This window comes from Streptomyces sp. DSM 42067 (genome assembly GCF_055792885.1).
Genome location: NZ_CM147706.1, coordinates 3,810,214 through 4,040,899 on the forward strand (window position 1 = coordinate 3,810,214; position 230,686 = coordinate 4,040,899).

Annotated in this window: 178 protein-coding genes, 2 tRNA genes, 3 rRNA genes, 4 pseudogenes and 1 riboswitch (2 of these 188 running past the window's edge); of the genes and pseudogenes, 80 read left to right on the forward strand and 107 right to left on the reverse strand. The window is 69.9% G+C overall.

The window, feature by feature from the left end:
- The 3 genes from ACSMXV_RS17605 to ACSMXV_RS17615 form a co-directional block, all read right to left on the reverse strand.
- Positions 1-522: the 5' end (the start) of a hypothetical protein gene (locus ACSMXV_RS17605; RefSeq protein WP_473178536.1), read on the reverse strand. The gene continues 768 nt to the left of window position 1, outside the view; 522 of the gene's 1,290 nt are visible here — the first part of the coding sequence; it begins with the start codon at positions 520-522; the stop codon falls past the left edge of the window.
- Between the two features lie 201 nt (positions 523-723).
- Positions 724-1,713, reverse strand: coding sequence for a Gfo/Idh/MocA family protein (locus tag ACSMXV_RS17610; protein ID WP_473178973.1), 990 nt, complete (start codon positions 1,711-1,713; stop codon positions 724-726).
- Between the two features lie 41 nt (positions 1,714-1,754).
- Entirely contained in the window at positions 1,755-2,852 is a 1,098-nt protein-coding gene (locus tag ACSMXV_RS17615; RefSeq protein ID WP_473178537.1) for a DegT/DnrJ/EryC1/StrS family aminotransferase, read from the reverse strand.
- A gap of 680 nt (positions 2,853-3,532) precedes the next feature.
- Between ACSMXV_RS17615 and ACSMXV_RS17620 the strand changes: the two genes are divergently transcribed.
- Genes ACSMXV_RS17620 through rfbD form a run of 6 tightly spaced genes read left to right on the forward strand, consistent with a single transcriptional unit; the run spans position 3,533 to position 12,284 of the window.
- A complete protein-coding gene (locus tag ACSMXV_RS17620; protein WP_473178538.1) occupies positions 3,533-5,845 on the forward strand; it encodes a bifunctional glycosyltransferase/CDP-glycerol:glycerophosphate glycerophosphotransferase in 2,313 nt (770 codons plus the stop codon).
- A 49-nt stretch (positions 5,846-5,894) separates the two neighbouring features.
- Positions 5,895-7,325, forward strand: coding sequence for a D-ribitol-5-phosphate cytidylyltransferase (locus ACSMXV_RS17625; RefSeq protein WP_473178539.1), 1,431 nt, complete (start codon positions 5,895-5,897; stop codon positions 7,323-7,325).
- Positions 7,322-9,349 carry a hypothetical protein gene (locus ACSMXV_RS17630; protein ID WP_473178540.1) on the forward strand — a complete coding sequence of 676 codons (2,028 nt, stop codon included), beginning with the start codon at positions 7,322-7,324 and terminating at the stop codon, positions 9,347-9,349. The genes ACSMXV_RS17625 and ACSMXV_RS17630 overlap by 4 nt, the downstream gene beginning before the upstream one ends.
- Before the next feature lie 15 nt (positions 9,350-9,364).
- Positions 9,365-10,432 carry a glucose-1-phosphate thymidylyltransferase gene (locus ACSMXV_RS17635; RefSeq protein WP_473178974.1) on the forward strand — a complete coding sequence of 356 codons (1,068 nt, stop codon included), beginning with the start codon at positions 9,365-9,367 and terminating at the stop codon, positions 10,430-10,432.
- Positions 10,429-11,427, forward strand: a complete 999-nt coding sequence (gene rfbB / locus ACSMXV_RS17640) for a dTDP-glucose 4,6-dehydratase (RefSeq protein WP_473178541.1) — start codon at positions 10,429-10,431, stop codon at positions 11,425-11,427. The genes ACSMXV_RS17635 and rfbB overlap by 4 nt, the downstream gene beginning before the upstream one ends.
- Complete coding sequence (gene rfbD / locus ACSMXV_RS17645) at positions 11,424-12,284, forward strand: dTDP-4-dehydrorhamnose reductase (RefSeq protein WP_473178542.1); 861 nt, start codon at positions 11,424-11,426, stop codon at positions 12,282-12,284. Before rfbB ends, rfbD begins: the two co-directional genes overlap by 4 nt.
- A gap of 161 nt (positions 12,285-12,445) precedes the next feature.
- On the opposite strand, the gene ACSMXV_RS17650 is transcribed toward rfbD, so the two are convergent.
- From ACSMXV_RS17650 to ACSMXV_RS17675, 6 genes are all read right to left on the reverse strand, one after another.
- On the reverse strand, positions 12,446-14,068 hold the full coding sequence (locus ACSMXV_RS17650; RefSeq protein ID WP_473178543.1) for a glycosyltransferase family 2 protein: 1,623 nt from the start codon (positions 14,066-14,068) through the stop codon (positions 12,446-12,448).
- 42 nt (positions 14,069-14,110) lie between these two features.
- Positions 14,111-16,093: a glycosyltransferase family 2 protein gene (locus tag ACSMXV_RS17655; RefSeq protein ID WP_473178544.1), complete on the reverse strand. Its 1,983-nt coding sequence runs from the start codon at positions 16,091-16,093 to the stop codon at positions 14,111-14,113.
- Between the two features lie 3 nt (positions 16,094-16,096).
- Entirely contained in the window at positions 16,097-16,705 is a 609-nt protein-coding gene (gene rfbC, locus ACSMXV_RS17660) for a dTDP-4-dehydrorhamnose 3,5-epimerase (RefSeq protein ID WP_473178545.1), read from the reverse strand.
- Between the two features lie 100 nt (positions 16,706-16,805).
- On the reverse strand, positions 16,806-17,180 hold the full coding sequence (locus ACSMXV_RS17665; RefSeq protein WP_181862438.1) for a DMT family transporter: 375 nt from the start codon (positions 17,178-17,180) through the stop codon (positions 16,806-16,808).
- A gap of 103 nt (positions 17,181-17,283) precedes the next feature.
- Entirely contained in the window at positions 17,284-18,807 is a 1,524-nt protein-coding gene (locus tag ACSMXV_RS17670) for a methyltransferase domain-containing protein (RefSeq protein WP_473178546.1), read from the reverse strand.
- 32 nt (positions 18,808-18,839) lie between these two features.
- Complete coding sequence (locus ACSMXV_RS17675) at positions 18,840-20,039, reverse strand: glycosyltransferase family 39 protein (RefSeq protein WP_473178547.1); 1,200 nt, start codon at positions 20,037-20,039, stop codon at positions 18,840-18,842.
- A 352-nt stretch (positions 20,040-20,391) separates the two neighbouring features.
- Here ACSMXV_RS17675 and ACSMXV_RS17680 point away from each other — a divergent pair, with 352 nt between their 5' ends.
- Complete coding sequence (locus tag ACSMXV_RS17680) at positions 20,392-21,198, forward strand: class I SAM-dependent methyltransferase (protein WP_473178548.1); 807 nt, start codon at positions 20,392-20,394, stop codon at positions 21,196-21,198.
- A gap of 129 nt (positions 21,199-21,327) precedes the next feature.
- Positions 21,328-21,683, forward strand: a pseudogene (locus ACSMXV_RS17685) (hypothetical protein); the annotation flags it as partial.
- A 60-nt stretch (positions 21,684-21,743) separates the two neighbouring features.
- On the opposite strand, the gene ACSMXV_RS17690 reads toward ACSMXV_RS17685, so the two are convergent.
- Positions 21,744-22,154 carry an organic hydroperoxide resistance protein gene (locus ACSMXV_RS17690; protein WP_181660463.1) on the reverse strand — a complete coding sequence of 137 codons (411 nt, stop codon included), beginning with the start codon at positions 22,152-22,154 and terminating at the stop codon, positions 21,744-21,746.
- 128 nt (positions 22,155-22,282) lie between these two features.
- Here ACSMXV_RS17690 and ACSMXV_RS17695 point away from each other — a divergent pair, with 128 nt between their 5' ends.
- Positions 22,283-22,867 (forward strand): MarR family winged helix-turn-helix transcriptional regulator, encoded by a 585-nt coding sequence (locus tag ACSMXV_RS17695; RefSeq protein WP_473178549.1) that lies wholly within the window; start codon positions 22,283-22,285, stop codon positions 22,865-22,867.
- A gap of 12 nt (positions 22,868-22,879) precedes the next feature.
- Here ACSMXV_RS17695 and ACSMXV_RS17700 read toward each other — a convergent pair whose 3' ends face one another.
- Positions 22,880-24,928, reverse strand: a complete 2,049-nt coding sequence (locus ACSMXV_RS17700; protein WP_473178550.1) for a glycosyltransferase family 39 protein — start codon at positions 24,926-24,928, stop codon at positions 22,880-22,882.
- A gap of 874 nt (positions 24,929-25,802) precedes the next feature.
- Here ACSMXV_RS17700 and ACSMXV_RS17705 point away from each other — a divergent pair.
- The 3 genes from ACSMXV_RS17705 to galE (ACSMXV_RS17715) all read left to right on the forward strand — a co-directional run bounded on the left by ACSMXV_RS17705 (position 25,803) and on the right by galE (ACSMXV_RS17715) (position 29,726).
- Positions 25,803-26,990 (forward strand): glycosyltransferase 87 family protein, encoded by a 1,188-nt coding sequence (locus ACSMXV_RS17705; protein ID WP_473178551.1) that lies wholly within the window; start codon positions 25,803-25,805, stop codon positions 26,988-26,990.
- 19 nt (positions 26,991-27,009) lie between these two features.
- On the forward strand, positions 27,010-28,665 hold the full coding sequence (locus ACSMXV_RS17710) for a glycosyltransferase family 2 protein (RefSeq protein WP_473178552.1): 1,656 nt from the start codon (positions 27,010-27,012) through the stop codon (positions 28,663-28,665).
- Between the two features lie 80 nt (positions 28,666-28,745).
- Positions 28,746-29,726 (forward strand): UDP-glucose 4-epimerase GalE, encoded by a 981-nt coding sequence (gene galE / locus ACSMXV_RS17715; RefSeq protein ID WP_473178553.1) that lies wholly within the window; start codon positions 28,746-28,748, stop codon positions 29,724-29,726.
- Positions 29,727-29,780: 54 nt separating this feature from the next.
- Here the strand turns inward: galE (ACSMXV_RS17715) and ACSMXV_RS17720 are convergent, their stop codons facing one another.
- A complete protein-coding gene (locus ACSMXV_RS17720; protein ID WP_374064397.1) occupies positions 29,781-30,392 on the reverse strand; it encodes a TetR/AcrR family transcriptional regulator in 612 nt (203 codons plus the stop codon).
- 216 nt (positions 30,393-30,608) lie between these two features.
- On the opposite strand from ACSMXV_RS17720, the gene ACSMXV_RS17725 reads away from it, so the two are divergent.
- From ACSMXV_RS17725 to ACSMXV_RS17740, 4 genes are all read left to right on the forward strand, one after another.
- Entirely contained in the window at positions 30,609-31,556 is a 948-nt protein-coding gene (locus ACSMXV_RS17725) for an ABC transporter permease (RefSeq protein WP_473178554.1), read from the forward strand.
- Positions 31,557-31,692: 136 nt separating this feature from the next.
- Positions 31,693-32,478 (forward strand): ABC transporter ATP-binding protein, encoded by a 786-nt coding sequence (locus ACSMXV_RS17730; RefSeq protein WP_473178975.1) that lies wholly within the window; start codon positions 31,693-31,695, stop codon positions 32,476-32,478.
- Between the two features lie 182 nt (positions 32,479-32,660).
- Entirely contained in the window at positions 32,661-34,940 is a 2,280-nt protein-coding gene (locus tag ACSMXV_RS17735; RefSeq protein ID WP_473178555.1) for a CDP-glycerol glycerophosphotransferase family protein, read from the forward strand.
- Positions 34,941-34,990: 50 nt separating this feature from the next.
- Positions 34,991-36,661, forward strand: coding sequence for a glycosyltransferase family 2 protein (locus tag ACSMXV_RS17740; RefSeq protein ID WP_473178556.1), 1,671 nt, complete (start codon positions 34,991-34,993; stop codon positions 36,659-36,661).
- Positions 36,662-36,764: 103 nt separating this feature from the next.
- Here ACSMXV_RS17740 and ACSMXV_RS17745 read toward each other — a convergent pair whose 3' ends face one another.
- Together ACSMXV_RS17745 and ACSMXV_RS17750 are read right to left on the reverse strand one after the other, a co-directional pair.
- On the reverse strand, positions 36,765-38,276 hold the full coding sequence (locus tag ACSMXV_RS17745) for a hypothetical protein (protein WP_473178557.1): 1,512 nt from the start codon (positions 38,274-38,276) through the stop codon (positions 36,765-36,767).
- Between the two features lie 95 nt (positions 38,277-38,371).
- Complete coding sequence (locus tag ACSMXV_RS17750; protein WP_473178558.1) at positions 38,372-43,402, reverse strand: NAD-glutamate dehydrogenase; 5,031 nt, start codon at positions 43,400-43,402, stop codon at positions 38,372-38,374.
- 587 nt (positions 43,403-43,989) lie between these two features.
- On the opposite strand from ACSMXV_RS17750, the gene ACSMXV_RS17755 reads away from it, so the two are divergent.
- On the forward strand, positions 43,990-44,556 hold the full coding sequence (locus tag ACSMXV_RS17755; protein WP_473178559.1) for a DJ-1/PfpI family protein: 567 nt from the start codon (positions 43,990-43,992) through the stop codon (positions 44,554-44,556).
- A gap of 169 nt (positions 44,557-44,725) precedes the next feature.
- Here ACSMXV_RS17755 and ACSMXV_RS17760 read toward each other — a convergent pair whose 3' ends face one another.
- A complete protein-coding gene (locus ACSMXV_RS17760; RefSeq protein ID WP_473178560.1) occupies positions 44,726-45,397 on the reverse strand; it encodes an HAD family hydrolase in 672 nt (223 codons plus the stop codon).
- A 58-nt stretch (positions 45,398-45,455) separates the two neighbouring features.
- The gene (locus ACSMXV_RS17765) at positions 45,456-45,962 is read right to left on the reverse strand and encodes a DUF6912 family protein (RefSeq protein ID WP_473178561.1); all 507 of its coding nucleotides are present in this window, start codon (positions 45,960-45,962) and stop codon (positions 45,456-45,458) included.
- A gap of 320 nt (positions 45,963-46,282) precedes the next feature.
- On the opposite strand from ACSMXV_RS17765, the gene ACSMXV_RS17770 reads away from it, so the two are divergent.
- Complete coding sequence (locus tag ACSMXV_RS17770) at positions 46,283-46,744, forward strand: Rv3235 family protein (protein WP_473178562.1); 462 nt, start codon at positions 46,283-46,285, stop codon at positions 46,742-46,744.
- Positions 46,745-46,968: 224 nt separating this feature from the next.
- Here ACSMXV_RS17770 and secA read toward each other — a convergent pair whose 3' ends face one another.
- Positions 46,969-49,836 (reverse strand): preprotein translocase subunit SecA, encoded by a 2,868-nt coding sequence (gene secA / locus ACSMXV_RS17775; protein ID WP_473178563.1) that lies wholly within the window; start codon positions 49,834-49,836, stop codon positions 46,969-46,971.
- Positions 49,837-50,241: 405 nt separating this feature from the next.
- Between secA and ACSMXV_RS17780 the strand changes: the two genes are divergently transcribed.
- Entirely contained in the window at positions 50,242-50,841 is a 600-nt protein-coding gene (locus ACSMXV_RS17780) for a GNAT family N-acetyltransferase (protein ID WP_473178564.1), read from the forward strand.
- A gap of 52 nt (positions 50,842-50,893) precedes the next feature.
- Positions 50,894-52,081, forward strand: coding sequence for a winged helix-turn-helix domain-containing protein (locus ACSMXV_RS17785; RefSeq protein ID WP_473178976.1), 1,188 nt, complete (start codon positions 50,894-50,896; stop codon positions 52,079-52,081).
- A gap of 69 nt (positions 52,082-52,150) precedes the next feature.
- Here ACSMXV_RS17785 and ACSMXV_RS17790 read toward each other — a convergent pair whose 3' ends face one another.
- The 7 genes from ACSMXV_RS17790 to mtnA form a co-directional block, all read right to left on the reverse strand.
- On the reverse strand, positions 52,151-52,897 hold the full coding sequence (locus ACSMXV_RS17790) for a response regulator (RefSeq protein ID WP_181660482.1): 747 nt from the start codon (positions 52,895-52,897) through the stop codon (positions 52,151-52,153).
- Between the two features lie 228 nt (positions 52,898-53,125).
- Complete coding sequence (hpf, locus tag ACSMXV_RS17795) at positions 53,126-53,818, reverse strand: ribosome hibernation-promoting factor, HPF/YfiA family (protein ID WP_374064400.1); 693 nt, start codon at positions 53,816-53,818, stop codon at positions 53,126-53,128.
- Between the two features lie 326 nt (positions 53,819-54,144).
- Positions 54,145-55,119 (reverse strand): ComF family protein, encoded by a 975-nt coding sequence (locus tag ACSMXV_RS17800; RefSeq protein WP_473178565.1) that lies wholly within the window; start codon positions 55,117-55,119, stop codon positions 54,145-54,147.
- Between the two features lie 235 nt (positions 55,120-55,354).
- Complete coding sequence (locus ACSMXV_RS17805) at positions 55,355-57,199, reverse strand: LpqB family beta-propeller domain-containing protein (protein ID WP_473178566.1); 1,845 nt, start codon at positions 57,197-57,199, stop codon at positions 55,355-55,357.
- On the reverse strand, positions 57,189-59,366 hold the full coding sequence (gene mtrB / locus ACSMXV_RS17810; RefSeq protein ID WP_473178567.1) for an MtrAB system histidine kinase MtrB: 2,178 nt from the start codon (positions 59,364-59,366) through the stop codon (positions 57,189-57,191). Before mtrB ends, ACSMXV_RS17805 begins: the two co-directional genes overlap by 11 nt.
- A gap of 1 nt (position 59,367) precedes the next feature.
- Positions 59,368-60,057, reverse strand: a complete 690-nt coding sequence (gene mtrA, locus ACSMXV_RS17815; RefSeq protein WP_220137311.1) for an MtrAB system response regulator MtrA — start codon at positions 60,055-60,057, stop codon at positions 59,368-59,370.
- Between the two features lie 4 nt (positions 60,058-60,061).
- A complete protein-coding gene (gene mtnA / locus ACSMXV_RS17820) occupies positions 60,062-61,210 on the reverse strand; it encodes an S-methyl-5-thioribose-1-phosphate isomerase (protein ID WP_473178568.1) in 1,149 nt (382 codons plus the stop codon).
- Between the two features lie 149 nt (positions 61,211-61,359).
- Here mtnA and ACSMXV_RS17825 point away from each other — a divergent pair, with 149 nt between their 5' ends.
- Genes ACSMXV_RS17825 through ACSMXV_RS17845 form a run of 5 tightly spaced genes read left to right on the forward strand, consistent with a single transcriptional unit; the run spans position 61,360 to position 66,910 of the window.
- Entirely contained in the window at positions 61,360-62,670 is a 1,311-nt protein-coding gene (locus ACSMXV_RS17825; protein ID WP_473178569.1) for a DUF7847 domain-containing protein, read from the forward strand.
- A 4-nt stretch (positions 62,671-62,674) separates the two neighbouring features.
- Positions 62,675-63,412, forward strand: a complete 738-nt coding sequence (locus tag ACSMXV_RS17830; protein ID WP_473178570.1) for a DUF4129 domain-containing protein — start codon at positions 62,675-62,677, stop codon at positions 63,410-63,412.
- The gene (locus tag ACSMXV_RS17835; protein WP_473178571.1) at positions 63,409-64,599 is read left to right on the forward strand and encodes a DUF4350 domain-containing protein; all 1,191 of its coding nucleotides are present in this window, start codon (positions 63,409-63,411) and stop codon (positions 64,597-64,599) included. The genes ACSMXV_RS17830 and ACSMXV_RS17835 overlap by 4 nt, the downstream gene beginning before the upstream one ends.
- Positions 64,599-65,588 (forward strand): AAA family ATPase, encoded by a 990-nt coding sequence (locus tag ACSMXV_RS17840; RefSeq protein ID WP_473178977.1) that lies wholly within the window; start codon positions 64,599-64,601, stop codon positions 65,586-65,588. Before ACSMXV_RS17835 ends, ACSMXV_RS17840 begins: the two co-directional genes overlap by 1 nt.
- Before the next feature lie 11 nt (positions 65,589-65,599).
- A complete protein-coding gene (locus ACSMXV_RS17845) occupies positions 65,600-66,910 on the forward strand; it encodes a DUF58 domain-containing protein (RefSeq protein WP_473178572.1) in 1,311 nt (436 codons plus the stop codon).
- Positions 66,911-66,996: 86 nt separating this feature from the next.
- Here ACSMXV_RS17845 and rrf read toward each other — a convergent pair.
- The 4 genes from rrf to ACSMXV_RS17865 all read right to left on the reverse strand — a co-directional run bounded on the left by rrf (position 66,997) and on the right by ACSMXV_RS17865 (position 73,779).
- A 5S ribosomal RNA gene (gene rrf / locus ACSMXV_RS17850) occupies positions 66,997-67,113 on the reverse strand.
- A 91-nt stretch (positions 67,114-67,204) separates the two neighbouring features.
- A 23S ribosomal RNA gene (locus tag ACSMXV_RS17855) occupies positions 67,205-70,327 on the reverse strand.
- 320 nt (positions 70,328-70,647) lie between these two features.
- Positions 70,648-72,172 (reverse strand): 16S ribosomal RNA (locus ACSMXV_RS17860).
- Together the 16S, 23S and 5S rRNA genes form the textbook arrangement of a ribosomal RNA operon.
- Before the next feature lie 599 nt (positions 72,173-72,771).
- Positions 72,772-73,779 carry a stage II sporulation protein M gene (locus ACSMXV_RS17865; RefSeq protein ID WP_473178573.1) on the reverse strand — a complete coding sequence of 336 codons (1,008 nt, stop codon included), beginning with the start codon at positions 73,777-73,779 and terminating at the stop codon, positions 72,772-72,774.
- A gap of 172 nt (positions 73,780-73,951) precedes the next feature.
- Here ACSMXV_RS17865 and ACSMXV_RS17870 point away from each other — a divergent pair, with 172 nt between their 5' ends.
- A complete protein-coding gene (locus ACSMXV_RS17870) occupies positions 73,952-74,986 on the forward strand; it encodes an RDD family protein (RefSeq protein ID WP_473178574.1) in 1,035 nt (344 codons plus the stop codon).
- 9 nt (positions 74,987-74,995) lie between these two features.
- On the opposite strand, the gene ACSMXV_RS17875 is transcribed toward ACSMXV_RS17870, so the two are convergent.
- The 9 genes from ACSMXV_RS17875 to ACSMXV_RS17915 form a co-directional block, all read right to left on the reverse strand.
- Positions 74,996-75,604, reverse strand: a complete 609-nt coding sequence (locus ACSMXV_RS17875) for a hypothetical protein (protein WP_473178575.1) — start codon at positions 75,602-75,604, stop codon at positions 74,996-74,998.
- A gap of 152 nt (positions 75,605-75,756) precedes the next feature.
- The gene (gene ahcY, locus ACSMXV_RS17880; protein WP_473178576.1) at positions 75,757-77,214 is read right to left on the reverse strand and encodes an adenosylhomocysteinase; all 1,458 of its coding nucleotides are present in this window, start codon (positions 77,212-77,214) and stop codon (positions 75,757-75,759) included.
- 273 nt (positions 77,215-77,487) lie between these two features.
- Positions 77,488-78,465 carry a cation diffusion facilitator family transporter gene (locus ACSMXV_RS17885; RefSeq protein WP_473178577.1) on the reverse strand — a complete coding sequence of 326 codons (978 nt, stop codon included), beginning with the start codon at positions 78,463-78,465 and terminating at the stop codon, positions 77,488-77,490.
- Positions 78,466-78,682: 217 nt separating this feature from the next.
- Entirely contained in the window at positions 78,683-79,861 is a 1,179-nt protein-coding gene (gene manA / locus ACSMXV_RS17890; RefSeq protein WP_473178578.1) for a mannose-6-phosphate isomerase, class I, read from the reverse strand.
- A gap of 165 nt (positions 79,862-80,026) precedes the next feature.
- A complete protein-coding gene (locus ACSMXV_RS17895; protein ID WP_473178579.1) occupies positions 80,027-81,157 on the reverse strand; it encodes an SIS domain-containing protein in 1,131 nt (376 codons plus the stop codon).
- Between the two features lie 56 nt (positions 81,158-81,213).
- The gene (locus ACSMXV_RS17900) at positions 81,214-81,384 is read right to left on the reverse strand and encodes a Trm112 family protein (protein ID WP_181662574.1); all 171 of its coding nucleotides are present in this window, start codon (positions 81,382-81,384) and stop codon (positions 81,214-81,216) included.
- 196 nt (positions 81,385-81,580) lie between these two features.
- Positions 81,581-82,945: a phosphomannomutase/phosphoglucomutase gene (locus tag ACSMXV_RS17905; protein WP_473178580.1), complete on the reverse strand. Its 1,365-nt coding sequence runs from the start codon at positions 82,943-82,945 to the stop codon at positions 81,581-81,583.
- Positions 82,946-83,073: 128 nt separating this feature from the next.
- On the reverse strand, positions 83,074-84,690 hold the full coding sequence (locus tag ACSMXV_RS17910; RefSeq protein WP_473178581.1) for an L-lactate permease: 1,617 nt from the start codon (positions 84,688-84,690) through the stop codon (positions 83,074-83,076).
- 261 nt (positions 84,691-84,951) lie between these two features.
- Positions 84,952-85,332 (reverse strand): DUF3499 domain-containing protein, encoded by a 381-nt coding sequence (locus ACSMXV_RS17915; protein ID WP_473178582.1) that lies wholly within the window; start codon positions 85,330-85,332, stop codon positions 84,952-84,954.
- Positions 85,333-85,816: 484 nt separating this feature from the next.
- On the opposite strand from ACSMXV_RS17915, the gene ACSMXV_RS17920 reads away from it, so the two are divergent.
- Positions 85,817-86,299, forward strand: a complete 483-nt coding sequence (locus ACSMXV_RS17920) for a metallopeptidase family protein (protein WP_473178978.1) — start codon at positions 85,817-85,819, stop codon at positions 86,297-86,299.
- A 172-nt stretch (positions 86,300-86,471) separates the two neighbouring features.
- Here the strand turns inward: ACSMXV_RS17920 and ACSMXV_RS17925 are convergent, their stop codons facing one another.
- The 3 genes from ACSMXV_RS17925 to ACSMXV_RS17935 form a co-directional block, all read right to left on the reverse strand.
- Positions 86,472-87,956, reverse strand: coding sequence for a DUF5719 family protein (locus ACSMXV_RS17925; protein ID WP_473178583.1), 1,485 nt, complete (start codon positions 87,954-87,956; stop codon positions 86,472-86,474).
- The gene (locus ACSMXV_RS17930; RefSeq protein ID WP_473178584.1) at positions 87,953-91,735 is read right to left on the reverse strand and encodes a glycosyltransferase; all 3,783 of its coding nucleotides are present in this window, start codon (positions 91,733-91,735) and stop codon (positions 87,953-87,955) included. The genes ACSMXV_RS17925 and ACSMXV_RS17930 overlap by 4 nt, the downstream gene beginning before the upstream one ends.
- A 426-nt stretch (positions 91,736-92,161) precedes the next feature.
- Entirely contained in the window at positions 92,162-92,425 is a 264-nt protein-coding gene (locus tag ACSMXV_RS17935; protein WP_017945871.1) for a WhiB family transcriptional regulator, read from the reverse strand.
- Positions 92,426-93,110: 685 nt separating this feature from the next.
- Between ACSMXV_RS17935 and ACSMXV_RS17940 the strand changes: the two genes are divergently transcribed.
- From ACSMXV_RS17940 to ACSMXV_RS17950, 3 genes are all read left to right on the forward strand, one after another.
- On the forward strand, positions 93,111-93,614 hold the full coding sequence (locus ACSMXV_RS17940; RefSeq protein ID WP_473178585.1) for a cysteine dioxygenase: 504 nt from the start codon (positions 93,111-93,113) through the stop codon (positions 93,612-93,614).
- 89 nt (positions 93,615-93,703) lie between these two features.
- Positions 93,704-94,684, forward strand: coding sequence for a 2-phospho-L-lactate transferase (gene cofD / locus ACSMXV_RS17945; protein WP_473178586.1), 981 nt, complete (start codon positions 93,704-93,706; stop codon positions 94,682-94,684).
- A 44-nt stretch (positions 94,685-94,728) separates the two neighbouring features.
- Positions 94,729-96,042 (forward strand): coenzyme F420-0:L-glutamate ligase, encoded by a 1,314-nt coding sequence (locus ACSMXV_RS17950; RefSeq protein ID WP_473178587.1) that lies wholly within the window; start codon positions 94,729-94,731, stop codon positions 96,040-96,042.
- A 151-nt stretch (positions 96,043-96,193) separates the two neighbouring features.
- Here the strand turns inward: ACSMXV_RS17950 and ACSMXV_RS17955 are convergent, their stop codons facing one another.
- The 3 genes from ACSMXV_RS17955 to ACSMXV_RS17965 all read right to left on the reverse strand — a co-directional run bounded on the left by ACSMXV_RS17955 (position 96,194) and on the right by ACSMXV_RS17965 (position 100,290).
- Positions 96,194-97,285 (reverse strand): DNA-3-methyladenine glycosylase family protein, encoded by a 1,092-nt coding sequence (locus ACSMXV_RS17955; RefSeq protein WP_473178588.1) that lies wholly within the window; start codon positions 97,283-97,285, stop codon positions 96,194-96,196.
- A gap of 250 nt (positions 97,286-97,535) precedes the next feature.
- Complete coding sequence (gene manB / locus ACSMXV_RS17960) at positions 97,536-98,618, reverse strand: mannose-1-phosphate guanylyltransferase (protein WP_473178589.1); 1,083 nt, start codon at positions 98,616-98,618, stop codon at positions 97,536-97,538.
- Between the two features lie 130 nt (positions 98,619-98,748).
- Positions 98,749-100,290, reverse strand: coding sequence for a peptidoglycan recognition protein family protein (locus ACSMXV_RS17965; protein WP_473178979.1), 1,542 nt, complete (start codon positions 100,288-100,290; stop codon positions 98,749-98,751).
- Positions 100,291-100,749: 459 nt separating this feature from the next.
- Here ACSMXV_RS17965 and ACSMXV_RS17970 point away from each other — a divergent pair, with 459 nt between their 5' ends.
- The 4 genes from ACSMXV_RS17970 (at position 100,750) to ACSMXV_RS17985 (ending at position 106,807) form a co-directional block, all read left to right on the forward strand.
- The gene (locus tag ACSMXV_RS17970; protein ID WP_181662585.1) at positions 100,750-101,505 is read left to right on the forward strand and encodes a TIGR03089 family protein; all 756 of its coding nucleotides are present in this window, start codon (positions 100,750-100,752) and stop codon (positions 101,503-101,505) included.
- Positions 101,506-101,928: 423 nt separating this feature from the next.
- The gene (locus tag ACSMXV_RS17975) at positions 101,929-103,116 is read left to right on the forward strand and encodes an LCP family protein (protein WP_473178980.1); all 1,188 of its coding nucleotides are present in this window, start codon (positions 101,929-101,931) and stop codon (positions 103,114-103,116) included.
- Between the two features lie 223 nt (positions 103,117-103,339).
- Positions 103,340-105,076: an LCP family protein gene (locus ACSMXV_RS17980; RefSeq protein WP_473178590.1), complete on the forward strand. Its 1,737-nt coding sequence runs from the start codon at positions 103,340-103,342 to the stop codon at positions 105,074-105,076.
- Between the two features lie 66 nt (positions 105,077-105,142).
- On the forward strand, positions 105,143-106,807 hold the full coding sequence (locus ACSMXV_RS17985; RefSeq protein WP_473178591.1) for an LCP family protein: 1,665 nt from the start codon (positions 105,143-105,145) through the stop codon (positions 106,805-106,807).
- Between the two features lie 94 nt (positions 106,808-106,901).
- On the opposite strand, the gene ACSMXV_RS17990 is transcribed toward ACSMXV_RS17985, so the two are convergent.
- On the reverse strand, positions 106,902-107,915 hold the full coding sequence (locus tag ACSMXV_RS17990) for a glycosyltransferase family 2 protein (protein ID WP_181867847.1): 1,014 nt from the start codon (positions 107,913-107,915) through the stop codon (positions 106,902-106,904).
- Positions 107,916-108,150: 235 nt separating this feature from the next.
- On the opposite strand from ACSMXV_RS17990, the gene ACSMXV_RS17995 reads away from it, so the two are divergent.
- Complete coding sequence (locus ACSMXV_RS17995; protein WP_473178592.1) at positions 108,151-109,644, forward strand: LCP family protein; 1,494 nt, start codon at positions 108,151-108,153, stop codon at positions 109,642-109,644.
- A gap of 38 nt (positions 109,645-109,682) precedes the next feature.
- Here the strand turns inward: ACSMXV_RS17995 and ACSMXV_RS18000 are convergent, their stop codons facing one another.
- Positions 109,683-110,243: an acyl-CoA thioesterase gene (locus ACSMXV_RS18000; RefSeq protein ID WP_181662590.1), complete on the reverse strand. Its 561-nt coding sequence runs from the start codon at positions 110,241-110,243 to the stop codon at positions 109,683-109,685.
- 108 nt (positions 110,244-110,351) lie between these two features.
- Between ACSMXV_RS18000 and ACSMXV_RS18005 the strand changes: the two genes are divergently transcribed.
- On the forward strand, positions 110,352-111,671 hold the full coding sequence (locus ACSMXV_RS18005; RefSeq protein ID WP_473178593.1) for an LCP family protein: 1,320 nt from the start codon (positions 110,352-110,354) through the stop codon (positions 111,669-111,671).
- Positions 111,672-111,739: 68 nt separating this feature from the next.
- Here the strand turns inward: ACSMXV_RS18005 and ACSMXV_RS18010 are convergent, their stop codons facing one another.
- Positions 111,740-112,897, reverse strand: a complete 1,158-nt coding sequence (locus tag ACSMXV_RS18010; protein WP_473178594.1) for an acyl-CoA dehydrogenase — start codon at positions 112,895-112,897, stop codon at positions 111,740-111,742.
- 181 nt (positions 112,898-113,078) lie between these two features.
- Between ACSMXV_RS18010 and ACSMXV_RS18015 the strand changes: the two genes are divergently transcribed.
- Positions 113,079-114,419, forward strand: coding sequence for a UDP-glucose dehydrogenase family protein (locus tag ACSMXV_RS18015; RefSeq protein ID WP_473178595.1), 1,341 nt, complete (start codon positions 113,079-113,081; stop codon positions 114,417-114,419).
- Between the two features lie 152 nt (positions 114,420-114,571).
- On the opposite strand, the gene ACSMXV_RS18020 is transcribed toward ACSMXV_RS18015, so the two are convergent.
- From ACSMXV_RS18020 to ACSMXV_RS18030, 3 genes are read right to left on the reverse strand one after another with little or no spacing between them, the layout of a single operon-like run.
- Positions 114,572-115,759, reverse strand: coding sequence for a dipeptidase (locus tag ACSMXV_RS18020; protein ID WP_473178596.1), 1,188 nt, complete (start codon positions 115,757-115,759; stop codon positions 114,572-114,574).
- A gap of 4 nt (positions 115,760-115,763) precedes the next feature.
- Positions 115,764-116,267 (reverse strand): 5-(carboxyamino)imidazole ribonucleotide mutase, encoded by a 504-nt coding sequence (gene purE / locus ACSMXV_RS18025; RefSeq protein WP_473178981.1) that lies wholly within the window; start codon positions 116,265-116,267, stop codon positions 115,764-115,766.
- A 44-nt stretch (positions 116,268-116,311) separates the two neighbouring features.
- Positions 116,312-117,451, reverse strand: a complete 1,140-nt coding sequence (locus ACSMXV_RS18030; RefSeq protein WP_473178597.1) for a 5-(carboxyamino)imidazole ribonucleotide synthase — start codon at positions 117,449-117,451, stop codon at positions 116,312-116,314.
- 182 nt (positions 117,452-117,633) lie between these two features.
- On the opposite strand from ACSMXV_RS18030, the gene ACSMXV_RS18035 reads away from it, so the two are divergent.
- Positions 117,634-118,170 carry a GtrA family protein gene (locus ACSMXV_RS18035; protein ID WP_473178982.1) on the forward strand — a complete coding sequence of 179 codons (537 nt, stop codon included), beginning with the start codon at positions 117,634-117,636 and terminating at the stop codon, positions 118,168-118,170.
- A gap of 27 nt (positions 118,171-118,197) precedes the next feature.
- Here ACSMXV_RS18035 and ACSMXV_RS18040 read toward each other — a convergent pair whose 3' ends face one another.
- Together ACSMXV_RS18040 and ACSMXV_RS18045 are read right to left on the reverse strand one after the other, a co-directional pair.
- On the reverse strand, positions 118,198-119,478 hold the full coding sequence (locus ACSMXV_RS18040; protein WP_473178598.1) for an ATP-binding protein: 1,281 nt from the start codon (positions 119,476-119,478) through the stop codon (positions 118,198-118,200).
- A gap of 90 nt (positions 119,479-119,568) precedes the next feature.
- The gene (locus ACSMXV_RS18045; protein WP_181660844.1) at positions 119,569-120,246 is read right to left on the reverse strand and encodes a response regulator transcription factor; all 678 of its coding nucleotides are present in this window, start codon (positions 120,244-120,246) and stop codon (positions 119,569-119,571) included.
- 485 nt (positions 120,247-120,731) lie between these two features.
- On the opposite strand from ACSMXV_RS18045, the gene ACSMXV_RS18050 reads away from it, so the two are divergent.
- On the forward strand, positions 120,732-122,222 hold the full coding sequence (locus ACSMXV_RS18050) for an oligopeptide:H+ symporter (protein WP_473178599.1): 1,491 nt from the start codon (positions 120,732-120,734) through the stop codon (positions 122,220-122,222).
- A gap of 134 nt (positions 122,223-122,356) precedes the next feature.
- On the opposite strand, the gene ACSMXV_RS18055 is transcribed toward ACSMXV_RS18050, so the two are convergent.
- The 6 genes from ACSMXV_RS18055 to ACSMXV_RS18080 form a co-directional block, all read right to left on the reverse strand.
- Positions 122,357-123,688 (reverse strand): hypothetical protein, encoded by a 1,332-nt coding sequence (locus ACSMXV_RS18055; RefSeq protein WP_473178600.1) that lies wholly within the window; start codon positions 123,686-123,688, stop codon positions 122,357-122,359.
- 107 nt (positions 123,689-123,795) lie between these two features.
- On the reverse strand, positions 123,796-124,860 hold the full coding sequence (locus ACSMXV_RS18060) for a hypothetical protein (protein WP_473178601.1): 1,065 nt from the start codon (positions 124,858-124,860) through the stop codon (positions 123,796-123,798).
- Between the two features lie 227 nt (positions 124,861-125,087).
- Positions 125,088-126,092 (reverse strand): COG1470 family protein, encoded by a 1,005-nt coding sequence (locus ACSMXV_RS18065; protein WP_473178602.1) that lies wholly within the window; start codon positions 126,090-126,092, stop codon positions 125,088-125,090.
- A gap of 76 nt (positions 126,093-126,168) precedes the next feature.
- Positions 126,169-126,849, reverse strand: a complete 681-nt coding sequence (locus ACSMXV_RS18070) for an LPXTG cell wall anchor domain-containing protein (protein WP_473178603.1) — start codon at positions 126,847-126,849, stop codon at positions 126,169-126,171.
- A gap of 231 nt (positions 126,850-127,080) precedes the next feature.
- Positions 127,081-127,662, reverse strand: coding sequence for an ATP-binding protein (locus ACSMXV_RS18075; RefSeq protein WP_473178604.1), 582 nt, complete (start codon positions 127,660-127,662; stop codon positions 127,081-127,083).
- Between the two features lie 287 nt (positions 127,663-127,949).
- A complete protein-coding gene (locus ACSMXV_RS18080; protein WP_473178605.1) occupies positions 127,950-128,318 on the reverse strand; it encodes an STAS domain-containing protein in 369 nt (122 codons plus the stop codon).
- 250 nt (positions 128,319-128,568) lie between these two features.
- Here ACSMXV_RS18080 and ACSMXV_RS18085 point away from each other — a divergent pair, with 250 nt between their 5' ends.
- Both ACSMXV_RS18085 and ACSMXV_RS18090 read left to right on the forward strand, forming a co-directional pair.
- Positions 128,569-129,570, forward strand: coding sequence for an RNA polymerase sigma factor SigF (locus ACSMXV_RS18085; protein WP_473178606.1), 1,002 nt, complete (start codon positions 128,569-128,571; stop codon positions 129,568-129,570).
- A 330-nt stretch (positions 129,571-129,900) separates the two neighbouring features.
- On the forward strand, positions 129,901-131,685 hold the full coding sequence (locus ACSMXV_RS18090) for a ricin-type beta-trefoil lectin domain protein (protein WP_473178607.1): 1,785 nt from the start codon (positions 129,901-129,903) through the stop codon (positions 131,683-131,685).
- Between the two features lie 37 nt (positions 131,686-131,722).
- Here ACSMXV_RS18090 and ACSMXV_RS18095 read toward each other — a convergent pair whose 3' ends face one another.
- The 3 genes from ACSMXV_RS18095 to ACSMXV_RS18105 all read right to left on the reverse strand — a co-directional run bounded on the left by ACSMXV_RS18095 (position 131,723) and on the right by ACSMXV_RS18105 (position 132,906).
- The gene (locus tag ACSMXV_RS18095; RefSeq protein WP_473178608.1) at positions 131,723-132,094 is read right to left on the reverse strand and encodes a PIN domain-containing protein; all 372 of its coding nucleotides are present in this window, start codon (positions 132,092-132,094) and stop codon (positions 131,723-131,725) included.
- Positions 132,091-132,354 carry a hypothetical protein gene (locus ACSMXV_RS18100; protein WP_181660834.1) on the reverse strand — a complete coding sequence of 88 codons (264 nt, stop codon included), beginning with the start codon at positions 132,352-132,354 and terminating at the stop codon, positions 132,091-132,093. The genes ACSMXV_RS18095 and ACSMXV_RS18100 overlap by 4 nt, the downstream gene beginning before the upstream one ends.
- A gap of 90 nt (positions 132,355-132,444) precedes the next feature.
- Entirely contained in the window at positions 132,445-132,906 is a 462-nt protein-coding gene (locus ACSMXV_RS18105; protein ID WP_473178609.1) for an ATP-binding protein, read from the reverse strand.
- A gap of 118 nt (positions 132,907-133,024) precedes the next feature.
- Here ACSMXV_RS18105 and ACSMXV_RS18110 point away from each other — a divergent pair, with 118 nt between their 5' ends.
- From ACSMXV_RS18110 to ACSMXV_RS18120, 3 genes are all read left to right on the forward strand, one after another.
- Entirely contained in the window at positions 133,025-133,873 is an 849-nt protein-coding gene (locus tag ACSMXV_RS18110; protein ID WP_473178610.1) for a helix-turn-helix domain-containing protein, read from the forward strand.
- Positions 133,870-134,070, forward strand: a complete 201-nt coding sequence (locus ACSMXV_RS18115; RefSeq protein WP_473178611.1) for a DUF397 domain-containing protein — start codon at positions 133,870-133,872, stop codon at positions 134,068-134,070. The genes ACSMXV_RS18110 and ACSMXV_RS18115 overlap by 4 nt, the downstream gene beginning before the upstream one ends.
- Positions 134,071-134,351: 281 nt before the next feature.
- A complete protein-coding gene (locus ACSMXV_RS18120) occupies positions 134,352-135,188 on the forward strand; it encodes a helix-turn-helix domain-containing protein (protein WP_473178612.1) in 837 nt (278 codons plus the stop codon).
- Positions 135,189-135,233: 45 nt separating this feature from the next.
- On the opposite strand, the gene ACSMXV_RS18125 is transcribed toward ACSMXV_RS18120, so the two are convergent.
- The 8 genes from ACSMXV_RS18125 to hutU form a co-directional block, all read right to left on the reverse strand.
- On the reverse strand, positions 135,234-135,704 hold the full coding sequence (locus tag ACSMXV_RS18125; protein WP_473178613.1) for a DinB family protein: 471 nt from the start codon (positions 135,702-135,704) through the stop codon (positions 135,234-135,236).
- Positions 135,705-135,911: 207 nt separating this feature from the next.
- A complete protein-coding gene (locus ACSMXV_RS18130) occupies positions 135,912-136,484 on the reverse strand; it encodes a hypothetical protein (RefSeq protein WP_473178614.1) in 573 nt (190 codons plus the stop codon).
- Between the two features lie 52 nt (positions 136,485-136,536).
- Complete coding sequence (locus ACSMXV_RS18135; RefSeq protein WP_473178615.1) at positions 136,537-136,941, reverse strand: PIN domain-containing protein; 405 nt, start codon at positions 136,939-136,941, stop codon at positions 136,537-136,539.
- Positions 136,942-136,950: 9 nt separating this feature from the next.
- On the reverse strand, positions 136,951-137,148 hold the full coding sequence (locus ACSMXV_RS18140) for a hypothetical protein (RefSeq protein ID WP_473178616.1): 198 nt from the start codon (positions 137,146-137,148) through the stop codon (positions 136,951-136,953).
- Positions 137,149-137,237: 89 nt separating this feature from the next.
- Positions 137,238-138,431, reverse strand: coding sequence for an imidazolonepropionase (hutI, locus tag ACSMXV_RS18145; RefSeq protein WP_473178617.1), 1,194 nt, complete (start codon positions 138,429-138,431; stop codon positions 137,238-137,240).
- Between the two features lie 24 nt (positions 138,432-138,455).
- Positions 138,456-139,835, reverse strand: a complete 1,380-nt coding sequence (locus ACSMXV_RS18150; protein ID WP_473178618.1) for a formimidoylglutamate deiminase — start codon at positions 139,833-139,835, stop codon at positions 138,456-138,458.
- The gene (locus ACSMXV_RS18155; protein ID WP_473178619.1) at positions 139,832-141,040 is read right to left on the reverse strand and encodes an allantoate amidohydrolase; all 1,209 of its coding nucleotides are present in this window, start codon (positions 141,038-141,040) and stop codon (positions 139,832-139,834) included. Before ACSMXV_RS18155 ends, ACSMXV_RS18150 begins: the two co-directional genes overlap by 4 nt.
- A gap of 161 nt (positions 141,041-141,201) precedes the next feature.
- Positions 141,202-142,860, reverse strand: coding sequence for a urocanate hydratase (gene hutU, locus ACSMXV_RS18160; protein ID WP_473178620.1), 1,659 nt, complete (start codon positions 142,858-142,860; stop codon positions 141,202-141,204).
- Positions 142,861-142,996: 136 nt separating this feature from the next.
- Here hutU and ACSMXV_RS18165 point away from each other — a divergent pair, with 136 nt between their 5' ends.
- Together ACSMXV_RS18165 and ACSMXV_RS18170 are read left to right on the forward strand one after the other, a co-directional pair.
- Positions 142,997-144,406: a type III PLP-dependent enzyme domain-containing protein gene (locus ACSMXV_RS18165; RefSeq protein ID WP_473178983.1), complete on the forward strand. Its 1,410-nt coding sequence runs from the start codon at positions 142,997-142,999 to the stop codon at positions 144,404-144,406.
- Positions 144,407-144,573: 167 nt separating this feature from the next.
- The gene (locus tag ACSMXV_RS18170; RefSeq protein ID WP_473178621.1) at positions 144,574-145,935 is read left to right on the forward strand and encodes an APC family permease; all 1,362 of its coding nucleotides are present in this window, start codon (positions 144,574-144,576) and stop codon (positions 145,933-145,935) included.
- A gap of 195 nt (positions 145,936-146,130) precedes the next feature.
- Here ACSMXV_RS18170 and ACSMXV_RS18175 read toward each other — a convergent pair whose 3' ends face one another.
- Both ACSMXV_RS18175 and ACSMXV_RS18180 read right to left on the reverse strand, forming a co-directional pair.
- Positions 146,131-146,973 carry a MurR/RpiR family transcriptional regulator gene (locus ACSMXV_RS18175; protein ID WP_473178622.1) on the reverse strand — a complete coding sequence of 281 codons (843 nt, stop codon included), beginning with the start codon at positions 146,971-146,973 and terminating at the stop codon, positions 146,131-146,133.
- A gap of 166 nt (positions 146,974-147,139) precedes the next feature.
- Positions 147,140-148,840: an aromatic amino acid ammonia-lyase gene (locus ACSMXV_RS18180; RefSeq protein ID WP_473178623.1), complete on the reverse strand. Its 1,701-nt coding sequence runs from the start codon at positions 148,838-148,840 to the stop codon at positions 147,140-147,142.
- A 151-nt stretch (positions 148,841-148,991) separates the two neighbouring features.
- Between ACSMXV_RS18180 and ACSMXV_RS18185 the strand changes: the two genes are divergently transcribed.
- From ACSMXV_RS18185 to ACSMXV_RS18215, 7 genes and pseudogenes are all read left to right on the forward strand, one after another.
- A complete protein-coding gene (locus tag ACSMXV_RS18185) occupies positions 148,992-150,041 on the forward strand; it encodes an ABC transporter ATP-binding protein (RefSeq protein ID WP_473178624.1) in 1,050 nt (349 codons plus the stop codon).
- Positions 150,038-150,685, forward strand: coding sequence for an ABC transporter permease (locus tag ACSMXV_RS18190; RefSeq protein WP_473178625.1), 648 nt, complete (start codon positions 150,038-150,040; stop codon positions 150,683-150,685). The genes ACSMXV_RS18185 and ACSMXV_RS18190 overlap by 4 nt, the downstream gene beginning before the upstream one ends.
- A 4-nt stretch (positions 150,686-150,689) precedes the next feature.
- Entirely contained in the window at positions 150,690-151,352 is a 663-nt protein-coding gene (locus ACSMXV_RS18195) for an ABC transporter permease (protein WP_181660819.1), read from the forward strand.
- A 19-nt stretch (positions 151,353-151,371) separates the two neighbouring features.
- The gene (locus ACSMXV_RS18200; RefSeq protein WP_473178626.1) at positions 151,372-152,307 is read left to right on the forward strand and encodes an ABC transporter substrate-binding protein; all 936 of its coding nucleotides are present in this window, start codon (positions 151,372-151,374) and stop codon (positions 152,305-152,307) included.
- A 60-nt stretch (positions 152,308-152,367) separates the two neighbouring features.
- Positions 152,368-153,835: pseudogene (locus ACSMXV_RS18205) on the forward strand (purine-cytosine permease family protein).
- 11 nt (positions 153,836-153,846) lie between these two features.
- A complete protein-coding gene (locus ACSMXV_RS18210; RefSeq protein ID WP_473178627.1) occupies positions 153,847-154,269 on the forward strand; it encodes a hypothetical protein in 423 nt (140 codons plus the stop codon).
- Between the two features lie 664 nt (positions 154,270-154,933).
- A complete protein-coding gene (locus ACSMXV_RS18215; RefSeq protein ID WP_473178628.1) occupies positions 154,934-156,178 on the forward strand; it encodes an RNA-guided endonuclease InsQ/TnpB family protein in 1,245 nt (414 codons plus the stop codon).
- Between the two features lie 533 nt (positions 156,179-156,711).
- On the opposite strand, the gene ACSMXV_RS18220 is transcribed toward ACSMXV_RS18215, so the two are convergent.
- Complete coding sequence (locus tag ACSMXV_RS18220) at positions 156,712-158,097, reverse strand: cystathionine beta-synthase (protein ID WP_473178629.1); 1,386 nt, start codon at positions 158,095-158,097, stop codon at positions 156,712-156,714.
- Positions 158,098-158,287: 190 nt separating this feature from the next.
- On the opposite strand from ACSMXV_RS18220, the gene ACSMXV_RS18225 reads away from it, so the two are divergent.
- The 3 genes from ACSMXV_RS18225 to ACSMXV_RS18235 all read left to right on the forward strand — a co-directional run bounded on the left by ACSMXV_RS18225 (position 158,288) and on the right by ACSMXV_RS18235 (position 162,207).
- On the forward strand, positions 158,288-159,379 hold the full coding sequence (locus tag ACSMXV_RS18225; RefSeq protein ID WP_473178630.1) for an SGNH/GDSL hydrolase family protein: 1,092 nt from the start codon (positions 158,288-158,290) through the stop codon (positions 159,377-159,379).
- 531 nt (positions 159,380-159,910) lie between these two features.
- On the forward strand, positions 159,911-161,131 hold the full coding sequence (locus ACSMXV_RS18230) for an acetyl-CoA C-acetyltransferase (RefSeq protein WP_473178631.1): 1,221 nt from the start codon (positions 159,911-159,913) through the stop codon (positions 161,129-161,131).
- Between the two features lie 302 nt (positions 161,132-161,433).
- Positions 161,434-162,207, forward strand: a complete 774-nt coding sequence (locus tag ACSMXV_RS18235) for a hypothetical protein (protein WP_473178984.1) — start codon at positions 161,434-161,436, stop codon at positions 162,205-162,207.
- 203 nt (positions 162,208-162,410) lie between these two features.
- Here the strand turns inward: ACSMXV_RS18235 and ACSMXV_RS18240 are convergent, their stop codons facing one another.
- Positions 162,411-162,722 (reverse strand): hypothetical protein, encoded by a 312-nt coding sequence (locus ACSMXV_RS18240; protein ID WP_473178632.1) that lies wholly within the window; start codon positions 162,720-162,722, stop codon positions 162,411-162,413.
- A gap of 101 nt (positions 162,723-162,823) precedes the next feature.
- Between ACSMXV_RS18240 and ACSMXV_RS18245 the strand changes: the two genes are divergently transcribed.
- On the forward strand, positions 162,824-163,054 hold the full coding sequence (locus ACSMXV_RS18245) for a DUF4287 domain-containing protein (RefSeq protein ID WP_067276214.1): 231 nt from the start codon (positions 162,824-162,826) through the stop codon (positions 163,052-163,054).
- A 113-nt stretch (positions 163,055-163,167) separates the two neighbouring features.
- Here ACSMXV_RS18245 and ACSMXV_RS18250 read toward each other — a convergent pair whose 3' ends face one another.
- Both ACSMXV_RS18250 and ACSMXV_RS18255 read right to left on the reverse strand, forming a co-directional pair.
- Entirely contained in the window at positions 163,168-164,070 is a 903-nt protein-coding gene (locus tag ACSMXV_RS18250; protein WP_473178633.1) for a Bax inhibitor-1/YccA family protein, read from the reverse strand.
- A 199-nt stretch (positions 164,071-164,269) separates the two neighbouring features.
- Complete coding sequence (locus ACSMXV_RS18255) at positions 164,270-165,445, reverse strand: 4-hydroxybenzoate 3-monooxygenase (protein ID WP_473178634.1); 1,176 nt, start codon at positions 165,443-165,445, stop codon at positions 164,270-164,272.
- Between the two features lie 151 nt (positions 165,446-165,596).
- On the opposite strand from ACSMXV_RS18255, the gene ACSMXV_RS18260 reads away from it, so the two are divergent.
- Positions 165,597-167,801 carry an IclR family transcriptional regulator domain-containing protein gene (locus ACSMXV_RS18260; RefSeq protein WP_473178635.1) on the forward strand — a complete coding sequence of 735 codons (2,205 nt, stop codon included), beginning with the start codon at positions 165,597-165,599 and terminating at the stop codon, positions 167,799-167,801.
- Between the two features lie 142 nt (positions 167,802-167,943).
- Here ACSMXV_RS18260 and ACSMXV_RS18265 read toward each other — a convergent pair.
- The 15 genes from ACSMXV_RS18265 to ACSMXV_RS18335 all read right to left on the reverse strand — a co-directional run bounded on the left by ACSMXV_RS18265 (position 167,944) and on the right by ACSMXV_RS18335 (position 184,880).
- A tRNA-Leu gene (locus tag ACSMXV_RS18265) sits at positions 167,944-168,027 on the reverse strand.
- A gap of 399 nt (positions 168,028-168,426) precedes the next feature.
- Complete coding sequence (locus ACSMXV_RS18270; RefSeq protein ID WP_473178636.1) at positions 168,427-169,722, reverse strand: class I SAM-dependent methyltransferase; 1,296 nt, start codon at positions 169,720-169,722, stop codon at positions 168,427-168,429.
- A 290-nt stretch (positions 169,723-170,012) separates the two neighbouring features.
- The gene (locus ACSMXV_RS18275; RefSeq protein WP_473178637.1) at positions 170,013-171,407 is read right to left on the reverse strand and encodes an NAD(P)/FAD-dependent oxidoreductase; all 1,395 of its coding nucleotides are present in this window, start codon (positions 171,405-171,407) and stop codon (positions 170,013-170,015) included.
- A 431-nt stretch (positions 171,408-171,838) separates the two neighbouring features.
- Entirely contained in the window at positions 171,839-172,780 is a 942-nt protein-coding gene (locus ACSMXV_RS18280; protein WP_473178638.1) for a Ppx/GppA phosphatase family protein, read from the reverse strand.
- A 155-nt stretch (positions 172,781-172,935) separates the two neighbouring features.
- On the reverse strand, positions 172,936-173,457 hold the full coding sequence (locus tag ACSMXV_RS18285) for a DUF501 domain-containing protein (RefSeq protein WP_473178639.1): 522 nt from the start codon (positions 173,455-173,457) through the stop codon (positions 172,936-172,938).
- Between the two features lie 72 nt (positions 173,458-173,529).
- Entirely contained in the window at positions 173,530-174,000 is a 471-nt protein-coding gene (locus ACSMXV_RS18290; RefSeq protein ID WP_473178640.1) for an FtsB family cell division protein, read from the reverse strand.
- Between the two features lie 194 nt (positions 174,001-174,194).
- On the reverse strand, positions 174,195-175,481 hold the full coding sequence (gene eno, locus ACSMXV_RS18295; protein WP_181660804.1) for a phosphopyruvate hydratase: 1,287 nt from the start codon (positions 175,479-175,481) through the stop codon (positions 174,195-174,197).
- Positions 175,482-175,729: 248 nt separating this feature from the next.
- Positions 175,730-176,629: a transglycosylase family protein gene (locus tag ACSMXV_RS18300; RefSeq protein WP_473178641.1), complete on the reverse strand. Its 900-nt coding sequence runs from the start codon at positions 176,627-176,629 to the stop codon at positions 175,730-175,732.
- Between the two features lie 4 nt (positions 176,630-176,633).
- Positions 176,634-176,829: riboswitch (cyclic di-AMP (ydaO/yuaA leader) on the reverse strand.
- Positions 176,830-177,000: 171 nt separating this feature from the next.
- Entirely contained in the window at positions 177,001-177,921 is a 921-nt protein-coding gene (locus ACSMXV_RS18305; RefSeq protein WP_473178642.1) for a transglycosylase family protein, read from the reverse strand.
- A gap of 213 nt (positions 177,922-178,134) precedes the next feature.
- Positions 178,135-179,502 carry a cytochrome P450 family protein gene (locus tag ACSMXV_RS18310; RefSeq protein ID WP_473178643.1) on the reverse strand — a complete coding sequence of 456 codons (1,368 nt, stop codon included), beginning with the start codon at positions 179,500-179,502 and terminating at the stop codon, positions 178,135-178,137.
- Positions 179,503-179,805: 303 nt separating this feature from the next.
- The gene (locus tag ACSMXV_RS18315; protein ID WP_473178644.1) at positions 179,806-180,798 is read right to left on the reverse strand and encodes a nucleoside triphosphate pyrophosphohydrolase; all 993 of its coding nucleotides are present in this window, start codon (positions 180,796-180,798) and stop codon (positions 179,806-179,808) included.
- A gap of 40 nt (positions 180,799-180,838) precedes the next feature.
- A complete protein-coding gene (locus ACSMXV_RS18320; protein ID WP_473178645.1) occupies positions 180,839-181,501 on the reverse strand; it encodes a SurA N-terminal domain-containing protein in 663 nt (220 codons plus the stop codon).
- A 218-nt stretch (positions 181,502-181,719) separates the two neighbouring features.
- The gene (locus ACSMXV_RS18325; RefSeq protein ID WP_473178985.1) at positions 181,720-183,204 is read right to left on the reverse strand and encodes a serine/threonine-protein kinase; all 1,485 of its coding nucleotides are present in this window, start codon (positions 183,202-183,204) and stop codon (positions 181,720-181,722) included.
- A gap of 38 nt (positions 183,205-183,242) precedes the next feature.
- Positions 183,243-183,986: a hypothetical protein gene (locus tag ACSMXV_RS18330; RefSeq protein WP_473178646.1), complete on the reverse strand. Its 744-nt coding sequence runs from the start codon at positions 183,984-183,986 to the stop codon at positions 183,243-183,245.
- A gap of 192 nt (positions 183,987-184,178) precedes the next feature.
- On the reverse strand, positions 184,179-184,880 hold the full coding sequence (locus tag ACSMXV_RS18335; protein ID WP_473178986.1) for an HNH endonuclease family protein: 702 nt from the start codon (positions 184,878-184,880) through the stop codon (positions 184,179-184,181).
- A 380-nt stretch (positions 184,881-185,260) separates the two neighbouring features.
- Between ACSMXV_RS18335 and ACSMXV_RS18340 the strand changes: the two genes are divergently transcribed.
- Positions 185,261-185,458, forward strand: coding sequence for an antitoxin (locus ACSMXV_RS18340; RefSeq protein ID WP_473178647.1), 198 nt, complete (start codon positions 185,261-185,263; stop codon positions 185,456-185,458).
- A 168-nt stretch (positions 185,459-185,626) separates the two neighbouring features.
- Here the strand turns inward: ACSMXV_RS18340 and ACSMXV_RS18345 are convergent, their stop codons facing one another.
- Complete coding sequence (locus tag ACSMXV_RS18345; RefSeq protein ID WP_473178987.1) at positions 185,627-186,463, reverse strand: SCO6745 family protein; 837 nt, start codon at positions 186,461-186,463, stop codon at positions 185,627-185,629.
- A gap of 211 nt (positions 186,464-186,674) precedes the next feature.
- On the opposite strand from ACSMXV_RS18345, the pseudogene ACSMXV_RS18350 reads away from it, so the two are divergent.
- A pseudogene (locus ACSMXV_RS18350) lies at positions 186,675-187,235 on the forward strand (TetR/AcrR family transcriptional regulator); the annotation flags it as partial.
- 112 nt (positions 187,236-187,347) lie between these two features.
- On the opposite strand, the gene mfd reads toward ACSMXV_RS18350, so the two are convergent.
- Complete coding sequence (mfd, locus tag ACSMXV_RS18355; RefSeq protein ID WP_473178648.1) at positions 187,348-190,902, reverse strand: transcription-repair coupling factor; 3,555 nt, start codon at positions 190,900-190,902, stop codon at positions 187,348-187,350.
- A gap of 144 nt (positions 190,903-191,046) precedes the next feature.
- Between mfd and ACSMXV_RS18360 the strand changes: the two genes are divergently transcribed.
- Complete coding sequence (locus tag ACSMXV_RS18360; RefSeq protein WP_473178649.1) at positions 191,047-191,331, forward strand: type II toxin-antitoxin system prevent-host-death family antitoxin; 285 nt, start codon at positions 191,047-191,049, stop codon at positions 191,329-191,331.
- 236 nt (positions 191,332-191,567) lie between these two features.
- On the opposite strand, the gene ACSMXV_RS18365 is transcribed toward ACSMXV_RS18360, so the two are convergent.
- Together ACSMXV_RS18365 and ACSMXV_RS18370 are read right to left on the reverse strand one after the other, a co-directional pair.
- The gene (locus ACSMXV_RS18365) at positions 191,568-194,147 is read right to left on the reverse strand and encodes an ABC transporter permease (protein ID WP_473178650.1); all 2,580 of its coding nucleotides are present in this window, start codon (positions 194,145-194,147) and stop codon (positions 191,568-191,570) included.
- A complete protein-coding gene (locus tag ACSMXV_RS18370) occupies positions 194,144-194,932 on the reverse strand; it encodes an ABC transporter ATP-binding protein (RefSeq protein ID WP_473178651.1) in 789 nt (262 codons plus the stop codon). The genes ACSMXV_RS18365 and ACSMXV_RS18370 overlap by 4 nt, the downstream gene beginning before the upstream one ends.
- Before the next feature lie 686 nt (positions 194,933-195,618).
- On the opposite strand from ACSMXV_RS18370, the gene ACSMXV_RS18375 reads away from it, so the two are divergent.
- Both ACSMXV_RS18375 and ACSMXV_RS18380 read left to right on the forward strand, forming a co-directional pair.
- Complete coding sequence (locus ACSMXV_RS18375) at positions 195,619-196,089, forward strand: DUF485 domain-containing protein (RefSeq protein WP_473178988.1); 471 nt, start codon at positions 195,619-195,621, stop codon at positions 196,087-196,089.
- Positions 196,090-196,133: 44 nt separating this feature from the next.
- Positions 196,134-197,786 carry a sodium/solute symporter gene (locus ACSMXV_RS18380; RefSeq protein WP_473178989.1) on the forward strand — a complete coding sequence of 551 codons (1,653 nt, stop codon included), beginning with the start codon at positions 196,134-196,136 and terminating at the stop codon, positions 197,784-197,786.
- Here ACSMXV_RS18380 and ACSMXV_RS18385 read toward each other — a convergent pair.
- The 3 genes from ACSMXV_RS18385 to ACSMXV_RS18395 all read right to left on the reverse strand — a co-directional run bounded on the left by ACSMXV_RS18385 (position 197,783) and on the right by ACSMXV_RS18395 (position 203,413).
- Positions 197,783-198,682 (reverse strand): cellulose-binding protein, encoded by a 900-nt coding sequence (locus ACSMXV_RS18385; RefSeq protein WP_473178652.1) that lies wholly within the window; start codon positions 198,680-198,682, stop codon positions 197,783-197,785. The genes ACSMXV_RS18380 and ACSMXV_RS18385 overlap by 4 nt on opposite strands.
- A 373-nt stretch (positions 198,683-199,055) precedes the next feature.
- Entirely contained in the window at positions 199,056-202,418 is a 3,363-nt protein-coding gene (locus ACSMXV_RS18390; RefSeq protein WP_473178653.1) for an SUKH-4 family immunity protein, read from the reverse strand.
- An 8-nt stretch (positions 202,419-202,426) separates the two neighbouring features.
- Positions 202,427-203,413 carry an SMI1/KNR4 family protein gene (locus ACSMXV_RS18395; protein ID WP_473178654.1) on the reverse strand — a complete coding sequence of 329 codons (987 nt, stop codon included), beginning with the start codon at positions 203,411-203,413 and terminating at the stop codon, positions 202,427-202,429.
- A gap of 247 nt (positions 203,414-203,660) precedes the next feature.
- Between ACSMXV_RS18395 and ACSMXV_RS18400 the strand changes: the two genes are divergently transcribed.
- Together ACSMXV_RS18400 and ACSMXV_RS18405 are read left to right on the forward strand one after the other, a co-directional pair.
- Complete coding sequence (locus tag ACSMXV_RS18400) at positions 203,661-204,167, forward strand: YwqJ-related putative deaminase (protein ID WP_473178655.1); 507 nt, start codon at positions 203,661-203,663, stop codon at positions 204,165-204,167.
- Between the two features lie 53 nt (positions 204,168-204,220).
- Positions 204,221-204,715 carry an SUKH-3 domain-containing protein gene (locus ACSMXV_RS18405; protein WP_473178656.1) on the forward strand — a complete coding sequence of 165 codons (495 nt, stop codon included), beginning with the start codon at positions 204,221-204,223 and terminating at the stop codon, positions 204,713-204,715.
- A 148-nt stretch (positions 204,716-204,863) separates the two neighbouring features.
- On the opposite strand, the gene ACSMXV_RS18410 is transcribed toward ACSMXV_RS18405, so the two are convergent.
- Positions 204,864-206,177, reverse strand: a complete 1,314-nt coding sequence (locus ACSMXV_RS18410; protein ID WP_473178657.1) for a sensor histidine kinase — start codon at positions 206,175-206,177, stop codon at positions 204,864-204,866.
- A gap of 170 nt (positions 206,178-206,347) precedes the next feature.
- Between ACSMXV_RS18410 and ACSMXV_RS18415 the strand changes: the two genes are divergently transcribed.
- From ACSMXV_RS18415 to ACSMXV_RS18445, 7 genes are all read left to right on the forward strand, one after another.
- Positions 206,348-207,208: a hypothetical protein gene (locus ACSMXV_RS18415; RefSeq protein ID WP_473178658.1), complete on the forward strand. Its 861-nt coding sequence runs from the start codon at positions 206,348-206,350 to the stop codon at positions 207,206-207,208.
- Positions 207,209-207,222: 14 nt separating this feature from the next.
- A tRNA-Gln gene (locus ACSMXV_RS18420) sits at positions 207,223-207,294 on the forward strand.
- A 117-nt stretch (positions 207,295-207,411) separates the two neighbouring features.
- A complete protein-coding gene (glmU, locus tag ACSMXV_RS18425; RefSeq protein WP_473178659.1) occupies positions 207,412-208,860 on the forward strand; it encodes a bifunctional UDP-N-acetylglucosamine diphosphorylase/glucosamine-1-phosphate N-acetyltransferase GlmU in 1,449 nt (482 codons plus the stop codon).
- 114 nt (positions 208,861-208,974) lie between these two features.
- Complete coding sequence (locus tag ACSMXV_RS18430; RefSeq protein WP_181660784.1) at positions 208,975-209,949, forward strand: ribose-phosphate diphosphokinase; 975 nt, start codon at positions 208,975-208,977, stop codon at positions 209,947-209,949.
- A 240-nt stretch (positions 209,950-210,189) separates the two neighbouring features.
- The gene (locus ACSMXV_RS18435; protein WP_473178660.1) at positions 210,190-210,783 is read left to right on the forward strand and encodes a 50S ribosomal protein L25/general stress protein Ctc; all 594 of its coding nucleotides are present in this window, start codon (positions 210,190-210,192) and stop codon (positions 210,781-210,783) included.
- A 99-nt stretch (positions 210,784-210,882) separates the two neighbouring features.
- On the forward strand, positions 210,883-211,485 hold the full coding sequence (gene pth, locus ACSMXV_RS18440; RefSeq protein ID WP_473178661.1) for an aminoacyl-tRNA hydrolase: 603 nt from the start codon (positions 210,883-210,885) through the stop codon (positions 211,483-211,485).
- A 92-nt stretch (positions 211,486-211,577) separates the two neighbouring features.
- Entirely contained in the window at positions 211,578-212,135 is a 558-nt protein-coding gene (locus ACSMXV_RS18445; protein ID WP_473178662.1) for a hypothetical protein, read from the forward strand.
- Between the two features lie 87 nt (positions 212,136-212,222).
- On the opposite strand, the gene ppc is transcribed toward ACSMXV_RS18445, so the two are convergent.
- Complete coding sequence (ppc, locus tag ACSMXV_RS18450) at positions 212,223-214,955, reverse strand: phosphoenolpyruvate carboxylase (protein WP_473178663.1); 2,733 nt, start codon at positions 214,953-214,955, stop codon at positions 212,223-212,225.
- 296 nt (positions 214,956-215,251) lie between these two features.
- On the opposite strand from ppc, the gene ACSMXV_RS18455 reads away from it, so the two are divergent.
- Positions 215,252-216,244 (forward strand): acyl-CoA desaturase, encoded by a 993-nt coding sequence (locus tag ACSMXV_RS18455; protein WP_473178664.1) that lies wholly within the window; start codon positions 215,252-215,254, stop codon positions 216,242-216,244.
- Positions 216,241-216,918, forward strand: a complete 678-nt coding sequence (locus tag ACSMXV_RS18460; RefSeq protein ID WP_181866879.1) for a TetR/AcrR family transcriptional regulator — start codon at positions 216,241-216,243, stop codon at positions 216,916-216,918. Before ACSMXV_RS18455 ends, ACSMXV_RS18460 begins: the two co-directional genes overlap by 4 nt.
- Positions 216,919-216,956: 38 nt before the next feature.
- Here ACSMXV_RS18460 and ACSMXV_RS18465 read toward each other — a convergent pair whose 3' ends face one another.
- Positions 216,957-217,829 (reverse strand): trans-aconitate 2-methyltransferase, encoded by an 873-nt coding sequence (locus ACSMXV_RS18465; protein WP_473178665.1) that lies wholly within the window; start codon positions 217,827-217,829, stop codon positions 216,957-216,959.
- Between the two features lie 145 nt (positions 217,830-217,974).
- On the opposite strand from ACSMXV_RS18465, the gene tamR reads away from it, so the two are divergent.
- Entirely contained in the window at positions 217,975-218,472 is a 498-nt protein-coding gene (gene tamR / locus ACSMXV_RS18470) for a MarR family transcriptional regulator TamR (RefSeq protein ID WP_181660776.1), read from the forward strand.
- On the opposite strand, the gene ACSMXV_RS18475 is transcribed toward tamR, so the two are convergent.
- Positions 218,431-219,204, reverse strand: a complete 774-nt coding sequence (locus tag ACSMXV_RS18475; protein ID WP_473178666.1) for a response regulator transcription factor — start codon at positions 219,202-219,204, stop codon at positions 218,431-218,433. The genes tamR and ACSMXV_RS18475 overlap by 42 nt on opposite strands.
- Positions 219,205-219,464: 260 nt before the next feature.
- Between ACSMXV_RS18475 and ACSMXV_RS18480 the strand changes: the two genes are divergently transcribed.
- Positions 219,465-219,920, forward strand: a complete 456-nt coding sequence (locus ACSMXV_RS18480; RefSeq protein WP_473178990.1) for a GNAT family N-acetyltransferase — start codon at positions 219,465-219,467, stop codon at positions 219,918-219,920.
- 45 nt (positions 219,921-219,965) lie between these two features.
- On the opposite strand, the gene galK is transcribed toward ACSMXV_RS18480, so the two are convergent.
- From galK to galT, 3 genes are read right to left on the reverse strand one after another with little or no spacing between them, the layout of a single operon-like run.
- A complete protein-coding gene (galK, locus tag ACSMXV_RS18485) occupies positions 219,966-221,126 on the reverse strand; it encodes a galactokinase (RefSeq protein ID WP_473178667.1) in 1,161 nt (386 codons plus the stop codon).
- The gene (galE, locus tag ACSMXV_RS18490; RefSeq protein WP_473178668.1) at positions 221,123-222,097 is read right to left on the reverse strand and encodes a UDP-glucose 4-epimerase GalE; all 975 of its coding nucleotides are present in this window, start codon (positions 222,095-222,097) and stop codon (positions 221,123-221,125) included. The genes galK and galE (ACSMXV_RS18490) overlap by 4 nt, the downstream gene beginning before the upstream one ends.
- Entirely contained in the window at positions 222,094-223,158 is a 1,065-nt protein-coding gene (gene galT / locus ACSMXV_RS18495; RefSeq protein ID WP_473178669.1) for a galactose-1-phosphate uridylyltransferase, read from the reverse strand. Before galT ends, galE (ACSMXV_RS18490) begins: the two co-directional genes overlap by 4 nt.
- A gap of 283 nt (positions 223,159-223,441) precedes the next feature.
- Between galT and ACSMXV_RS18500 the strand changes: the two genes are divergently transcribed.
- Together ACSMXV_RS18500 and ACSMXV_RS18505 are read left to right on the forward strand one after the other, a co-directional pair.
- Entirely contained in the window at positions 223,442-225,112 is a 1,671-nt protein-coding gene (locus tag ACSMXV_RS18500) for a sodium:solute symporter family protein (protein WP_473178670.1), read from the forward strand.
- A 21-nt stretch (positions 225,113-225,133) separates the two neighbouring features.
- Positions 225,134-225,409 carry a hypothetical protein gene (locus ACSMXV_RS18505; RefSeq protein ID WP_473178671.1) on the forward strand — a complete coding sequence of 92 codons (276 nt, stop codon included), beginning with the start codon at positions 225,134-225,136 and terminating at the stop codon, positions 225,407-225,409.
- A 31-nt stretch (positions 225,410-225,440) separates the two neighbouring features.
- Here the strand turns inward: ACSMXV_RS18505 and ACSMXV_RS18510 are convergent, their stop codons facing one another.
- Both ACSMXV_RS18510 and ACSMXV_RS18515 read right to left on the reverse strand, forming a co-directional pair.
- Positions 225,441-226,187 carry a helix-turn-helix transcriptional regulator gene (locus ACSMXV_RS18510; RefSeq protein WP_473178672.1) on the reverse strand — a complete coding sequence of 249 codons (747 nt, stop codon included), beginning with the start codon at positions 226,185-226,187 and terminating at the stop codon, positions 225,441-225,443.
- 312 nt (positions 226,188-226,499) lie between these two features.
- Complete coding sequence (locus ACSMXV_RS18515; protein WP_473178673.1) at positions 226,500-228,323, reverse strand: ABC-F family ATP-binding cassette domain-containing protein; 1,824 nt, start codon at positions 228,321-228,323, stop codon at positions 226,500-226,502.
- 138 nt (positions 228,324-228,461) lie between these two features.
- Here ACSMXV_RS18515 and ACSMXV_RS18520 point away from each other — a divergent pair, with 138 nt between their 5' ends.
- Both ACSMXV_RS18520 and ACSMXV_RS18525 read left to right on the forward strand, forming a co-directional pair.
- Positions 228,462-228,713: a type II toxin-antitoxin system Phd/YefM family antitoxin gene (locus ACSMXV_RS18520; RefSeq protein ID WP_473178674.1), complete on the forward strand. Its 252-nt coding sequence runs from the start codon at positions 228,462-228,464 to the stop codon at positions 228,711-228,713.
- Positions 228,710-228,969, forward strand: a pseudogene (locus ACSMXV_RS18525) (Txe/YoeB family addiction module toxin). The gene ACSMXV_RS18520 and the pseudogene ACSMXV_RS18525 overlap by 4 nt, the downstream one beginning before the upstream one ends.
- A gap of 71 nt (positions 228,970-229,040) precedes the next feature.
- On the opposite strand, the gene ACSMXV_RS18530 reads toward ACSMXV_RS18525, so the two are convergent.
- Positions 229,041-229,937, reverse strand: a complete 897-nt coding sequence (locus tag ACSMXV_RS18530; RefSeq protein WP_473178991.1) for a 4-(cytidine 5'-diphospho)-2-C-methyl-D-erythritol kinase — start codon at positions 229,935-229,937, stop codon at positions 229,041-229,043.
- A 12-nt stretch (positions 229,938-229,949) separates the two neighbouring features.
- Positions 229,950-230,686 carry the 3' portion of a 16S rRNA (adenine(1518)-N(6)/adenine(1519)-N(6))-dimethyltransferase RsmA gene (gene rsmA / locus ACSMXV_RS18535; RefSeq protein WP_473178675.1) on the reverse strand. 148 nt of this gene lie beyond the right edge of the window, so only the last 737 of its 885 coding nucleotides appear in the window; its start codon lies off the right edge, out of view; its stop codon occupies positions 229,950-229,952.

Genomic DNA, 230,686 nt, shown 5'->3' on the forward strand with positions numbered 1-230,686 from the left:
GTAAAAGGCATTGAAAAAGAAGACCGCGAGCATGAATTGCGCTCCCCGCAGCGGCAGGCCATAGGCCAGGCCACGGGCAGGCACATTGTGCCGCTTTCGACTGTCCAGCGACCATGCATCGCCCAGGCGGGCGAACAGGAGTGGAAGGCCTGCGAGGAACGTGGCCGACTCGCCATGGCTCCAAAAATCCCCGAAAGAGAACGAAACGGACACCAAAACAATGGAGGCCCAATACGCCACCCACATCGCCAAGCCGGACAAGAACCCCACGAAGAGAGAGGCGACCGCCACTACAGCGACAGCCAGCAACGTATAGAGAACCGGCTCCGTCAATGCGTCATAGGGGATGAATTTTACTATCCCTACAGGCTGGTACAGTGATTCCGGCTGAGCCGAAGAGAATTTCGGCGTCAACAAGTGGCGACGCAAGACCAGCAGGAGTGATACAGCGAACGCCATACGAGCGACTGCGGCGCTGCGCGCACCTGGCTGCTCGAAATAGAAGCGGAGTGCATTGGACACTCGGGGAATTTACCAATACTCAGAACGCATCGCACACCGACACGACGGGATATATTTATACACTTGCTGTGCCGAGTCGTTAATTCGGCGCATACGGCAAGCCAATTAACGACTCGGCACAGCAGAATCAGGCTGTACAGCACCACGAGCCGCGCGCCCCAGGAGCGCAGGCAGGAAGAAGACTCTCCCCGTTGGGACTTGTCACGGCCGCCGTCTCACCGCCGCAAGGGCCCGGTCCGGACTCCGCAGCGGCATGGCCGCCCTCCGCCGGGCCGAGTCGAGCACCGCCTCCGCGACCTCGACAGTCCTGAGGCCCTGGCCGAGCGTGACGATGTCCGTGACCTTGCCCTCCACGGCGTCACGGAACTGTTCGTGCTCGACGAGCAGCGGTTCCCGTTTCGGGATCGCGAACCGGGTGGTGTCGCCCTCGGCGACTCCACGGAAGGCCCGCAGTGTCTCCCACTCCGTGGTCGCCGCGCCGTTGGCGTGGAAGGTGAGATCGGCGCTGAGAGTATCCGCGACGAAGCAGCCGCGCTCTCCGGTGACGGCGATGAATCGTTCCTTGAGCGGGCTCAGCCAGTTGACGAGATGGCTGACGAGAGTGCCGTCCGTGAGGTCGCCGACGGCCGTCACCATGTCCTCGTGCGGCCTGCCGCTCTTGGAGAGGGTGTGCGCGGACACGGAGTTGTAGTCGTGCCCGGTGACCCAGCTGGTGAGATCGATGTCGTGGGTGGCCAGGTCCTTGACCACGCCGACGTCGGCGATGCGGTGCGGGAAGGGTCCCTGGCGCCGGGTGACGATCTGGAACACCTCGCCCAGTTCACCCGCCTCCAGGCGTGAACGCAGGCTCTGGAGCGCCGGGTTGAACCGCTCGATGTGTCCGACTCCGGCGACCAGACCGGCCCTGTCGAAAGCGTCGACCAGCCGTCGGGCCGCGGCAGCCGAGTGCGCGAGCGGCTTCTCGATCAGAGCACAGACACCGCTCTCGGCGAGCACGAGGCCCACTTCCTCGTGCAGCGCCGTGGGGCAGGCGACCACGGCGTAGTCGACTCCGAGGGCAAGCAGTTCCGGCAACGTTGCGACGACGGGGGCGCCGCGTGCCGCACCCGCCCGGTCGCCTGCCGGATCCATGACGCCGACGAGCTCGACACCGCTGAGCGACATCAGAACGCGCGCGTGGTTGCGCCCCATCGCGCCGAGTCCGATGAGCCCCACACGCAGTGTCCGCGTACTCACCGTGCACCTCCGGCGATGCTCACGGCCTCGGCGACCCGCTCCAGCTCCCGCTGCGTGAGGGTGGGGTGGACCGGCAGCGAGAGCACCTCGGCGGCGGCCCGGTCGGTCTCGGGCAGGGGCGGTCGGCCCGGGTCCAAGTAGGGCGTCAGACGGTGAATCGGCGTCGGGTAGTACACCGCGCTGCCGATGCCCTTACGCTCCAGTTCCTGCTGCGCCGCGTCCCGGCGGCCGTCGGGAATGCGGACCGTGTACTGGTGGTACACGTGCCGGGCGCCGTCCGCCACCTGCGGCACGGCCAGCCCCTGGATGAGGGAGTCGAGCACCTTGGCGTTGGCCCGCCGCCGCTCGTTCCAGGCAGGAAGCTGCTTCAACTGCTCGCGGCCGACGGCCGCCGCGACATCGGTCATCCGCATGTTGGCGCCGACGATCTCGTTCGCGTACCGCTGCTCCATGCCCTGGTTGCGCAGCAGTCGCAGCACCCGGGCCAGCTGGGGGTCGCCTGTGGTGATCATGCCGCCCTCAAGGGAGTGCATGTTCTTCGTCGGATAGAAGCTGAAGCATCCGGCCTGCCCAAACGTTCCGACAGGCCGGCCGTGGAGCGCGGCACCGTGCGCCTGGCAGGCGTCCTCCAGTACGGCGAGCCCATGGCGCTCGGCCAGCCACATCAGCCGGTCCATGGCCGCCGGGTGTCCGTACAGGTGCACAGGCATCAGCGCCGCGGTGCGCGGTCCGATCAGGGAGGCAGCGGCGACCGGATCGAGACAGTAGGTGTGGAGGTCGATGTCCGCGAAGACGGGCTCGGCGCCCACCAGGCGTACGGCGTTGGCCGTGGCGGCGAAGGAGAAGGACGGCACCACGACCTCGTCGCCCGGTCCGATGCCGAGCCCCATCAGGCTCAACTGGAGAGCGGAGGTACCGGAGTTGACAGCGATGCAGGCCCGGCCGTCGACCTGGTCGGAGAACTCCTCCTCGAATGCGGCCACTTCGGGCCCTTGGACTACACGGCCGCTGCGCAGCACCCGTACGGCGGCTTCGATTTCGGCATCGGCGATCACGGGCCGGGCAGCCGGGATCGACTGGATGGACCTGCTCATGGACAGTCTCCGTTTCGGGAACGAGAGCGTCGGCCTGCCTTCAACCTCCGTTTCCCGAGGGGGGTTTCCGGTGCTTGAGCGCTATCCACTCCGGTGGGTTAGGAAGAAACGATTCGCCGGTTACTTCGTCGCATGCATTTGTTCGGGCGGCGATGGTTTTCCTGATCTACGACCCCAGCGATGGCACGCTGAGCGGCGAAACCACGACCCGCCAGTCCGGTGTGCCGGGAGGGCGTTGGCCTGGGTGTGGCGGCGGACCAGCCTGCCGTCGCGGCGAAGCAGGCGGCGTAATCGAATTCCTCCCACTCTCACGACTCACGACTCACGACCGCAACGAAGCAGGAAGAAGTGAATTGACTTCTCGAATCGACCTCGTTGACCTCATGAATTGACTTCGCCTATTGATCTTCCTGATTGAGTGGGCGAATTGAGGGGACGAAGCAATCGCATCGATCCTCCGGCAAGCCGGTTTTCACGAAGCGCTCCGTTCACGAAGCGCTCGGACGAGCCTCGATGCGACCCGGCTGGCCGGGGTACCCGCCTGCGGGTGACACGGCCGGCGCCGAGGTCCCCCCGCCGCTTCCTCTGCCGGCTTCCCCCGTATGCCGCAATCCGGCGTAACTCACCCACCCTATTGGTCGTTTCAGCGTCATATGCCGTTAACGACCTATGGATGCACCTTGCCTCGGTTCAGTGTGATCGTCCCCGTGTATGGGGTGGAGGCTCATCTGCACGCATGCCTCGAATCCGTACTGGACCAGTCGTTCACGGACTTCGAGCTGATCGCCGTCGACGACTGCTCACCCGACGGCAGCGGTGCCATCGTCGACGAGTTCGCGGCCCGCGACTCGCGCGTCACCGCGGTCCATCTGCCGGAGAACGCAGGCCTCGGCCCGGCCCGGAACGTCGGCCTCGACCGCGCCATCGGCGAGTACGTCATCTTCCTGGACAGCGACGACACGCTCACCCCGCACGCGCTGCAGGCGATCTCTGACCGGATCAAGGACACGGACCACCCCGATGTCCTGGTCTACGACTACGTGAGGGCGTACTGGAACGGCAGGACGGCTCGTGACCGTTTCGCGGCCGAGCTCGCCCAACAAGGCCCTGCCGTCTTCCAACTCGCGGACCGGCCCAGCCTGCTGCAGGTGCTCCACGTGGTCTGGAACAAGGCGTACCGTCGCGCATTCCTCCAGCAGAAAGGTTTCACCTTCGCGCCGGGCTACTACGAGGACGTCGCCTGGACCTATCCCGTGCTGCTGACCGCCGAGTCGATCGCGGTGCTCGACCGGGTCTGCGTGCACTACCGGCAGCGCAGGCACGGAGCCATCACCCGCACCTCCAGCTCTCGGCACTTCGAGATCTTCGAGCAGTACGACCGGGTCTTCGCCCACCTCGAGGCGCACCCCGAACTCGCGTACTGGCGCCCCCTCGTCTTCGCACGGATGGTTGACCACTTCAGCACCGTGTTCACGGCGCGCGGCCGGCTCCCGCGCGGCAGCCGCGCCGCGTTCCTGCGCCGGGCCCGCACGCACTGCCGCCGCCACCAGACCCCCGGTGCGCCTCCTGCCACGTGGCGCTCCAAGGCCCGGCACGCGCTGGTACGGGCGGGTGCGCACCGCACCTTCCGCACGTTCTCGGCCCTGAGGGCCCTCCAGAGCCGCGCTCGCCGCCTTGCCGGCGCCCTGCGCCGCGTGCTCAGGGCCAGGGCGCTCCGGCTCCACTACCGCATCCAGCTGCGCCTGCCCCTGCGCGAGAAACACGCCGTGTTCTCCGCGTACTGGGGCCGCGGTTACCGCTGCAACCCCGCGGCCATCGAGGAGAAGGCCCGGGAAATGGTGCCCGGCATCCGCACCGCCTGGATCGCAGATCCCGGACACCACGAGAGCATCCCCGCGGCCACGAAATGCCTCACGCCCGGCTCAGCCGCCTACTGGACCGCCCTCGCCCGCTCCAAGTACCTCGTCAACAACGTCAACTTCGACCGCAGACTGGTCAAGCGCCGCGGCCAGATCTTCCTCCAGACCCAGCACGGCACTCCCCTCAAACACATGGGTCTCGATTTGATGGAGCGGCCTGCCGCAGCACGGGGCATGGACTTCGCACAGCTGATGACCAATGCCGATAAGTGGGATTACCTGCTTTCTTCGAATCCCCATTCATCACGCGTTTGGAGAAACGTTTTTCCAGCCGCTTACACGACGCTCGAATACGGCTACCCCCGCAACGACATCTACCAGCACGCCACCGCCGAGGACGTCGCCCGCCTGCGTCAGTCCTTCGGCATCCCCCGCGACTCCGTCGCGATCCTCTACGCCCCCACCCACCGCGACTACCGCCGCACCCCACGCCACTCCCTCGACCTGGAGCGGATGCTCCGCGCCCTCGGCCCCGGCTTCACGGTGCTGACCCGCGCGCACTACTTCTACGACACACGCTTCGCAGGTGCAGAAACGTCACTGCCGATCGATGGCCATGCAGGAACGTCACAGCTGATCGACGTCTCGAAGTGCCCACACATCGAGTCCCTCTGCTTGGCGAGCGATGTGCTGGTCACCGACTTCTCCTCGCTCATGTTCGACTACGCCAACCTCGACCGCCCCATCGTCATCTACGCCGACGACTGGCAGGCCTACGAGGCAGCCCGCGGCACCTACTTCGACCTCAGGTCCTTCCCACCCGGACCCGTCGCACAGACCGAGGACGAACTCATCGACATCTTCGCCACCGGCACATGGCGCAGCACCCGCTCCACCCAGCACCGCGCCGCCTTCCGCCAACGCTTCTGCCCCTACGACGACGGACGCGCTGCCGAACGCGTCGTACGACATGTCTTCCTCGGCGAAACCGCGGGCCTCCCGTCCTTCGTGCCGCTCCAGGACCGCCGCCCCGCCCCCGCCGCCGTCGCCATCACCGCCGAGTCGTCCGTCTCCGATCTGCCCACCGAACAACCCCAGGCCGCCGCCCGTCGCTCCCCGCTCGTCGAACCGTGAGCGTCAGCCCGAGCCCCCCACTCAGCACGGAAGGATCACGTACCTCCCCATGGCACCGATGCGTACCACTGCTGTCGTCCTCGCCGGAGGCACCGGACAGCGCGTGGGCCTCGCCCTCCCCAAACAGTTCGTCAAGATCGCGGGGAGGAGCGTCCTCGAGCACACTCTCGGGATCTTCGAGGAAGCCCCGGGCGTGGACGAGGTCCTGCTGATGATGACGCCCGGATACGTGGGGCGGGCTGAGGAGATCGTCGCGAAGAAAGGATTCACCAAGATCGTGCGCGTGCTGGAGGGCGGGGCCACACGCAACGAGACCACCGAGCGCGCCATCGGCTTCCTGACGGCCCGGATCCCCGAAGGGGAGGACCAGAAAGTCCTCTTCCACGACGCCGTACGCCCTCTGCTCTCTCAGCGGATCGTCGCCGACTGCATCGCCGCCCTCGACACCCACGACGCCGTCGACGTGGCCATTCCCACCGCGGACACCATCATCGTCACGCGCACGCACGGCGCGGACGGCGAGTACATCACCGACATCCCGGACCGCGGCCGGCTGCGCCGGGGCCAGACACCTCAGGCCTTCAGCCTGTCGACGATCCGCAGGGCGTATGAGATCGCCTCCTCGGACCCGTCCTTCCGCGCGACCGACGACTGCTCCGTGGTCCTCAACTACCTGCCTGATGTGCCGATCCATGTCGTCCGGGGCGAGGCGCACAACATGAAGGTGACCGAGCCGGTCGACATCCACATCGCCGACAAGCTCTTCCAGCTCTCCTCGCACACCGTGCCGCCGCAGGCCGACGAAGACGGCTACCGCCGGCTGCTCGCGGGCAAGTCGCTGGTCGTCTTCGGGGGCTCGTACGGCATCGGCGCCGACATCGCCGCCCTGGCCGAGCGGTACGGGGCCACGGTCTTCGCACACGGGCGCAGCACCACCGGCGTGCATATCGAGAACGCCGAGCAGATCGAGAAGGCGCTCGCCGAGGCGCATGCGGTGGCCGGCCGGATCGACTACGTCGTCAACACGGCCGCCGTCCTGCGCGTCGGCCGTCTCAACGAGTGCTCCGACGCGGCCATCCGCGAGGCCCTCGAGGTCAACTACCTGGCTCCTGTGCAGATCGCAAAGGCGGCACACAGGTACCTCGCCGCCAGCCGGGGCCATCTGCTGCTGTACACCTCCAGCAGCTACACGCGCGGGCGCGCGGAGTACAGCCTGTACTCGTCCTCCAAGGCGGCCATGGTCAACCTCACGCAGGCGCTGGCCGACGAGTGGGCGACCGACGGCATCCGGGTCAACTGCGTGAACCCGGAGCGGACCCGCACCCCGATGCGGGTGCGGGCCTTCGGCGACGAGCCCGCGGACTCCCTGCTGACGTCGGAGGCGGTCGCCCGGACATCGATCGACGTGCTGCTGTCCGGCCGCACCGGCCAGGTCATCGACGTCCGCCTCGAGTCGTCCGTGGGGAGCGCTGCACGGTGATCGCGAAACTGCTCTCCGAGCGCCCCTTCTCCTCGATCGGCTTCCTGCTCGCCTATCCGACGCTGGCCCTGGCAGCCGCACTGGGCGACCCGTGGCTCTTCGGAAGTGCCGCTGCCGTGAGTTACGCCGCCGACTGGCGCATCGGTGAGGCCGGCACCTGGCTCTTCACGGCGATGCGCACGGCCCGTGTCGGCCTGACCCTGCGCTTCGTCGTCCGCCAGCTGCTCCTCGTGGTGCTGCTCGCGCGCGCGGACGCCCCCGTCCTGCTCGCGGCCACCACCTTCGTCCTCTTCTACGTGCTCCAGGCGCCGCAGAGCCTGCTCCTGACGCTCATCAAGCGGGCCCGCAGGCTCCCTGTGGTGACCCGGAACATCGACCTGGGGCCGCTGCGTATCCCGGACACCCCTTCGCCGCTGCTCACGCTCAGGGGATTCGAGAAGATCATGCATGCCGACGTGCCCGCTGTCGCGGGACTCCTCGCGTGGGTCGCGACGGGAAGCACGGCAGCCGGGACGGTGGGCTGTGCCGCCACCGTCACCCTGGTCATCGCCTATGACATGGCGCTGCTGCCGGCCTTCCTGGAGGCCCGGACCACGCCCGACGACAAACGGGTCCTCGCCTTCGCCGACCACTGGCTGCAGGAGAACCGGCCCACGGTGGTCCTCTACTTCAGCGGCATGAAGTCCTCCGCCTACCAGATCAACATGTGGCTCAAGACGCTGGAGGCGCTGGACGCCCGCGCGATGGTTCTCCTGCGTGAGCGCCACATCCTCGCCGATCTGGCCCCCACAACGCTGCCAGTGATGTGCGTGTCGAACGCGAACCACGTGATGAGCCTCGACTTCAGCTCCGCACGCGTGGTGTTCTACGCGTCCAACGTCGGGCCGAACATCCACATGCTCCGCATCCCGACCGCCAGGCACGTCTTCATCGGCCACGGCGACAGCGACAAGCAGGCGTCGGTCAACCCGTACGCCAAGGTCTACGACGAGGTGTGGACGGCAGGCCGGGCCGGGCGCGACCGCTGGGCGGGTGCGGACGTGGGCGTACGGGACGAGGACATCGTCGAGGTGGGCAGGCCGCAACTCGCCCCGGTCCGGCGGGCGGTGGAGGAGGCCCGCACGCCGCTGACCGTTCTGTACGCGCCGACCTGGGAGAGCTGGGAGCCGGAGCCGGGCGTCACCTCGCTCACGGATTCGGGTGAGTTGATCATCAAGGCGCTGCTCGCCGCCCCCGTCGAGGTGCGCATCCTGTACAAGCCGCACCCCTACACGGGTGTACGGGACCCGAGGGCGAAGCAGGCGCACGAGCGCATCGTGGCCCTGCTGCAGGAGGCCAACGCCGCCCGCCCCGCCGCGCCCGCGGACCCCCTGCTCACGGCCGAACGCCTGCGCGTCGAGGCGCAGTGGCGCTCGGCCCAGGCGCCGGGCCGAGCGCGGGCGGACGAGGCCGAGCGCGCTCGTGACTCCCTGCTGACCGCGGAGGACGCCGGCGTCCTGGAAAGTCTTAGGGAGCGCCGGGACGCGCTGTTCTGGGCCTCCCACGCCCCGGAGCAGCACATCGTGATCGATGCGGACGGCCCACATCTGTACTCGTGCTTCAACGAGTGCGACCTGCTCGTCTCCGACATCTCCAGCGTCGTCTCCGATTTCGTCGCGAGCGGAAAGCCGTACGCCATCGTCGACGGCGCCGAGCTGGGCGAGCAGGAATTCCGGCGCCGTTATACGGCGGCCCTGGGGGCATTCGTCCTCACTCCGGACGCGTCGGGGCTGCATGACGTGCTGCTGGTCGCCGCCGGAAAGGAGCCCGACACCATGCGGGAAACCCGCGCGGACGTACAGCACTATCTGCTCGGCCCCGACGAGCCGGATTCGATGACCCGTTTCAACAGGGCGGTCCAACGTCTCACCCACGGAGCGGAATCCGTTCCCGCATGGGCAACCCAGGTCGTGCCCCAGCAACCACCCGTCGAGGAATCGGCGACAGCAACGTCCAGCACAACTCAGAACTCAGGGAGTCGTTGACCAGTCATGCGCCCCATGAAAGCACTCGTACTGGCCGGAGGTTCGGGAACCCGGCTTCGCCCGATCACCCATACCTCCGCCAAGCAGTTGGTGCCGGTAGCGAACAAACCCGTGCTGTTCTACGGGCTCGAATCCCTCGCCGAGGCCGGTATCCGCGATGTCGGCATCGTCGTCGGCGAGACGTCCGGCGAGATTCGCGAGGCGGTCGGTGACGGCTCGCAGTTCGGTATCCGGGTGACCTACATCCACCAGGTACGTCCGCTCGGTCTGGCCCACGCCGTGCTGATCTCCCGGGATTTCCTCGGCGACGACGACTTCGTCATGTACCTCGGTGACAATTTCATCGTGGGCGGCATCACGGAGATCGTCGACGCGTTCCGTGAAGAGCGTCCCGATGCCCACATCATGCTGACCCCCGTCAGTGACCCGTCGGCCTTCGGCGTCGCCGAACTCGATCTCTCCGGGAACGTCATCGCGCTGGAGGAGAAGCCGCAGCATCCCAAGAGCGACCTCGCTCTCGTCGGCGTCTACCTTTTCACACCGCTGGTCCACGAGGCCGTACGCTCCATCGAGCCGTCGGCCCGCGGCGAGATGGAGATCACAGATGCCATTCAGTGGCTGATCGGGAACGGGAAAAACGTCCGCTCGACCACCATCACCGGTTACTGGAAAGACACGGGCAATGTCACGGACATGCTCGAGGTGAACCGCTCGGTGCTGGAAGTCCTCGAGCCGGAACAGGCCGGGGACGTCGACTCCGAAAGTGAGATCATCGGCCGGGTGCGTATCGAGAAAGGCGCCCGGGTGCGGCGCTCCCGCATTGTCGGCCCCGCCGTGGTGGGCGCGGGCGCGACCGTCACGGACTCGTACGTCGGTCCTTTCACATCCATCGCCGCCGATTGCGCCGTCGACGACAGCGAGATCGAGTACTCCATCGTCCTCACCGGAGCCTCCGTGCGCGGCGTCCGCCGTATCGAGGCGTCGCTCATCGGCCGCCAGGTGGACGTGACGCCCGCCCCGCGCGTGCCCGCCGCCCACCGATTCGTACTCGGTGATCACAGCAAGGTTCAGATCTGCTCATGACGACCACAAAGATCCTGGTGACAGGCGGTGCCGGCTTCATCGGCTCGCACTACGTCCGGGCGCTCCTCGGGCCCGGCGGCCCCGGAGACGTGCAGGTCACGGTCCTGGACGCCCTCACCTATGCGGGCAACCCGGCCAACCTGGACCCAGTTCGCGCCCACCCCGGCTTCGGCTTCGTGCACGGGGACATCTGCGACACCGACCTCGTGCGCAAACTCGTCGGCGAGCACGACGAGATCGTGCATTTCGCCGCCGAATCCCATGTCGACCGGTCGATCCTCAGTGGCGGCGAATTCGTCCGTACGAACGTCCTCGGCACCCAGACCCTCCTGGACGCCGCCTTGCACAACGCCCCACGGCGCTTCGTGCACGTTTCGACGGACGAGGTGTACGGATCCCTGGAGTCCGGTTCCTGGACGGAGTATGAGCCGCTCGCGCCGAACTCCCCGTACTCCGCCTCCAAGGCATCCAGCGACCTGCTGGCCCTGGCCTACCACCGCACGCACGGACTCGACGTCCGCGTGACCCGCTGCTCGAACAACTACGGGCACCACCAGTTCCCCGAGAAGGTCATCCCTCTCTTCATCACCAACCTGCTCGACGGGCGGAAGGTCCCGCTCTACGGGGACGGGTTCAACGTCCGCGACTGGCTGCACATCGACGACCACGTCCAGGGCATCGAGCTCGTCCGCACCGGCGGCCGGCCAGGCGAGGTCTACAACATCGGCGGCGGCACCGAACTCTCCAACCGCGAGCTGACCGATCGCCTGCTCGACGCGTGCGGCGCCGACTGGGACATGGTCGAGTACGTCGAGGACCGCAAGGGCCACGACCGCCGCTACTCGGTGGACTGCACCAAGATCCGTACGGAGCTCGGGTACCGGCCGCGGAAGGCCTTCACGGAGGGCCTGGCCGAGACGGTGGCCTGGTACCGCGACAACCGCGCCTGGTGGGAGCCCCTCAAGGCGCGGGCATTTGTCGGGGCTCAGCGATGAAGTGGCTGGTCACGGGCGCCGGCGGCATGCTCGGCCAAGAGGTCGTCGATCTGCTGGCCGCGCGGGGCGCGAAGGTGGACGCCCGCACCCGCCGCGAACTCGACATCACCGACCCCGCTCAGGTCCGGCTCGCGATCAAGGCCTTGGCGCCGGACGTCGTCGTCAACTGCGCTGCCTGGACGGCGGTGGACGACGCCGAGTCCCGGGAGGCGGAGGCCCGTCGCGTCAACGCCGACGGTCCGGAGCTGCTTGCCGAGACGTGCCGTGCGTACGGCGCGCGCCTGCTTCACGTCTCGACGGACTACGTCTTCCCCGGCGACGCGACCGTTCCGTATGCCGAGGATGCCCCGACTGGCCCGCGCACCGCCTACGGCCGCACCAAGCTGGCGGGCGAGGAGGCCGTGCTCAGCGTGCTGCCCGACCGCGCGGCCGTGGTCCGCACCGCCTGGTTGTACGGCGCCCACGGACCGAGCTTCGTCCGCACGATGCTCCGCCTGGAGCGCGAGCGCGACACGGTCGATGTCGTCGACGACCAGGTGGGACAGCCCACATGGGCCCGAGACGTCGCCGAGCGGCTCGTCTCACTGGGCACGCGCCCCGACGCGGTCGGCGTCTTTCATGGAACCAGTTCAGGCGAGGCCACCTGGTACGACCTCGCGCGCGAGGTCTTCCGCCTCGCCGGCGCCGACCCGTCGCGTGTCCGCCCCACGGACAGCACCGCGTACGTCCGCCCGGCACCGCGCCCGGCCTTCAGCGTGCTCGGCCACTGGCGCTGGGCCGAGGCGGGGCTCGAGCCGCTACGCGACTGGCGGGCGGCGCTCAGCGCCGCGATCCCCGGCATCCGCCCCTCGGTCTGATCCCCCTGGGAGGGGGTCGTGGCCCGGGAGACAGCCGTGGACCCCGCCCGGGAGATCAGCCGTGGACCCCAGCACGGGCGGCCGTGGTCCCCAGCCCGCGAAACGGTCGTAGTCCCCCGCCCGGCAGACGGGCAGGGGACCGGGGGACCGGGGGCTCCGGCTCATCCCCGTACGTGGCGCCATGCCTTCCCGAGCGGGCGCCGGACCGGTGCCGGAATGCGAATGCGCTGCCTCAGCGTGACCCGCCCCGGAACATCGCTCAGCCGGTGGTAGAACTCACCGATGTCGAGGGCGAGTTGGCGGCTCGCCGTCCAGTACGGGATGACCGTGCGGGTGGGCGTGCCCACCTGAACCGCCTGTCCGGCGAGCGGCTGGCTCTTCCAGTCGCCGCGGAGCGCCGCACTGCGGCCGAGTCCCAGGAACTGGAAGAACGCGGAGACGTCGTGCACGCCCCGCTCCAGGGGACCGCCTCCGGCGGCGGTGAGCGGATCGATCCGCATGGTTCCGGACACCACGGGCTTCTTCCTGCCGCGACCCGCATCCTCAAGGTGGACCGCGAAGTCCGATTCGGGATACCAGCCGATGTGCTGTCCCCTGTGTGAAAGCCGGATTTCGCCGTAGGCGGCATTCAGGGGGTCGCCGGCCTCCCACTCCTCCGCACCGGGGAGTCCCTCGGTGAGCACCGGATCGAGCAGCAGCCGTCCCCGGCGTTCGACGAGCGTCAGGGGCTTGCCGTCGGCATGGACGAGATGCAGCCGCACCGGCGCGGTGAGTGCCCCTTCATGCCAGCGGGGCCTGCCGAGTTCGGCACGGGGCGCCATCTGCTTGGTGCGGCCGGCCAGGAGGCACAGCGCGTCGAGACGCCCCTGCTCCAGCAAGTGCCCCCTCAGGCGCGCCACCGCGGGAAGGCCGGCAAGGACCGACGGGGGGAACTCCTCAAGGACGAGCTTCCGTACGGCCTCGTAGCGCTCCTCGATCTGCCGGTGGCTGCTCAGTACGTAGGGCTCGGAAACCTGACGGAGGATCTCCACCCGGTACGTGCGGCGCAGCATCTTGTCCTGCACCGGTCCGGGCGGCGTATGGGCCTTGACGGTCTGGACGACCTTCCGCAGATAGCCGAAGTACTCGTCGACGACGAGCCCTCTGCTGCTCGTGTTCTTGCCGTCCTCGCGGCGCATCCAGTAGTAGCAGGGATAGTCGCCCACGACCGATACGCATTTCGCCACCGAATAGGCGTGAGCCATGAAGAGCTGGTCCTCGAGCCGGCACCGCCCCTCCGGGAACCTGATCTCGTTCTCGAGCAGGAACTCCCGCCGGAACATCTTGTGGGGGGTCAGGCTCTCGAAGAGCGTGTGGGTCTCGACGGTGCACCTGTCGATGGTGCGGGCGAAGACGTTGCTGGGCCCCGCCATGGTGCCCGCCGTCTTGCCGAGGACGATGTCGGATCCGTTGCGCTTGCCGAGTGCGTAGAGCCGTTCCAGCGCCTCGAGGCCCAGTTCGTCGTCCTGGTCGACGAACTGCACGTACTCGCCGCGGCTCATCCGGGCGCCGACGTTCCTCGGCTTGCCCGGCCAGCCGGAGTTCTCCTGGTGATGGACGCGCACATGAGGGTGGCGTTCCGCGAGCCGGTCGAGGCGCTCCGCCGAGTCGTCGGTGGAGCCGTCGTCGACGTAGACGACCTCGTACGCGTCCGGGCCGATGCTCTGCCGAAGAAGCGTTTCCGCACACTTCTCGATATAGGGGCCCGCGTTGTAGACGGGTACAACGACGCTGACTTTGAGCATGGGAACCTCGTGGTCGGTGTGTGGTGGAGCCCAGGGCGGAACTCAGCGGGCAGTGAGCCGCTGCGCCCTGCGCATCGCCCGCCGGAGGAGACCGGGCCGCGGCTTACGGGGAGGCGGCACGGGATGCTGGGCGGCGCCTTCGTGCGGGCGACGCAGGGAGAACGCGCCTCCGGGGCCGACGGTCAGGACGAGGGGGAGCCGGGTGCGACGCTCCGGCTCGTCACACAGGCTCAACTCCAGCCGCCAGTCCCCCTCGGCGAGTTCCGGGTCGGAGAGCCCGGCGCGCAGCACCGACCCGGAGCGTCCTTCGGCTGCGGTCACCACCGCGCGGGCCGTCACCGTGCGCTCCGCGCCCGCGTTCCCGGACAGGTGGAGCAGTGCCTCGGTCTCCTCGGCGACCTGCACCGGCAGTTGCGCCACCAGATCCGCGCCGTCCACGCGCACCTCCCGGACGCCGAGGTCCGCGAGGTCGTACGCGAATCGCGAGGTCGCCTGGCCGACGTCCAGCGACAGATTGCCGTGGGGTTCGGTCCAGTACGGCAGGACGAGCCGCGCGGGCTCGCCGAGGAAGGCGGCGCGGCGGCCCGCCCGGGCGGCCTCGCTGCGCACGGCGCCCAGGCGGGTCTCCTTGGTCCAGCCGCAGATATGGATCCGAACGAAGACGTCCCAGATGCCGCGCGTCAGCGGTGCGCCGCCCGCCGCGGACTGCGGGTCGATCGTGGCTGTCGCACGCAGCACCAGCCTGAACCGGTCCGCCTCCTGGCCGTCCATGCGCTGTCTGGTGAACTCGACGGGCTGGTAGAACTCGGCGGCCGTCGAGCGTTCCCGTACCACCAGATCGATCTTCGCCTTGCCGGTACGGGCCGACATGTCGGCGTCCTGCAGCGCCACGACATCCCGGCCCGCCGTCTCGATCGGGATGTCGAGCAGGCCCTCCTCGCCCTTGCGCAGGAACGTCATCGGCTCCTTGCTGACGCGCATCTCGCCGGTGAAAGCGACTCGGAGCGTGCCGCCTTCCCACTCCAGGCCGGTCAGCTCGGCGCCCGGCCTGATGTCCTTCTCCCACCGGGCGAGCGCCTCGATGTCCGGGTAGCGGTCGGCCTTGATCAGCGCGCCGACGACCTGCTGCGTGGGCAGCATCCCGGTCATGACGCCGGGCCCGAAGCGCTCCACGGCCACCTTGTGGATCTCGCGGAACATCTCGTGCCGGTAGTCCTCCGGCCAGCCGAGCAGCCGGCCGCCGCGCATCCGCTCGATCATCTCGTTGCGGAACCAGCGGCGGTACAGCTTGTCCCGCAGTGGTCCGGGCTCGGTGTACTTCTCGACGACGTCGAGGGCCTCCCGCAGGTTGCGGAAGTAGCCCACCGGGTCGATGCGCTGGAAGCCGGCGTTGGAGGCGTCCTCGCGCTTGACGTGGTAGTAGCAGACGTAGTCGCTGAGGACGGCGACGCTGCCCGCGGTGAGATACGCCTCGGTGACGAAGACATGGTCCTCGAGCCGCCGCCGCCCCTCCGGGAAACGCAGCCCGCGCTCGTCCAGGAACGACCGGCGGAACATCTTGTGCGGGGTGAGGCTGTCGATCAGCGGCGCGTTCATGACGTCGGCCCGCGGCCGGTTCACGCGGAACAGCTCCAGCGGTACGGGTCGGCCCTTGCCCGCCATCTTGCCGATGACGACGTCCGCTTCGTGCTCGACGCCGTACGCGTACATCCGCTCGAGCGCCTCGTCCCCCAGCCAGTCGTCGTTGTCGACGAACATGACGAACTCGCCGCGCGCCGCCTCGATGCCCACGTTTCGGGGCTTGCCCGACCACCCGGAGTTCTCCTGGTGGACGACGCGCATGTGCGGGTGCTGGGCGGCGAGTTCGTCGAGGCGGGCCGGGGTCTCGTCCGTGGAGCCGTCGTCCACGAAGACCGCTTCGTACTCGTCGTCAGGGAGGCTCTGACGCAGCAGCGAGGCGATGCACTCCTCGATGTACGGGCCGGGGTTGTAGACGGGGACGACGACGCTGACCTTGACCGTCATGTCTCACCCTCCGAGCAGTGCGGGACTGTGGCTGGCGTACATCGCCAGGCAGTCCTCGTAGCGCGGCAGCAGCCCGGCCCGCTCGGCCTCGGCGAGGGTGGGCGCCTCGGCGTCCTTCGCGGAGAGGAGGGGTTCGAACACCTCGGGCCAGGCGATGCCGAGCTGTTCGTCGAGCGGGTGGATGCCGTGCTCGCGGTTCGGCGTGTACGGGGTCGAGCAGAGGTACACCACCGTCGCCTCGTCGCTCAGTGCCATGAAGGCGTGGCCGAGACCCTCGGCGAGGAACACGCTGCGGTGGTCCACGTCGTCGAGGCGCACGGCCTCCCACTGTTTGTACGTGGGTGAGCCGACGCGGATGTCGACGATCACGTCGAGCACCGCGCCGCGCACGCACTTGACGTACTTCGCCTGGCTGGGCGGGACGTCGGCGTAGTGGATGCCGCGCAGCACGCCCCTGCGCGAGACCGAGCAGTTGGCCTGGGCGAGGCTCAGGGACCGTCCCGCGCCCTCATGGAACGGGCCTTCCTTGAACCACTCGTGGAAGGCGCCGCGCTCGTCCGGGAACACCCGGGGCTCCCACGCCCACGCACCCTCGATCGTCAGTGGACGCATCTGAGCAGACCTCTCATTTCGCCATATTGACCAATACCTACAACTGGGAAGCCGTACGAGAGGTTGCGGGGCGGCGGGTGCCCGAGCGGAACGTTTCTCCTCAGCTCTGCTGCCCCGCCATGACCGTAATGAGGCCCAGTACGACCATGACGGATCCCGTCCAGGTCCACAGCGACGTCCGCTCGTGCAACACGGTGGCGCTCACCAGCACGATCAGCAGATACCCCAGGGCGTTGAACGGGTAGGCGATGGACAGCGGCACCCGGGCCAGGGTCGACATCCAGGCCACCGCCGAGACGGCGAACACCGTCAGGCCGAGCACCACCCATGGGCTGGTTGCGGCGTGCACGGCGATGGATCCGCCCCTGCGCTCGACCTGGGCCGCGGCCGCGCGCATGCCGTGTTTGAGGAGGATCTGGCCGGCCGCCGACGAGAAGACGGCGAAGAGCAGCAGTGCCAGGCTCGGGAGGCTCAACGGCTTTCTCCTCGTGGTTGGTTCGGTACCGCCCGCCCCTGTCCCGGCCACGATCTCGGTCCGGGTCCGGGCCTCGGGGACGGAGAGCGGTCCGGACGCTGCCTCAGACGCCTGCCTGCTGGGTCGCGTCGGCCGGGGTGAACTGACGGTTGAGGAGGTCTTGGACATCGATGTGCTCCCCCGCGATGATCGTTTGGGCCGCATGCGGAGTGAGCGATGCGACGTACTGATAGCCGAAGACGGTCGGCCGGACGCGGGTCAGCAGCCTGGACACCGCGCCGAGTGTCCGCGAGAGGGGCCCTCCGCCGAGAACGGACCAGAAGGGTGCGCCTGTCGCGGCGACGTCGAGGACGTCGTATCCCGCCGCCCTGACCGTCCGGCGCAGGCTGCCGCGGGTGAAGAAGCGCAGATGCGTTTCATCAAGGATGCCGCGGCGGTCGTAGTCGAAGACTCCGAGCGCGACGCGCAACCTGGAGTACCAGTGCCCGAAGTTGGGCACGGACACCAGCACCTGTCCGCCCGGCCGCAGCACCTCCCTGAGCTGGGAGAGCACCCGCTCGGGCCGGGAGAGGTGCTCGATGACGTCACCGGCGACGACGTAGTCGTAGCCCACGCCGACCTCGTCCGGCAGTCCCTCTTCCAGGTCCGCCAGGACGAATCGCGAGCACCGTTCGCGTACACCCGGAACCTCGATGTAGTCGACGCCCGTCACCACGTGCCCGAGCGCTTCGAGACGCTCCGCGAACAGCCCACCTGAGCAGCCCAGGTCGAGGACCCGGCCCGGTGGCAGCTCGCGCATCTTCTCGAGGATGACCGAGTGCGAGGAGCCGTCGCCCTCCTTGAAGGCGTACTCGGCGGGCTTCGGAATCCACGGACAGGTGCCGAAACCTTTCAGCGCGAGCCGGTACTCGAGGACGTCCTTCATGACGTCCTTGGCGTAGCGCATTCCGTTGACGTAACAGATCTCGTCGCCGTAGTAGGTGGGGATGGGGATCTCCTTGATCCGCATCCCCGCATGGAGCAGCTGGACGATGATCTGGGTGTCGAAGTCGAAGTCGTCGGTGTTCCGGTCCACGGGCAGCCTGCGCAGCGCGTCGATGCTGTAGGCGCGGTAACCGGAGTGGAATTCTGTGAGATCCGACCCGAGCAGCCGGTTCTCGCAGCGGGTGAGGATGCGGTTGCCGAGCCACTTGTACATCGGCATGCCGCCCTTGAGGGCGCCTTTGGAGTCCATCATCCGCGACCCGAACACGGCCTCGCACTCACCGCGTTCAATGGGCGCCACCATTTCGGGAAGCAGTTCGGGGGCGTACTGCCCGTCGCCGTGCAGCAGCACCACGATGTCCAGGCCCCGCTCCATGGCCAGTGCGTATCCGGCCTTCTGGTTTCCGCCGTATCCGAGGTTCTTGGTGTGCCGCATGACGACACTCCTGGGTCTGCCCTCGAGTTGGGACCAGCGGCAGCCGGCGGTGAAGGTCTGGTCCTGGCTGGCGTCGTCGAGAATGAGGATCTCGGCGATGCGCGACCTGAAGTCGGCGGGGATGCGGTCGAGGGTCTTCTCCAGGGTCGACTCGGCGTTGTACGCGACGACCAGGATGCCGATCCTGGGAGTCGGAGTTTGCGTCACGGGTACTTCCCCATTTTCGCTTGGAAATGCGCTTACTTGGCTGAGTTGTCGGCGAGTTCGGAGGCTCTCTCGGAACGGGGGGCGCCGATCTTCGTCAGTGCGTGGAGGTGGTTCCCTGCTGTGGCGCCCGGCCGGATGAGGAGCCTGTACATGCCGCTGGCGATGCCAGCCGCAAGGACGGCCCAGCCGAACGCGGCGACCAGCAGGGCCGCCTCGCTCCACCGCGTGGCGAACCGTCCCGTGTACACGAGGTAGGCGACGACTCCGAGCACCGCGTTGTACGCAGCTCCTTCCCACAGGCCGATTGCGCACATGGCTGCCGCGGGCCAGGCCAGGTACTGGATGGAGGAGCCCGTGGAGAGCAGCAGAAGGAGCGCCAGGGTCAGCCCCACGACCACGGGAGCCTCCGTCGGCCGCCGCCAGGCGAGCAAGACCCCGACCGCCACGCAGAGCAGCACGAAAAGCAGGTGTCCCGGGCCCCGGGCGAAGGCAATGGCTCCCGGCATGTCCAGCCAGTCGGCGAACCTGACGAGGCCCCAGAGATGCCAGCGACCGCCGCTGTAGTCGATGACGTTCTCCTTGAGCGCTCCGGGAACCGTCAGCACGGAAGGTCCCCAGATCAGCGCCATCAGCCCGGTGAACGCCGCGCAGAAACGCACGAACACCGGCCGTCCGGCGCGCGCGGCCACGACGAGCAGCACGGGGATGGTCACGACCGGAACGAATTTGATGCTCACGGCGAGCGCAGCGGTCAGCCCCGCCGCCACGGGCCACTTGCGGTCCGCCAGGAGGTGGGCCGCAGCGAGCGCGAGCATCACCGCAACCGGGTCGTTGTTGCCGTGATGGCCCGAGATCGCGATCAGAAGCGGGCTCAGCGCCACGACGCACGCACAGGCCATCGCGGTGCGCACCCGGGCGCGTCGCCGGACGATTTCGAAGACGAGCACGGCGGCGATCGCGTCACCGAGGGTCGCCGGCAGGCGAATGAGCGCGGAGAAAGGGATGCCCAGCCCATCGAGCTTGTCCATGCCGAGCAACATCCATCCGGTCAGCGGCGGATGGTTGTACAGCGGGAGTCCGGGCAACGGCTGCTCGTAGATGCGAACGGGACCGAATTCATCGATGGCTTTGGCGAATCCGTGGAAGATTCGGACGTCCGCCGTCCCTCGCGACGTAGTAACGAAGAACAGCCTGAGGAGCAGGCCCGTCACCACCGCCCCGGCGACGACCAATCGCGCTTTCCGTAGGTCGGTAGAGTCCGGTGCCGCTCGCATACTCATGCCCATGGACGAGGAACGTAGCACCGCACATGGCGATGGATACGCCCCCACGCTTCAGTGATGAACATACTTAAGCGATACGTTTCTTCAGTCGCCAGCGGATTCCTCGTGTCCCGGTAGGCAAATCACTTTCCGTATTCACCCGGAAGGCCCATGGGCCCCGTAATCCCGAGGCCTCGTCCTCGTTCACGGTCCGAGTCCCCGGTTTCCCGTGTCTGTTCGCTTCACCCGATCGAGCGCCGGACTGGCGGGGAGCCATCCATGGGCCAGCCGTCCGGCCGGATCACGAAGCGAGTTGATCACCATGACGACCCAGACCGCACCAGGAACAGCGCGCAATCTCAACGAAGTACCAGGCTGGTTCCGTGCCATCGACCAGGACCTCTTCCGCGTCCTGCTCGATGCCACCGCGACCGAGCCGGGCGACCTCCTGGAGATGGGGTGCTACCTCGGCAAGAGCGCCATCCTGCTGGGAGAGCATCTGCGCGCTGAAGAAACGTTCACGGTGTGCGACCTGTTCGGCGTCGAGTCGCACGGGCTGTACAGCCGCCGGGACACTCTGGCCTTCTACCGCCAGACCCTGACGCGTGAGGCCTTCGAGGCCAACTACCTTGCGTTTCACGAGAATCTGCCGGTCATCGTGCACGGCAGGACCACCGCGCTCGCATCACGGATCGAGCGGGACAGCTGCCGTTTCGTGCACATCGACGCCTCACGCACGTACGAGGACATGAGCGGCGACATCGACATCGCCCGGAGCGCCCTGCGCAAGCACGGCGTCGTCGCGATCGACGACTACCGCACCGAGCACGTGCCGGGGGTGGCCGCCGCCGCCTGGGAGGCCGTGTTCACCAAGGGTCTGAGGCCGGTGTGCCTGTCGGCGGCCAAGCTGTACGCGACATGGGGCGACCCCGAGCCGTTCCAGCGGGCGGTGCGCAGCTGGGCCGCGGACCGCGTGGACCGCGTCGTCGCGGACGAGAAGATCGATGGCGATCCGGTGATCCGCGTGATCAACGCGATCCCCGGTCCGCGTGGCGCGCGCCGTCTCGCGCTCGAGCTGCTGCCGCCGGTGGTGTCCCGGGCACTGGTCAGGCCCAAGACGGGGCGCTGAGGCGTCGAGCAGGCACCGGTTGCAGTGGTGACCACGGCAACGGCCGAACGGCGGACGGCTCTCGGCTCGCGGTACCACCGCCCCGCGCCGCGGCAGCGGCCGCATGCGGCCGCCGGGCCCAGGTGAGAGTGGGCAGCGCGGCACATCCGGCCCGGCGGCGTCGTCCTGACCGACGGCTACCGGCCGAAGCGGTCGCTCGCCGCCTGCGGGCCCAACCTCGTGGCCCCCGCCTGGCCAGATCCCCGCCCTCGACGAACGGGAGCGGGGCCGCCGAGTGCAGGCAGTCCGCGCCTACCTCGCCCCGCCGTCGACCCGCGCGGAGCGCACCGCGATCGTGCTGCCAGTACCACGTGCGGTGGCTCCTGCTCGCCGAGGGCCAACAGGTGCCGGAGGAGGCGGTGGTGGTGGCGCGGAACGGGCGGACCGGGGAGGTCCTGGCGCAGGTCGACGGGAGTGTGTCGAGGGCGGGGTCCAGCTCGAGGTGAGGAAGCCCGGCGGGCTGAAGCCCGGCGGGCTGACTACTCGACTTGCTCGACCTATTCGGCCTACTCGACGACGAGCTCGACCGGGATGTTGCCGCGGGTCGCCTTGGAGTAGGGGCAGACCTCGTGGGCCTGCTTGACGAGCAGTTCGCCCGTCTCGCCGGCGAGGGAGTCGGGGAGCTCGACGCGCAGGGTGACGGCGAGCGCGAAGCTCGTGGCGTCCTTGCCGATGCCGACCTCGGCGGTCACCGACACATCGCTCGTGTCGACCTTCGCCTGGCGGCCGACCAGGCCGAGGGCGCTGGCGAAGCACGCGGCGTAGCCCGCGGCGAAGAGCTGCTCCGGGTTGGTGCCCTGGCCGTTGCCGCCGAGGGCCGGCGGCATGGCCAGCGGCAGGTCCAGCTGGCCGTCGGAGCTGACGGCACGGCCCTCTCGGCCGTTGGCGGTGGCGACGGCGGTGTACAGCGCGTCCATCAGAACCATCCCTCTGTGTGTCCGGGTGCGGTGTCCGGGCGGCTCGGTCGGCCGCCTTGCAGGCACTACTAGAGCACACAATTTAGTTGTGCACAACTAAATGGCTTGCCTTGGACTATCCTGGGGGCATGACCAAGACGCCGCTTTCCGCTTCCGAGGGGGTCGTGCGGGACGTGCCCGACAAGGCCGAGGCACTGCCTGATCTGTCCGACCCGTCCGCCGTGTCCGCCGTGGCCGCCGAGGAGTTCCTCCGCCTCGACCGGCAGATCTGCTTCTCCCTGAACGCCGCCTCGCGAGCCTTCAACAGCGTCTACCGCGTCGTGCTCAAGGAACTGGGGCTCACCTATCCGCAGTACCTGGTGATGCTGGTGCTGTGGGAGCACGGCGAGCTGCCCGTGAAACGGCTGGGCGAGTATCTGCGGCTCGACTCGGGGACGCTGTCCCCGCTGCTGAAGCGACTCGAGGCCGCCGGTCTCGTACGGCGTGAGCGCAGCGCCGAGGACGAGCGGTCCGTCCGCGTGAATCTCACCGGCGCGGGCGCCGACCTGCGCGAGCAGGCCCTGGCGGTGCCGCGCCGGATCACGGCGGCCACCGGTTTCGACCTCAGGGAGATCAGCGACCTCCGTGCCCGCCTGGACCGCCTCACCCTGGCTCTGGACGCGGCGGCGCTGGAGGGGGTCCCGGGCTGTGACGAATTCGGTGGCCCGCCATGACGACAGGTGCTGCTACGGCACGGAAAGCTGCGGCTGCGCCCGGCTTTGTGGGCCCATGGGCGGCGACGGCGGCTCCGGGTACTCCGGGTAGTCCGTGCCCACCGAGGTATCCGCCGAGGCGCTTGCCGATGCCGCCTGCTGCCTGACGTACAGCCGCAGCACACCCCCGGGCCGTTCGAACTCCGCTTGCGGCATGAACTCCTGCTGGAGAGCGATGAGTTTCGCCCGTTCCGTGGGATCCCGCGGGGACCATTCGGGCCGCAGTGCGTTGGGCTCGGCCAGCACCCACAGCCGGTTCAGAAAAGCCAGCCGGTGCCACAGCTGCTCCGGCCCCTCCTCCACCCCGTAGAGGGTGCCTGAGTCGGGTCCGCTCGTCTGCAGGGCGACGTCGTACACGCCTCGGAAGCTCTTCGGGTACGTCTGGGCGGTGCGCCGCCCTGCCGACGGCAGGAACAGAATCGCGTCGCCGGGCTTCACCAACCGGGCCGCGACTGCCGCCACGGCCGCCGGGTCGTCCGGCCGGTGTCCGGCCGTCCGGTCCTGCCGGTGCACCGGCAGTTGCCAGCAGAAGGCGACGGCCACGGCGAGAACACCGGCGAGGGCTCCGGCGTAGGGGCGCGCCCCGATCCGGGTGGCCGCTTTGCCTCGGGTGGCCGTTGCGCCTGGGGTGGTCGCTGCGCCTCCGGTGGTGAGTGCCCCTCGTGAAGTCGCTGTGCCTGGGTTGGTCGCTGTGCCTCGGTTGGTCGCTGCGCCTCGGGTGGTCGCTGCGCCTCGGGTGGTCCTGTGGCTCTTTCTCGTGGTCGCACCGCGATTGGCGGCCCCGCCGTGGACACGCACGCGTGCACCCACCGAAAGGCCCACATACGAAACGATCCGCTCCGCACCAGCGGCGGCAAGCAGGGGTGCGCCCGCCAGCGCGAACAGAACGTAGCGCGCGGTGTACAGCGGCCAGTGCTGAGAGACGGCGAACAGGGCGGCGGGCGGCAGCAGGACGAGCGGCAAGGCCACCGCGTTCAGTGACAGTTCGCCCCAACTGGCCGACGACGTACGCGCGGCCGTCCCGCCTGTGCGAGCCGACGGTACGCGCGAGGGCGCCGCGATGCGCGAGGGTGCCGCGACCTCACGAGTCGGCGGTACCGGCGCGGCTGCCCCTTCCCGGGCGGTCGGCGGCACCGACGAGGCCGAGCCGGGCCTGCGGGTCGACGACACACGCGAGACCGCGCCGCCCCTCCGGGTCGGCGCCACGTCCGTGGCCGCCCGGCTTCCGCGAGCCCGCGGCAGCGGGGCGCGCAGGGCCACTGCGGCAAGTACGAGGTAGACGGCCAGGACGAGTTGGCTGGGGCCCGCGAAGGAGCGCAGCAGGTATTCCGCGTCGTCCCCGTCGGGCGCTTTCAGCCATGCGACCTGACCGGACTGACCCTGTGAGGCCAGCACCAGCGGCAGCAGTACCAGTACGGCGGCCACCGCGGCACATGCCCAGCCGCACCACACGCGCCGCGGCACCCGGGAGACGAGCAGCGTCACCGCGTGCGCGAGGAGCAGCAGGATCGAGAGTTCGTGCATCAGGGCGGTGACCGCGACGACCGCGCCATAGGCGAACCACCAGCGCACGCGCGCGTGGGCCGCGCCGCCCACCGCGTGCACCGCATGCACCGCATGCACCGCATGCACCAGGAGCAGCGTCGCCAGGGCGGCTCCTGCGGCGACCATGGTGTAGGAGCGGCCTTCCTGCGCGTAATAGCCGGCCATCGGCGTGGCCGCGTAGAGCAGCCCCGCCCACAAGCCGACACGCGGGCGTGCCAGACGTAGACGGGCGCCGATGGCGGCGACGAGGCCTGCCGTGAGGGCGGCCGCGCACACGGAAGGGAGCCGCAGGGCGAACTCGCCTGGGTGGCCGCCCAGGACGAAGTGCATGAGGGCGTAGTACAGGCCGTGTACCGCGTCCGAGGTGTGCAGCAGACGCCAGATCTCCGGCAGTGAGCGCTGGGCGACCTCGTAGGTGACCGCTTCGTCGCGCCACATCGTGCCGCGCTCGAGTCCCCACAGGCCTACGCCGAACATGGCGAGAGCCGGGAGCAGTACGACGGCGAGCCGCCGGACAGCCGCGCCGCTCAGGAGGGCGGCGCGGCTCAGGACGGCATTGCCGCTTGTGGCGTCGGCCCGCGCGCGGGTGACTCGGGCGGCGATACCGCGCCGGGAGTCGACCGCCCCTGCGGTGACTCGTGGGGCGGTGATGCGTGGGTTGGTACCCCGTGGGGCGGTACCACGTGGTTCGGTGGCACGTGGGGTGGTGACTTTGTCCGGAGACCGGTCCTTGTCCGGAGACCGGTCCTTGTCCGGAGACCGATCCTGGGACTGTCGGCCCCGCGAACGTCCGCCCAAGGACCGCTGACGTTCAGACCGCGCACCCAGCGGCCACCACCCGCCCATTGACCACCGGCCCCGAGACCGCTCGGCCACAGGCCGCCCGCCCGGCGGCTGCGTATCCGAGGGCTGAGCAACCGGCGGCTGCCCGCCTGGTGGCTCCCCGCCCGCTTGCTCCCCGCCCGCTGGCTCCCCGCTCGTGAGCCGCTCATCCGGGCACCCCTTCGGCCTCGCGGACGGCAAGCGGAACCTCCGCCGCTCCAGCCGCGCGGGGAGCGGGGCCGGAAAGGGCCGCGCGTCGAGGAGCTCCTTGCGAGATGTAGTCGCTTGTGCAGACATGAATCCGATTTTGTGGTATTAGCTCACCTTTTCTCGGTATTGACGGCCTATCGGGCGGTAGGCAGGTGAACGTCTTACTCTTCCCGCGATGACGCGCCCGCTGCCCCGGTCCCGGACCCGCCCCATGCCTCAGGCCCGTACCTCCTCGCCGCCCGAGCCGAGCCCGGCGCGCCTCAGGCGCCCGCCCCCGGTCGTCTGCCTGGCAGTCGCCTGGCTAGCGACACGCGCGCTCATGCTGTGGCTTCTCGTGCACGACGAATGGGGCCCGTTGGGCGGAGGCGGTGTTTCGCGCGAGGTCCACAAGCACTATTTCCGCTGGTACGTCACCCTGACGCACGGCGGCTTCCCGGTGGACGACCCGATGTGGCAGTACCCACCTGGCGCCGGGCCCGTGCTGCTTTCCCCCGCGCTGCTGTCACCCTCGTGGCTGTCACCGGCGCTGCCGTCCCTCACCTTTTTCGAGGCCTTCGTCGCGCTCACGCTCGCCGTCGACGCGCTGGTGGCGATCGCGCTCGTGCGCCTCGGGAAGCGGCCCGGGCGCAGCCTGCACGGCGCCGTCTTCTGGATTGCCGGCCTCCCGCTGCTCCTGCACATCCCGCTCGTCCGGTACGACGTGCAAGCCACCGCCCTCGGCGTGTTCGCGCTGCTGGCCCTCTCACGCTCCACGCGCGCGTGCGGCGCGTTCGCTGCCGCGGGGGCGCTCGTGAAGGTCTGGCCCGCGCTGACGCTGCTGGGTACGCCGCGCGGGCGTACCACCAAAGAGGCCTGGACCGCGGCGGCGGTCTCGGCGGGTGCCCTGCTGCTGGTCCTGGCCCTCGCCTTCCAGCACCCGCTCTCCTTCCTGCGCCAACAGGGCAAGCGCGGTGTGCAGATCGAGTCGCTGGGCGGCACGGCGCTCGCGCTCGCTCGGCGGGCCGGATGGCCCGGCAAGGTGCGATACCAGTTCGGAGCGATGGAGTTCACCGGCCCGTACGTGTCCACGGTGGCCGCCCTGTCGCTGCTGCTCACCGTGGCCGCCTTCTGCCTGCTCCTGCTGTGGCGGCTGTGCGCCCGCCGGTGGACCGAGGCCACCCCGTACGACGCCGCGCTCTGCGCCGTCCTGCTCTTCACCGTCACAAGCCGGGTGATCAGCCCGCAGTACATGATCTGGCTCCTCGGCCTCGCCGCGGTCTGCCTCACCTCACGGCACACCACACAACGCCCCGTGGCGGCGCTGCTCGCGGCCGCGGCCGGCGTGAGCGCGCTGGCCTATCCCGTGCTGTACACGCAGATCACAGGCGGCACCTGGACGGGCTGCCTGGTGATGCTCGTACGCAACGGGCTGCTGATCGCCGCGGCGGTGCTGTCCTTCCGGCGGCTGTGGCGGGCCAGTCGCCCCCCACATCGGACAGCCGGCCCTCATGCCGGACAAATGCTCTGAAGACCTAAGATTTCATCTTATGGAACTGGCGCCCTCTCATCCGCCACAGGTATGCGTCGTCGTGATCGGCTACAACGACGCGGCCCACGTGACGGACGCGGTGCGCTCGGCGCTCGGCCAAGGCCCCGCCGTCGGCGAGGTGATCGCCGTCGACGACTGTTCGGCGGACGGCAGCGGTGACATCCTGCAGCGGCTCGCCGCCGAGGACCCGCGCCTGAAGGTGATCCGCCGCACCGCCAACAGCGGCGGCTGCGGCACGCCCCGCAACGACGGCATCGACGCCTGCGCGTCCCCGTACGTGATGTTCCTCGACAGCGACGACGTACTGCCGCCGGGTGCGGCGACCGCCCTGCTGAACGCCGCCGTCGCACACGGCGCCGACATCGCGTCCGGCCTGTGCGTACGCCGCGAACTGCCGCCCGGCGACGCCAAGCAGCACCGCGAAGGGCGCGCGGGCCGCGCCGAGCACCCCTGCCGCGAGACGCCCTGGCTGCCCGAGCTCCACGAGCGACCCACCGTCGTAGCCCGTCCGGAGAGGCGCCCTGCCCTCGTCCGCGACGCGCTCTGCGTCGGCAAGCTGTACCGCGCCGCCTTCCTGCGCGAGCACACGATCCGCTTCCCCGATGGCCGCTTCCCGTACGAGGACGTCGTCTTCAGCGCACGCGTGCTCGCTGCCGCGCCACGCATCGCACTGATCCGGGACGCGGTCTACGTATGGCACGTCCGCCGGACCGCCGAACAGCTGTCGATCTCCCTCGACCGCTCGGGTATCGACAACTGGCGCGCCCGGACGGCGGCCCACCGTCAGGCGGTCGAGATCCTGCTGGCCGCCGGCGAGAAGAAGCTGGCGCGGGCGGCCCGCGCCTACTCCCTCGACCACCCGCTGCGGATGTACGCGCGCGAACTGGAGCTGCGCGGCCCCGGCTACCGCCGCGCCTGGTGGGCCCTCACGCGCGCGTACCTGGAGTCCTTCGACGCGGCCGACTTCGAACGGGCCCCAGCCCCCGGCCGCGTCGTCGCCCGCGTCGTCCTCGCCTCCGAGGAGCCGCGCGACCTGCCCCGTCTGAAAGAGCTGGCGTCCCGCCCGGCGCGGCTGCTGCCCCCCTACGCACGGGCCGCCGACGGCACTCCGGTGTGGTCACACGACCTGCCCCAGGTGAGCCTGGACCATCTGCTGCTCCGGCCGATGCACGTACTCCCGGTGGCGGTCGACGCGGAACTGCGGCCACGCGCGCGTGCCACACGACTGCGGCTCCGCCTGCACGAGCTGTACGGGCGGGTGGGGGACGCGGGGCCCGAGTCCGTCGACGTCGAGTTCGTGGACCGGCAGCGGGGCAGTCCCGGCTTGCGCAGGACGGCCGCCTTCGCCCGGGACCCCGACGACGAGGACGCCTGGTCCGCCGACGTGCTCGTGAACCTGGCGGCGCTGGCCTCCGGCGTCTGGGACCTGCGTCTCCGGCTGCGTTTCCACGATGGCACGCGGCGCGAGACGACCGCCCACGCGGCCGCGGGCCCCGGCCTGCTGCGGCGCTCGGTCCTCCTCAGTCGCCGCCAAGGCGTCCTGCTCGTGCAGCCGTACGCCACCCATTCCGGGTCCCTCGCGGTGCGGCTGGCACCGGGGATGCATGGGGTGGCGGATGTCGCGCGGCGCAGGGCGGCGAGGCTGTTCCAGTGATCGGCCCGGTGGCCGACCGGGCGGCCTGGTTCACTAATACGTACGCACGAACGACACGACGGGACAGGTGACCATCGACCATGACCTGGCTGATCACCGGCGGCGCCGGCTACATCGGGGCGCACGTCGTCCGCGCCATGACCGAGGCCGGCGAGTCGGCCGTGGTCTACGACGACCTGTCCACCGGAATCGCCGAGCGCGTCCCCGACGGCGTACCCCTCGTCATCGGCTCGACCCTGGACCGCGACCTCCTGGACCGGACACTCACCGAGCACGGCATCACCGGCGTCGTGCACCTGGCGGCGAAGAAGCAGGTGGGCGAGTCGGTGGACGAGCCGCTGCGCTACTACCACGAGAACGTGGAGGGCCTGCGGGTCCTGCTGGAGGCCGTGGTGGCCGCGTCCGTCCCGTCGTTCGTGTTCTCCTCGTCCGCCGCGGTGTACGGGATGCCGGACGTGGACCTGGTGACCGAGGAGACACCGTGCCTCCCGATGAGCCCGTACGGCGAGACGAAGCTGGTGGGCGAGTGGCTGGTGCGTGCGGCGGGCCGCGCCCACGGACTGGCGACGGCGTCGTTGCGCTACTTCAACGTGGCGGGCGCCGCGGCACCAGAACTGGCCGACGTGGGCGTCTTCAACCTCGTCCCGATGGTCTTCGAGAAGCTGACGGAAGGCGCAGCGCCACGCATCTTCGGTGCGGACTACGCGACGCCGGACGGCACATGCGTACGCGACTACATCCACGTGGTGGACCTGGCCGAGGCCCATGTGGCCACGGCACGCCGCCTGGCCGCCGCCCCCGGGACGGATCTGACCCTCAACATCGGCCGGGGCGAGGGTGTTTCGGTCCGCGAGATGATCGACCGGATCAACGAGGTGACGGGATACGGGACCCCGCCGACCGTGACGGCGCGCCGCCCCGGCGACCCGGCCCGGGTCGTCGCCTCCGCCGACCGCATCGCAGCGGAACTGGGCTGGAAGGCGAAGCACGACGTACAGGACATGATCACGTCGGCATGGGAGGGATGGGTACGGCTGCACCCGGAGGCGGGCCGCGGCTAGGCCCCGTCCGCCCAGAACTCAGCGGGAACACCCTGACCCCCGCTCCCCGTGGGCTTACAGCGCGCGCAACGCCGCCGCCGTGGCCCCCGTCAAACTCGCCAGATAGCCCTTGGACAGGTCGCCCCTGACGACCACGGCCCGCCAGTACAACGGGCCGGAGATCAGGTCGAGGGCGAGGTCCTCGTCGACGTCCTCACGTAGTTCGCCGCGGGCGGCCGCCGAGCGGAGGATGCCGCTCGCCACTCCGTGCTGCCCCTCGCGGAGCGCCTTCTGCATGGCCTGCGCGATGTCGGGATTGCGCGCCGCCTCGGCCTGGAGATCCGGGATGATCTGCGAGGCCACGGGGTGGCGCAGGGCGCGCGACGTCACCTCGTACAGCAGGCGCAGGTCGCCCTCGAGCGACCCCGTGTCCGGCATCGGCAGACCCTGCACCGCCACCGCCGAGACCAGGTCCAGTACGAGGTGCAGTTTGGAGCGCCAGCGCCGGTAGACGGCGGTCTTGCCGACGCCCGCGCGGCGCGCGATGCCCTCGATGGACATACGGGCGTAGCCCACCGCTGCCAGCTCCTCGAAGACGGCGGCTCGGATGGCCTCCGTCACATCCTCGCGGAGCACGGCAGCCCCGGCTGGGGCTCTGCGGCGCTGCTGGGCGTCGTTCGTCGTCATACAGACCAGCATAGGACGTTACGACGAAACGGTTGCGTTCCGACGTAAGAGCGTCCTACTCTCGGCGTTACGACGAAACGGTCCCGTCCCGACGTCTTGTGTGGTCGTGTGGTCCCGACGTCCTGTCCCGTCCCGACAGGCGTCCCGTCCCGACGCGGCCATCTCGATCGGTCGTACGCGCCTCAGCCTCCCTGACACCCGAGTGAAAGCAGCGACGTGAGTCAGGTCCTCGATGCCACCCCCCAGCCAGCGCCCCAGCCAGCACCCCGGACCGCGCCCCCCACAGCGCACCCGGCCGAAGACGCCGCCGCCCTCGCCGCGCGGTACGGCCTGACCGTCAGCGGCGCGCGCCCCTCGCTGCCCGCCTACGTCCGCCAACTGTGGGACCGGCGGCACTTCATCGCCGCGTTCGCCACCGCCAAGCTCACCGCCCAGTACAGCCAGGCGAAGCTGGGCCAGCTCTGGCAGGTCATGACGCCCCTGCTGAACGCGGCGGTCTACTACTTCATCTTCGGCGTGCTGATGAACACCAAGCACGGCGTCCCGGACTACGTTCCGTTCCTGGTCACCGGCGTCTTCGTGTTCACGTTCACGCAGAGCTCCGTGATGACCGGCACCCGTGCGATCTCCGGCAGCCTCGGTCTCGTACGCGCGCTGCACTTCCCGCGGGCGGCGCTGCCGATCTCGTACTGCCTGCAGCAGCTCCAGCAGCTGCTGTTCTCCATGTGCGCGCTGGTAGTGATCCTGCTCGTCTTCGGGGTTCCGCCGACCCTGTCCTGGGTGCTGGTGATCCCCGTTCTGCTGCTGCAGTTCACCTTCAACACCGGCCTTGCGCTGATCATGGCCCGCATGGGCAGCAAGACCCCGGACATCGCCCAGCTGATGCCGTTCGTGCTGCGCACCTGGATGTACGTGTCCGGTGTGATGTGGAGCATCGAGCACGTGCTCAGCCGCACGAACCTGCCGGACGCCGTGCGCGTCGTGCTCGAGGCGAATCCGGCAGCCATCTACATCGACCTCATGCGGTTCGCGCTCATCGACAGCTTCCATGCGAGCCAGCTCCCCGACCACGTGTGGGCCTGGGCCCTGGGCTGGGCGCTGCTCGCGGGCGTCGGCGGGTTCATCTACTTCTGGCAGGCAGAGGAGCAGTACGGCCGTGGCTGAGACACCCGACACCGCACCCGACACCCCCCGCGACACCACCGGCGCCGCCGGAACCTCGGCAACCGCCGGTCCCGGCGAGTCCCCCGTCCCCACCGTCGTCGTCGACCGGGTCGACGTCGTCTACCGCGTCAACGGCGTGGGCAGCGGCCGCGGCACCGCCACCGCCGCGCTGAGCCGGATCCTGCGGCCGGGCCGGGCCGCCAAGGCCGCGGGCGTCCGCACGGTGCACGCGGTCAGGGGCGTCTCCTTCACCGCGTACAAGGGCGAGGCCATCGGCCTGATCGGCACCAACGGCTCGGGCAAGTCCACGCTGCTCAAGGCCGTCGCGGGGCTGCTGCCCGTGGAGAACGGGCGGATCTACACCCACGGCCAGCCCTCGCTGCTCGGTGTGAACGCGGCCCTGATGAACGACCTGACCGGCGAGCGGAACATCCATCTCGGCGGGCTGGCCATGGGCATGTCCCGCGAGGAGGTCCGCGAGCGCTACGAGGAGATCGTCGACTTCTCGGGCATCAACGAGAAGGGCGACTTCATCACCCTGCCGATGCGTACGTACTCCTCCGGCATGGCGGCCCGGCTGCGCTTCTCCATCGCCGCCGCCAAGGACCACGACGTCCTGCTGATCGACGAGGCGCTGGCCACCGGCGACCGCTCCTTCCAGAAGCGCTCCGAGGCCCGCATCCGCGAGCTGCGCAAGCACGCCGGAACGGTCTTCCTCGTCAGCCACAACAACAAGTCCATCCGCGACACCTGCGACCGCGTGCTCTGGCTGGAACGCGGCGAGCTGCGCATGGACGGGCCGACGGATGAGGTGCTCGAGGAGTACGAAGCCTTCACCGGCGGCAGCAGCGGCACCGGCGGCAAGAAACCCCGCGGCAAGAAGGCTGCCTCTGCGAAGCCCAAGATCCCTCTTCCCTCCTGAGGCATCCCCCTGAGGCATCCCCTGAGCAATCCTCCTGAGGGCATCCTCCTGAGGCTCGGTCCGAGACTTCCCCCGTGACTCCCCTCCCGAGACCCAACCGTACGTATCCCTTTTGTCGCATCAAGCGATGACTTATTACGCTATGGAGAGCTCGCGGTACCGCTCGAGGGCAAGGAGTCCGTGTGCAGCCAAGCCTGAGCGTCATCGTGTACGGACATAACGTCCAGGGGCATCTCGACGAGTCCCTGGACGGCATCTGCCTGGACGATCCCGGCGCCGACATCGAGGTGATCGTCGCGGCCGTCGGCCCTTCGGCCCAGCGGGTCGCCGAGGTCCACGCCGCCCGCGACCCCCGCATCGTCCCCGTCGCCCTCCCCCAGGACACGACCGACGCGGCGGCGCGGGCGGCGGGCGCCGAGCAGGCAACCGGCCGCTGGCTGCAGTTCGTGCGAAGCAAGGACGCCCTGCCTCCGGGGGCTCAGCGTGCCGTTGCCGAACACACGGGCGGCCTCCCGGATTCGGTGGACGTCCTGCTCTTCGACCACGTCCGCTCGACCTGGAACAGCCAGGGGGCAGCCGGGCGGGACAGCCGGGTGCTGGCCAAGGCAGGACCCGCACCCGTCGCCCTCGCGGACTTCCCGGGCCTGTTGCGGGTCGCACCGCTGCTGGGGAACCGGGCGGTGCGCGCGGAGTTCTGGCGTGCGCACGCCGCCGAGTTCCGCGCGCCGGACCCGACCGGTCCCCACGGGGCCGGCCCCGAACCCCCCACCGACGACGAGCTTTTCGCCGCGTACGCCACATTGCTGTGCTCCACGGCCGTCGCCTGCTTCGGCCACGTATGCCTCGATCACCGGCAGTTGAGGCCCGCGAGTCTGCCGCCGCCCACTCCCGAGGAGTTGTACGCGCAGATCGGCCGGTACGAGGACGTGCAGCGGCTCATGGCCGATCGCGGGGCGCCCGCCGCGCTGCGCGCCACCGTCTACGACGTGATGGTCTCCGAGTGGCTGCGGATCATCGCGCGCGGCGGGCTGTCGGAGCCGCTCGTACGGGAGTTCTTCCATCGCGCGTCACGGGCCGCGGTCGCCTGGCGCCCGGAGGGCCATGCCCGCCCCGCGGGACTGGGCGGCGTCCAGCGCTCGCTCCTCGAACAGGACGCATACGTCAAGTACCGCCTGCTGCAGGCCGCCAACCACCGGCAGCACAAGGCCAGATCAGCGCTCGCGACGCGAAAGCGCAAGGTCAGGGCCAAGGTCGGCGCCAGGGTCCGCGACTTCCGCTACCACCACGAACTGCGGCGCCCCGTCGACCCCTGCCTCGCCGTCTTCTCGGCGTACTGGGACCGCGGCGTGGCCTGCAATCCCGCGGCGATCGCCGCCGAACTCGCCAGGCTCGCCCCGCACATCCACCCGGTGTGGACGGTCTCCGCCGCGAGGGCGCCGCTGGTGCCGCCCGGCACCGACCATGTCGTGGCCGGCACCCGGCGCTACTGGGAGGTCATGGCCCGCGCCAGGTACTTCGTCAACAACGTCAACTTCCCGGGCGCCGTGGTGAAGCGCCCCGAGGCCGTCCACGTCATGACCCACCACGGCACCCCGCTCAAGCGCATGGGCCTGGACCAGCGGGAGTATCCGGCGGTCTCCAAGGGCTTCAACTTCCGGGGCCTGCTGGCCCGTGTCGACAAGTGGGACTACAGCGTCTCCGCGAACAGCCACTCCACAGAGGTGTGGGAGCACGCCTATCCCGCGCACTACACATCCCTCGACTACGGCTATCCGCGCAACGACGTCTTCTACCGGGCCGGCTCCGACGACATCCTCGCGATCCGCGAGAAACTGGGTATCGTGCCCGGCAGGACGGCGATCCTGTACGCGCCCACGCACCGCGACTACGAGGCCACCTGGACTCCGCGCCTGGACCTCGCCTCGCTGGCCGAACGGCTCGGCGAGGACACCGTGATCCTGGTGCGCGGCCACTACTTCTACAGCGGCGCCGCGGCCCCGCCGGCCTGGCTGCGCAGAAGCGGCCGGATCATCGACGTGTCGTCGTACGACCCGGTGGAGGAGCTGGCGCTCGCCTCGGACGCAATGGTCACGGACTACTCGTCGATCATGTTCGACTACGCCAACCTGGACCGCCCGATCGTCGTGTACGCGGACGACTGGGAGACGTACGCGAAGACCCGCGGTGTCTACTTCGACCTGATGGAGGAGGCGCCCGGCCGGATCGCCCGCACCCAGGACGAGCTGGCGGAGATCCTCACCTCGGGCGCCTGGCGCGACGAGACCGCCGCGAAGGCGCGGGCCGCGTTCCGCCGCCGCTTCTGCGAGTTCGACGACGGGCACGCCGCGGAGCGGGTCGTACGCCGGGTCTTCCTCGGCGAGAGCGAGGAGTCGCTGCCGCCGGTCGTGCCCATCGACGAGCGCACGCCCGCGCCGACCCCCGAGGAGGCCGCACCCCGATGAGCCCCAGCCCGAGCCCTTCGGCTCCCTCGACTCCCTCAAGCCCTCCTTCGATGGCGCCCGATGCGACCGTCGTCGTCATCGTCTACAACGACGCGGAACGGCTGCCGCGCGCCGTCGCCTCGGTGCGCCGCCAGACGCACGCGAACATCGAGATCGTCATCAGCGACGACCACTCGACGGACCGCACCCCCGAGGTGGCGCGCGCCCTTGCCGCCGAGGACGACCGCATCATCAGCCTGCGGCTTCCGGAGAACAGCGGCGGCTGCAGCGCACCGCGCAACCGCGCGCTCGACGTCGCCCGCGCCCCGTATGTGATGTTCCTCGACAGCGACGACGAACTCACCGACGACGCCGTCGAATTGCTCCTCGCCGCGCACCGTGAACGCGACATCGACTTCGCGATGGGCGCGGTCCAGCGGATCAGGGTCGACACCGGCTCCAAGTCGACCTGGATGCCCCGTCTGGTCGCCGAGCGGCGGACGGTACCCGGCATCGAGGCCGAACCCCGGCTGTTCTTCGAGCACTTGTCGACAAGCAAGATGTACGCGCGCGCCTTCCTGGACCGGCACGGGCTGCGCTTCCCGGAGGGCATCCACTACGAGGACCAGCTGTTCTCCGCACAGGCGTACTGCCTGGCCGAGTCCTTCACGATCGTCCCGGAACCGGTCTACCGCTGGTACATAGATCCGTACGCCGACGCCGAAACCGCCTCGATATCCAACCAGCGGCACATGCTCGCCAATGTCCGGGACCGGATCCACGTCCAGACCCTGATCGACGACTTCCTCGTCGAGAGCGGGCACGAGGCCGTCCGCGAGGACAAGGACCACAAGTTCCTCAAGCACGACTTCCGTATGTACGCGGGCGACCTGCCGTACCGCGACGAGGAGTGGCTGGCCGGCTTCGCGGAGATCGTCAACCCGTATCTCGCGACGCTCGCGCCGGGCGCGTACGAGCGGCTGCCGCGCGACGAACGGGTGGTCCTCCAGCTCGTACGCGACGGACGCCTCGCCGACGCCCGGCTCGCCGCCCGGGGCCTCGGCCACGGCGTGGCGCCGCGCGCGGTCACCGCCGATGAGGCGGGGCGGATCTACTGGGGCGAGCAGGTGCCCGACACCGAGTCCGGGCGGCACGAACTCGACCTCACCGACCAGGGTCTTGAAGCACGGCCCTTCCAGAGCGCGCGCTTCCGACACGAGATCACGGACATCACGGTTGTGGAGCGCGGGCCCGGCGTCTCCCTGGACCTGCGGATCCGCACCTACGATCCGGGGCTGCGGCTTCCCGTCGGCCCGCACATCGCGACCCTCGCCGTCACCCCAGGGCGCCGCAGGCTGACCACGCCGTTCCGCCTGGACCCGGTGCGGCCCGGCGTCTTCGAAGGCGGCGTGCGTCTGGATCTGTCCTCCGCCACCCTGCCCGTGCACGGCTTCGACGGGTTCCGCCACCCGGTGCTGCAACTCGAGCAGCAGCGGCAGCGCAACACCGGACTGCTGCTCGCCCCGCTCTCCTTCCCTGCGATGACCGCCCGCGTCGACTACCGGCGGGGAGGCGCCCCGCATCGGGTGACGGTGGAGCCCGAGGGCCGGGGTGCCGGACGGCTGCAGATCCGCTGGAAACCCCTCGGCCTCACCGCACACGTCGTGCGGCCGCTGGCACGGCGGGCCGCGAGGACGCGGGTGTGCCGGGCTGCTCGGACCGTGGCGAGCGCGTTGGCTTGAGGAGCATCGGGCGGTTGGGCCTGAGGGGCACCGGGCGGTTGGGCCTGAGGGGCACCGGGCGGTTGGGCCTGAGGAGCACCGGGCGCGTACGGAGCCTTGCGGCTCAGCCGACGACCTCGTACAGGATCTGTCCGCCCGGCCCCGACGTCACCCGCCGCAGACCCGGGTCGCGGGCGGGCAGACCGCCGTCGCGGGGCCGCTGCACGATCCACCGGACGCCGTACCGGTGCAGGATGCCGAGGCGCTCGGCTCGAGGTGTGCCCGCGGCGAAGTAGCGCTCGACCGCGTCCAGGCGCTGCTGCTGGTCCGGGAGGAAGAAGTCCGGGTAGCCCGGCGCCACGGTGTAGGGCCCGTACGCGGGGATCTGCCGAGCCGGGAACGTCTTGGCCATCACCACGTCCCCGTACGACACCCACGGGGTGATCCAGTGGTAGCCGTTCCAGGGCTTGCGGTACTTGTCGGCCACGGCCGTGGGCAGCAGGCCGGGGCGGATCGCGTAGCCGAGCGTCCCGGCCTGGGTCCAGGCGCCTGCGAGGAGCGCGGTGGCGAGGACGGCAGCGAAGAGCGTCGCCGGTCGCGTGGCGGGAGACCCCGCCCGCCTGCCGCTCCACTCCGCGGCCTGCAGCGCGGCCGCCAGCTGCGCCGGGATCAGGGCGGCGGGCAGGACACGCCCCCATGAGTAGTGGCCGGTCAGCCAGCCGGCCGTGAACACCAGCGCGCCCAGCAGGAAGAAGATCACCAGCGGATCACGCCGATCACGGCGCCACCGGACCGCCAGCGCGGCGACTCCGACGAGCACCAGCCAGAAGCGCGGAAGCACGTCGAGGAAGAGGGAACGGTGGATGGCTTCCAGGTCCTGGGCGCCGAAGAGCGCGAAGAAGTCGTAGTACGGCCAGACCGCGAGGGCCACCACCCCCACGGCGAGCCCGGCGCCCAGCCGAGCCCAGGCGTCCCGGCCGGGCCAGGGCCGCGCCCCTAGCACCAGGGCGAGGGCCCCGAGCGACGCCACCACACCCGAGAACTGGTGACTGAGCAGAATGACCGCCCACATCAGCCCCAGCCCGGCGAAGGTCCACCATGCCGCCGGTACCGGCAGCGCCTGCCTCAGCAGCGCCCAGAAGTGGAAGGCCAGGGCCAGCGCGAACGTGCTGGGGTAGGAAACGGTCAGGGCGAGGGAGTTCAGCCCGAGGAAGCCGCTCCACGCGAACAGTTCCGTGCCCCACAGGAACAGCACGCAGAGGAGAGCGAGGGGCACGGCCGCCCGGCGCGTGCTGAACGTCCGTACGAAGTGCCGCACGCCCGTCACCAGCAACGCGAGGCTGATCAGCGCGGCGATCCGCAGGACGACGAACACCGAAAGCCCGGTGACCTTGGCGAGACAGCCGAGCAGCAGCATCCACGGCGAGTAGTACGGGCTCGGTGTGTCCTCCGCGACGAGCGGGTTGCCCGGATCGAGCAGGCTGTGCCGCAGCCGTTCCGTCGTGGCTGCGTGAATCCCGAGATCCCCGACCCAGGGAAGCCGGACGACGACGGCGAGCATCAGCACGAGAACGAGCAGAACAACGCCCTTCACGCCGTTCCGGCCGAGGGCCCTGACGACGCCCACCGCGATCATGAACTCGACGATAGGTTGTGCCCACCCGTTCCGCAGGGCGTCGAACGGACGGGGTGCCCGGGCCGAAGGCCCAGGGCACCCCATAGAGCCCACGCTCAGTTATGCGTACGCAGCATCGTCCGCATAGTCCGCATAGCCACCGAAAGCACCGCCAGATCGAAGCTCTCCGAGCTCCGGATCTCTTCCAGCGTCCCCCGCGCCCGCGCCAGCAACGCCGCGTTCTTCTCCTCCCACGCCTTGAACCGCTGTTCGGGCGTGGAGGACCCGTTGCCCACGGCGAGCACGTCCGCGGTGAGCGCCGCGTGCGCCGCGTACAGGTCCTCGCGGATCGACACGCGTGCCATGGACTGCCACCGGTCCGCCCGCGGCAGCTCGATGATGCGGTCCATGAGCTCGGTGATGCCGAGCCGGTCGGCGAGGTCGTAGTAGACCTCGGCGACGGCCATCGGGTCCTTGCCCATGCGGTCGGCGACCGAGACGATGTCGAGCGCCGGGAAGACGGACGAGAACCCGGCGACGCGCTGGGCCAGCTCCTCCGGGACGTCCGCGCCGGTCAGCTCGTCGAAGATGCGCTGATACCACTCGGCGTCCGCACCGCGCAGCAGCTTCGGCAGCTCGGACCAGACCCGGGCCACGCCCTCGCTGAAGAAGTCGATGGTCTCGGCGAGCTGCAGCGGCTGCGGCCGGTTGTTGAGCAGCCAGCGCGTGCCCCGCTCGACTAGGCGGCGCGAGTGCAGCCGGATACGGGTCTGCACGTCCGCGGCGACGACGTTGTCGAGCCCCTCGACGGCGTCCCACACCTGCGCCAGCCCGAAGATCTCCCGTGCGGACATGTGCGCCCGCACGATCTCCTCGGTGGACGCGCCGGTCTCCTCCCGCAGCCGGTGCAGGAAGGTCGATCCGCCCGTGTTCGCCGTGTCGTTGACCAGGAGGGTCGTGATGATCTCCCGGTGCAGGGCGTGCGCCTCGATCTGGTCGGGGAACTTCTCGCGGAGCGCCTGCGGGAAGTAGGCGAACAGCAGCCGCCGCAGATAGGCGTCGTCCGGCAGCGACGTGCCGATGAGCTCCTCGGCCGTGGTGATCTTCGTGTAGGCGAGGAGGACGGCCAGCTCCGGCTGGGTCAGCCCGCGCCCGGAGTTGAGCAGCTCGCGGATCTGCCGGTCGTTGGGCAGGAACTCGATGGCCCTGTCCAGGCGGCCCTCCCGGCTCAGCCGGCGCATGATCCGCTGGTGGACGTGGAGCAGGTCCGGTGCCTGGGCGGCGGCGTTGGCCAGGGCCACGTTCTGCGCGTAGTTGTTGCGCAGCACGAGCCGGCCGACCTCGTCGGTCATCTCGGCGAGCAGCTGGTTGCGCTGCTTGACGGTCAGATCGCCGTCCGCGACGACCGCGTTCAGCAGGATCTTGATGTTCACCTCGTGGTCGGAGGTGTCCACGCCCGCGCTGTTGTCGATCGCATCGGTGTTGATCTTGCCGCCGTTGCGTGCGAACTCGATACGGCCGAGCTGGGTCAGGCCCAGGTTGCCGCCCTCACCGACGACCTTCACCCGCAGGTCGGCGCCGTCGACACGGATCGCGTCGTTCGCCTTGTCGCCGACGTCGGCGTGCGTCTCCGTCGACGCCTTCACATACGTGCCGATGCCGCCGTTCCACAGCAGGTCGACCGGCGCCTTGAGGATCCGCTGCATCAGCTCGGCCGGCGTCATCCTGGCGACGTTGGACTCGATGCCGAGCGCCTTGCGGATGTGCGAGTTGAGCTGGACGGACTTGGCCGAGCGGGGGAAGACCCCGCCGCCGGGCGACAGCAGCTCCTTGTTGTAGTCGGACCAGGAGCTGCGCGGCAGCTCGAACAGACGGCGCCGCTCGGCGTACGAGACGGCCGCGTCCGGGCTCGGGTCGATGAAGATGTGCCGGTGGTCGAAGGCGGCCACCAGGCGGATGTGCTCGCTCAGCAGCATGCCGTTGCCGAACACGTCACCGGACATGTCGCCGATGCCGACCACGGTGAAGTCGTCGGCCTGGGTGTTCACACCCAGCTCCCGGAAGTGCCGCTTGACGGACTCCCAGGCGCCGCGGGCCGTGATGCCCATGCCCTTGTGGTCGTAGCCCGCCGAGCCGCCGGAGGCGAAGGCGTCGCCGAGCCAGAAGTTGTAGCTCTGGGCGACCTCGTTCGCGATGTCGGAGAAGGTCGCGGTGCCCTTGTCGGCGGCGACCACCAGGTAGGTGTCGTCGCCGTCGTGGCGCACCACGTCGTGCGGCGGCACGACCTCGCCCGCGACCAGGTTGTCGGTGATGTCGAGCAGCGCCGAGATGAACGTCTTGTAGCTGGCGATGCCCTCGGCCAGCCACGCGTCGCGGTCCACGGACGGGTCCGGCAGCTGCTTGGCGACGAAGCCGCCCTTCGCGCCGACCGGCACGATGACGGTGTTCTTCACCATCTGCGCCTTCACCAGGCCGAGGATCTCCGTACGGAAGTCCTCACGCCGGTCGGACCAGCGCAAGCCCCCTCGCGCGACCTTGCCGAACCGCAGGTGCACGCCCTCCACACGCGGCGAGTACACCCAGATCTCGTACGCCGGACGCGGCGCCGGAAGATCCGGGATGGCCTGCGGGTCGAACTTCATGGAGACGTACCCGTGCGTCTTGCCGCCCCCGGCCTCCTGGAAGAAGTTGGTGCGCAGCGTCGCCTTGATCACCGTGAGGAAGGAGCGCAGGATCCGGTCCTCGTCGAGCGAGGCGACCTGGTCGAGCGCGCCGTCCAGCTCCTCGAGGAGGGCGTCCGTCAGCTCGGTGCCCATGCGCTGGCGGTCCGGGGACATCCGCGCCTCGAACAGGGAGACCAGCAGCCGGGTGGTGTGGACGTTGTTGCAGAGGGTGTCCTCCATGTAGTCCTGGCTGAACTTCGATCCGGCCTGGCGCAGGTACTTGGCGTAGGCGCGCAGCACCATCGCCTGCCGCCAGGTGATTCCGGCGCGCAGGACGAGGGAGTTGAATCCGTCGTTCTCCGCCTGCCCGGTCCAGACGGCCTCGAAGGCCTGCTGGAACTGCTCGCGGCCGTCCTCACCGAGGTAGTCGCCGTTGTGGGCGCCCGCCGCCTTGGGCATGCGCAGCCCGAAGTCGTAGATCCACGCGGTCGAGCGGTCCGAGCACCGCAGCTCGTACGGACGCTCGTCGGTGACCTCGACGCCGAGGCGGTTCAGCACGGGGAGCACGGCGGAGAGGGAGATCTGGTCGCCCAGGCGGTAGATCTTGAAGCGCCGCTCGCCGGGCGCGGCACCCACCGGCTCGTACAGGGACAGCCCGAAGTCCCTGCCCTCCTGCGTGAGTCCCTCCAGATGGAGGATGTCCGCGACGGCGGCGCGCGGGGAGTGGTCGGCCTTGTAGCCCTCGGCGAAGGCACTCCCGTACCGGCGCAGCAGCGCGGCGGCGCGCTCCTCGCCGACCTCGGCGTTCAGCGCCTCCGCGAAGCCGTCGGCCCAGGACCGGGCGGCCTCGACGAGACGGGCCTCGATGCGCTCCTTGTCGGCGTCGCTCAGCTTCGGCAGCTCGGTGCCGGGCGCCACGCGGACGACGAAGTGGAGGCGAGAGAGGATCGACTCGGTGTTCCAGGCGGTGAAGTCGACGCTGGTGCCGTTCAGCTCCTCCTTGAGGATGTCGATGATCCGCAGCCGGACGCCGGTCGTGTAGCGGTCGCGGGGCAGGTAGACGAGGGCCGAGTAGTAGCGCCCGTACTCGTCCTTGCGCAGGTACAGCCGCAGCCGGCGGCGCTCCTGGAGGTAGAGCACGCTCGTCACGATGGAGCGCAGCTCGTCGACCGGGGTCTGGAAGAGCTCGTCGCGCGGATAGGTCTCCATGATCTGGAGCAGGTCGCGGCCGTCGTGGCTGTTGGGCGAGAAGCCCGCGCCGCGCAGCACCTCGTCGACCTTGCGCCGGATGACGGGCACGCGCCGCACCGACTCGGTGTACGCGGCCGAGGAGAACAGCCCGAGGAAGCGGCGCTCGCCGACGACGTTGCCGTCCGCATCGAACTTCTTCACGCCGACATAGTCGAGATACGACGGCCGGTGCACGGTCGCCCGGCTGTTCGCCTTGGTCAGCACCAGCAGCTTGTGCTCGCGCGCCTTCGCCCGGACGTCGGCCGGCAGACGGCTGAAGGACGGGCTCACCGGGTGGTGCTCCTCGACGGCGTGGTGCGGGTCGGAGCGCAGTATGCCGAGGCCGGTACCGGGGACGGCGGTGAGCGAATCGTCGTCCCGGAGCTCGTACTCGCGGTAGCCGAGGAAGGTGAAGTGGTCGTCCGCGAGCCAGCGCAGCAGCTCACGGGCCTCGTCGACCTCCTGGTCGCGGAGGTCGTCGGCGGTGGGTTCGGTGGGGAGCTCGTCGGCGATGCGCAGTGCGGCATCGCGCATCTTCTCCCAGTCCTCGACGGCCTCACGGGCGTCGGAGAGGACCCGCAGCAGGTCGGAGGTGATCTGCTTCAGATCGGCGCGGTCCGTCTCACGGTCGAACTCGACGTGGATCCAGGACTCGGTGACGGCGTCGTGCGGCAGCGACTGCGGCGTGCCCGCGGGGGTCTTCGATGCGACGTCGAGGTCGGCCTCGCGGGCCGCATCGGAGGCCGCGGCGAGTACAGCGGGGCCGGGGTGCCCGGGAGTGCCCGGGGGCAGGAGCTCGAGGAGCTTGCCGGTGATGTCCCGGCGGACGACCACCTGGGGGTGGATGACGACGTGGATGCCGCGGCCCTGCCGCGACAGTTCGTTGGTGACCGAGTCGACGAGGAAGGGCATGTCGTCCGTGACGACCTCGACGACGGAGTGGCTGCAGGTCCAGCCGTTCTCCTCGACGGTGGGTGTGTGGACCCGCACGTTCGCCGTGCCCTGGGGGCGGTGCTCGGCCAGCCGGTAGTGGGAGAAGGCGGCTCCGAAGACATCGACCGGGTCGCGGCCGGCAAGGTCCTCGGGCGCGGTGTGCAGGTAGTAGCGCTGGAGGAACGCGAGCACTGTCTCCTGGTCGGGTGTGCCCTTGTCGGTTTCCCCAGTCGGTAGGTACCCCCCGACCGGACTGTTCTCAGCTACCCGGGCGGCCCGTGCGAGCAGCTCGGCCTTTGCTTCGTCCAGCTTGGTCTGCATTGTCCTCTGGCTCCTGTCGCGCGCCGTTGCGTGACGTAGAAGGAAGTTTTGCGACGCAACGCCACGACGCGGGGTCTCCGGTCGGAGTCGACGTTATGCCGCGATGAGAGATGAGAGGGGCGTTATGAGCCAATCTTGAGCATTCCGATGGCCTCGGTGATCCCGGGTGTTCCAGGGGTCCCGATGGCTTCGCCGGCCTCGCCGGCCCACCCCCTCCGTGCGGACCAGCGACCGCCCGGGCACGGATGTCCTCCGTGTGCTCCGGGCGCAGGGCAGGGGCAAAGGCGCCCCCGCGGGATATCGCGCTGATCACGGCTCCAAGGCTATCGCTCCGTACGGGTGCCCCGTCATGAGCCGTATGTGTACAAAACCAGCAGTGGAAGTTTGACGTTCTGCACAGGGACAGGGCGGTGCGGGGTGTGGGTGGCGGCGGTGGTGCGGACGGGATGGGCACAGCGCAGGATGGAGGTACCCGAAACGACGCACGGCCCCTTGGCAAAGGCGGACACCGCAGGCACGTTGAGCGAAACGTCCGAGCGAAACGTCCGGCTTCGGCCGGGAAGGTCGAGCGAGGGGAGCGCAGCGCAATGGCAGCCAAGATCCTTATCGTGACCGGCGACGCAGCGGAGTCACTGGAGGTCCTCTACCCGTACCAGCGCCTGCGTGAGGAGGGGTACGACGTCCACATCGCGGCCCCGACCCGCAAGAAGCTGCAGTTCGTGGTCCACGACTTCGAGCCGGGCTTCGACACGTACACGGAGAAGCCGGGCTACACGTGGCCCGCCGACCTGGCCTTCTCCGAGGTCGACCCCGGCCAGTACGTGGCCGTGGTCATCCCGGGCGGCCGGGCCCCGGAGTACCTCCGCAACGACCCCGAACTCCGCAAGATCCTCAAGTCGTTCTTCGACTCCGACAAGCCGGTTGCACAGATCTGTCACGGCCCGCTGCTCACGGCGGCCGTGGACGGCCTGCGCGGCCGCCGCGTCACCGCGTACCCCGCCCTGGAACCGGACATGCAGGCAGCAGGCGCCACCTTCAAGGACGCAGAGGCCGTCGTCGACGGCACCCTGGTCTCCTCCCGAGCCTGGCCGGACCACTCCACGTGGATGAGGGAGTTCCTGACGGTACTGAGGGCGAAGGCGCCGGTGGCTTAGCCCGCCGCACGGGAGAGCCGTTGCCGTTCGTTGTGAGCAATCGTTCCGCAGGGCTGGGGGCACCTCCCGGACGGAGTCTGGGGGAGGGTGGGCACAACACACGACGTACGGTGCACCCTCTGCCTGCCGGTGGCCTGCCGGGGCAACTACCCCCGGCAGGCCACCCCACTCAGGCGGCAGCCACCCGCTCCGCCTCCGCCACCGCCTCCGCCTCCGCCAGGCTGTCCACGACAGGAACCCCCGCCACCTCCAGGCTGGCCCGGCTGTGCGAACCACCGGTGTAGAGAACAGCCTGCGCCCCCACCCGCCGCGCGGCTATCGCGTCATCGGCCGCATCCCCGATGACCACCGTCCGCGCCGGCTCCACATCGGCGAGCGCGGCCACATGCCGCACCATGTGCTCCGCCTTGCTGCCCCCGGAGGGCCCGGTCCGCCCGTCGATCCGTACGAAGTGCGGCTCGATGCCGAACCCCCTGACCAGCGGCACCAGCTCGTCGTGCCCGTACATGCTGAGGATCGACTGGCTGTGGCCCGCCGACCGCCAGTCCGCCAGCAGCACCTCCGCGCCGTCGGCGAGCCTGCACGCCGCGCGCCATGCGGTGTAGTGCCGGTGGAAGGCCGCGTCCATGCGCTCCCACTCCGCGTCCGTCGGCAGCCGCCCGATCAGCCGCTCGTAGAAGCGGGGTATCGGCACGCAGTACACCTCGCGATACTGCTCCAGCGTGATCGGCTCCAGGCCGATCTCCGCGAAGGCGGCGTTCGTCGCGCCGATGACCGCGTCGTTGTCATGGAACAGCGTGCCGTTCCAGTCCCACACGATGTGCGCTGCTTGCTTCCCCATGTCCAAGAACGTACCCGCCCCCACTGACAACCCTGCGCGCCCCTCCACGAGCGCCGGTTCAGCCGATGAGGTTCGGGATCTCCTGCGTCGCGTACCACAGCAGCTCGTGGTCCTCGGCCCCGTCCACGACGAACTGCGCGTCGTCGTCCCCCTGGTCCGCCGCGCCCAGGGCGTCCGCCGCCGCGGACACGTCCGCCTCGGCGTCGTCCGCGTCCACGTGCACTGCTGCCGCCTTGGCCAGCGGCACCGCGCCCGCGATCCGGACCTCGCCGAGTGCGGCGGGGTCGAGTCCGCGGTCGGGGTCGGCGACCGCTGCCCCGTCCGGTACGTCGACCGCGACGACGACCCGGCGCCGCGGGGCCCCCGGGTCGGTGGCGATCAGCCGCAGCGAGGCGACCGCCGCGCGGTTCAGCGCCGCGTACTCGAGCTCCTCGATGTCGTCCGAGAGGTACCACTCCCGCAGCGCGGGCGTCACGGCGTACGCCGTCAGCGGTCCCGGGCCCAGCTCGCCCGTCTTGTGCGCCTCGGCGAGACCGTGAAGGGTCAGGGGGACGTAGACGCGCATACTGGCCGCTTTCGTAGTCGGAATTCATACCGCCGGGCCGCGGAGAGACCTTCAGGATACGTGCCAGGAGTCCCCCTTCGTGGCCGGGTGAAGGGACGTCCGGCGTCGACTCGACGGCTTTCGGCACCCCTCGCCAACCCGCCTCCGACCAGGCCCTTACTGGGCGCACCGCCCCGCCCATCACCCTGATAGGTGAATTCCCCCGCCGCCTCCGCCGCCCCCTGCTGCTCCTTGCGGGCCGCTCCCGCCGCCTCGTACAAGATCCCCAACGAAGCTACTGCCCGGTATCCACGGGCCGGAACGGACGGGGGCCACCCACTGTGAACAAGGTGATGACGAGGTCGGCACGCAACAGGCCCGGCGCCGCCACGCGCCCGCCCGGCCGTCGCGATTCACGGCGTCCGGCCGGAGCCCCACCAAGGGTGACCCCACCGGGACCGCCGCCCCGGCCCCACGATCTCTTCGCCGACCTCCTGCTCGCCGTGCTCAGCGGGCAGCGCCCCGTGCACTCGATGCTGCGATACACCGCGGGCAGGGCTTACGACGAACTCGTCTCGCTGGCCGAGCACGCCCCGCTGCGCATCGGCAGGTACAGGCCCGTCGTCCGCGACCTCGGCTACGAGATGCCGCGCCCGGGAGCCATCGAGGCCTTCGCCCGCATCGCCGCCGGCGAACACCTACGCGCCATGGCCTTCCGCCTGGAACAAGGCCCCGACCAACGCTGGCGCTGCACAGCAGTAGAACTAGCCGTCCCAGGCCTCGCCCGCCCCGCCCGAAGGTAACCGCGCTCCAGCAGGCCTCCCTCTGACCGTGGGCAGGCGTTCCGTAGGGCGATGGGGGGTGCCACTCATGCCCCTAAGGCAATAGGGGACGGTGGGCACAGCCCCACGACAACTGGCGCCCTGGGCGTCGGACGTGCACCCAGCTGGGCAGCAGCCCGGGGACAGACAAAGGGGCCGGGCGCCCAGCGCCCGGCCCCTCAACTGCTCACGCGTCGCAGGCACCCTCACTTCTTGCGGCGCCGCCCGCCCTTCTGCTGCTTACGCCGCTCCGCCCGCGTAAGCCCATCCGACTCGGACCGCGGCCCCGGCGCGTCCCCGTTCGTGAAGTCGCCCTCGACAATGCCGCCTTCCCCGTCCACCGTCGGCGCGGAGAAGTGCAGCCGGTCCGGCCGCTGCGGCGTGTCGAGCCCCTTGGCGCGGATCTCGGGCCGGGCACCGCCCGAGGAGGCCGCGCCCGCGGGTACGGCGTCCTGGAGGCTGCCCTTCTGCAGGGACGGAGCCGGCGCCGCGTCCTCCACCGGGACCTCCTCGACCTGCTGCTCGACCTGGACCTCCAGGTTGAACAGGTAGCCGACGGACTCCTCCTTGATGCCGTCCATCATGGCGGTGAACATGTCGAAGCCCTCGCGCTGGTACTCGACCAGCGGGTCCTTCTGCGCCATGGCCCGCAGGCCGATGCCCTCCTGGAGGTAGTCCATCTCGTAGAGGTGCTCACGCCACTTGCGGTCCAGGACCGACAGCACCACGCGGCGCTCCAGCTCGCGCATGATCTCGGAGCCGAGCTGCGCCTCGCGCGCCTCGTACTGCTCGTGGATGTCGTCCTTGATGGACTCCGAGATGAACTCCGCGGTGAGGCCCGCGCGGTCGCCGGCCGCCTCCTCCAGCTCCTCGATCGTGACCCGGCACGGGTAGAGCTGCTTGAAGGCGCCCCACAGCCGGTCGAGGTCCCACTCCTCCGCGAACCCCTCGGCGGTCTCCGCCTCGATGTACGCGTCGATGGTGTCGTCCATGAAGTGCTGGATCTGCTCGTGCAGGTCCTCGCCCTCCAGGACGCGGCGCCGCTCGCCGTAGATGACTTCACGCTGCCGGTTGAGGACCTCGTCGTACTTGAGGACGTTCTTCCGGGTCTCGAAGTTCTGCTGCTCGACCTGGGACTGGGCGGAGGCGATCGCACGCGTGACCATCTTGTTCTCGATGGGCACGTCGTCCGGAACGTTCGCCATGGCCATCACGCGCTCGACCATCTGGGCCTTGAACAGGCGCATCAGGTCGTCGCCCAGCGACAGATAGAAACGGGACTCGCCCGGGTCGCCCTGGCGGCCGGAGCGGCCGCGGAGCTGGTTGTCGATACGCCGCGACTCGTGGCGCTCGGTGCCCAGCACGTACAGCCCGCCGAGCGACTTGACCTCCTCGAACTCCGCCTTGACGGCCTCCTCGGCCTTCTCCAGGGCGGCGGGCAGGGCGGCGGCCCACTCCTCGATGTGCTCCTCCGGGTCGAGGCCCCGCTGGCGCAGCTCCGCCTCGGCGAGGTCCTCCGGGTTGCCGCCGAGCTTGATGTCCGTACCACGGCCGGCCATGTTCGTGGCGACGGTGACCGCGCCCTTGCGCCCGGCCTGGGCGACGATCACGGCCTCGCGGTCGTGCTGCTTGGCGTTGAGCACCTCGTGCTGGATGCCCCGCTTGCTCAGCTGCTGCGAGAGGTACTCCGACTTCTCGACCGAGGTGGTGCCGACGAGGATCGGCTGCCCCTTCTCGTGCTTCTCGGCGATGTCGTCGACGACCGCCTCGAACTTCGCGACCTCGGTGCGGTAGATCAGGTCCGACTGGTCATTGCGGACCATCGGCTTGTTCGTCGGGATCGGGACGACGCCGAGCTTGTAGATCTGGTGGAACTCGGCGGCCTCGGTCATCGCCGTACCGGTCATGCCGGAGAGCTTGTCGTAGAGGCGGAAGAAGTTCTGCAGGGTGATCGTGGCGAGCGTCTGGTTCTCGTCCTTGATGTCCACCCCTTCCTTCGCCTCGATCGCCTGGTGCATGCCCTCGTTGTAGCGGCGGCCGGCGAGGATACGGCCGGTGTGCTCGTCGACGATCATGACTTCGCCGTCGATTACGACGTAGTCCTTGTCCTTCTTGAAGAGCTCCTTGGCCTTGATGGCGTTGTTCAGATAACCCACGAGCGGGGTGTTCACCGACTCGTAGAGGTTGTCGATGCCCAGCCAGTCCTCGACCTTGGAGACGCCGGACTCGTGAATGGCGACGGTGCGCTTCTTCTCGTCGACCTCGTAGTCCCCGGTCTCCTCGATGCCCTTGAGCTGGTTACCCGGCTCGCCCCTCTTGAGGCGGGTGACCAGCTTGGCGAAGTCGCCGTACCACTTGGTGGCCTGGTCGGCGGGGCCGGAGATGATCAGCGGCGTACGGGCCTCGTCGACGAGGATGGAGTCGACCTCGTCCACGATCGCGAAGTTGTGTCCGCGCTGGACCAGTTCGTCCTTCGACCACGCCATGTTGTCGCGCAGGTAGTCAAAACCGAACTCGTTGTTCGTGCCGTACGTGATGTCGCACGCGTACTGCTCGCGGCGCTGTGCCGGCGTCATGTTCGCCAGGATGCAGCCGACCGACAGACCCAGGAACTTGTGGACGCGGCCCATCATCTCGGAGTCGCGCTCGGCCAGGTAGTCGTTGACCGTGATCAGGTGCACGCCCTTGCCGGAGAGCGCGTTGAGATACGCGGGCAGGGTGCCGACCAGGGTCTTGCCCTCACCGGTCTTCATCTCGGCGACATAGCCGAGGTGGAGTGCGGCGCCGCCCATCATCTGCACGTCGTAGTGGCGCTGGCCGAGGACGCGCTTGGCGGCCTCACGGACCGTGGCGAAGGCTTCGGGGAGCAGGTCGTCGAGGCTGTCCCCGCTCTTGCCTTCGCTGTCGACCCACTCCTGGTAGCGCTCCTTGTACTCCTCGGTGAGTGCGCGCAGCTCGGCGTCGGAGAGGCCCACGAAGTCCTCTTCGATGGAGTTGACCTGGTCCGCGATGCGGTGCAGCTTGCGCAGGATCTTGCCTTCGCCTGCACGCATGATCTTTGAGAGGACGGACACGGGGGTTGGTCTCCTTGCCGGTCGGGCCTGGCATGGTCGGTTTCCACTTGACTGCTTGAGCAACGGCCATCGTATGCGAGGACCCCGCCGCGCCGGGAGGTCTGCCATCACGACAGCCATTAGGACAACGGGCGGGGCGCGGCGAAGGTGCCGCGATCCCGCTGCGAATTGTGACGGCCGGATCACGCGGCCTTCGTCGGCCACGCTCCGTCACCCGTCACCCGTCACCCGTCACCCGGTAACCGGTAACCGGTGATGGGTGATGGGTGACGGGTGACCCGTCACCCGATAAACGGTCACATGGCGTCCAGATGTCCGCGTACCCCGCCGCCCGGGAACGTGGTGGCGCCCCTGCAGCCCGGGAATGTGGTGGCGTCCGCGAGGACGCCCGAGCAGAATCGGCCGATGGAACCCGTCACGCTCACCACCGACCGCCTCCTCCTGCGCACCGTCGACGCCGACGACGCCGACGCTGTGTACAAGGCCTGCCAGGACCCCGACATCCAGCGCTGGACCACCATCCCGTCGCCGTACCTGCGGGAGCACGCCGACGGCTTCGTGGGGCAGTTGGTGCCCGACGGCTGGCGGGACGGCTCGATGTTCACGCTGGGCGTCTTCCTGCGGGACGGCACTCCGCGGGGCGGCGTGCTGGTCGCGATGGTGGGCATCGACATGCGCTCCCTGGGCACCGGCGAGATCGGCTTCTGGGCCGCCAAGGAGCACCGCGGCCAGGGCTATGTGAGCGAGGCGGCGCTCGCCGTGTGCCGCTGGACGTTCACGAGCGCGGGGATGGACCGCGTCGAGTGGCGGGCGGAGGTCGGCAACGAGGGCTCCCGCGCTGTGGCCCTGCGTGCCGGCTTCACGATGGAGGGCACGCTGCGCTCGGCGATCAACAACAAGGGCGTGCGACGCGACTGCTGGGTCGGCTCGCTGCTCCCGTCGGACCTCGGCCTCCCATCGGCGGCCCCGTATCTTCCGGCCCCGGCAGCGGCCCCGCGAGCCTGAACTCCGCAGGCCAGGGCCCGCTGTCAGTGGCACGCCCTATCGTGCGGGCATGATGACTCCGCCGCGTCCCACCGCCGAGCTCTCCGCCGACGAGGCCCGCCGTATCGCGCTGCGTGCACAGGGATTCCTGGGCGCCCCCGACCGCAAGGCGGGTGTGCGAGGCGTGCTGCGGCACCTCGGCGCGGTCCAGCTGGACACGATCTCGGTGCTGGCCCGTTCGCACGAGCTCATCCCGTACGCCCGCCTGGGCGCCGTGGGGCGTCAGACGGTGGACGATGCCTACTGGACCCCGGGCACCGACGGCGCCCCGCACGCCTTCGAGTACTGGTCGCATGCGGCGTGCATCCTCCCCGTCGAGGAGTGGCCGCACTTCGCCTTCCGCCGCCGCGCCTACCGCGCCCGGCCGCAGTGGTACCACGACCTGCCGGAAGGGGCGTACGACCAGGTCATCAAGCAGCTGCGCGCCGAAGGGCCGCTGACCGCCACGGAGCTGGGCGGCGCGAAGAACGGCGGCGAGTGGTGGGACTGGTCGGGCTCGAAGGTCGCGGTGGAGCGCGCGCTGATGTACGGCGAGGTGGTGTGCACAGAGCGCCGCGGCTGGAAGCGGGTGTACGACCTGGCGGAGCGCGCGATCCCGGACGAGCTGCTCCACGACGAGCTGGACGACAGCGAGTGCCTGCGCCGGCTGGTGCGCCTCGCCGGCGAGGCACTGGGCGTGGGCACGCGCGCGGACATCGCGGACTACCACCGGCTCAAGGGCGAGCAGTTCGACGCGGTGATCGCGGACTCGGGGCTGGTGCCGGTGGCCGTGGAGGGCTGGGGCAAGCCTGCCTGGGCCGACCCGGCGGCGCTGGAGACGGTGCCGCGCGGCCGGCATCGTACGACGCTGCTGTCCCCGTTCGACTCGCTGATCTGGGAGCGGGCGCGCACCGAGCGGATATTCGACTTCACGCACCGCCTGGAGGCGTATGTGCCGAAGCCAAAGCGGGTGCACGGCTATTTCGCGATGCCCGTCCTGGCCGGGGGCCGGCTGGTCGGCCGGGTGGACCCCGCACGTCAGGGCCGGACGCTGGTCGCCAGGCAGGTGTCGTTGGAGGGCCGCAAGGCCGTCCCCGCCGTGGCTGAGGCCCTGGTCGAGGCCGCACGCTGGGTGGGCTGCACCGATGTACGCGTGGAGCGGCTGGATCCGGAGGAGCTCCGCGAGCCGCTGTCGGCGGAGCTCGCCCGCAGGCTCGCCTGACGCCGTGGCCGCCGCCCGCACGGCTTCGGCCGTCGGCGTTTCCGCATGAGATCCGGCGGCGGAGATCCACTAACGGATCTCGAGGATCTTCTCCCGCATCGCATACACCACGGCCTCCATCCTGGAGTGCAGCTGCAGCTTCTCCAGGATGTTCCGCACATGGTTCTTGACGGTGTTCTCGCTGATGAACAACTCCTTGGCGATATCGCGGTTGTTCATCCCGGTCGCCACGAGTTTGAGGACCTCGAGCTCGCGGTCGGTGAGCCGCGGGGCGGGCACGAGGCGCCGCTCGTCGGTGCGCTGGATCATCGACTTGAACTCGGTGAGCAGTTTCGAGGCCATCGACGGGCTGATCTGCGACTGCCCGTCTGCCACGGCACGGATCGCGGTGGCCACCTCATCGGTGGAGATCTCCTTGAGGAGATAGCCCGTGGCGCCCGCCTTGATCGCGTCGTAGAGGTCTGCCTCCTCGTCGCTGATCGTCAACATGATGATCTTGGCGCTGGGAGCCACCTCCTTGATGGAGGTGCATGCCTCGATGCCGCCGCGCTTGGGCATTCGGACGTCCATGAGCACGATGTCGGGCAGCAGGTCGGCGGCCTTGTCGACGGCCTCCGCACCGTCACCGGCCTCCCCGACGACCTGGATGTCCTCCTCGGCAGCGAGAACGATCTCGAGGCCGCGGCGGAAGAGGGCGTGATCGTCCACCACGAGGACCCTGATGGGCTCCTTCCGCGGGGAGCCCCCGTCCGGTCCCATGGCGACGGCGCCGTCGTCGGCGTCCTCGTCATGCATCGGTCCGAAGCTGTCCGCCATCGTTCCTCCCCCTGAAGGCCGTGGCCTGTGTCCCTGAGCTGCCCGGTCTGCGCTGCCAGGTGGGTCCTGCGCCAACCCGTGGCCGCTGCCGACGGGTTGACCTGACCGCCATGATTTCATGCCCGGACGGCAGTGGGGCGACAGCGCGGTTTCGGAGGGGCGCACACGGGTGCCCCCGGGGGCGCACGCGCACGCCAGGGGCACCGGTCCTGCGGTCACCGGGGAACGTCAACCGCCGAGTGCACCGCCCGCTTCAGCCGACGGCGGCTGGGCCACCATGGGGTCCGTGGAGAGGTGGATGACGCCGTAGTCGTAGGCGTGCCTCCGGTAGACGACGCTCGGTTCCTTCGTCTCGGAGTCGACGAAAAGATAGAAGTCGTGCCCGACCAGCTCCATTTCGTAGAGCGCCTGGTCAAGTGTCATCGGTGCCGCGACGTGGGTCTTCTCGCGGACTACGAGCGGGCCTTCACCCTTGACCTCAAGGGGACCCATCTTCTTCGTCGGCACACCGTCCGGCTCTTCTTCCCTGGCGAGCGTGCCGTCCCCGTTGAGCGTCGCCGCACCGGGGACCCGGTCCGCCACCTCGGCTGCCGACAGCCTGCCCGTACCGCGCCGTGTGTGCCGCTTGTCGTGCTGCTTGCGCAGCCGCGCTTCCAGCTTGTCGGCCGCCAGGTCCAGCGCCGCGTACGGGTCACTCGCCGCGGCCTCTGCCCGGATCACCGGACCGCGGGAGCGGAGCGTGATCTCCACCCTGTCGCTGCGGTCGGCCTGTCGGGGGTTGGGCTCCTTGGACACCTCGACGTCGAGGCTCATCACCTTGCCATCGAGCTTCTGGATCTTCTCCAGCTTCAGCTTTTCGGCCACGTGCTTCCGGAACCGCTCGGGCACCTCGGTCTTGCGGCCCTTGACGACGATGTCCACGCAGAACTCCGTTCCCGGATCGCTCCGCTTCGGCGCGGAGCATCTCCCTTTTGCACCAGGCCCCGGAATGCCCCGGGAGCCTCGGACTCGGTGACTTCCACCTCCTCCTCCCCCACGGGCAAGATCTCCACCCCGCCGACCGGGTGATTACAGAAAAACCCCACGGCACGGCATTCGGATATGCGAGGGACGGCGACGCCATTCCCTCACACCCGAACATATCTCGCCCGGGCGGATGTCGTCACCCTCTACCGCGACGTACCTCCATTCAGGTGAATTAACCCGGTCACTGCCTGCAACAACGCAGGTCATTACCCAGTTCCGGATTATTCGAAGGAATCGGGGGTGGCAGCGACGACGGCGGCGCTGATCATGTTCACCGGTGTGCTCCTCCGGAGCATTACCCCGGCCGCTCCAGTCGATACTTCCTCAGTTCTTCCTGTTCCGCTCGTTCCCGGCGCTCGACCAGATCCACGCGTTCTCCCAGCTCTGCCCTGTCCCTCCTGTCCCGTGTGGCTTTCCGTACACGCCGCGCGGACGGCCCGCGCAGCCTCCGTCAGCGAGGCGCCCGTCGTCATGAGATCGTCCACCAGGACGATCCGGCCGCCTCCGCGCAGTAGCCGTCCGCCCCCGGCCACCACCTCAAGGGCGCCCGTCAGGTTGGCCAGCCTCTGCCGGGAGTTCAGCCCCGACTGATCGGCCACCGGGCGCCGTTGGTTCAGTACTGCGAGCACCCGGGCGGGGATCCCCGCCCGGCGCAACTCGCCGGCCGCGGCGAGCGCGATCCGCCGCGCCGGATCGTGCCCACGCGCCCGCACAGCCCGCCGCGCGGACGGCACAGGCACCAGCAACAGCGGCCCACACCCCGTGGACGTGGCGTGTCCGGCGCCATCCGGCCCGGCCCGCCCATGCCCGGCCCACCGACAAGGCACATGCTCTTCACCCCCTGTGTGCCCATGCTCTTGCTCTACACGGCCTGTCTGTATGAGGCCCCCGAACCCATGCCCCTCCCCTGCTCCGACCCTCACCGCACCCGCCAGCGCCTCGCCCAGCGGCCTCGCCAGACCCAATGCGCCTCGCTCCTTGTGTGCGAGCAGCACCGCCCGTACCGCGTCCACGTACGGAGCGACCGCGTGCACCACAGGCAGGCCCGCCGGCTCCGGCACCGGCCGCACCCGGCACGGAGCGCGATCGCACAAGGCCTCACGGCACTGCGCGCAGAGCGCCGTGCGAGGCCGTCCGCAACCTCCGCACTCGGCCGGCAGCACCAGGTCTGTGAGGTCCTGCCACCACCCCCGCATGCACACCACTGTGCCTCTGCAGACACGGGGCTGCCACCCCTGTGGATAACTCGGGATAACGCCCTGTGGACAACTCGGCGCCACCGTCACCGGACGGACGGCGCCCCGGCCACCGCAGCGCGAGATCCGGCGCCGTGAGAAGAGCCGACCCGCGAGAAGAGCCCGACCCGCGACAAGCGCCGGCCTGGGACAAACGCCGGTCCGCGACAAGCGACAGGCCGCCCCAATAAGCCGGCTACCCCGGATAAACCGGCGCCGTCCCGTCCTCAACGACGGTCTGCCAGGCCGCCCCCACCGGCAGCCGTACGATCCCGTCGTCCGAGTTCGCCACCAACGGCAGCTGGTCGTTCTCCGAGGCGGCTATCTCCTTCACTCCGTTGAGGCCGGGAAGCACTCCACCCGAAGGCGTCAGACCGTCGCACTTGACGTACCGAATCTGCTGCACACCACCCGACTCGCGCCCGACCACGACGAGGCGGCTGCCGCCCGCCCACGACATGGCCGTGACCTCCATCTGCGGCGCCGCCAGGCGCGGTCTGACCACCGACACCTCGGGCCGCTCTCCGGACCCGTCCCGGCGCTCGATCCGCCCGATCCGCAGGGACGTCTTGCCGTCCTCCTTCACGAGCAGCGCGACCCGTACGCCGTCGGCGGCCACCCGCACCGCCTCGATGCGCCCGCCGTCGAGGTCGTGTGTGGCCACCTCGATCGGCTCCCCCGCCCCCTTCTCCAGCAGAAGCAGTCGCGAATCCTTGGGATCGCGGTCGGCGACCCACAGGTCGCCCCTGCCGTCCCAACTCGGCGTCGACAGCCGGTCGCTCTCGGACTTGGCCCGGCTCTTCACCACCGGATCCCCGAGCGAGCCGCCCGAAGTGAGCGATGCGACGAACAGCGAGCGCCCATCCAGTGACACACCGGCCGCCCGCTCCTCGTCACGCGAGACCGCCGCCGACCGCAGCGTCTGATCGTCGTTGCCCAGTGGGCCTGGCACCGGCTCCGGCTCGGAGGGCGTGCCGCTGCCGCCCATCCGTACCAGACGGTGCTTCTCATCGAGGAAGTACTGGTATTCGGCGGGGCCGACCGTGCGGTGCGGTGCCATCGTCTCCGCCTGGGCCTGGCTCAGCACACACAGTTGCGAACCGTCCGAGCGCTGCAGTTCGACCTCGTCGACGCCTGACGGGGTCAGATCGTCGATGGTGAACAGCAGCTGAGCGGCCATCTCCATGCACTGTGCCCGCCCGACATGGTCGGCCTTCCGGTTCAGCGGGACCTTCAGTTTGTTCTGGTCGTCGGGCGACAGGGACTTCGTGCCCTTCTTCAGCTGCGTACGGCTGGGGAAGCGCGATCGCACCACCGGCTCGAGCCAGTTTGTGGGCCCTGCGAGGAGCGACTTAACCGTCTCTGTCAGCGGGTCGATCTGCCCGCGCACGTAGACGGGGTCCGCGACGAGCTCCCTCTGTCCGTCGCCGTCGGACGACGAGTCCGACGCGAAGTAGTACTTGTCGACCGGTTCGTAGATCCGCTGGAAGTCGGAGTCACCGAGGACCACCCCGTCCGGCGGCAGGTCGATACGCCACTCCTGGCCGTCGGGGCCGTCCACCTTCGTGAGATGCACCGCCTCCCTGTACCGGCCCCCAACGGGCTGATAAGCGTGCTGAGCGTCCACCCTGGCGACCTTCTGGCCGGTCAGTGTGTAGTAGGTGCGATCACCGCCTCCGTCGTTGCCACCGCGGTCCACCTCGGTGGTCGGGCCGTCGGCGAGTATCACGGTTGAACTGTCCGGATTCCAGTTCTTGGACGCCTCTGCGGTCAGATACTTGCGGGCCACCTCGAACTGCGGGTCGTCGCTCGTCAGCGCCTCCAGGAAGCCCTGGACTATCTCCACGGGTGAGGCGTCGTCACTCGGCGGCATGGGGAAGACCCGGACCTGTGAGTCCGGTCCCTGCGTGGCCTGAACGCCCCGCACGTCCCCGCTGTCCGGCATGGACGCGCAGCCCGCCAGCAGGACGCCACTGCAGGCCAGGACCAGCCCGGCCCGCAACGGCCGCCGACGGCCACGCCCGAAGCGTTCAGCGCCCACCGAAGGTCTCCCCTTCCCTCACCGGGCCCGTCGCGTCGCCGACGGGATCCTTCCGGCCTTCACGGACCGGGGACACCGCTTCCCAGCTCCCGGCCTCCTCTTCGGCTGGTTCGCCGTCTCCGCCCTGACCAGCCGGTGCCGGCCGAGCAGCTGCCCTGTCGGCGACGTCCCCGGACTGCCGCGGCACGACCCGCGCACCGCTCCCCGGAAGCGCTGTCGGATCCGCGGCAGGAGCGGACGCGGGCGCGGCGCCCAGCTGCGGGGCGATCGGCGCGCGCGTGGGCCTCTGCGAAGGTGTGTTCCCCCAGCCTTCGGCCCGGGGGACATCCATGGGTGAATGCTGCGCGGGCACCGTGGCGAGCTTGCTGCTGCTCCCGAGGGGCAGCCCCGCGTCGTTCAGACCGCGGTTGCGCCGTGAGTCGTCGGGCTCCAGTGGTATCGGTGAACCCCGCAGCGGCTCGTCCGCCGTACGCGGCAGCGTCAGCCGGAACTGCGAGCCTCCGCCCGGCTCCCCCCACGCCTGCAGCCAGCCGCCGTGCAGCCGCGCGTCCTCGAGGGCGATGGACAGTCCGAGACCCGTTCCACCGGTGGTACGCGCGCGTGCCGGGTCCGCCCGCCAGAAGCGGCTGAAGACCCGGGTCGCCTCGCCGGGCTTCAGGCCCACCCCGTAGTCCCGCACGGCGACGGCGACCGCGCCGCCGGCCACGGCAAGCTTCACCACGACGTCCTTGCCCTCGCCGTGCTCGACGGCGTTGACGACCAGGTTGCGCAGCACACGCTCTACGCGTCGCGCATCGGCCTCCGCCACGACCGGCTGCTCGTCGCCGACGATCCGGATGTGCGTGCCCTTGCGCTCCGCGAGCGGCTCGGCCCCGCCCACCACGCGGCGTACGACCTCCCGCAGGTCTATCGGCTCCGCCTCCAGCGCCGCCGCGCCCGCGTCGAAACGGCTGATCTCCAGCAGGTCCGCGAGCAGCGACTCGAAGCGGTCCAGCTGGTCGGCGAGCAGCTCCGCGGAACGGGCTGTCACCGGATCGAAGTCCTCGCGCGCCTCATGGATGACGTCGGCGGCCATCCGGACGGTCGTCAGCGGGGTGCGCAGTTCGTGCGAGACGTCCGACACGAAGCGCCGCTGCATCCGTGAGAGGTCCTCCAGCTGCTGGATCTTGAGCTGGAGGTTCTGAGCCATCTTGTTGAAGGCCTCACCGAGGCGCGCGATGTCGTCCTCTCCGGTGACCTTCATACGCTCCTGGAGGCGCCCGGCGGACAGCCGCTCGGCGATCCCTGCAGCCATCCGTACGGGCGTCACGACCTGCCGTACGACGAGCCAGGCGATGGCGCCCAGCAGCACCACGACGAAGAGCCCGGCGGTCGCCAGCGTCCCCTTGACCAGGCTCAGCGACTTCTCCTCCTGCGTGAGCGGGAAGAGGTAGTAGAGCTGGTACGGCTGGCTGTTCGGATCGTTGAGCCGCTTGCCGATGACCAGTCCCGGCTGCGACTCCTGCCCGCTGTCGTAGACGATGCGCGTGTAGCTCTGGAACGCGCCGGTGCCCTGTTCGACGCGGTCCTGCAGTTCTTCGGGAATGCTCGGCACGGCTTTGACGCCGCCTGAGGCCCGGGGAGCCCGCGCACTGGCGTCACCGGACGCGGCCGGACTGAGGGTGACCACGTCGAAGGCGCTCTGGCCACCGCTGGCCAGCTGCCCCACGAGGTCGGTCATCCAGACCGCGGTGTTCTGCTCGGTGCGGCCGTTCGCGGGGCCTGCGTCCTGGTCGCCGCCCGTGGGGGAAGCGGCGGTCTCGGCGGCCTTGAAACCGCCCGTGGCCTGGCTCTGCGATGCCTTCACCTTGGCGTCCAGCAGGCCGTTGCGTACCTGCCCGATGACGACGAAGCCCAGCAGCAGGACCACGCCCAGTGACATCAGCAGGGTGGTGACGACGACCTTGAGCTGGATGTTGCGCCGCCACAGCCGCAACGCGGGCAGCAGCGGACGCCGCACCCAACGTGTGAAGAGACGCAGCACGGGGCTGCCCTGCATCCCGCCCTGCAGCAGCAGCCCGCCTTCGAGCAGGCGCGCGAGGCGCGAGGCAGGTGTCTTCCGGTCGACAGGCCGCCCCGAGCGGGCTCCCGGCATCCCGGACGCCGGAGCGGCACTGTCCCGGGACATATCAGCTGGGTCCGGCCTTGTATCCGACGCCACGTACTGTCACCACGATCTCCGGCTTCTCCGGGTCCTTCTCGACCTTCGAGCGCAGCCGCTGCACATGTACGTTGACGAGACGGGTGTCCGCCGCGTGCCGGTAGCCCCACACCTGCTCGAGCAGCACCTCGCGGGTGAACACCTGCCAGGGCTTACGGGCCAGCGCCACCAGCAGATCGAACTCCAGCGGGGTGAGCGCGATCGACTGACCGTCCCGCTTCACGGAGTGGCCGGCCACGTCGATGACCAGGTCACCTATGGCGAGCTGCTCCGGCGCCGGCTCCTCGGACCTGCGCAGCCGCGCCCGGATACGGGCCACGAGCTCCTTCGGCTTGAACGGCTTCACGATGTAGTCGTCGGCACCGGACTCGAGTCCGACCACCACGTCGACGGTGTCGCTCTTGGCGGTGAGCATCACGATCGGCACGCCCGACTCGGCCCTGATCAGACGGCACACCTCGATGCCGTCCCGGCCGGGCAGCATCAGATCGAGGAGCACCAGATCGGGCTTGGTCTCACGGAAGGCGGCCAGCGCCTTGTCGCCGTCCGCGACGAACGACGGCTCGAAACCTTCACCACGCAGCACAATGCCGAGCATCTCGGCCAGTGCGGTGTCGTCGTCGACGACAAGGACTCGTCCCTTCATAAACGTCATCATCCCATTAGCTAATCGTTACCTGGCGTGACCTGGCACACAGGTCGGCCAGGGCCTCGGCGGTCACGGGCGACACGGCGCCCTGTTCGGTGACGATCGCTGTCACCAATCCGGGCGGCGTCACGTCGAACGCCGGGTTGTACGCCTGGGTTCCCAGGGGAGCCACCGCAATTCCGCCTCCTGCTTCCGTCCCGGCCATCGGCGCCTGCGGCACCGTGACCTCCGTCACTTCATGACCGGCCCGCTGCTCCACCTCGATCGAGGCGCCGTCCGGGGTGTCCGGGTCCACGGTCGTCAGCGGAGCCACCACGATGAACGGCACATGGTGGTACCGGGCCAGCACCGCGAGCGGATAGCTCCCCACCTTGTTCGCCACCGAACCGTCGGCCGCTATGCGGTCGGCGCCGATGAGCACCGCGTCCACCTCACCCGCCGCGAACAGCGATCCCGCCGCGTTGTCCGTGAGCAGCGTGTACGGCATGCCGTTGCGCGCCGCCTCATACGCGGTGAGTCGCGCGCCCTGCAACAGCGGCCGCGTCTCGTCGACCCACAGCCTGCGCAGCTTCCCTGCCCTGTGCGCCGCCAGCGCCACGGCGAATGCCGTGCCCTCACCACCCGACACGAGTGCCCCGGTGTTGCAGTGAGTGAGGATCCGGTGGTTGCCGCCGGGCAGCAGCTCGTCGAGCAGCGCCAGCCCGTGCCTCGCCATCCGCGCGCTCGCCTCAGCGTCTTGCTTGTGCAGCGCACGCGCAGCCGCGAGCGCTGCCGTGGCGGCCTGCTCCTGGCCGCCACCGCCTGCGAGTGCAGCTTGGTACGCCGCGCGGGCCCTGCCCACCCCGTACGCGAGGTTCACCGCGGTGGGCCGAGCGCTCGCCAGCGCATCGGCGGCCTCTTCCACATCGAACCCGCGCACGGCGGCGAGCGCGACACCGTACGCCCCTGCGATACCGAGCAGCGGTGCACCGCGCACGGCAAGCGTCCGGATCGCCTGCACCAGAGCCGGGGCATCGGTGCACACCAGCTCGACTTCCTCGGCCGGCAGTCTGGTCTGATCGAGAAGGACCAGTACGGGACCCTCCGGTGGCTCTTCCCAGCGGATCGCCGGCGTCTGAGAGGACTGTGATTCCTCATGGGGTTGCACGTACTGATCAGCCATTCGACCAGTCTGCCCCTTACCCGACGGACAATTGAAGGTGCACAGCCGAGAAGCTGCCTGGTCCGCCCGGTCCACAGCCGGACACACCGTGGCACGATGGCTGCCAACCTGCCGCCGCAACCGCGGACGGGCACCGTGAAGGAGCGACGATGAACGACACTCCGGGCTGGGCCTCGCCCGGATCTGCCCCCTCCGACGGACAGGAACCGGACGCCTCCCGCCCCACCGACACCACCCCCGGCCAGAACGGCCCGGTGGATCCGGCGGACGACAAGCGCCCCTCCTCGAAATGGTCCAAGGAGCAGCCCCCGCCCGGCCAATGGTCCGCTCCCGGTCAGCAGGCCCCCGGCCAGACGCCGCCGACCGCCGGCACCGGCTGGGGCGGTCAGCAGCCTCCCCGGGGACCCGGCGGTTACGGTGGCGGCCCTGCGGGCCACGGCGGTTGGGGCGGCAACTGGGGCGGCCCTCCGCCGGCGGCCAAGCCGGGTGTCATCCCGCTGCGCCCGCTCGGCGTCGGTGAGATCCTCGACGGCGCCGTGTCGACCATGCGTACGCACTGGCGCACTGTTCTCGGCATCTCCCTGGCCGTGGCCGTCGTCACCGAGATCGTGGTCGTTCTGCTGCAGAAGTTCGCACTCGACGACAGCAGCACCGCCGCCCTCGAAGACCCGAGCGCAACCGTCGACGAACTCATGCGCGCGATGAGCGACACCCTGCTGAACTCCGGGGTCATCCTGCTGATCAGCCTGCTCGGCACGATCGTCGCCACCGGCCTGCTCACGACCGTCACGAGCCGCGCCGTGCTCGGCAAATCGGTCACCACCCGGGAAGCCTGGAGCGACGCACGCCCACAGCTGCTGAAACTGTTCGGCCTGACCTTCCTGCTGCTCCTCCTCGCCCTCGCCATCGTCGGCGTCGGCGCCCTGCCCGGCATCCTCATCGCCGTCGCGGGAGGTGCCGAAGCCGGTGCCGCACTGGCCGTACTGGGCGCGCTGGCCGCCGGGATCGTCGCCCTCTGGCTGATGATCCGCCTCTCGCTCGCCTCGCCCGCCCTGATGCTCGAGAAACAAGGCATCGTGAAGTCGATGGGCCGCTCGGCCAAGCTGGTGCGCGGCGCCTGGTGGCGGGTGTTCGGCATCCAGCTGCTCGCCGCGATTATCGCCAACATCGTGGCGTCGATCATCGTGATCCCGTTCGCCTTCCTCGCCGGGGCACTGAGCGGCGGCGGCATCACCGGCTTCCTCGACAGCGGGGTCGGGGACGTCGGCTGGACGTTCCTCATCGTCAGCGGCATCGGCTCCGTGATCGGATCCACGCTCACGTTCCCGATCACCGCCGGCGTCACCGTGCTGCTCTACATCGACCAGAGGATCCGCCGCGAGGCCCTGGACCTCGAACTCGCCCGCGCCGCAGGCGTCCAGGGATACGCTTCCGGCGCACAGGGCACGCCAGGGAGCTGATGCAGTGAGTGCGACGGGGGGAGTTCTCAGGGCGGCTCGGCTGCTGCCACGCGCCGACGACGAACCGCCGGTGACGATCCCGCGCGACCCGGCGCGAGAGGCCGCCGAGCGCGAACTGTCACGGCCCATGTACCACGACAACGACCCCGGCCTGCTGCAACGCGCCCTGAACACGTTCTGGGACTGGGTCGACGGTCTCCTCAGCGCCGCCTCCGCCGCTACACCTGGCGGCGGTGTCGGCCTCTTCGTGGTCGTACTGACCGTCGTCGCGCTCCTGGCCGCGCTCTGGTGGCGCCTCGGCACACCGCGCCGCGCGCCCGCATCCTCCGCGCCGCTCTTCGACGACCGGCCACGCAGCGCGGCAGACCACCGAGCTGCCGCCGAAGCGCATGCGGCCCAGGGCCATTGGAGCCAGGCTGTCCAGGAGCGGATGCGAGCCGTCGTCCGCTCCCTGGAGGAGCGGGCCCTGCTCGACCCCCGCCCTGGCCGCACCGCCGACGAGGCCGCCGCGGAAGCCGGCCGCGTCCTGCCCGCCCACACGGACCGACTACGCGCTGCCGCCCGCGAGTTCGACGACGTCACATACGGCGGCCGCACCGCAAACCAACCGGCGTACCGCCGCATCTCCGATCTGGACCACGACCTGGAACGCACCAAGCCAGTCCTCGCCGCCACAGCAGGAAGCGCGAGCAGCGCCCAGAGCACGCCCCACAGCACCACCCACCACGGGGCCGCCGAATGAGCGAGGCCACCCTCACCCCCACCTCGGTCTCGCCCACCGCCCGTCAGCGGTGGACCCGCGCCCGAGGCGTCGTGCTCGCACTCGTGATCCTCTTGGCGGCCGCGATCGCGCTGGCCGCAGTCCGCTCCGGGGACCGGCACGGCAGACTCGACCCCCGCTCCGCCGACCCTTACGGAAGCCGGGCCGTCGCCGAACTCCTCGACGACCGGGGCGTGTCCACGCGCGTCGTCACCACCACCGATGAGGCCCGTGCCGCAGCGGGCCCCGACACCACCCTCCTCGTGGCCGCCCCCGATCTGCTCACCGACCGCCAGCAGACCGAACTCCGCGCCGCCACAGCCGACTCCGGCGGCCGCACCGTCCTGGTCGCCCCCGGGGATCCGTCGCTCGGCACGCTCGCCCCAGGCGTCACGGCAGACCCCGCTCCGAGCCTCGCCTCGACGCTCTCCCCCGGCTGCGACCTGCCCGCCGCCCGCCGCGCGGGAATCGCCGACACCGGCGGAAGGCGCTACACCACCGCCGCGACCGACGCCGACCGCTGCTACCCCGACGACGGCCTTCCCACGCTCGTGCGCATCCCGGCCGCCGACGGCACCGGCGACACCGTCGTGATCGGCGCCGCCGACATCCTCTACAACGACCGCCTCGACCAGCACGGCAACGCCTCGCTCGCCCTGCAACTCCTCGGTTCCCGCACCCACTTGGTCTGGTACCTCCCCTCCCTCTCCGGCGACACCGCCACCGACGCCGGCGACCGCAGCTTCTTCGACCTGATCCCCTCGGGCTGGCTCTGGGGCACCCTGCAGCTCACCATCGCCGCCGGCCTCGCAGCCCTCTGGCGCGGCCGCCGCCTCGGCCCCCTCGTACCTGAACGCCTCCCCGTCGCCATCCGCGCCTCCGAAACCGCCGAAGGCCGCGCCCGCCTCTACCGCAAGGCGAACGCCCGCGAGCGCGCCGCCACAGCACTCCGCGCCGCCACCCGCACCCGCCTCGCACCCCTCCTCGGCGTATCCCCCGCCCAGGCGCACGCGCCCGAGGCACTCCTCCCAGCCCTCTCCGCCCAACTCCACGGCAGCGGACAGGACCTGCTCACGCTTCTCTTCGGGCCGCCACCCCGCGACGACGCAGCCCTCATCACCCTCGCCGACCAACTCGACGCCCTCGAAAGAGAGGTACGCACTTCATGATGGACCCGACCACTGACAACGCCGGTCACGCAGGGGATCCGGGCACCGCCCGAGCGTCCCTGGAGGCCCTGCGCACCGAGATCGCCAAGGCCGTGGTCGGCCAGGACCCCGCCGTCACGGGCCTCGTCGTCGCCCTGCTCTGCCGCGGCCACGTCCTCCTCGAAGGCGTCCCCGGCGTCGCCAAGACCCTTCTCGTACGCGCGCTCGCGGCCGCACTCGACGTCGACACCAAGCGCGTCCAGTTCACCCCCGACCTGATGCCCAGCGACGTGACCGGCTCACTGGTCTACGACGCCCGCACCGCCGAGTTCTCGTTCCAGCCGGGCCCGGTCTTCACCAACCTGCTCCTCGCCGACGAGATCAACCGCACCCCGCCCAAGACCCAGTCGTCCCTACTGGAGGCGATGGAGGAGCGCCAGGTCACGGTTGACGGCGTCCCGCGCCCGCTGCCCGAGCCGTTTCTGGTCGCCGCCACCCAGAACCCGATCGAGTACGAGGGCACCTACCCCCTCCCCGAAGCCCAGCTGGACCGTTTCCTCCTCAAGCTCAACATGCCCCTCCCCTCCCGCCAGGAGGAGATCGGCGTCCTCACGCGCCATGCGGAAGGCTTCAATCCGCGCAACCTGCGCGCCGCCGGCGTACGCCCCGTAGCAGGGCCCGCGGACCTGGAGGCCGCCCGCGCGGCCGTCGCCGAAACGTCCGTATCTCCCGAGATCACGGGCTATGTGGTCGACATCTGCCGCGCCACGCGCGAGTCCCCGTCGCTCACACTCGGCGTCTCTCCACGTGGCGCGACAGCGCTGCTCGCCACCGCCCGCGCCTGGGCCTGGCTGACGGGCCGCGACTACGTGATCCCCGACGACGTGAAGGCACTGGCCCTCCCCACCCTCCGCCATCGTGTCCAGCTCCGCCCCGAGGCCGAGATGGAGGGCGTCACCGCCGACTCCGTGATCAACGCGATCCTCGCCCACGTCCCCGTACCCCGCTGAGCCGAGGACCCATGGCATTCACCGGACGCGCCGCCCTCCTTGCGGCCCTGGGCACACTCCCCGTCGGCATCTGGGAACCCAGCTGGACGGGCATCATGGCCGTCAACGGTCCCCTGGCGCTCGCCTGCGCCTGCGACTTCGCCCTGGCCGCGCCCGTACGGCGCTTGGTCCTGACGCGCTCAGGAGACACCTCGGTACGCCTTGGAGAGCCCGCAGACGTCACGCTCACCGTCACCAATCCGTCGAACCGCACCCTGCGCGCCCGCATCCGCGACGCCTGGCCCCCCAGCAGCTGGCAGCCCGGAAGTGAGGCCAGGTCCTCACGCCACGCACTGACGGTCCCACCTGGAGAACGCCGCCGCGTCACCACTCGCCTCAAGCCCACCCGCCGTGGCGACCGCCACGCCGACCGGGTCACCATCCGGTCCTACGGCCCCCTCGGCTTGTTCACGCGCCAGGGCAGCCACAAGGTGCCTTGGACCGTTCGCGTCCTGCCGCCCTTCACGAGCCGGAAGCACCTGCCCTCCAAGCTCGCCCGACTACGCGAACTCGACGGCCGCACCAGCGTCCTGACCCGCGGCGAAGGCACCGAGTTCGACAGCATCCGCGAGTACGTCCCCGGAGACGACACCCGTTCTATCGACTGGCGCGCCACGGCCCGCCAGTCCACGGTCGCAGTACGCACCTGGCGCCCCGAACGCGACCGCCACATCCTCGTCGTCCTGGACACCGGCCGCACTTCCGCTGGACGAGTAGGCGACGCGCCGCGCCTGGACGCCTCCATGGACGCGGGCCTGCTCCTCGCCGCCCTCGCCTCCCGCGCCGGCGACCGTGTGGACCTCTTGGCGTATGACCGCCGCGTCCGTGCGCTGGTCCAGGGCCGAGCCGCAGGGGAGCTGCTCCCTGCCCTCGTCAACGCCATGGCCCCGCTGGAACCGGAGCTGGTGGAACTGGACGCCCGTGGTCTCACGTCCACGGTCCTGCGCATCGCACCACGCCGATCCCTCGTCGTCCTGCTCACCAGCCTCGACGCTGCTCCCATCGAAGAGGGCCTGCTGCCTGTACTCACGCGCCTCACCCGCCGCCACACGGTCCTCGTCGCGTCTGTGGCGGACCCACACATCGCCCAGATGGCGGCATCGAGAGGAACCGCCGAGGCCGTGTACGACGCAGCGGCCGCCGCCCAGGCGCAGGCTGAACGCCGCCACACGGCCGAACAACTCATTCGCCACGGCGTCACAGTCGTTGACGCGACTCCTGAAGCGCTGGCCCCTGCCTTGGCGGACGCCTACCTCGCGCTCAAGACAGCCGGCCGCCTATGAGGTCAGGGGCTGGCCGCTTACCCCGGAAACGCAGAAAGCCCCCGTACCAGGAATTTCTTCCCGGTACGGGGGCTTTCTCAAGAATTGTTCGGCGGCGTCCTACTCTCCCACAGGGTCCCCCCTGCAGTACCATCGGCGCTGTGAGGCTTAGCTTCCGGGTTCGGAATGTAACCGGGCGTTTCCCTCACGCTATGACCACCGAAACACTATGAAACTCTCAACCGCACCACGCTGCGGCAACGCAACGCGGGGTTGTTCGTGGTTTCAGAACCAACACAGTGGACGCGAGCAACTGAGGACAAGCCCTCGGCCTATTAGTACCAGTCAACTCCACCCATTACTGGGCTTCCATATCTGGCCTATCAACCCAGTCGTCTACTGGGAGCCTTACCCCATCAAGTGGGTGGGAGTCCTCATCTCGAAGCAGGCTTCCCGCTTAGATGCTTTCAGCGGTTATCCCTCCCGAACGTAGCCAACCAGCCATGCCCTTGGCAGAACAACTGGCACACCAGAGGTTCGTCCGTCCCGGTCCTCTCGTACTAGGGACAGCCCTTCTCAAGACTCCTACGCGCACAGCGGATAGGGACCGAACTGTCTCACGACGTTCTAAACCCAGCTCGCGTACCGCTTTAATGGGCGAACAGCCCAACCCTTGGGACCGACTCCAGCCCCAGGATGCGACGAGCCGACATCGAGGTGCCAAACCATCCCGTCGATATGGACTCTTGGGGAAGATCAGCCTGTTATCCCCGGGGTACCTTTTATCCGTTGAGCGACGGCGCTTCCACAAGCCACCGCCGGATCACTAGTCCCGACTTTCGTCCCTGCTCGACCCGTCGGTCTCACAGTCAAGCTCCCTTGTGCACTTACACTCAACACCTGATTGCCAACCAGGCTGAGGGAACCTTTGGGCGCCTCCGTTACTCTTTAGGAGGCAACCGCCCCAGTTAAACTACCCATCAGACACTGTCCCTGATCCGGATCACGGACCCAGGTTAGACATCCAGCACGACCAGACTGGTATTTCAACGACGACTCCACCCGAACTGGCGTCCGAGTATCAAAGTCTCCCAGCTATCCTACACAAGCCGAACCGAACACCAATATCAAACTGTAGTAAAGGTCCCGGGGTCTTTCCGTCCTGCTGCGCGAAACGAGCATCTTTACTCGTAGTGCAATTTCACCGGGCCTATGGTTGAGACAGTCGAGAAGTCGTTACGCCATTCGTGCAGGTCGGAACTTACCCGACAAGGAATTTCGCTACCTTAGGATGGTTATAGTTACCACCGCCGTTTACTGGCGCTTAAGTTCTCAGCTTCGCCATGACGAATCATGACTAACCGGTCCCCTTAACGTTCCAGCACCGGGCAGGCGTCAGTCCGTATACATCGCCTTACGGCTTCGCACGGACCTGTGTTTTTAGTAAACAGTCGCTTCTCGCTGGTCTCTGCGGCCACCCCCAGCTCACCAAGTAAATTGGATCACCAAGTGTGGCCCCCCTTCTCCCGAAGTTACGGGGGCATTTTGCCGAGTTCCTTAACCATAGTTCACCCGAACGCCTCGGTATTCTCTACCTGACCACCTGAGTCGGTTTAGGGTACGGGCCGCCATGAAACTCGCTAGAGGCTTTTCTCGACAGCATAGGATCATCCACTTCACCACAATCGGCTCGGCATCAGGTCTCAGCCTTGATGAGCGGCGGATTTACCTACCACTCGGCCTACACCCTTACCCCGGGACAACCACCGCCCGGGATGGACTACCTTCCTGCGTCACCCCATCACTCACCTACTACCAGCTCGGGTCACCGGCTCCACCACTCCCCTCAACTCCGAAGAGATCAGGGCGGCTTCACGGGCTTAGCATCACTGGATTCGATGTTTGACGCTTCACAGCGGGTACCGGAATATCAACCGGTTATCCATCGACTACGCCTGTCGGCCTCGCCTTAGGTCCCGACTTACCCTGGGCAGATCAGCTTGACCCAGGAACCCTTAGTCAATCGGCGCACACGTTTCCCACGTGTGTATCGCTACTCATGCCTGCATTCTCACTCGTGAACCGTCCACCACTGCCTTCCGGCGCGGCTTCACCCGGCACACGACGCTCCCCTACCCATCACAGTCCCCGTTGGGGGTATGTACTGCAATGACACGACTTCGGCGGTACGCTTGAGCCCCGCTACATTGTCGGCGCGGAATCACTAGACCAGTGAGCTATTACGCACTCTTTCAAGGGTGGCTGCTTCTAAGCCAACCTCCTGGTTGTCTCTGCGACTCCACATCCTTTCCCACTTAGCGTACGCTTAGGGGCCTTAGTCGATGCTCTGGGCTGTTTCCCTCTCGACCATGGAGCTTATCCCCCACAGTCTCACTGCCGCGCTCTCACTTACCGGCATTCGGAGTTTGGCTAAGGTCAGTAACCCGGTAGGGCCCATCGCCTATCCAGTGCTCTACCTCCGGCAAGAAACACACGACGCTGCACCTAAATGCATTTCGGGGAGAACCAGCTATCACGGAGTTTGATTGGCCTTTCACCCCTAACCACAGGTCATCCCCCAGGTTTTCAACCCTGGTGGGTTCGGTCCTCCACGACCTCTTACAGCCGCTTCAACCTGCCCATGGCTAGATCACTCCGCTTCGGGTCTTGAGCGCGCTACTAAATCGCCCTATTCGGACTCGCTTTCGCTACGGCTTCCCCACACGGGTTAACCTCGCAACACACCGCAAACTCGCAGGCTCATTCTTCAAAAGGCACGCAGTCACGAGACAAGCACAAGTGCTTGTCCGACGCTCCCACGGCTTGTAGGCACACGGTTTCAGGTACTATTTCACTCCCCTCCCGGGGTACTTTTCACCATTCCCTCACGGTACTATCCGCTATCGGTCACCAGGGAATATTTAGGCTTAGCGGGTGGTCCCGCCAGATTCACACGGGATTTCTCGGGCCCCGTGCTACTTGGGTGTCTCTCAAACGAGCCGCTGATGTTTCGACTACGGGGGTCTTACCCTCTACGCCGGACCTTTCGCATGTCCTTCGCCTACATCAACGGTTTCTGACTCGTCCCACGGCCGGCAGACCGTAGAAAAGAGATCCCACAACCCCCCAAGCGCAACCCCTGCCGGGTCTCACACGCTTGAGGTTTAGCCTCATCCAGTTTCGCTCGCCACTACTCCCGGAATCACGGTTGTTTTCTCTTCCTGCGGGTACTGAGATGTTTCACTTCCCCGCGTTCCCTCCACATGCCCTATGTGTTCAGGCATGGGTGACAGCCCATGACGACTGCCGGGTTTCCCCATTCGGAAACCCCCGGATCAAAGTCTGGTTGACGACTCCCCGGGGACTATCGTGGCCTCCCACGTCCTTCATCGGTTCCTGGTGCCAAGGCATCCACCGTGCGCCCTTAAAAACTTGGCCACAGATGCTCGCGTCCACTGTGCAGTTCTCAAACAACGACCAACCACCCATCACAACCCGCCGAAACGGATCTTTACCGGGGCCGGCATACCGAAGGAACGAGCTTTCAGCCCGTGCCCTCAGACACCCAACAGCGTGCCCAGCACCCAGTGCTGACCAGATCATGCGTTCCACGCCCCAAGGGGCAGTACTAGCAGCCTGATCCATCCACCAGGAACTGAGTAGTCAACGTTCCACCCATGAGCTAACCACCGCAGGACATTTGCCTGCGTTATGGCTCTGGACCACCAAGCAAGCTTGGCGGCCTAGATGCTCCTTAGAAAGGAGGTGATCCAGCCGCACCTTCCGGTACGGCTACCTTGTTACGACTTCGTCCCAATCGCCAGTCCCACCTTCGACAGCTCCCTCCCACAAGGGGTTGGGCCACCGGCTTCGGGTGTTACCGACTTTCGTGACGTGACGGGCGGTGTGTACAAGGCCCGGGAACGTATTCACCGCAGCAATGCTGATCTGCGATTACTAGCGACTCCGACTTCATGGGGTCGAGTTGCAGACCCCAATCCGAACTGAGACCGGCTTTTTGAGATTCGCTCCACCTCGCGGTATCGCAGCTCATTGTACCGGCCATTGTAGCACGTGTGCAGCCCAAGACATAAGGGGCATGATGACTTGACGTCGTCCCCACCTTCCTCCGAGTTGACCCCGGCGGTCTCCCGTGAGTCCCCAGCACCACAAGGGCCTGCTGGCAACACGGGACAAGGGTTGCGCTCGTTGCGGGACTTAACCCAACATCTCACGACACGAGCTGACGACAGCCATGCACCACCTGTACACCGACCACAAGGGGGACCCTGTCTCCAGGGTTTTCCGGTGTATGTCAAGCCTTGGTAAGGTTCTTCGCGTTGCGTCGAATTAAGCCACATGCTCCGCCGCTTGTGCGGGCCCCCGTCAATTCCTTTGAGTTTTAGCCTTGCGGCCGTACTCCCCAGGCGGGGCACTTAATGCGTTAGCTGCGGCACGGACAACGTGGAATGTTGCCCACACCTAGTGCCCACCGTTTACGGCGTGGACTACCAGGGTATCTAATCCTGTTCGCTCCCCACGCTTTCGCTCCTCAGCGTCAGTATCGGCCCAGAGATCCGCCTTCGCCACCGGTGTTCCTCCTGATATCTGCGCATTTCACCGCTACACCAGGAATTCCGATCTCCCCTACCGAACTCTAGTCTGCCCGTATCGAATGCAGACCCGGGGTTAAGCCCCGGGCTTTCACATCCGACGTGACAGACCGCCTACGAGCTCTTTACGCCCAATAATTCCGGACAACGCTTGCGCCCTACGTATTACCGCGGCTGCTGGCACGTAGTTAGCCGGCGCTTCTTCTGCAGGTACCGTCACTTTCGCTTCTTCCCTGCTGAAAGAGGTTTACAACCCGAAGGCCGTCATCCCTCACGCGGCGTCGCTGCATCAGGCTTTCGCCCATTGTGCAATATTCCCCACTGCTGCCTCCCGTAGGAGTCTGGGCCGTGTCTCAGTCCCAGTGTGGCCGGTCGCCCTCTCAGGCCGGCTACCCGTCGTCGCCTTGGTGAGCCACTACCTCACCAACAAGCTGATAGGCCGCGGGCTCATCCTGCACCGCCGGAGCTTTCCACCCGAGAAGATGCCTTCCCAGGTAATATCCGGTATTAGACCCCGTTTCCAGGGCTTGTCCCAGAGTGCAGGGCAGATTGCCCACGTGTTACTCACCCGTTCGCCACTAATCCACCCCGAAGGGCTTCATCGTTCGACTTGCATGTGTTAAGCACGCCGCCAGCGTTCGTCCTGAGCCAGGATCAAACTCTCCGTGAATGTTTTCCCGACTGCGCCTAATTAAAGACTGCGGGCTGACACCACGAGAGCGGAACAGCCAGGCGGAATAAGCCCGGCCGTTCACAGCGTCCTCGCTGTGTTTATTTCAAAGGAACCTCGACCATCACTGCGTGATGGACGGGGTATCAACATATCTGGCGTTGACTTTTGGCACGCTGTTGAGTTCTCAAGGAACGGACGCTTCCTTTGTACTCACCCGAGAGGCTCTCTCAGGCTTTCCTCCGGGCGCTTCCCTTCGGTGTTTCCAACCTTACCAGATCCGTTTTCCGTTCCGTTCCCGGTCGGAATTCATTTCCGGTGGCCGTTGGAGGGCCTTTTGCCTATCGGCTGCCTTGCGGCTTCCCTTTCGGCGGACCCGACTTTATCAGAGATTTTCGACCGGCCTGACCGGCCACTCGTTCCTGATTAATCGAGATGGCTTCTCAAGACTGTGCTGTCGAGAAGCAGCTAGATGCTCACGGTCACCCGTGAACGTCCTCCGCTCCAGGCAACTGTTCGAATCTACCTCCCCGATCCCGCCGTGTCAACAGCTTTCGGGGCGAAGAGGAGACTAGCAGGTCAGGGAGCGTGTCCGCACATCACGCGGCGGTGGGCAGGACGGCGCTCCGCTCGGATTCATCCAGGTCGCCCATGTCGCCATCGCGTGCCGCTCTGCCGCCGAGCACATAGACATACGCGAGAAAGGCCAGCTCAGCGGCGATTCCGATGGCGATACGGGACCACGTCGGCAGGCCCGAAGGAGTGACGAAGCCTTCGATGGCACCAGCGACGAAGAGGACCAGGGCGAGGCCGATCGCCATGCCGACCGCGGCGCGTCCTTCGGCTGCCAGGGCTGTGCGGCGGGTCCGAGGGCCCGGGTCGATGAGGGTCCAGCCGAGCCGCAGTCCGGTACCGGCGGCTACGAAGACGGCGGTCAGCTCCAGCAGGCCGTGCGGCAGTACCAGGCCGAGGAATGTGTCGAGACGGCCCGCGGAGGACATCAGGCCGATGCCCACGCCGAGATTGAGCATGTTCTGGAAGAGGATCCAGATGACCGGCAGACAGAGGAAGCCGCCCAGGACCAGGCACATCGCGGCGGCCTGGGCGTTGTTCGTCCAGACCTGCGCGGCGAAGGAGGCCGCCGGGTGACTCGAGTAGTAGGTCTCGTACTGGCCTCCGGGGCGGGTGAGCTCGCGTAGTTCGGATGGGGCCGCAATGGCGGACTGGACCTCGGGGTGGGTGCCGATCCACCAGCCGAGAAGAGCCGCGACCACCGTCGACAGAAGTGCGGTCGGGACCCACCAGTGGCGGGATCGGTAGACGGCGGCAGGAAAGCCGTGCGTAAGGAAACGGGTCACGTCGCGCCAGGTGGCACGCCGCGTGCCGGTGACGGCGCTACGCGCGCGTGCCACCAGTTGCGTGAGGCGCCCGACGAGCTGGGGGTCCGGTGCACTGGACTGGATCAGGGAGAGGTGGGTGGCTGTGCGCTGGTAGAGGACGACGAGCTCGTCCGCTTCGGCGCCCGTCAGGCGGCGCTGCCGGCGCAGCAACCCGTCCAGGCGGTCCCATTCCGCCCGGTGGGCGGACACGAAGACGTCCAGGTCCATCGGATCTGCTGCTCCTCGGCTGCTCTCACTACGGCCGGCGTGGCTTCTGCGGCTGCAGCGACAGCTGCGTTGCTACGGCTACTGGGGGCGCGATGCGCACTCAGCTTGGCAGACTGGCTGTCCATAAGGCAGGGCAGGGGACGGTACGGCGGGGCAGGGGAAGGCGGCCGGCGTGAGTGAGCTTGTGACGGGCGAGGCGGTGGCGTTGGAATTGCGTCCCGCGAAGCTGCCGAGCCGGATGTTGGCCGTGCTGATCGATCTCGTTGTGGCGTGGGCGGTCTATATCGCTGTGCTGCTGGGCCTGGCGGCTGCTACGGCGTCGTTGGACGAGGCCGCCGTCGCGGCGGTATCGGTGGCTGCCTTCCTGCTGGTGCTGGTGGGCGGTCCGATCGCCGTGGAGACGCTCAGCCGTGGGCGCTCGTTGGGCAAGCTGGCGTGCGGTCTGCGGGTGGTGCGGGACGACGGCGGGCCCATCCGGTTCCGGCATGCGCTGGTGCGGGGCGCCTTCGGCGTGGTCGAGATCCTCATGACGTTCGGGATCGTCGCGTGCATCGCTTCGTTCGTGTCCGCGCGCGGGCGACGGCTCGGTGATGTCTTCGCGGGAACTCTGGTCGTACGGGAGCGGGTGCCTGCTGGGCGTACTGGTTTCGTTCCTCCGCCGCCGCCCTGGCTGATGGGGCGGTTCTCCGGGGTCGATCTGTCTGCCGTCCCGGACGGGTTGTGGCTCGCGATCCGCCAGTATCTGACGCGGATGGGGCAGCTGGATCCGCAGGTGGGCTGGGGCATGGCCGAGCGTTTGGCCACCGATCTCGCGGCGCGAACCGGGGCTCCGGTGCCCCCTGGAGTTCCTCCGGCTGCGTATCTGGCGGCGGTGGTGCATGAGCGGCAGTCGCGGGATGCGCGGCGTGCCTTCGGCGGGGGCGGGGCGGCCTCGGCGGGTGTGCCTGCGGGGCCTGCAGGGGTTACGGCCGGCCAGGGCGCTGTTCAGCCGGGTGCGGGGTATGCGGTCGGGGGTGTGCAGCCTGTGCAGGCGTCGTACCGGTCGCCGGATCATCACTCTCCGCATCAGGCGCCCGCCCACGACCAGCGGAGCCAGGAGCCTCTCGTGACGGGGCCCGGTGAGCCTTCGCCTGTGGAGCAGTCGACCGGGGATGGGCGGAGCAGTGATGCCACGCGGCCTGGCACCGGGTTCGCGCCTCCCGCGTAGGAAGCGGTGCTAGATCGACGGCGGGGAGTCGAGGTCCTCGAGCTCGATGCCGGGAGCGGCCAGCACCACGTCGCCGGCGATGTGGACGGTGTGCTGTTCGCCGGTGTCCAGGGCTGTGACCTGGTATTCGTCCACGGTCAGCAGGCCGTTGTCAGTGGCGTGTGTTTCTCTGTTCCGCAGGGCCCAGGACTGGTCGAGGGTGCGTGGGGCCAGGACCGGTTCGGTGAAGGCGACGAGACGGACGCGGGTCGCGGGGGAATCGGGGGTGAGGCGAAGGAGACGTGCGGTCGCGATGAGGAAGGCCGGGGATCTGCCGGTGAAGGCATGGGCGGGGGCATTGCCTTCGGTGGCGTGTGTGCCGGTGGGGTCGGTGCGTACCCACGTGACGCCGTCGATGGCGGCGCCGCGGACCTGCCAGCTCGCGGCGTGGAGTTCGAGACGGATGGGGCGGCCGAGTTCGTCGAGGGCGAGGTCGACGGAGCCGGCGTGATCGCCGGAGGGGGTGGTCACTTGGGAGACGTAGCGCCAGCCGGAGGGGCCGGGTGCGCAGTGGAAGTGCTCTTCACCGAGGGGGGTGTGATCGTGCGGATCGTGGAGCGAATATCGGCCGCGGGGCATGGAGATCGGGGTCCGGGTGCTGGTAGGGGGCAGGCCCCCGCCGTAGTGGGCGAGGGCCTGCTGATGTCCGTCCGCTGAGCGGTGCCGCCTGCCTCGAGTGCCGGCCAGGAGGGCGCTGGGGAAGGCGGCTGCCGCTCAGCAGCAGGTGGCGCTCAGTAGCGGTAGTGGTCGGGCTTGTACGGCCCCTCGACCTCGACACCGATGTAGGCGGCCTGCTCGGGGCGCAGCTTGGTCAGCTTCACGCCGAGCGCGTCCAGGTGGAGACGGGCGACCTTCTCGTCCAGGTGCTTGGGCAGCACATAGACGTCCGTCGGGTACTCCTCGGGCTTGGTGAACAGCTCGATCTGGGCCAGCGTCTGGTCCGCGAACGAGTTGGACATCACGAACGACGGGTGGCCGGTCGCGTTGCCCAGGTTCAGCAGACGCCCCTCGGACAGCACGATGATCACCTTGCCGTCCGGGAACGTCCAGGTGTGCACCTGCGGCTTGACCTCGTCCTTGACGATGCCGGGGATCTTCGCCAGGCCGGCCATGTCGATCTCGTTGTCGAAGTGGCCGATGTTGCCGACGATCGCCTGGTGCTTCATCTTGGCCATGTCCGAGGCCATGATGATGTCCTTGTTGCCGGTCGTGGTGACGAAGATGTCGGCCTTGTCGATGACCTCGTCGAGGGTCGTGACCTGGTAGCCGTCCATCGCGGCCTGCAGTGCGCAGATCGGGTCGATCTCGGTGACGATCACGCGGGCGCCCTGCCCGCGCAGGGACTCCGCGCAGCCCTTGCCCACGTCGCCGTAGCCGCAGACGACCGCGGTCTTGCCGCCGATCAGTACGTCGGTGGCGCGGTTGATGCCGTCCACCAGCGAGTGCCGGCAGCCGTACTTGTTGTCGAACTTCGACTTCGTCACGGCGTCGTTCACGTTGATCGCCGGGAAGAGCAGCACGCCGTCGCGCTGCATCTCGTACAGGCGGTGGACGCCGGTCGTGGTCTCCTCGGTGACGCCGCGGATCTCGGACGCGAGGCGGGTCCACTTCTGCGGGTTCTCACTCAGGGTGCGGGTGAGGAGCTCGAGGATGACGCGGTGCTCGTCGGATTCGGCGGTGTCGACGGACGGGACCTTGCCGTCCTTCTCGTACTCGACGCCCTTGTGGACGAGGAGGGTGGCGTCACCGCCGTCGTCGAGGATCATGTTCGGGCCGCCGGTGGGGCTGTTCGGCCAGGTCAGGGCCTGCTCGGTGCACCACCAGTACTCCTCCAGGGTCTCGCCCTTCCACGCGAACACCGGGACACCCTGGGGGTTGTCCGGCGTGCCCTTCGGGCCCACCGCGATGGCCGCGGCGGCGTGGTCCTGGGTGGAGAAGATGTTGCAGGAGGCCCAGCGGACCTCGGCGCCGAGCGCGACCAGGGTCTCGATCAGGACCGCGGTCTGCACGGTCATGTGCAGGGAGCCCGTGACACGGGCCCCCTTCAGCGGCTGCTTCTCGGCGTACTCCTTGCGGATCGCCATGAGGCCGGGCATCTCGTGCTCGGCGAGGGTGATCTCCTTACGGCCGAACTCGGCCAGGGAGAGGTCGGCGACCTTGAAGTCCTGTCGTTGATCGACAGTCGTCATAACGGGCTGCTCCTCGTGATGGGTCGAGGGTGGGTACGGCTGGCTCTGCGGCGGCGGACACACCGGTGCCCGGGCGCGCGCGGCCCAGTCCGTCGGAGGCCCTCTCTCCCTCGGTCGGTCCGCGGTGCGGACCGCCCGACCGCCATCAGCAGCGACGTCTGGCTGTCCCCACGAATCTACACCGATCGACCCAGCGGCCCCCAGTCCGCCCATGAGCGTGCGGGCCCTACGCACATCAGTGCGTAGGGCCCGCGGCAAATCTTGTCGGCGCCGTCAGTGCTCCGCGCCGGGAGTCGGCCCGCCCGGGGTGGCCTCGCGGTCCGCGCCCTTGGCGGCCTCGGCTTCGCTGTAGATGTCCGGCTCCAGGTAGATCACACGGGCGATCGGCACGTCCCTGCGGATGCGTGCCTCGGCGGCGTCTATGGCAGAGGCCACCTCGGCGGCCGTGTTGTCGTGCCGCACCGCGATCTTGGCGGCGACCAGGAGCTCCTCGGGGCCGATGTGGAGCGTACGCATGTGGATGATGCGGGTGACCGTGTCGCCGTCGACGATCGCGGACTCGATCTTCGCGACCTCCTCGGTACCGGCGGCCTCGCCCAGCAGCAGCGACTTGGTCTCGGCGGCCAGTACGAGCGCGATGAGGATGAGCAGGACACCGATGCAGAGGGTGCCAATGCCGTCCCAGACGCTGTCACCCGTGATCAGGGTCAGGCCGACACCGAAGAGCGCCAGGATCAGGCCGACCAGTGCGCCGAGGTCCTCCAGCAGGACGACAGGCAGCTCGGGGGCCTTGGCGTGGCGGACGAACTCCTTCCAGGACTTCTTGCCGCGGAGGACGTTGGACTCCTTGATGGCGGTGCGGAAGGAGAAGGTCTCGGCGATGATCGCGAAGACCAGCACGCCCACGGGCCAGTACCAGTTCTCCAGCTCGTGCGGATGCTTGATCTTCTCGTAGCCCTCGTAGATGGCGAACATGCCGCCGACCGAGAACAGCACGATCGAGACGAGGAAGGCGTAGATGTAGCGCTCGCGGCCGTAGCCGAAGGGGTGCTGCGGGGTGGCCTCGCGCTGGGCCTTCTTGCCGCCGACCAGCAGTAGCGCCTGGTTGCCGGAGTCGGCGACCGAGTGCACGGACTCGGCCAGCATCGACGACGAGCCGCTGAAGAGGAACGCCACGAACTTCGATACGGCAATCGCGAGGTTGGCGGCCAATGCCGCCACAATCGCCTTGGTACCGCCTGACGCGCTCATGTGTTCGCTGTGTCCCTTCGCCTGCGTCTGTTCCCGGCCTGCGTTGATCGCACACGTACAGCGTGCATCGCTCGCGTACGCACGTCGCACATCCGTGCCGCCGCGCTTTCACGGCGGTGCCTTCCGGCCCCCGGTCCGTACGTCGCCGCGCAGGGCCGGCTCCTTTGCCGACCCTTTGCGGTGGGTCATTGTTGCAGCACGGGACGCACTCGGTTTATCAGGCCACCACAGTCGCACGGAAGATCGTGCCGGCTCCGGACACTTCGGTCTCTTCTCCCGCGGGGACGAAGACGGACTGCCCCGGTGTGAGCGTGAATTCACCGGTCCGCACGGATCCGGCGGTGCAGAGCAGGATCTGCGGGGTCGGGGCGGTCAGGCCGTGCGGCGCCGAGCCCTCGGCCAGGACGTACCGGGAGAGCCGGAACTCGTCGATCGGCGTCGCGTAGACCTCCTCGCCGTCCGGGGCGGCCTCGGGGCGCAGTACGCCGGGGTCGGTCGCCTCGAAGCGGACGATGCGCAGCAGTTCGGGGACGTCGACGTGCTTCGGGGTGAGGCCGCAGCGCAGGACGTTGTCCGAGTTGGCCATGATCTCGACGCCGAGGCCGCCCAGGTAGGCGTGCGGGACGCCGGCGCCGAGGAACAGGGCCTCGCCGGGCTCCAGTTGGACGTAGTTGAGCAGCATGGCGGCGATCACGCCCGGGTCGCCGGGGTAGTGGTGCGCGATCGAGGCGTACGCCGCGTAGTCGGCTGCGAAGTCGGAGGTGTCCGGGTCTTCGGCCAGTCGAGCACAGGCCGCCGCGGCCTCGGCGACCGTGGCCGCCATCTCGTCGCGGTCGGCGGTGAGCACGGCGGTGAGGACCTCGCGGAGGGCGGCCTCCTCGGGGTGGGCGTGCAGCAGGTCGACGTAGGGCTTGAGGGAGTCGACGTCGAGCCCGGAGAGCAACTCCGCGGCCTGGAGCGGCTGCCGGAATCCGCACAGGCCGTCGAACGGCGTCAGCGCACAGATCAGTTCGGGCTTGTGGTTGGTGTCCTTGTAGTTGCGGTGGGGGGCGTCGATGTGGACCCTGCGCTGCTCCTCTGCCTCGTACCCCTCCTTCGCCTGCGCGAGGTCGGGGTGGACCTGGAGGGACAGCGGGGCGCCGGCCGCGAGGATCTTGAGCAGGAACGGCAGCCGAGGGCCGAACTTGTCCACGGACCGCGCGCCCAGTTCATGCTCGGGGCCGGCGCCGATCACCACGTTCAGTGCTCCGCGCGCGGTGCGGGACGGTGCGCCGGGGTGGGCGCCCATCCACATCTCCGCCTGCGGCTCACCCGTCGGCTCGACGCCGAGCAGCTCGGGGATGGCGGTGGTCGAACCCCAGGCGTAGGGGCGGATGGTGTTGTCGAGGCGGTCCATCGTGGCTGCTTTCTCCGTGCAGGGGTCAGCGGGCTCGTACGCGGGTCGGAGCTCGTCGCGGGCCAGAGCTTCGTATCTTCGTACGCTGATCTGCGGCCCGGTAGAGGGTGGAGCGCCGTACGGCCCGGACCGGACGGGATCGGGCCCCGGCCGGTCCGGTCAAGATCAGGCCCCCGAAGCGAGCGACAGGTAAACGGCGGCGAAATCCGTGATGGCGATCAGCTCCGCGAGGCCCTCCAGCTCGTTGCCGCCCTCCGGCTCGAGCTCGCTGATCGCGGTGTCGTGGCTGAGCGCGAGCTCGCGGGCGGCGGGGGCCGCGCTGAGAACGCCTGTCGGCTGGTCCCTGAGCAGGAGGACGCGGGCGCGCAGGGCCTGCTCCTCCTCCACACGGTCGCGGAAGAAGTCCTCCGGGTCGGCGCCCCCGGCGAGGGTGCTGACGAGCAGCGCGCCGTGGGCGGGCATCGCCTCGGGCAGCTCTGCCGCAAGCGCGGGACGCCCCGCGAGCTCGGCGAGCGCGGCGGCGAAGCGGCGGCCCGTGGGGCCCGCACCCGAACCCTCGGTCCAGATCAGCGGGAGGGATTCGGCGAACTCGGCGGCGAGCGTCTTGGCCGGGTTCTCGTACGTCGCGGTGGCGGGGCCGCAGCGTTCGGCGATGTGGTCGAGGCGGTCGGCGACCTTCTGGAGACCGTCGGGCGGTGCGTCCAGCAGGCCGGTGCGGTCCAGGAGCGTCAGCAGCGGTGTGAGCAGCGCCCACAGCGCACCGGGGCTCGCCGCCGCGGTCTGCTCCTGCTCCTCGTACGGAGCGGTGGCCATCGGTACGACCAAGCCGTGTGCGGCGCCCTGGACCGCTTCGGTGAGCGGGGAGCGAGCGGGGGCCACGGCGACGACCGTGCAGCCGCGGCGGTACGCCTGTTCGGCGAGGAGGGCGAGGCCCGGCTCCGAACCGTCGGGGGTCGCGATGAGCAGCAGATCGACCGGGCCGGCCCAGCCGGGCAGCGCCCAGCGCAGCGCGCCGGCGGCCGGGGCCACGCCGGTGGGCGCCAGGCGTGTGACGGGACAGCCCGCGGCGACCAGCGTGGAGAGCAGGTCGGCGACGCAGTTGGCGGCCATGCCCGGGCCCGCGGTCAGCAGGGCCCGTGGACGGCCGTCGGGCTTGAGGTCCATGAGGCCCGCCTCGGCCGCGTGCCGGAGGGCGGTGCGCACGCGGGCGCCTGCCTCGGCGGCGCCGCGCAGCAGGCCTCGCCGGTCGGCGCGGGCGAGCGCCTCGGGGTCGTCGAGCAGCGATTCGTCGAGCATGGGCGTCGGCCTCCGATCGCCGTGCGCGGTTGTGTCTGCCGCGGTGGTCTCTGCGGTTACGCGGGGCGGCGTGCCTCGTCGACGAGCAGTACGGGGATGCCGTCCCGGACCGGGTAGGCCAGGCCGCAGTCCTTGCCGGTGCAGATCAGCTCGGTCTCCTGCTCCTTGAGGGGGGCGTGACAGGCCGGGCAGGCGAGGATCTCCAGGAGGCCGGCTTCGAGCGGCATGGGGGTGTCCTTTCGAACAGCAGGGCAGGGTACGTGCGGCCTGGTCAGCGTACCTGGCCCCTGGGCCCTGGGCGGGGGCGGCGGGCGGGGCCGATCCTGTGGTCGGCTGCGGGCCGGAGCCCGTTTGTGCCCGCCGTTCCGCCCCAGCGGAACGACTGCCCACAAACGGGCGGCCGACCCCTGCCGACCGCCGGTCTCAGTTTCTGATGATCGCCAGGACCTCGTCGCGGATCTTCGTCATCATGGCCACGTCCCGGGCCTCCGCGTTCAGGCGGAGGAGGGGCTCGGTGTTGGACGGGCGGACGTTGAACCACCAGTCGGCCGAAGTGACGGTCAGGCCGTCGAGTTCGTCCAGCGTGACGCCGTCCCGGCCGGCGTAGGCCGCATTGATCGCGGCCAGGCGGGCCGCCTGGTCGTCCACCGTGGAGTTGATCTCGCCGGAGCCCACATAGCGGTCGTACTGGGCGACGAGCTCCGACAGCGGACCGTCCTGGCCGCCGAGCGCGGCCAGGACGTGCAGCGCGGCGAGCATGCCGGTGTCCGCGTTCCAGAAGTCGCGGAAGTAGTAGTGCGCGGAGTGCTCACCGCCGAAGATCGCACCCGTCTCGGCCATCTGCTGCTTGATGAAGGAGTGGCCGACGCGCGTACGCACCGGCGTGCCGCCGTTCTCGCGGACGACCTCGGGGACCGACCAGGACGTGATCAGGTTGTGGATGACGGTGCCCGTGCCGCCGTTCCGCGCGAGCTCGCGGGAGGCGACCAGGGCCGTGATCGCCGACGGCGAGACCGGGTCGCCGCCCGCGTCGACGACGAAGCACCGGTCCGCGTCGCCGTCGAACGCGAGGCCGATGTCCGCGCCCTCCTCGCGCACGCGCTTCTGCAGGTCCACGAGGTTCGCCGGGTCCAGCGGGTTCGCTTCGTGGTTGGGGAACGTGCCGTCCAGCTCGAAGTACATCGGCACCAGGTCGATCGGGAGGCCGGCGAACACGGTGGGGACGGTGTGGCCGCCCATGCCGTTGCCCGCGTCGACGACGACCTTCAGCGGGCGGATCGAGGTCAGGTCGACGAGGGAGCGGAGGTACGCCGCGTAGTCCTCGAGGGTGTCCCGCCCTGTGATCGAGCCTGGCGTGGCGACCGGCTCGGGCGCGCCGGATTCGCTCCACTCCTCGACGAGGGCGCGGATCTCGGCCAGTCCCGTGTCCTGGCCGACGGGTGCCGCGCCCTGCCGGCACAGCTTGATGCCGTTGTACTGAGCGGGGTTGTGCGAGGCCGTGAACATCGCGCCCGCCAGGTTCAGCGCCCCCGAGGCGTAGTACAGCTGGTCCGTCGAGCACAGGCCGATCTCCGTGACGTCGACGCCGCGGGATGCGGCGCCGCGCGCGAAGGCACGCGACAGACCCGGGGAAGAGGGCCGCATGTCGTGCCCGGTCACGATCGCGGCAGCGCCGGTGACCTGGGCGAAGGCGGCCCCGAACAGCTCGGCCAGCGCCTCGTCCCACTGGTCCGGGACCACCCCGCGTACGTCGTACGCCTTCACGATCTGCGACAGATCAGCAGTCACGGCCGTCCTCTCCTGAAGTCCTCACCAGTCTCATTAGTCGCCCAAAACTACCTGCATGCACTGACAACGGGGACATGAGCCTGCTGCAGAACACCGGAGGCGGACCCGTGACCGCCCACCTCGTGATGTCAGGGCAGCATCCAGCCCAGCACCGCCGTACTCTGCCCCACCACGATCAGGCACATGACGAGCAGCAACCCGATGCTCCAGGGCAGCACCTTGCGCAGCAGATCGCCCTCCTTGCCCGCGAGGCCGACGGCGGCGCAGGCGATCGTCAGGTTCTGTGGCGAGATCATCTTGCCCAGCACCCCGCCCGAGCTGTTGGCCGCCGCGAGGAGTTCCGGCGAGAGCCCGGACTGCTGCGCCGCGGTCACCTGAAGCGCGCCGAAGAGCGCGTTGGCGGAGGTGTCGGAGCCGGAGACGGCGACCCCGAACCAGCCCAGGACGGGCGACAGGAACGCGAGTCCCGCGCCTGCCGCGGCCACGAAATGGCCGATGGTAGCGGCCTGTCCGGACAGGTTCATGACATACGCAAGTGCCAGGACGGACGTCACGGTGAGGATCGCGAACCTCAGCTCGTACACCGTCGCCGCCCACTCGCGCAGCGCCACGCGCGCGTGCACGCGGAGAACGGCGGCGGTGCCGAGGCCGGCCAGCAGCACGAGCGTGCCGCCGGTGGACAGCAGCGGCAGCGAAAAGACGTTCTGGCCGACCGCCTCCCCGTCCGGATTGGCGACGTTCAGGAACGGCCAGTCGAAGGTGCGGGTCGCCTGCGCGAGCACCTCCTTGACGGCCGGGATCTGGGCTACCGAGAAGACGGCCACGATCAGCGCGTACGGGGCGTATGCGCGCAGCACCTCGGGCCGCGGATCATCCTCGTCGAGCTCGTCGCTGCGTACGCCGGTGAGGACCGCGGCCCGTACGGGTTCCTCGGCGGGCTTGCGCGCCCCCGGCAGCGCCATCAGCGCACCGGCTCCCGCCAACGCGGCCCCGATGTCGGCGAGCTGCGCGGAGACGTAGTTGGATGCAGCGAACTGCGCGACGGCGAAGGCGACGCCGCAGACGAGGGCGGGCACCCAGGTCTCGCGCAGCCCGCGCCGCCCGTCCACCAGGCCGACGAGCACGAGCGGCACGACGAGGGCGAGCAGGGGGGTCTGGCGGCCCACCACCGAGGCGACCGTGTCCAGCGGCAGCCCGGTCACCTCTGCGAGCGTCACCACCGGGGTCCCCATGGCGCCGAAGGCGACGGGCGCGGTGTTGGCGACCAGGGCCACGACGGCCGCCCGTACCGGCTCGAAGCCGAGCGCGACCAGCATGACCGAGCAGATCGCCACGGGAGCGCCGAAGCCGGCGAGCGCCTCAAGGAGTGCCCCGAAGCAGAAGGCGACCACCAGCGCCTGGATGCGCGGATCGTCGGAGAGCCGCCCGAACGAGCGGCGCAGGATGTCGAAGTGTCGCGTGCGGACCGTCATCCGGTAGACCCACAGGGCGTTGACGACGATCCACAGAATGGGGAAGAGGCCGAAGACGGCGCCCTGGGCGGCGCCCGCGAACGTCTGGCCGAGCGGCATTCCGTACGCGAGCCAGGCGACCAGCGCCGCGACGGTCAGGCCGATGAGCCCCGCAAGGTGCGCCTTCATACGGACGACGCCGAGGAGGACGAGAACGGTGATGAGGGGAAGAGTCGCGACGAGCGCGGACAGGCCGAGCGAATCGGCCACAGGCTCCAGTTGCTGGACGAACACGAGGTGCCTCCAGATTCCGTGATGCGGAAAACTATTTCTCACGGGCGGAGGAATGGTCGTGTCGGCGAGAACGCCACGTCAATGGGTCGTGCTGCGGTGAAGTTGTGCAGGTGACTGCGTACAGCGAGGGAGTCGTGCAGGTGACCGCGTACAACGGGAAGTCGTGCAGGTGACCTGGTACAGCGGGAAACTGGAGCCCCACGAGGGTGACTTGGCGTCGATCGGGAGACCGAGGCGTCAGTCGATCGGGAGACCGAGGCGTCAGGAGTCCGGCGAGCGCAGCACCCGCAGATGGCCGCGACGCCCGACCTCTCTCGGGTCGGCGGCCCGCGCGCCCGCGCCGCCCCCGGCCTCCGCGGCGCGCTCCTGCGGGCGGGCCGCCTCGCGCACCGCGTTGGCGAGCGCCTCGAGGTCGTCGCCGGTGGGGCGGGCCGGGCCCGAGGCGTCGGCGAGCCGGACGACCTCCCAGCCGCGCGGCGCGGTCAGCCGCTCGGAGTGTTCGGCGCACAGGTCGTAGCAGTGGGGTTCGGCGTAGGTCGCGAGGGGGCCGAGGACCGCGGTCGAGTCGGCGTAGACGTACGTCAGCGTCGCGACGGCGGGACGGCCGCAAGCGGTGCGCGAACAGCGACGTACAGGGCTCACGACGTTGGACGGTACCGCACTCTTGAGCGGGCCGCGACGACTCTCCCCGAGGTCACTCCACCGTGTCGTGGCGTGATCCTTACCACGCGCGTCTCCAAGGACTCGCCGCTGACCTGCACAGACCGTCGCATACCCAGGAAGCGGCCGACTTACGTGCAGTCACCACCTGGTGCAAATCCCGTCATACGCCACGACATCGGCGGACTCGGAGAGATGTGGAATCGATCCCAAGCTTGGCTGGAATGGTCATCGAACGACATGCCGTGTTCTGCCACGGAATCCGCGATCCGCGGCAGCGCGGGCGGCCGCACACGATCGGTCTGGATTTCTCAATAGCCATGCGGGTGATGTGCAGCCCTGGCCATACGGGTGAGCTACGGCCATGCGGGTGGCCGCCGAGATCGGTGAGCCGCCGGGACCCCTGGTCCGGTGGCGCGTGGGCGGCCGCCACAGAGGGCCGCGCGAGGACTACGCTTCATCGGTGATGGACAGCCCCGTACCGCCTCGCGCCGCAGACCCCAGGCCAGACCCCGGGCCCCGCCGCCGTGACCGCCACGGCAGGGGTATGCGCGGCCCCGTCGCGCCGCCGCAGGTGCCGCTCGCCGCGAGCCGCGCCGAGGCCTTCGCGGACCTGGTCCAGGACTCCGTCGAGCGGCTGGAGCGCCGCTGGCCGCAGCTCGCCGACATCGACTTCCTCGTGGTCGAGGTGCCGAGGCTCGACGGCGGGGGCGCAGCCGCCGGCCCTGATCTGGTGGCCTGGGGCGATGATGCGGTGCCCCTGGGCGGCACGATCCCGGCGCGCGAGGGCCGTCCCGCGCGCGTCGTCGTCTACCGCCGCCCGGTCGAGATCCGCACCAAGGGGCGCGACGAGCGCGCCGCCCTTGTGCACGAGATCGTCGTCGAGCAGGTCGCCGAGCTGCTGGGCCTGACCCCGGAGACGGTGGACCCGCGGTACGGGGAGGACTGACACGGCCGTCGGGCCGCTGTTCAGAGGCACGCCAGCGAGTGAGCCGAAGGAGCGCGACGGTGTCGAGAGGCCGACCGCGCGGAGGCCCCGACGAAGGAGGGGCTGAGCACGGACGGCCTCTCGACACCGGCTGGGGCGCTCCGGAGGCGAACCGAGCTCGGTAAAGGCGGTCTCACTTCTGCAGCACGGAGAGATCCTGGTCGGCCGTCGGCACCGCGACCGTCCCCCGGTCGTCCGGCAGCGTCTGCACCGTGAACATCGGGATGCCGTCCTGCGGCAGCTCCAGCATCCGCGAGGCGTAGACAGGGCCGCCGGACACCGGCTCCACCGTCAGCGCGTACGTCCCCTTCAGGCCGCCCGGCACCGGCGGCGGCTTCAGTGCCGTCGTCGTACCGCCCTTGACCGTGTACGTCTTCGTCACCGCCGTACCGCCCTCGGTGCCCGCCGACGCCGTGACCCTGACCTTCGCGGACTTGCCCGGGGCGACCAGGGCGAGTGTCGAGCCCTTGGCGCGGTTGCCGGCGGCCGTCGCGCGTGTGCCGACCGGACGCGTCGCCGGTATGAACGCGGTCTCCTGCCTGCTGCCCTTACCGCGGACGACCCTCACGGCGGCCACGACCGGCGCCGAGTCCTCCGTGGGCGTGAGGACCAGCGAGCCCGCCTCGCCCTTGGTGACGTCGCCCAGATCGACGGCGGCCGTCATGCCGGACTTGACGTGCAGCGTCTCGTGCCCCGCGGGGGTGATCAGGCCGTTGGGGGACGCCAGCTGCACCTTCAGGTCGGCGTCGTCCTCGCCGGTGGCGAAGGCGACCAGGCGCACGGACGTCGCGTCCTCGGGGATGCCCGGCAGCACCAGGCTGCCCGCGGGATCGGTGGAGGCGGGCAGCCAGTCCGTGCCCAGCTTGTCGTCGGCGGCCTGCACGGCGGCGGCGACCCGGCCGCTGCGCACGGTCAGGTGCACGGTCAGGTTGGTCTGCGGCTCGTCGGTGAGCGTGGACAGCAGCACCGGCACGCTGGAGTGCGGCGGCACCTGGATGCCCTCGGCCACTTCGGACTTGAGGGCGCCCTCCTTGCCGTAGAGCTCGATGTCGACGACGGCGGCCGAGTCGTCCGGGTTGGTCAGATGGACGTAGTCGGTGCGGTCCTCGGCGGTGCTGGCGCCCGGGAACCAGAAGTCGGTGTCCGGAGCGGTGCAGTTGACGCCGAGGACGCCCCGGGTGCTGCCCGCCGGGATCTCGGTGGTCTGCTGAACGGTCCAGCCGGGCGCCAGGTTCCCCTCTGCGGTGCCGACCAGCGCGGGCGACTCCGCGCCCGAGGATTCGCCGGAGACCGGCTTGCCCGGCTCCTTCGGCGACAGCACGGGCTTGTCGCCCTTGCCCTTGGCGTCGTCCTTGAACTCCCGCGTCGCCGCGGTCACTTCCGCCTTACCGGTGCTGCCGGAGTCCTTCGAGGCGGGCGTGTACGAGGTGTACGAGGTCTCGGCGAGGTCCGAGGTGCTGGGCGCCGGGCAGAGCAGCGTGGAGCGCTCGACGGGCAGCTGAGCGGCCGCCTTCGCCTCGCTGCCGCCCGTTCCGTCCGGCGCGGTGAGAGTGGCGAACCCGGTGACGGCGGTGAGCGCGGTCACGGCGGCGATCAGGGAAACGGTGGTGCGGTTCACTGGTGGCTCCCGTCGGGGCGCTCATTGTCGGTGCCGTGCGGCGGCTGCGTCGGCTGCTGCTCGTACGACCCGTCATAGGCCGTCGAGGCCTCGTCGTAGGCCGTCTGGCCGGACTGGCCGTACGACGCGTCGTACACCCCGCCGTACGCATACGGGTCGTACTGGCCGGCCTGGTACGGCTCCGACTGGTACCCCTGCTCGTACGAACCGGCCTGCTCGTAGGAACCCGCCTGCTCGTACGAACTCTCCTGGCCGTAAGCACCCGCCTGCTCGTACGCGTCCGCCGGGTACTGCGCGCCGTCCTGCTGTTCGCCGTACGTCCCGTACTCGCCGCCCCCGTAGCTCGGCGCCTCCCACTCCCCGTACGACTGCTGCCGCTGCTGCGGAACGGCTGCCGGGGTCCCCGGAGGAGGCGGTACGGCCCCTCGCTCAGCGGACTCCGCGGCGCCGCTCTCCTGGGCAGCCTCTTCGGCCTGTGCCCGGAGCCGGCGCGCGCGGCGCCCCTCCCCCGCCACGGGCTCGGCGGGCACGACGGGCTCCTCGGGCAGGTCGTCGTCGATGTCCCGGCGCCGGCCGGGCAGCGCGAGGACGACGAGGACGACGGCGAGCGCACCCTGTGCCCAGAGCCAGGCGGTGTGGGTGACCGGAGCGTCGTGGGTGACGTCCAGCCGCCCGCCCGACGCGGGCAGTTCGAAGCCCTGGGCCCAGCCGTCGACCGTGGTCGCGGTGAGCGGGCGGCCGTCGAGCGTGGCCGCCCAGCCGTCGTCGGCCGAGTCGGCGAGGCGCAGCACGCGGCCCGCGTCGCCCGCAGGAATGCTGGTGTGCAGTTCGACGGGCCCCGAGGCGACAGGCAGCGGATCGCCGGACTTCGGGACGATGGCGGCACGTGAGACCTGCCGGTCCACGCGCCACAGCGAGCTGCCGTCCTGCTGGCTGAGGCGGCTCAGGCCCGGCGTGGCGTCCAGGACGCGGCTCATCTGGCGGGGCGCCCCGCCGCGTACGAGCACATAGCGCACCGCGAAGCCTTCGAGCTGGTCGGCCTGGTCGGCGCCGGAGCCCGCGACGAGGTTGGCGACGACCTTGTCGAGCTTCTTGTTGCTCTCGCCCGCCTCGGTCAGTTCGGCGTCGCCGAGCCGGGCGCCGGAGCCGCGCACCAGCGTGTACGCGACCTCGGCTTCCGAGTCGCTGTCCAGCACGAGGGTGCGGGGCTGGTCGCGGGTGTCGGCCTCCTCGGCGACGAACGCCGGCACCTGCACCGGGTCGCGCCGCTCCAGCGGCCCGTCGGCACCGCGGATCATCCATCCGGCGGCAGAGATCAGCGGCCCGGCGACCGCGGCGAACGCAATAAGCGCTGCCACCGGCTGCCGCCAGCCGAAGCTCTGCTCGGCCACGCGCGCGCGTGCCCCCTCGGCGCCGAGCACGGCGGCACCCAGCAGGGCGATGCCGTAGACGAGCGTCGCGGGTCCGGCCCAGGTGGAACTGTTCGAGAGGGCCGCGAAGACGAGGGCGACGAGTGCGACGGCCCAGGCGGTGTACACCGCGGTCTGCCGTTCGCCGCGCAGCAGCGCGGCCAGCGCTGCGAGCACGATGCCGACGACCAACAGGCCGGCGACCGTGCCGGGGCCGCCCGGCGATCCACCGAGCAGGTCGAGACCGGACGCCGAACCCGTCCCGTACTCCAGACCGGCCTCCGTGAAGAAGCCGAACGGCAGCAGCGACAGCGACCAGGGCGCAAGGATCAGCAACGGCGTGCCGAGCGCGGCCAGGAAACGCAGCCCGTACGCGACAAGGTCGGTTCGGCGGACCGCGAGCAGTGCGATGCCGAGGAGCAGCGCGATCGGCCAGATGATCGGCGTGAAGGCTGTGGCGAGGGTGAGCAGCAGTGCGTACGCCCAGGTGGCGCGCCAGCTGCCGCGTGCGTCGCCGTGGTGCGCGAGGCCGCTCGCGGCGATGCCCGCGCGTGCGATGAGGGGCAGCAGTACGGCGAGTACGGCGGTGCCGATCCGGCCGCCCGCCAGCGCACCCGTGGCGGCGGGCAGGAAGGCGTACGCGACGGCCACCCATGCGCGCAGCAGCCGCGATTCGACGAGCGGGCGCGACGCGAAGTAGGCGGCGAAGCCGGCCAGCGGAACCGAACAGACCAGCAGAACCGTGACGGCCAGTCCGGTGGAGCCGAAGAGCACGGTGGCGAGCATCGCGACCAGCGCGAGGTAGGGCGGTGCGGACTGTGTGCCGCCGGTGCCGACCGGATGCCAGCCGCTTGTGTAGCGCGCCCAAAGCTCGGAGGCGTCCGCGGGCGCGGGCAGCAGCGCCCCGCCGGCGAGCGCTCCCCCTCCGAGCAGCTCACGGCACGCTATGAGCGAGAAGAACAGCAGGACCACGAAGAGCATGGGTCCCGGCTTGCGCGCGATGCGCTTGATCCGGGCGAACTGCTCGATCTCGAGGAAGTCGGCGTCGTCGCCGCCGGGTCCGGACTCGACGGCGCCGTGCCGCCCTCCGGAGGAGACTTCGGGGTCGGAGCGGCCCACGAGGTTGCTCGCGACCTGCTCCACGGTGGCCCGTACGGTCGCGCCGGGCGGCGGGAAGAGCGGCCGCAGTTCGCCCTTGTCGACCTGGGGTCTGCCGCGGCGGCGCCGGCCGGCGAGGATCCGCTCCGGCCGCAGCAGCACGGCGAAGAGGCCGGCGACCTCGTCGAGCGCCTGACCGGGCACCTTGCCGACGAGATACGCGAGCGTCCGCAGCAGCGTTCCCAGCACCAGGCGCAGCAGCACCCAGAGGAGCACGCCCGTCCGGGCGTTGACGAGCAGTGTGTAGACCGCGCCCGACTTGTCGACCCGGTGCGGGCTGGTCGCCGTGCGCCCGACGCAGTCGACGGTGCGGCGCTCGCGCGAGGACGCCTCCGCGTGCCGGACCACGGCGTCGGGCGCGACCAGTACGCGGTGTCCCGCGGCATGGGCGCGCCAGCACAGGTCGACGTCGTCACGCATGAGCGGCAGCCGCCGGTCGAACCCGCCGAGCTGCTCGAAGACATCACGCCGGATCAGCATGCCGGCGGTGGACACGGACAGCACGGGCCGTACGTGGTCGTGCTGGCCCTGGTCCTGTTCGCGCCGGTCGAGGCCGGTCCAGCGACGGCCGCTGTTGGCGATGGTGACGCCGACCTCGAGCAGCTGCCGGCGGTCGTACCAGCCACGGAGCTTCGGGCCGACGACCGCGACGTCCTTGCCGAGCTCGCGTTCGTTCTCCACGACGCGCAGCAGCTCGGCCAGCGCGTCCGGTTCGGGGGCGCAGTCGTCGTGCAGAAGCCACAGCCACTGCTCCGGTTCGCCGTACGGCAGGTCCGGCATGTCGTACGCGTCGTCGCGCCAGGTCCGGTTCACCGGGTCCCAGCCGCTGGGTCGCCTGAGATACGGCAGGTCGTCCGGCGTGAGGACGCCCGCGGTGCGGACGGCCTCGACGACGGCGGCGCCGAAGCCCGTGCGCCGGGCGAGGTGCAGCACCCGGTCGGCGCCGAGTGCCTCGGTGACCAGCTGGGCGGAGTCGTCCGCGCTGCCGGTGTCGGCCGCGACGGCGTTCTGCACGGGGCGCTCTTGACCGAGCAGCCCTGAGAGGGCCTTCGGCAGCCAGCGGGCACCGTCATGCGAGACGATCACCGCGGTCACGACATGCCGCGGGAACTCGGGCGGGCGGGTCGGGTCGGACAGCGCCGCCTGGCGAGTCTGGTCGAACACTGCGGAGGCAGCGTCGTACTGGGCTGCCGTATGACTGTGCACGGTCATCGAGGTGCGGGCCCCGGTTCGATGGACTGCGGTGGACGCCTGTGCCCTGCGGGGCGACGGGTGTCTCGGACGAGGGCCCACACTAACGGCTGGCCAGCACGGCGGCCCGCCGCCTGTGGATAACCCACCTGCGACGGGCCGACTTTACGTGAGCATGTGTGCGGTTTCGTCGGTGGCATCTGCGCTGTTCGATCGGTTGTGTCCGTCTACGCGCGCGTGCCGATGGCGCTCTGTTCGCCGTGCGTTCAGGCGGCCGCCACCTTCGGACGGCGGCCACATTCCGACCGTGACCACTGTCCGGCCGCCGCCACCGTCCGACCGCGGCCACTGTCCGGCCGTCTCCACCGTCCGACCGCGGCCACTGTCCGGCCGTCTCCACCGTCCGACCGTGGCCACTATCCAGACGACGGCCTTTGCAAGACCGCTTCAGACGGCTGCCTTCTTGAGCCGGCGGCGTTCGCGCTCGGAGAGGCCGCCCCAGATACCGAACCGTTCGTCGTTGGCCAGCGCGTACTCGAGGCACTCGGAGCGGACCTCACACGCGAGGCAGACCTTCTTGGCCTCGCGGGTGGAGCCGCCCTTCTCGGGAAAGAAGGATTCGGGGTCGGTCTGGGCGCACAGCGCGCGCTCCTGCCAGCCGAGCTCCTCGTCCGCGTCCTCGACCAGCAGTTGCTGGAACAGCTCGGTCATGTGCGCCCCTCGTCTGTCTTTGCGTCCCCGTGATGCTGCCGTTACCGATACCGGCTGAACGACACGAGTGAAATTACAAGTGTGCAGCTCCGGGCGAGTCAAGCCGAGATCTGCTATTGAGCCCCTTATTCACTCTGCGGAACCAAGCCCGTACAGAAAGTGTTCAAATCGGCATAAACCATGACACTTGCCAGTGACCCATGCGGACTTTGTGATCCCTGCAGAGAAGGACGCTCCGAACTTTCATGCGGTTCAGTCAGACGCACCGAAGCGAAACGGATCACATTCGGATCACAGGATCGCAACGGCGTTTGCTGCACCGACCTATGCGGCACCTGTCCCCGGCGCCACATGCACAAACCTTTCGCCATGCAGAGCAACCGGATGAGGTGAAACATGTCCCACATACCGGGCATCAGGTTGACAGCGGACGCATGAACCGCTGTCCTGGTGGGCATGCTCGTGAACTTGGCGCTTTCCGTGACCCGCCCCGGCGGGTTCCTCGGTGCTGCCCGCACGTGCTGTTGCTGTTGCTGTCCCAGCTGTTGAGCCACACCGCGCTCCGGCTGTCCCCTCCCGCCCTCCCAGGGGCACCCACCCGCCCGGCCGCGTCGGCTCTGCCGTCGGTGATCACGGGCGGCCCCCACGACATCCAGCACTCTTCCGCCGAGGAACCACCGCATCCATGAACAGCGACAGCGACCTCCAGATCGCCGGCGACATCCTCGAGGTCCCCCACCTCCTCCAGCCCGCCCGTCAACACCCCGTCACCGTCGCCGAGTTCGCCGGTCTCGCCCGCTCCATCGCCGCCGACCGCGCCCAGTGGGAGCACCTCGTCCAGTACGACGCGACCTCCCGCTGGTACCACCGGCTGCGCACCGGGCCCGGATACGAGGTGTGGCTGCTCTCCTGGGTGCCCGGACAGGGCAGCGGGATGCACGACCACGGGCCTTCGTCGGGCGTACTGACCGTGCTGGACGGGCAGTTGACCGAGCGCACCGATCGCGGCACGCGCGCGTTGGGTGCGGGCACGCAGAGGGTCTTCGCGCCCGGGTACGTCCACGAGGTCGTCAACGACTCCCTCGAGCCCGCCGTCAGCCTGCACATCTACTACCCGGGCCTGACCGAGATGCCGATGCACGCGGCTCGGTGCGCCTCGCGGCACGCGGAGGACGCCGTCACGGCCTGACGGCCCGCGAGAGCTCATTCACCGCTCGTGGTGGGCAAGGCCCCGCAACCGGCTCACGGGCTGTCGTACCCGCCTGCAAGACTTACGGCATGCGCATTGTGGTTCTGGCAGGCGGCATCGGTGGTGCCCGGTTCCTCCGCGGTCTCAAGCAGGCCGTCCCGGACGCCGACATCACCGTCATCGGCAACACCGCGGACGACATCCATCTTTTCGGCCTCAAGGTCTGCCCGGACCTCGACACGGTCATGTACACGCTCGGCGGCGGCATCAACGAGGAGCAGGGCTGGGGGCGTACGGACGAGACGTTCCACCTCAAGGAGGAACTCGCGGCGTACGGCGTCGGGCCCGAGTGGTTCGGCCTCGGCGACCGCGACTTCGCGACGCACATCGTGCGGACGCAGATGCTGAGCGCCGGATACCCGCTCAGCGCCGTCACCGAGGCGCTGTGCGACCGGTGGAAGCCGGGTGTGCGGCTCCTGCCCATGTCCGACGACCGCGTCGAGACGCACGTCGCCGTCACGTTGCCCGACAGCGGCTCCGCCGCGGGCTCCGGCGAGCGCAAGGCCATCCACTTCCAGGAGTACTGGGTGCGGCTGCGTGCGTCGGTGCCCGCCGAGGCGGTCGTACCGGTCGGTGCCGAGCAGGCCAAGCCCGCGCCCGGCGTGCTCGAGGCCATCGCCGAGGCGGACGTCGTGCTCTTCCCGCCGTCCAACCCGGTCGTGAGCATCGGCACGATCCTGGCCGTGCCGGGGATCCGCGAGGCGATCGCCGACGCGGGCGTTCCGGTCGTGGGCCTCTCCCCGATCGTGGGGGACGCGCCCGTGCGCGGCATGGCCGACAAGGTGCTGGCCGCGGTGGGCGTGGAGTCCACCGCCGCCGCGGTCGCCGAGCACTACGGCTCAGGGCTGCTGGACGGCTGGCTCGTGGACACCGTCGACGCGGGTTCCGTGGAGCGCGTCGAGGCCGCCGGCATTCGCTGCCGCGCGGTTCCGCTGATGATGACGGACATCGACGCCGCCGCACAGATGGCCCGCGAGGCGCTCACGCTGGCGGAAGAGGTCCGCGGATGACGTCGGAGGGGGTCACGCGGATGACGTCCGAGGGGGTCACACGGATGACGTCCGAGGGGGCCGGTGCGGCGGGCTTTCGGGTGTGGGCCGTGCCCGGGATTCCCGAGGTGCGGGAGGGGGACGATCTGGCCAAGCTCATCGCGACCGCGGAGCCCGGCCTGGCGGACGGCGACGTCGTCCTCGTCACCTCGAAGATCGCCTCCAAGGCGGAGGGCCGCATCGTCGCCGCCGACTCGCGCGAGTCGGCCATCGACGCCGAGACGGTACGTGTCGTGGCGCGCCGCGGGACCCTTCGTATCGTCGAGAACAGGCAGGGTCTGGTGATGGCCGCGGCCGGGGTCGACGCGTCCAACACACCCGCCGGGACCGTGCTGCTGCTGCCCGAGGACCCCGACGCGTCGGCACGGACCATCCGTGACGGGCTGCGCGACACCCTCGGCGTCGACGTGGGCGTGCTGGTCACCGACACCTTCGGGCGGCCCTGGCGCAACGGTCTGACGGATGTCGCCATCGGCGCCGCGGGCGTGCGCGTGCTCGACGACCTGCGCGGCGGGACCGACGCGTACGGCAATCCGCTCAGCGCCACCGTCGTCGCCACCGCCGACGAGCTGGCCGCCGCGGGGGATCTGGTGAAGGGCAAGGCCGAAGGACTGCCCGTCGCGGTGGTCCGGGGCCTGCCCCACGTCGTGGCGGAGGAGGCCGAGGGCGCCCGGGTGATGGTCCGTGCCGCCCGCGACGACATGTTCCGGCTCGGCACGTCGGAGGCCGTGCGCGAGGCGGTGACCCAGCGGCGTACCGTCCGCGCCTTCACGGACGAGCCGGTGGACCCGGGTGCGGTGCGGCGCGCGGTCGCGGCCGCCGTGACCGCGCCGGCGCCGCACCACACGACGCCGTGGCGCTTCGTCCTGCTCGAGTCGCCGGAGTCGCGGACGCGGCTGCTCGACGCCATGCGGGACGCCTGGATCGCGGATCTGCGGCGCGACGGCAAGTCCGAGGAGTCCATCGCCAAGCGCGTCCGGCGCGGAGACGTGCTGCGTAACGCGCCCTATCTGGTGGTGCCCTGCCTGGTGGCCGACGGCGCGCACACGTACGGCGATCCGCGCCGGGACGGTGCGGAGCGCGAGATGTTCGTCGTCGCGGCCGGCGCGGGCGTGCAGAACTTCCTGATCGCGCTGGCCGGAGAGCGGCTCGGCTCCGCCTGGGTGTCGTCGACGATGTTCTGCCGCGATGTCGTACGAGAGGTCCTGGAGCTGCCGGAGGACTGGGATCCGATGGGAGCGGTGGCCGTGGGGCACGCGGCCGAAGCGCCGAAGGAGCGGCCCGTGCGGGAGGCGGGGGCTTTCATCGAGGTGCGGTAGGGGTCCGTTCGTCGGGGTGGGTTAGCTGCGTTCTGGGGCGCGGCGCGGCGTAAGCCGCGTCCTGCGGCGCGTGTGTGCGTCAGGCCGGTGCGTCGCGCGTTGCGTGCGCCTTGGCGGTCAGAGCGTCACGCGTTGCGTGTGTCCCGTTCGGTCACAGCGCCGCGATGTCGCCGCGTGGCATACGGGGTGTGCGGCGGGGCGGGGCGTGGCCGCTGAGCAGGATCAGGCGGGCCGCGCGGTGGCGCTGGCCCTGTTCGGCGTACGGCTCGAGCAGTTCGAGCATCCTCGCGTCGTCGGCGTTCCGGTCGCCTGCGAGGGCGTAGCCGACGATGCCGGGGAGATGCAGGTCGCCGACGGTGATCGCGTCCGGGGCGCCGTTGCTTCGCTGCACGGTCTCGGCGGACGTCCAGGGGCCGATTCCGGGGATCAGTTCCAGGCGGGCCTGGGCCTTCGCGGGTTCCATGGCCGCCGCCTCCTCCAGCCGCCGGGCGACGCGGACCGCGCGCAGGATGGTCGAGGCGCGCTTGTTGTCGACGCCCGCGCGGTGCCACTCCCACGAGGGGATCAGCGACCAGGTGCGTGGATCCGGCATCACGTACATGCGGTCCGGGGCCGGGCCCGGAGCCGGCTCGCCGAATCTGCGCACCAGGAGCCGCCACGCGCGGTACGCCTCGTCCGTCGTGACCTTCTGCTCCAGGATCGACGGGATCAGGGACTCCATGACCAGGCCGGTACGGGTGAGGAGCAGCCCCGGGCGTCGGCGCTCGGTGAGGGCGAGGAGGCGGTGGCGGGGTGTGAAGGCCGACGGGTCGTCCAACTCGCCCAGCAGGCGGGGGAGTTGGTCGAGCAGCCATTCCGCGCCCGGGCCCCACGCCTCCCCTTCGGCCTCGGCGGTGTCCGGGTGCAGGGTGACCCGGAGTGTTCCCGGGCCCTGCGGGGTGCGGCTGGTGCGCCAGAAGGAGCCGTCCGCGGTGGGTTTGAAGATGGGGTCGCCGGGGCCTCGGCGGAGGGGGCCCAGTACGAGGGCCAAGTTCAGCGGGCCGGGTGGGGTCCAGCGGCGGGTTTGAGGGGCGGGGCGCTGGTGTGGGAGCGCTGGGGGGCGGCCGTCTGCGGGCCTCTGTCCCTCGGGCCCCTGGCCCCAGGGATCCCGTCCTGCGGCCGGGGGGCTCGTGGGCATGGCGGTGTCGCCGCCTCGCACGGTTGTGCGGGTGACGGTGGGGCGGGGGGCGAAGCGGCCTGCCACGGGCGGGGTCCTTGGGGTTGTCGTGTGCCCTCTGAGGGTATGCGGTGTTTTCTCCCCCGGCCCGCCCCTTCCCGAAAACCGGGGCTTTCGCCCCGGAGCCCCCGGGCGTGCCGGTACGTTTTCGGGTGCGGGTCCTTGGGCGTTTGTGCCCACCCTCCCCCAAGCTCTCGGCTTCGCTCGAGCAGGGGGCACCCCCATCGCCCTGCGGAACGCCTGCCCACAAGCGCGGCCGACCGTTGGTAGGCCGGGTTCACTGGTCCGACGAGAAGCGCACCGTCGCGGGTGGGAGTTCCGCGTCGCACCAGACTCTTACACCCTCCCTCAGTTCGTTGTCGGCGCCGATTCTTGCGCCGTCGCCCACTACGGCGTCCGAGAGGATCGTGCGGGCGCCGATGCGGGCTCCTGCGCCGATGAGGGAGTCCGTGATGACCGCGCCCGGTTCGACGACGGCGCCGGCGAGGATCGTGCTGCCGGAGATCCGGGCGCCCTCGCCGATCCGGGCGTTCTCGCCGATCACGGTGCCGCCGGTCAGCTTCGCGTCGGGCGCCACCTGCGCCGATGACAGCACCAGTCGGTCGCCGCAGCGGCCCGGTACGGCCGGCGAGGGGACTCGGCCGAGGACGAGGTCGGCGGAGCCGCGTACGAAGGCCTGGGGTGTGCCGAGGTCCAGCCAGTACGTCGAGTCGACCATGCCCTGGAGATGCGCCCCGGAGGACAGCAGGCCGGGGAACGTCTCGCGTTCCACCGAGACGGGGCGGCCCGCCGGGATCGTGTCGATGACCGAGCGGCGGAACACGTACGCGCCCGCGTTGATCTGGTCGGTGACGATCTCCTCGGGCGTCTGCGGCTTCTCGAGGAAGGCCGTCACACGCCCGGTGCCGTCGGTGGGGACGAGGCCGTACGCCCGCGGGTCCTCGACCCGCGTGAGGTGCAGGGAGACGTCCGCGCCCGACGACTCGTGCACCGAGACCAGGGCGGGGATGTCCAGACCGGTCAGGATGTCGCCGTTGAAGATCAGTACGGGATCGTCCGGGCCGGAGCGGAGACGCGACGCGACGTTGCGGATGGCCCCGCCCGTGCCCAGCGGCTCGCGTTCGGTGACGTACTCGAGATGCAGACCGAGCCGGGAGCCGTCGCCGAAGTACGGCTCGAAGACCTCGGCGAGATACGAGGTCGCCAGGACGATGTGTTCGATGCCCGCGGCTCTTGCCCGGGCCAGTTGGTGGGTGAGGAACGGAACGCCCGCCGCCGGAACCATCGGCTTCGGCGTGTTGACCGTGAGCGGACGCAGCCGTGTGCCCTTGCCGCCGACCAGGAGGATCGCTTCAGTCACCTGTCGTCTCTGCTTCCTGCTCGGGCCGGCCGATAAGTCTTTCGGCCGGCCAGTGTATGCAGACCGTGCGGTCGTACCGTGCAGCTGTTCTGTTCGGATCCGCGGTATCCCAGTGATGGGTGTTCCGAGGTCAGCGGCCCTGGTAGCGGGCCGAGGCGACCCGGAGCCCGTTGAGTTGCCGGTAGAGGGCGGCACCCGGGCATTCGGTGAGGAAGCCGTCCCGATGCCCCGAAATCACACGGAGTCTTACCTTCCTCCCCTTCTTGTACTTGTTGCTGCCCCCTGACGTGAGGATCGTCGAGCCCCACGGATTGGCACCGAAAAGTCCGAGCTTCCATGCGGTCAGCCTGGCCACGGCCCTGACGGCCGCGGCGGACGGCTTGGACTTGGTGAAGGTCCCGAGGACGGCGATGCCCATGCTGTTGGTGTTGAAACCGAGCGTGTGTGCGCCCATGACGGGCTTCTCCACACCTCCGGCGCGGCCCTCGTAGATGTTTCCGCACTTGTCGACGACGAAGTTGTAGCCGATGTCACGCCAGTGATTGCTCTTGACGTGGTAGCGATAAATACTGCGGATGACTGAAGGGGCTTGTGAGCAGCGGTAGTTGTTGCCCGTGGCGGTGTGGTGCACGAACGCCGCCTGCACGGTCTTCGTATAGAGGAACTTGCGCTCGCGGAGCTTCTCGTCCGCACGCCAGCCCTTGCGCGTGATGATGCGCGGGCGGGGGCCGATGTACGGCTTCGCGCCCGCCGGGGCGGCGGATGAGCCGCGTGCGCTCAGTGCACCACGTGAGCCCGGCGCGGCGGCCGCACTGCGCGGGCTGGTTGCGCTGGTTGCACGGGGTGCACTTGGTGCGCCGAGCGGGTCGACAGCATCCTCAGCGGGCAGCTCGTCGGTGAGTGTGCCCTCCGGAGCGTGCTCGTCGGCGGGTGCGTCCAGCGGTGGATGCTCGTCGGTGAGCGCGCCCAGCGGAGGGTGCTCATCCGTCGCGGGTGCAGCCTGCGGTTCGTCCGCGGGAGCTTGCCGGGAAGACGACTCGTCGCCGGGGTCGACGAGTTCGAGACGCAGGCCCTCGGGAAGCGCTGTGCCGTGCCCGGCGTCATGCCCGTCGGCCTCGGGCTCCGGGCTCACGCGGGCCTCCACCCCGTCCGAATCGCCGACCCACAGGGGTGCTGTGGACCCACGGACGCGCCCCGTGGCGCGTTCCGCGCTCCCGGCGTCGGCGGCGTGCTCGAAGTTGTGGGTGTCCAGGTCCTGCCATGCGGACCAGGTGGTGGTGCCGGTGGCCCGGGTGCGTACCTGGACCCGGCCGTGCAGTTCGATGTCCGGGTTGTCCCAGACGAGGCCCACCAGCGAGAAGCGCCGCACCTGACGCTCCGCCAGTCCCTGTGCAACGGCCCCGGAACCCGGCGAACGGGCGGCGAAACCCATGGAACGTGCACGAGGACCGAAGGAACGGGTGGAGGCGGAGGGCACGGGTGCGAGCTGCAGTGACTGGGTGCTGCCCGGGACCGACCTCTCGGAGGCGGACGGAGCTTCCAGGCCGATGGAAGGGGAACGGGCTGCCAGGTCACCACCCACCGTCCGGCCGGAAGCCGCCGAGCCGGAAGCCGCCTGGCCGGAAGCCGCCGAGCCAACCCCTTTTCGACCGCGGAGGGTGGAGTCGACCAGTCCCCGGCCGCCCGGGACGGCAGCCGCGGGGCCGGGGCCGGGCAGAGGCACAGCGGGATGGGCCGCCGTGAGACCGAACGGCGCCGGGGCGACGCCTGTCCCGCGGAGTTGGTCCGCAGCCACACCGGGTGTCAATCCGGGCCGAGGTCCGACCTTCTGATGGGTCGGATCGTCCGGCACCTGCCAGTGAACGGGAGACACGGCATCGGACCCCGGCGGGGCGACCGTGGCGGCCTGGGCGCCGAAGGAGGGGACGGCGAGTGGGAGGGCGAGAGCTGTCGCGCATGTGACGCCGATGGAGGAGGCAAGAAATCCACGCATACAGGTGATGTTGTACATAGCGGGATATGTCTGTCTATGGAAAGTTGACGGCCCGTCGGCTGAAACGGGGACACCGCGGGACCGCCGATCCCCCGGCCGGGCGCACGACTTCGCCCCCGGGACGCGTAACCTTGCGGCGTGAACGCCACCGATCGCACCCCTGCCGACCTGCTGCGATCCGCGCTCGCCGCGGACCCGGCGCGCCCCTTGGTGACCTTCTACGACGATGCCACCGGCGAGCGCGTCGAATTGTCCGTGGCCACCTTCGCCAATTGGGTGGCCAAGACTGCCAATCTGCTGCAGGGCGACCTTGCCGCGGAGCCCGGCGACCGGCTCGCACTGCTGCTGCCCGCGCACTGGCAGACGGCGGTGTGGCTGCTGGCCTGTTCGTCGGTGGGCGTCCTCGCGGATGTCGGCGGCGACCCTGCGGCCGCCGATCTCGTCGTCAGCGGTCCCGACTCGCTCGACGCGGCGCGCGCCTGCTCCGGCGAACGCGTCGCACTGGCGCTGCGGCCGCTCGGCGGCCGGTTCCCGCAGACGCCCGAAGGATTCATGGATTACGCGGTCGAGGTGCCGAGCCAGGGCGACCGCTTCGCGCCGTACGCACCGGTGGACCCGGAGGACCCCGCGTTGATCGTCGCCGGGGCGGAGTTGTCGGGCGCCGAGGTGGTCGAACGTGCTCTCACCGATGCGGCGGGTCTCGGGCTGACGGGACCCGGATCGCGTCTGCTGTCCACACTGCCGTACGACACCTGGGAGGGGCTGAGCGCCGGGCTGTACGCGCCGCTGGCGACCGGGGGCTCCGTGGTCCTGTGCCGGCACGTGGAGCGGCTCCCCGCGGACGGTCTTGCGAAGCGGATCGAGAGCGAGCGGGTCACAGCGACGGCGCGCTGACGCCGCCATCGCGGCACCGCGCCACGCTACTGACGCAGCAGCGTGGCACGGCGCCGTCCCGCTGGGCGGCCGGCCCCAGGCTCCGCGCACCCCCGGAAATCGCCCTCCGGGCTCGTCCTCAAACTCCCCCAGCCAACTCCCCCAGCCAACGCCGAGGGTGCCCCCAGGAGGTGCCCCCAGACGGGCTGATTTCGCTCGTCCTCAGAATCCGGACGGGCCCCGTAACTAACCCATTCAGCCCAGCCGAGCCCCGGGTCCACGGGCCCCCGCGGCCGTCCCGGGCCATGGTCGTAGGAGCACCACCTACGCCAGGGGACGCCACGAGGGGTGGAGGAAGTCGTGACCGACACCGCCGGCACGCCTTCCGGGACTGATCAACCGGAGGGCAGGACTCCCGGGCCAGCCGTCGGCAGGCGGTCCACCCTGGGCCCCGGCGCGGGTGCCTCCGCCGTCGGCCGGCGTCCCACGCCGGGCCCGGGCGCGGGCGCCTCCGCCGCCGGAGGCCGGACGCGTCAGCGGCGGAAGCGGTGGCTGCGGCGTACGGCCTGGGGCACGGCCGTCTTCGTGCTCGCCGCCGGCGGCACCGGATGGGCGGTCTACGAGAAGCTCGACGGCAACATCACCAAGGACATGCAGGCGGCCGAGGAGCTCAAGCGGTACGAGAGGGAGCGCCCGACGCCGTCGGCGCAGGGCGCGCAGAACATCCTTCTGATCGGCTCCGACACCCGGGCGGGCGCGGGCAACGCCAAGTACGGCCGGGACTCGGGCACCGCGCGCTCCGACACCACGATCCTGCTGCACCTCGCGGCCGACCGGCAGAGCGCGACCGCCGTGTCCATACCCCGCGACCTGATGGTCGACGTGCCCAGCTGCCACAAGCCGGACGGCACCAGCACCGAGCCGGTGTTCGCCATGTTCAACCACGCCTTTGAGGCGGGCGGTTCGGCGTGCACGATACGGACGGTCGAGAAGCTCACGGACATACGCATCGACCACCACATGGTCGTGGACTTCGGCGGCTTCACGAAGATGGTCGATGCGCTGGGCGGCGTGGACGTCTGTCTCGCGGAGCCGATCGACGACCCGGACGCCCATGTGAAACTGCCCGCGGGCCGGCACCGGCTGAGCGGCGAAGCGGCCCTTGGTTTCGTACGCGCCCGCAAGAGCCTCGGCGACGGCAGCGACACCGAGCGCATGGACCGCCAACAGCGGTTTCTCGGCGCCGTGGTCAACAAACTGCGGAGCGACGACGTACTGCTCAACCCGGTGAAGCTCTATCCGGTGCTGGACGCGGCGACCTCGTCGCTCACCACGGATCCGGGTCTGGGCAACCTGCGCGGTCTCTACGACTTGGTGCGCGGCATGCGCGATATCCCCACGGAACGCGTGCAGTTCCTTACGGTTCCCCGGGCGCCCTACGCGAACAACGCAAACCGGGATCAACTGGTGGAACCAGCCGCAGAACACCTCTTCGCCCAGCTGCGGACGGACGCACCGGTGGCCGTAGCGCCCCAGTCGGACACGGACAAAGGCGACGAAGAGGCCGGCGACCCTTCGAACCCGCCCTCCACATTTCGCGGAAACACGGCAGCCGACGACGGCTGCGAGTAAAGCGCTCGCCAACCACGTGAAAATGTCTTCAATGAATTGCACCGGATTGCCCGGTTGTAGGGACGTGGAATTTGTCACCGCCGTCGCTGGACGCTGAAGTGGACGGATAGTGTGAGCGATCCGGTGCATCAGGCCACGAGGTCGCGCACTGTTTCACCGACTGACCGAGCGCCTTTTGAGGGGGAAAGGCGCCGCGTGGCCCCGACGGAGGACTCAAGAAACCGTGGACGCGCAAGGCCGTTGGCGGGCGGACGACATCGACCCCGCAGACCAGTGGGTACTCAACCCCACCACCGGTGACTACGAACTGCGACTGAGCCCCTCCGCAGGGCAGTCGACCGTCCCGGGCCCGCGCAGATCCCGCGGCGGCCCGGGTGCCCAGGTCCGCTCGCCCATGGGCGCCGCTACCGCTCCGCGAGGGCACACCGCTCCGGTCCGGGGCACTCCGGCGGCTCCCGCCCCCGAGGTGCCCGGCCCTCGTAGGCGACGCATGCCCGAGCCGCCCCCGAGCCGCCGCAAGGGCCGGCCGAAGAAGTCGAAGGCGAAGAAGGCACTGATGTGGACCGGAGGCATCATGGCCTTCGTCCTCATCGGGGGTTCGACGGCCGGGTACCTCTACTACCGGCACCTCAACAACAACATCAGCGCCGTCCCCGACGACGGCGCCGGCACCGGCGGCTTCTCCAAGGACCGGGCGATCAACATCCTGCTGATCGGCACCGACAAACGCACCGGCAAGGGCAACGAGGGCTACGGCGACTCGGGCAGCCTGGGGCACGCGGACACGACGATCCTGCTCCATGTCTCCAAGGACCGGACGAACGCCACCGCGTTGAGTATTCCGCGCGACATGATCGTGGACATCCCGGACTGCCCGACCACGCAGAAGGACGGCACCAAGAAGACCATTCCGGGTACCTCCCAGACTCGCTTCAACGAAAGCCTCGGCCAGTCAGGCCGCACACCGAGCTGCACGATGCGCACGGTGACCGAGATCACCGGCCTGGTGCCCGACCACTTCATGGTGGCCGACTTCAACGCGGTGAAGACGCTGTCGACCGCGGTCGGCGGCGTGGAGGTCTGTCTCGCCAAGGACATAGACGACCCGAAGTCGCACCTGAAGCTCTCCCAGGGCAAGCACACCATCAAGGGTGACCAGGCTCTCGCCTTCGTCCGCACGCGCCATTCCGTCGGATTCGGCGGTGACCTGAGCCGGATCGAGCTGCAGCAGCAGTTCCTCAGCTCGCTGATGCGCAAGCTCAAGTCGAACGACACGCTCACCAGCCCGTCGAAGATGGTCGATCTGGCGGAGGCGGCCACCAAGGCACTGACGGTCGACTCGAAGATCGCGGACATCAAGAAGCTGGCCGGCCTGGGCCAGGAGATCGGCAAGGTCAACACCAAGAACCTCACCTTCGCCACGACACCGGTCGTCGACAACACCGACGGCGCGACCGTGTTGCTCAACGAGTCGAAGGCCAAGACCCTCTTCGCCTTCATGAAGGAAGACATCTCGCTCACCGAGGTGAAGAAGAAGGAGAAGGAGAAGGTGGCGGCCCGTCTCAAGGGCTCCCGCGCCGACGCCTCCGAGGTACGGGTCAACATCTACAACGGCGGCGCCCCCGCCGGTTCCGCCCAGGAAACCCTCACCTGGCTGCAGAACGAAGAGGGCGTGCTCAAGTCCAGCCAGCTCGGCAACGCGGACACGACCCAGAAGACGACGACGCTCGAGTACGCGCCCGACCAGGCTGATCAGGCGCGCAAGCTCGCCGACATCATGGGGCTGACCGCATCCCAGCTCAAGCCGGGCGAGAGCGAGGAAACCGCGCAGGGCCTGCCGGCGATGAAGCTGATACTCGGCAAGGACTACAAGGGTGCCGGCGTGACGACCACCGACCCGTCGAAGGCGACGGACGGGGTCCAGAACGTCCAGGCGGACAAAACAGTGTGTGCCAAGTGACCGACAGCGGCCGTCCTGCGTCTGACAGGGCGGCCGCTGCACAAGGCACAGGGGGAGGGACAGCACATGAGGGAGAGCAGCGTACGCGGGGAGAGATCGCGACCACGCGTCCGTGATGCCGAGGCACTCGGCTGGGACGAGACCCTTTACGAAGGCCAGGGCAGGGGGGACGAGGAGTCCGAGCCGCGGGAGCGCGGCCGGCGCGGCGGTGGGGGCAGGCGACGCGCGGGCGGTCCCCGGCCACCGCGCCGCAGACGCCGGATACTCCGCTGGTTCGCCACGGTTCTGTCGGTACTGATACTCGGCACCGCCGGTGCCGGCTATCTGTACTACGAGCACCTGAACAGCAAAATCAAGAAGGACAAGCTCAGCCTCGGCGACGAGAAGAACAGGCCCGCCAAGGCGAAGGCGAACGCCGCGGGCCAGACCCCGCTGAACATCCTGCTCATCGGCTCGGACGCCCGGGACACCAAAGAGAACCAGAAACTCGGTGGCGCCAAAGAGACCTTCGGCGCCGCCCCTCTCGCGGACGTCCAGATGCTGCTGCACCTCTCTGCCGACCGCAGCAACATGTCGGTGGTCAGCATGCCGCGCGACACCCTGCTGCAGATTCCCGAGTGCACCGACCCGGACACCGGCCGGGTGTTTCCAGCAAGCACGGGGCGCCTGATGACGAACCAGTCACTCGGCCGCGGCGGGCCCGGCTGCACGGTCGCCACCTGGGAGCAGCTGACCGACATTCACATCGATCACTTCATGATGGTGGACTTCGCCGGTGTGGTGTCGATGGCGGACGCGGTCGGCGGCGTCCCGGTCTGTGTGACCGCCAATATCTCCTCGAGGGACAGACAGGGCCATGGCTCCGGGCTGAAGTTGGAGAAGGGCACCACCCCGATCAAGGGCAAGCAGGCCCTGCAGTGGCTGCGTACCCGCTACGGCTTCGAGGACGGCAGCGACATCGCCCGCGCCAAGGCCCAGCACCAGTACATGAACTCGCTGGTTCGCCAGCTGCGCGCGAACGCGACGCTGAGCAACCCCACCCAGCTGCGGAGACTCGCCGAGACCGCCACCGACGCGCTCACCGTCGACGAGGGCCTGGGCACCGTCGGGAAGCTCCTCGCCCTCGGCAACCAGTTGAAGGAGGTGTCGCCGAAGCGGATCACCATGACCACGATGCCGTTCCAGTACGTGGGCAGCCGCGTGGAGCCGAAACCCGGCGACGCCGAGAAGCTGTTCCGCCTGGTGCGCGAGGACATCGCCCTCGACGGCAAGGACAAGAAGAAGTCCACCGCGGAGGAGACCTCGAAGGACCCGGCCGCCGCGGACGACGAGATCGGCGTGCAGGTCCAGAACGGCACCCGCACCGCCACGCTGGCTCCGGTCGGCGGGCGCGCGAACGCGGTGGCGCAACTCCTGGTCGGCAAGGGCTTCACCAAGGCGGCGGCCGACGCGTCGGTGGCGCTGACCGAGGACAAGACGATCGTGCGCTACCCGAGCGCCGAGCTGGAGGGCGACGCGCAGGCGGTCGCCAAGTCCCTCGGTGTTCCGCTGAGTTCGGTGGAGAAGTCGACCCAGGTCTCCGGCGTCACGCTGGTGGTGGGCGCCGACTGGCGTGAGGGCACCGCGTACGAGGCCAAGGCGGAGGACGACAAGACCCCGAAGTCGGCCAAGCTCCTCAACGGCGCGAACGACAAGGCGTGTATGCGCGTGAACCCGGCCTTCACCTGGTAGTGGACGGGGCCCGGCTCCGGCGGTCCTCGGCGCGTACCGAGGGCCGCCTGGCGGCCGGGATCAGGCCTCACCGACGACCGCCGGGCGGCCGGGATCAGGCCTGGGTGACGACCGCCGGCCTCCGCGACGCGATGACCTTCCTCGCCAGCGCCCGCGGGCTGGTCAGAAAGCCCCAGCCCCACGACATGTGCATCGTGGCGAGGGCGACGGGGATCTGCAGCCGCGCCTTCAGCGACAGGCCCTTGCCCGCGGGCACGGACCCGGCCGCGATGGCGGCGAGATAGCCGCCGGGTATCACGAACCCCCACGGCGTGAGCGCGGCGCCCACCACGATGCCCGCGGCGATGGCGCACACGGCGGTCGGCGGAGCGAGGTAGCGCAGGTTGATCGAGCCCTGGTGGTAGCGCGCGACGACATGGCGCCAGCGGCCGTAATCCTTGTACTGCTTGGCGAGGGCCTTCACCGACGGCCTCGGGCGGTACGAGACCTTCAGCTCCGGCGAGAACCAGATGAGGCCGCCCGCCTCGCGGATACGGAAGTTCAGCTCCCAGTCCTGGGCGCGGATGAACTCCTCGTTGTAGCCGCCCTGCTGCTCCAGGGCCGCGCGGCGGAAGACCCCCAGGTACACGGTCTCGGCGGGGCCCGCCTCGCCGCCCGTGTGGAAGGCCGCGTTGCCGACGCCGATCTTCGAGGTCATGGCGGCCGCGACCGCATGCTCCCAGTCGTTCTCGCCCTCGGCGTGCATGATGCCGCCGACGTTCTGCGCGCCGGTCTCCTCCAGGAGGCGGACGGCGGTCGCGATGTAGTTCGGCGAGAGGATCCCGTGGCCGTCGACGCGCACCACGATCGGGTGCCGGGACGCCTTGATCGCCGCGTTCAGCGCGGCGGGGGTGCGGCCCGTGGGGTTCGGCACGGTGTGCACCCGGGGGTCCTCGCGCACCAGCTCGGCGGCGATCTCGTCGGTACGGTCCGTGGACGGGCCCAGCGCGATGACCACCTCCATCTCGCCCTCGTACTCCTGCGCGAGGATGGCGTGGACGGCTCCGCGCAGATGCCGCTCCTCGTTGAGGACGGGCATGATCACGGATACGGCGGGAGGGTGGGTCATGTCTTCCTGCGTCACGTTGGGGGTACCGGCCGGGTCTCACGGGCCGACGGCGGCAGCCGCCGACGTCGGAGCCCCGGGATGTGCAGCGTTTCGGAGGGTCACGTTACCGCGAACGGGGGACAGGGACGCGCGCCGTCCGGGTCATTACCGCAGGCCGCATTTCGTATCGCCGTACCGTGCTCGGGATTCCCCGGCCCGTCTCGGTCTCCCGACCGTACTGCGGAGGTACCCCCTCGTGCCCACGCCGCCCAGCTCGCCCGCCCGTCCGCAGCGCCGCCCGCAGCCGTCGCGGAGCAGGCGGCCCGCACCGGCACCCGAGCCTCCTCAGGCGGCGGGGCGCAGGCGGCGGCCGCAGTGGGCCATGCGGGCGGTGACGACGCTCTCGGTGGTGGTCCTGGCCTCGGCCGGAATCGGGCATGCGCTGGTGACCAGCGTGGACAAGGGGGTGATCGAGCGGGTCGACCCCTTCAAGGACATGAAGAACAGACCAGCCGCCGGCCACGGCATGAACGTTCTGCTGGTCGGCACGGACGACCGCGACAAGCTCTCCTGGGAGGACAAGGCGAAGTACCGGCTGGGCGGCGCCCCCTGCCACTGCACGGACACGATCATGATCGTGCACATCTCCCAGGACCGGAAGCGCGCCAGCATCGTGAGCCTCCCGCGCGACTCGTACGCCGAGATGCCCGCGCACTTCGACGAGACCACCGGGGAGAAACACCACTCCCACCCGGTCAAGATCAACGCGGCGTACGCGGAGGGTGGTCCGCAGCTCACCGTCCGCACCGTGGAGCACATGACGCACCTCAAGATCGACCACTATCTCGAGGTCGACTTCACCAGCTTCATGAAGACCGTGGACGCGATCGGCGGTGTGCAGATCTGTACGACGAAACCGCTCAGGGACTCGCACACAGGGCTCGATCTCTCTCCGGGCACCCACACGCTGGACGGTGGCGAGGCCCTGCGGTACGTGCGCTCCCGGTACATCGACGCGGGCTCCGACCTGAGCCGTATGCAGCGCCAGCAGCGCTTCCTGGCCGCGGTGATCGCCAAGGCCACGTCGTCGGACATCCTGCTGAACCCGGTGAAGTTCCGCGACGCCACGCGGGCCGTGCTCGGCTCCGTGCGTGCGGACAAGGGCTTCGGTGCCGACGAGATGCTCGCCCTGGGGCATGCGATGCGGCGCTTCTCACCGAAGTCGTCGGAGTTCACGACGGTGCCGGTGGGCGGGAGCGAGCAGCTCAAGGGCGTCGGCTCGACCCTGAAGTGGGACACGGGCAAGTCCGAGAGGATCTTCCAGGCGCTGCGCGACGACAAGCCGCTGACCGTGCCCCGCGCGCGACCGCGGGCGACGCTCGTCGACGTCGCACCGCAACAGATCCGGGTGCAGGTCGAGAACGGCACGCGCACGCCCGGCCTGGGCCGCCGCGTCGACAGCGCCCTGCGCGCCAATGGCTTCCTGACGACGAAGGCGCCGGTGAACGCGGACAGGAAGCGGACCCTGACGCGCACGGTCGTCACGTACGACCCGCGCTGGGACCGCTCGGCGAAGACCCTCGCGACGGCGCTGCCCGGCAGCGAGCTGCGCCCCGTCAAGGGCCAGGGCGCGCTGCTGAAGGTGATCGCGGGCACGGACTTCAAGCAGGTCAGGCCGGTGCGGGCGGAGAAGGAGGTCCGGGCGGACAAGTTCTCCGCGGTCACGGGCGACCAGGTCGTGTGCCCTTGAGCACACTGTCGGCCTGACCAGACTGTGGCCCTCGGGACTCAGTCCTCGAAGCCGTCGGCCGCACGCTGGTCGCGCAGCTCCTTGATGGCGCGGCGGCGCGCCAGCCGGTGTGTGCGCCGGATCTGTGCCTCCTGGTAGCGCCGCTTGTCCCGCTCGGTCTCGGGAATCACCGGCGGTACGACGCGGGGCTTGCCGTCGGAGTCGACGGCGGCGAAGACGAGATAGGCGGAGCCGACCTGCTGGGCGGGGGCCGACTCGTTCCAGCGCTCGGCCAGGACCCGGACGCCGACCTCCATCGAGGTCCGCCCGGTCCAGTTGACCTGCGCCTTCACATGCACCAGATCGCCCACGCGGACCGGCTCCAGGAACGCCATCTCGTCCATCGACGCGGTGACCGCGGGCCCGCCCGAGTGCCGTCCGGCGACGGCGCCGGCGGCGTCGTCCACCAGCTTCATGATCACACCACCGTGCACCGTGCCGAGGAGGTTGGTGTCGTTGTGGGTCATGATGTGGCTCAGTGTGGTGCGGGACGCCGACGTCGGCTTGCCCGGTATAGCGCCCGGAATGCTGGGTTCCGCGCCGTGGGCCTGGTCTGTCATGGCGTCCACCTTATGCCGGGCGTATATGTGTCAGCTCTGCAACAGCCCTGGTGTGATTTTCCACGTGACCTTGTGGGACACACAGCCGGAGACGGCACACTGGGCCGCATGAGCGATTGGCCAGGCGGATGGACCGGCGACACCCGTGACAACGGCGGCGACCGTTACGGACGCGGCAGCGCGAGCGCAGACCCCGAGGGCGCCCGCGTGATGCGTCATGTGCAGCGCGGCCAGGTGCCCCGTCCCCGCCCGTCGGCTCCGCCGCGCGGCGGAGTCCCGCCGCAGCCCTCGTACGGAAACGGCGAGCGCTATCAGGACGGATACGCCCAGGGCCCCGGCGACGCCTACGACAGCGGCTACAACACCGGCCAGGTCTACGGCTCGGGCGGCGGCCGCCGGGGCGGCGACGACGACGGGTACGACTACTACGGCACGGCACGCCCCGCGCCGAACTGGCGGCGGCGAATAAAGGTCGGCTCGCTCACCCTCGTCGTGGTCCTGCTCGCGGTGTCGATCGGCACGTACTTCTGGGCCGACTCGAAGCTCAAGCGCGAGGTGGACCTCTCCAAGGTCATCGAACGGCCCGCGGAGGGCGAGGGCACGAACTACCTGATCGTCGGCTCCGACAGCCGCGAGGGCATGACCGCCGAGGAGAAGAAGAAGCTCCACACCGGCTCCGCCGAGGGCAAGCGCACGGACTCGATGATGATCCTGCACGTCGGCGACAACGGGAACACGATGATCTCGCTCCCCCGCGACTCGAACGTCGTGATCCCCACGTTCGTGGGCTCCGAGTCGGGCAAGACCTTCCCGGGCACGGGCCGCCAGGTGAAGCTGAACGCCGCGTACGCGGAGGACGGCCCCGAGCTGCTGGTCCGCACCGTCGAGTACAACACCGGCCTGCACATCGACCACTACGCGGAGATCGGCTTCGCCGGCTTCGCCAAGATCGTCGACGCGGTGGGCGGCGTCGAGATGGACATCCCCAAGGCGTTCAAGGACAAGAACTCCGGCGCCGACTTCCAGGCGGGCAAGCAGACCCTCAACGGCGAGCAGGCCCTGGCCTTCGTCCGCACCCGGTACGCGTTCGCGGGCAGCGACCTCGACCGTACGAAGAACCAGCAGAAGTTCCTCGCGGCACTCGCCAGCCAGGCGGCGACCCCGTCGACGGTCCTCAACCCCTTCAAGCTGTATCCGACGATGGGGGCCGGCCTGGACACGCTGGTCGTCGACAAGGACATGAGCCTGTTCGACCTGGCGTCCATGTTCTGGGCGATGAAGGGCATCACCGGCGGAGACGGCACGTCCATGAACATCCCGCTCTCCGGCAACGCCGCGAACGGCAACCTCCAGTGGGACACCACGAAGGTCAAGACGCTGGTGAACGAGCTGAAGAACGACGAGAAGGTGACGGTGTCGGGCGACTGAGCGCCGTCTTCGTACGCCGATGGGCCCCGCCGATCAGATCGGCGGGGCCCCTCTCGTGTCCTCTGTATCTACGGCAGGTTGCGGGCCATCACGATGCGCTGGACCTGGTTGGTGCCCTCGTAGATCTGGGTGATCTTCGCGTCGCGCATCATCCGCTCGACCGGGTAGTCACGCGTGTAGCCGTACCCGCCAAGCAGCTGCACCGCGTCCGTGGTGACCTCCATCGCCACGTCCGAGGCGAAGCACTTCGCGGCCGCGCCCTGGAACGTCAGGTCGCCATCGCCCCGCTCCGACTTCGCCGCCGCCGCATACGTCAGCTGCCGGGCCGCCTCGATCTTCATCGCCATGTCCGCCAGCATGAACTGGATGCCCTGGAAGTCCGCGATCGGCTTGCCGAACTGCTTGCGCTCCTGGACATAGCCCTTGGCATAGTCCAGCGCACCCTGCGCGATGCCCAGCGCCTGCGCGGCGATCGTGATCCGCGTGTGGTCCAGGGTCCGCATCGCCGTCGCGAACCCGGTACCCTCCGCACCGATCATCCGGTCGGCCGGGATCCGCACGTTGTCCAGGTACACCTCACGGGTCGGCGAGCCCTTGATGCCCAGCTTCTTCTCCGGCGCACCGAACGACACACCTTCGTCGGACTTCTCCACCACGAACGCGGAGATGCCCTTCGAGCGCTTCTCCGGATCCGTGACGGCCATCACCGTGTAGTACTCCGACACACCCGCATTGGTGATCCACCGCTTCACACCGTTGAGGACGTAGGTGTCGCCGTCCCGGACCGCCTTGGTCTTCATGCCCGCCGCGTCCGAGCCCGCGTCCGGCTCCGACAGGCAGTACGAGAACATCGCGTCACCCTTGGCCAGCGGGCCCAGGTACTTCTTCTTCAGCTCCTCCGAGCCGGACAGGATCACCGGCAGCGAGCCGAGCTTGTTCACCGCCGGGATCAGCGACGAGGACGCGCACACCCGCGCGACCTCCTCGATCACGATCACCGTGGCCAGCGCGTCCGCGCCCGCACCCCCGTACTCCTCCGGCACGTGCACCGCCGCCAGCTCCGAGGCCACCAGCGCATCCAGCGCCTCCTGCGGGAACCGCGCCTCCTCGTCCACCGCCGCCGCATACGGGGCGATCTTCGCCTCGGCGAGCGAACGCACCGTCTCCCGGAGCATGTCGTGCTCTTCCGACGGCCGGTACAGATCGAAATCCGACGTTCCCGCCAAGGTCTCTCACCCTCCACACATGCTAATTACCGTTAAGTAACCCAAATCTTAGGGGGCCGTTCGCGCGACGTGCACGTGAGGTTGACGACAGCGGAAAGCATGACGGGAAGGGGCCCGACAGGGCCCGACTATGCTCGGGCAGGCACCGAAGCCGCTTTCGACTGGAGCACTGGAGCACCGTATGGCCCTCAAGATCACCGTGATCGGCACCGGCTATCTCGGCGCCACGCACGCCGCGGCCATGGCCGAACTCGGATTCGAGGTCCTGGGGCTCGATGTCGTACCCGAGAAGATCGCGCTGCTGGAGACCGGCCGTACGCCGATGTACGAGCCGGGGCTCGAGGAGCTGCTGCGCAGGCATGTCGCGGGGATCGAGGGGTCGAGCGGGCGGCTGCGGTTCACCACGGAGTGGTCGGAGGTCGCGGAGTTCGGCGACGTCCACTTCGTCTGTGTGAACACTCCGCAGAAGCACGGCGAGTACGCCTGCGACATGAGTTACGTCGACTCCGCGATGGAGTCCCTCGCCAAGCACCTCGACAAGCCCACACTCGTCGTCGGCAAGTCCACCGTGCCGGTGGGCAACGCCGAGCGGCTCGCGGCGCGCATCGCCGAGCTGGCGCCCGCGGGCAGCGAGGTGGAGCTGGCCTGGAACCCCGAGTTCCTGCGGGAGGGCTTCGCCGTCCAGGACACGCTGCACCCGGACCGGATCGTGGTCGGCGTCCGCAGCGAACGCGCGGAGAAGCTGCTGCGCGAGGTGTACGCGACGCCGGTGACGGAGGGCACGCCGTTCGTGGTGACGGACTTCCCGACGGCGGAGCTGGTGAAGACCGCCGCCAACTCCTTCCTCGCGACCAAGATCTCGTTCATCAACGCCATGGCGGAGGTGTGCGAGCCTGCGGGCGGCGACGTCGTGAAGCTGGCCGAGGCGATCGGCTACGACGAGCGGATCGGGCCGAAGTTCCTGCGGGCCGGGATCGGCTTCGGCGGCGGCTGCCTGCCCAAGGACATCCGCGCCTTCATGGCCCGCGCCGGCGAGCTGGGCGCGGACCAGGCGCTCACCTTCCTCCGCGAGATCGACTCCATCAACATGCGGCGCCGCGGACAGATGGTGGAGATGGCGCGCGACGCGGTCGGCGGCAGCTTCCTGGGGAAGCGGGTCGCGGTGCTCGGCGCCACGTTCAAGCCGGACTCCGACGACGTACGGGACTCGCCCGCGCTGAACGTCGCCGGGCAGATCCATCTGCAGGGCGGCCAGGTCACCGTGTACGACCCCAAGGGCATGGAGAACGCCAAGCGGCTTTTTCCGACGCTGGGGTATGCGGGGTCGGCGGCCGATGCGGTGAAGGGTGCGCATGTGGTGCTGCATCTCACCGAGTGGCGGGAGTTCCGGGAGCTGGATCCTGCGGGGCTGGCGGCTTTGGCTACGGAGCCGGTGTTGTTGGACGGGCGTAACGCGCTTGACGCTGCGCGCTGGCGTGAGGGTGGGTGGACGTTCAGGGCCATGGGGCGGCCCTCGGCTTAGCGCCTCGGGCCGCTCCAGGCCCGCCCGCCGGGCTGGGGTACTGGTTCGCGGCACCCGCCGTCGTGGTGCTGTTGCCCAACCTCCCCCAGCTACCGCTGGGAGGTGCCCCCAGCCCTGCGGAACGATCGCCCACAGCGGTTACAGCGGTACGCCTAGCCGTCCAGCTGCTGCAGCGTTGCGTTTGACGGTGCGGTCCTGGAGCCCAGGTCCCGTGCCACGTCCTCTGCCGCGCCCAGTACCCGTACCGCGTTCTGCCACGTCAGCTTGGAGAGGTCCTCGCGGGACCAGCCTCGGGAGAGGAGTTCCGCGATCAGGTTCGGGTAGCCGGAGACGTCGTTCAGGCCGTCCGGGGTGAATGCCGTGCCGTCGTAGTCGCCGCCGATGCCGATGTGGTTGATTCCGGCGACCTCGCGCATGTGGTCGAGGTGGTCGGCGACCGTGGCGGTGGTGGCGATCGGGCGCGGGTTGGCCTCCTCGAAGGCGCGGTGGATCTTCATCGCCTCGGGCGTGGTGTCGAGCGGGTGGAAGCCATGCGCGCGCATGTTCCCGTCGGCCGCCGCCGTCCAGTCCACCGCCGCCTGGAGGACGAACTTGGGGACGAAGGTGACCATCGCCACTCCCCCGTTCCCCGGCAGCCTCTCCAGCACGTCGTCCGGGATGTTGCGCGGATGGTCGCAGACCGCCCGGGCGGAGGAATGGGAGAAGATCACGGGCGCCGTGGAGGTGTCCAGCGCGTCGCGCATCGTCGAGGCCGCCACATGGGACAGGTCCACGAGCATGCCGATGCGGTTCATCTCGCGGACGACCCCACGGCCGAACGGCGAGAGGCCGCCGACGCCCGGCTTGTCGGTCGCCGAGTCCGCCCACGCGATGTTGTCGTTGTGCGTGAGCGTCATGTAGCGCACGCCCAGGGCGTACAGGGCGCGCAGGGTGGCCAGCGAGTTGTTGATGGAGTGGCCGCCCTCGGCGCCCATCAGCGAGGCGATGCGGCCCTCGTCGCGCGCGGCCTCCATGTCGGCGGCCGTCAGGGCGCGCCGTAGATCGGCCGGGTAGCGGGTGATCAGCTGCTGGACGCAGTCGATCTGTTCGAGCGTGGCGCTCACCGCCTCGTCCCCGGCCAGATCGGTGCGGACGTACACGGACCAGAACTGCGCGCCGACCCCGCCGGCCCGCAGCCGGGCGAGGTCGGTGTGCAGATGTGCGCTCTGGTCGGTCGCGATGTCGCGCTGGTCGATGTCGTAGCGCACCTGCTCGCGCAGGGCCCAGGGCAGGTCGTTGTGCCCGTCGACGACGGGGAACTCGGCCAGCAGTTCCCGGGCCTCGTCCGGATACGTCGTCACGCCGTCACTTCCCCGAGGCGAAGCCGAACGACGCCGCGCCCTCGACCTTCGCGCGCAGCCGCTTGCCCTTCTCGGTGGCCTGGTCGTTCAGCTCCTGCTGGAACTCCCGCATACGGGCGAGGAGATCCTCGTCGTGGGCGGCGAGCATGCGGGCCGCGAGCAGCCCCGCGTTGCGTGCGCCGGCGACCGACACGGTGGCCACCGGCACGCCCGCCGGCATCTGCACGATGGAGAGCAGGGAGTCCATGCCGTCCAGGTACTTCAGCGGCACGGGGACGCCGATGACCGGCAGCGGGGTGACCGAGGCGAGCATGCCGGGCAGATGGGCGGCGCCGCCCGCACCGGCGATGATCACCTTCAGACCGCGTCCGGCGGCCTCCTCGCCGTACGCGATCATCTCGCGCGGCATGCGGTGCGCGGAGACGACATCGACCTCGTAGGGGATCTCGAACTCGTCGAGGGCCTGGGCCGCGGCCTCCATGACGGGCCAGTCGGAGTCGGAGCCCATGACGATGCCGACGACCGGGGCGGCGGAGGATTCGGGAGAGGTGCTCACTCGGTGATCGTTCCTCGCAGATAGCCGGCGGCGTGGCGGGCGCGCTCCAGCACGTCGTCCAGGTCGTCGCCGTAGGTGTTGACGTGGCCGACCTTACGGCCGGGCTTCACGTCCTTGCCGTACATGTGGATCTTCAGCTGCGGGTCACGGGCCATGCAGTGCAGATACGCCGAATACATGTCCGGGTAGTCGCCGCCGAGGACGTTGCACATCACCGTCCACTTGGCGCGCGGGCGCGGGTCGCCGAGCGGCAGGTCGAGCACGGCGCGCACATGGTTGGCGAACTGGGAGGTGATCGCGCCGTCCTGGGTCCAGTGCCCGGAGTTGTGCGGGCGCATCGCCAGTTCGTTGACGAGGATGCGGCCGTCGCGGGTCTCGAACAACTCGACGGCGAGGTGGCCGACGACGCCGAGTTCCTTGGCGACGCGCAGGGCGAGCTCCTCGGCCTGCAGTGCCAGCTCTTCGTCGAGGTCGGGGGCCGGTGCTATCACCGTGTCGCAGACGCCGTCGACCTGACGCGACTCGACGACGGGGTAGGCGACGGCCTGGCCGTGCGGCGAGCGGACGACGTTGGCGGCCAGCTCACGGGCGAAGTCGACCTTCTCCTCGGCGAGGACCGGCACACCGGCGCGGAAGGGCTCGGCGGCCTCCTCCACGGAGTCCACGACCCACACGCCCTTGCCGTCGTATCCGCCGCGCACGGTCTTGAGGACCACCGGGAAACCGTCGCCCTCGGCGGCGAAGGCGGCCACGTCCTCCGGATCGCTCACGATCCGGTGGCGCGGGCACGGCACGCCGATCGCGTCGAGCTTCGCCCGCATCACGCCCTTGTCCTGGGCGTGGACGAGCGCGTCGGGGCCCGGGCGTACGGGGATTCCGTCCGCCTCCAGGGCCCGTAGATGCTCGGTGGGTACGTGTTCGTGATCGAAGGTGATCACATCGCAGCCCCGCGCGAACTCACGCAGCGTGTCGAGGTCGCGATAGTCGCCGACGACGACATCGCTGACGACCTGCGCCGCGGAGTCCTGAGGGGTGTCACTGAGGAGCTTGAACCTTATGCCGAGCGGGATGCCTGCTTCGTGCGTCATACGAGCGAGCTGACCGCCGCCGACCATGCCGACTACGGGGAACGTCACGCCCCCAGGGTATCCGCCGCCAGGTACCGCCGGACGCCCGCGCATGCCCATCGGAGTCTCTGCATGCTCATCACACAAAGACCACGCCTTACCCACGCCTTACCTGCGTCCACGCGCGCCGGAGAGGGCCGCTGGATAGCATGGCCGGGTTGACGAAACCAAGAGACGGGGGCTGGCACACCATGGGCAAGGCTGGTTCTCCGGGGGCTGATGCGGCGCCCCGAAGCGCCGTACGTCAGCGTTTCGACCGCCTCGTACGCGAAATCGCCAAGTTCGGCGCGGTCGGCGGCGCGGGCATCCTCGTCAACCTGGGTGTGTTCAACCTGGTGCGCCACCTCACCGGACTTCAGGTGGTGCGGGCCAGTGTGATCGCCACGATCGTCGCGATCATCTTCAACTACCTCGGCTTCCGTTATTTCACCTACCGGGACCGCGACAAGAGCGGCCGCACCAAGGAGCTCACGCTCTTTCTGCTGTTCAGCGGCGTCGGCCTGGTGATCGAGAACGGCGTGCTCTACGTGGCGACGTACGGTTTCGGCTGGGACAGCCCGCTGCAGAGCAACATCTTCAAGTTCCTCGGCATCGGCGTCGCAACGCTGTTCCGCTTCTGGTCCTACCGGACCTGGGTTTTCCGGGCGCTTCCGGCCCGGGAGGCGGTCGCGAGCGCCGAATCGATCCTCGAGTCGGAACGCCGACGGCCCAGGCAGCGCGTCAGGTGACCTCCGGCGCGGCTCGTCCCCGGCCCGTCATCTGACGGTCGTCTGCGCCGCCGCCTCGTCGGCCACGGACCTCTTCGGCGGCGTACGCGACAGGAAGAGTCCGAACACCGGCGGCTTCGTCTGCAGCATCTCCAAGCGGCCGCCGTCCGCCTCCGCCAGATCGCGCGCCACGGCGAGCCCGATCCCCGTGGAGTTGCGGCCGCTGATGGTCCGCTCGAAGATCCGCGCACCCAGTTCCGGCGGCACACCCGGGCCCTCGTCGGTGACCTCGATGACGGTCTGGTTGCCCGTGACCCGGGTGCGCAGCGCGACCGTGCCGCCCCCGTGCATCAGCGAGTTCTCGATCAGCGCGGCCAGCACCTGCGCGACCGCGCCGGGCGTGCCGACCGCCTGCAGATGCCGTTTGCCCGAGCTGACGATGGCCCGGCCCGCGCTGCGGTAGGCGGGCCGCCACTCCTCGATCTGCTGCTTGATGACCTCGTCCAGGTCGAAGGAGACGGCGGAGCCGGTGCGCGGGTCCCGGGCGTTGGTGAGCAGCCGCTGGACGACGTCCGTGAGCCGCTCGACCTGCGTCAGTGCGATCGTCGCCTCTTCCTTGACCGTCTCCAGGTCCTCGGTGACCGCGATCTCCTCGAGCCGCATGGACAGCGCGGTCAGGGGTGTGCGCAGCTGGTGCGAGGCGTCGGCGGCGAGACGCCGCTCGGCGGTGAGCATCCGCGCGATCCGCTCGGCGGAGCGGTCCAGCACATCGGCGACCCGGTCCAGCTCCTGGACGCCGTAACGCTTGCTGCGCGGCCGGGGGTCGCCGGATCCCAGCCGCTCCGCGGTCTCGGCGAGGTCGGTCAGCGGGGACGCGAGGCGGTTCGCCTGGCGTACGGCGAGGAGCACGGCGGCGACGATGGCGAGTAGTGCGACGCCGGCGATGATCAGGAGCGTCCGGCCGACCTCCTCGGTGACCGAGGACCGTGACTCCTGGACGGTGACCTTCTCGCCCTGTTCGCCCGTGGCCGTGGACTGGATGACCTCGCCGACGGGGCGCTCGCCGACCTCGACGGGCGGGCGCCCCTCGATCTCGATCAGCGCGTACCGCTCGGCGGGGACCTGGTCCCGCAGTATGCCCGCCGTGATCTTCTCGTCGCTGATCAGCCGGCTGTCGACGATGCTGACGAGCCGCAGGGCCTCGGACTCCACGCGGTCCTGGGCGCTGCTGCTGATCGTGCGGGTCTCGACGATGACGAGGGAGACCCCGAACACGGCGATGACGATGAGCACCACGGCGAGCGTGGAGTTGATCAGCCGGCGGCGCATTACGGTGTCCGGGCGTCGTTCGTAGTCTGCACGTCAGTCCGTCTCTGCACGTCGGCCGTTCTCTCCGGGCGGGCGGTCTTCCCGAAGCCCTCAGGACTTCTCGAAGCGGAAGCCGACACCGCGGACCGTGGCGATGTAGCGCGGGTTCGCCGCATCGTCGCCGAGCTTCTTACGAAGCCAGGAGATGTGCATGTCGAGCGTCTTGGTCGAGGACCACCAGGTGGTGTCCCACACCTCCCGCATCAGCTGGTCGCGGGTGACGACCCGGCCCGCGTCGCGCACCAGCACGCGCAGCAGGTCGAACTCCTTGGCGGTGAGCTGGAGCTCGTCGTCGCCCATCCAGGCGCGGTGCGACTCGACGTCGATACGCACACCGTGGGTGGCGGGCGGCTGCTGGGGCTCGGCTGCCCCGCGACGCAGCAGGGCCCGCACACGGGCGAGGAGTTCGGCGAGGCGGAAGGGCTTGGTGACGTAGTCGTCGGCGCCCGCGTCGAGACCGACTACGGTGTCCACCTCGTCGGCGCGCGCGGTCAGGATGAGGATCGGCACCGTGAGCCCCTCGGCGCGCAGTCGGCGGGCCACCTCCAGTCCGTCCATGCCGGGCAGCCCGAGGTCGAGTACGACCAGGTCGACGCCGCCCTGCACTCCGGCGTCCAGCGCGGTCGGACCGTCCTCGCGCACCTCGACCTCGTAGCCCTCCCGGCGCAGGGCGCGAGCAAGCGGCTCCGAGATGGCCGAGTCGTCCTCGGCAAGCAGAACACGGGTCATGGAGGTGATGGTAGTCCGCGGCGGACTACGTCCGGGGTGTGATCTGCCACGCCCCCGGCCCATCGGGACGGGCCTGCGGGTGTGGGGTGAGACACTGGAAGTGACCTTCGAAAGTGGGCTGCTGTTCCCGCTCAGCCTGTGATTCGCGTCTCAGTCGCCTTCATATCACACTGTGTCGTGCTTTATTGTGGCAGAACGCCTGTAGCACTACTGAATGACCTTTGGCACGCTATTGCGGGCCGAAGGTCATCGTCATGTGCGGGCCGGCAGCTGCCAGCCTTACAAGGAATGACCTGTTGGCCGGGCCCTGCGCGACGATGCGCCAGGGCGTGGATCCCGGTGTCACCGTCCCTCGCTTCCGGACCGGAGCGAGCGAATCCCCCCTGGGCGTTGGGTGGTGGACGGCCCGATGCCGGTGCCGGCCGCCCCCCACCGGGCGCGTCACCTCTACAGGCACCGCGTCCCGAACCCACAAGGAACGACCCATGGCGTCCAGCCTGACGAAGGACTCGGCCAGTACCCCTGGCTCCGAGAAGACCTTCTTCGGCCACCCCCGCGGCCTGGCCACACTCTTCCTGACCGAGATGTGGGAGCGCTTCTCCTACTACGGCATGCGGGCGCTGCTCCCGCTGTACCTGATCGCACCCGGCGGCATGGGCATGAGCCCGGCCACGGCGACCGCGATCTACTCGGTCTATCTGTCGCTGGTGTACCTGCTCGCCATGCCCGGCGGCTGGTTCGGCGACCGCGTCTGGGGTCCCCGTAAGACCGTCGCGATCGCGGGCGGCGTCATCATGCTGGGCCACCTGACGCTGGCCCTGCCCTCCGACGGCACCTTCTTCGCCGGTCTGGGCCTCGTCGCCCTGGGCTCCGGTCTGCTGAAGGCCAACATCTCCACGATGGTCGGCCAGCTCTACGAAGGCCCGGACGACCCGCGCCGCGACGGCGGCTTCACGCTTTTCTACGTGGGCATCAACCTCGGTGCCTTCGCCGCGCCGCTGATCATCGGCACCGTCGGCGAGAACGTGAACTGGCACCTGGGCTTCGCGCTGGCCGCGCTCGGCATGGCGCTGGGTCTGGCCCAGTTCCTGATCGGCACCCGCCACCTGAACCCGGCCTCCAGCGTCGTCCCGAAGCCGCTGTCGGCCGCGGAGAAGGCCTCGACGCTGCGCAAGGGCCTCTTCTGGCTGGTCGTCGCCGTCGTCGTCTACGGCGGTCTCGTCGTCACCGGCACGTACACCCTGAACTGGGCGCTCGTCCCGATCACCCTCGCCGGCCTGATCATCCCGGTCATGGTCCTGGCGCGCATCAAGCGCGACAAGGAGCTGACCACCGCCGAGCAGTCGAAGGTCTCCGGCTACATCTGGTTCTTCGTGGCCGCGGCCCTCTTCTGGATGATCTACGACCAGGGCGGTTCCACCCTGGCGATCTTCGGCGAGTCCTCGACGAACACGGTGATCCTGGGCTTCGACTTCCCGGTCTCCTGGTACCAGTCGGTCAACCCGGTCATCGTCATGGCGCTGGCCCCGGTGGTCGCCTGGATCTGGCTGGCGCTGAACCGGCGCGGCAAGGAGCCGAGCACGGTCGTGAAGTTCGCGTCCGGTCTGTTCCTGATCGGTGTCTCGTTCTTCGTCTTCCTGATCCCGCTGACCATGGCCGGGGACGGCGCCAAGGTCGCCGCGTGGTGGATGGTCGCCATCTACTTCGTCCAGACCGTGGGTGAGCTGTGCCTCTCCCCGGTGGGTCTGTCCATCACCACCAAGATGGCACCGGTCAAGTACGGCTCCCAGATGATGGGTGTCTGGTTCCTCGCCGTCACCGCGGGCGACTGCACCACCGGTCTGCTGTCCATCGCGGGTGTCGACCTGAACAAGACCGGCATCGTCGGCCTTCAGGCGGCGCTCGCCGTGCTCGCCGGCATCGCGCTGTGGATGTACCGCAAGCGGGTCAAGGAGCTCATGGGCGACGTCAAGTGACGTAGCGCGTTCGCTTCGAACGGTTCGTACGAAGGGCCGCCGCACCGTTGGGTGCGGCGGCCCTTTGGCGTGGTACTGGCTGTGGGCAGTCGTCCCGCAAGGGCGATGGGAGGTCGTACCTGCGCGCCGTACGGTCAGTGGGTCACACGTCGGCGCGGCAGGAACGTGAAGACGGCGCCGCCGAGCAGGATCACGGTGCCTGCGACAAGCCCGAGCGCGCGCAGCGCACCGTCGTCGTCCGCCCCGGTCTCTGCGAGTCCACCGCCCGCCGAGCCGGAGGCCGAGCCGCCAGAAGCACCGCCCGGCTGGGCCGAGGTGTCGAGTTCAAGCGACACCTCGGTCTTGGCCGGTGTGCAGGTCGTCGTCGTGCCGAGCGCCTTCACGGTGAGCACGCCCGGCGACAGGGTCGCCTTCCCGTCGGCGCCCGGCTTGTAGGTGCCGGTCAGGTCGGGGATGTTGATCGGGTCGCCCGACTTGATCGGTTCCTTGTTCGTCGGGCCCTCGACGTGCACCGTGCCCTTGTCGGCACCGCCGAGCACGACCTCCATCGACGGCTTCACGGAGTCCGCCGGGATGTCCGCAGGACTGTCCATCACGGACTTCTTGAACTGCACCGTGAGGCCGAAGTCGCCGCCGTCCTTCTTGGCGTTGATCTGCACGGGCGACGTCGCGCTCTTGTCGCCGATCGGCGTCTTGCACTCGTACGGGATCTGCACCTCCTTGCCCGTGAAGTCGGTCTGCCCGCCACCGCCACCGCTGGTGCCGCCGTCGTCCCCGCCTGTCGTGCCCCCGCTGTCGCTGCCCCCGGCGGAGCCGCCGGTGTCGCCTCCGGAGGAGCCGTTGGTGCCGCCCGTCGGGAGGCCGGTCGGCAGACCGGTCGGCAGACCCGTGGGGAGACCGGTCGGCAGGCCCGTGGGCACACCGGTCGGGAGCCCACCCGTCGTACCGCCCGAACTCCCGCCCCCACCGGTCACCTTGATGGTCGCCGCGGACTTCACCTGCTCCTGCGGCGTGCACTTCGTGTCCGTCGACATCGGCTTGCTGACGTTGATGTTGTACGCGTCCGGGGTCAGCGTGACCTCTCCGGCCGCCGTCAGCTTCAGCTTGCCCTTCATGTCGGACAGCTTCATGTCGCTGTTCTTGGGGATGGGCGGGTTCTCGCGCGGCCCCTCCATCGCGATGTCGGCGGTCTGCGCGCCGCCCGCCTTGAGCGTGCCGGTCGGCTTGACCGTGTTCTCCTCCAGGTCGAGGACATCGGGGTTCTTCGATGCGGCCTGGACGAACTTCCACACCACCTCGACCTCGTCCCCGACCTTCGCCTCGGCCGGCGCGGTGATCTCCACCTTGGTGGTGCCCTGCACGGGGTCCATGCCGGAGATCGCGGGCGGGATGCACTCGGTCTTGTAGGCGACCTCGGCCGCCTGCGCCGGCGCGGCGGCCAGCAGGATGCCGGCACCGCTCAGCATGAGGGCGACACCGCACACGCTGATTCTGCGTGGGCCGGCGGCCCTCCGGATCCACTGACTCCGCGCCCCCGGGGCCCCGCGGACCGGACCGACCCTCCGTTGCCTGCTCACGTGTTTCCCTTCGTCGTCGGGCTGTTCTGTGGTGGTGCGGAGAGCTCTGACGGTGCGGAGAGCCGACCGGCCGGCGCCCCGGGATCGGTGTCCGGGGTGAACCAGGGCAGGGTCGTGGTCGTACGGGCCGGGCGCGCGTTCTCGTCGCTGCGCGACGGCTTCGCCGGGGTGCCGGTCGCCGTCGGGGACAGCCCCAGCCGGGGGAGCCGGACGGTGACGTCGGGCAGTCGTACGCTCCGGTGGCGCCCGTTGCCTCCGTGCCCCCGCGGGCGCACCCGGTCGACGATCGCCATGCCGATGCGGAACGCCGCGGCGGGTACGACGACGCAGAGCAGGATCCAGAAGAGCGTGACGCCCCACGGGCGGCCCACGCCCCACGGCTGTTCGGCGAGCACCTTCCCGCCGAACCTGAGCGAGACCAGATAGTCGCCGTGGGCGCCGGCGGCCAGCTCGACCGGCAGCTTGACCTGGGCCTTCTTCCCGGGCGCGATGGTGCCGCGCCACTGCTGTTCCTCCCACTGCGGGGCGAACACGCCGTGGGAGGTGCCCACCTGGAAGACGGGGTCCTTGACGGGGGCGGAGCCGACGTTGCCGACGGTGAAGACGAGCTCCCGGCCGGGCGGGGCACCGAACCAGGTGAGGAGCCCGCTCGACCCCTCGAGCCGGGTGTCCGTGAGCACCGACAGCTTCCCCGCGCCGTCCTGCTCCGGCAGCGGCGCGACGGGGTGGCCCGCGACCCTCAGTACGGCGTCCGCGGCGGCCTGCTCACCGGTGACCGTCGCGACGTGCACGACGCACGGGCACGGCTCCGGCGGCTCGGCGACCGGCAGTTTCTTGCTGAACGCCCCCTCGCCGTCTGTCGTGACGGCGCGGCCGTCGCCGTTGGCACAGGAGTTGGTGCCGCCGATCACGCCCCTTCCGGGCGCGGACCGACCGCATATGAGCAGCATCAGCAGGGCGTTCGGACGCCAGCCTTTGCCGGTCACGGTGAGGAAACCGCCCGCGCCGGCCTCGGACTTGGAGAGCTTCACTGCGGGCTTGTCGGCGGCGGAGGCGGGCATGCCTGCCGAAAGCAGTACGAGGGCGAGGGCCGCCGCCACAGCGAGAGCGGCCGCTCGGACTGGGCCCCGGCCCGCTGCGCGGGCACGCGTGGGTCGGGTGCACCGGGGCCCTGCGGGGCTTTGCCCCACCCCGCCCCTTCCCGGCTGTATCCATATGCGGCTCCGCCACGTGAGGGCCCCGCCCCAGACCCCGGTCCTCAATCGCCGGACGGGCTCATTTGAGCCGATCACATCGCCGCTCCCGTCAACTCGTTCTCCTTATCAGCCTGTTGAGGTCGACCGTCCGGCCTGCTGCCGTGACTGCCACGCAGGCCTCCCACGCGTCGCCTCCACCAGAAGGCGCCAGCTCCCGCAGCCGCCAGCCCGGCCGCCACCCCGGCGAGCCCGCCCCACGGCACAAAGCGGGCCGACGCCGTGGCCGTGTCCCGGGCGCCGCCCGCCGCCGCGGCCGTCAGGCTGATGTCGACCGCGTCGAAGGTCGGCGCGTCCGGCCACGGTTCGGTGAGCGTGATCCGGCGGCCGGGCAGAAGTTCGACCGGCAGCGTCCTGGGGCCGCGGTGCAGGACCTCGCCGAAGACTCCGTCGGCCCGGACAGTGAGCCTCGGCGTCAGCACGGTGTTGCCGCGGTTCACCAGGTCGTACGAGATGTGCTTGCCCTCGGCCCTCACGCGCTCGACGGTGAGCGCCGCCAGTGTGGGCCCGCTGACCCGCAGTTGCAGCCGCACCGCGGCGTCGCGCCCGCCGCCGCTCGCGACGATCGCACCGGGATGGTCGCCGGGCGTCGCGTCCCCCGGAACGGTCACCGTGAACGGCACTTCGGCCCGTGTGTGCGGCGGGATCCTCAGCCTGCGCTCGGCGAAGGTGATCCACGCACCCGCGTCCGTCGACCGCTTGCGCAGCGAGAGGCCACCGCCCCGGGTGTTGTCCGCGTCCGCGCCCCGCAGCTCCACCGTGAGCGCCTTCGCGCCGGGGTTGACGACGGACACCGTGTCCTCGAGCACAGCACCGGGCACACCCTCGGCGTAGAAGTACGGCCGCCCACCTTTCGCCGGCCGGGTCCCACCACCGGCGGAGGGCACGACGGACCACACGGTGCTGCTGTCGGCGGCCGCCAGGATCCCGTTGTGGGCAGGCCGCACCGGGGCCGCCGCTGCGACAACAAGCAGCAGGACCAACGGCACGGACGACGCAGACCACAACAGTCGTACGCGCGGCGGCAAGGGCGGCGACATCGGCGGCTCCCAGTCCTCGTACAGGTGCGGCTCGGCTCATACGGGTCGCGTACTGAAGTACGGAGTGATCCAGCCGTCAGCGCACCGGCTGGTTACGGCGCGTAAGCCACAGCACCCCCGCGGCCCCCGCAAGCAGCACCGTGCCGCCGAGCGTCCCCAGCGCCATCGCGGAGTCCTCAGGACCGGTCTGCGGCAGTTCCTCACCGCCCGCCGGAGCGCTCTGGGTCGTACCGCCGCCCGCCGACGTGACGTCCAGGGTCAGCGATGGCTTGGGGTTGTTGGCAGGGGTGCACGTGGTCGTCGTCCCGAGGGCCTTGATGGTGAGCACGCCCGCGGTGAACGTGACCTTGCCGCTTTTCTTCGGCGTATAGGTCCCCGACAGGTCACTGATCTTGATGGGGGTGTTGGCTGGGATCGCCTTGGCGTTGGGCGGACCCGACACGGGAACGCTGCCGCTCTCCGCACCGCCCAGCTTGATGACCGCACTCGGGTTCATCGCGCCCTTGCCCAGCTCCACCGGGCTGGACGAGACGCCCTTCTGGAAGGACATGGTGAGCTTGTAGCCGCTGCCGCTCTTGACGGCCTTGATGTCGATCGGCGAGACGGCTCCCTTGTCGCCGATCGGCGTCTTGCACTGGTAGTCGACGTCCACGACGTCGGCGTGGGCTGCGGGGGCGGCCATCAGCACCGCCGAGCCGGCCAGGGCAGCGCCGAGCGCGAGCGCGGCCGTTCGCTTCTGGTACGTCCGGTACGACACCTCGAGTTCCCCTCATGCCGGTGACCGTGCCGCAGTCCCTCCGTGCGTTCGTGTGTCGTGCGGTCCGCAAAAGTTACTGACGGCACATCAGATTGGGCGCTCAAGGTACGCCTGGGACCTTGTGGAGGGAAGACAACGGACGCGCCGGATCTCCGAAGATCCGGCGCGTCCGTCAGAGCGCACGAAGAAGGGTTCGAACCGCGGGTAACAAATGGTGGGGGACGGTGAAGGTTATGCGGGGGCGCCGAGTTCGGCCCACACGGTCTTGCCCGCCACCCCGGGGTTCCGTACAACTCCCCAGTCCAGACAGAGGCGTTGGACGATGAACATGCCGTGCCCGCCGGGCCGTCCGGCGCGGTGCGGGGTGCGCGGGGCGGGGTGGCCGGCGCCGCGGTCGGTGACCTCGATGCGCAGCACCTTGCTGTCGCAGGCGACCCACAGACTCTCGGGCCCCTCGGCATGCAGACACGCGTTGGTCACGAGCTCCGAGACGACCAGCAGTACGTCCTCGGCGGCCGCGCGCCGGTCGGCGGTCGCGGCGGGCAGCCAGCCCCAGTCGTAGAGCGCCTGGCGGGTGAAGTCGCGGGCGAGCGGGACGATTCCGCTCGCGCCGTTGAGGCTCAGCCTGCGCGACCGGCGGCCGACGGGGTGCTGCTCGGCGGGGGCACCGCCGGAGGAGCGGGCGCCTTCGGGCACTCCGGAGGCGCTGTAGGCCATCCCAGAAGCGCCGTCGGGCACCACGGAAGCGCCTTCGGCGGCGGCGCCCGGCTCCGGGCCACCGTCGCCCGGCGAGTAAGACCGGGTGGTGCTCATCAGCGCTTCACCTCACCGATTCACCGATTCACGATGCAGGACGTTGGGACTGGGCTCGACTCGGGCTCAGGGGGACACGGAACGGAGACGAACAGCAGGACACTACGCACTGGCTGTGATGACTGTTGACGGATTCAGGATGTCTCCTGCCCGGCCGAACCGTGAGAACACCCACTTATTCGACACGGGACATGTGACACTCGTAACGCAGTGATCACGTAGAGACAACTGAGGCGTAACCATTCGGAGGTCTTTCCGAAGTCTTTGCCTTGGAGTCGTCGGCGTACTCAGTCCGCCAGGGCCGCGTCGAGGGTCTCGTGCACCGTGAAAACCGCATCGGCTCCGGTGATCTCGAATACCCGCGCAACCACCGGGCGCATGCCCACCAGATGGACTCCGCCCCCCTGGGCGTCCGCCTTGAGTCGTGCGCTGAGCAACACGTTCAGTCCGGTGGAATCGCAGAATTCCAGCCGGGAACAGTCGACCACGAGACGCGTGTACCCGTCGGCGAGGCAGCCTTCGAGGGGCTCGCGCAACAGGTCGGCGGTGTGGTGATCCAGCTCACCCGCCGGTGTCACCACGGCGCTCGGTCCCTCTTCCCGGACTTCGACCAGAAGCCGGCCCCGATGTGCACTGCCGACCGTCCCGCGGTCCATGCCGTCTCTCTCCCGACAGTCGTTCACTGCTGATTGACGCCCTTGAACACTACGCCCTCACCTCGCCCTCTGACACCCGAACAACAGCCCAGAATCGGGCATATCGCCACATAACGCACTTGCGGCAACGTCGCTAAAGCGGGTAGGGCTAGAGATAACAACTATCGACACGGCCGGCTTTGGAGGCGCCGCACACCGCAGTGCACGTATTGGCATCGGCAGCCATATGCCGAGAACGATGGAGGACATCATGTCACCCCGGCTCGACGAATCGCATGCTGACCTGGCGACGTCGACACCCCCACCGGTACTTCTCGCGACCGACCCCACCGGTCCCGACATCGACTCCGAACCCGCAGATCCCGGCCTTCGGACGGAATCCGCCGGCTCCACCCCAAGCTCCGACTTCGGCTCCGGCTTCGGCTCCGGCTCCGAGGTGCTGGAAGGCCTCGACGGTCTCCCGGCCATCCCTCCGTACGACGAGGTGGCGCCGGCGGACGCACGGGCCCTGTCCAAGACCCTCTTCGAGCGACTCGAGTCCCTCGAGGAAGGCACCCATGAGTACGCGTACGTACGCAACACCCTGGTGGAACTGAATCTCGCCCTGGTGAAGTTCGCCGCCTCGCGCTTCCGCTCCCGCAGCGAGCCGATGGAGGACATCATCCAGGTGGGCACCATCGGCCTCATCAAGGCCATCGACCGCTTCGAGCTCAGCAGGGGCGTCGAGTTCCCCACCTTCGCGATGCCGACCATCGTCGGCGAGATCAAGCGCTTCTTCCGCGACACCAGCTGGTCGGTGCGCGTGCCCCGCAGGCTTCAGGAGCTCCGTCTCGACCTGGCCAAGGCCGGCGACGAACTCGCCCAGCAGCTCGACCGCGCCCCCACGGTGGGCGAACTGGCGGAGCGCCTGGGCATCTCGAACGACGAAGTGGTCGAGGGCATGGCCGCGAGCAACGCGTACACCGCGAGCTCGCTGGACGCCCAGCCCGAGGAGGACGACTCCGAGGGAGCACTCGCGGACCGCATCGGCTACGAGGACCACGGGCTCGAAGGCATCGAGTACGTCGAGTCGTTGAAGCCTCTGATCGCGGAACTCCCGCCCCGGGACCGGAAGATCCTCTCGCTCCGCTTCGTCGCCAACATGACGCAGTCGGAGATCGGCGACGAGCTGGGTATCTCGCAGATGCACGTGTCGCGTCTGCTGTCGCGCACGTTGGTGCGGCTGCGCAGGGGGCTGACGGTCGAGGAGTGACCGGCGACGGAGCGGCAGCTGTGCGTCGGCGACCACTGGGAGGTGCCCCGGACGAGCTGGATTTTCCAGCCCGTCCGGGGCACCTCCCCGCGTTTGCTGGGGGAGTCTGAGGACGAGCCCGAAGGGCGATTTCGGGGGTCCAGGGGGCTTGCCCCCTGGTTACGGGAAGGGGCGGGGTGGGGGGAGAACACCGACGCCACCGCTGCGCCGATATAGCCCCGTTACCGCGGGAAACACCTTTTCCCGGGCAGCCGCTTCCACCACTATGGGCACACCTTACTCACCGGTACGCCGAAGTGCCGGACGGTCAGGCCTACTTGGCGAGGAGGCGTGCGCGTGCGGATGGGGCGGCTCGGCCGGACGGACAGCGGCACTTCGACCATGCAGTCGGCCGTACAGGGGGTGCACGCCCAGGCCCCCGACGTACAGCTCACCGATCTTCTCCGGGCCAACGCCTCGACCGCGTACCCGGCACTGCGCGAACTCCGCCGCCGCCACCGCCCCGCGGTCCTCGGGTACGCCCGGCTGTGCGGCATCGGCGAGAACTCCGCGCGACAGCTGACGGCGCAGGCGTTCGCGCTCGCCGCGCACGAGGTGAAACAGGGCGCCGAACCGCGTGGCACCTGGCGGCACCATCTGCTGCTGCACGTACTGCGCGTGGCCCGCGCCTGGGCCGCGGACGCCCGGTGCGGACGCCTCGTCCCCGGACTGCTCGCCCGTCTCGACGCGACGGCGGCGACGGCCACCGCGCCGGACGGGCTCTTCGGCCGGGACGCCGCACCTGCGCACCCGGGAGGCCCGACGGGCCTGGCCGACCCCGTCATGGTCGCCGCCTTCCAGAGCCTCCCGCTCCGTCTGCAGGGCATCATCTGGTACGGCGTGGTGGACGAGGAGCCGGACCCGACCACGGCCGTCTACGTGGGTGCCTCGCCCGACGAGGTCGCCCAGCTGAAGGAATCGGCCCTGAACGCGATGCGCCGGGCCTGGCTGAACTCCCATCTCACGCACCACGGAGACACCCGCTGCCGGGGCTACGGCCGCCTCATCGAGGAGGCGGTACGCCCCGGATACGCCCGGCACAGCCCGGACCTGCACGCCCACCTCGCCGACTGCGCGTGCTGCAGCACGGCGTACGCGGAGCTGACCGGCCTGCGGGACACCCCGCGGGGGGTGCTGGCGGACGGGTTGCTGGGGTGGGGCGGGGCCGAGTATGCGGGCCGCGGCGTCGCACGTGCAGGGGGTGGGGGTACGGCGTGCGGGGTCGGCGGCGCGTTCGGCCGTTCCCGGCGCGCTGGTCGTGCGGAGGTGGCCGCGCATGCGCGCTCGGGGACGTACGCCGAGGCGGCCGGCCCCAAGTCCATGCACCCGGGAACGTACAGCGCGGCAGCGGGCGGTGACGAGGCAACCGACTGGTGGCCCTCCCGGCGGCTCGTACTCGTGTCGGTCGCCGTGGGTGTGGCCCTGGCTCCGCTTCTCGTGCTGTTGCTGTCGACCGACTCGGAACCGGCCGGGCGCGACGCCATGCTGCCGCCTCAACAGCCACCCGTCACGGTGACGGCGACCGTCTCCGCGTCGCCCACACCCACCACGTCCGCGAAGCCGACGAAGTCGGCGAAGCCGTCAGAGCGCCCCGCTCCCCCGCCGCCTCCGTCACCGTCACCATCCCGGACGAAGTCCCCCGCACCCCCGCCACCGGGCGCCCACTTCACCCAGTTCGTCAACGCGGCCTCGGGACTCTGCCTGGACCTGCCTCCGCACGCCTACGCCCAGAACGGCACGGACGTGGTCACCGCGCCCTGCAGCTCATCGCCCACCCAGCGGTGGCGCGTGGACGCCGACCGCGGCGTCATCCAGTCGTATGCCGCCCCCGCGTACTGCCTGGACAGCCGCGGAGACGTCGACAAGACCATCGGCATCTGGACGTGCTCCTCGGTCGACGGCCCCAACGGCCGCAACCTGACCTTCGCCGTCGACCCCCATGGCACGATCCATCCGGCCATCGCCCCGGACCACGCCGTCACCCCGCACTCGGAGTCACCGGGCTCCCTGCTCGCCCAACTCCCGTCCGGGGGCCGAGCAGACCAACGCTGGACAGCGGGTACCGCACCGACCTGACGGACTTGCCGATGAACCGGCTGCCGGCGCTCCTGACTCAGGGTTTGCCGATGTCGACCGCCCATACGCCCGTGCCGTTGTAGGCGTCGGGGGTGGCGGTCAGCACTTGTCCCTCGACGGCGCTCGAAACAGCGGCGTATACGGCATGCCCGTAGGCCCAGTCCATCCCCTTGGAGACCGTGTGCTCGACCGCAGCCGTACCGGAGAAGTCCAGCGGCAGGAATTCCAAGGCGGGCAGCGCCCCGATATGCGCCGCAGCGCCAGGAAGCTCCAGACTCGCAGCGACCAGGCAGAGCGCCGGAATGTGCGCTCGCTGGTCAGGGTCGTCGACCTCGACGACGGCCAGTCCTGACAGCAACCGATGACCTCGGCACAGGGCGAGGACCGCCGTGTGGTCCAGGATGATCACCGGCGTTCCCCCACCCGTCCGGCCACGATCGCATCCCGCCACTCCTGCGCCTCTCGCACATCGCCTTCGGTGAAGTCCGGGCGCAGGTTCGCGCGGATGTACGCGATCGCCCGCGCCGTGCGCTCGGCTCGCTCTGCCTCGGTGGGAGTCGCGGCGACCACGCGCTCGACATACGCGCGCGTGCTGAGCCCCCGCTCCTCGGCGAGGGTGCGCAGGCGGTCCCTTATCGATTCACTGATCTTGATGGTCGTGTCAGCCATACAGGCAGAATACAACTGAATACCCAACTGGAGGTTCCTTCGGCACACCGGCCACCCGGGCCTGCAGGCGGCCCACCATCGCCGACGCACCTACACCGCCACCTCGGCCCACACGGTCTTGCCGGGGGCGCCGGTGCGCGGCTCGACGCCCCAGCGCGCGGCCGTCCGCGCGACGAGCCACAGCCCACGTCCACCGTCCGCGAGCGGATCGGGGGCGAGGGCTTCACGGGCGGGGAGCCGGCCACCGTCATCCCTGGCGTCCGTGACTTCGATCCGTACGGCACCGGATGGCGCCGCCAGGCGGAGCCGGAAGTCCCGTCCCGGCACCCGCCCGTGCCGCACGGCGTTCGCCGCGAGCTCGGCGACGATCAGCGTCGCGGTGTCGTTCACGCCCGTCCCGTAGGGCCACCCCCAGGCGTCCAACCGTTGGGCGGCGAGCCGACGGGCGAGGCGGGCACCGCGGGGTGTGGAGGTGAAGCACATAGCGAACTCCTTAGAGATGTTGGCGAGTTGGGTACCGGTGTCCTCGGACGAGGGAATCTCGGTCGTCATGGGGTTGAGGCTGGCGTCCCGCTCGTACGGTGACCAGCGACGACACCCTCACACGGCGTGACTGTCCGGGTGCGGGGTGTGCGCTGTCGGGGCAGCAAGGGGAAATGAGGGGACGCCCATGACGTACGTACAGGAACGGGCCGCAGCGCCCGCACGCCGCGAGGACCCAGCCGACGAGTTCCTGCGCTCGTTCGGACGGCAGATCAAACTCTTCCGCGAACGGGCCGGACTCACGCAGGCCGAGGCGGGCAAGCGACTTGGCTACGGCGAGCAGACGATCGCGGCGATCGAGCAAGGGCGGCGCATCCCGCGCCCCGAGCTGATCGAGAAGGCTGACGAACTGCTCGACGCGGGCGGGGTGTTGCTCGCGATGAAGAAGGAGGTGGCAAGGACTCGGTACCCGGCGTTCTTTCGGGACGCGGCGCGGATCGAGGAAGACGCAGCCGAATTCCACGCGTACGCCACGATGGCGGTTCCCGGCCTGCTTCAGACCGAGGAGTACGCGCGAACGATGTTCGCAATCCGGCGTCCCCGGCGCGCCGAAGGAGAGATCGACCAGATGGTCGCTGCCCGCATGGCCCGGCACGCGATCTACGACCGCAAGCCCGCACCGACACTCAGCTTCGTCATCGAAGAAGGAGTGCTCCAGCGCCCGTTCGGTACAGCACAAGTGCTGCGAGGCCAGCTGGAGCATCTGCTTCTCACCGCAGAGAACCCGAACGTCGAGATCCAGGTGATGCCGACCCGCGTCACTGACCACGCCTGTGCGGATGGCCCGTTCACTCTCATGACTCCCCGAGGCGGAGAGCTGGTTGCCTACCTGGAGAGCCAGGGAAACGGCCGCGTGATCACTGACCGGGAAACAGTCCGTTGCATCGCCGTGCGGTATGGAATCCTGCGAGCCCAGGCGCTGTCCCCACTGGAATCCCTGCGCCGTATCGAGAAGTTGCTGCAAGGAGAGCTATGAACGCCAAGCAGTCCACACGTCCCGCGCTCACTTGGTTCAAGAGCAGCTACAGCGGAGGTGAAGGCGGCGAATGCGTAGAGGTCGCCGCCTGCCTCACCGCAATCCACGTCCGCGACTCCAAGGACACCGCCCGCGGCACCTTCACGGTCTCCCCTACCGCCTGGTCATCGTTCCTGAACCTGACCCGCCAGGCTTGACCGAAGAGCCGTACTGCCCGCCGGGTTGGGCTTCCCCCGACCCGGCGGACCGCGTCCCGGCAGCGCCCGACACCCCGTAAAGAACTGCGGAAAAGAACCTCACCAAGCCCTACCCGATCGGTAGCGCGGCCGCCTCACACGATCGAGTGCGCAAGTGGTCGCGTGCCAGGTCGAGCCTGTACGTTCAGCCCGACTCACCACAACCGCAAAAGACTTCGGCCCCCGGTCGGGACTGCCATCCCGGTCGAGGGCCTGATCACCAGGAAGCGAAGACCTTCCCCATGACTGCACCGCAGTTTAGCGCGGTGGCGCCCACGCGTGCCGCCCATGCCGGAACCCAACCGGCCGCCGGAGTGATCCACATCCGGCACCGCCACGACGAGAAGTTCACGATCGTCGGCAACCACCTGGCCCAGAACCCGAACCTCTCGGCATGCGCGATCGGCATCGGGGTCTACATCCAGTCCCTGCCGGACAAAGTCTGCGTAGGGATCAAAACCCTCGCCGCCCGCTTCAAGGAAGGCGAGACCCGCATCGCGGCCGCGTTGCGAGAGCTGGAGCAGACGGGCTACCTCGTACGACGACGTGAGCGGACGGCGACAGGCCGCTTTGTGACCCGGACGCTCTGGTACGAGTTTCCGGGCCGGGTGGACCTGCTGAAGCGCCCGCGTACGAGGCCGCCGCACACCGAGACGCGGCAGCCACGAATCCTCCCAGCAAAGCCGAAGACGTCGACTGCAACAGCGGAGTCGCTTCCAGCCGAACTGCGCCCGGCGGCCGACCTCCTGACGACCCTGCGCTCCCTCGATCCGCGCCTGCTCCTGTCCGAGGCCGACGTAGCACGCCTCGCACCGCAGGTACGTGACTGGCTGGACCGAGGCCTCACCTCGGAGACCGTGGCACGCACCCTGACCACCGATCTGCCCGCCGGCACAATCCGCTGGCCGTCCCGCCTCCTCGCGTACCGCCTGCGCGAGTGGCTGCCGCCCGTTCTCCCGACTCGGCCAGACACCGCACCGACACGACGAACACCGCACCCGCTCCAGAACTGCGACGGCTGCGACCACGCGTTCCGCGCCCCGGAGCCGGGAAAGTGCCGCAACTGCACTGGCCAATGATCCGGCGGCCGCCTCGGGACCTGCCGATTCGCCCCACCCGATGCCCTACTCTCCGACAGCTCCGTCGATCGCTTCGCGCAGCAGGTCAGCGTGGCCGTTGTGACGCGCATACTCCTCGATCATGTGCGTAAGGACATAGCGCAGCGAAATGGTCTCGCCGCGGAACTCCACGCTGTCATCGAGGGACTCGAAGCCGTCCGTGACCGCACGGGAGCCCTTGCAAGCCTCCTGCCAGAGCGTGAACGCCTCGTCCACGTCGGCATCGTCTACCAGAAATTCGCCGTATACGCCGTCGGCATCGGGCCACTGGGGCGTGCCCTGTTCTCCGTTCAGCACCCTACGGAACCAGAGGGTCTCCACTACGGCCGCATGCCGGATGAGGCCGAGGAGGGTCAGGTCCGACGTCGGAACCGTCCTCCCCTTCAGCTGCTCGCCGGTCAGCCCCTGGCACTTCATGGCCAACGTGGCGCGCTGATAGTCGAGGAACGAGGTCAGAGACGTACGCTCGTCGGCCACTTTGGAAGGGTGTATGCGCGTGTCATCACTCACCCGATGATCATCGCAAAGAGCGGTCTACCGGGACATCTCAGTCCAGAGACTGGACGCCAGCCCTTCGATGCCTGGGCGCCCCGGTACCGGCGTGCTACGCCCATTGCAGGACAATTCTTAGACCGTGGTCTCGCTGGTGAGGGCCGGTGCGGAGATGGGCGCGACCACCGTTGATCACGGTGAGTTGTGTGGACTTTCGACGCGCCCCTTGCCGCGAAACCTGGCCAGCGGCGCATCGTCCCAGATCTGCGCCTCGATGTACCGCTCAGGGCCTTGGCTTCCGTCCGGGTTCCAATCCTGCGGCAGACCGTACCTGTCGATCACCTGAGAGATCTCGTCCCTGGTGTAGACCTCGCGCCGGTACGGTCTTCCGTCGTCATACCGCATCGTGGGGAACAGATCGCCATAGGTGAAACTGACCGTCCGCGGGTCGAACTCGTCGATGGCAACTCTGAGTTCCCGCCCGTCGCGGTACCACTGCCTGATCCACTCGCATGCGCCGAGCGTCATGTAGTGCGGACGGGCTCTGGTCGGTTCTCCGCCCTTGCGGATGAAGAGCTCACGCGCCCGCTCTTCAAGCCGGCTTCGGATGGTGAGGTAATCGCCGGTACGGCGGCTGGCGAAGACGTCGCCCCGCTCTCTCAGGCTCCGCTGGACTGCCTCGGCCTCTTCCTGCGAAAGATCCGACAGGTTCCTGAACGGCCCGCCTGCGTGCTCGTAGTAGTGGTACAGGAACCAGATCCCCATGTGCGTCCATCCATGGCTGGCTACCCACTGCGGACCAGCAATTCGCCTTGGGCTATTCCTCGCCGAGGATGCGCAAGTCGTGCTCGCGCTTGAAGTACTCGTAATCCTTGATGTTCAAGGTTGCCAACGGCAGGTCGTAGGTGAGGCAGCAGGCGGCGATCCACATGTCGTTGACCGGCTGCGGGCGCCCGGCCTTCCGCCCGGCGGCGGACAGCTTGCCCCAGGTCGCGGCGACGGCCTCGTCGCCGGGCAGGACAGGGATAGCGGAGAGCCAGTCGGCGAGTTCCTGGCGGCGGAGGCCGCCCCAGTCGCGGATCTCGGCCCACTGGGTGAGCTCGCCGAAGGTGACGAAGGTGATCAGCGGTTTGCGGCCGATCAGGCGGGTCGCCAGCGGACCGGTGAGCTTGCCCTTGTGGGTGAGCGAGGCGACATCAGTGTCGAGAACGACGGGTTGCATCTCGGCGGCTCAGGCGACGTCGCGCCGACGCTCGGCATAAGTGAAGGCGATGAACTCCTCCAGCTCCTCTTCGGACTCGAAGGTGTCCGCCTTCAGATCATCGAGGGACCGGATCGGCTGAGTGTTCTTGGCAGCCAGCAGTTCCTCGATCGACAGCCGCGGCCGGATCGGCGGGTGAATGGGACGCTGGCTTTCCGTGGCGCCCATGGTGAGACCTCCCCGCTGATACCTGTCACTGTGTGCTACGGCTCATGATACGGCCGCGTCCCTGTGGCGTCCTCGATCTCGGGGCGCTGTCAGGCCTCGCGTACGCCCCGCCGCCAGACGGCCGAGACCAGCGGCACGCCCGGCCGGTACGCCAGGTGCACATGGCTCGGGGCGTCCAGCAGGGCCAGGTCGGCGTAGACGCCGGGGGCGATGCGGCCGATGTCGTCGCGGCGCAGCGCCGCCGCTCCGCCCGCTGTCGCCGACCACACCGCCTCGTCCGGGGTCATCCCCATGTCCCTTACCGCCAGCGCGATGCAGAAGGGCACGGAAGACGTGAAGGACGAGCCCGGGTTGCAGTCCGTCGAGAGGGCGACCGTGGCGCCTGCGTCGAGGAGGCGGCGGGCGTTCGGCCACTCCGCTCGGGTGGAGAACTCCGCGCCGGGGAGGAGGGTTGCCACCGTCTGCGAGTGGGCCAGGGCGTCGACGTCCTCGTCCGTCAGGTGGGTGCAGTGGTCGGCGCTCGCCGCCTCCAGTTCTACCGCCAGTTGGACGCCCGGGCCGTACGAGAGCTGGTTCGCGTGGATGCGCGGGTGCAGGCCCTTCGCCTTGCCCGCCGTGAGGATCGTGCGGGCCTGGTCGCCGTCGAAGGCGCCCTTCTCGCAGAAGACGTCGATCCAGCGGGCGTGCGGTGCGCAGGCCTCCAGCATGTCGCCCGTCACCAGCGCGACGTACGCGGCCGGGTCGTCCGCGTAGTCAGGCGGGACGATGTGTGCGCCCAGGTACGTCACCTCGTCCGTGTGGGCCGACGCGATGCGCAGGGCGCGGGCCTCGTCCTCCACCGTCAGGCCGTAGCCCGACTTCGTCTCGAACGTCGTCGTGCCCTGGCGGAGCGCCTCGCGGAGGTAGCGGGTGAGGTTCGCCTCCAGGTCTGCGTCCGTCGCGGCGCGCGTCGCGGCCATCGTCGTGCGGATGCCGCCCGCCGAGTAAGGGCGGCCCGACATCCGGGCGTTGAACTCTTCCGTACGGTCGCCCGCGAAGACCAGGTGCGAGTGCGAGTCCACGAAGCCGGGGATCACAGCCCGGCCGTCCGCGTCGTACGCCGTGTCGGCGGCGGGGGCCCCGGCCGCCGGGCCGACCCAGGCGATGCGCTCACCCTCGATCACCACGGCCGCGTTCTTCAGGAGACCAAGCGGGCCGTCGCCCGCACTCGGGTCGTTGGTGACCAGGCTGCCGATGTTGGTGATGAGCGCGGTGGTTCCAGCGGTTGTTCCGGCGGTGGTCATGGTTCTGTGAGTCCTCTCGGCGAGCTAGCCGCGCAACGCTTCGATCGATTCCGCCAGCGCCGACGGTACGTCCGGGATCAGGGTGTGCGCCCCGTCGCGTACGACATGGCGGCCCCCTACGACCGTGTGGCGGATGTCCGCTGACGTGGCCGCGAAGACCGCCGTTTCGGCGCCGAGGCGGGGGAGGGTGCCCGCCGTGCGGACCGAGTCCAGGGCGATGGTGGTGAAGTCGGCCAGGGCACCCGGTTCCAGTACGCCGGCGTCGTCGCCCCAGCCCAGCGCCGCGTAGCCGTCCGCCGTGGCCGCCCGCAGCAGCGCTGCCGCCGTCCAGTGGCCGCGGGTGCGGGTGCGGAGCCGCTCGTTCAGTTCCATCGCGCGTGCCTCCTCCAGGAGGTCGATCACCGCGTGGCTGTCGGAGCCGAGGGAGAGCGGGGAGCCTGCCTTCTGTAGGGCTGCCGCGGGGCCGATGCCGTCTGCCAGGTCCCGTTCCGTGGTCGGGCACATGCAGGTGCCCGTGGATGCCGAGCCCAGCAGCCGGATGTCCTCGGGGGTGAGGTGAGTGTTGTGTACGCCCGTCGTACGCGGGCCCAGCACACCGTGGTCCGCGAGGAGTCGCGTCGGCGTGCAGCCGTGCGCCGCCCGGCACGCGTCGTTCTCGGCCGTCTGCTCGGAGAGGTGGACGTGGAGGGGCGCGCGGCGGGCGCCGGCCCATTCGGCGACCATGCCCAGCTGGTCGGCCGGGACCGCCCGTACCGAGTGGATCGCCGCGCCGATCCGCGCGTGGTCCTGCTCCTTCAGCTGGGATGCCAGCAGGGACGCCCGCTCCGCCCACGCCTGGGTCGTGCCGTCGGAGAAGCGCAGCTGGTGCTTGTTCGGCGGCTCACCGAAGCCGGACGAGACATACGCCGTGTCGAGGAGCGTGATGCGGATCCCGGCTTCCGACGCCGCTGCGATCAGCGCTTCTCCCATCGCGTTCCGGTCGGCGTACGGGGTCCCGCCGGGCGCGTGGTGCAGATAGTGGAACTCGCCGACGACCGTGACGCCCGCGAGGGCCATCTCCGCGTACACCGCCCGCGCGAGCGCGTGGTACGTCTCGGGGGTCAGCCGGTCCGCGACCGCGTACATGATCTCGCGCCACGTCCAGAACGTGCCTGAGCCGACCTGCACGGTGCCGCGCAGTGCCCGGTGGAAGGCATGGCTGTGGGCGTTGGCGAGGCCCGGGATGGTCAGGCCATGGAGGATTTCGGCGCCGGGGGGTGGGGTTTCGGCTCCCTTGTGGACAGCGGTGATCCGGCCGTCCGCGACGTCCAGTGCGACCCCGGGCTCGACGTTCGTGTCGAGCCACGCCTGTTCCAGCCAGTACGTCTGGGTCTGCTGCTGGGTCTGCTGGGTTTGCGCGTTCACTTGCACGCCAGACCTTCCAGTACATCGGCCAGTGCGGTCACCCCGGCCAGGCAGTCGTCCTCCGACGCGTACTCCGCAGGCGAGTGCGAGATGCCGGTGGGGTTGCGTACGAAGAGCATGGCTGTGGGGATCGAGCCGGAGAGGATTCCGGCGTCGTGTCCCGCGCCAGTGCCGAGGACGGGGACTTTGATGTCCGTGTCCCTGCCCTCGCCCAGGATGCGCGCCATTTCGTCGCGCAGGGCGTGCTCGAACTCGACGATGGGCGTGAACGACTCGCGTACGACTTCCAGTTCGATGCCGTGCCGGTCCGCGTACTCGCGGGCCGCCTTCTCGATTCCCTCCACGACCGTGTCCAGGGTCGCCTGGTCGGCCGCGCGGGAGTCGAGCCAGCCGCGGACCAGGGACGGAATGGCGTTGACGCCGTTCGGCTCGACCGCGATCTTGCCGAACGTGGCGACCGCGCCCGCGAGTTCCGCCTCGCGGCGGGCCGCCAGGACCGTCTCCGCGTACGACAGCATCGGGTCGCGGCGGTCAACCAGGCGCGTCGTGCCCGCGTGGTTGGCCTCGCCTCGGAAGTCGAAGCGCCAGCGGCCGTGGGGCCAGATGGCGCTGGCGATGCCGACCCTGTCGCCCGACAGGTCCAGGGCTCGGCCCTGTTCCACGTGGAGTTCCACGAAGGCGCCGATACGGGCCAGGCGGTCCGGGTCCGGGCCGATCGCCTCCGGGTCGTAGCCGGCCCTCTCCATCGCCTGGGGGAGGGTGATGCCGTCCGCGTCTCGGAGCCTGTGCGCCTGCTCGGGCGTCAGCTGTCCTGCGGTGAGGCGGGAGCCTACGCAGGCCAGGCCGAAGCGGGCGCCCTCCTCGTCGCCGAAGTTGACGATGGCGAGGGGCCTGGTGAACTCCGCTCCCCTCCTGCGGAGTTCGTCCAGGGCGGCGAAGGCGGAGACCACGCCGAGGGGACCGTCGAAGGGGCCGCCGTCGGGGACGGAGTCCAGGTGGGAGCCGGTGACCACGGCGTTTCCTTGGGTGGGGTCGCCGAGCCAGGCCCACTGGTTGCCGTTGCGGTCCAGTTCGTAGGTCAGGCCCCTTGAGCGGGCCTGGGTCTCGAACCAGGCTCGGCACTCGGTGTCTGCGCCGGTCCATGCGTACCTGCGGTAGCCGCCGCTATCCGGGTTGCGGCCGATGGGTTTCAGGTCCTGCCACATCTGGTGGAACGACGGTGGGTTTTCTTCCCCAAGCCCGCCCCTTCCCGAAACCAGGGGGCTCCGCCCCCGGGGCCCCCTCAGTCGCCCTTCGGGCTCGTCCTCAAACGCCGGACGGGCTGAAAAATCAGCCCCTCCGGCGTTTGAGGAGCGGTGCGGCACGCTCACTGCCCCTCCCGCATGGGAATCCGCACGCCGCGCTCCCGCGCCACCTCGTCCGCACGGTCGTAGCCCGCGTCCACGTGGCGGATGACGCCCATCCCGGGGTCGTTCGTCAGGACGCGGCGGATCTTCTCGCCCGCCAGCGGCGTACCGTCCGCCACCGTCACCTGGCCCGCGTGGATCGAGCGGCCCATGCCGACGCCGCCGCCGTGGTGGATCGAGACCCACGACGCGCCCGACGCCACGTTCACCATCGCGTTCAGCAGCGGCCAGTCCGCGATCGCGTCCGACCCGTCGAGCATCGCCTCCGTCTCGCGGTACGGGGAGGCGACCGAGCCGCAGTCGAGGTGGTCGCGGCCGATCGCGAGCGGGGCAGCGAGTTCGCCGCTCGCCACCATGTCGTTGAAGCGTTCGCCCGCGCGGTCGCGCTCGCCGTAGCCGAGCCAGCAGATGCGCGCCGGGAGGCCCTGGAAGTGGACGCGCTCCCCTGCCAACTTGATCCAGCGGGCCAGGGACTCGTTCTCGGGGAACAGGTCCAGGATCGCCTTGTCCGTCTTGGCGATGTCCGAGGCCTCGCCCGACAGGGCCGCCCAGCGGAACGGGCCCTTGCCCTCGCAGAACAGCGGGCGGATGTAGGCCGGTACGAAGCCGGGGAACGCGAACGCCCGGTCGTAGCCCGTGAGCTGGGCCTCGCCGCGGATCGAGTTGCCGTAGTCGAAGACCTCGGCGCCCGCGTCCATGAAGCCGACCATCGCTTCCACGTGGCGCGCCATCGACTCCCGTGCGCGCTGTGTGAAGTCCGCCGGCTTCTCCGCCGCGTACGACGCCATGTCCTCGAAGGCCACGCCCAGCGGGAGGTACGCCAGCGGGTCGTGCGCCGAGGTCTGGTCGGTGACGATGTCGATGGGGGCGTTCATGGCGAGGAGCTGCGGGACGAGCTCCGCGGCGTTGCCGAGGACGCCGATCGAGAGGGGGCGGCGGGCGTCGCGGGCCTCCACCGCGAGCTGGAGCGCGTGGTCGAGGTTGTCGGCCTTGACGTCCAGGTAGCGGTGCTCGATGCGGCGCTCGATCGCGCGCGGGTCGCAGTCGATGCAGATCGCGACACCGTCGTTCATGGTCACGGCGAGCGGCTGGGCGCCGCCCATGCCGCCGAGACCGGCGGTCAGCGTGATGGTTCCGGCGAGCGTGCCGCCGAACTTCTTCGCGGCCACCGCGGCGAACGTCTCGTAGGTGCCCTGCAGGATGCCCTGCGTACCGATGTAGATCCACGAGCCGGCGGTCATCTGGCCGTACATCGTCAAGCCGAGGGCCTCCAACCTGCGGAACTCCTCCCAGTTCGCCCAGTCGCCGACCAGGTTGGAGTTGGCGATCAGCACCCGCGGGGCCCACTCGTGCGTCTGCATCACACCCACAGGGCGGCCGGACTGCACCAGCATCGTCTCGTCCTGCTTCAGCGTCCGCAGGGTGCGCACCATGGCGTCGAAGGAGCGCCAGTCGCGGGCCGCCTTGCCCGTGCCGCCGTAGACCACGAGCTTGTCGGGGTGCTCGGCGACCTCGGGGTCGAGGTTGTTCTGCAGCATCCGCAGCGCGGCCTCCTGCTGCCACCCCAGGGCGCTCAGCTCGGTGCCACGCGGCGCTCGTACGGGGCGGGGTCCTGACATGGTCTGCCTCCTTGCGGCGGTCCGGCGGATGTTGCAGCGGATATTCACATCCTGGCTCTCTGAATAGAACTAGTCAATACGTTCCCTTCAGTGAGTGCGGCAGCGCGGGCGCGCGACCGGTGGTTCTCTGGAACGCATGGGCGAGGGCGCGGAACACGAGAACGAAGAGAACGAACGACACAAGCAGGACCAACCGCATGACGCGGGCGCGCGACGCGACGACGCCGTGCGCGCCGCCGTCGAGCAGGGCATCGTCGATCCCGGAAACCCCATCATCGGCCTCCTCGACGTCGTCGGCATCCGCGCCACCGCCACCGCCCTGCGCGACGCGTTCGACCAGGTCACCCCATCCGGTACGCCCGTACTGCACGCCTTCGCCGTGAAGGCGACCCCGCTCGTGCCCGTACTGCGGCTCCTTGCCGCATGCGGCATCGGCGCGGAGGTCGCGAGCCCCGGCGAGCTGGCTCTCGCCCGCGCGGCCGGGATACCGCCGGACCACACCGTGCTGGACTCCCCCGCCAAGACCCTCGACGAACTGCGCGAGGCCCTCGCCCTCGGCATCGCCGTCAACGCCGACAACCCCCAGGAGCTGTCCCGCATCGACGACCTGGTCGCATCGGCCCCCACCGCCTCGCCGCTGGGCCTGCGCGTGAACCCGGGCGTCGGCCGCGGTTCGATCGAGGCCCTGTCCACGGCCACCGCCACCTCCAAGTTCGGCGTGGCGCTGCTGGACGAGGGCGCCCGCGCGTGGGTGGTCCGCGCGTACCTGGACCGCCCGTGGCTGACCCGCCTCCATGCGCACTCCGGCTCGCAGGGCCTGCCGCTGGAACTGATGGCGCGGGGTGTCCGGACGACGTACGAGCTCGCCGAGGAGATCAACGCCAAGGCCGGGCGGCGGCAGATCGACACCATCGACATCGGCGGCGGCCTGCCGGTCGACTTCACGACGGACGATCCGACCCCGGCCTACGGAACGTACGCGCGACTGCTCAGGCGGGAGGTTCCGGGGCTGTTCGACGGGCGCTACGGGCTGGTGACGGAGTTCGGGCGGTCGCTGCTCGCCAAGCACGGCACGGTGCTGGCACGCGTGGAGTACGCGAAGTCGTCGGGCGGCCGGCCGATCGCGGTCACGCACGCGGGCGTGCAGGTGGCGACCCGTACCGTCTACGCGCCGGAGCTGTGGCCGCTGCGGATCGCCGCGTACGACGCGAAGGGCCGCCCCAAGAACGGGCCCGACGTCATACAGGACATCGCGGGCCCGGCCTGCTTCGCGGGCGACCTGCTCGCCACGAACCGCTCGCTCCCGCTGCTCGAACAGAGCGACTACGTGGCGGCGCTGGACACCGGCGCGTACTACTTCGCGCACCACTACGCGTACAACTCGCTCGCGCGGCCTGGGATCTACGGCTTCACCGCCGACGCGGGCCGAGGCGCTGGCGCGGGCCGCGGGGTGCGCTTCGCCGTGGTCCGCACCCCGCAGACGCTCGACGAGATCGTCGCCGAGTCGGGCGGGGCCCACGCGGGGGCGCTCACGGACGGCCTCTGACCGGCATGACCGGCATGAGAGGCATCTGACCCATCTCGCACACCCGTGCAGGTGTGCTGTCGACGCAGGGGCGCATTGCAGGTCCCGGACGGGGCAGACAGTTCTCCGACAGACCGACGGATCGACGGATCGACGGATCGACGGATCACCGATCGGGGGAGGTTCTCGTGTCCACCGCAGAAACCGCTGCCGCCACACCACCGGCCGAGGGGTCGCCGCTCAAGCGCGCCATCGGCCCCAAGCTGCTGATCCTCTTCGTGATCGGCGACATCCTCGGCACCGGCATCTACGCCACCACGGGCAAGGTCGCGGGCAAGGTGGGCGGGGCGCTGTGGCTGCCGTTCGCCATCGGGTTCGTCGTGGCGATCCTGACGGCGGCCTCGTACGTGGAGCTCGTCAGCAAGTACCCGAAGGCCGCGGGCGCCGCCCTCTATACGCAGAAGGCGTTCCAGCTGCCCTTCTTCACGTTCATCGTCGCCTTCATGGTGATGTGCTCGGGCCTGTCGTCCGCGAGCGCGGCGGCCCGTGCCTTCAGCGGCGACTACATGGCCGAGCTGACCGACAACGTACTGCCGCCCACGCTGATTGCGATCCTCTTCATCGTCGCCCTCGCCGCGCTGAACCTGCGCGGCGTCTCGGAGTCGGTGAAGACGAACGTGGTCCTGACGCTGGTCGAGCTGTCCGGCCTGCTGATCATCCTCGGGATCGGTGCGTACGCCGTACTGGCGGGCAACGGGAACCCCTCCCGGCTGGGCGAGTTTCAGGCGGAGGGCACCGGATACGCCCTGCTCACGAGCGTGCTGGGGGCCACCGCCCTGGGCTTCTTCGCGTTCGTCGGCTTCGAGGACTCCGTGAACATGGCCGAGGAGACGAAGGACCCGGCCCGCAACTTCCCCCGGGCGATCTTCACCGGTGTGGCCGTGACCGGCACGATCTACGTCCTGGTGGCGCTGATCTCCTCGCTGCTGGTCGACTACCGCGTCCTGGAGGGATCGAGCGGCCCGCTGCTGGAGGTCGTGAAGGCGGGCGGCGTCGAGTTCCCGCCCAAACTCTTCGCCCTCATCGCGCTCTTCGCCGTCAGCAACTCGGCGCTGATCAACATCATGATGGCCTCGCGGCTCTGCTACGGCATGGCGAACGAGCGGATCCTGCCGCGCGGCATGGCCCGGGTCCTGCCCCGGCGCCGCACGCCGGTGGTGGGCATCGTGTTCGTCTCGCTCCTGGCGATCGGCCTGGTCTCGACGGGTGAGATCGAGGGTCTGGGCGACACGACGGCGTTCCTGCTGCTGTGCGTGTTCGCGGTGGTCAATGTGGCCGTGCTGGTGCTGCGCCGAGACCGGGTGGAGCACCAGCACTTCCGTACGCCGACGGTGCTGCCGGTGCTCGGCGCCCTGACCGCCATCATCCTGGCCAGTCCTCTCGCGGACCGGGCCGCCGACGTCTACATCCGGGCCGGCGTCCTGCTCGCGATCGGCATCGGGTTGTGGGTGGTGAACAAGCTGGTGCTGCGGGCGCGGGGCGAGGAGTGAGGGCCCGCCCGGGGAGAGCCTGTACGAGTCGCACCCACGACTGGTTCAGGGAAGCAGGGTGAACGCCTCGACGTGCTGGGGCCTCACTGCGGAGAAGTGCCGGTGGCCGAGCGTCGCGACCTCTGCGAGCGACAGCCGCTCGGCCACCGTGACGACCGAGGCGTCGACCGTCCCGACAGCGCCCCCAGCCTGCGGCTATTCGACGAACAACCCCCGTGCCGCCGCCCGCGCATCGAACTCCTCAAGCCGGGCCTGGGCGTCCGGGATGTCGTCGCACATGGCCTCCAGCAGGACCCGGCCGAGCAGCATCGGGGCGCAGGCCGTGTCGAAGGCGAGGCCCGTGCCGACGGCGGCGGGGAGCAGGAGGTCCGACACCTTCGCCACCGGGGCGAACGCGCTGTCGGCGACCGTGACCACCGTCAGCCCGGCCTCCTGTGCGTACGTCAGTGCGTCGACGACCTCCCGCGGATGGCGCGGCAGCGCGAAGCAGAGCAGTGCCGTCGCCCCGGCGCGGACGGCCGCGTCGATGCGGTCGGCGAGCATCGTGCCGCCCTCGTTCAGCAGCCGTACGTCCGGATGCACCTTCGCGGCGAAGTACGCGAAGCCGTACGCCTGGGACGCGGCCGCGCGCAGGCCGAGGACCGGGAGCGGGCGGGAGGACGCGAGCAGGCGTCCGGCGCGGGCCACCGGCCGCGGATCGGCGAGCAGCTCCGCGAGATGGCGGAGGTTCTCGATCTCCGCCTCGACGGCCTGCTGGTACTCGTTGTACGACGTCGCGCCCACCGGGGCCTCGGCCGGTGCCACCTCGCGCAGGTGCCTGCGCAGCGCCGGATAGCCGTCGAAGCCGAGCGCGACCGCGAAGCGGGTCACCGACGGCTGGCTGACGCCGGCGAGTTCAGCCAGCTCCACGCTGGACAGGAACGCCACGTCGGCGGCCCTGCGCACCATGCTGTGCGCGATGCGGCGCTGGGTGGGTGTCAGCCGGTGGCCCTCGAAAAGCGCCTGCAGCCGGGCGGCCGGGCTGTCGCTCACGCTCATAGGGTGTTCCCCCTCGTCACGTCGGCCTCCGTCACGTCGGCCTCCGTCACGACGGCGGCCCTCATCCGCGCGGGCCCGGCCGTGGCGTCGGGCCTCATCCTCGCGCCGGACCAGGCCAAGGCTGCGGCCCTCATCCTCGCATCAGGCCCAGTCATGGCGGCGGCCCTCATCCTCGCGTCGGGCCAGGCCATGGCGAGGCCCCCTTCAGCACATCGGAACCAGTCATCGTGTCGGCCCCCTCCATCGCACCGGAGCCCGTCATCGTGCCGGCCCTCTCCATCGCACCGGAGCCCGTCATCGTGTCGCGCCCCCTCGTCACATCTGAGCTCGTCATCGTGTCGGCCTCCTGCGTCACATCGGGCGCCTTCACCGCCTCGCACATGAGGTCGGTGAACCGGTCGAGCAGCGCGGCCGCGGCCGTCACATCGTCGGTGAGCGGCCGATCCGTGAACTCCGGGTCGAGCACCGACTCGGCGAGCTCCAGCGCCCGCCCCACCGGCAGCCCCGGCTCGGGCCGCAGATCGCGCTGGCGCAGCGCCCGCACGGCGGCGACGAGTTCGCAGCCGACGACGAGCCGGAACGCCCCACAGGCCCGCAGCGTCTGCCGGGCCGCGAGGGACGCGAAGCTGGCCTGCTCCTCGACGCCCCGGGAGAGTACAGCGTGGCCGAGCGAGGCCGGTGCGGAGAACGCGCGCAGATCGCCGAGCGCGGCCCCGGCGGCGTACTCCAGGATCATCACCCCGGACGAGGCGGGCTCGTGGTCGGCCAGGAAGGGGCGTAGACGCGTGTACGCCGGTTCGTTGAGGGTCGACAGGCGCGAGGTGGACAGGCGGGCGACCGAGGCGAGGGCGAGCCTGAAGTGGTCCAGGGCCAGGGCGAGCTGGGCCATGTAGAAGCCGCCGTGGTGGTAGGCCGCCATGTCCTCGGGGGAGATCAGCGGGTTCTCGGCGGCCGCGTTGATCTCGACGGTCAGTATGTCCTCGAGGGTGTCCGCCGCGTCGTGCGCGGGCCCGTGGATCTGCGGCAGGCAGCGGAAGCCGTACGGGTCCTGGATGCGGCCGAGCGGCGGGGTGGGCCGTTCGGCGGCGCCGATCAGCTCGCGCATACGCCGGGCGACCTCGTACGAGCCGCGGTGGCGGCGGGCCGCGTGCACGGGCTCGGCGTACGCCTCGTGCGAGCCGTCGACCGCGAGCAGCGACAGGGCGCCGACGACCTGGGTGGCGTCGATGAGGCCGCGCAGCTCGTGCAGCGCGAGCGCGGACTGGCCCAGCGTCAGGGCGTTGCTGCTGATCAGGGCGAGCGCGTCGTTGTTGTCGAGCGGCTGCGGCTCGGGACCCTGACCGCGCCAGGGGTGTTCGCCGGCGAGCGCGAGGCCCATCTGGGCCAGGGCGGCGATGTCGCCGGTGCCGACCGAGCCGAACTCGTTGACGACGGGGTACGCGCCCGTCTCCAGGGCGTCGCACAGCGCGGTGACGACGCTGGGACGCAGGCCCGCGCCGCCCGCGAGGAGCTGGTTGGCGCGCACCGCGAGCATCGCGCGGACCTGCCGGGCGGGCAGCTCCTCGCCGATGGCGCCGGCGTGGCTGCGCAGCAGACGCAGCCCGTGTCCGGCGGCGGCCTCGGTGGGCACGTCCTCGCTGCGGTTGGCGCCGACGCCGGTGGAGCGGCCGTAGACACGGCCGGACGCGGCGATCTCGCGTGCGGCGTCCCAGGATTCCTCGACGCGTTTCATCGCCTCGGGTCCCGGCACGAGGCGTGCGGTGCCGTCGGCGAGCCGCACCACGTCGGCGACCGCCAGACCCTGCCCGTCGAGAACCACGCCGCCGGACGGCTTACGAGCCGCCGCGTCCACACTTCGAGACGACATCACGCGCAAATCCTCCCTCTCCGGACGTAGGCGAGCGTCGGCGTCTTACTCCTCGGCCATATGTAACCAGCGATTAACGCCGAAGCATTGACAACCTATTCATTACCGAGAACTCTGCATGACGATATGCAGACCGGGCAAGGGACAACTCATGATCCAATTCGATGCGGTCCACAAGCGCTTCCCCAACGGCACAACGGCGGTCCATGACCTCTCCCTCGACATGCCGGAAGGCGGCATCACCGTACTCGTCGGATCCTCCGGCTGCGGAAAGACCACGACCCTCCGCATGATCAACCGAATGGTCGACCCGACCTCCGGAACCATCCGGGTCGGCGGCCGCGACGTCCTCCAGCAGGACGCCGCGGAGCTTCGCCGCTCCATCGGCTACGTCATCCAGCAGGCCGGACTCTTCCCGCACCGCACCGTGCTCGACAACATCGCCACCGTGCCGCTGCTGCTCGGCTGGGGCCGCAAGAAGGCGCGTACGCGGGCGGCGGAGCTGCTGGAGACCGTGGGCCTGCCCACCGAGGCCGGCAAGCGCTACCCGCACCAGCTCTCCGGCGGCCAGCAGCAGCGCGTCGGCGTGGCCCGCGCGCTCGCCGCCGACCCGCCGGTGCTGCTCATGGACGAGCCGTTCGGCGCGGTCGACCCCGTCGTACGCACCCAGCTCCAGGACGAACTGCTCCGGCTCCAGAAGGAGTTGAGCAAGACCATCGTCTTCGTCACGCACGACATCGACGAGGCCGTCCGGCTCGGCGACCGCATCGCTGTCTTCCGCACCGGCGGCCATCTCGTCCAGTGCGCCTCGCCCGCCGAACTCCTTGCCCGACCGGCGGACGACTTCGTGGCGGACTTCCTCGGCGCCGAACGCGGCCTGAAGCTGCTCTCGCTCACGACGCTGGCGGACGTCCCGCAGGGCCCGGCACCGGAGGGCACACGCTGGGAACTGGTCCTCGACAGCGCCCGTGCGCCGCTCGGCTGGCGCGACACGGAGGCCCCGAAGGACGCTCCCCTCACCCCCGTACGCCCCCTGCGCGACACCGACGCGCTGCTCTCCGCACTCAACGAGGCCGTCACCTCACCCGCCGGGCTCGTGGCCCGCGTCGACGCCGACGGCGCCCTCACCGGCGTCACCTCGCGCGACGACATCCACATCCACGCAGGACGCGCCCACGCCGAAGCGAGTGTCGCCGCATGACCATCGAGTGGAGCTGGATATCCGGCCATGCGGGCGACCTGGCCACCCTCACCGTCTCGCATCTCCAGGCGGCCCTGTCCGCCGTCTTCTTCGGGCTGCTGATCTCCCTGCCGCTGGCCGTCGTGGCGCACCGGATCCGCCCGCTGCGCGGCTTCCTGCTCGGCCTGTCGAACGTCTTCTTCACGATTCCGTCGATCGCGATCTTCGTGCTGCTGCTCCCGGTCTCCGGTCTGACCCGCACCACCACCGTCATCGGCCTGACGGTCTACACCCTGGTCGTGCTGCTGCGGAACACCGTCGAGGGCCTCGACTCCGTCCCCACCAGGACTAAGGAGGCTGCGACGGCCATGGGCACCAGGCCGCTGCGCGTGCTGCTCACCGTCGAGCTCCCGCTCGCCCTCCCCGTGATCATGGCGGGCGTCCGGATCGCCACGGTCATGTCGATCTCCCTCGTCTCGGTGGCGACCTACATCGGCGACGGCGGCCTCGGCCAGCTGTTCACCGACGGCTTCCAGCGCAACTTCCCCACCCCGGTCCTGGTCGGCGTCGCCCTGACGCTGCTGCTGGCCCTGGTCGCGGACGCACTGCTGGTCGCCGTCCAGCACGTCCTGACTCCCTGGACCCGTCAGAAGCGGGGGGCCTGAGCCCATGTACGAGCTGTTCAAGAACCTCGGCGCCTGGCTGGTCAGCGGCGAGCAGTGGTCCGGCCCCGACGGGATCGCGCACCGCCTCGCCGAGCACCTCCAGTACTCGCTGCTGGCCACGCTCATCGCAGCCGCCATCGCCCTCCCGGTCGGCCTGCTCATCGGCCACACCGGCCGGGGCGCCTTCCTCGCCATCAACCTGTCGTCGTTCGGCCGGGCCCTGCCCACCGTCGGCCTGGTGGTGCTGGTCTTCCTGGCCAGCGGCCTGTCCATGTGGCCGGTGTACGTGGCGCTGGTCGCCCTCGCCGTCCCGGCCATCGTGACCAACACCTACGCGGGCATGACCGCCGTCGACCCGGAGGTGAAGGACGCCGCACGCGGCCAGGGCATGCGCGCCCACCAGGTCCTCTTCCAGGTGGAACTCCCCCTCGCCCTCCCGCTGATCATGACCGGGCTGCGGCTCGCGCTGATCCAGGTGGTCGCGACGGCCACCATCGCCGCGTACGTCAGCTTCGGCGGCCTCGGCCGGTACGTCTTCGACGGCCTCGCCCAGCGCGACCTCGTGCAGGTGCTGGGCGGCGCGGTTCTGGTCGCGGTCATCGCCGTCGTCCTGGACCTCGCGCTCTCCGCCCTCCAGCGCGCTCTCTTCCGACACCGCCCCGCCTAGGGCCAAGGAGCAACGAACCATGAACCGCAGGACTCTCCTCGGCGGCCTGTTCGCCGCCGCCTCCGTCCCCGCGCTCGCCGCCTGCGGCAGCGGCATCACCTCGCTGGACGGCCAGGGCAACCCCGGCAGCGGCGCCGGCGCCGGCAAGAACGGCATCACCATCGGCACCGCCAACTTCACCGAGAACCAGGTGCTCGGCTACCTCTACGCCGCCGTCCTGGAAGCGGCCGGCGTGAAGACCACGGTCCGCCCCAACCTCGGTACCCGCGAGATCCTCATCCCCGCACTCAAGGGCGGCGACATCGACCTCCTGCCCGAGTACCAGGGCGCGCTGCTGCACTACCTCGCGCCGAAGGCGACGGCCACGGAGGAGGGCGAGATGCAGAACGCCCTCGCCATCGCGCTGCCCGACGGCCTGCAGGTCCTGCCGTACGGGATGGCCGAGGACTCGGACGCGTTCGTCGTCACGCGCGAGACGGCGAAGAAGTACGGGCTGACGTCGCTGGCCGACCTGGCCAAGCAGAACGGCAAGCTCGTCATCGGAGCCGCCCCCGAGGTCAAGAAGCGCGCCGTCGGTGTGGTCGGCCTGAAGGACGTCTACGGCGTGGAGTTCAAGGAGTTCAAGTCGCTGGACTCCTCCGGGCCGCTGGTCAAGGGCGCCCTGAAGAAGGGCGATGTGGACGTCGCGAACCTCTTCACGACCGACACCGACATCCAGGCCGAGGGCTGGGTCGTCCTCACCGACCCCAAGAACCTCATCCCCGGCCAGCACGTCGTCCCCCTCATCGCCGACCGCAAGGCCGACTCGACGGTCCGCAAGGCGCTCGCCGAGCTGGGCAACGTACTGACGACAGCGGACCTCACCGAACTCAACCGGCAGGTCGACAAGGACAAGAAGGATCCGGAGGACGTCGCGAACGCCTACGCCGAGAAGCACGGCCTCACAAAGAAGTAGCCCAGCAGCAAACCGCCGGCAGCAAGACCGCGCAAAGCCGACAGGAAGGGAATCCGGCTCATGGCCCAGGGCCTCGTGGAGCTCCGCTCCATCGACGTCGTACCCGACGAGGAACGGCACGGCACCGCGTTCAGCCGCGGGGGTCTGGGGGTGTCCCCCGGATAAACACAGCACGCTCTGGCTCGGCGCCAACCTCCAGATCACCGCCGTCGTCACCGGCGCCCTCGCGGTCGTCTTCGGCGGCGACGTGGTGTGGTCGATCGTCTGGCTCGTCCTCGGCAATCTGCTGGGCGGCGCCGTAATGGCCCTGCACTCGGCGCAGGGCCCGAAGCTCGGGCTGCCGCAGATGATCCAGTCCCGCGCCCAGTTCGGCGTGCGGGGCGCGATCGTGCCGCTGCTGCTCGTCGTCCTCATGTACGTCGGCTTCTTCGCGAGCGGCAGCGTGCTCGCCGGACAGGCCGTCGGCGAGCTCACCCACACTGGCGACACCACCGGCATCGTGGTCTTCGCCCTCGTCACCGCCGTGACGGCGACCGTCGGCTACCGCGTCATCCACACCCTGGGCCGGGTCGCGAGCGTCGTCTGCGCACTGGCCTTCGTCTACCTCGGTGTACGCCTCCTCGACCACGCCGACGTCTCGGCGCTGCTGGACAACGCGCACTTCTCTCTGCCCATGTTCCTGCTCGCGGTCTCCCTCTCCGCGTCCTGGCAGCTGGCCTTCGGGCCGTACGTCGCGGACTACTCGCGCTATCTGCCGCGTACGACGTCCACGCGGGCCACGTTCTGGTGGACCCTGTCGGGCTCGGCGCTCGGTTCGCAGTGGTCGATGACGTTCGGCGTACTCGTCGCCGCGACGGCGGGCGAGAAGTTCCTCGCCAACCAGGTCGGCTACGTGGTGGGCCTCGGCGGCACCGGCCTCATCGCGTCGTTCCTCTATTTCGTGATCGCGCTCGGCAAGCTGACCGTCAACGTGCTCAACACGTACGGCGGCTTCATGTCGATGGTCACGAGCATCAGCGGCTTCCGCGGGCAGCGGGTGCTCTCGCAGCGCGGCCGCGTCCTCTACATCGCCCTGATCATGGTCGCGGGCACGGCGGTGGCTCTTCTCGGCAAAGACAGCTTCCTCACGTCCTTCAAGGACTTCCTGCTCTTCCTGCTGACCTTCTTCACGCCGTGGTCGGCGATCAATCTGGTCGACTACTACCTGATCTCGAAGGAGCGGTACGACATCCCGGCCCTCGCCGACCCGGACGGCCGCTACGGAGCCTGGCGCTGGGACGCCCTCGTCGTCTACGGCATGGGCCTGCTCGCCCAGCTCCCCTTCCTCGTCACGCACTTCTACACCGGCCCTCTGGTCGAACCGCTGGGCGGCGCGGACATCTCCTGGATCGTGGGCCTCGTCGTACCGGCGGCTGCCTACTGGGCGGTGGCGCGTCGGCACCGCGACGGCGGCCAGACGGGTGAGGGGGCTGAGCCCAGTACGAAGAGGGGGGCTAGCCCCACTGTCTCGGGGGCGTCGGCTTCGTAGCGTAAGGCGGTATGGAAGCCGGCGACACGGAACTCAAGAAGGAACTCGACGCCACCCTGCACGCGCGCAGGGAACTCGGCGAGGAGTACGAGTCAGCGCTGGTCGACTCGTTCCTGGAGAAGGTCGAGCAGCGCCTCGACGGCGTGGTCGACCGACGGGTGCGACGCCGGCTCGCCGAGCAGCAGACGGTCGTGGCCCGAGGCGCCCGCGCCCCCGGGTCCGGGTCCGGCGACTCGTGGGGCGAACGCTTCGGCTTCGGCGTGATCTCCCTGATCCTCGCCATCCCGCTCTCCGCAATCGGCGCGGCCCAGGCGGGCATGTCCGGCCTCTTCGTCACCTGGGCGGGCATCGTCGGCGTCAACACGGTCCAGGCCTTGCGCAGCCGCCCGCATTTCGGGAAGCGACGCGAGAAGTCCTCGGACTGGGAGGAGTAGGCCCGGAAGCCAGGCCAGGAGCAGGTGACCACGATGAGTCTGCTCACCGCGACCGGGACCATGCCCGGCCGGGGCACCCCGTCTCCACCGCGTTCGACACGTGCTCGGCGAGCGCACCGACGCGCGGGCGACCGGCACGGCGGGTTTCGCTGACACTGGATCACCGGGCGCAAAGGGGGGTGTGCGCGGGGACCGCCGCACCCCCGTTACCGGGGGGCGGGACGACGGCGGTCCCCGCGAGGGACGCGGGCCTGGTCAGGGCCGGGCTGGCGCGTCCGTGGCGTCCATGGAGGTCCGGGAGCCGCTCCGGAGGTCCTTGGCGCCGTTTCGGTTGCCGGCCCGGGAGGGGAGCCGCTCCCTCCCTGCCGACACCCACTAATGTGCCGGACCCGTGTTAAGCCGGTGCTGCGCGGACGTGACGCGTGCGTACCACTTCCACGAAGTTCGGTCTGTCACCGTCCGCAGCGTCAAGCTGCGGCGCTTCAGCGAGATTCTTGCGAGGAACCCCGGGCGTTCATGCCTGGAAGGATTCGCATCCCGAGGCGGGCGGTGCGGAGCACCGCAGCGGTATCCGGCGCGGAGCGTCGGGAACGCCTGGCCAGCGGATGAGGGACCTTCTCGTGTTCGAATGCAGAGTCCCGAGGTGCGGGGTAGCGTCGCGGTCGTGAAGCTGGTGGTGCAGGTGAAGCTGCTGCCGACACCCTTGCAGGCGGCGGCACTTGAAGCGACCCTGCGCGCCTGCAACGAGGCCGCCACCTGGGTCAGCAGCGTGGCGTTCGAAAAGGATGTGAAGAAGAACTTCGCGCTGCGCGAGCACACCTACGCTGAGGTGAAGTCCCAGTGGGGGCTGGGCGCGCAGGCTGCCCAGCACGTGATCAAGAAGACCTGTGACGCGTACGCAGTGCTGAAGGCGAACCTGAAGGCCGGACACCTCGGCAAGCCGGGCTCGAAACGCTACCGGCGGGCCATGGAGAAGCCGGTCGCCTTCCGCCCAGAAGGCGCGCAGCCCTATGACGACCGGATGCTGTCCTGGCAGATCGACCAGCGCAGGGTGTCGATCTGGACGGTGTCGGGGCGAGTGAAGGACGTGGCGTTCACCGCCGCCCCGGAGCAGCTGGCCACCCTGGCCCTGTACCGCCCGGGCGAGTCCGACCTTCTGTGCCGGGACGGCATGTGGTTCCTGAGCGCCACCTGCGAGGTTCCCGAAGCGCCGCTCAACACCGATCCGGTGGACTTCCTCGGGATCGACCTGGGCATCGTGAACATCGCCACCACCAGCGATGGCGAGATCACGGCCGGACGCGAGCTCAACCGCGCCCGGACCCGCGAGCGCGGCCTGCGCGCCAAGCTGCAGAAGAAAAACACCCCGTCCGCCAAGCGCCGACTGAAGAAGCGGCGGCGCAAGGAGGCGCGGCGGGCGAAGGACATCAACCACAAGATCGCGAAGCATGTGGTGGCCGAGGCAGAACGCACCGGTCGCGGGATCGCTCTGGAAAACCTGAGCGGCATCCGCGAGCGGGTACGGCTTCGCAAGCCCCAACGGGCCACCCTGCACTCCTGGAGCTTTCACCAGCTCGGGCAGTTCATCGCGTACAAGGCCTGTAAGGCAGGGGTGCCGGTGGTGTACGTCGATCCGGCGTACACGTCCCGCACCTGTGCCGAATGCGGACACGTAGACAGGGCGAACCGTGTCTCCCAGGCCTGGTTCGCATGCCGGTCGTGCGGATTCGTTGATCACGCAGACCGGAACGGCTCCCGCAACATCCGCGCCCGTGCGTGGGAGTTGTGGCGACGCGGGGCCGAGTCAACGGCCCCTGCCCCACCCCCAGAGCGCAAACACCGGGGTGGGGCTGGACGCAAACGCAGCATCATTGCCAGTGATGCCCGTTGTGCAAGCCCATCGCATTAGCGATGGGTAGTTGACGAGATCGTTTTCTCATTGCTCGAAAGGCGGTACACGGACACTCGCTCCGAGCAGCCGGAGTGGGCCGGAGCAGCAGTGCTGCGGCTTCTCGTCGAGAAACGTGAGTCCCTTGAAGAGCAGCGGCATGCGGGCGCCCTCTCCGACGCCGACTTCTCCCGGAGGATGTCCGACCTCGAAGCCCGGATCTCCGGGCTCGAAGCAGCACGAGAGGAACACCTCCGGGCCCCGGCAGGCCGCTATGAACCGCTAGGACCGGTCGCGGTGGTCCACGATGAGTCTCGCGCTGCGGCGGGCGGCGATCGCCGACGTACTGCAAGCCGTGACCGTCCTCCCCCTCCCTCCTGGACGCTCCCGTCGCGCGCCGTTCGACCCACGGCTGTTGCAGATCGTGCCCGCAGAAATGCCCTGACGCCCTGAAGGGACGCCGCGGGTGATGCCGTCTTCGCACGCGGGTGCCTCGTATGCAGGTGTACGAGGAGAGGACCCCGGTGTACGAGGACGGCATCACCCGCCTGCGCTCACTGCCCCGTTCGCGCCATGTACGCCAGGAGGTCCTGTCGGGTCACCACGCCGGTCGGCTTGCCCTCCACCAGCACGATCGCCGCATCCGCGTCGCCCAGAACCGACATGAGATCCGAAACCGGCTCGCCGGAACCCACCTGCGGAAGCGGGGACGACATGTGCTTCTCCAGTGGGTCGACCAGCGAGGCACGCCGCGTGAAGAGCGCGTCAAGCAGATCCCGTTCGACAACGGAACCGACGACCTCCGCCGCCATCACATCGGGGTGCCCGGCCCCCGGCTTGACAACGGGCATCTGCGAGACGCCGTACTCGCGCAGCACGTCGATGGCTTGGCCGACCGTCTCTTCCGGGTGCATGTGGACGAGGCTCGGGATATCGCCTTCCTTGTGTTTCAGCACGTCCCCGACGCTCGCGGCCAGCCCCGTCTCCTCCAGGAATCCGTAGGACGCCAGCCACTCGTCATTGAAGATCTTCGACAGGTACCCCCGCCCGCCGTCCGGCAGCAGCACGACCACGACATCGTCCGGCCCGAGCCGCTCGGCCACCCGCAGCGCCGCGACCACCGCCATGCCGCAGGAGCCGCCGACCAGCAGGCCCTCCTCGCGCGCGAGGCGGCGGGTCATCTGGAAGGAGTCCTTGTCGGAGACGGCGATGATCTCGTCGGCGATGGTGCGGTCGTACGCGGTCGGCCAGAAGTCCTCGCCGACGCCCTCGACGAGATACGGACGCCCGGAGCCGCCGGAGTAGACGGAGCCCTCGGGGTCGGCGCCGATGACCTTCACGCGGCCGTCGCTGACGTCCTTCAGATAGCGGCCGGTACCGGAGATCGTCCCGCCGGTGCCCACGCCCGCCACGAAATGGGTGATCTTCCCCTCGGTCTGCTCCCACAGCTCGGGGCCGGTCGAGTGATAGTGCGAGAGCGGGTTGTTGGGGTTCGAGTACTGGTCCGGCTTCCAGGCGCCGGGGGTCTCCCGTACGAGCCGGTCGGAGACGTTGTAGTACGAGTCCGGGTGCTCAGGGGCGACGGCCGTGGGGCAGACGACGACCTCGGCGCCGTACGCCCGAAGGACGTTGATCTTGTCGGTCGACACCTTGTCCGGGCAGACGAAGATGCACTTGTAGCCCTTCTGCTGGGCCACGATCGCCAGGCCGACACCGGTGTTTCCGCTGGTCGGCTCGACGATGGTGCCGCCCAGCTTGAGTTCGCCGCTCTGCTCGGCGGCCTCGATCATGCGCAGGGCGATGCGGTCCTTCACGGAACCGCCGGGGTTGAAGTACTCGACCTTCGCCAGGACGGTCGCCTGGATGCCCGCGGTCACGTTGTTGAGCCTCACCAGCGGGGTGTTGCCGACGAGGCTGATCATCGAGTCGTGGAATTGCACCGTTGTCTCCGGAGCTGCAACGAGGAGGCCGCACGGGAATCCGTAAGGGGATCCGCGCGGGGACTCCGCACAGGGATGGTGCCGTCAGCCTAAGGCCGCCCCGGCCTCCGTTCACGCGCCGTTGAGATTGGGCGGCCCACTTCACGGGGCAAGGTGTGGTTGTACGGCTACGAGGAGGTGGCTCCGGCGTATGTCGAGGGCGAGGGTGGCACGGAGGATCGCCGCGGGAGCGGCGTACGGCGGTGGCGGGATCGGTTTGCTGGGCGTCGCTGCGGTCGGGGTGTTACTGACCGAGGTGCAGCTGGCGAAACGTCACGTCGGGAACGGCGGCTCGGATGAGCCGCCGCCGCGCGCGGATGGGCTGTACGGGCTCCAGTACCCCGGCCATGACGGCCCTCTCCGGCTGACCATGCTGGGTGACTCGACGGCGGCAGGGCAGGGCGTGCACCGGGCCCGGCAGACCCCCGGAGCGCTGATCGCCTCGGGGCTCGCGGCCGTGGCCGAGCGTCCCGTCGACCTGCGGAACGTGGCGCTGCCCGGGGCACAGTCCGACGATCTGGAACGCCAGGTGACGCGTGCGCTCATGGACGCCGACCGGGTCCCCGACGTCTGCGTGATCATGATCGGTGCGAACGACGTGACGCACCGGATGCCGCCCACGCGCTCCGTGCGCCACCTCTCCGCGGCGGTACGCCGGCTGCGTACCGCGGGCGCCGAGGTGGTCGTCGGGACATGTCCCGACCTGGGCACGATCGAGCCGGTCCAGCAGCCGCTGCGCTGGCTGGCCCGCCGCGCCTCGCGCCAGCTGGCCGCCGCGCAGACGATCGGCGCGGTCGAGCAGGGCGGCCGTACGGTGTCGCTGGGCGATCTGCTCGGCCCCGAGTTCGAGGCGAACCCCCGGGAGCTGTTCGGCCCCGACAACTACCACCCCTCGGCCGAGGGGTACGCCACCGCGGCCATGGCCGTCCTGCCCACCGTCTGCGCCGCGCTGGGGCTGTGGCCGGCCGAGGAGGAGCGCCCGGACGCGTCGCGCCGCGAGGGCTTCCTGCCGGTGGCCCGCGCCGCCGCGGAGGCCGCGTCGGAGGCCGGTACGGAGGTCACGGCCGCGGTTCCCGCCGGGCCGCGCGGCCCCTGGGCCCTCCTCAAACGCCGCCGCAGGCGCCGCCTCCCGGCAACAGATCCGACTCCGAGCCCGGACACGGCCCAGGACCAGGACCAGGCCCCGGAGCAGGACACGTCCGGGGCCGCGGCCCCGGACCCGGCCGCGAACCGGGCGACGTAGCTCCGCAGGTCCCGGCACATGCTCGTCCTGGGCCGGGCCCGCGGCACGACGGGCGCTGCGCCTGCGGGCCGTCGTCGGCTGGTGCGCCACCTGCCGGTGAATGGGTCGGGCGTGCGCGCTGCGGGCCGTCATCGGCTGGTGCGCCACCTGCCGGTGAATGGGTCAGGCGTGCGCGCTGCGGGCCGTCGTCGGCTGGTGCGCCACCTGCCGGTGCATGGGTCGGGCGTGCGCGCTGCGGGCCGTCGTCGGCTGGTGCGCCACCTGCCGGTGGATGGGTCGGGGCCGCGCCCGGGACGCGACGGCGGGTGCCCTGGCGCCGTACCCAGACCCCCGCGGGGTGGACGGCGGGTGCCCAGGCCGCGGATCCCGCGCCCCGGCGGGGTGGGCGCGCCCCACGACGTACCCTGATACTGAGCGGCCGCTTAGAAATGCGGCCCGCATCACAGTGCGTATCGCATGACCATCGCCATACGTGCGGGTAACTTCCCAGTGAGTCCTGCCCGATTCCCTCACCGGACACCTGGAGCCGTGATGCCCGAAGCCGTGATCGTCTCAGCCGCCCGTTCTCCGATCGGCCGCGCCTTCAAGGGGTCGCTGAAGGATCTGCGGCCGGACGACCTGACCGCCACGATCATCCAGGCCGCCCTGGCCAAGGTCCCCGAGCTGGACCCGAAGGACATCGACGACCTGATGCTGGGCTGCGGCCTGCCCGGTGGCGAGCAGGGCAACAACCTCGGCCGCGTCGTCGCCGTGCAGATGGGCATGGACCACCTGCCGGGCTGCACGATCACCCGTTACTGTTCCTCGTCGCTGCAGACCTCCCGTATGGCGCTGCACGCCATCAAGGCGGGCGAGGGCGATGTCTTCATCTCGGCCGGCGTCGAGATGGTGTCCCGCTTCACCAAGGGCAATTCGGACAGCCTTCCGGACACGCGCAACCCGCTCTTCGCCGAGGCCGAGGCCCGTACCGCCGCCGTCGCCGAGACCGAGGGCGCCGACTGGCACGACCCGCGCGAGGACGGCCTGGTGCCCGACCCGTACATCGCGATGGGCCAGACCGCCGAGAACCTCGCCCGCCTCAAGGGCGTCACGCGCGAGGAGATGGACGAGTTCGGCGTCCGCTCGCAGAACCTCGCCGAGCAGGCCATCGCCAAGGGCTTCTGGGAGCGCGAGATCACCCCGGTGACGCTCCCGGACGGGACGGTCGTGAGCGCGGACGACGGCCCGCGCGCCGGCGTCACCCTCGAGGGCGTGCAGGGCCTGAAGCCGGTGTTCCGCCCCGACGGCCGTGTCACCGCCGCCAACTGCTGCCCGCTCAACGACGGCGCCGCCGCCCTCGTCATCATGAGCGACACCAAGGCGCGCGAGCTCGGCCTGACCCCGCTCGCCCGCATCGTCTCCACCGGCGTCTCCGGTCTCTCCCCCGAGATCATGGGCTACGGCCCGGTGGAGGCGTCGCAGCAGGCCCTCTCCCGCGCCGGGCTGACCATCGGCGACATCGACCTGGTCGAGATCAACGAGGCCTTCGCGGCCCAGGTCATCCCGTCGTACCGCGACCTCGGCATCGACCTGGACAAGCTGAACGTCAACGGCGGCGCCATCGCGGTCGGCCACCCCTTCGGCATGACGGGCGCCCGGATCACGGGCACGCTGATCAACAGCCTCCAGTTCCACGACAAGCAGTTCGGTCTGGAGACCATGTGCGTCGGCGGTGGCCAGGGCATGGCCATGGTCATCGAGCGCCTCAGCTGAGCCGGCGCCTCCGGATCCTGAGCTGGCGCTCCGGCCCCCTGAGCCGGCGCTCCGGCCCCCTGAGCCGGCGCCTCGGCTCGCCGACCCGAGGGCCTGGTTCGTGATCCAATCTCCCCCAGGATGTGACCTATCTCCTGGGGGAGAGTCGTTTCCGCAGGTCAGCCAGGAATCCCGCTCAACCTCGTGACCAAAGAACTGTCCAATTCGTGACGTATTGCACTGACAGCTGGGCGCTGGAGGCCCCAAGCTGATGTAGGAAGTCGGGGGTCTCTGTCTGAATTTGGAGTTACGTCGTGAGTGCCATGCCTCTAGCCCTGCTGCTCACCACGACCGCCGCCACGGTCGTGGGCGCCGCCGCCCTGCGCTCCCTGTACGGGGTGCGCAAGCAGCTCACGGCGCTGCGCGCGGAGCTGGCCGAGGGACGCATGGCCTTCGTCCGCGCCACGGTGCCCGCCGCCCGTACGACGTCGGACGCGGACGCGATACGACTGGCCGTCACCGCCGCCCTCGCCGACGAGCGCGAGCGCGAGCTGGCCGAGGCCCGTGCGTTCTGGGCCGCCCAGGAGGCCCGCGACGCCACGGACGCCCCGTCGCTGCTGGGGCTGCCGCTCGACGACGTGTATCTGCCCCGCCCGTCCGACTTCGCTGGTCTGGAGCCGGTGGCCGAGCCCGCCGCGGACGTCGACGAGTTCGCCGGGGAGTCCCCCGAGCTGGCCGCGGCCCGACGCCGCCACCCCTCGCACCCGGACTTCGTCCCCGCGCAGACCCGGGGCACGGACGACCACGAGCGCACCGTGACCCGTCTCGAGGAACTCGCCGAGTCCGGCACGGCGCTGGCCGACGTACGGCCGGGGCCGCTGGGCACGCTCGATGTGTATGTGTTCGCGGACGGTACGACGCTGTGCATGACCCCGGGGCACCGGGACACGGCCGAGCGGCTGGCCTCCGCACTGCGCGGCGGCGAGGCGCCCGTGCTGCTGGGCGGGTCCGCCGTCTCGGGCGCGTATGCGCTGACCTTCGCCTGCGGTGACGAGAACGTGTTCGTCCTGGCGGACCGGGTCATCGCCAGCCTCTGAGCACTCCGGCGGGAGCCCAGCGGCCGGAGCTCCACCTTCGCCTTGGAGTGGGCGCCGGCCCTCCGGGTGCGCCCCCAGGGCCCCCGCCGTCGTGGCGTTGTGCTCACCCTCCCTCATTGCCTCAAGGGCATGGGGGTACCCGCATCGCTTGGGGTACCTCCCGGGGGCTCGGGGAGGAACGCCTGCCCACGACCTGGTACCGGCTACACCCCGGCGCGGTTCTGCGCCTCCGCCACCAGCGCCACCGCCTCGGCGAGCTGACCCTCGTCCTCCAGGACGAGCGCCAGATCGCGGGCCGCGACCGTGATCTGGTCCGCGGCCGCGAACATCCCCGCGTCCGGCATCTCGCGCGGAGCCGCCTCCGGGTCCTCCAGGCGCTGGGCCCGCAGCGAGAGCTCCCTGGCCAGGGCCAGTGCCTCGGCCGCGGCCCCACGCTGCAGGCGGCTCTGCGGAGCGGCCCTCAGTCGGTCGGCGAAATGGTCCACGGCGGACGTCAAAGGAGTCGTATCAAGCACGCCGCGACCCTATGCGCCTGAGCCTGCCTGTTGCCAACGGGCGAACGCTCAGGCACGGTGGCGTGAAGGACGGAACACATCGAGTGCGTCCGGAGGCGCCGATGTCCCAAGTCTTCTCCGAGGAGACCCACCGCAATCTGCTCGCTCGCATCCCTCACTGCACCGGCCGCGAAGTCTCCGACTGGCTTCGGGCTGTCGACGAAGGCCCCGCTCTCTTCCGTTTCGAGGAGAAGGTCAGCTGGCTCCGCGCCGAGCACAATCTCGCGTACGGGCACGCCAAGGCAATCATTCACGAGCACGACCTGAGGCGGGCCGCGCGCAAACTGCGCTGAGCATGCTCCGCTGGAAGGCGTCATGACCGACAACGGCGAGGGGCCCGCGAACCGTGGTTCGCGGGCCCCTCGCCGTTGTCGGTGACGGCCGCGTGAGCAGCCGTCGGCGGCCTTTAGTCGTCGCCGCTGAAGATGGCGACCAGCCGCAGCATCTCGACGTAGATCCACACGAGCGTCATGGTCAGGCCGAACGCGGCCAGCCAGGACTCCTCGCGGGGGGCGCCGTAGGCGATGCCGTCCTCGATCTGCTTGAAGTCGAGGGTGAGGAAGAAGGCGCCGAGCACGATCGCGATGATGCCGACGATCGCACCGAGCGGGCCCATGCTGCGCAGCCCGCCGTCCTCGGCGACGCCGAAGGCGACCAGCAGCAGGTTCACCGCCATGACCAGGATGAAGGCGATGGCGATCGCCATGCCGATGCGCGCGTACCGTGCGGTGACGCGGATCCAGCCCGCCTTGTAGATCAGGAGGGTGGCGCCGGAGACCGCCATGGTGCCCAGCACGGCCTGGAAGGGCGCGCCGTCCCAGCGGGTGTTGAACATCTCGCTGAAGACCCCGAGGAAGACACCCTCGAAGGCGGCGTAGGCGAGGATCAGCGCGGGCGACGCCTTGCGCTTGAAGGACTGGACCATGGCCAGCACGAACGCCACGAGTGCGGAGCCGATGGCGAGGCCGTAGCTCGAGGGCGACACCGGCAGCACCGCCCAGGCCAGGACGGCGAAGACGGCGACCGTGCCGAGGGTCATGGCCGAGCGCATGATGACGTCGTCCATCGTCATGCGGCCGGTGGTGACCGGGGCCTGCGGCGGGGCGCCCTGCTGCAGGCCCTGAGGCGCGTACGGGTTCTGGGCGTAGGGGTTGGCGGGCGCCTGCGCGTACGGGTTACCGCCCGCGTAGGGGTTGGCCTGCGTCCCGACAGCGGGTCCCCCGGCCTGCGGCTGCTGCGCGTTGAAGCCCGCGTAGCCGTTGTCGCGGCTGAACCCCCGTCGCGAGAAGACCGGGTTACTGCTCCTCATTTCACTCCTCCATGGCCGCCCTGCGCGGCCTTGCCCCAAGAGTAATGGCCGGGCAAAGAATTGCCTCTAGTGCTTGGGGAGGATCTTTCCCCGCTTGTGACCTGGAACACCGGCCTCTCGCCCGGCATTCCCCCGATCGCTACCACGTCGCTGCGGGCGGTTCGGTTGCGCCGGACGACTGAACGAACAGACGGCTGAACTAGTCGAGGGGAAAGCCGGTGTATCCCTCCGCGAGGTCGGTCTCGGCCGAGCGTGCTGTGGTGATGCGGTCCAGGCGGGCGAGCTGGATGCGGTCGTCGAAGGGGGTCGCGTCGGGGGCGCGGTGCAGCATGGTCGTCATCGCGTACGAGAAACGCTCGGCCTGCCAGACGCGGCGCAGGCACGTCCCGGAGTAGGAGTCGAGGCGGGTCGCGTCGCCCGTCGCGCGGAGCTCGATCAGCGCGCGGGCGAAGGTGACGACGTCGCCGACGGCGAGGTTGAGGCCCTTCGCGCCGGTGGGCGGCACGATGTGCGCCGCGTCGCCCGCGAGGAACAGCCGGCCGTGCCGCATGGGCTCATGGACGAAGCTGCGCATGGGCGTCACGGACTTCTGCGTGATCGGCCCGCGCTCCAGCCGCCAGTCGTCGTCCGTCTCGAAGCGCCGCTCCAGCTCGTCCCAGATCTCCTCGTCGCTCCACTCCTGCGCGTCGGTGCCCTCCGGCACCTGGAGGTAGAGCCGGGACACGGACGGAGAGCGCATGCTCAGCAGGGCGAAGCCGCGGTCGTGGCGGGCGTAGACGAGCTCGTCGTGCGAGGGCGGCACGTCGGCGAGGATCCCCAGCCAGCCGAAGGGGTACGTCCGTTCGAAGACCTGGGAGAGTTCCGCGGGCACCGCCTTGCGGGCGACGCCCCAGAAGCCGTCGCAGCCCACGACGTAGTCGCACTCGAGGACCTCCTCGCGGCCCTCGTGCCGGTAGTGGACCCGCGGGCTGTCGGTGTCGGCGCCCTCGACGGCCAGCGCCTCGGCCTCGAACAGGAGCGGCCCGCCCTCCTTGAGCTGGAGCGCGATGAGGTCCTTGCACACCTCGGTCTGCGCATAGACCATCACCGACCTGCCGCCGGTCAGCGCCGGGAAGTCGACGCGGTGGCGGCGGCGGTCGAAGCGCAGCTCGATCCCGTCGTGCGGGAGCCCCTCGCGGTCCATGCGCTCGCCGGCCCCGGCCTCGCGCAGTACGTCGACGGTGCCCTGCTCCAGGATTCCGGCGCGTTGGCGGTGCTCGACGTAGGCCCGGTCGCGGCTCTCCAGGACGACGGAGTCGATGCCCGCGTTGTGGAGAAGGCGGGCGAGGAGGAGACCTGCGGGACCGGCTCCGATGATGCCGACGGTGGTGCGCATGGACGACCTCTTGTTCGTGTGGTGAACTTAAGTTCATAATCTTGCTCAGCGGGAGTGTCATCCGGCTCGGGGCCGGTGTCAACGGGTCGTGCGGCGATCCGCGACACAGCCGGTCCGGCTCGCCGCAGGCCCGGTGGAAGGAGGGGCGCGCATGCCCGATGAGTCCGTACGGCCGCTGGAGCGCGGCCTCGCCGTCCTGCGCGCCCTGGCGTCGGCCCCGTACGGGGACCAGGTGCGGGCGGGCGACCTCGTGCGCGCCACGGGCCTGGCCCGCTCCACCGTCGACCGGGTCGTGGCGACGCTGATCCGGCTCGGTTACGTGCGCCAGCAGGGCCAGGAGCTGCGTCTGACGCCCCGTCTGATGGAGCTGGGCAACGCGTACCTGGCCGCGGCCGGCCTGACACCCGAGGTGGCCGCCCGTACGGCGCGCCTCGCGGACGAGCTCGACGAGTCGGTCTCGCTGGCCGTGCCCGACGGCGACGGCGCCCGGTTCGTCGCCCAGGCGACCCGGCGCCGCACCATGTCCGTGGCCTTCCGCATCGGCGATCTGCTGCCGGCCGAGCGCTGCGCGCCGGGCGCGCTGTTCGCCGCCGGCTGGGACGAGCGGCAGTGGGCGGCGTGGCGCACGCGCCGGGCCGCCGACCCGGAGGCCCATGGGTTCACGGTGGTGCCACCGCGCCGGGTCACGGAGTCGGAGTTCGCCGACCGGGCCGGGCGTGCGGGATCGTCGGGCTGGGCGCTGGACGACCAGCTGATCGAGCCGGGGCTGGTCGCCGTCTCCGTACCGGTGCCCGCACCCGGCGGAGGCGTCCGATGCGCCCTGAGCGCGGTCAGCCATACGAGCAGACACACGGCCGAGGCCCTCGCGAAGGCCGTACTGCCACGGCTGCGGGAGGAGGCGGCGTGGCTGGCCGAGGCGCTCGAACGGTCGCGCACGACGCCGCCCCCTGCGCCGCCGACACCTGCGGCGACACCCGCAGCGACGGATGTGGCGGAAGACCACACGGGGCCCGCTGTGGGGACCGCTCCGACCGCCCCCGCAGGGACCCCCCACGTCCCCACTGTGCCCGCTGTGGGGACCGCTCCCGCTGTCCACGCTGCGTCCGCCGTGATGGCCACGTCCGCCGTCCCCGCCGCTGGGGCCGCCTCCAGCACATCCACCGAGGCAGCCGCGGAGCCCCCGCAGTACGCATCCGCCGAGGCAGCCGAGGAGCCCGGACGGATCGCGTCGGCCGGGGCAGCCGAAGCAACCGCGGAGCCGCAGCGGCACACATCCGCCAACGCACCCAAGACCGCCGATGCCGCCACAGAAACCCAGCGGCACACATCGGCCGAGCCCGCCGCCGCCCCCCGACCGATCGCATCCGCCAGGGCAGCCGAAGCAACCGCGGAGCCGCAGCGGCACACATCCGCCGAGGCAGCCGCGGGCCCCGAGAAGGGCCCTTCGGAGGGCAAGCCGACCCAGCGTGGGCCGGAGGCCGTCGCGCCGTCGGTCGCCCATCGCACCGCCACTCCGGCCTCCTCCCCGGCCTCTCCCGCCGACGTCGCGCGCGACGCCAAGGCCGAGCTAGGGGCGGGCTTTCTGCAGTCGCTCGCGCGCGGGCTGGGCGTGTTGCGGGCGCTGGGGGCGGCGGGGGGCGAGGGGCTGCCGCTCACGGCGCTCGCCGCGGCGACGGGGCTGCCGCGGGCCACGGCCCGCCGCTGCCTGATCACGCTGGAGCAGGAGGGGTACGCGGCCCACGACGGCCGCCTCTTCCGCCCCCTGCCCCGCGTCCTGGAGCTCGGCTACGCCCGCCTCTCCGCCCTCTCCTTCGCCGAACTCGCCGAGCCGCACCTGCGCGACCTCGTCGGCCGTGTCCACGAGTCCGCATCCGTGACGGTGCTGGACGGCACGGACATCCTGTACGTGGCGCGCGTACCGACCGTCCGCATCATGAGCGTGCACATCGCGCCGGGGACGCGCTTCCCCGCGTACGCGACCGCCATGGGCCGGGTGTTGCTGGCGGGGCTGCCCGAGGCCGAGCGCGCCCACGTGCTGACGGCCGTACAGCCGTGGTCCCTCACCGAGCGCACGGTCACCTCGGTCCCGGTCCTCGCCGACATCGTGCGGGCCACGGCCGAGCAGGGCTACGCGGCCATCGACGAGGAACTGGAGGAGGGCCTGCGCTCGGTCGCCGTGCCCGTGCGGGACGCGTACGGCCGGGTGATCGCCGCCCTCAACGTGGCCCGGCACTCCGGGGACACCCCTCTCGAGGCCACCCGCGACGCCCTGTTGCCCGCCCTCCGCAAGACGGCCGCGGCAATCGAGGCGGACCTGCACACGGCAGGGCGCTTCAACACCGTGCGCGTGCCCTAGGCCCTGCGGCCTAGGGGCTGTCTGACGGCTCGGTCATCGCGCGTCCGCCCGCCGGCCGCTCCCTGGCGGGGGTGCGGCCGGTGAGTTCATTGCGTCCGCGCAGGATCGCCGTTTGCTCAAGACGGTCGCCTGAGCGTGAAGGTGCCCGGAGCCGGACTTGAACCGGCACGCCCGCGAAGGGGCAGCGAGGTTTAAGCTCGCCGTGTCTGCATTCCACCATCCGGGCAGGTCGTGGCTCCGCATCGAGGGTCAGAGCCTATCCGGCGCGCATCCCCCGAACAGCGGAACGACAGACCGATGTTGTCTTATTTTATTGACGTCTGAGGGTCCATCAGTCGACGAGACCGGTCATCCGCACTTGCCAAGAGCCCGTCCACTGCCCCGGCCCTGCAACATGGAATGACGGAATTTCACCTCCTCGTCACCTGCCTGCGCGCCCGAGACCGCGTCATCCCACGCCTTCGGGTGTGCCCTGACCCCTCTGGAGTTGACGCCATCCGCGCCATCCGTACGTGTGACACGGAGTTGCGCCGGTCCGTTCGCACCGGGTTCATCCGGAGGCCGCACGTACGCGGAAGGGCCCGGACGGCGCATCCGTCCGGGCCGTTCCGCCGTCGTTCGCGTGTCAGCCCCAGGTGCGGGCCCGCAGCGGCATCCCCGACGCACCGGACTCCGGGGTCTTGACCGCCAGGATCTGGTTGACGCCGATGCGGTTGCGCTCGAAGGACAGTGCCGAGGCCGCCATGTAGAGGCGCCAGACGCGGGCCCGGCCCGGGCTCGTCAGTTTCACGGCGGCCGGCCAGCCCGCCTCCAGGTTGGCCACCCAGCGGCGCAGCGTCAGCGCGTAGTGCTCGCGGATCGACTCGAGGTCGCGCACCTCGAAGCCGGCCTGCTCCAGCAGCCCGACGGTGGTGCCGACCGGCTGGAGCTCGCCGTCGGGGAAGACGTAGGCGTCGATGAACTCGTCCACCGCGTACGACGATTCGTCGGCCTGCGGGCGGCGCGCGATCTGGTGGTTGAGCAGCCGTCCGCCGGGCTTGAGGAGGGCGTGCAGACTCTTCGCGTACTCCAGGTAGCGCGCCGAGCCGACGTGCTCGGCCATGCCGATCGACGAGATCGCGTCGAACGGGCCGTCGACGACGTCGCGGTAGTCCTGGACGCGGATCTCGATCCGGTCCGTGAGGCCCTCCTCCGCGATCCGCTTGCGCGCGTGCGCGGCCTGCTCGCCGGAGAGCGTGATACCGACGACGCTCACGCCGTGCTCGCGGGCCGCGTGGATCGCCATGGAGCCCCAGCCGCAGCCGACGTCGAGCAGCCGCTGCCCGGGCCCCAAACCCAGCTTGCGAGCGACGAGTTCGAGCTTGTCGCGCTGCGCGTCCTCGAGGGAGCTCTCCGGGGACTCCCAGTACGCGCACGAGTAGACCATCGACGGGCCGAGCACCAGCTCGTAGAAGTCGTTGCCCACGTCGTAGTGGTGGCTGACGGCCCGTTTGTCGCTGCGCTTGGTGTGCAGATGGAGGCGTCCTTGCCGGCGCATCTCCTCGCGCGGCGGGGGCGGCGGCAGGAACGGCCCCGCCACCTTGATGAGACCCCGCACGGCTGCACGCGCCTCGGGGTCGCGCAGCGCGTCCCACACCCCCCTGGCGTCCTCGTCGCGCTCCCAGATGAGCCCGGCAATCAGGCCCAGGGCCTCGAAGAGATCGCCGTCCACATCCAGGTCACCGGCCACCCAGCCGCGGGCCAGCCCCAGCTCACCGGGCTTCCACAGCAGGCGCCGCAGGGCACGGCGATTGCGTACGACGAGCGTGGGGGCGCCCGGCGGACCTGCTTCCGACCCGTCCCAGGCGCGGACACGCACCGGGAGCGGGGTGCCCAGCAACTGCTCGGCAAGACTCTTCAGCCGCAGTGCGGCATCCTGCATGGCGCACACCTCCGTGATGGCGGACGAACGCGGAACAGTCCAACACCACGTAAACACCTACGGGGCCCGTGCGCAGTCCCACCGAAGCGTTACGTCCAGGCAAAATGCTTGCCGCCCACACGTATGGCTCACTTCCAGGGGCTGGACGCAGGCCGCGGAGACCATCAGGCAGCCGTCCGGGGGCAGTTCGGGGTTCGGACAAGCCGAAGGGGCCGCCTCGGACACGCCGAAGGGGCCGCCCGCACCACGGATGGCGGGCGGCCCCTTCGGGCTGAGCAGATGACCCTCGGTCAGGAGGCCTTGGCCTTCTCCTCGGGCTTGGCGGCGGCCTGAGCCGACGCCGGCGCGGGGGTCGGCTTGGCTGCCTCGTAGAACTCCTCGCGCGGAGTCTCCATGGCGCCGAGGGAGACGACCTCGCGCTTGAGGAACATGCCGAGCGTCCAGTCGGCGAAGACCCGGATCTTGCGGTTCCAGGTCGGCACGGCCATGCCGTGGTACGTACGGTGCATGTACCAGGCGAGACGGCCCTTGAGCTTGATCTTCATCTTGCCCATGGAGATCATCGCGACGCCCTTGTGCAGGCCGAGACCGGCGACCGCACCCTTGTTGGCGTGGCTGTACTCCTTCTGCGGGAAGCCACGCATACCGGCGATCACGTTGTCGCCGAGGACCTTCGCCTGACGCAGCGCGTGCTGGGCGTTCGGCGGGCACCAGGCGTTCTCCACGCCGGCCTTGCGGGCGGCGACGTCCGGCACCTGGGCGTTGTCGCCCGCGGCCCAGATGTAGTCGGTGCCCTGGACCTGGAGGGTGGCGGCGGTGTCGACGTGGCCGCGGGGGCCGAGCGGCAGGCCGAAGCGGGCCAGCGCCGGGTTCGGCTTCACACCGGCGGTCCACACGATGGTGTTGGAGTCGACCTCGAGGCCGTTCTTCAGCACCACGTGGCCGTCCACGCAGGAGTCCATGGAGGTGGAGAGGTAGACCTCGACCCCGCGGCTCTCCAGGTGCTCCTTGCCGTACTGGCCGAGCTTGGGACCGACCTCGGGGAGGATCTTGTCCGCGGCGTCGACGAGGATGAAGCGCATGTCCTCACGGGACACGCTGCTGTAGTACTTCGCCGCGTCGCGGGCCATGTCCTCGACCTCGCCGATGGTCTCCGCACCCGCGAAGCCACCGCCGACGAAGACGAAGGTCAGCGCCTTGCGGCGGACCTCTTCATCGGTCGTGGAGTCGGCCTTGTCGAGCTGCTCGAGGACGTGGTTGCGCAGGCCGATGGCCTCCTCGATGCCCTTCATGCCGATGCCCTGCTCGGCGAGGCCGGGGATCGGGAAGGTCCGGGAGATGGCGCCGAGCGCGATGACGAGGTAGTCGAAAGGCAGCTCGTACGCCTCGCCGACCAGCGGGGCGATCGTGGCGACCTTGCGGTCCTGGTCGATGGTGGTGACACGGCCGGTGAGGACCTCAGCCTTGGGCAGCACGCGTCGCAGCGGGACGACGACGTGCCGAGGCGAGATGCTGCCGGCGGCGGCTTCGGGGAGGAAGGGCTGGTACGTCATGTACGAGCGGGGGTCGACGACCGTGACGGTCGCCTCGCCGTAGCGCATCTTCTTGAGGATGCGGCGAGCTGCGTACAGGCCTACGTACCCGCCCCCGACTACGAGGATCCTGGGACGCTCCGTGGTGCTCATGGCATCGAGTATCCACCCGTACAGAGGGGGTCGCTCGTGCGCCCCTTCACAAGCTCCGGCAGGGGCTCTGCTACACTCCGCGGCCCACGTGACGGAGGTCATGATTCCGCAAGGAACCACGGCACCTCACAAAACGTTGTCAAGCCCGCGTGAGCTGCTCCTCAACGGTCTCGGAGGAGATGTACCACCTACCCCGCGCCCGGAGCTTGCGCCGTCCGCGCGACGGTCCGGAACGAGCCTTCCGGGGGCCGACCACCCTTGCCGACAGGGCCGACAGTGGGAATCCGTGCCCTGCCGGGCGGATTTCCTTGTGAAGAACTTCACGAAGTTTTCCGACTGGGGGCACCTCCCAGGCCCTTAAGGCTCTGAGGGACTGTCGCCGAGGGGGTTTTCGGGCCCCCTCGGACGCGCTCAGGCGATAACGGACCCGCTCAGGCGATCGAGAGAGCAATTCCGTCAAGGATGTCGTGCTCGCTGACGACGACCTCGCGGACATCGACCCGTTCCATGATCGCGAGCAGTACGAGTGCGCCCGCACCGATGACGTCCACCCGGCCCGGGTGCATCACGGGGATGGCCGCGCGCTCGTCGTGCGTGGAGGACAGCAGCTGCCTTGTGATGGCGGCGACCTGCTCGTAGGAGATGCGCGAGTGGTGGATCGCGTCGGAGTCGTACTCCTGAAGCCCCAGCGCGATGGCGGCCACGGTGGTGACCGACCCGGCGAGCCCGACCAGCGTGCGCGCCTCCTTGAGAGGCACCGTCTGCTCGGCGAGGTCGAGAGCGGCTTCGATGTCGGCCCGGACGGCGTCGATCTGACCCTGCGTCGGAGGGTCGGTGACCACCCCGTCGCGTACGAGATGGCGCTCGGTCATCCGTACGCAGCCGATGTCGACGGAACGGGCCGCGCGCACGTGCTCCTCGCCGACGACGAACTCGGTCGAGCCGCCGCCGATGTCGACGACCAGGAAGGGCTTGTCGAGGTGGTCCCGCCCCACGAGCTCCTTGGTCGCGCCCGTGAAGGAGAACTCGGCCTCCTGGTCCCCGGTGACGACCTCCGGCTCGACTCCGAGGATGTCGAACACACCCCGGACGAAGTCGTCGCGGTTCTCGGCGTCGCGGGACGCGGAGGTCGCCACGAAACGGACCTTCTGCGCACCGTGCGCCCTTATCGCTTCGGCGTACTCGCGGCACGCGGCGAAGGTCCGCTCCAGCGCCTCGGGCGCCAGCCGCCCGGTCCGGTCGACGCCCTGCCCGAGCCGCACGATCTTCATCCGCCGGTCGAGCTCGACGAGCTCACCGCTGTCGGGATGGACGTCGGCGACGAGCAGCCGGATGGAGTTGGTACCGCAGTCGATGGCGGCGACACGGGTCATGGGCGGATTCCTTCTGCAGTCGTGGGCCGACTAAGCCCGTCTGGGGGCACCTCCCAGCGTTAGCTGGGGGAGTTTGAGGACGAGGCCGTCAAGGCCGAAGCGGGGTCTGGGGGCGCAGCCCCCAGGGACGGGAAGGGTAGGGGCGGCGGGGGCGATCACCCTTCGGCGGGCACCACGCACGGCCCCTTGAGCCACCACTCGGGAAGCATCGCGATGGCCTCGTCGCCCAGCGGGTTCACGCCCGGGCCGGCGGCCAGCGAGTGCGCCACCAGAACGTGCAGGCACTTCACCCGGTCCGGCATCCCACCCGCGCTCGGAAACCCGGTGAGCTCCTCGATCTGGTCCCGCCGCCGGATGTAGTCCTCGTGCGCCGCCCGGTACGCGGCCGCCAGCTCGGGATCGGTGGCCAGCCGCTCCGTCATCTCCTTCATGACACCGTCGGCCTCCAGCGTGCCGATCGCGGACGCGGCCCGCGGGCACGTCAGGTAGTACAGCGTCGGGAACGGCGTACCGTCCGGCAGCCGCGGCGCCGTCTCGACGACGTCCGGCTGTCCGCACGGGCAGCGGTGCGCGATGGCCCGCAGACCGCGCGGCGGACGGCCGAGCTGCTGCTTGAAGGCCTCGACGTCCGCGTCGGTCGGCTCGGTGCGCGGGGTGGGCGGCGGGGGGGTTTCCATGCCGTGAGGTGCGTCTTTCAGTAGTCAGATGCGAGGTCGTACGGGGCTCGTACGAGGTTGTACAGGGCTCGGTCAGTCGTCGGAGCGGTCAGCCTTGTCGACACCGTCCCAGACATTGGAGTACCAGGGGCGGTGGGCCGCCCCCTGGTTCGTGCGCGTCTGCTTCGCCGGGTTCGGGTCGACCACGATGTAGCCGGTCTCGCCCGGCATCACGTAGTGCAGCCGCTCCCGGATCCGCTGCTCCGCGTACGCGTCGTCCTTCCAGCGCGCCTTGAGATCCCGCAGCTCCTCGACCCGCTCGCGGGCCTGCTTCCGCTGCCGCTCCAGGTCCTCTATCTCGGCGCGCTGCGCGACGTACTGCCTTGTCGGATACGCGAGAGCGACGATCAGCGAGCAGAGCACCAGCGCGAGGAGCGCGGCGCGGCCGGTGAGCCGGGAACGGCGGGCCTGGCGGCGGGTCTGGGAGCGGTAGACACGGGCGGCGGTCTGCTCGCCGAGCAACCGCAGCCGGGTCGCGGTGGAGAACCGGTCCCGGGTGGTCACGACGCCTCACCTCGCCTCATTGCTCCGGTCACCTGCTCGTCGGCCGGGGGTCCGGGGGTTGTCCCCCAGGACAGCACAGCACGGCCATGTTCCCGCCTCCCCGTCACGTGCGTACGTCCCCGCACACGGTACGGGACCGGGTACGGGGACGTACGTACGACTGGCGACACCTCAGCTCGCGGTGCGAGCTCGGCTCAGCCCTTGAACCGCGGGAAGGCGCTGCGGCCGGCGTACACCGCCGCGTCGTCGAGGATCTCCTCGATGCGCAGCAGCTGGTTGTACTTGGCGACGCGCTCGGAGCGGGCCGGGGCACCGGTCTTGATCTGGCCGCAGTTGGTGGCGACGGCCAGGTCGGCGATGGTGACGTCCTCGGTCTCGCCGGAGCGGTGCGACATCATGCACTTGAAGCCGCTGCGCTGGGCCAGCTCGACGGCGTCGAGGGTCTCGGTCAGCGAACCGATCTGGTTGACCTTGACCAGCAGGGCGTTGGCGGCGCCCTCCTCGATGCCGCGGGAGAGGCGCTCGGGGTTGGTGACGAAGAGGTCGTCGCCGACCAGCTGGACCTTGTCGCCGAGCTTGTCGGTGATGACCTTCCAGCCGGCCCAGTCGTCCTCGAACAGCGGGTCCTCGATGGAGACGAGCGGGTACGCGGAGACGAGCTCCTCGTAGTACTCGGTCATCTCGGCGGCGGAGCGCTCCTTGCCCTCGAAGAGGTACTTGCCGTCCTTGTAGAACTCGGAGGCGGCGACGTCGAGCGCGAGGGCGATCTGCTCGCCGGGGGCGTAACCGGCTTCCTTGATGGCCTCGAGGATGAGGTCGAGGGCCTCGCGGTTGGAGCCGAGGTTCGGGGCGAAGCCGCCCTCGTCGCCGAGGCCGGTGGCCAGGCCCTTGGACTTCAGCACCTTCTTGAGGGTGTGGTAGACCTCGGTGCCCCAGCGCAGGGCCTCGGAGAAGGACTCCGCGCCGATCGGGGCGATCATGAACTCCTGGATGTCCACGTTGGAGTCGGCGTGCGAGCCGCCGTTCAGGATGTTCATCATCGGCACCGGCAGCAGGTGCGCGTTGGGACCGCCCAGGTAGCGGAAGAGCGGGAGGTCGGAGGCCTCGGAGGCGGCGTGGGCGACGGCGAGCGAGACGCCGAGGATGGCGTTGGCGCCGAGCGAGGACTTGTCCGGGGTGGCGTCCAGGTCGAACATCGCCTGGTCGATCAGGCGCTGCTCGGTGGCGTCGTACCCAACGAGCTCCGGGCCGATCTGCTCGATGACGGCGAGGACGGCCTTCTCGACGCCCTTGCCGCCGTAGCGGTTGGCGTCTCCGTCACGGAGCTCGAGGGCCTCGAACGCACCGGTGGAAGCACCGGACGGTACGGCGGCACGACCGGTGCTGCCGTCGTCGAGGCCGACCTCGACCTCGACCGTGGGGTTGCCTCGGGAGTCCAGGATTTCCCGGGCTACGACGACGTCGATGGACGGCACGAGCATCTCCTTCTGGGATGTGACGCTGGAAGTGCGGGGCTGTGTTTCTTTAGGCCTTGCGACAAGAGCCTATCCGGCTCCGGGGCGACGGCCAGCCGACCGACCGGCCCCTGGACAAAACTGAGAGCAAATTGTTTCTGAACGAAACAAAGTTCCTCGCTCCTGCCGGTACGGGTACGGCCTCACCCCGGCGCGTACGGGGGAACACGCACCGGGGTGAGGGGTTCGGGGAAGCCTCAGGGTTCGGGGAAGCCTCAGCCGAGGTGGAGCTGCTGACCCGGGTAGAGCTGGTTGCAGTCCGCGACGACGTCCTTGTTCAGCTCGTACAGCTTCTTCCAGCCGCCCTTGACCTTGTGGTCCTTGGCGATCGTGCCGAGGGTGTCGCCGTTCTCGACCTGGTACTCGCCGTCGCCCTTCTTGACCGTCTCGCCGGTCGGGGTCTCGACGGTCGCAGTGCTCTCCTCGGAGCCGGGGGCGGCCTGCTCCTCCGTGCTCGGCGCGGTCTCCGTGGTGGTGCTGGGCGCGCTCTCGGCGGTGGTGCCGGGGGTGGTCGTGCTAGGCGTGGCCGTGCTCTCGGTGGTGGTGCTGGGAGTGGTCGTGCTCGGCGTGGGCGCGCTCTGCGTGGGCGCGCTCTCGTTCGACTCGCTCTGCTGAGTCGCGTCGCCCTGCTGAGTGGGGTCGCCCTGCTGGGTCGCATCGCCCTGCTGGGTCGCGTCGCTCGGCTGGGTCGTGGCGGAGTCCGTGGTGCCCGCGCTCGAACCGCCCTCGTACGGGGTGTTGGAGAGACCCACGCCACAGCTCGGCCAGGCGCCCTTGCCCTGACCGGCCAGGACCTTCTCGGCGACGGCTATCTGCTGCTCCTTGGTGGCCTTGTCGGCCGTGGCGGCGTACTCCGTACCGCCGTACGCGGCCCAGGTGGAGGTCGAGAACTGCAGGCCGCCGTAGTAGCCGTTGCCGGTGTTGATGGACCAGTTGCCGCCCGACTCGCACTGGGCGACGGCGTCCCACTCGGCGGCGGTGGCGGCGGAGGCGGAGCCGGCCGTCATCAACGGGGCGGCGATGGCGACACCGGTGACACCGGCGAGCGCGGCGATACGAGAAGTCCGGCTGAGAACGGACGAGCGACGGTGGTTGCCCTTGCTGGAACGCAGCATGGAGTGATCCCCTCACCGACGCCTGCGAGGTGAGCTGTCGGGTTCGGGCCGAGTGAGTGCCCGGTCGCACGTGGTTGCGCACGACTTCACCCCAAGCCGGTTCCTGCAGTCGTCAGCCGACACCGTGTGCTCAGCTGCTCAACTGCCGTTGCCGGCGCAAACCTTGGGTCCCCCGCTCCTGCCTACGGCGCTGGACGCGACGACTGAACCCGTATGGCCGCTGGCAGGATTCGGCGTAACGACCGCGGGTGCCCGCTATGGCGAGCGGTCACGACCGTAAACATCCGCTTCGGCGGATATCAAAGACGATCAGGGCTTCTGAGACGCATCTCTCAGCCCCACCAAAACGGACAATTGGCCCTGAACTATAGCTATTTATCGATCGACTCGAGACCGAGATCCAGGGTCTGACCGGGGAGGATGAGGTCCGGGTCATCGCCCACGGTCTTCTTGTTCTCGTCATAGAGAGCGGTCCATCCGCCCTCGACGTCATGGGCGTCGGCGATCGCCCAGAGGTTGTCGCCCGTGCGCACGGTGTACGAGCCGTCGTCGCCGCGGTCCGTGTCGGAGCGTGAGGCGTGACGGCCGGAGGAGTCGGAGGAGCGGGTGTCCTCCAGGCCCTCCTGGGCGGTTTCGCCCCGATGGCGGCCGGTTCCCGTACCGGAGTCCGCGGAGTTGGAGGACTCAGCGGACTCGGAGGGCGAATCACCCTCATTCTGGGCAGACTCATCAGACTTGCCCGACTCGTCCGAATTACCCGATTCTGACTCGCCGGAGGCTTCCGACCCTTCGGCAGCCTTCGGGGAGTCGTCGGTCGGCTCGGCGGACTCCGCCTCGTCCGACGGGCCGGACGAGGCGTCGGACGAGGGGCTCGATGTGTCCTCCGACACACCCGGGTCGACGTCCGCCGCCGCCCCGCCCTGGGAGAGACCCACGAGCAATGCGCACGTCGGCCAGGCCTTGGGACCCTGGTCCGCGAGGATCTTCTCGGCGACGGCTATCTGCTGCGAACGGCTCGCCTCATCGGCGCTCGGGGCGTAGTCGAGGCCGCCGTAGTTCTCCCAGGTCTCCTGCGTGAGCTGTAGGCCGCCGTAGTGGCCGTCGCCCTCGTTCGCGCTCCACGCGCCACCGCTCTCGCACTCGGCGAGCCGGTCCCAGGTGGTGGCGTCCGCGGCGCCGGCGCTGGTGGCACCGAGCAACGGGATCGCGATGGCCGATCCGGTCACCCCCGCCGCGACGATGAGGGCCGGAGCCTGGCGGGGGCGACGGTGTCGGCCGTTCCCGGAGAGCATGCGGTTGCCTTTCGCGGTCGGGGACTTACCCGGCCGACGGAGCCAACCGGGCAAGACTGGGTCGACTGGGACAGTTGATACCCGAGTCGACCGTGAAAGTAGCGGGAGTCGAACGCTTGTCACAAGTCGATGCAGCGGAGATCACGTGAAAGTCACAAGGTTGACGGACCATCAGCTGCAGCTCGGAGTCTGTCCCGGCCGGGCCCGCCGCTGCTACGGCGTGAAGCGCACCGGCAGTGTCCGCAGCCCTCGCATGATGAGCCCGCCGCGCCATCTCAAATCGTCCGGAACCGCATCGAGTTGCAGGTCAGGAAGGCGCGTCAGCAGCGTGGCGATGGCTGTCTGCCCCTCCAGCCGGGCGAGGGGAGCGCCCAGGCAGTAGTGGATGCCGTGCCCGTATCCGAGGTGCTGGTTGTCGCGCCGGGCCAGGTCGAGGGTGTCGGGCTCGGCGAACCGCTCGGGATCGCGGTCGGCGGCGGCGAGTACGACGAGGACGGGGTCGCCGGGCTCGATGTGCTGCCCCCCGATGGTGAGCGCCTCGGTCGCGAACCTCCAGGTGGCGAGCTCCACCGGGCCGTCGTAGCGGAGGAGTTCCTCGACCCCCGTGGCGAGCAGGTCCGTCTCGCCTGCCGCGAGGGACTTCTGCAGCCGCTCGCGCTGGACGGGGTTGCGCAGCAGGGCGTAGATGCCGTTCCCGATGAGGTTGACGGTGGTCTCGAACCCCGCGAAGAGAAGAATGAACGCCATCGCGGCGGCCTCGTTCTCGGTGAGGTGCTCACCGTGGTCGGAGGCGCGGATGAGCCCGGAGATGAGGTCGTCGTCGCCGTCCTGGCGCAGTCCTTCGCGCTTACGGTGAATCAGCTCGGCGAGATAGCCGCGCATCTTCTTCACGGACCGCGCGACGCCCCCGCGCGGTCCGCCGCCGTGCCGGATCATCATGCCCGCCCAGTCCCGGAAGTCGTCCTGGTCCTCGCGGGGGACGCCGAGCATGTCGCAAATGGCGTAAATGGGGAGCGGGAACGCGAACTCGTGAATGAGGTCGGCGGTGCCTCTGTCGGCGAACTGGTCGATGAGGTGGTCGGTGAGCTCCTGCACGCGCGGCGCGAACTCCGCGACGCGGCGCGGCGTGAACGCCTTCGACACGAGCCGCCGCAGCCGTGTGTGGTCCGGCGGGTCGATGTTGAGCAGATGCGTCATCAGCTCCGCCTTGCGCTCACCCGGGATCCCCGTCTTGCCCTTCGCGTGCGCGGGCTCGTCATGGTGCGCCGGGTTTTTCGACAGCCGCTGATCGGCGAGCGCCTGCCGCGCATCCGCGTACCGCGTCACGAGCCAGGCCTCGACCCCACTGGGAAGCCTGGTACGGCGCACGGGCGCGTGCTCCCGCAGCCAGGCGTATGCGGGGTAGGGGTCGGCGGCGAACTCCCAGGTGAAGAGTTGGGGGGCGGGTTCTGCCGCGGGGGTGGGCTCCCCTGCCGGGGCCGGTTCCTCTGCCGCGGCGGGCTCCCCTGCCGGGGCGGGCTCTTCGGCTGGGGCCGGTTCCTCTGCGCAGGTGGGCTCCCCTGCCGGGGCTTCCTTTGCCACGGCGGGCTCCTCTGCCGGGGCCGGTTCCTCTGCCGCGGCGGGCTCCCCTGCCGGGGCGGGCTCTTCGGCCGGGGCCGGCTCCTCTGCGCGGCTGGGCTCCCCTGCCGGGGCGGGCTCCTCCATGGGGGCGGGCTTCCTCGCGGCGACGGGCTCGTCCAGGGGGCAGCGTCCCCCGGAAGCGGGTTCGTCTGCGTGGGCGGCGGGGTTCTGATCGTGCACGTCTCGACCGTATCCGCAGTCCGCGGTGGGCAGGGACTGCGGGCGGCCGCGGGGTGGCTGCGAGCCCGCCGCGAGCCACGTCGGTCAGCCCCCGGCGGCGCCCTCCTCCGCGGCGCGTATCGCGTCACGGTACGAGCGGGCCGCCGCGCGCAGTGCCGTCTCCGGGTCGATGCCCTCCGCTTCGGCGCGGGCGGCCAGCGCCAGTAGTTCGTACCCGATGCCGCCGCCGGCGGGGAGAGCGACGTCGAGCCCCGCCGTGCGGGTGCGCGACGCGAGCTTGGCGGCGAGCGCGAGGGCGGGCTGGTGCAGCGGGATGCCCTCGGTCACGGACGTCCGCTGCTTCTCCACCGCCTTCGTACGCAACCAGTGCGCCTTGACGTCCTCGGGCGTCTCCGCGGTGTCGTCGCCGAAGACATGGGGGTGACGGTGGATGAGCTTCTCGACGATCGTGCCGGCCACGTCGTCGATGGAGAACGCCTCAGACCCGTCCTCCGGGCGGCCCTCCTGCGCGATACGGGCGTGGAACACCACCTGGAGCAGCACATCGCCCAGCTCCTCCCGCAACTCGTGGCGGTCGCCGGACTCGATCGCCTCGACGAGCTCGTACGCCTCCTCGATGCCGTACTTGGCGAGGCCCTGGTGCGTCTGCGTCGATGACCAGGGGCATTCGGTGCGGATGCGGTCCATGACCTGGACGAGGTCGAGGAGGCGGGCGCCCGGCAGGTCGTACGAGCCGGGGAGCAGCTCCAGTGCGGGCATCTGCACACGGCCCGAGCCGGCCAGCCTCGCCAGTCCGTCGGTCAGCAGCGGCTCGCCCTCGCCCGTGGCGACGACGGCCACCGTCCGGCCGCCCGCACAGGCGTCCACCAGCTCCTGGGCCGTGGGGGCCTCCTGCTCGACCTCGATGCCCGCGTCCCGCAGATAGGGCAGCTGCGGGTGCGCCGCGTCGGCGCAGAGCACGCGGTCGGCCGTGCGGAGCGCCTGCCAGGCGGGCCAGGACAGCAGCCCGGGCGCGACGCGATGGCTGGTGGTGAGCAGGACGATACGGCCGGGGTCCTCAGAGCTGGTTGCGTTCACGCATCGAACGTAACCCACGCCACCGACACCGCCGCGACGCCTACGCCTGCTTGTCCCCGGCCGACGTGACCTCGCGGATCCACGGCGTCTTGGCGTCCGCGCGGCGGCTCTTGTCCACGTCCCAGGTGCCGTACCGCGGGTTGAGGTCGATGTTGAGCGCCTTCGACGCGTCCGAGAGGGCCTTCCAGAACGTGGCCTGGCCGGCCGATGTGTTCATGTCGGCGCCGAGCCGCTTCGCGAGCTCCTGGGCCTCGATCTCGGTACGGAGGGCTTCGTCGACGCGCGCAGGGGCGACGCTGTACTGCTGCAGCCAGGCCGCCTCCAGCTGCTTCGCGCCGCCGGCCTGCTGTTCGAGGCCCGACCGCACGCCCTGGACCTGCTTGCGCGTCACACGCACCCCGGCGTCGGCGGCGGCGCGATGCACCACCCGGTCCAGCACCAGGGTGTGCAGGGTGTCGCGGGTGAGGCCGCCGGTCGCGGCGATGGCCTGCGCGTACTGCGCTTCGTCGGGGGAGGCCGCCCGCTGGGCGTCCCGCACCTCGGCCACCCTTCCCTCCAGCTGTGCGACCGTGATCCGGTCGCCGCCGACGACGGCTGCCGCGCCGGGGCGTGCATCGTTTCCGCAGGCGGTGAGCAGCGGCATTGCGGCGAGAAGCGCCGCGGAGGAGACGGCGAGCGCGGTACGGCGACGGCTGCGGTGCAAGGAAGCCTCCCGAGGAGATTGTGCGACGGTGCACAAGGTCTTGCGGTGATCGATGGTAGGCAGTGGCCACGCTCTCGGCCACCCATTCGACCAACGATTCGCGCGGACTTCCGGCACCCCTTGGTCAGCCGTTTTCAAACGCGTCGGCCGCTCTCGGCCGCTCTCGGCCGCTCTCAGCGGCTCTCAGCGGCTCTCCGGCCGCTTTCAGCCAGCCGTTCTCAGCCCCGTACCTGCCCCAGCCACTGCAGAGTCCGGTGGATCTCGGCCTGGAAGGGGTGGCCCGGTCCGTGCACCCTGTCCGCGTCGTGCAGCAGCCGGACCAGGGTGTCGTGGGCGGCCGCCCGGTCTCCGAGGGCGAGCAGCAGATGACCGATGCGGCGGCGGATGTCGAGCGGCAGCTCGGGATCTCCGGACACGTACTGGTTTTGGTAGTACGGCAGCAGCGACCGGTACTCGGCGAGCGCGGCGGCGGCTTCGCCGAGCTGCTCCAGGCACTGGGCCGCGTCGTAGCGGAACCGCAGTGCTCCCGGATCGGAGGATCCGGCCTCGGCGGCGCGTTCGTCGGCGAGGCGGCGCAGCTCGGGCAGCGCGCGGCGGTACTGCCCGTCGTCCATGAGCGTGGCCGCGTACTGCTTGCGCAGCGTCCGTACGACGGGTGAGCGCTCGCCGTGCTGAGCGGCGGCTGTCGGCAGGATCGCGCCGAGGATGTCGACGGCCTGGGTGATGCGGCCCTCGCCCAGCAGCTTCTTGACCTCGTCGACGGCGGCCGCGACGTCCTGCCGGCCCGGAGAGACGGGTGCGGCCGGCTGGGGCGACGGCGTGACGGCACGGTCCGGCCAGGGGGCATGCGGGCGGACGAAGGGGCGCGTGGGATCGAGCGGTCCTCCGGGGAAGGCGCTCGCGCGCGGGGGCAGCAGCGCGGCCAGCTCCGCGTAGACGTCTTGTGCGGAACCCGGGCGGTGCTGGGGGTCCTTGGCGAGCAGCCGCAGGACCAGGTCCTCGAGCGCCTCGGGAACCTCGGGGCGCAGTCGGCGCACCGGCAGCGGCGGCTCGTAGAGGTGGCGGTGCAGGACGCCGAGGACGGTGGTTCCGGAGAACGGCACGTCGCCGCTGAGGAGTTCGTGCAGCACCACGCCCAGGGCGTACAGGTCCGTGTACGGGCCGACGGCACCGCCCATCGCCTGCTCGGGAGCCATGTAGGCGGGGCTGCCGATGGGCGAACCGGTGTGGGTGAGCCGGGTGGTGTCGTTGTCCATGACGGAGGCGACGCCGAGGTCGAGGACGGTGACGGTGCCGTCCTGTTTCACCATCACGTTCCGCGGCTTGAGGTCGCGGTGCACGATCGGCACGGCGTGCACCGCGGAGAGTGCGGCGCACAGTTGCGCGGCCACGGCGACGGCCCACTGCCAGGGGTAGGGGGTGTGCTCGGCGAGATGGTCGGCGAGGTCGGCGCCGTCCACGTACTGCATGACGAGGAAGAGCTCCTCTCCCTCGCTGCCCGCGTCGTGCACGGTGACCAGGCCGGGGTGGTCGACCTGCGCGGTGACGCGGCACTCGCGCATGAAGCGGCGGCGCAGCTCGTCGGCCTCCTGCCCGGCGACCTTGTCGGGGCGCAGCAGCTTCACGGCGACGCGCCGGTCGAGCCGCTGGTCGTAGGCCGTCCAGACCTGGCCCATGCCGCCCTGCCCGAGGAGCGCGGACAGTTCGTAGCGGCCGGCGACGATGCGTCCTGCCGCCACGGTCACCTGCCGCCCTCGGGCCGGAAGCCGCCCTGCGGGCCGCCACCGGCCGGGCCACCGTCGGGTATGCCGCCGCTGTGCATGCCGCCGTCCTGCTTGCGCAGATAGTCGCTGAGCTCGTCGAGTTCGGCGCGGACCTGGTCGATACGGGCGGGCGCGGGGCGTCCCGGCGCGGGGGGCTGGGGCCCCGGGGGCACCGCAGGGGTGAACGGCGCCGACGGCTGAGGCAGAGGCGGGCTCGGCGCGGAGGCCTGCGGGCTCGGGACCGTCGCCGCGTTGTACGGCCGGGGGTGCGGCTCCGGGTAGCCGTACCCGCCCTGGGGCTGGGTGTAGCCCGTGGCGGGCGCGTAGGCCCCGGTCGCCGGCCGGTTGTAGTGGCGTATGTCCGCGGCCAGGTAGTACGCGACGACGGCGAGCAGGCCGACGAGCAGGATGCCCATCCCGACGTTCCCGCGCCAGGTGGTGAACTCCTCCTCGCCCGGGTCCTGGACGAGGAGCGTGATGACGACGATGTCGAGAACGACCTTGGCCGTGAACAGGATCCAGTCGAGCCTTCTGCGGGTCGTGACGGCAAGCCGCAGCAAGGCGGGCCAGGCGAGGAATCCACAGCTCAGCACCGCCAGCGCCACGAAGACCACGCGCAGCGTGATCTGCACACCCTGCGTGGGGCGATGACGCGGTGGCGGCAGTTGGCCGTGGCCGTGCATGGCTGCTCCTGAATCCTCGACGAGGACGATGTACGACATGAACACTCGAACGGGACGGGAACGAGTGCAGGGCTGAGCGTATCCGTCGACTCGGACAACCGGTCACGGGTTGTACGGAACCGTTGCCGGACTGATCGCCTCCGGCTTGAGGCCACGTTCCCGTGGCGCGGCGTACCGTGCCTCACCCCGCCCGTGCACCCCCGCGTCAACTCCGTGGCGCCAAGGCCGGGATCAGCCTCCGCACCGGGCGAGCATCATCTGCTTGTCCGCCGCCGTCACCGGCATCTCGTACTTGAGCGCCACCTGCCCGAACCTCACGGCGTACGAACAGCGGATCGGCTTGCTGGGCGGCAACCACGAGGCGGGCCCGGAGTCCCCCTTGCTGCTGTTCGTGGGTCCGTCGACGGGGAGGAGATTGAGCGGGTCGTTGGCGAGCTGTTCACGTTTGCTCTCCGGCCAGCGGGAGGCGCCCATCTGCCAGCTGTACGACAGCGGCACCACGTGGTCGATCTGCACCTCGGCAGCCCGCTGCTTGAGCCACTTGATGCTCTGGCCCGTGTACGGGTCCTGCAGCGTCATGGAGACGACGACGCAGTCGGAACCGGACCGGAAACGAAGCTCCCGGCCATCACGCTTCAGAAGATCGTTTCGAGTGTCGCAGCCGTTGCGGGCCAGCGGGACTCCGTCGGCGGTGTCCATCCAGGCGTAGCCGAACTCGTCGCGGCCGTAACCCGTCTTGGGACCGCGTCCCTTGACCTGCAGCCTCTCGATGAGCTTCAGCGCCTCGCCCCTGTCCGCGTCCGAGGTGATGGGCGCCAGCCCCGGCTTCGTCCCCTCTTGGTTCTCCAGGGGACTGGCCGCACGCCCGTCGGAGGCACCCGCTCCGGACCCCGACGAGGAATGCGAAGACGTGTGGGAAGAGGGGACGTCGATGGCGTCACACCCCACGGCGAACGCCGCGACCACGACCAGGGCAAGCACCGACCGGGCGCGACGGGTGACGGCCGCCCGGCGCGTGGCCTCAGCCCGTCGGCGACCCCTGGCCGGGCACCCGACCGTGGCCGGGCGACCCGGCTTCGGCTCGCTCACCCGCCCCACAACTCCTGCGTCCCTTATGTCCCCGAGCGCCACGGCGCTCCCCTCCCCACACCCGCTCCCATGTCCACTCCTTCAGGGCCTTCCGGTCCTTCGGCGCGGTTCTCCGGCGGCCCACGGTAGCGGCGGAGCGTTCAGGGCACGCCGACGGACAGGCGAGCATTCTCCGCAACTCGGGCGTATCGTCGGGGTTGAATCCCTCCGGGAGGAGCTCTGACATGGGCATCTTCGACAGATTCAAGGGCCAGGGACGGCACAGGGCCGGGCACGCCTCCGAGACGACCACGCATGAGTCCGACGAGAGGACCGGCGGCCGCCCTTACGGGGACCGGGAAGACAAGCCGGACACGATCCAGCAGCAGTTGAACGAGCGGCTGACGGACCGGGAGCACGAATCCGACCGGCCGCAGCCCTGACGAACGACGCGGCACGCCGGGCCTCGACGCACACCGCAGCCCGCATCATGTGCCGCAGCACACCGCCCTCGGGCGACGAATCAGTCAGACGGCGGCACGGCATACCTGGCCGCTTCGGCACGCCCCGGGCACCTCCCGCCCCCTCGCCTCCTCTCCCCTCGCCTCCCCTCACACCTTCCCGATCCCCAGCGTCGTCTCCGACGGGAGCAGCCCCGAGCCGAGTACGGCGACCCAGAACTCCCCCAGCAGATCGGCGAGCCGGGCGGTGCCGTCCGGGCCGAGGGCCCCCCACGGGTCGGCGCCCAGCTCGTCGGTGCGCCGCTCCACCTCCGCACGCAGGGCACGGCCCACCTCGGTGGCCACGCCGTCCTCGTCCAACAGCCCGCGTGCCACGAGCCGTTCGCGGGCGGCTCCCCACTCCTCGTCACTCCACCCGCGGCTGCGGAACGTGTCGGCGGACGCCGCTCCGATGCCCGCGAAGGAGACCAGCGCCTCGGTCGGGTCCAGTCCGGCTATGAGCAGGGCGGCAAGGTGACCGTCGCCGCGGTGCTCGCGCAGGATCGTCGCCGCGTGCCACAGCTGCTGATGCGGGGCCTCGGGCCATGCCAGTTCCGCGTTGGCCGCGGCGAGCGGGCGGGCCGCGGTGTTCGCCGCCTCGGCGGCCCGGCGGGCGAGCACGGCCGCCTCGGCGAGCTCCGGGCTGTCGACCCGGTCACCCCATATCGCCCGGTAGGCGCGGTCGATCGCCCGCTCCCGCGCCTTCAGCACGTCACCGGGCCGGGCTATGCGCCAGGCCGGATCGACATACTCGGCGACCATGCGCGGGCTGAAGCTGTAGAACGCGGAGGTCACGCGCTCGGCGCCGACCTCGCCCAGCGGGGCCGCACGGAACGGGAAATAGCTCGGCCATCGGACGTCCGTGCCGTAACCGAGTGCGGCCGCCTCCTCGAAGGACTCGGGCGCGTAGTAGAGCACGGCATGCAGGGGCTCCAGCAGATGCCACATCTGCCGCACCCGGCCGAGCTCGACCCCCTCGGCCCTCTCGGCCCTCTTGGCCTGCGCCACCGTCCCGCTTGCCTTGCTGACGTGCTCCGACATGACTTCGCTCCTCGTCGCGCCATCGGCCAGTAACCCGTACCCGCAGAACTTGACAGTGACTAGATTGCCGCGCAAGCCGGAACTTGTCAATGCCTAGATTCGGCGTAGTCTGCTCGGCATGACCCCTCAGCGCCCCTACCACCACGGCGACCTGCGGCGGGCCGTGCTGTCGGCCGCCCTCGACGTGATCGCCACTGACGGGCCGTCCGCGCTGAGCCTGCGCGACCTTGCCCGCAGGGCCGGCGTGTCACACGCCGCCCCGGCCCACCACTTCAAGGACCGCACGGGCCTGCTCACCGCGATCGCGGCCGAGGGATACGCACTGCTGGCCACCGCGCTCGACGAGGCGAAGGACCTGCGGGACGCGGGCGTGCGCTATGTCCGGTTCGCGCGCGAGCACCCGGCCCACTTCCAGGTGATGTTCACACCGGGCCTGCTGCGCGAGAACGACCTCGAACTCGCCACGGCCAGAGCGCTCGCGGGCGAGCGCCTGCGCACCTCGGTGGCCGCCGTCCCGTCCTCGGGCCGCGGCCCCGACGCCCGCCTCGCCGGTGTGGCCGCCTGGTCCCTGGCCCATGGCTTCGCCACGCTGCTGCTCAGCCACAACCTGGACGGACCGGTGGGCGACCGCGACCCCGAGGACGTCTTCCGCGCCCTGACGGGGATGCTGTTCCGCTCGGGCGCGACCCCGGAGTCGCAAATCCCCGGAGCCGCAACCCGGAGTCGTAACCCGGATTCGCAAATCCCCGGAGCCGCAACCCGGAGCCGTAACCCGGAGTCGTAAATACCTGCTACGACCCCAGAATCGACGTCAGGAACTCCCCGGTCCACCCCAGCAGTTCCCGCCCGACCAGCGGCTTCCCGCCGACCTTCGCCGTCTTCGGCCGGGGCACCAGCACCTGGTGCACGGCGGGCTTGATGACCGTGCCCGGGTAGAGCCGCTTCAGCCGCAGCTCCTGGGACTCCCTCAACTCCACGGGCGCGAAGCGGATGTTGTTGCCCTGCAGCACGATCTCGCCGACGCCGCACGCGCGCGCGAGCATGCGCAGGCCCGCCACCAGCAGCAGGTTCTCCACCGGCTCCGGCAACTTGCCGTAGCGGTCGACCAGTTCCTCGCGTACCGACTTGATGTCGTCCTCCGTGTTGACGGAGGCGATGGCGCGGTACGCCTGGAGCCGCAGGCGCTCACCCGGCGCGTAGTCGTGCGGGACGTGCGCGTCGACCGGGAGCTCGATCTTGACCTCGAGCGGCGGCTCCTCCTCCACGCCGCCCTCCAGCGACGCCCGGTAGTCCGCAACGGCCTCGCCCACCATCCGTACGTACAGGTCGAAGCCGACACCCGCGATGTGGCCCGACTGCTCGCCGCCCAGCAGGTTGCCGGCGCCGCGGATCTCCAGGTCCTTCATCGCCACGTACATGCCCGCGCCCATCTCCGTGTGCTGGGCGATGGTCGCGAGCCGCTCGTGGGCGGTCTCGGTCAGGGGCTTCTCCGGCGGGTACAGGAAGTAGGCGTAACCGCGCTCGCGGCCGCGGCCGACACGGCCGCGCAGCTGGTGCAGCTGCGAGAGGCCGAAGTTGTCGCCGCGCTCCACGATCAGCGTGTTGGCGTTGGAGATGTCGATGCCCGACTCGACGATCGTCGTGGAGACGAGGACGTCGTACTTCTTCTCCCAGAAGTCCACGACGACCTGCTCCAAGGTCGTTTCGGACATCTGGCCGTGGGCCGTGGCGATACGGGCCTCGGGCACGATGTCGCGCAGCCGCGCTGCCGCCCGGTCGATCGACTCGACACGGTTGTGGATGTAGAAGACCTGGCCCTCGCGGAGCAGTTCACGGCGGATCGCGGCGCCGATCTGCTTCTCCTCGTACGGCCCGACGAAGGTCAGCACCGGGTGCCGCTCCTCCGGCGGGGTCGTGATCGTCGACATCTCGCGGATGCCGGTCACGGCCATCTCGAGCGTACGGGGAATGGGGGTGGCCGACATGGTCAGGACGTCGACGTTGGCGCGGAGCTTCTTCAGCTGCTCCTTGTGCTCGACGCCGAAGCGCTGCTCCTCGTCGACGATGACCAGGCCGAGGTCCTTGAACTTGGTTTCGGAGGAGAACAGGCGGTGCGTGCCGATGACGATGTCGACCGAGCCGTCGCGCAGGCCCTCCAGGGTGGCCTTCGCCTCCGTGTCCGTCTGGAAGCGGCTCAAGGCGCGGACGTTCACGGGGAACTGTCCGTACCGCTCCGAGAACGTCCCGAAGTGCTGCTGCACCAGCAGAGTCGTGGGGACCAGGACCGCGACCTGCTTACCGTCCTGGACGGCCTTGAAGGCCGCGCGGACCGCGATCTCCGTCTTGCCGTAGCCGACGTCGCCGCAGATCAGGCGGTCCATCGGGACCGTCTTCTCCATGTCCTCCTTGACCTCGGCGATCGTGGTCAGCTGGTCGGGCGTCTCCGCGTACGGGAAGGCGTCCTCGAGCTCGCGCTGCCAGGGCGTGTCCGGGCCGAAGGCGTGGCCGGGGGCCGCCATGCGGGCGCTGTACAGCTTGATGAGGTCCGCGGCGATCTCCTTGACCGCCTTCTTGGCGCGGGCCTTGGTCTTGGTCCAGTCGGCGCCGCCGAGCCGGTGCAGCGTGGGCGCCTCGCCGCCGACGTACTTGGTGATCTGCTCCAGCTGGTCGGTGGGGATGTAGAGCCGGTCGCCGGGCTGGCCGCGCTTGGCGGGCGCGTACTCGACGACCAGGTACTCGCGGGTCGCGCCCTGCACCGTGCGCTGCACCATCTCGATGTAGCGGCCGACGCCGTGCTGCTCGTGGACGATGTAGTCGCCCGCCTCCAGCGTCAGCGGGTCGATGGTCTTGCGGCGGCGGGCGGGCATGCGCGCGCCGTCCTTGCCGGCCGCCTTCTGCCCGGACAGGTCGGTCTCGGTGAGGACAGCGACCTTCAGGACGGGGTCGACGAAGCCGTAGTCGATCGAACCGCACGCGACGTGTACGACGGACGGGGTGAGCTCGCCCAGGTCCTGGTCGAGGCGGGCCGCGATGCCCTCGCCGCCGAGCACCTCGACGGTGCGGGCCGCGGTGCCGTGCCCCTCGGTGACGTAGACGGTGCGCCAGCCGTCGGAGATCCAGCCCTTGGTGTCGGCCAGCGCCCTGGCGGTGTCGCCGCGGTACGACTCGGGGGCGTGCATGCCCAGCTTCAGCGTGTCCCCCGCCGCGTCAGCGGCTGAGGTCAGCGTGAGCTCCTCGTCGGCCGCGAACGGGGACACCGACCACCACATCATGTCCAGCTCACGGGCCCGGTCGCGGACGTCCGCGATGGACCACAGGGACGCGGCGCCGACGTCGATGGGCGCCTCGCCCCCGCCGGCGGTGGCCGCCCAGGAGGCCTGTAGGAACTCCTGCGACGTCGCCACCAGGTCCGCGGCCCGGGTGCGCACCCGCTCCGGGTCGCAGACGACGGCCATGCTGCCCTTGGGCAGTACGTCGAGCAGCAGCTCCATGTCGTCGACGAGGACCGGCGCGAGGGACTCCATGCCCTCGACCGCGATGCCCTCGGCGATCTTGCCGAGCAGTTCGCCGAGCTCCGGGTGGCGCTCGGCGAGCGCGGCCGCCCGCTGCCGCACGTCGTCGGTGAGCAGCAGCTCACGGCAGGGCGGCGCCCACAGGCCGTGCTGGGCGACTTCGAGGGAGCGCTGGTCGGCGACCTTGAAGTAGCGGATCTCCTCGACGTCGTCGCCCCAGAACTCGATGCGGAGGGGGTGCTCCTCGGTCGGCGGGAACACGTCGAGGATGCCGCCGCGGACCGCGAACTCGCCGCGCTTCTCGACGAGTTCCACGCGCGCGTACGCGGCGGCGGCCAGCGCGTCGACCGTCTCGTCCAGGTCGGCCTGCTGTCCGGTGCGCAAACTGACCGGTTCCAGGTCGCCGAGGCCCTTGACCTGCGGCTGGAGCACGGAGCGTACGGGCGAGACGACCACGGAGACAGGGCCGGTCTCCGGGTCGTCGTCGCTCGGGTGCGCGAGACGGCGCAGGACCGCGAGGCGGCGGCCCACGGTGTCCGACCTCGGCGAGAGCCGTTCGTGCGGGAGCGTCTCCCACGACGGGTACTCGACGATCCCGTCCGGCGGGAGCAGCGAGCGCAGGGCCGCCGCGAGGTCCTCGGCCTCCCGGCCGGTCGCCGTCACGGCCAGGATGGGGCGGTTCGACTCGCGCGCGAGCGCCGCCACCGCGAAGGGGCGGGCCGCGGGCGGTCCGACCAGGTCGACGTGCATGCGGTTGCCGTCGGTCGCGGCCCTCACCGCTTCGGCGAGTGCGGGGTCCTTGACTACGGCGTCGAGCAGACCGTGCAGGCTCATGAAGGGCATCCGTCCGGAGTGAGGGGGCAACGCGAACCGCCCGACACGTCGCACGGGCCGGGGGCCTCCAGAGTACGTCGCCAGGGACACCGGCACCCTTTCGAGCGATCGAACCGATGCGGTGCGCTCCGTAGAGTGCCGCGCATGAGCGAGTCGTTTTCCATCGCCGAGGCCCGCGACTGCCTGGGAGACCTGATCCGCCGTGCCGCACAGCCCGGCGAGCGGATCGCCATCACGGATCAGGGTCGGACCATGGCCGTGCTGATCAGCCCGCAGGAACTGGAAGACCTTGAGGACGAGCTGGCGCTGGCGCGATACCGGGTTGCGCAGGCCTCCGGAACGGTCCGCGGGATCTCCCACGAAGAGGTTCGTGCGCGCTTGGGCCTGCCACCGGTTCCCCCGGGCCCCGAGGTAGGCCCGGCCTCGTAGGGACGGCGTCCCGCGAGCGCTTGGGGCGGCGCCCGGGGTACACCCGCGCTGAGCCCCTACGTCACGGCCCTGGCGCCAGGGTCGTGCTACCCGTTCCTCCCCCCAGTGCCTCAAGGGCCTGGGGGACCCCCAGAGGAAGGGCCTGGGGACTCCCAGAGTCCGAACGCCAGAGCCCGGCACCGGGGAGGCTGTTGCTCCCCGGTGCCGGGCTCTTCCCCGTTCCCCGCCCGGAGTGGCTATTCCGTAGCGATCGCGTTCAGCACGTTCATCCGCCCCGCCCGGAACGCCGGCACCAGTGCCGCGAACAGCCCCACGAAGGCCGAGGCCACGAAGACCGCGGTGATCGTCGGCCACGGGATCTCGAGGACCTTCAGGCCCTCGAGGGCCAGCAGCTTCTGGGCCGTGGCGCCCCAGCCCATGCCAAGGCCGAGGCCGAGCAGCGCTCCGAAGAGGGCGATGACGACCGACTCCAGGCGGATCATGCGGCGCAGCTGGCGACGGGAGAGACCGATCGCCCTCATGAGGCCGATCTCGCGGGTCCGCTCCACCACCGAGAGGGCCAGGGTGTTCACCACACCCAGGATCGCGACGACGACCGCCAGGGCCAGGAGGCCGTAGATCATGTTGAGCAGCTGGCCGATCTGGTCCTTCAGCGCCTCCTTGTAGTCGGTCTGGTCGCGGACCGTGTACTGCGGGTAGTCGTCCAGGGCCGCCTTCAGCGACTTGTACGCGGCCGCCTCCTGGCCGTCCTTCGCCGAGGCGAAGAGCAGGACGTCGAGGGGCATCTTGTCGGCGGGCACATACCTGGCCACCGTCGCGATCGACGCGTACATCGCGCCCTTGTCGATGACGGCCTCGTCGCTGGTGATCGCGCGGACCGTCAGCTCGGCCGTCGATCCGTCCCGGAAGTCGACCTCGATCGTCGAGCCGAGCTCGATGCCGTGCTTCTTCGCGAAGCCCTCGAAGACGGACATCGAGTCGGGCCGGTAGGCGTCCGAGAGATCGCCGGCCACCGTCTCGGTGCGCAGGTCCTGCGCGTACGACGGGTCCGCGGCGTTGATCGTCTCGCCCTTGGACGTCTTGCCGTCCGGCGTGGTCAGCGTGGCGTCGAGCACCTTGTACTCGGTGAACCGCTCCACGCCCTCGGCGGACTTCGCTGCCTCCACCGCCTGCGGAGTGATCGGCTGCCCGCGATCGGACTGGACGATGAAGTCCGTACCCACGGTCTTGTCGAGCTGGTCCGTCGCGGAGGCCACCATCGAGGAGCCCACCACCGACAGGCATGCGACCAGCGCGAGGCCGATCATCAGGGCCGCGCCCGTGGCACCCGTGCGGCGCGGGTTGCGCAGCGCGTTGCGCTCGGCCATCCGTCCGACCGGGCCGAAAAGCCGCAGCAGCACGGCGCTGATGACCCGGACCACGCCGCCCGCGAGCAGCGGGCCGATGACGACGAAGCCGATCAGGGTGAGGACCACGCCCACGCCGAGCCACAGCGAGCCCTCGCTCGCCTTGTCGGCGGCGGCCGCCAGGTACAGGCCGTAGCCGCCGGCGCCGGTGAGGACCAGGCCGACGAGGGCCCGTACCCGTCCGGCCCTCGCGTCGGCCGGGGCTCCGGCGTCGCGCAGCGCGGCCATGGGCGAGACCTTGCCCGCGCGCCGGGCGGGCAGATACGCGGCGAGCACGGTGACCACGACGCCGAGCACCAGACCGACCACCGGCGTCGTCCAGGCGACGGTCAGGTCGTCGGTCGACAGGTGCATGCCCATCATGCCCATGAGCTCCATCAGCCCGATGGCCAGGCCCACGCCCGCGCCGACGCCGAGGACCGACCCGAAGAATCCGAGCAGCAGCGCCTCGACCAGGACCGAGCCGTTGACCTGCCTGCGGCTCGACCCGATGGCGCGCATCAGACCGATCTCGCGGGTCCGCTGGGCGACCAGCATCGAGAACGTGTTGATGATGAGGAAGATGCCGACCAGGAAGGCGATTCCGGCGAAGCCGAGCATCGCGTACTTCATCACGCCCATGAACTCCTGGACATCCTGGGCGTTGGCGTCCGCGACCTCCTTGGCCGTCTGCACCTGGTAGGCGCCGCCGAGTCCCGCGGCGACGTCCTTCTTCAGCTGCGCGTCACTGACCCCGGACGCGGCGGTGACGTTGATGTTGGTGTAGACGCCGCTCTCGCCCACCAGGGTCCGCTGGGCGGTCTTCGTGTCGAGGTAGAAGATCGCGGCACCGGGGTTGGTGACGGTGAACTCCGCGATGCCGGAGATCTTCGCCTTGTGGGTGCCGACCGCGGTGATGACGCCGATCTCGTCGCCGAGCCCCAGGTGGTGCTTGTCGGCGGTGTCCGCGTCGACCATGATCTGGCCGGAGCCGTGCGGCGCCTCACCTGAGGAGATCTTCATGGTGCGGGCCTCGTTGGCGTTCCAGTTGCCGACGATGGTCGGGGCGCCGCTCGTGGGCGAGAGGCTGTCCTTGTCGGCGTCGACGACGGTCACCGAGGTCGAGAAGACGGTGCCCTCGGCGGACTTGACCCCGTCGACGCCGCGCACCTCGTCGAGGACGGAGGCGGGCATGACCGGCGGCTTGCCGTTGCCGGCCTGGGTCTCGCCGGTGTCGGACGCGCCCTTGGCGCTGACCGTGACATCCGATGCGGTGGTCGCGAAGAGCTTGTCGAACGTCGTGTTCATGGTGTCCGTGAACACGAGCGTGCCGCACACGAACGCCACCGACAGCAGCACGGCGACGGCGGACAGCGCCATGCGTCCCTTGTGCGCGAAGAAGTTGCGCATGGAGGTCTTCATGACGGTCATGACGTACGCCCCCGGGCGTCGAAGTCCTTCATGCGGTCGAGGACGGCGTCGGCGGTCGGGCGGAGCATCTCGTCGACGATCCGGCCGTCCGCGAGATACAGCACGCGGTCCGCGTAGGAGGCGGCGACCGGGTCGTGCGTGACCATCACGATCGTCTGGCCGAGCTCGTCGACGGAGCGGCGCAGGAAGCCCAGGATCTCGGCGCCGGCCCGGGAGTCGAGGTTTCCGGTCGGTTCGTCACCGAAGATGATCTCGGGCCGGGAGGCGAGCGCACGGGCGACGGCGACGCGCTGCTGCTGGCCGCCGGAGAGCTGGGAGGGCCGGTGCTTGAGCCGTCCGGCGAGACCGACGGTCTCCACGACCCGCTCCAGCCACTGCCTGTCCGGCTTGCGGCCTGCGATGTCCATCGGCAGCGTGATGTTCTCGATGGCGTTGAGTGTCGGCAGCAGGTTGAACGCCTGGAAGATGAAGCCGATCCGGTCCCGGCGCAGCCGGGTGAGCTTCTTGTCCTTGAGGCCGGTGATCTCGGTGTCGTCCAGGTAGATCTGACCGGACGTCACGGTGTCCAGCCCGGCCAGGCAGTGCATCAGCGTCGACTTGCCGGACCCGGACGGGCCCATGATCGCGGTGAACTGGCCCCGGGCGATGTCCACGTCGACCTGGTCGAGCGCGACGACGCGGGTCTCGCCCGAGCCGTAGGCCTTGACGACCTGCCGCGCCCGCGCGGCTACGGCCGTAGTCCCGCCCGTGCCCCCGTGCTTGGGAATGGTCACAGCCGTTGTCACGGTAAGTCTCCTATGTCGGTCGGCAGATGGTGCAGGGATGTGCCAGGGATGTCGTCAGTGCCAGGTCGCTGGCGCCGGCGGGCGGTCGAGCCGCACATGCGGCTGCGGTGCCGGCCGGCGGTGGACCGCCGTGCGGTACGCGCTTCAGTCTGGTCTGGTCAGGCGGTCCGGCGCGCTGGTGCCCAGCGCAGTCTTGTGCGGGGGAAAACCCCACCTCCGAACGTGCGGTGCGTACGACCGGCGGCTGACCGCCGTGCCCCCGACCGCGTAAAGAAAGGCTAAGGAGCGGCCGGCCCCCTTCTCGTCCTCCGGCGGTACGAACCCTCCCCTGCCCCAAGTACGGAGATCCCCCTAGGGGTTCTCCACCCGTCGGTGGACCCGGCGTCGGGGTCGTGTCCGCCTTCGGTCCCAGAGGCTGCACCCTGCCGCTACGAGAGGGTCAAGCCGAGTACTTGCGAGCGGGTCGAGTCGAGTCCGTTACGAGCGGGTCGAGTCGGGGCGTTCGACCGTCGGCTCCTGCCTCGCGCCGCCCCGTGTCCGGTACAAATCGGCATACCGACCACTCAGTTTGCCGAAACTCTCGCGCGCACGGATACCAGCGAGTAGCGTCTCGCCCACCCTCCACCCAGCTCCCTGCGGTCCCCAACAGGACCCTCAGCCGCGCAAGGAGAACCGGGATGTCAGATATGCCGCACCATTCATCACCTGGCTGGCCCATGCCGTCCGCCGCATGGCCCCCGCAGCACCCTGCCTCACCGTCACCACCGTCGTACCCGACCTACCCCTGGCAACCACAGCAGCCGCAGCACCCCGGGACGCCCGCGGCGCGGCGGCTCCCCCGCCATCCCGCTCTCGGAAACCACAGCGATCTGCGGTTCCTGCGGGGTGCGTACCGCTGGCAGCGCCGCGTCGCGACACTCGCCGCGCTCGGCTACTTCGTCCTCTTCCTCATCCTGTCCGCCTTCGCGCCCTCGCTGATGACGGGCACGGTCTCCGGGGGTCTCTCTACCGGTCTCCTGCTGGGGCTGTGCCAACTGCCGGTGACCTGCCTCGCGCTCGCGCTCTACGAGTACACGGCGCGCCGCCGCGTCGACCCGCTGGCGGACCGGCTGCGCAGGCAGGCACAGCTGGACGCGGCGAGGGAGGCCGCCGGATGAACGCCGCGCCAGATGCCGACGGCGCCATGGGAGTCATGGGCGTCATGCCTGACGCTGCCGGGCCCCTGACCGGATTCAGCGACTCCGCGCAGGCCATGTCCCTGGTGGCCTTCACCGCGCTGGCCACCGTCACGCTCCTGCTGTGCGTGATGACCGGACCCGACCGGGACGACCTCGACGAGTTCTACACCGGGTACGGATCGCTGTCCCCGATGCGCAACGGCCTCGCCATCGGCGGCGACTACATCTCCGCCGCCACCGTCCTCGGCACCGGCGGCATCATCGCCCTCACCGGGTACGACGGGGTCGTCCTCGCTCTGAGCACGGCGCTGTCGCTGGTGCTGCTCATGTTCCTGCTGGCCGAACCGCTGCGCAGTGCGGGCCGGTTCACCATGGGCGACGCGTTCGCCCGCCGGATGCCGGGGCGTGCGGTGCGCATCGCCGCGTGCGCCGCGACGATCGCGGCACTGATGCCGATGATGCTCGTGCAGCTCGCGGGCGCGGGCGATCTGCTCGCGTTCATCCTCGGATTCGGCGGCGACGGACTGAAGACGGGATGCGTCGTCGCACTCGGCGCACTCATGATCAGCTATGCCGCGATCGGCGGGATGAAGGGCACCGCCCTGATCCAGATCCTGAAGATGGTGATGCTGCTCGGCTCGGGCGCGGTCGTGTCCGTGATCGTCCTGCACCGGTTCGACTGGGAGCCGGGGGCGCTGCTGTCCGCGGCCGCACAGGGCAGCGGCGCCGGTCCGGCGTTCCTGCACTCCGGACTGCAGTTCGCCGGAGCGGCGCACCCCCGGCTGGACATGATCACTTCGGAGCTGACGGTGGTACTCGGCAGCGCGTGCCTGCCGCACGTCACCATGCGCATGTACACCGCCCGCAGCGCACGCGAGGTGCGCCGCTCGATGTCCTGGGCGGTGTCGACCGTGGCGCTGTTCGTGCTGATCATCTCGGTGGTCGGGTTCGGCGCGGCGGCCCTCATCGGGCGGGCCGGGATCACGGCGGCCGATCCGCAGGGCAACACGGCCTATCTGCTGGGCTCGCAGGCGGCGTTCGGTGCCGACGCCTCATGGGCGGAGACGATGCTGTTCACGACGGTGACGACGGCGATATTCCTCACGCTGCTCGCATCGGTCGCGGGGATGATCCTGGCCTGCGCCAACTCCCTTGCGCACGACGTCTTCGCACACCGCAGGAAGCAGATCTCCAAACGCACGGAGATGACCCTGGCCCGCGGCTCGGCCCTGTCCGTCGGCCTGGTCGCGATCGTCCTCGCCACGCTGGTGCAGCACCGCAACCTGCAGCCGCTGGTCACGCTCTCGTTCTGCGTAGGTGCCTCCGCACTGGCGCCCGCCCTGGTCTACGGCCTGTTCTGGCGCCGCTTCACCCGCGCAGGACTGATGTGCACCCTGATCGGCGGCACGCTCAGCGTGTTCGTCCTGATGACCGGCACCAACCTGGTCTCCGGCTCCCCCACATCGGCCTTCCCCGACCACGACTTCAACTGGTTCCCCTTCACCACGACGGGCCTGGTCTCCATCCCCCTGGGCTTCGCCCTCGGCTGGCTGGGCACCGTACTGTCGGCCCGCCGGACGGCCGACGAACAGCGCAGGCAGTACGAGGCGGTGGAGGCGTGGATTCTGGCGGGGGCGAACAAATCGAGCCCGTCCGGGGGCACCTCCCAGCCCTAGGGCGCCCCCTCCGCCCGGGCCGCCCGCCCCGTCAACGCCGCAAGGCTGTTCCGCACATGATCCATATGCGCCCGCACCTCATCCCACTGCTCCCCGTGCAGCCGCAACACCCGCTCCGTCTCCCGCCCGATCGCATCCTCCCGAGCCCGGGCCCCCGCAAGAAGCTCCGCGGCCCGCGTCTGCGCCTCCTCCTGGATACGCCAGGCCGCCTCCTCCGCCTCCGCAAAGGCCCGCTCGGCCTTGGACAGACGTTCGTCGGCGGCGGCCGACAGCTCGTCGTGGTGCGCGTCCGCCGCCGCCTCCCGCCCGACGATGTCGCGCTCGGCGGCGTCCCACCGCTCGGCGTGCTCCTTCTCCAGATCGGCGAGCATTCCGGCGGTCCGCTCCCGCATCTCACGCAGTGCGGCCAGCGCCTCGCCCCGCCGCTCCTTCACATCGCGCCGGGCCGCGATCCGGATCTCGTCGGCGGCCGCGCGGTCGGCGAGCAGCCGGTGCCGGGCGCGCTCGTCGGCCTCGGCGCGCACGGCATCCGCGTAGGCGTGCGCTGCCTCGTCGAGCTCGCGCATCGCCTCCTCGGCGGCCGCGGTGACCCGTTCGGCATCGTCACGTGCGGCGGCGAGCACCGCGGCTGCCTCCTCCTGGCCCAGCGCGAGGATCCGCTGCGCACGCTCGCCGAGCGTCTCGTACGTCTGGGGAGCGAGCCCCGTGACGGCCTCGCGCAGCCGCTCCGCCTCGGCCTCCATGTCCTTGGCCAGGACGGTCAGCCGCGCGGCGCGCTCCCACGCCCCGTCGCGCTCTTTGGACAGGCGGGTGACGTACGCGTCGACCTGCGCGGGCCGGTAGGCGCGGCCCCGCACGGCGACGAAGCCGTGCGGCGACACCGATGCGCTGCTCATCCTCGAATCCCCTCTAGGCTCTCCGGACCCGGCGATCCGGCAGTCCCGAACCCGGCATGACGTACACCACTCCGTACAACCCGCCAAACAACTCGTCGTGGCGCACATCTTGATGGATTAAGAGGAAGCACTCATAACGCGACACTCCGCCCGGCCATGTGGTCAAGGGTGAGGCACAAAGCAGTAGAAACCGGCAAACGCGCGCAGGTGTCGCCGGAACCGGCGGCCGGTCAGCCCCGCCCACACGAACGAGGCGCCCGACCCGTCTCACGGGTCGAGCGCCTCGTTCATATGGTGTTCGTACGGCCGGTGTTCGTACGGCAGGGTCTGCACCCAGCTGTACCGAACGACGTCGTATGCGGAGCGCGCCGTGCTAGAGCAGCCCGTCCCACATCTGCTCGAGCAGCACCGACCACCAGCTCTCCGGCGACGCGAGCGCCGCCGGGTCGAGCGAGGCCAGCTGCGCCTGGAAGTCGACGGTCCAGCGGCCCGCCTGCTCCTGGTTGAGCCCGAACCGCAGCCGCCACATCCGGCCCAGCAGTGCGAGGCACCTCACGAACTCCGGCAGCCCGGTGTTCACGAACTGCGGCGGTACGGGGGCGCCGCCCGGGCCCGCCTCCACCGGCACCGCGACGATGTTCGCCGTGCCGTACTGGACGCAGAGGGCACGGCCGAAGTCGCTGCCCATCACCAGATACGAGCCCGCGTCCGACGCGGGCTGCACCCCGCGCTCCTGTGCCAGCTCGGCGAGAGTCGGCACCGGCCGGCCCGGCTGGGCCTGCGCCCAGAAGAACGGGCCCATGTCGACGGGCAGTCCGGCCACCACCAGGGTGTGCGCCACGATCTCCGGCACGCCCTGGCGGGACACCGCCCGCTGGTCGAACCGGAAGACGCCAGGACCGAACGCGGCCGCCAGCTCCTGCGCGACACCCTCCGGCGGGATCGGCGGCGCCGGCTGCACCTGCGGCAACGGAGCCCGCACCGGCGCCGGACGCGCCGGACCGTCGGCGACCTGGTGCAACTCTCCCTGGTGCGCGAGCAGTTGCTGCATGCCCTGCCGGCGCGAGGCGTGGTCCTTGCCGTACGGCGCGATCGACGTGATGCGCGCCTGAGGCCAGGTCTCGCGGATCATGCGCGCGCAGTACGCGCCGGGCAGCTCGCACGACTCCAGCTCGGTGTGCAGCTCCAGGACCTGGTCCGGCGGGACGTTCATGGAGCGCAACTCGTGGAAGATCTGCCACTCCGGGTGCGGCGTTCCCGGCGCCGAGCGGCGGATGAGCTGCTGCTCGGAGCCGTCCTGCGCGCGGTAGCGCAGCACGGCCTGGTAGCCGGGGCCGACGGTCGGCTGGCCGGAAGGCTGCTGCGGATAGCCGTACGCGGGCTGCTGCCCGGGCACGGGCTGACCCGGCACGGGCTGACCGGGCATGGGCAGGCCCGGGTTCGGCTGCCCCTGGACGGGCCCGGGCATACCGGGCGGCGGCATGCCCGGGACGCCCGGAGCCCCCGGAGCGCCGGGCGGACCCGGCGGCGGTGGCGTGCCGGGACCGCCCACCGGGGGTCCGGCGAGCACGGTCGCCGCGTGGTGGACACCGCCCGGAGGCGTGCCGGGGGCACCCGGAGCGCCCGGTGCTCCCGGCGCCTGCGGCGGCGGCACGGGCGCACCGGGCCCGCCGAGGCTCGGACCGGACAGCACCGTGGCCGCATGGTGGACGCCACCCGGCGGCATACCCGGGGCGCCCGGGGCGCCCGGAGGCGGCGGCACACCAGGGGCAGCCGGCGCACCCGGCAGCGGCGGCGTGCCGGGAGCGCCCGTACCGCCCACGCCGGGGTCGGACAGCATCGTGGCCGCGTGATGCACACCACCAGGCGGCGTGCCCGGCGCACCCGGGGCACCCGGAGGCTGCGGCGCACCCGGCAGCGGCGGCGTGCCGGGACCGCCCGGTGCCTGCGGCCCCTCGGGGCCCAGGGTGACGAGTTGTGTCGGCACATAGCCGCCCGCCGGGGTGCCGGGAGCAGCGGGACCGCCGACCGGAGGCGTACCGCCCGGACGCGCGCCCGGCGCACCCGGGGCACCCGGGGCACCCGGAGGCGGCGGCGTCGACGGCCGGCCGCCCCGCGCACCCAGCGGCGGTGCCTCGGCCTTGCCGGTCGCGGCATCGGCGATGTCACCGGCACCGGGTGGAACCGGAGCGCCCGGGGCTCCGGGAGGCGCCGGGACACCAGGAGACCCTGCGGCGCCGGCAGGCGCCGGGGCACCGGGAGCCCCCGGGACGCCCGGAGCAGCCGGAGGCTGAGGCGCACCGGGGCCAGCAGCCCCCGAGGCGCCCGGAGACAGCGGCGGCTGCGCCGCGGCGGGCTGCGGATAGCCGTACGACGCAGGCGCACCAGGCGTACCTGGCGCAGGGGCACCCGGCGCAGGCGTGCCGGGCGGATTGCCCGGACCCTGCGGATAGCCGTACGACGCAGACGCACCCGACGTACCCGAGGCAGGCGTGCCCGGCGGAGTGCCCGGACCCTGCGGATAGCCGTACGCGGGCGCGCCCGAACCGTCCAGCGCAGGCACCACCGCGGTACGCGGCAGCTGGCTGCCGCCCGACATCAACGCGGTCTTCGCATCCGGTGCCACACCGGGCGGCGGCGTCCCGTCATCGTCCGAACCGACGAGCGGCGGGGCGAAGACGGTGGCGGGAGGCGGCACGGAACCGTCGTCCCCCGCGTCCGCGTTGGTGTCGGTCCCCGCCCACGGCGTCGCACCGGCCGGAACGCCGGGCGTCGGCGTCGTCACGGCCGGCCCCTCGCCGTCGGAAGCCCCCACGGACGCCCTCGCGGACGCCCACGGCGCGCCGCCACCCGCCGAACCGGCCCCGGAACCCGCCGAACCAGCCGGACCCACCGACGATCCCGACGCGGCGGGATCGGCAGGTCCGGCAGCGCCGACAGCTGCATCCGACGCATCGTGCCCCGCAGGCGCGGAGTGCGCCGCAGACCCAGAGTGCACCGAGGACGCCGAAGGCACGTGCGACGCCGAAGGCACCTGCGGCCCCGAACCGCCGCCCGCCGGGGCCCCATCGGCCCACCCCGACGTGCCGACAGAATCACCGGGCGAACGCGGCCCGCCCACAACACCGGCAGGGACCCCGGCACCCGCAGACGAATCCGAGCCGCCTGACCCCCAGGAACCGGGCCTCCCGGATCCCGAGCCCCCGGAACCGGACTCCCCGAATCCCGAGCTCCCAGCACCGGACTCCCCGGAACCCGAGCCCCCGGAACCAGACCGTTCCGAGCCCCCGGAACCAGACCGTTCCGATCCCCCGGCACCCCTCCGATCCTGAACCCCCAACCTGTCCGCCGCCTCCTGCAACCACTCCGGCGGAGTCAGCAGGAACGACGTCTGGTTGAGGTCCACCCGATCCGGCACCGGAGGCGCGGGCGCCGCGGACGCCTCCGACGTGCCGTACTCCTCCTCGTACCGGCGGATGACCTCGCCCACCGGCAGGCCCGGCCACAGCGTCGCCTCGCCGCTGTCCCGCGCGATGACGAGCCGCTGCCGGCCGCCGTCCGACCGCTGACCTCCCCCAGTGCTCAACGCCTGGGAGGTGCCCACCTCGCGGTCCTCCGCCCACACCACGAAACCGAGGTCGAACTCCCGCACCCGCACCTCGCGATGCTGGTACGCGGGCATGTCGCCGTTGATCCACTCTTCCGCGCGCTCCTGCGCCTGCGCAAAGGTCACCATCGACAAGCTCACTCCCCCGCCGAGGACACCGGGACGGCACGCGCGAAGCCGCCGTCCACCATCAGGTTGGCCACGGTCTCCAGCTCCGGCGGATTGCCCGCGAGCCGCGCCAGAAACGCGTCGAAGTCGTCACCGCAGGGCAGCAGCAGCCGCTGCACCCGCTCCGCCACCTGCCAGCCGTCCTGGTCCCGGGCGTCGTCGTACGCGCAGAACCACACCGAACCGATCCGGTCGCCCTTCACCTTCACGGCCAGCAGACCGCCCTGGACGAACGCAACTCCCAGATAGTCCTTGGTCAGATGGTCACGCAGGCACTTGTTCACGTACACAAGGTCGTTGACCGCCGCCTCGTCCCGCACCGTGAAGAACGGCTGGTCGACGAGGAGACCCAACTCGGCGTCCAGCGCGGCACCCACCGGCGCGCAGCCGCCCGCCGCCTTCAGGAACGACCGGTACGCCCCCGGCAGGCGGTAGCCCAAGTCCTCTTCCACACCGAGTATCTGCTGCTCCGTCACCGCCACCGACGACTTCGGCAGCCCGAAGTGCACAGGACGCGTCTCCTGCAACGGGCGCGTGCCCCGCTTGTTCTGGTCGACCGCAGCCGTGGCGAGACCGGCGTGATGCCGCAAAAGCGCCTTCACCTCGACCGGCACCAGCTCAAGTCGCCGGGTACCCGGCACGTGATGCCACGTCCAGCCATGCGGGGTCGCCACCGGCGCAATCGTGTCCCACAGCTCATGGCCGTCGTGTGCCATCGCCGCGTTCGCCGACACGTAGTCCGTCAACCGCAGTTCGTCGACACCGAACCCTTCCGGGGGGTCGGCGATTTCGGCCGCCGCACGCGCATAGGGCGAGAAATCCGGAAAACCGCTCTCGTCCACCCGCACACCCCTAGGATGGCGGGCAGCCCGAACCGGGTCCGGGAAGTGCACGACCTGCCCGGCGTAAGCCGCGTTCGGCGGCGCGGCTTGCTGCCCGAGCCGACCTGTCGTCATGACCGTTGCCCCCTGCGGCACTGAAAGTTGGATCGCGGATGTCGACAGCCTATGCGGTAGAACGACACCGGTCACCGGCCCTCCGGTTCCGTGACCAGCGGTCACCCGCTCGTAAGCGTGACGCGAACCACCAGCGTGTCGCACAGCCCCCAGCTTCCGTACCGCGCACCGCATTTGGCAGGCTGTCCCCGCACTCGGCGGCAACCCGTACTGGCGGCAGCCGCCGCGGGCAAGAGGGGAGCACCACATGCACACAGCACAGACAGACACCGCATCCGGAGACCCCCGGATCGGCTGGAGCAGCGCCGAAGCGCCGCACGCTCCCGCTCTCAACCACCGCCGCGACGGCATACTCCCCACCGTCGCCGCCGCACTCTCCGTCCGCGGCACCACGCTCACCGGCACCGCAGTCCGCGGCGACCAGCCGCCCGCGCTCCACCCGCTCGTACAGGACTTCCTCGACGCGCTGACAAGCGGTCAGAGGGAACGCTTCACCGGACGCTGCGCCGAAGCCATCCTCATCTCCCGGCACCTGGGCGCCGCAGACAACGAACGCTCCAAACGCGCCAGACGCAGACCCATGACCAACGGCGAAGCCCGCAAAGCCCTCAAGAACGCCAAACTCACCACCCGGCGCATCCGCGAGGACGGCGACCCCCTCCACGGCAGCTTCGCCCGGCCCTGCCGCTCCTGCACCGCGCTCGCCGCCCACTTCGGCGTACGCATCGTCGACCCCACCGAGCCCGGCGACTGACAACGCCCCGGGCACACCCAGATCCACCAGGCAGGACCACCGAACGAGGGCCGATGCACGCCGACCGCACCTCCACCACACGCTTCCCCGTCCCCGTCGACGCCGCCCTGCGCGCAGCCGGCTGGCAACCGGGGCGCTGGGACATCAAGCAGGCCGAGTACTGGGCCGACACGCTGCGCGGACACGTCTCACCCGCGGGACACGAGCACAGCGTCTTCCCCGCCGCCGTCGAGGCATGGGCGGAATTCGGCGGACTGCGCATCACGCCCTCAGGACCCGGACGGCAGATCGCCCCCGCCGCACTCCACCTCGAACCCCTGCATGGGCTGCACATGGCCCGCACCCTCGGCGACCTCGGACGGGCCCTCGGCAGCGACGTCTGCCCGCTCGGCGAAGAGAGCGAAACCCAGGCGCTCCTCGCCATCGACGCCGAAGGACGCGTCTACAGCCTTGACCACAGCGGGGACTGGTACCTCGGCGACACCGTCGACCAAGCGCTCTCGGCCCTGCTCACGGGCGCACAGCCGGCCCGACTCACGGCCGGCTGACACCCCCGCCACGCCGCTCGCCCCGGATCACAGCCAGGTGACACCTACGCGAGCCGACCGGGGCTCACAGCCGGATCACCCGCGCCACCCGGCCATCCCACGGGCACGCCGGGCAATCATCGGGGACTCCGGCACAAGCAGACCCGAATCAGCCCCCCGCCGGAATCACCGCCGACACCCGGAAACCCCCCGCGTCCGTCGGCCCGGACACGAACACACCGCCCAACGCCGCCACCCGCTCCTTCATGCCCACCAGACCGTTGCCCCCGCTCGGCAACCGGGCGTCCGACGCGGAATCCAGCGCCGGCGGCGGCTCGTTCTCCACCTGCATCGCGATCTCCGCGGCCCGGTGGGCCAACCGCACCCGCGCCTTCGCCCCCGCCGCATGCTTGTGCACGTTCGTCAGCGCCTCCTGCACCACCCGGTACGCGGTCTGCTCCACCTCCCGGGCATACACACGGGACTCCCCCTCCACCAAGAGCTCCACCACCATCCCCGCCTCACGGGACTGACCCACCAGCGCATCCAACTCGGCAAGGCACGGACCCTCGGCCCCGTCATCCGCAACCACCCGCGACGCAGCAGCAGCCGCGGCCGCACCGACCCCAGCCAGCGGAACCGGCTCGGCAGCCCGCACAGGGACCTCCCCCACCCGCAGCACGCCCAGCATCTCCCGCAACTCCGTCAGCGCCTGGCGACCCATGTCACCCACCAGCGCCGCGTTCTTCACGGCCTTCTCCGGATCCTTACGCGCCACCGCCTGCAACGCCGCCGCATGCACCACCATCAAGCTCACCCGATGCGCCACCACGTCATGCATCTCACGCGCGATACGCCTGCGCTCCTCACTCCGCGCCCACTCCGCACGCTCCTCCGCCCGCTCGGCAAGCAGCTGCAGCTCCCGCTCGAGACTGTCCGCACGCTCCCGCAAGCTCTCCATGAGACGACGCCGCGCCCCCACATACAGGCCCAACAGCACCGGCGGCGCCGTCACACCGAGCGCCGTGGTGATCGCCACAAACGGAACGAACCAGTCACCAATCGTCAGGTCCCCGCGCACCACGTCCTGGTGCGTCCGCACAAAACCGACGATCATCGTGCCCGCAAGCGACATACCGGCCAACGCACCGATGATCCGCCGCGGCAGCTCAGAAGCGGCAAGCGTATAGAGCCCCACCACTCCCAGCAGGAACCCCATCTGCGCCGGCGTGATCGCAACGGACACCAGCACCACCGCGACCGGCCAACGCCGCCGCAGCACCAGCACGGAACCGGCGATCAACCCGAAGATCATCCCCACCGGCACGGGCAGGCCCGCGTTCTGCGCGAACCGAAACCCCTCCGCCGCGCACTCCCCGGCCGACACCACCGCCAGCCCCACATCCAGCACGGCACTACGCCGCCGCACCCACCACCACGGCCCGGTCCCGGCCGTACTGTGAGCTTCCCCCGTCGTGGTCATGCCTCCCAGCGTACGGGCGGCCACCGCCTGTTTTCCGGTGAGTTTCCCCGCAACCGACAACAGCTCTTCCGAACATTCGAACAGCGCCGAAAGGTATGCCTATCACCTGATCTGTGGAATCAACCGGGCTTTCGACCCGGACGCCCGCATTCCGGCACGACGGTGTGCCTATGACAGCGATCACCGGCAAGTACGCCGACTTCGAGGGCCTGCGCGAACAGGCCGTCGCCCTGCGGAGGGCGGGCCTCAGCCGCCGCCAGATCCGCGACCGGCTCCACGTCGACAACAACGACATCCTGAACCGCCTGCTCGAGGGCGAGCCACCTCCCGAGTGGACGAAGCGCCCGAACGCGAAGGACGACCTGCGCGCGAAAGCCCGGGAGCTACGACTCCAGGGCTGGACGTACGACCAGATCCAGGTGGAGCTGGGGTGCTCGAAGAGTTCGATCTCGCTTTGGGTACGGGATCTGCCGAAGCCGGAGCGCAAGCGCAGCTACGAAGAGGCGGCAGCGATCGCCAGGCGGGGCTGGGAGGCCAAGCTCCGCATCCGGGACGAGGATCGCCAGCAACGCAAAGAGACAGCACGCAAGGAGATCGGCACGATGACCGACCGAGAGCTGTTCCTCGTCGGCGTCGGCCTGTACTGGGCAGAGGGGTCGAAGAGCAAGCCATACGCCCGACGGGAGTTCGTTACGTTCGTCAACAGCGACCCCGACATGATCGTGATGTACCTGGCCTGGCTTGACCTGCTCGGGATGGAGCGGGAGCGCATGCGGTTCCGGGTCATGATCCACGAAAACGCGGACGTGGCTGCCGCTGAACAATACTGGGCCGACCTCGTACAGGTCGACGTCTCAACCTTCGGGAAGGCCACGCTCAAGAAGCACAACCCCAAGACGGTGCGCAAGAACGTGGGCGAGAACTACCGCGGCTGCCTCGTGATCAAGCTCTTGCAGGGAGCCGAGCTGTACCAGTGCATCGAGGGGTGGTGGTCTGGCATGGTGGTGGAGGCCAAGCGGCAAAGCACGTAGGCTGCTCGCGGTGATCCCCCGTGGTGTAATCGGCAACACGCGTCGCTTTGGACGATGTATTTCAGGTTCGAGTCCTGACGGGGGAGCTGCAAAGTTCGGGTCCTGACCTCCTAGGTCAGGACCCGCCCTCGTTTCCGCCCCACTACGCCCCGGTATCCTGCGGGTGTCCACCACCCGAAGCACCGAAGCCGAAGGGCATTCCCGTGAGCGCCAACCGCCCGGCCGCCGTCGTCGTCCTCGCAGCGGGTGAGGGCACCCGTATGAAGTCGGCCACTCCTAAGGTTCTGCACGACATCTGCGGCCGTTCCCTGGTGGGGCATGTTCTTGCTGCCTCTCGGGAGTTGGAGCCGCAGGAACTCGTGGTCGTCGTGGGGCACGCTCGTGAGCAGGTCGCGGCGCATCTGGCCGAGGTCGACCCGGCGGTTCGTACGGCTGTGCAGGAGAAGCAGAAGGGCACCGGTCACGCGGTGCGCATGGCTCTGGAGGAGCTGGGCGGGGCGGTCGACGGGACTGTGATCGTCGTCTGTGGCGACACTCCGTTGCTGACCGGTGAAACGCTCCAGCGGCTGGCCGGGACACATGCTGCCGACGGCAACGCGGTGACGGTGCTGACGGCTGAGGTCCCGGACGCGACGGGGTACGGCCGGATCGTGCGGGATGCGGCCTCGGGTGCCGTGACGGCGATCGTGGAGCACAAGGATGCGACCGACGAGCAGCGTGCGATCCGGGAGATCAACTCCGGGGTGTTCGCCTTTGACGGCCGGCTGCTCGCGGACGCGCTGGGCAAGGTGCGTACGAACAACAGCCAGGGCGAGGAGTACCTGACAGACGTTCTCGGGATTCTGCGTGAGGCGGGGCATCGGGTGGGTGCGTCGGTGGCTGGGGATCATCGTGAGATCGCGGGGATCAACAACCGGGTGCAGCTGGCGGAGGCGCGGCGGATTCTGAACGACCGGTTGCTGGAGCGGGCGATGCTCGCGGGTGTGACGGTGGTGGATCCGGCGTCGACGTGGGTGGATGTGACGGTGTCGTTCGAGCAGGACGCGGTCGTGCTTCCGGGTACGCAGCTGCTGGGTGCGACGCATCTGGCGGAGGGCTGCGAGGTGGGTCCGAACACGCGGCTGACGGATACGAGGGTCGGTGCGGGTGCGCGGGTGGACAACTCGGTGTCGGTGGGTGCGGAGGTCGGTCCGCAGGCGAGTGTGGGGCCGTACGCGTATCTGCGTCCGGGGACGCGGCTGGGTCTGAAGGCCAAGGCCGGTACGTACGTGGAGATGAAGAACGCCAGGATCGGCGAGGGTACGAAGGTCCCGCATCTGTCGTATGTCGGGGACGCGACGATCGGTGAGTACACGAATATCGGCGCGGCGAGTGTCTTTGTGAACTACGACGGTCAGGACAAGCACCACACGACGGTGGGGTCGCACTGCCGTACCGGTTCGGACAACATGTTTGTGGCTCCTGTCACGATCGGGGACGGGGCGTACACCGCTGCGGGTTCGGTGATCACGAAGGATGTGCCGGCCGGTTCGCTGGCTGTGGCCCGTGGTCAGCAGCGGAATATCGAGGGCTGGGTGGCTCGTAAGCGTCCGGGGAGCGCGGCTGCGAAGGCGGCTGAGGCGGTGTCCCGGAAGCCGGAAGGCGAAAGCTGACCGGAAACAGGTGCGTCGGACTCGGCGTACCGTGATAGGTGCACACAATTCGGCTGGCTCGTTGCGGACGGGTGCGCGGGCGGCAGTAGAGAACTCGTCTGAGGAGACAGTGCTGTGACCGGAATCAAGGCCACCGGGCAGAAGAAGATGATGCTCTTTTCCGGCCGCGCCCATGCCGAGTTGGCCGAGGAGGTCGCCCACCAGTTGGGGGTCGGCATTGTGCCGACGAAGGCGTTCGATTTCGCCAATGGCGAGATCTATGTGCGCTATGAGGAGTCGGCTCGTGGTGCGGACTGTTTTCTGATCCAGAGCCACACGGCTCCGATCAACAAATGGATCATGGAGCAGTTGATCATGATCGATGCTCTGAAGCGGGCTTCGGCCCGGAGCATCACTGTGATCGTGCCGTTCTACGGGTATGCGCGTCAGGACAAGAAGCACCGTGGCCGTGAGCCGATCTCTGCGCGTCTGATCGCGGATCTGATGAAGACGGCGGGTGCGGACCGGATTCTCACGGTCGATCTGCACACGGACCAGATCCAGGGTTTCTTCGACGGTCCGGTGGATCACCTGTTCGCGCTGCCGATTCTCGCGGACTACGTGGGCGCGAAGGTGGACCGGGACAAGCTGACCGTGGTGTCCCCGGACGCCGGTCGTGTGCGTGTGGCGGACCGCTGGTGTGACCGTCTGGGCGCGCCGCTGGCGATCGTGCACAAGCGGCGTGACAAGGACGTCGCGAACCAGGTCACGGTGCATGAGGTGGTCGGTGATGTGAAGGGCCGTGTCTGTGTCCTGGTCGACGACATGATCGACACGGGTGGCACGATCTGTGCGGCGGCGGATGCTCTGTTCGCGCATGGTGCGGAGGACGTCATCGTGACGGCGACGCATGGTGTGCTGTCGGGTCCGGCGGCGGACCGGCTGAAGAACTCGAAGGTGAGTGAGTTCGTGTTCACGGACACGCTGCCGACGCCGGGTGAGCTGGAGCTGGACAAGATCACGGTGCTGTCGATCGCTCCGACGATCGCGAGTGCGGTGCGTGAGGTCTTCGAGGACGGTTCGGTGACGAGCCTGTTCGAGGAGCAGTGACCTTTCGCTGACCAGGTGATCGATTCGGTGATCGACCCGGTGGACCCGACCTGGTGATCCCGGATTCCCTGAAGATCGTTTTGGGTGCGGCCTTCCTCGCCGAGTAGACTGTCGAAGTTGCTCGGCGAGGGAGGCCGCACTCATTGCGTGCGGCGGTCCGTTATCGACGCGCTCTTCGTAGCAGGCCAGTCGTGTGGCCGGGTAACCGCCACAATTCCGTCTGACTTACGAGGAGTGCACATGTCCGAGGTCAAGATCTCCGCCGTGACCCGCACCGAGTTCGGCAAGGGTGCCGCGCGTCGCATCCGCCGTGACAACAAGGTTCCGGGTGTTCTGTACGGCCACGGTTCCGACCCGCTGCACCTGACCCTTCCGGGCCACGACCTGCTGCTCGCGCTGCGTACGCCGAACGTCCTGATCTCCCTGGACATCGACGGCAAGACCAGCGAGCTGGCGATCCCGAAGGCCGTGCAGCGTGACGCGATCAAGGGCTTCCTCGAGCACGTCGACCTGCAGCTGGTCAAGCGCGGCGAGAAGGTCTCCGTCGAGATCCCGGTCCACACCGAGGGCGAGCTGGCGCCGGGTGGCAACCTGCTCGAGCACGTGCTCAACGCGCTGCCCGTCGAGGCCGAGGCCACGCACATCCCGGAGTCCGTCTCCGTCTCCGTCGAGGGCCTGGAGGCCGGTGCCTCCGTGCTCGCCAAGGACATCACCCTGCCGAACGGTGTGACGCTGGCCGTCGAGGAGGACGCGGTCGTCCTTCAGGTCCTGGCCGCTCAGGCCGAGGAGGCCCCTGAGGGTGCCGAGGAAGAGGCCGCCGAGGCCGCGGAGTAGTTTCCGCCCGCCGGGAGCGCTTCCGGCAGTTTGTTCTTCAGCCGCCGTTTTCCGTGCCGAGAGGCGCGGGGAACGGCGGCTGGCGCGTATGAAGGAGATATGCAGATGACGTCGGATGCCAACGCCCCCTGGCTGATCGCGGGGCTCGGCAACCCCGGGCCGGGGTATGCGATGAACCGGCACAACGTGGGCTTCATGGTCGCGGATCTGCTCGCGGAGCGGATGGGCGGCACCTTCAAGCGGAGCGGCAAGGCGCAGGCGCAGGTCGTGGAGGGGCGGTTCGGGGCGCCGGGTCCGGCGAGCCGGCGTGTGGTGCTGGCGAAGCCGATGTCGTACATGAATCTGTCGGGCGGTCCGCTGACGGCGCTGCGGGACTTCTACAAGGTGCCGACGGCGAACATCGTCGCGATCCATGACGAGTTGGACATCGACTACGGCACTCTCCGGCTGAAGCTGGGCGGCGGCGACAACGGGCACAACGGGCTGAAGTCCATGACGAAGGCGATGGGCTCGGACTACCACCGGGTGCGTTTCGGGATCGGGCGCCCGCCTGGGCGGATGCAGGTCGCTGACTTCGTCCTGAAGGACTTCTCGTCGGCCGAGCGCAAGGAGCTGGACTACCTCGTGGACCGGGCGGCGGACGCCGTGGAGTGTCTGGTCACGGAGGGTCTGGAGCGGGCGCAGAGCGCGTACAACTCCTGACGTCTCCGCCCGTTCGCGACCTGTTGTGGCACTCGTGGCGTCTCGCCCGCCGAGGTTGACCGGGCGCTGCCCTATGGCCAAGGATCGCGGCCATGCCAAGCACGACAGCTTCGTCAGCCACTCGGAACACGGCTTCCCCGCGTCGCCCCGGCACCGTCAAGCGCAGCCGCACGCGTCGAGCGGGCGAGAGCGCGTACGGGCTGCTGCTGCTCGGACGGCGGGTGGCGATGGCGGGGATCGCGCTGCTTCTGCTGGTCGGCGGTGTGTGGCAGTCGTGGGGGTCGGCGCAGCATGTGATGTTCACGAAGGGTCGTGAGCGCGGCACGATGACGGTGACCCGGTGCGGCGACGAGCAGTGCACAGGGTCGTACGCGCCTCTGTCGCCCGGTTCACAGCCGCGCGACCGCGTCGTGATCGAGCGCTCGATCGCCGAGGAGAAGGGCGCGAAGGTGCCGGTGGTGATCAAGCCGGACACAGACGAGGTGGTGCGGTCGGGTGTGGCGGGGCTTCTCCATGCGTGGGTTCCCCTGGGAGGGGCGCTGTTGCTGGCCGCCGTGGTCATCGCCGGGGGCCTGCGTATGTCGCGGACGGCGTGGGTGACCGCGGGGCTGGGGGTCGCGTTGCTCACGGCTTCGTTCGCAACGCTCTGACGACCAGGAGAGCGGGTGCTCGGGGCGGACCCCGAGCACCCGCTTCACTGTTGTGCCCACGACGTACGGCGCCCTTGACGCCGAAGGTCAGCCGGTATTGCGCAGCCCCGCCGCCACTCCGTTGACGGTGAGCAGCAGCGCCCGCGCCAGCAGCGGATCCGCCGTCTCCCCGGCCTCCGCCGCGTCCCGCTGCCGCTTCAGCAGCGCGACCTGAAGGTACGAGATGGGGTCCAGGTAGGCGTCGCGGATGGCGAAGGTCTGCTGGAGCACCGGGTGGGTGTCCAGCAGCTTCTCGCCACCGGTGACGCGCAGCACCTCGCGCACGGTGAGCTCGTGCTCCGCCTCGATCACCGAGAACACGTGCTTGAGCTCGTCCGGTACGAGTGTGTCGACGTAGTGGCGGGCGATCCGCAGGTCGGTCTTGGCGAGCGTCATCTCGACGTTGGAGATGAAGTTGCGGAAGAAGTGCCACTGCTCGTGCATCTCGTCGAGCACGGTGTCGAGGCCCGCTTCGCGCAGTGCCTTGAGGCCGGAGCCGACGCCGAACCAGCCGGGCACGATCTGCCGCGACTGGGTCCAGCCGAAGACCCACGGGATGGCCCGCAGTCCGTCGAGCCCGGCGCCGCTGTCGGGCCGGCGTGAGGGCCGGGAGCCGAGGTGGAGGTCGGCGAGCTGGTCGACGGGCGTGGCGGCGAAGAAGTACGCGGGCAGGTCCGGGTCCTCGACGAGCTTGCGGTACGCCGCGTGGGCCGCGTCGGAGACGACGTCCATGGCGGCGTCCCAGCGGGCGAGTGCCTCGTCGGACTGGCGGGGGGCCGTGTGCAGGGCGGAGGCCTGCAGTGTGGCCGCGACCGTCAGCTCGAGGTTCTCCCTGGCCAGGGACGGGATGAGGTACTTGTCGGAGATGACCTCGCCCTGCTCGGTGACCTTGATCTCGCCCTCGAGGGTGCCCCAGGGCTGGGCGAGGATCGCGTCGTGGGTGGGGCCGCCGCCGCGGCCGACGGTGCCACCGCGGCCGTGGAAGAGGCGCAGCCGGACCCCGTAGCGGTGGGCGACGTCACGCAGCCGCCGCTGCGCCCGGTGGATCTCCCACTGGCTGGTCGTGATGCCGCCGAACTTCGACGAGTCGGAGTAGCCGAGCATGACTTCCTGCACGTCGCCGCGCAGGGCCACGAGGCGCCGGTACGAGGGGTCGGCGAGCATCTCGTCGAGGATCACGTCGGCCGCGCGGAGCTCGTCCGTGGTCTCGAGGAGCGGCACGATGCCGATCTTGGCCCAGCCGGCGTGCAGATCGATCAGTCCGGCCTCGCGCGCCAGCACGGTCGCGGCGAAGACGTCGTCGGCGCCCTGGCACATGGAGATGATGTACGACTCGATGACCTCGGGTCCGAAGACCTCCAGGGCCTTCTTGACGGTGAGGAAGACGCCAAGGGTCTTCTCGCCGGCGGCGTCGAGCGGCGCCGGGGTGGGGGCGAGGGGGCGCCGCGACCGCAGTTCCTTGGCGAGCAGCTTGGCGCGGTAGTCGCGCGGCATGTCGGCGTACCGCCAGGACTCCTCGCCGAGCCGGTCGAAGAGCTGGCCGAGGGCGTGGTGGTGGGCGTCGGCGTGCTCGCGTACGTCCATGGTGGCGAGCTGCAGGCCGAACGCGGCCAGCGTGCGGATGGTGCGGTTCATCCGGCCGTCGGCGAACAGCGCGCCCCGGTGCGCGCGCAGCGACGTCTGGATGAGCGTGAGGTCGTGCAGCAGTTCGGTGGTGCCGAGGTAGTCGCGGCCGGGCTCGTGCGGGGTGCCCTTGGCGAGGCGCTGCTTGGTGTTGGCCAGCTTCTGGCGGATGCAGGTGGCCTTGAGCCGGTAGGGCTCCTCGGCGTTGAGGCGCTTGTAGCGGGGGCTGATCTCCGGGAGGTTCTCCAGGTCGGTCTGGAGGGAGGTGAGGAGCTCCTCGGTGGCGCCGGTGTAGCGGATGGAGTTGGAGAGGAAGCCGCGCAGCTCGTCGATCATGTCGAGCGCGTCGTTGATGCCGTGCTCGTGCTGGAGGATCAGCACGTCCCAGGTGACCTGGGGGGTCACGTTGGGGTTGCCGTCGCGGTCGCCGCCGATCCAGGTGCCGAAGGTGAGGGGGCGGGTGGTGTCGGGCAGCTTGACGCCGACACGCTCCAGTTCCGCCGTGAGGTCCTCGAGGACGTCCCCGACGGCGCCTGCGTGCAGCTCGTCGAGGTAGTAGATGGCGTTGCGGGCCTCGTCGGCGGGCTCGGGGCGGACGACGCGCAGCTCGTCGGTCTGCCACACGAGGTCGATGTTCTCGGCGAGCCGGGTGTCGTAGCGGCGCCGGTCGGCCTCTGTGACGGGGGTCTCGAGGAGCGCGGCGATACGCCGCAGCTTGTTCAGTACGGAGCGCCGGGCCGCCTCGGTCGGGTGGGCCGTGAACACGGGCCGGACGTTGAGGTGCTGAACGGTCTGGCGCAGGTGCTCGGGGTCGGCGTCCTTGAGGCGGTCCGCGGTCTGGGCCAGCAGGCCGCCTTCCGCGGCGCGCCTGGTGCGCAGCTCGCGGCCGCGGTGCACCTGCTCGGTGACGTTCGCCAGATGGAAGTACGTGGAGAAGGCGCGCACCAGCTTGGCGGCGGTCTCCAGCTCCGTGCCGCCGAGCAGCTCGGCGGCTGCCTCGCCGTCCTCGCGGGTCAGCCGGCGTACCCGCTCGACGAGCTCGAGCAGGTCGGGGCCTTCCTGTCGTACGAGCGTCTCGCCCAGCAGGTCGCCCAGTCGGCGGATGTCGGCACGCAGTTCCGCGCTCGTCGTCGTTGTCTGGTCGTCTGCACTGCTCACAGGTGCGGCTCCTTGCAGTGTTGAAGCACTTCTGGGAGGGGACCCGGGTACCGCCACGGCGGGTGCCGCATCAGGGATAGGGCGCCCGGGAAGAAAACAGAGCGGACCGCGCTGTCCGACCGAGTCCAAGGATAGGTGTCCCTGCGGGCGCGCAGTCTCGAGGCCTCTCGTGCTCTTGCCGGACGGCGAGACGCCAGGGGGACGCCACACTTACGATGCCGTAGGTTACGGAAGCGTAGGGAAACTGTATCCAGGACACCTGCCACCATCACCCTCGACCCCACAGGGGACGCCCCATGACCACACGCTCCGATGTGATCGCAGACGCCCCAAAGGCGGCGTCAGACAAGACCGGGACCCCACTCCCCTCTGCCACGCTCGGCGGTGAGCAGAAGCGGTCGATCGAGCAGATCACGCTGCTGCTGTTCATCACGGTGCCCTTCCTGGCCCTGCTGGCGGCCGTGCCGCTGGCCTGGGGCTGGGGTGTGAGCTGGCTGGATCTCGGCCTCCTGGTCTTCTTCTACTACCTCGGGTGCCATGGCATCACGATCGGTTTCCACCGTTACTTCACTCACGGCTCGTTCAAGGCCAAGCGGCCCTTGCGCATCGCGCTGGCGATCGCGGGTTCGCTGGCCGTGGAGGGTCCGCTGGTGCGCTGGGTGGCCGATCACCGCAAGCACCACAAGTTCTCGGACGCCGAGGGCGACCCGCACTCCCCCTGGCGTTACGGCGAGACTGTGCCTGCTCTGATCAAGGGCCTGTGGTGGGCTCATCTCGGCTGGATGTTCGACGAGGAGCAGACACCGCAGGACAAGTACGCACCGGATCTGATCAAGGACGGTGCGATCCGGGCGATCTCGCGCCAGTTCATCTACTGGACCATGCTCTCGCTGGCGCTGCCCGCCGTGATCGGCGGCCTGGTGACGATGTCCTGGTGGGGCGCCTTCACGGCGTTCTTCTGGGGCTCACTCGTACGGGTTGCGCTGCTGCACCACGTGACGTGGTCGATCAACTCGATCTGCCACGCGGTGGGCAAGCGGCCCTTCAAGTCGCGTGACCGCTCGGGCAACGTCTGGTGGCTGGCCGCTCTCTCGTGCGGGGAGTCCTGGCACAACCTCCACCACGCCGACCCGACCTCCGCCCGTCACGGGGTGGAGCGCGGCCAGATCGACTCGTCGGCGCGGATCATCCGCTGGTTCGAGCAGCTGGGCTGGGCGTACGACGTGCGCTGGCCTTCGAAGTCCCGTATCGACTCCCGCCGCAAGGCGGAGGCCGTCGACCCGGCATGATTGACAGTGTGGCGACCGACTCCAGCAGCACCCCGAGCAACGAGAAGCCGCGGCGCACGCGCCGTACCCGCATGACCGGTGCCGAGCGCCGTCAGCAGCTGCTGGAGATCGGCCGCACGCTGTTCGCCGCCAAGGGTTTCGAAGGCACGTCGGTGGAGGAGATCGCGGCCCGCGCCGGGGTCTCGAAACCGGTGGTCTACGAGCACTTCGGCGGCAAGGAGGGGCTGTACGCGGTCGTGGTGGACCGCGAGATGCGCCGCCTCCTCGACATGGTCACCGGCTCCCTCACCGCCGGCCACCCCCGCGAGCTGTGCGAGCAGGCCGCCTTCGCCCTCCTCGACTACATCGAGGAGTACACGGACGGTTTCCGCATCCTGGTCCGCGACTCCCCCATCCCCCAGTCGACGGGGTCCTTCGCCTCCCTGATCTCCGACATCGCGACGCAGGTCGAGGACATCCTCGGCCGCGAGTTCAAAAGCCGCGGCTTCGATCCGAAGCTCGCCCCCCTGTACGCCCAGGCCCTGGTCGGCATGGTCGCCCTGACGGGCCAGTGGTGGCTGGACGTCCGCAAGCCCAAGAAGGCGGAGGTGGCGGCACACCTGGTGAACCTGGCATGGCACGGCCTGGACGGGCTGGAGCCGAAGCCGCGGTTGATAGGGCACCGGAAGAACTGACGGTCCGGGTGCCCGCCGGCAGTTCGAGGCGGGCGGTCTCAGGCGTCCGCCTTCCGCGCCACCGCGAAAAGCCGCCGGAACGGGAAGACCGTCCCGTGCGGCGTCGCCGGGTAGGCCTCGCGGAGCAAGGCCCTGTACTCGGCGAGGAAGGACTCCGTCGCCGCCCGGTCGTCCGCCAGGGTCGTGAGGATCGGGCGGAGGCCCGTGCCCTTGACCCAGTCCAGGACCGGGTCCTCGCCGCCCTCCAGGAGGTGGAGGTACGTCGTCTCCCAGACGTCGGTCTCACAGCCGAGGGCGACCAGCCGCTCCAGGTACTCGGGGGCTGTGAGTACCGCGTCCGCGTGGCGCAGGACTCCGGCCAGCCGGTCCTTCCACTTCTCCGACTCCGCCAGTTCCCGCATCAGCACATGGCTGGGCGCGTCGAAGTTGCTCGGCACCTGGAAGGCGAACGTGCCGCCGGGGACGAGTCCGGCGATCCATGACGCGAAGGACTCCGCGTGGTCAGGCACCCACTGGAGCGTCGCGTTCGAGATGATCAGGTCGTACGGGTCCTCGGGCGACGGCGCCCAGTTCGTCGCGTCCGCCGGCGCGAAGTCGAGGCGGCCGCCGCCCGCCGTGGGGCCCGCGAGCGGTTCGGCGCGGGTGAGCATCTCCGGCGAGTTGTCGAAGCCGGTGATGTGGGCGGTGGGCCAGCGGTCCGCGAGGAGCTGCGTCACATTGCCCGGGCCGCACCCCAGATCGGCGATGCGCGGCGTGCGGCCGGCCACCTCGACCGGGCGGCCGACCCTCTCGCCCGGGGCCTCGGCCGGGAGTTCCGGTACGCGGGCCAGCAGGTCGACGAAGGGCCGGGCGCGATGCCCCTCGTGGCGGAGGTACTGGCGCGGATCCCAGACGGGGGCGGTGGCGGGCATGGCGAAGCCTCCTTGCCGCCGACATCCACACGGTCGGCGAAGTCCAGCGGCCCGGGGGTTCCGGGGCGCCCTACGCCCATCCTCACGCCGCCGATATCTTGACGTCAAGAGACTTCATGTCGACAGACCCTCTACACTTGATCGCATGGAGGACGAGGTCGATCGGCTGGTCGCAGCGTGGCGCCGGGAGCGCCCTGACCTCGACGTGGAACCGCTGGAGGTGCTCAGCCGGGTGAGCCGGTTGTCCCGGCATCTGGACCGCGCCCGTCGGCTGGCGTTCTCCGAGCACAATCTCGAGCCGTGGGAGTTCGACGTGCTGACGGCGCTGAGGCGTGCGGGAGCCCCGTATCAGCTCTCGCCCGGGCAGCTGCTCACGCAGACCCTCGTCACCTCCGGGACGATGACGAATCGCATCGACCGGCTCGCGAAGAAGGGCCTCGTCGAGCGGCTGCCGGACCCCAGCGACCGGCGTGGTGTGCTGGTGCGGCTCACGGACGAGGGGCGCGACCGCGCGGACCAGGCGCTCGCCGGGCTGCTCGACCAGGAGCGGGCGATCCTCAGTGAGCTCTCGCGCGCCCAGCGCACCGAACTGGCCGCGCTGCTACGCCAGCTGACCGCCCCGTTCGACAACATCCCCGGCTGACGCCAGATCCACGGGGCCGACGCCGGCCCGGCGCGCCAGCGCCACGGCGGCCAGCGTGGAGTGGACCCCCAGCTTCCCCAGCACGTTCTGCATGTGCGTACGCACCGTGTGCGGGGAGAGGAAGAGGCGCTCGGCGACGGCCTTCCGGCCCAGGCCCGCGACCATGCAGCGCAGCACCTCGCGCTCGCGCGGGGTGAGGGATTCCACGAGGCGTTCGCTCTCCGTGCGGTGCTTGCGGGCCGCCGTCAGCTCGCGCAGTACGCCCGTGAGCAGGGCGGGCGGCAGGTGCGTCTCGTCGCGCAATACGCCGCGGATGACGGTGAGCAGCCGGGACAGCGAGCAGTCCTTGGCGACCCAGCCGGAGGCGCCGGCTCCCAGGGCGAGCGCCGCGCGGCGCGGGTCGTCCTTCTCGGCGAGCACGACCGTGCGCACGGCCGACTGGGCCGAACGGACGCCCGCGACCAGCGAGATGCCGTCGACCAGGCCGTCCTGGTTGCCCTCCTGGACGGGCACCGCGGCGCGTCCGCCCGGCACGGTGCCGCCCAGATCGGCGTCGACGAGCAGTACGTCGAATCTGCGGCCCTCGGCGGCGGCCCGCTCCAAGGAGCGCAACGCGGCCGGGCCACTGCCGGCCGCGGAGACGTCGACGTCCGGCTCGGCGGCGAGAGCCGCGGCGAGCGACTCGGCGAAGATGCGGTGGTCGTCGACGACCAGGACTCGGATGCGAACCACGTGAAACCCCCTTCCCCAAGCTCCGTGAGGAGCAGGGGAGAACAATCGTCGGGGGACGGCCGGCGCAGGTACGGCGCCCGGAGAAGAGGTCACCGCAGAAGCACGGCCGCCGCCGTGCTCACACTGCTACCCCACTCCGGGCGTCGTACCCGACTGTCTCGCCCCCTGATCAACACCGGCCCCCACCGGCGCTGCCATCAGGGTACGGGCGAGCGGCAGGCACGGAAGGAAATTCGCAAAACTGGTTGGCCAGCGCGTTTATGGTGAGCCGCATGTTTCGTATAGAGACGGAAGTCGACAGACAGCGACGTGATCTGCTTCGTTCGCGACTGAGGGACACCAATACCGAGGCGTCCCCGGTACTGCGGGAACTGCGCGGAACCCAGCTGGACCGAGAAGTTCCGCTGCAGGTCTGGGCGTTGGACGAGTCCGGCGAGCTCGCGGCGGGCCTCGACGCGCACACGTGGGGGCGGTGGCTGCACGTGAACCTGCTGTGGGTCGACGCCCGCCATCGTGGTACGGGACTGGGGTCGCGGCTCCTCACGGCCGCCGAACGAACGGCCCGCGAGGAGCGCGACTGCGTCAACTCCCGTGTCTGGACGTGGGACTTCCAGGCGCCGGATTTCTACCGTAAGTATGGGTATGAGGTAGTGTGCACGATCCCCGACTATCCGGCGGGGATCACCGAGTACACCCTGACCAAGCGAATCGGCTGATCAAGCACTGTCGAAGCGCTCGCTCAGCCGATCCACCCGGACCAGTCAGGCGATCCGCCGCGCCCCCGCCGAAGGCACCGCCGGGAACACCCGCGGTGCCGTGTAGCCGGCCGCCGCGAACGCCTCCATGACCGACTTGGTCACCGTCTCGGCGTCGGACTCCTCGACGAGGACGACCGCCGAGCCGCCGAAGCCGCCGCCCGTCATACGGGCGCCCAGCGCGCCGGCCGCATTCGCGGTCGACACGACCAGGTCCAGCTCGGGGCAGGAGATCCGCAGGTCGTCGCGGAGCGAGGCGTGGCCCTCGGTGAGAACCGGGCCGATGGCGCGGACGTCACCGGCGTCGAGGAGTGCGATGACCTGCTCGACCCGGTGGTCGTCGGAGACGACGTGGCGCACGTAGCGGCGGACCCGCTCGTCGTCCAGCTTGGCCAGGGCCGCTGGCAGCTCTTCGTACGCGATGTCGCGCAGGTGGGAGACGCCGAGCGCCCTCGCGCCCGTCTCACAGCCTTCCCGCCGCTCGGCGTACGCCCCGTCGCCGAGCGCGTGCTTCACGCGGCTGTCGACGACAAGCAGCTGGAGGCCGTGGGCGGACAGATCGAACGGGACCTGACGGATCGACAGGTCGCGGCAGTCGAGGTGCAGGGCGTTGCCCTCGGTGCAGCAGGCCGATGCCGTCTGGTCCATGACGCCGCAGGGGACGCCGACGAAGTCGTTCTCGGCGCGCTGGGCGAGCTTCGCCAGCTCGGGGCGGGTGAGGCCGAGTTCGAACAGGTCGTTCAGGGCGAGGGCGGTGACGACCTCCAGGGCCGCCGACGACGACAGGCCCGCGCCGGTCGGCACGGTCGAGGCGAGGTGGATGTCCGCGCCGGTGACGGCGTGGCCCGCGCCGCGCAGCACCCACACGACGCCCGCCGGGTACGCGGCCCAGCCGGTGTCCGTGCCGGGCTGCAGCTCGTCGACGCGGAGCTCGACGACGGGGCCGTCGATGTCGGCGGAGTGCAGGCGCAGCACGCCGTCGTCCCGGCGGGAGACCGCGGCGACCGCGGTGTGCGGGAGCGCCAGCGGCATCACGAACCCCTCGTTGAAGTCCGTGTACTCGCCGATCAGGTTGACCCGCCCCGGCGCCGCCCACACGCCGTCCGGTGCCGCCCCGTACAGCTCTTCGAACCCTGCGGCGACCTCGGCCGCGACACCTTCGCTCACGATCCGCTCTCCTCCTGACGTGCCTGCGCGAACGCCCAGGCGTCGGCGACGATTCCCGCGAGGTCCGCGCGGGACGGGTTCCAGCCGAGGCGCTCGCGGGCGGTCTGCGCGGAGGCGACGAGCACCGCCGGGTCGCCGCCGCGGCGCGGGGCCACGACCTCCGGGATCGGGTGGCCGGTGACCTGGCGGACGGTCTCGATGACCTCGCGGACCGAGAAGCCGTTGCCGTTGCCGAGGTTGCAGATCAGGTGCTCGCCGGACGTCGCGGCCTCCACGGCGAGGAGGTGGGCCTCGGCCAGGTCGGCGACGTGGATGTAGTCGCGGATGCAGGTGCCGTCGGGCGTCGGGTAGTCGTCGCCGAAGACGGAGATGGCGTCGCGCTTGCCCTGCGCGACCTGGAGGACGAGCGGGATGAGGTGCGACTCGGGGTCGTGCCGCTCGCCGCAGGTGCCGTAGGCGCCTGCCACGTTGAAGTAGCGCAGCGACACCGCACCCAGCCCGTGGGCGGCCGCCTCACCGGTGATCATGTGGTCGACGGCGAGCTTCGACGCGCCGTACGGAGAGGTCGGCGCCGTCGGGTCGGACTCGGTGATCGGCGTGTTGACCGGCTCGCCGTACGTCGCCGCGGTGGAGGAGAAGACCAGCTTGCGGACCCCGGCCTCGCGCATCGCTGCGAGCAGCGCCATCGTGCCGCCGACGTTGTTGTCCCAGTACTTCTCGGGCTTCACGACAGACTCGCCGACCTGCGAGAACGCGGCGAAGTGGAGCACGGCGTCGTAGGAGTCGTCGAGCCACTTGGCGGCGTCGCGGATGTCGCCCTCGATGAACGCGGCGCCCGCGGGCACGCCCTCGCGGAAGCCGGTGGAGAGGTTGTCGAGGACGGTGACCTGGTGGCCCGCCTCCAGCAGGTGCTGGGCGACGACGCTGCCGACATAGCCCGCTCCGCCGGTGACCAGGTACTTCCCACTCATGAACTCGCTACCTCTCGCAGTCGCTGGGCCGCGGTCTCCGGCGGCACGTCGTTGATGAACACGTTCATGCCGGACTCGGAACCCGCGAGGAACTTCAGCTTGCCGGAAGTGCGGCGAATGGTGAAAAGCTCGAGGTGAAGCGCGAAGTCGTCACGGCTGACGCCCTCGAACTCCTCCAGCGCGCTGAACGGCGCCTGATGCCACGCGGCGATGTACGGCGTCGGCGGCTCACCCTCACCGAAGATCCGGTCGAAGCGCCTCAAGAGTTCCAGATAGACCTTGGGGAACTCTGTGCGTGCGTCCTCGTCGAGCGCCAGCAGGTCGGGCACGCGGCGCTTGGGGTAGAGGTGCACCTCGTACGGCCAGTGGGCGGCGTACGGCACGAAGGCGACCCAGTGCTCGCCCTCCAGCACGATCCGGGAGCCGTCGGCCCGCTCCTGCTCGACGACGTGGTCGAAGAGGTTGCCGCCGCCGGTGGCCTCCTTGTGTGCGGCGGCCGAGCGCAGCATCAGGGCCGTACGCGGGGTGGTGAAGGGGTAGCCGTAGATCTGGCCGTGCGGGTGGCCGAGGGTGACGCCGATCTCGGCGCCGCGGTTCTCGAAGCAGAAGACCTGCTCGACGGCACTCAGGTGGGAGAGCTCGGCGGTGCGGTCCGTCCAGGCGTCCAGGACGAGGCCCGCCTGCTCCTCGGTGAGGTCGGCGAAGGACGCGTTGTGGTCGGACGTGAAGCAGACGACCTCGCAGCGGCCGGAGTCGCCGGCGAGCGAGGGGAAGCGGTTCTCGAAGACCACGACGTCGTAACTCGAGTCGGGGATCTCGCTCAGCCGGTCGCCCTCGGACGGGCACAGCGGGCACTCGTCGGCCGGCGGGTGGTAGGTGCGGCCCTGGCGGTGCGAGGCGATGGCGACGGAGTCGCCGAGGAGCGCGTCGTGGCGGATCTCCGACGTCGTGGACGTCGGATCGAGCGGCCGCCGGTCGGCGGCATCGCGTACGACGTCGTCACGCGAGTCGTAGTAGATGAGCTCACGACCGTCGGCGAGCCGGGTCGAGGTCTTCTTCACTGGCGGGCTCCTCATCACACCCATCAAACAGAACTACACATAACAAACCACAATGCAACAGCAGCGTCAATGGCTGCACAGGGCAGTCGAAAGGCTGAGGCGGGCACGGATCGCCCCTGGCGAGACAGGCATCACGAAGTACATGGATCCGCCACGGATAATCCGGGCAAAGTCGTGAGGTCGATCACAATCAAACAGAGAACATCAGGTGAACTGTTCAGATCTTGAAAGATTGGGCGTAGGTTTCGGCGAGTTAAGTTCGCGCAACGAAGCGAGTTCCCCCATGCACTACCTCGCCGACGGGCTCCGGCTCCCCACGAACGGGCTCGATTACACGATCCTGGCGATCTATTTCGTCGTCGTTCTGGGCATCGGCTTCGCCGCCCGGCGCTCCGTGAAGACGAGCCTCGACTTCTTCCTGTCGGGCCGCTCGATGCCCGCCTGGATCACCGGCCTCGCCTTCGTCGCCGCCAACCTCGGCGCCACGGAGCTTCTGGGCATGGCCGCGACCGGCGCCCAGTACGGCGTCGCCGTCGTGCACTGGTACTGGATCGGCGCCATCCCGGCCATGGTGTTCCTGGCCCTGGTGATGATGCCGTTCTACTACGGCTCCAAGGTCCGGTCCGTTCCGGAGTTCCTGCTCCAGCGCTTCGACAAGTCGGCGCACCTGCTGAGCTCGATCCTCTTCGCGTTCGCCTCGGTCCTGATCGCCGGCGTCAACCTGTACGCCCTCGCGATCGTCGTCGAGGCGCTCCTCGGCTGGCCGCAGTGGGTCGCGATCGTCGTCGCCGGCTTCCTGGTCCTCGCGTACATCACGATCGGCGGTCTGTCCTCGGCGATCTACAACGAGGTCCTGCAGTTCTTCGTGATCCTCGCCGCGCTCATCCCGATCACCATCCTCGGCCTGAAGAAGGTCGGCGGCTGGGACGGCCTGACCAGCTCGCTGCAGCAGAGCCACGGCGACAACTTCCTCACGGCCTGGGGCGGTACGGGCATAGGCGAGGCCAACGCCCTCGGCGCCAACTGGCTGACGATCGTCCTCGGCCTCGGCTTCGTGCTCTCCTTCGGCTACTGGACGACCAACTTCGCCGAGGTGCAGCGCGCCCTGTCCGCGAAGAACCTGTCAGCCGCCCAGCGCACCCCGCTGATCGCCGCCTTCCCGAAGATCTTCATCGTCTTCCTGGTGATGATCCCGGGCCTGGTCGCCGCCGTCCTCGTCCCGAAGATCGGCACCGCAGGCTCGGACCTGACGTACAACGACGCGATTCCCTACCTGATGCAGGAGCTGCTGCCCAACGGCGTGCTCGGCATCGCCGTGACCGGTCTGCTGGCCGCCTTCATGGCGGGCATGGCGGCCAACGTGTCGTCCTTCAACACCGTGTTCACGACCGACATCTGGGCGAAGTACGTGGTCAAGGACCGCGACGACACCTACTACGTGAAGTTCGGCCGCCTCATCACGGCGATCGGTGTGCTGGCCTCCATCGGCACGGCGTTCCTGGCCTCCAGCTTCTCCAACATCATGGGGTACCTGCAGACCCTGTTCTCGTTCTTCAACGTGCCGATGTTCGTGGTCTTCATCATCGGTATGTTCTGGAAGCGCGCGTCCATGAAGTCCGGCTTCTGGGGCCTGATCGCGGGCACCGTCGCCGCGATGGTCAACTACTTCGTGATCTACAAGCAGGGCATCGTCGACATCCCCACCGACCAGGGCGCCAACTTCGTCTCCGCGATCGCCGGTTTCGTCGCCGGTGCGGTGGTCATGGTCGCCGTCACGCTCTTCACCAAGCCGAAGCCGGAGGCCGAACTGGCCGGTCTGGTCTACGGAACCCGGTCGCCCGGCATGGACGAGCTGCCCGACAAGGGCGACGAGGGCTGGTACCGCAAGCCGGCCGTGCTGGGCTGGGGCGCGATCGTGATCGCCGCCCTCTGCTACATCCCGTACTCCTTCTGACCCGATCGGAGGCACTGAATCATGTCTGACCTGCATCGCGAAGTCTCCGAGCTGGAGAGCAAGTCGGCGACCGCCGCCCGTCTCTTCGACCTCCGCCGGATCATCGGCTACCTGTTCGTGCTCTACGGAGTGATCGTCACGATCGCCGGTATCAACCCGTCCGAGGCCGACCTGGCCAAGGCGGAGGGTGTCCACATCAACCTGTGGACCGGCATAGGCATGCTGGTCCTGGGCCTGTTCTTCCTGGCCTGGGTCAAGCTGCGCCCGACGGCGCCGCCTACGCCCGACGAGGAGTAGTCCCCGGTAGTCCCCCGGGCGGGGCCGGAGTTCACTGCGATGACGGTGACTCCGGCCCCGTCGGCGTATCCGGGGCACCGGACGAACCGGGCGCGCCCGGCAGGGCTCCCGGCACCGGGCCCGCGCGGTCCAGCAGCCCCGTACGGGCCGCGAGCGCCGCCGCCTCCAGCCGCGATCCGACCCCCAGCTTCATCAGCACCCGCTGCACATGCGTACGGGCAGTGCTCGGTGCTATCCCCATGCCGGCCGCGATCAGCCGGGTGTCCTCGCCGTCCGCGACCCGCACCAGCACCTCGATCTCGCGCGGAGTGAGGATCTGCAGCAGCCGCTGCCCCTCGTCGTCCGGCTGGGCGGCCGGATTGAGCAGCTCACTGAAGGCGCCCTGCAGCAACTGAGGCGCCACCGCCGCCTCCCCGGCCCGCGCCTTCATGATCGCGCGCTCGACGCCTTCGATCCGCTCGTCATGCCGTACGTAACCGGAGGCGCCGGCCGCGAAGGCCGCGGCGATCCCGCGCGGCGACGGCACGGGGCCGAGGACCAGGACCGCCACCTGCGGCCGCTCCCGCTTGATCTTCACCACCGGGTCGAAGATCCCGGGCTCCGCCGGTGTCGCCGTACCCAGCAGACACACCTCCGGCGCCCTGCTGATGACGAGCTCCGCCGCCCCCGCGGCCGGGGCGGTGGCGGCGAGCACCCGGTGCCCGCGCAGCTTCAGCGCCGAGGCGAGCGCCTCGGCGAGCAATCGGTGATCGTCGACCACCACGAGACGCACACCCATCGAGAACCCCCCAGTTCCCCCCACTGATCCCCCACGGATCCGGAGGCCCCCCGGTCTCCGTTCATCGGAAGCTACACGCTTGTTCGACATTGCGCGCCCCCTACTGGTGAAAGTGCCCCGGAATGCGGAAATGGCACATCGACCGGTGACAAGGCGAGAACGAGCAAGATACGGGAACGGCCCCGCTCCTGGGGGGCAGGGCCGTTCGGGGTACTTCCACGTGTACGCCGCCTACCTGGCGGCTACTGGGCGCCGAAGCGATCGGCGCCGTTCAGGGGCCGGGGGTCTGGGGGTCGCCCCCAGAAGGCGCAGTCACGCGTCCTCAGCGAGCTCCAGCCACCGCAGCTCCAACTCCTCGCGCTCGCCGACCAGTTCGCGCAGCTCGGCGTCCAGCCCGGCCACCTTCTCGAAGTCGGTGGCGTTCTCGGCGATGGCGGCGTGCAGCTTGGACTCCTTCTCCGAGATCCGGTCCAACTGCCGCTCGATCTTCTGGAGTTCCTTCTTCGCGGCGCGGCCCTCTTTGGAAGACACAGTCGCTGCGGAGACCGTCTTCTCCTGGGCAGTTGCGGCAGCGGACGCCGCGGTCGGTGCGGCCGCCTCGGCCATGCGGTGCCGCCGCTCCAGGTACTCGTCGATGCCGCGGGGCAGCATCCGCAGCGTCGCGTCACCGAGGAGCGCGAACACGCGGTCGGTCGTCCGCTCGATGAAGAACCGGTCGTGGGAGATCACGATCATCGAGCCGGGCCAGCCGTCGAGGAGGTCCTCGAGCTGGGTGAGCGTCTCGATGTCGAGGTCGTTGGTCGGCTCGTCGAGGAAGAGGACGTTCGGCTCGTCCATGAGCAGGCGCAGCAGTTGCAACCGCCGCCGCTCACCGCCGGAGAGGTCCCCCACGGGCGTCCACTGCTTCTCCTTGCCGAAGCCGAACGTCTCGCAGAGCTGGCCCGCGGTCAGCTCGCGGCCCTTGCCGAGGTCGACCCGGTCGCGGACCTGCTGCACGGCCTCCAGGACCCGCAGGTCCGGGTTGAGTTCGCCGACCTCCTGGGAGAGGTAGGCGAGCTTCACGGTCTTGCCGACGACGACCCGGCCGGCGGTCGGCTGCTTCTCGCCGTCCGAGTGGGCCGCGTCCGCCATGGCCCGCAGCAGGGATGTCTTGCCCGCGCCGTTGACACCCACCAGGCCGATACGGTCGCCCGGGCCGAGCTGCCAGGTCAGATGCTTGAGCAGCACCTTCGGGCCGGCCTGCACGGTCACGTCCTCGAGGTCGAAGACGGTCTTGCCGAGCCGTGAGGACGCGAACTTCATCAGCTCGCTGCTGTCGCGCGGCGGCGGCACGTCCGCGATCAGTTCGTTGGCGGCCTCGACACGGAACCGCGGCTTGGACGTACGGGCGGGGGCGCCGCGCCGCAGCCAGGCGAGCTCCTTGCGGACGAGGTTCTGCCGCTTGGCCTCCTCGGTCGCCGCGATGCGCTCGCGCTCGGCCCGCGCGAAGACGTAGTCGGAGTAGCCGCCCTCGTACTCGTAGACCGTGCCGCGCTGCACGTCCCACATGCGTGTGCAGACCTGGTCGAGGAACCACCGGTCGTGCGTGACGCAGACCAGCGCCGAGCGCCGCGCCCGTAGATGCCCGGCCAGCCAGGCGATGCCCTCGACGTCAAGATGGTTCGTGGGCTCGTCGAGGACGATCAGGTCCTGTTCGGCGATGAGCAGCTTGGCGAGCGCGATACGGCGCCGCTCGCCGCCGGACAGCGGGCCGATGACCGTGTCCAGACCGCGTTCGAACCCCGGCAGGTCGAGACCGCCGAAGAGGCCCGTCAGGACGTCGCGGATCTTGGCGTTGCCCGCCCACTCGTGGTCGGCGAGATCGCCGATGACCTCGTGCCGCACGGTCGCCTCGGGGTCGAGCGAGTCGTGCTGCGTGAGCACGCCGACGCGCAGCCCGCCACTGTGCGTGACCCGCCCGGTGTCGGCCTCCTCCAGCTTGGCGAGCATCCGGATCAGGGTCGTCTTGCCGTCGCCGTTGCGACCGACGACACCGATCCGGTCCCCCTCGGAGACGCCGAGGGACACGCCGTCGAGCAGTGCACGGGTGCCGTACACCTTGCTGACTGCTTCGACATTGACGAGATTGACCGCCATTTTGCTCCTGCTCCGGGGATCGACCGACTTCCCAGAGTACGGGTGCGGCGGACCGGGCCGACCCCTCGCCCTCGCCCTCGCCCTCGCCTGAGCCTCACCTCGGACGTTCAGTTTTCTGTACGTCACTGGGAGGCGACCATGCGGACCATGTCCTACACCGAATCGCGGGCGAACTACGCCGAGACCCTCAACGCCGTCGTCAACGACCGCGAGGAGGTCATAGTGACCCGCGCAGGGCATGAGCCGGTGGTGATCGTCGCACTCGACGAGTACGAGTCCCTGAAAGAGACCGCCTACCTGCTCCGGAGCCCCGAGAACGCCCGCCGCCTGCTGGCGTCGATCGACCGCCTGGAGAGCGGCGGGGGCACCATGCGGGAGCTCGCCGAATGAAGTCCGTCTTCGACGAGTCGGCCTGGGGCGACTACGTCTGGTGGCAGGCCCAGGACCGGAAGATCCTCAGCGGATCAACATCCTGCTGCAGGATGTCGCCCGCAACGGAAACGAGGGCATCGGCAAACCGGAGCCCCTGAAGGACGGTTTCCAGGGCTACTGGTCCCGCCGGATCACGGATGAGCACAGGCTGATCTACAAGGTGGTCGAGGACGAGGTCCGCGTTGCGGCCTGCCGCTATCACTACGGCCGCTGAGATCAGCAAGCCGAGGTGACGTCCACAGCGCGGACACCGGCTACATCAAGCCGATCTTCTGACGCACTGGCTCAGATGACGGTGGCCCCGGGCGCCGGGGACACCGCGACCCGTGCCGTACGACAGGTGGCGGAGGCGGTCAGCGCCTCCGCCACCGCCGTTGCCGCCTCGGCGTCCTTCGCCAGGAAAGCGGTGGTCGGGCCGGACCCCGAGACCAGCGCCGCCAGGGCACCGGCCTCCGTGCCCGCGCGCAGGGTGTCGGCAAGCGAAGGCCGCAGCGAAAGCGCGGCCTGCTGAAGGTCGTTGGCGAGGGTGGCGGCGAGCGCGGAGGTGTCCCCCGTGCGCAGGGCCTCGAAGAGGGCGGGCGAGGGCTCGGGCTCCGGGACGGCGACGCCCTCGGTGAGCCGGTCGAACTCCGCGTACACCGCCGGGGTCGACAGCCCGCCGTCCGCGACTGCGAACACCCAGTGGAACGTGCCGCCCACCTCCAGCGGAGTCAGCAGCTCGCCCCGGCCCCGGCCGAGAGCGGCGCCGCCGACGAGGCTGAACGGCACGTCGCTGCCCAGTTCGGCGCAGATCGCGAGCAGGTCCTCGCGGGAGGTCTCGGTACCCCACAGCGTGTCGCAGGCGAGCAGGGCGCCCGCAGCATCGGCGCTGCCGCCCGCCATGCCGCCCGCGACGGGGATGTCCTTGGCGATGTGGATGTGCACGGCGGGCTCACCCAGGCCGTGGCGGGCGGCGAGTGCGATGGCCGCCCGCGCCGCCAGATTCGTACGGTCGAGCGGCACCTGATCGGCGTCCGGTCCCGAGCAGGTCAGCCGAAGGCTGTCCGAGGCCGTCACCGTCACCTCGTCGTACAGCCCGACGGCGAGGAACACGTTCGCCAGGTCGTGGAAGCCGTCGGGGCGCGCGCCGCCCACGGCCAGCTGGACGTTGACCTTGGCCGGTACTCGTACGGTGACGCTCACATTGCCCTTCACTTACGCGCTTCCCTCGTTGTCCACAGGCTGTTTGTTCTCCGCGATCCGGGCGAACTCCTCGACCGTCAGCGACTCTCCGCGGGCCTGCGGCGAGACGCCCGCCGCGACCAGCGCCGCCTCGGCCGCCGCGGCCGATCCGGCCCAGCCCGCCAGCGCCGCCCGCAGCGTCTTCCGCCGCTGGGCGAAGGCCGCGTCGACGACGGCGAAGACCTCTTTCCTGGACGCCGTCGTGTCGAGCGGCTTCGCGCGCCGCACCAGCGAGACCAGTCCGCTGTCCACGTTCGGCGCGGGCCAGAAGACGTTGCGTCCGATGGCGCCCGCCCGCTTCACCTCGGCGTACCAGTTGGCCTTGACCGACGGCACGCCGTACACCTTCGAGCCGGGCGCGGCGGCGAGCCGGTCGGCGACCTCCGCCTGGACCATGACGAGCGTGCGCTCGATGGTCGGGAAGGTGTCGAGCATGTGCAGCAGCACGGGGACGGCCACGTTGTACGGAAGGTTGGCGACGAGGGCGGTCGGGGCAGGGCCCGGCAGCTCGGTCACGTGCATCGCGTCGCTGTGGACCAGCGCGAAGCGGTCCGCCTTCGCGGGCATACGGGCGGCGATCGTCGCGGGGAGTGCGGCCGCGAGGACGTCGTCGATCTCGACGGCCGTGACGCGGTCCGCCGCCTCGAGCAGCGCCAGGGTCAGCGAGCCGAGGCCCGGGCCGACCTCGACGACGACGTCGTCCGGGCCGA

Bases quoted from the DNA above. Each gene is read 5' to 3' on its own strand.
- manA (WP_473178578.1), bottom strand. From the start codon at position 79,861: ATGGACCGCCTCGACAACACCATCCGCCCCTACGCCTGGGGTTCGACC.
- ACSMXV_RS17740 (WP_473178556.1), top strand. From the start codon at position 34,991: ATGGCGCCCGATGCGACCGTCGTCGTCATCGTCTACAACGACGCGGAA.
- ACSMXV_RS18080 (WP_473178605.1), bottom strand. From the start codon at position 128,318: ATGGACCGCGGGACGGTCGGCAGTGCACATCGGGGCCGGCTTCTGGTC.
- ACSMXV_RS18115 (WP_473178611.1), top strand. From the start codon at position 133,870: ATGAACGCCAAGCAGTCCACACGTCCCGCGCTCACTTGGTTCAAGAGC.
- ACSMXV_RS18210 (WP_473178627.1), top strand. From the start codon at position 153,847: ATGGAAGCCGGCGACACGGAACTCAAGAAGGAACTCGACGCCACCCTG.
- ACSMXV_RS18065 (WP_473178602.1), bottom strand. From the start codon at position 126,092: ATGTCGCCGCCCTTGCCGCCGCGCGTACGACTGTTGTGGTCTGCGTCG.
- ACSMXV_RS17785 (WP_473178976.1), top strand. From the start codon at position 50,894: ATGACTCCGCCGCGTCCCACCGCCGAGCTCTCCGCCGACGAGGCCCGC.
- tamR (WP_181660776.1), top strand. From the start codon at position 217,975: ATGGAGGACGAGGTCGATCGGCTGGTCGCAGCGTGGCGCCGGGAGCGC.
- ACSMXV_RS18060 (WP_473178601.1), bottom strand. From the start codon at position 124,860: ATGCCCGCCTCCGCCGCCGACAAGCCCGCAGTGAAGCTCTCCAAGTCC.
- ACSMXV_RS18505 (WP_473178671.1), top strand. From the start codon at position 225,134: ATGTCTGACCTGCATCGCGAAGTCTCCGAGCTGGAGAGCAAGTCGGCG.
- ACSMXV_RS18500 (WP_473178670.1), top strand. From the start codon at position 223,442: ATGCACTACCTCGCCGACGGGCTCCGGCTCCCCACGAACGGGCTCGAT.
- ACSMXV_RS18175 (WP_473178622.1), bottom strand. From the start codon at position 146,973: ATGAGCGTGAGCGACAGCCCGGCCGCCCGGCTGCAGGCGCTTTTCGAG.
- ACSMXV_RS18050 (WP_473178599.1), top strand. From the start codon at position 120,732: ATGGCGTCCAGCCTGACGAAGGACTCGGCCAGTACCCCTGGCTCCGAG.
- mtrA (WP_220137311.1), bottom strand. From the start codon at position 60,057: ATGATGACGTTTATGAAGGGACGAGTCCTTGTCGTCGACGACGACACC.
- ACSMXV_RS18340 (WP_473178647.1), top strand. From the start codon at position 185,261: ATGGGCATCTTCGACAGATTCAAGGGCCAGGGACGGCACAGGGCCGGG.
- ACSMXV_RS18300 (WP_473178641.1), bottom strand. From the start codon at position 176,629: ATGCTGCGTTCCAGCAAGGGCAACCACCGTCGCTCGTCCGTTCTCAGC.
- ACSMXV_RS18285 (WP_473178639.1), bottom strand. From the start codon at position 173,457: ATGGAAACCCCCCCGCCGCCCACCCCGCGCACCGAGCCGACCGACGCG.
- ACSMXV_RS18135 (WP_473178615.1), bottom strand. From the start codon at position 136,941: ATGCAACCCGTCGTTCTCGACACTGATGTCGCCTCGCTCACCCACAAG.
- rfbD (WP_473178542.1), top strand. From the start codon at position 11,424: ATGAAGTGGCTGGTCACGGGCGCCGGCGGCATGCTCGGCCAAGAGGTC.
- ACSMXV_RS17680 (WP_473178548.1), top strand. From the start codon at position 20,392: ATGACGACCCAGACCGCACCAGGAACAGCGCGCAATCTCAACGAAGTA.
- ACSMXV_RS17840 (WP_473178977.1), top strand. From the start codon at position 64,599: ATGGACCCGACCACTGACAACGCCGGTCACGCAGGGGATCCGGGCACC.
- mfd (WP_473178648.1), bottom strand. From the start codon at position 190,902: ATGAGCCTGCACGGTCTGCTCGACGCCGTAGTCAAGGACCCCGCACTC.
- ACSMXV_RS17885 (WP_473178577.1), bottom strand. From the start codon at position 78,465: ATGAGCGCGTCAGGCGGTACCAAGGCGATTGTGGCGGCATTGGCCGCC.
- ACSMXV_RS18165 (WP_473178983.1), top strand. From the start codon at position 142,997: ATGGGCGAGGGCGCGGAACACGAGAACGAAGAGAACGAACGACACAAG.
- ACSMXV_RS18005 (WP_473178593.1), top strand. From the start codon at position 110,352: ATGAGCGATTGGCCAGGCGGATGGACCGGCGACACCCGTGACAACGGC.
- ACSMXV_RS18195 (WP_181660819.1), top strand. From the start codon at position 150,690: ATGTACGAGCTGTTCAAGAACCTCGGCGCCTGGCTGGTCAGCGGCGAG.
- ACSMXV_RS18260 (WP_473178635.1), top strand. From the start codon at position 165,597: ATGCCCGATGAGTCCGTACGGCCGCTGGAGCGCGGCCTCGCCGTCCTG.
- ACSMXV_RS18270 (WP_473178636.1), bottom strand. From the start codon at position 169,722: ATGCAGGATGCCGCACTGCGGCTGAAGAGTCTTGCCGAGCAGTTGCTG.
- ACSMXV_RS18055 (WP_473178600.1), bottom strand. From the start codon at position 123,688: ATGCTGAGCGGTGCCGGCATCCTGCTGGCCGCCGCGCCGGCGCAGGCG.
- ACSMXV_RS17940 (WP_473178585.1), top strand. From the start codon at position 93,111: ATGAACAGCGACAGCGACCTCCAGATCGCCGGCGACATCCTCGAGGTC.
- ACSMXV_RS18250 (WP_473178633.1), bottom strand. From the start codon at position 164,070: ATGAGGAGCAGTAACCCGGTCTTCTCGCGACGGGGGTTCAGCCGCGAC.
- ACSMXV_RS18190 (WP_473178625.1), top strand. From the start codon at position 150,038: ATGACCATCGAGTGGAGCTGGATATCCGGCCATGCGGGCGACCTGGCC.
- ACSMXV_RS18480 (WP_473178990.1), top strand. From the start codon at position 219,465: ATGGTGAGCCGCATGTTTCGTATAGAGACGGAAGTCGACAGACAGCGA.
- ACSMXV_RS18365 (WP_473178650.1), bottom strand. From the start codon at position 194,147: ATGACCGTCATGAAGACCTCCATGCGCAACTTCTTCGCGCACAAGGGA.
- ACSMXV_RS18330 (WP_473178646.1), bottom strand. From the start codon at position 183,986: ATGTCGTACATCGTCCTCGTCGAGGATTCAGGAGCAGCCATGCACGGC.
- ACSMXV_RS17690 (WP_181660463.1), bottom strand. From the start codon at position 22,154: ATGGACGCGCTGTACACCGCCGTCGCCACCGCCAACGGCCGAGAGGGC.
- ACSMXV_RS18140 (WP_473178616.1), bottom strand. From the start codon at position 137,148: ATGGGCGCCACGGAAAGCCAGCGTCCCATTCACCCGCCGATCCGGCCG.
- ACSMXV_RS18085 (WP_473178606.1), top strand. From the start codon at position 128,569: ATGTCACCCCGGCTCGACGAATCGCATGCTGACCTGGCGACGTCGACA.
- ACSMXV_RS18280 (WP_473178638.1), bottom strand. From the start codon at position 172,780: ATGACCCGTGTCGCCGCCATCGACTGCGGTACCAACTCCATCCGGCTG.
- ACSMXV_RS18255 (WP_473178634.1), bottom strand. From the start codon at position 165,445: ATGCGCACCACCGTCGGCATCATCGGAGCCGGTCCCGCAGGTCTCCTC.
- ACSMXV_RS18415 (WP_473178658.1), top strand. From the start codon at position 206,348: ATGACAGCGATCACCGGCAAGTACGCCGACTTCGAGGGCCTGCGCGAA.
- ACSMXV_RS17765 (WP_473178561.1), bottom strand. From the start codon at position 45,962: ATGCGCGTCTACGTCCCCCTGACCCTTCACGGTCTCGCCGAGGCGCAC.
- pth (WP_473178661.1), top strand. From the start codon at position 210,883: ATGCAGATGACGTCGGATGCCAACGCCCCCTGGCTGATCGCGGGGCTC.
- purE (WP_473178981.1), bottom strand. From the start codon at position 116,267: ATGGGCTCCGACTCCGACTGGCCCGTCATGGAGGCCGCGGCCCAGGCC.
- ACSMXV_RS18410 (WP_473178657.1), bottom strand. From the start codon at position 206,177: ATGACCACGACGGGGGAAGCTCACAGTACGGCCGGGACCGGGCCGTGG.
- ACSMXV_RS17610 (WP_473178973.1), bottom strand. From the start codon at position 1,713: ATGGGGCGCAACCACGCGCGCGTTCTGATGTCGCTCAGCGGTGTCGAG.
- ACSMXV_RS17930 (WP_473178584.1), bottom strand. From the start codon at position 91,735: ATGACCGTGCACAGTCATACGGCAGCCCAGTACGACGCTGCCTCCGCA.
- ACSMXV_RS18105 (WP_473178609.1), bottom strand. From the start codon at position 132,906: ATGACGACCGAGATTCCCTCGTCCGAGGACACCGGTACCCAACTCGCC.
- ACSMXV_RS17900 (WP_181662574.1), bottom strand. From the start codon at position 81,384: ATGCCGCTCGAAGCCGGCCTCCTGGAGATCCTCGCCTGCCCGGCCTGT.
- ACSMXV_RS17825 (WP_473178569.1), top strand. From the start codon at position 61,360: ATGAACGACACTCCGGGCTGGGCCTCGCCCGGATCTGCCCCCTCCGAC.
- ACSMXV_RS18230 (WP_473178631.1), top strand. From the start codon at position 159,911: ATGCCCGAAGCCGTGATCGTCTCAGCCGCCCGTTCTCCGATCGGCCGC.
- ACSMXV_RS18155 (WP_473178619.1), bottom strand. From the start codon at position 141,040: ATGTGGCAGGACCTGAAACCCATCGGCCGCAACCCGGATAGCGGCGGC.
- ACSMXV_RS17615 (WP_473178537.1), bottom strand. From the start codon at position 2,852: ATGAGCAGGTCCATCCAGTCGATCCCGGCTGCCCGGCCCGTGATCGCC.
- galE (WP_473178668.1), bottom strand. From the start codon at position 222,097: ATGAGTGGGAAGTACCTGGTCACCGGCGGAGCGGGCTATGTCGGCAGC.
- ACSMXV_RS17875 (WP_473178575.1), bottom strand. From the start codon at position 75,604: ATGCCCCGCGGCCGATATTCGCTCCACGATCCGCACGATCACACCCCC.
- ACSMXV_RS18180 (WP_473178623.1), bottom strand. From the start codon at position 148,840: ATGTCGTCTCGAAGTGTGGACGCGGCGGCTCGTAAGCCGTCCGGCGGC.
- ACSMXV_RS18390 (WP_473178653.1), bottom strand. From the start codon at position 202,418: ATGGTGACCTTTGCGCAGGCGCAGGAGCGCGCGGAAGAGTGGATCAAC.
- ACSMXV_RS17705 (WP_473178551.1), top strand. From the start codon at position 25,803: ATGCTGTGGCTTCTCGTGCACGACGAATGGGGCCCGTTGGGCGGAGGC.
- ACSMXV_RS18375 (WP_473178988.1), top strand. From the start codon at position 195,619: ATGCCGCACCATTCATCACCTGGCTGGCCCATGCCGTCCGCCGCATGG.
- ACSMXV_RS17635 (WP_473178974.1), top strand. From the start codon at position 9,365: ATGAAAGCACTCGTACTGGCCGGAGGTTCGGGAACCCGGCTTCGCCCG.
- ACSMXV_RS18000 (WP_181662590.1), bottom strand. From the start codon at position 110,243: ATGACAGACCAGGCCCACGGCGCGGAACCCAGCATTCCGGGCGCTATA.
- ACSMXV_RS17655 (WP_473178544.1), bottom strand. From the start codon at position 16,093: ATGACGGTCAAGGTCAGCGTCGTCGTCCCCGTCTACAACCCCGGCCCG.
- ACSMXV_RS18100 (WP_181660834.1), bottom strand. From the start codon at position 132,354: ATGGCTGACACGACCATCAAGATCAGTGAATCGATAAGGGACCGCCTG.
- ACSMXV_RS18200 (WP_473178626.1), top strand. From the start codon at position 151,372: ATGAACCGCAGGACTCTCCTCGGCGGCCTGTTCGCCGCCGCCTCCGTC.
- ACSMXV_RS17745 (WP_473178557.1), bottom strand. From the start codon at position 38,276: ATGATCGCGGTGGGCGTCGTCAGGGCCCTCGGCCGGAACGGCGTGAAG.
- ACSMXV_RS18520 (WP_473178674.1), top strand. From the start codon at position 228,462: ATGCGGACCATGTCCTACACCGAATCGCGGGCGAACTACGCCGAGACC.
- ACSMXV_RS18455 (WP_473178664.1), top strand. From the start codon at position 215,252: ATGACCACACGCTCCGATGTGATCGCAGACGCCCCAAAGGCGGCGTCA.
- ACSMXV_RS17695 (WP_473178549.1), top strand. From the start codon at position 22,283: ATGACCAAGACGCCGCTTTCCGCTTCCGAGGGGGTCGTGCGGGACGTG.
- ACSMXV_RS18245 (WP_067276214.1), top strand. From the start codon at position 162,824: ATGTCCCAAGTCTTCTCCGAGGAGACCCACCGCAATCTGCTCGCTCGC.
- ACSMXV_RS17750 (WP_473178558.1), bottom strand. From the start codon at position 43,402: ATGCAGACCAAGCTGGACGAAGCAAAGGCCGAGCTGCTCGCACGGGCC.
- ACSMXV_RS18460 (WP_181866879.1), top strand. From the start codon at position 216,241: ATGATTGACAGTGTGGCGACCGACTCCAGCAGCACCCCGAGCAACGAG.
- ACSMXV_RS18120 (WP_473178612.1), top strand. From the start codon at position 134,352: ATGACTGCACCGCAGTTTAGCGCGGTGGCGCCCACGCGTGCCGCCCAT.
- ACSMXV_RS18130 (WP_473178614.1), bottom strand. From the start codon at position 136,484: ATGGGGATCTGGTTCCTGTACCACTACTACGAGCACGCAGGCGGGCCG.
- ACSMXV_RS18360 (WP_473178649.1), top strand. From the start codon at position 191,047: ATGAGCGAGTCGTTTTCCATCGCCGAGGCCCGCGACTGCCTGGGAGAC.
- ACSMXV_RS17760 (WP_473178560.1), bottom strand. From the start codon at position 45,397: ATGGGGAAGCAAGCAGCGCACATCGTGTGGGACTGGAACGGCACGCTG.
- mtrB (WP_473178567.1), bottom strand. From the start codon at position 59,366: ATGTCCCGGGACAGTGCCGCTCCGGCGTCCGGGATGCCGGGAGCCCGC.
- ACSMXV_RS17720 (WP_374064397.1), bottom strand. From the start codon at position 30,392: ATGACGACGAACGACGCCCAGCAGCGCCGCAGAGCCCCAGCCGGGGCT.
- ACSMXV_RS18275 (WP_473178637.1), bottom strand. From the start codon at position 171,407: ATGAGCACCACGGAGCGTCCCAGGATCCTCGTAGTCGGGGGCGGGTAC.
- ACSMXV_RS18435 (WP_473178660.1), top strand. From the start codon at position 210,190: ATGTCCGAGGTCAAGATCTCCGCCGTGACCCGCACCGAGTTCGGCAAG.
- ACSMXV_RS18345 (WP_473178987.1), bottom strand. From the start codon at position 186,463: ATGTGGCATCTGCTGGAGCCCCTGCATGCCGTGCTCTACTACGCGCCC.
- hutU (WP_473178620.1), bottom strand. From the start codon at position 142,860: ATGTCAGGACCCCGCCCCGTACGAGCGCCGCGTGGCACCGAGCTGAGC.
- ACSMXV_RS17650 (WP_473178543.1), bottom strand. From the start codon at position 14,068: ATGCTCAAAGTCAGCGTCGTTGTACCCGTCTACAACGCGGGCCCCTAT.
- ACSMXV_RS17990 (WP_181867847.1), bottom strand. From the start codon at position 107,915: ATGACCCACCCTCCCGCCGTATCCGTGATCATGCCCGTCCTCAACGAG.
- ACSMXV_RS17625 (WP_473178539.1), top strand. From the start codon at position 5,895: ATGGCACCGATGCGTACCACTGCTGTCGTCCTCGCCGGAGGCACCGGA.
- ACSMXV_RS18395 (WP_473178654.1), bottom strand. From the start codon at position 203,413: ATGACGACAGGTCGGCTCGGGCAGCAAGCCGCGCCGCCGAACGCGGCT.
- ACSMXV_RS18515 (WP_473178673.1), bottom strand. From the start codon at position 228,323: ATGGCGGTCAATCTCGTCAATGTCGAAGCAGTCAGCAAGGTGTACGGC.
- ACSMXV_RS18045 (WP_181660844.1), bottom strand. From the start codon at position 120,246: ATGACCCGTGTTCTGCTTGCCGAGGACGACTCGGCCATCTCGGAGCCG.
- ACSMXV_RS17895 (WP_473178579.1), bottom strand. From the start codon at position 81,157: ATGCTCGACGAATCGCTGCTCGACGACCCCGAGGCGCTCGCCCGCGCC.
- ACSMXV_RS17865 (WP_473178573.1), bottom strand. From the start codon at position 73,779: ATGGACCTGGACGTCTTCGTGTCCGCCCACCGGGCGGAATGGGACCGC.
- ACSMXV_RS18445 (WP_473178662.1), top strand. From the start codon at position 211,578: ATGCCAAGCACGACAGCTTCGTCAGCCACTCGGAACACGGCTTCCCCG.
- ACSMXV_RS17800 (WP_473178565.1), bottom strand. From the start codon at position 55,119: ATGCGGGGGTGGTGGCAGGACCTCACAGACCTGGTGCTGCCGGCCGAG.
- ACSMXV_RS18385 (WP_473178652.1), bottom strand. From the start codon at position 198,682: ATGAGCAGCGCATCGGTGTCGCCGCACGGCTTCGTCGCCGTGCGGGGC.
- ACSMXV_RS17985 (WP_473178591.1), top strand. From the start codon at position 105,143: ATGAGGGAGAGCAGCGTACGCGGGGAGAGATCGCGACCACGCGTCCGT.
- ACSMXV_RS18040 (WP_473178598.1), bottom strand. From the start codon at position 119,478: ATGCGCCGCCGGCTGATCAACTCCACGCTCGCCGTGGTGCTCATCGTC.
- ACSMXV_RS18380 (WP_473178989.1), top strand. From the start codon at position 196,134: ATGCCTGACGCTGCCGGGCCCCTGACCGGATTCAGCGACTCCGCGCAG.
- ahcY (WP_473178576.1), bottom strand. From the start codon at position 77,214: ATGACGACTGTCGATCAACGACAGGACTTCAAGGTCGCCGACCTCTCC.
- ACSMXV_RS17935 (WP_017945871.1), bottom strand. From the start codon at position 92,425: ATGACCGAGCTGTTCCAGCAACTGCTGGTCGAGGACGCGGACGAGGAG.
- eno (WP_181660804.1), bottom strand. From the start codon at position 175,481: ATGCTCGTGCCGTCCATCGACGTCGTCGTAGCCCGGGAAATCCTGGAC.
- ACSMXV_RS17950 (WP_473178587.1), top strand. From the start codon at position 94,729: ATGACGTCCGAGGGGGCCGGTGCGGCGGGCTTTCGGGTGTGGGCCGTG.
- ACSMXV_RS18305 (WP_473178642.1), bottom strand. From the start codon at position 177,921: ATGCTCTCCGGGAACGGCCGACACCGTCGCCCCCGCCAGGCTCCGGCC.
- mtnA (WP_473178568.1), bottom strand. From the start codon at position 61,210: ATGGCTGATCAGTACGTGCAACCCCATGAGGAATCACAGTCCTCTCAG.
- ACSMXV_RS18465 (WP_473178665.1), bottom strand. From the start codon at position 217,829: ATGCCCGCCACCGCCCCCGTCTGGGATCCGCGCCAGTACCTCCGCCAC.
- cofD (WP_473178586.1), top strand. From the start codon at position 93,704: ATGCGCATTGTGGTTCTGGCAGGCGGCATCGGTGGTGCCCGGTTCCTC.
- ACSMXV_RS17755 (WP_473178559.1), top strand. From the start codon at position 43,990: ATGGCAGCCAAGATCCTTATCGTGACCGGCGACGCAGCGGAGTCACTG.
- galE (WP_473178553.1), top strand. From the start codon at position 28,746: ATGACCTGGCTGATCACCGGCGGCGCCGGCTACATCGGGGCGCACGTC.
- ACSMXV_RS17845 (WP_473178572.1), top strand. From the start codon at position 65,600: ATGGCATTCACCGGACGCGCCGCCCTCCTTGCGGCCCTGGGCACACTC.
- ACSMXV_RS17835 (WP_473178571.1), top strand. From the start codon at position 63,409: ATGAGCGAGGCCACCCTCACCCCCACCTCGGTCTCGCCCACCGCCCGT.
- rfbC (WP_473178545.1), bottom strand. From the start codon at position 16,705: ATGCGTCCACTGACGATCGAGGGTGCGTGGGCGTGGGAGCCCCGGGTG.
- ACSMXV_RS18235 (WP_473178984.1), top strand. From the start codon at position 161,434: ATGCCTCTAGCCCTGCTGCTCACCACGACCGCCGCCACGGTCGTGGGC.
- ACSMXV_RS18015 (WP_473178595.1), top strand. From the start codon at position 113,079: ATGGCCCTCAAGATCACCGTGATCGGCACCGGCTATCTCGGCGCCACG.
- hutI (WP_473178617.1), bottom strand. From the start codon at position 138,431: ATGACCACCGCCGGAACAACCGCTGGAACCACCGCGCTCATCACCAAC.
- ACSMXV_RS17700 (WP_473178550.1), bottom strand. From the start codon at position 24,928: ATGTTCGGCGTAGGCCTGTGGGGACTCGAGCGCGGCACGATGTGGCGC.
- ACSMXV_RS18075 (WP_473178604.1), bottom strand. From the start codon at position 127,662: ATGAGCACCACCCGGTCTTACTCGCCGGGCGACGGTGGCCCGGAGCCG.
- ACSMXV_RS18405 (WP_473178656.1), top strand. From the start codon at position 204,221: ATGCACGCCGACCGCACCTCCACCACACGCTTCCCCGTCCCCGTCGAC.
- ACSMXV_RS17710 (WP_473178552.1), top strand. From the start codon at position 27,010: ATGGAACTGGCGCCCTCTCATCCGCCACAGGTATGCGTCGTCGTGATC.
- rfbB (WP_473178541.1), top strand. From the start codon at position 10,429: ATGACGACCACAAAGATCCTGGTGACAGGCGGTGCCGGCTTCATCGGC.
- ACSMXV_RS17920 (WP_473178978.1), top strand. From the start codon at position 85,817: ATGGACAGCCCCGTACCGCCTCGCGCCGCAGACCCCAGGCCAGACCCC.
- ACSMXV_RS18110 (WP_473178610.1), top strand. From the start codon at position 133,025: ATGACGTACGTACAGGAACGGGCCGCAGCGCCCGCACGCCGCGAGGAC.
- ACSMXV_RS18185 (WP_473178624.1), top strand. From the start codon at position 148,992: ATGATCCAATTCGATGCGGTCCACAAGCGCTTCCCCAACGGCACAACG.
- ACSMXV_RS17790 (WP_181660482.1), bottom strand. From the start codon at position 52,897: ATGGCGGACAGCTTCGGACCGATGCATGACGAGGACGCCGACGACGGC.
- ACSMXV_RS18225 (WP_473178630.1), top strand. From the start codon at position 158,288: ATGTCGAGGGCGAGGGTGGCACGGAGGATCGCCGCGGGAGCGGCGTAC.
- ACSMXV_RS18400 (WP_473178655.1), top strand. From the start codon at position 203,661: ATGCACACAGCACAGACAGACACCGCATCCGGAGACCCCCGGATCGGC.
- ACSMXV_RS17780 (WP_473178564.1), top strand. From the start codon at position 50,242: ATGGAACCCGTCACGCTCACCACCGACCGCCTCCTCCTGCGCACCGTC.
- ACSMXV_RS18510 (WP_473178672.1), bottom strand. From the start codon at position 226,187: ATGGGTGTGCGTCTCGTGGTGGTCGACGATCACCGATTGCTCGCCGAG.
- ACSMXV_RS18035 (WP_473178982.1), top strand. From the start codon at position 117,634: ATGGGCAAGGCTGGTTCTCCGGGGGCTGATGCGGCGCCCCGAAGCGCC.